The organism is Neisseria subflava (genome assembly GCF_024205705.1).
In the GTDB taxonomy this organism is placed as follows: domain Bacteria; phylum Pseudomonadota; class Gammaproteobacteria; order Burkholderiales; family Neisseriaceae; genus Neisseria; species Neisseria subflava_D.
The window spans coordinates 1489919-1720604 of sequence record NZ_CP073115.1 but is presented as its reverse complement, the minus strand read 5'-3'; the positions used below and the strand labels follow the sequence as shown (position 1 = coordinate 1720604).

The following is a 230686-nucleotide window of genomic DNA, read 5'->3' as shown; positions in this document are numbered from 1 at the left end:
CATTACAGGCACAACTGCGCCGGCAGTCAGAATTTCACGAGGGGTCAGTTTAGACATTTTAGGTCTCCGTTGGGGACTGTATCGTAATAGGGTCGTTAACATGGTTTCAGACAGCCTGTTTGTTTTAAGAGGCCGTCTGAAAAGGGTTTAGGCAAATTCGCCGCCGAAGCTCATGGCACCGGTTTCTGCGCTGCTGGTCATGCTGCGGAAGTTGGCGAAGAGTTCGCGGCCGCAGCCTTGTTGGTTCGCGCTTAAATCGATGCGCTCGACTTCGCGGGCGTTCCATTCGGCTTCGTTGATCAGGACGTTGAGTTCGCCGGTAACGGAGTCGAAGCGGATCAGGTCGCCGGTACGGATTTTGGCGATATTGCCGCCCATCAAGGCTTCAGGCGTCATGTGGATGGAAGCCGGAACTTTGCCAGACGCGCCGGACATACGGCCGTCGGTCAGCAGCGCCACTTTGAAGCCGCGGTCTTGCAGAATGCCCAAAGGCGGGGTCAGTTTGTGTAATTCGGGCATACCGTTGGCGCGCGGGCCTTGGTAGCGGACAACGCAGACAAAATCGCGTTCCAACTCGCCGCGTTCAAACGCAGCCAACACTTCGCGTTGGTCGTTGAATACGATGGCGGGCGCTTCAATGATGCGGCAGCCTTCGCGCACGGCAGATACTTTAATCACGCCGCGACCGATGTTGCCTTTCATCAGGCGCAGACCGCCGTCTGGGGAGAATGGGTTGTCGGCTTTGCGCAGGATATCGTCGTTGCCGCTGGTTTCAGGGGCTTCACGCCATTCGAGTTTGCCGTCGATGAGGAAAGGTTCTTTAGTGTAGTGGCGCATACCGTGTCCGACGACGGTATCGACATCGTCATGCAACAGGCCTGCGTCCAGCAATTCGCGGATAACGAAAGGCAGGCCGCCGGCAGCGGTAAAGTGGTTCACGTCGGCTTTGCCGTTTGGATACACACGGATCAGCAATGGGATGATGGAAGAAATTTCGTCGAAGTCGTCCCAGTTCAAAATCACGCCTGCGGCACGCGCCATGGCGACGAGGTGCATGGTGTGGTTGGTCGAGCCGCCGGTTGCCATCAGGCCGATCAGGGCGTTGATAAAGGATTTTTCGGTCAACATTTCGCCCAATGGTTTGATGGTGCCGTTTTTAATGCCGCGTGCGAGGTGTCCGGCAGCGTAGCGGGTCAGGGCTTCGCGCAGGTCGGTATATGGGTGGACAAAGGCGGCGGCAGGCAGGTGCACGCCCATCATTTCCATCATCATTTGGTTGGAATTGGCGGTGCCGTAGAAAGTGCAAGTGCCCGGGCTGTGGTAAGAACCCATTTCGCTTTCAAGCAAGGCGTCGCGGCCGACTTTGCCTTCGGCGAAAAGCTGTCGGGTACGGGCTTTTTCTTTATTGCCGATGCCGCTGGACATCGGGCCTGCCGGAACGAAGATGCCCGGAATATGGCCAAAAGACAAAGCGCCAATCATCAAACCCGGTACGATTTTGTCGCACACGCCCATAAACAGGCTGCCGTCAAACATTTGATGCGACAGACCGACAGCGGTACTCATGGCAATCACGTCGCGGGAAAACAGCGACAATTCCATGCCGGCGTAGCCTTGGGTGATGCCGTCGCACATGGCGGGTGTACCGCCGGCGACTTGTGCGGTCGCGCCGTTTTTTTGTGCTTCGTCTTTGATTTGGTCTGGAAAGTCTTTAAACGGCTGGTGTGCGGAAACCATGTCGTTGTAGGCAGTGATGATGCCTAAGTTGGGAACGGTTTCCTGAAGCATTTCAATTTTGATGCTTTTAGGCATGGCGGCATAGCCGTGCGCCAAATTGCTGCAGCCGAGTTGGTTGCGCTCTAAGCGTCCCATCTGTTTGGCACTACGGATTTTCGCCAGATATTTTTCACGCGTCGGGCGGCTGCGCTCGATGATGCGCTCGGTAATCTCGGCGAGTTTAGGGTGAATAGGAGTGGGGTTCATGGGCTGTCTCCTGGCAAAACGATATGATAGGGATTTTGTTTGCGCGTTTCTGATTTTTGTATTGGGTATGTTTCAGACGGCCTTGAGCTGTGGGAATGAATAATATGGGCCGTCTGAATATTTGAAGATTTCTCTTCGAAGCGTCTGCGTATTATAGTACAAAATCTGTAATTTTGTTACAAAATAATTCACTAAGTGGAAGAAATTTGATTTAAATCGAGGTATGGTCAATTCGTAAAATGGCAGGCTGCAAAAGTCATCAAACTTTTATGTTAAATCAAACAATTTGTAAAAATGAGAATGGACAAAATCTGTAGCCATGTGTAGTATTACTACTCATTAGCCCGCTTGTTTGAAATTTTGGTGCAGGCGATTGGTTTTTTACTGCTTATTGCTTAAAGGCTTTTGATTTTAATCGATTTTTATAGATGATGACAGTCCAAAAGTTTTGAAGCAAGCTTCCTCAACGAGAGATGAAACGATGAGTACACAGACAAATTTTGATTTGGTGTTGTTTGGCGCGACCGGCGATTTGGCAATGCGTAAACTTTTGCCTTGCCTGTATCAGGCGCATGTAGCCGGTTTGCTTCATCCCGAAGGTCGTATTTTGGGTGTAAGCCGCAGCGAATTGGATACCGCCGGCTTTTTGGCCAAAGTGGAAACGAATTCTAAAATCCATGTCAAACAAAACTTCTCAGAAGAAGCGTGGGCATCGTTTATTCAACGTCTTGAGTATTTGAAAGTCGATGTGACAAAGAAAGACGACTTCATTGCTTTGGGCGAGTTGGTAAAAGCGCGCAAGAATACTGAGAGTGTCGTGATCTACCTCTCAACTGCGCCGAAATTCTTTGCGCAAGCCTGTGAAAACCTTGCTGAAATCGGTTTGAATGCCGATAACGTGCGCGTAGTTTTGGAAAAACCGTTGGGTACGGACTTGGCTTCTTCCCAACAAATCAATACAGATGTGGCCCGTTATTTCAAAGAAGAACAAGTCTACCGCATCGACCATTACTTGGGTAAAGAAAGCCTGCAAAACCTGCTGGCCTTGCGTTTTGCCAATGTGATGTTCGAGCTTTTGTGGAACAACAAATATATTGAAAGTGTACAGCTGACCATCGCCGAGCAGTTGGGTGTGGAAGAACGCGGCGAGTTTTACGACATTACCGGTGCGTTGCGCGATATGGTGCAAAACCACTTGATGCAAATGCTTTGTATGACTGCGATGGAAGCACCGGCGAGCTTGGATGCCGATGCCGTGCGTGATGAAAAAGTGAAAGTCATCAAATCGCTGAAACCGCTGACCATCGAATCCGTCAACGAAAATGTTATTCGCGGTCAATATGTTGCAGCAAACGGTATGAACGGCTATTTGGAAGAAGTCGATGTACCGAAAGACAGTTTCACTGAAACCTATGTCGCCATCAAAGCCGAAATTGAAAACGAGCGTTGGAAAGGCGTACCTTTCTACCTGCGTACCGGCAAACGCATGGCAGGAAAAGTGGCGGAAATCGTGTTGAACTTCTGTCCGCTGCAAAACCATATTTTCGACAACAGCCAACCTGCGCCGAATCGTTTGGTTATTGAACTACAACCGACTGAATCCGTCCGCCTTTACACGCAAGTGAAAACCCCGGGTGCAGGCAACAAAGTCGAAGTGACACCGATTGGCGTGGACTTGGGCACAGCCGTAGAGGGCCGTCGCGCCGAGGCTTATGAGCGCCTGCTGCTGGATGTGATTAACGGCAAACTCGCTTTGTTCAACCGTCGTGATGAACTCGAAGCCGCTTGGGAATATGTGATGCCGATTTTGGAAAACTGGGCGAACAATACAACGCCTCCACATGCTTACGAAGCCCATTCTTGGGGTCCTGAAGCTGCGCGCGCGCTGTTGGCCCGTGACGGCAACAAGTGGCACGAAGAGCAATAATATTTCTTTCAGACGGCCTTGTTTTCCAACAAAAGGCCGTCTGAAACCATGAAAGGACGAAACATGTTTGTTTGGCACGAACAAGAAAACGCTGCAACTGCCGCGCAAGCTCTCGCCGATGCTGTTGCCGCCGCATTGCAAGCCGCGTTGAATGAGAAAGGCCATGCGGTTTTGGCCGTTTCCGGCGGTCGTTCGCCGATTGCGTTTTTCGAGGCTTTGTCGCAAAAAGATTTAAATTGGCAAAATGTCGGCATTACTTTGGTGGACGAGCGTATCGTCCCGACCACGCATGCCGACAGCAATACAGGCTTGGTACGCGAATATCTGCTCAAAAATAACGCGGCCGTTGCCACATGGATTCCTGTTGTTGAAGACGGAAAGTCTGAAACTGAATTACAACCTGAAGTTGTCGTTGCTTACGCATTGAAACATTACAAGCAACCTGACGTGCTGGTGTTGGGCATGGGTTCAGACGGACATACGGCGTCGTTGTTCCCTCAAGCGCCTCAATTACAGGCCGCAATCAATGAAGCTAATGATCCAACATTGATTCATACTACGCCGGTTACCGCGCCGCATGAGCGTGTGAGCATGACTTTGGGTGCGATTGCCAAAACGCCGAATGTATTTTTGGCTATTCAAGGCGCAGAGAAAAAAGCGGTATTCGACAAAGCTGCTGCAAGGGCCGATACCGAATATCCGACCAGTCTGATTCTCAATCACCAAGGAATTAACTGCCATGTCTACTATGCACACTGAAGCTTATCCTCGTTTGGTTGCCGATATCGGCGGTACGAATGCCCGTTTTGCACTTGAAACTGCACCACAGGTCATTGAAAAGGCTGAAGTCTTACCTTGCCAGGATTACGACACCATTGTCGATGCCGCTAAAACTTATTTGGAACGCGCAGGCAGTCCGAAAGTCTTGCACGCCGCCTTTGCGATTGCCAATCCGATTTTGGGCGACTGGGTGCAGATGACCAACCACCACTGGGCATTCTCCATCGAAACCACTCGCCAGGCTTTGGGTTTTGAAACGTTGATTCTGTTGAACGACTTTACCGCCCAGGCTTTGGCAGTAACAAAAACCGATAAGAAAGACTTGATACAAATCGGCGGTCAAAAACCCATCGAATTTGCGCCTAAAGCCGTTATCGGTCCGGGTACCGGTTTGGGTGTCAGCGGTTTGGTGCACAGCGCTGCCGGCTGGGTGGCGTTGGCAGGCGAGGGCGGCCATACCAGCTTCCCGCCGTTTGACGATATGGAAGTATTGATTTGGCAATACGCTAAAAACAAATACGGCCATGTTTCTGCCGAGCGTTTCTTGAGCGGCGCAGGTTTGAGCCTGATTTACGAAGCATTGGCCAAACGCGACAACATCAAACAATGCCGTCTGAAGCCTTCTGAAATCACCGATAAGACATTGAGCGGAACATCGCCGATTTGCCGTCAGACTTTGGATATTTTCTGCGCCATGCTGGGTACGGTTGCTTCCAATTTGGCTTTGTCATTGGGTGCGCGCGGCGGCGTGTATTTGTGCGGCGGGATTATCCCGCGCGTGTTGGATTACTTTAAAACGTCTCCATTCCGCAGCCGCTTTGAAAACAAAGGCCGCTTTGAGGCTTATCTTGCCGCTATTCCCGTGTATGTCGTATTGAGCGAATTTCCGGGCATCGTCGGCGCGGCGGTCGCATTAGACAATCATTTAAATAACGTTTAGACACACAAACGGCGGTGCAGGGCAGGGTACAAAAAAGTACCTTGTCCTGAACGTCAAAGAATCAAAGGGTAGAGTATATGTTAAGCAAAATCAGCGAATCATTGTCCAACCTCTCCGGCGCAGAACGCAAAGTTGCCGAATCTGCGCTGGCCGAGCCGAAATGGTTCGTTCATGCTGCTGTGGCGGAAATCGCCGAGCGTGCATCCGTCAGTCAGCCGACTGTAATCCGTTTCTGCCGCAGCTTGGGTTACAAAGGCTTGCCTGAGTTCAAACTCGCTTTGTCTGCCAGCATCGGCCACGAAGGCATGCCTTACGTTCATGAGGAATTAAACGCCGATGACAACATGGGCAGCGTGGTCGAAAAAGTATTGGGCAATGCCGCAGCCTCCCTCTTGGGCGAGCGCCGTTTCCTGAAAGAATCCGAGCTGGAAAACGCGATTGCCATTCTGATGCACGCGCGACGCGTTGAGTTTTATGGTGTCGGCAACTCCGGCATCGTTGCCCAAGATGCGCAACACAAATTCTTCCGCTTCGGTATGTCCACCGTTGCCTATGTCGATACGCATACCCAGCTGATGGCAGCTTCCGTATTGACCGAGCAGGATGTGTTGGTGGCGATTTCCAATACCGGCTCGTCTATCGAATTGCTGGACGCGGCCAGTATCGCCAAAGAAAACGGCGCAGCCGTTATCGCGCTGACTCGCAATGATTCGCCGTTGGCTCAAATGGCCGACTGCGTATTGAGCATTGCCACTCAGGAAAATGCCGAGCTTTATACGCCTATGGTGTCCCGCCTTCTGCAGCTGGCCGTTATCGACATTCTTGCCATCGGCTTGGCCTTGCGTTTGGGTGACACTGCCAGCACGCAACTGCAAAAAAGTAAAAAAAGCATACATAACAAACATATCGAATACGATAAAGATTGATTCTTCACTGATATCTTCAGACGGCCCCAACCCACATCAAGGCCGTCTGAAACCTCAAAAAACGGAAACCACCCCGTTCCCGTTTCAGACGACCTCACGGCCGTTTTCTCAACAAAACTGTCCACTATCCAGGAGAGCATCCGATGAAACACCTTCACGATTTACCAGCTTGGTCAAAATTATGGATACATTTTGACGAAACCAAAGAACAACACATGCGCGAAATGTTCGAGCAAGATCCCGAACGTGCCGAGCGCTACTGGCTGCAGGTTGGCGGCCTGACTTTGGATTATTCTAAAAACCGTATCAACGACGAAACCATGTCGCTTTTGTTCGAGTTGGCGCGTGAAGCAGGCGTACCGGAGCGGATGCAGCAAATGTTCCACGGCGAAAAAATCAATACGACGGAAAACCGCGCCGTTCTCCACGTCGCCCTGCGCAACCGCACCAACGCCCCTATCGTCGTGGATGGCGAAGATGTAATGCCTAAAGTCAACCATGTCCTGCAACGCATGGGCGAGTTCGCGCATGAAGTCCGCAGCGGCAGCTGGTTGGGCTATACCAATCAAGTCATTACCGACGTCGTCAACATCGGTATCGGCGGCTCCGACCTCGGCCCTCTGATGATGTGTACTGCGCTCAAGTCTTTCGGCCATCCGCGTTTGAACATGCACTTCGTCTCCAATGTGGACGGCTCCCAACTGCGCGACGTATTGTCCAAAGTCCACCCCGAGACCACCCTCTTCATCATCGCCTCCAAAACCTTTACCACCCAAGAAACCCTGACCAACGCCCTGACCGCGCGTAAATGGTTCTTGGATCATGCAGGCGATGAAAGCGCCGTGGCCAAACACTTCGTTGCCGTATCGACCAACCAAAAAGCCGTTGCCGAATTCGGTATCAATACCGCCAATATGTTTGAATTTTGGGACTGGGTCGGCGGACGATACAGCCTCTGGTCAGCCATCGGCCTGCCGATTATGCTGTACCTCGGCGAAGAAAACTTCATCGAAATGCTCAACGGCGCGCACCTGATGGACCAACACTTCATCAATACGCCGCTAGAGCGCAACATGCCCGTCATCCTCGCCCTTATCGGCATCTGGTACATCAACTACTACGGCGGTGGCAGCCACGTTATCGCGCCTTACGACCAACATCTCCACCGCCTGCCCAAATTCATCCAGCAGCTCGATATGGAGAGCAACGGCAAACAAGTTACCCTTGACGGCAAACCGGTCGGTTACGAAACTTCCCCGATTATTTGGGGCGAAACCGGTATCAACGGCCAGCACGCATTCTTCCAACTGCTGCACCAAGGTACGCACATCACACCGATTGACCTCATCGCCTCTCTTGAAAAACGCAGCAATTTGCAAGGCCATCACGAAATCCTGTTGGCTAACGTCTTTGCCCAAGCCGAAGCCTTTATGCGTGGCAAAACGCCTGACGAAGTCCGCGCCGAGCTTCAAGCCCAAGGCATGGAAGCAGAGCGTATCGAAGAGCTGGTTCCGCACAAAACCTTCTCCGGCAACCGTCCGACCAACCTCATTCTCATGGACAAAATCAACCCGCGCAATATGGGTAGCCTGATTGCCATGTACGAACACAAAACCTTCGTTCAAGGCATTATTTGGGGCATCAACAGCTTTGACCAATGGGGCGTAGAACTCGGCAAACAACTGGCTAAAACCATTCTTGCCGAATTGACCGGCGAGACCGAAGTGCAAAAACACGACAGCTCCACTACACGCCTGATTAATCTTTATTTGAACGCCAACAAATAAAGCATTTATTTAAAGCTAAGGCCGTCTGAAAGTTTCAGACGGCCTTTTGTGTTATTCCGGATCATCCGTAAACGCATTTTCCCGAAATATCGGTACAAACGTGAAAAGATACAGTACGAACACGGCAATGGTCAGAATCGCAGGAATGGTAATGAAAAATATCGGGTTCACGTTCATCAAGAAAGCGCGTGAGATGGCGGTCATAAAGAGCAGGGGGACGGCAATGCGGCAGAGCTTGGGGTAGTCGAGTTTGGTAAAGCCGCTGTGCCACAGACCGGCGGTCAGCCACACCATCATCACGCCGCCCATCATGCCGCCGAGGGTAATCAGGTGTAATGGAGCGGAGGAGGGCAGGTTTTGCAGTTTCGCCGCGCCTGTCCAGAGATAGCCTGCAGCGGCAAAAAGCTGGAGCAGGTAATAAGTGCAGACGTAGTGTTTGCGCAGGAGTTCGTGATGGTGAAGCTCACGCAGCTTGGCGAGCAGGATGAATCCGACGGCAAGCGCGGTAAAACCGGCGGTTTGCGCGGGCAGCCAAAGTTCGGCGGCGGCGAGCAAGAGCATGAAAGTAATGGCGATGTTTTTATAAACGATATTTGGAATAAAAACAGGGTCTTTCAGACGGCATTCTTTCAACGCTTCCGCACCCAAAAGGACACTGACGCGCACGGATACGAACATGACCGCTGCCATGTTCAAATGCACTTGCGCGCGCAGTAAGTTCAAATCGCCGCTGACGGCATAGGCCGTCTGAAAAACGGTAAACGCGGCAAGCAGCATTAAGAGGGCGAAGTTATCAGTGTTGCGGTCGAGCCAAATCAGCCAGGCGCAGAACAGCAGCAATACCAGCCAATAGGCGGCGACGAAAAACGAGGCGGTTTGTGGAGAAAAGGGCAGTATGGCGGATGCGGCGAGCAACAATGCCGCCAAGACGGTGGCAACGGGTTTTAGACGACCTTGATAGCCCGTCCATTCGAGCATGGCTGCAGTCAGGAAGCCGCCGTATGCCGCAGGCAGCATGAGTTCTAAGAAGATTTGGCGGTGCAAAATGACGGCGCCGGGGCTGATGAAAAACACCAATGCGCCGAGTATGGCAAGTACCGCCGCACCGACAAAAAACGGCCGCATGGGGTGGGTGAAAAACTTATTCATGGTTTGGCTTGATTCTGCATGAAGATGCTTTCGGATATAGATTTATTGGGAGGACAGGGTTGTATCTTGTATTGAAGAAGCAAACCTTCGGCTTGCTTGCCCTCTCCCTAGCCCCTCCCACGGGGAGAGGGAATTGGGCTGTCGAGCCTGAACATTTTCAGGTTTACCTGCCATCTAATTCCCAATCCTGCACTCTTTGATTTTCAGCAACTTGATTCCCTCTCCCCGTGGGAGAGGGTTAGGGAGAGGGCAACGAACCGCAAGGTTTGTCAGATACTCAAATGCCCGTATCATTCATAATATTGATATTATTGTTTGAATTGTATTATTTTCAATAATAATAAATAATCCTAAACCAATATAAATAACAGCCATTATCCAACGACTAAACTTCTCTATAATTTCACCAACACCTGAAATATTAGCCAATCTTTGTGCTGTATATACTAAAACAAAAATCAATATTAAAAATACAAGAAGAGTAACTAATAAGTCGACAAGATCTAAAGTCACAAAGTAAGGAACAAAAAGTCCAATATTATCTGCACCACAACTAGCAACTGTAACCAAAGCAACAATACCGACTAATTTTGACAACCCTTTTTCATCCAATTCTTTTTTAGCTCTTTTTTCGCCCTCACAATCGTCGTAAATAGCAACTTTAATACCTAAGTAAATCGGTATTAAACCTAATAAACCCAACACCCATTTTTCCGGAACATAATTCAAAACAAAAGCTAGAAATAAACTAACTAATATTAAAATTGCAGAACCTAAATATTGTCCGATATAAATATCTCGATATTCTTTTCTAGTATTTGCTCTAGCAAAAAATATTAATAGTATTACCAACAAATCTACTGCTGTAGCAATATATAAAACAGCAGCAGTAATCACAGTCGAAAACATAAAGCACCTCATAATGAATCCTCTGCCCCCTTGGCACCACGGCTTTTTCAAAAACCGAATCGCGTTCGGATAACAGATTCGTATCTTTCGCTAAAGAGTCAAGCCTGCGGCTTGCTTACCCTCTCCCTAGCCCTCTCCCACGGGGAGAGGGAGTTGGGCTGTCGAGCCTGAACATTTTCAGGTTTACCTGACATCTGATTCCCAATTCTACGGCTCTCTGATTTTCAGAAACCTGATCCCCTCTCCCCGTGGGAGAGGGTTAGGGAGAGGGCAACGAACCGCAAGGTTTGTCAGACACTCAAATCCCCTCATCACTCATAATAATGAATCCCCTGAAACTCCCTTGCCACCACAGCTTCTTCAAAAGCCGAATCACGTTCGGACAGCGGCGTAGGCAGGGTAATCACGTTTTGCACGTTCATGCCCTTAGTGGAAAGCAGCATGATTTCATGGCTCAGGCGTGCGGCTTCGAAGCGGTCGTGCGTTACCAGCATACACGCCATGCCCTGCTGCTCGATTTTTTCCACCAGCATGGCAACCAAAATATCGCGCAAATCGCGGTCCAAACCGACAAACGGCTCGTCCAGCAAGGCAAGGTCGCAGCCGCACAACAGCAGGCGCAAAAATGCCACCCGTTTCGCCATGCCGCCAGACAATTCGGTCGGATATTTGTTCAAATCGCCCGCAGTCAGCCCGACTTTCGCCGCCAGCGCGATGATTTCGCCTTCATCGGGTTTGTCCATAAAAATAGCGATATTCTGCATCGCGGTCAAGTTTTCCGGCAGGCGGTTTTCCTGAAACAGAAAACCCGTTTTGCGGAAAGTATTGCGTATCGTGCCCGATTTCGGCGTTTCCAAGCCCGCAATCAGCCGCAAAACCGTCGTCTTACCGCAGCCGCTCGGCCCGAACAAGGCCTTCACTTCGCCATGTTGCAGGTTCAAACTGAAATCGCGCACGATGGGGTCGCGGAGAATTTCAAAACGCACGTTTTCAAGGCTGAGCATCATCTCCTCCACGGCATAAACAAAATTTCCAAAGGCTTGGTAATCAGGTATTCAAACAGCGACACAAACACGATAACCAACACCACATAAGCCATCACCGTCGAAGTCTCCAACATCGCCCTCGCGTCCGCAATCCGCGCGCCCACGCCTTCGCTTGCGCCCAAGAGTTCCGCCATAATCACCACCTTCACCCCCATCGCCACCGCCACGCCGATGCTGGAAATCACATAGCCCGTCAGATGCGGGATATACAGATAGCGGATTTTTTTCAGACGGCCTAACTTATAAGCGTCAAACAACTCCTCATGCTGCTTGTTCACGCTCGCCATCCCGACCGCCGCACTCGCAAACGTCAGTGGCGCGACCAACACAATGATGGTAAACAGCACGCTCGGATTGCCGAAACCGAACCAAAACAACGCCATCACCACCCAAATAATCGGCGGCATCGCCAACAAAATTGTAATCACAGGCTTGAGCAACGCCATCGCCGTCTTAAAACTGCCCGCCACCAGCCCCGCCGCCAATCCCGCCGCCAGTGCGACCGAAATGCCCACCACCGACCGCCACAGCGAAATCCCGATTTCGTTTTCCTGAAAATGTTTCAATAAATCCAAAGACTTTTGAAACACCTCCACCGGCGCAGGCAACATAAACTCACCGAACACGGCACTGCCCCACGCCCACAACGCCACCACCACCATCGCCACGCCCAGACCGGCAAAGCCGCTCCAAAGGTAGTCGATGATGTAAAACAGCGCAGGCTGAGGTTTACGGATTTTATCGGTTTTAATCATGGTATTAGTGTGGGTTGATGGGGATAGTTTGGGGACGATAGGTCGTCTGAAAAATGGTTGATTGGGTTAGATGGAACGCCGTAACCCAACGAAACAGCTTGATTGCCCAAAATAGTGTTTTCAGACGACCTTTGGTTGGGATTTCGGTGTTTTGATTGGGATACGGCGTTCCACCTAACCTACAGTTGCATATCCTATGGGATAATAATTTTCTTATCATAATTTTGATCTGCTAATTCCAATCCTTTTAGAATATCAGTCATTCCTTCATATTTAGACATATCAATTAAATATTTCAAACTAATCTCCCCAGAAAATATTTTGACTACTACATCAAAATAATTCAGTAATATTTTTTTTATTTCATTTGTAATATCATCATGCTGGATTAGAACCCCTGTAAAGTTAATATTTTTTAAAGCATTATCCAATTTCCACCAATCATTGTTTAAATCAAAATATAAAACAGGATAATGATATCTTTCTATAGAATTCAGTACATATTGGTAATTATGGCTAGTTTTTATTTGTAGTCCTGCTGGTTTTCCAAAGGAACTTTTTGATTTTACGCATAAAAGCTGACTATCAAGATTATCTTTTCGTACCCATATAATATCTCGCTGTGTATCCGAAGGGTTATACCAATTAGGATACAATTGCTGTGTTTTTTGAGCACCTGTCGCAACAGCAATAAAATTATCCATATCATTATTTAATCTTGACGCACCTTTAGCATACATACCCAATCGCCTATTAACTTCCTGATACTCATTGCAAAATTTAGTAACCAATATCTCAGCAATACTTCCCATAAGTCTTGTTGCATCACCATGAGAATTGCCTGTAAAAATTCTATTTAGAATTACCGACCCATCATTTTCACTTAATTTTATTGCAGATTCTTCTAATAAAATATCAATTAAACTATAACCAAATATTCTACATTTAATTTCATAATCATCAGAAAATGGCTTTGTGACATTTTTTTCATCAGTAACTATAACTTTTACAGTAGGTGGATATAGAAATTTCCCATAATTTAGCATTATAAAACTCATAAATTATTTCAAAAAGTTAATCTTTAATCATTAATTCTATTTCTTCCAAACACAACCCCAGCTACATACCCTACCAACCAATCCCTTTTTCCCAGCAAGCGTAGATTGTGTCATAACCCAACATTTCAGACAATTCAACGGTTTTGTCGGGTTTGGCAACTCAACCTACAGTTACCACTCGCCGTCATTCCCGCGCAGGCGGGAATCCAGAAGTTTGACGTTGCCGCAATTTTAAAACATTCCTGCAATATCAAAGACTGGATTCCCACCTGCGCGGGAATGACGGCTCTTTGTGTACTGTTCTAACTATTATCTGATAGGCCGTCTGAAAAGAGTAGATCGGATACTCGTATCCGACAGCCCCGTTTAGCCGAAATGTCGGATTCAAGAATCCGACCTGCGCTGCCGATAATGTCCTTATAGGCCGTCTGAAAATGACAAGTCAGATTTCATGGCTACTTCACTATTTTCAGACGACCTCTCCTCCTTTTAAGCCAAGAAGAACCCATTATCCGGCAGCTTGCCTCCCAAGAGTTTCGGGTTGAACTGCATCAGGATTTCGTAAAACTTCAAAATCTCGTTCTTCACTTCGCTGCCTTTAGTTACCGTTAGCCGCGCGCCGTCCAGGCCCATGACTAGGGCGGGTTCGGGGGCGGGGAGGTAGTTTTTGCCGATTTTCGCCGCGCTTTGGCGGTTGGCGAGTATCCAGTTGAGCGCGTTTTTCAAATCCTGATGGAAGATGTCGAACTGCGCCTTGTGCGCGTGGAAATATTCTTCATTGGCAATGATGCCCGCCATCGGAATCAGCGGTTTGGTGTCAAACGCCTGCCCCCATGCCTTCACCAAATCAAAGCCGCGCACGACGTTTACGCCCATGGTTTTGCCTTTAAGTAGGCTGGCGGTCGCCATCGGTTCGGGCAGGATGGCGGCGTGGTAATCCTTGCTCAAAAATAGTCCGACTGCTTCGGGCGGCGTGGCGGTGTAAGTGATGCCGACTTTGTGCGCGTCGATTTTCAGTTTTTTCAACAAGGCTTGCAGCACGATGTCGGGCATGTCGTTTTTAAACGGCACGAGGATTTTTTTGCCGACCAAATCCTGCGGCGAGGCAATCGCGCTGCCTTTGCACATCAGCTGCGTGATGCCGTTGGTTAAAATATTCACCATGCCGACTTTCTGCCCTTGGTTGCGCAGGTTTACGCCGACATTGCTCGGGCTCATCATCACTTTAAATTGTCCGCTTGCCACGCCCGCGCGCAGTTGGTCAGGCGAACGCCAAATTTTTAGCGATACATCTGCCTGCTTCGCCAGCTTGCCTTGCAACGCCGCTACGGCGATGGTAACGCTGGGCATTGCCGGTGCGCCGTACACGGTAAATTGTTCTTTACCGGCTGCCAACAATGAAGGCGAAACGCCTGCGGCTGCCAGCGCGGCGGTCATTTTTAAGAAATCGCGTCTTTTCATATCCATTTTTTATCTCCTAATTCTTAATAAGTCAATGCAGGCATTCTTTCAGACGGCCTGATTTTAAAAAGCCGCATGCAAACTCAACCAATATGTCCTGCCCGGTGCGTACACTACACTGGGCGACAGGGCGAGGACGTGGTCGCCGCTGATGTGTTCGGCGTATTTTTTGTTGAACACGTTGTTCACGCCCAAGCGTAAGCCGTATTTGTCTTTGAAGTTTACGCCTGCGTACACGTCGGCAACGGTAAAGCCTTTGGCGGCTTCACGTTTGTCTATGCCCAGACCGCTTGCCGCGTCAAAATCGCCGCGCGTTTGTTTGGCAACAAAGCGTGTTGCGGCGCCGATGTTGTAGCTGCCGTGGGCAAAGTAGTTTTTGTAGTCGGCTTGGACGGCGGCTTCAAACGGACGGATTTGATAGAGCGGCCTGCCGTCGGTTTCGTTGTGTCCATAGTTGTAGGTGGCTTTGATGCCTGCCGCCCAATGCGGATTGAAGTTGTAACGCGCATAGGCCTGAGCGGTAAACAATCGCGCGTCCACGTTGCGTGTGATGATGCCACCGCCTTTGGAAGCCGTGCCGCTTTGTCCGTGTGCGCGGTCAAAAATAATCAGGTCTTTGACTTTGTCCGCCACAAGCGTGCCGCCCACGTTCCAGCCTGCGCCTGCCAACGAGTTCATGTAGCCGTTGTAGTAGTCGTTGCGGCTGTCGGCGGTAAGCTTGATGCGGTTGTGTTTTTCGGTTTTCAGCAGGGGGTTGCCTGCGATGGCGGCGGTTGGATTTTGGTTCATCAGCGCGCCGTTCATGCGGTTTTGCACGATGGCGGCAAGCGAGTTGAAGCGTTCAGTGTTGTCGCCGATGCGTTCTAAGTGAGCAAGGGAAACGCTGTATTTTTGCGTTTCAGACGGCGTGAAATCGTATTTGAGTTCGCCGGAAAAGGCATGACGGCGCACTTTACCGTTGAAGTCGTAGCCGTAATGGGTTTTCCAGATTTGTTGTGATGAGGCGAAGGCAAGGTTACGGTTCATCGGATGGGCGGGCTGCGCCGTATTTTTGCGAACGTCCGCTTCATTGAGTTCGTAGTTCAAACCCAAGCCCAGTTTGTGTTGGTCGTCAAACTTGTAAGACAGGGTATCAGCAATGCGCCAGCGGTCGAGGTGCACATCGGCGAAACGGTAGCCGTTGAGGAAATCACGCATGGCGGTGTGGGCGTTGCGCTCGCCGTTTTGGCTGTCGTTGCGGTAGCTGACGGCGGCCGTGTTGTGGAATTTGCCGAAGTCCGCATCGTGTTTGAGCGAGAAGTCGTACACTTTTCGGTCAAGTTCTACGAATACTTGTTGCGGCGTGTTGTTTTGACGCAGGGAGTAATTGTCGGCGTGGCGTTTGAGTTTGATGATGCCTGCTTCCGCGCTGACTGTATTGCTCAAATCGGCATTGCCCCAACGCGCGTTGAGTTTGGCGATGTGGCGTTCGGTGTCCAATGCATCGTTGACGAACTGCGGCTGGCGGTCGTTGTTGATGTCGTCGTGTAGGTAGGTGAGGCGGTATTCCTGATTTTCAGATGGCACGAAACCAAGTACCAAAGCTTGATTGAAACGGCTGTATTTCCAATCGGTCTGATTGCCATCGCCGTCTTTATAGCCGTTGGCCTTGGTGTGATTGAGGTTGGCTACGCCGTACACCTTTGCCCCACGCGCTTGCGCGGTAATGGAATTGTAAAAACTTTTGCCGTAAAAGCCGCTGTTTGCTTTCAACGGACGGAAGGCTTGGTCTATGTTTTCGGTAACAAAGTAATGATCGCTGCGGTCGGTGCGGTCGAATTGGTTTTCGGGGAAATAGCCTTGTGCGGCGGTCGGTGCAATCGGTTTGGGAGGGGAGAAGGTTTTGACAGGCTGGATTTCATCAGGGTCTGCCAAGGTTTCGGCAAAGCCGTTTGCGGCGGCAAAACTGCTCATTAACAAGCAAATCAAATGTTTTCGTTTCATCTTCATCTCCTGATAATCATTTTTATTCATTATGCTCTTGGAGAGAAGCAAAGTAAAGAAACGATAAGGTATTTATTGTCGATAAATACCTAGCGCAAAATACAAATCGGCAAGGAGGAAAATTTTTAGAAGAGGGGAGCGGCGGCGCAGGATGTATTTGCTCCGAAATCGGGTTTTATCTTCTATTAATATTTCAGGTTGATAAAGCAAAAGGCCGTCTGAAAACCCCTCCCTTTTCAGACGGCCTTTTGCTGGGTATAATAAATTTACGAATCATTATTATTTCTGTTTAAATATAGGAGAAATGCATGAGTACCCGTACCGAACACGACACCATGGGCAATGTTGAAGTCCCGTCCGAAGCCTATTGGGGCGCGCAGACCCAGCGCAGCCGCAACAATTTCAAAATCGGCGGCGAAACCCTGCCGCAGCCGTTGATTTATGCTTTGGCGCTGGTAAAAAAAGCCGCAGCCGCCACCAATGTCGCCCTCGGCAGGATTAAGCCTGAGCAGGCGGATTTGATTACGCAGGCGGCGGACGACGTGTTGAACGGCAAGCTCGACGGGCAGTTTCCATTGGTAGTGTGGCAGACCGGCTCCGGCACGCAGTCCAATATGAACATGAACGAAGTGCTGGCGAACCGCGCCAACGAAATCGCCGGTACGGGTTTGGCGGCGTACCAGCCCGTCCATCCTAACGACCATGTGAACCATGCGCAATCGACCAACGACGCATTCCCGACCTCCATCCATGTCGCCGCCGCGATTGAAATCAACCGCCACCTCATTCCCGCCGTCCAAGCCCTGCGCGACACATTGGATAAAAAAGCCAAAGAATTTGCCCCCATCGTCAAAATCGGCCGCACCCACTTGCAGGACGCGACGCCGCTGACTTTGGGACAAGAATTTTCCGGCTACGTTTCCCAGCTTGATCACGGCTTAGGCCGTCTGAACGACGCGCTCAAAGGTTTGTACGAACTCGCTTTGGGCGGCACGGCGGTCGGCACGGGTTTGAACAGCCATCCCGAATACGCCGAAAAAGCCGCTGCCAAACTTGCCGAATTGTCCGGCCTGCCGTTTGTCAGCGCGCCGAACAAATTTGAAGCCTTGGGCGGACGCGATGCCGCCGTTGCCGCTTCGGGCGCACTGAAAACGCTGGCGGCAAGCCTGAACAAAATCGCCAACGACATCCGCTGGCTGGCAAGCGGTCCGCGCTGCGGTTTGGGAGAAATCAAAATCCCCGAAAACGAGCCGGGTTCGTCCATCATGCCGGGTAAAGTCAACCCGACCCAATGCGAAGCGATGACCATGGTGTGCTGCCAAGTGTTCGGCAACGACGTCACCATCGGCATGGCGGGCGCATCGGGCAATTTCGAGCTGAACGTCTATATGCCCGTTATCGCTTACAACCTCTTGCAATCCATCCGCCTGTTGGGCGATGCGTGCAACAGCTTCAACGAAAACTGCGCCGTCGGCATCGAACCCGTACTAGAAAAAATCGACTATTTCCTGCACCATTCCCTGATGCTCGTTACTGCGTTAAACCGTAAAATCGGCTACGAAAACGCCGCCAAAGTCGCCAAAACCGCCTACAAAAACGACAAATCGTTACGTGAAACCGCCATCGAATTGGGCTTGCTGACAGGCGAAGAGTTTGACGAATTGGTCGTTCCTGCCGATATGGTTCATCCGCGTTAAGCTTTAATAATGAAACATGCCGTCTGAAAATGTTTTCAGACGGCATGTTTTTATGCTGCGGTTGTTTTTTCCTCGAATAGGGTAAAAATCATTGGCGTCAGATTGACGACCATTAGAAACATCATTGAGCTCAAAAATGTACGCCAGGCATAATGCCACGCTTCCGTTCTGTCTGCTTGGGGGAGGAGCGATGCAGTATAGCGGTTGTGTAGGGTTTTTGCGGTGTCATTGTTTTCCAAATAGTCCAACGAAAGTACCAATAATTTGCCCGTGTCTTTGTGTTGCAAGAATTTGGCATGTTCAACCCAGATTCCTGGCTTGGCCTGTTCGCATAAAGATTCAATGCCGACGCAAGAGGCTAAGCTGTTTTGGTTGTTTTGCAAAATCGACAGCTCGTTTTTTTCAGCCTGCATGGCTGCGGGGGAGGTTTGATGAAGGTATGCGCTCATGCCGTTGCTCTCTATTGCTTGAAAATCATGGAGCTGGCTGAATCCGCCATTTTCCCAAGCGACGAATACGGCATAGCATCCGCAGCATAGGCAGATCATGATCAATTTTAAGACAATGTTTTTCATCCTTGCTCCTTTTATTTGAAGATGGCGGCAAAGTCAGGAGGCGTGTTTTCTCGTTTGAAGGTAAGTTTAGGTTTATCTGTTTTTATTGTGAGGTTGAGTGTAACACAGGTAATCAAAAGGCCGTCTGAAAATTTTCAGACGGCCTTTTATTATGTGTTTAGATGGATTTAAGCCAATAATTCACGCCAGCGTTTGACTTGGAAACGGACTTGTTCAGGCGCGGTACCGCCCAAGTGGTTGCGCGCGTTTAAGCTGCCTTCGGGTGTCAGCACGCTGTACACGTCGTCGGTAATCAAACCGCTGAAACCTTGCAGGACTTCAAGCGGCAATTCGCTCAAATCAACGCCAGCTTCATCGGCATGGCGCACGGCTTGGGCAACAACTTCGTGGCTGTCGCGGAAAGGCATGCCTTTTTTCACCAAGTAATCCGCCAAGTCGGTAGCCGTTGCAAAACCCTGCATTACGGCGGCGCGCATATTGTCGGGTTTGACGGTCACGCCGCGCATCATGTCGGCGTAAATGCGCAGGGTGTCGATAAGCGTGTCGGCAGTGTCAAACAAAGGCTCTTTGTCTTCCTGATTGTCTTTGTTGTATGCCAAAGGTTGTGATTTCATTAGGGTAACCAGGCCGATCAGGTGGCCAATCACGCGACCGGATTTACCGCGCACAAGTTCGGGTACGTCGGGGTTTTTCTTTTGCGGCATGATGGACGAGCCGGTGCAGAAACGGTCGGCAATATCGATAAAGCCGAAACGCGGGCTCATCCACAAAATCAATTCTTCGGAAAGACGACTCAGGTGAACCATAATCAGAGAAGCAGCAGCTGTGAACTCAATGGCAAAATCGCGGTCAGATACGGCATCAAGCGAGTTCTGGCAGATTTGCTCAAAGCCCAACAGCTCGGCGGTAATTTCGCGTTGAATCGGGTAGGTGGTACCGGCCAGTGCGGCGGCACCGAGCGGCATACGGTTGACGCGTTTGCGGCAGTCGGCCATGCGCTCGAAATCGCGGCCGAGCATTTCAACGTAGGCGAGCATGTGATGCCCGAAGCTGACCGGCTGGGCAACTTGCAGGTGGGTAAAGCCGGGCATGACGGTTTCGGCGTTTTGTTCTGCCAAATCGACCAAGGCCGTCTGAAGGTTTTGAATCAGGCTTTGAATAACGGTAATTTGATCACGCAGCCACAGGCGGATGTCGGTAGCGACTTGATCGTTGCGGCTGCGGCCGGTGTGCAGGCGTTTGCCGGCATCGCCGATTTTGTCGGTAAGGCGGCGTTCGATGTTCATGTGGACATCTTCCAAATCCAGCGACCAGGGAATCGTTCCTTCTTTGATTTCTGCTATAATCTCGGCCATGCCCTGACGGATGGCGGAGAGGTCGTCTTCGCTCAAAACGCCCGACTGTGTCAGCATTTGCGCGTGTGCCAGCGAGCCTTGGATGTCCCATTCTGCCAGTCGTTTGTCAAAATCAATCGAGCCGGTATATTTTTTGACCAGCTCGGAAACAGGTTCGTTAAAACGGCCTGACCAGGTTTTGTCCTTGCTCATATCAGCATCCTTAAAATATAAATAAAAAACAGGGTCTACGTCTTCAATATAGCAGACCCGTCTATACATTATGAAAGAAAACGGTTGAAATCATGTCTATTATACGTCAAATAAACCAGAATTTCGCAGTGCCGGATTTGCGCAATTCCGCAACTCTGGTGCGCCTGCTCATTGTTTTGTTAATCAGTTTGTTTATCTTTCCGTTGATGACGGTATCGGGTGTGCCTTATCCGGAACAGATTTTCCAACATTTTTCATGGGCTTGCCCCGTCATCCTCTTAATTTTACTCAAGGTCTATTTCTTACAGGCATTTGCGCCGTCCCTGCTTCGCTCACAGTATAGCGTCGTGGTTTCCTACGTCTCCAACCTGCTGATTTTCTTGTTTGTCGATCTAGTGATTTTGAAGACGGAAATTTGGCCGCTGATTCAACACTTCTTCTTGCTGACCTTTTTTTGTTTCAGTTTCATGTACATCGAAGCAGCCCGTCGCAACAGCCTTGCGCCTTCCATTTCCGAAGCCAGACTGAGCGCGTTGACGGCGCGTATCCGTCCGCATTTCTTGTTTAACAGCTTGAATGCCGCCATCAGCTTAATCCGTCTGCGTCCGTATGATGCGGAAACTTTGCTGGAAAATCTGGCCAACCTGTTCCGCGCACAACTGCGCGACGGTAGTCAAAACAGCACCTTAGGGCAGGAAATCGAGTGGGCACAGGAATATATTGCCATCGAGCAAATCCGAATGGGACATATGCGCGTACAGGTCATGTGGCAGCATCATGCGCCCGATGATGCCGAAACGCCACATCTGCTGCTGCAGCCGCTTTTGGAGAATGCCGTATTTCATGGTGTCGAATCTATCCACCGTCCAGGGATAATTACGGTATTAACAAAATTGGAAAAATCATCTATTTTCATCAGTATCGAAAATCTGTGCGGAACAGAACCTAACGAAAATACCAAGCCGCATAAAGGCAATTCTATGGCTCTGCGCAATCTGAAAGAGCGCCTGACTTTGATGTATGACACCGATGCGAAAATCAGAAACATCCAATCAGACGGCCTGTTCCGCGTTGAAATCATATTGCCGTACCGTAAAAAATCAGCCGAAGTTTCCCGTCTGTTTGGCTAAAACGCTTAGAAGAGGGCGGCTTTGGATAGGTTGGACTATTAATACATTAAACAAAATAGTTTAAATTTATTACACTCAGTAACATAACTGTTCCCATTTTTTGAAAACTGGTCTATGATACTTAAAAGGATTGTTTACAATCCTTAATTGCAAATCATTTGCAATTGTCCAGAAGAAAAAACAGAAAAAGGAACAAAGAGATGTTAGAAGCCTATCGTAAAGCCGCCGCCGAGCGCGCCGCCCTTGGTATTCCCGCCCTTCCTCTGACTGCTCAGCAGACTGCTGATTTGGTTGAGCTGCTGAAAAATCCACCTGCCGGTGAAGGTGAGTTCTTGGTTGAGCTGTTGGCTCACCGCGTACCACCCGGTGTGGACGATGCCGCCAAAGTTAAAGCCTCATTTTTGGCTGCCGTTGCCGAAGGCAGCGCATCCAGTCCGCTGATTTCCCCTGAGTATGCTACCGAGCTGTTAGGTACCATGCTTGGCGGTTACAACATTCATGCACTCATCGAACTCTTGGACAACGACAAACTTGCACCTATTGCTGCAAATGGTCTGAAACACACTCTGTTGATGTTTGACTCTTTCCACGATGTTCAAGAAAAAGCCGAAAAAGGTAATAAATACGCGCAAGAAGTATTGCAATCTTGGGCAGATGCCGAATGGTTCACTTCTCGCGCCAAAGTTCCAGAAAAAATCACTGTTACCGTCTTCAAAGTTGACGGTGAAACCAATACAGACGACCTCTCTCCTGCACCTGACGCATGGAGCCGTCCTGATATTCCTCTGCACGCGCTGGCGATGTTGAAAAACCCGCGCGACGGCATCAATCCTGACAAACCGGGCGAAGTCGGTCCGATTAAATTATTGGAAGAACTCAAAGCCAAAGGCCATCCTGTTGCTTACGTTGGCGATGTGGTCGGTACCGGTTCTTCACGCAAATCTGCTACCAACTCTGTAATTTGGCATACAGGCGAAGATATTCCGTTCGTACCGAACAAACGTTTCGGCGGCGTATGCCTGGGTGGCAAAATTGCTCCTATTTTCTTCAATACTCAAGAAGACTCCGGCGCATTGCCGATTGAAGTCGATGTATCTGCTCTGAAAATGGGCGATGTCGTCGATATCCTGCCTTACGAAGGCAAAATCGTGAAAAACGGCGAAACTGTTGCCGAGTTCAGCCTGAAATCTCAAGTATTGCTGGACGAAGTGCAAGCCGGTGGCCGTATTAACCTGATTATCGGTCGCGGTCTGACTGCCAAAGCACGCGAAGCACTGAAACTGCCTGCTTCTACCGAATTCCGTCTGCCTCAAGCGCCTGCTGAAAGCAAAGCCGGTTTTACCTTGGCCCAAAAAATGGTTGGCCGTGCCTGCGGTTTGCCGGAAGGCAAAGGCGTGCGTCCGGGTACTTACTGCGAACCACGCATGACTACTGTCGGCTCGCAAGATACTACCGGTCCGATGACTCGCGATGAATTGAAAGACTTGGCTTGCTTGGGCTTCTCAGCAGATATGGTGATGCAGTCTTTCTGTCACACCGCGGCTTATCCAAAACCTGTCGATGTGAGAACCCATAAAGAATTGCCTGCCTTCATCTCTACCCGTGGCGGCGTATCCCTGCGTCCGGGCGACGGCGTGATTCACTCATGGCTCAACCGCCTGCTGTTGCCTGATACAGTCGGTACCGGCGGCGACAGCCACACTCGTTTCCCTATCGGTATTTCTTTCCCTGCCGGCTCCGGCTTGGTTGCTTTCGCAGCAGCCACAGGTGTAATGCCGCTTGATATGCCTGAGTCTGTATTGGTACGCTTCAGCGGCAAACTGCAACCGGGCGTAACCCTGCGCGATTTGGTGAACGCCATTCCGTTGTACGCGATTAAACAAGGTCTGCTGACTGTTGCCAAAGCCGGTAAGAAAAACATCTTCTCCGGCCGCATCCTCGAAATCGAAGGCCTGCCTGATTTGAAAGTGGAACAAGCCTTTGAATTGACTGACGCGTCTGCCGAACGTTCTGCTGCAGGCTGTACCGTGAAGCTCAACAAAGAGCCGATTATCGAGTACATGAAATCCAATATTGTGTTGATGAAAAACATGATTGCCGACGGCTATCAAGATTCGCGCACTTTGGAACGCCGTATCAAAGCCATGGAAGCATGGTTGGCAAATCCTGAATTGCTCGAAGCGGATAAAGATGCCGAATACGCTGCCGTGATTGAAATCAACATGGACGACATCAAAGAGCCGATTATTGCTTGCCCGAACGACCCAGATGACGTGTGCTTCATGTCTGAACGCTCCGGCACCAAAATCGATGAAGTGTTCATCGGTTCTTGTATGACCAACATCGGCCACTTCCGCGCAGCCTCCAAACTCTTGGAAGGTAAAACCGACATCCCGGTACGTCTGTGGATGGCACCTCCAACCAAAATGGATGCGAAAGAGTTGTCTGACGAAGGTCACTACGGCGTACTCGGCCGTGCAGGTGCGCGTATGGAAATGCCGGGTTGCTCATTGTGTATGGGTAACCAAGCACAAGTACACGAAGGCGCGACTGTAATGTCCACTTCTACCCGTAACTTCCCGAACCGCTTGGGTAAAAACACCTTTGTTTACCTCGGCTCAGCTGAGTTGGCGGCGATCTGCTCTAAACTGGGTAAAATCCCGACTGTTGAAGAATACCAAGCCAATATCGGTATCATCAACGAGCAGGGCGACCAAATCTACCGTTACATGAATTTCAACGAAATCGACAGCTACAATGAAGTAGCCGAAACCGTGAATGTTTAATGTAACAAGGTAAACCGATTTTCAGACGACCTTAAATAATAAAGGCCGTCTGAAACGGAAAAATAAAGGGCGTGTTCATCACGTCCTTTTTATTTTTAGTTTAATAAAAGGCCGTCTGAAAGATAAGTTTCAGACGGCCTTTGCTTAGGATAAATAATCAGAAACCGATTAATCAGCGTTGTTTACTTTACGCCAAAACCAGGTTGGAGCAGGGCGCAAGGCTGACGCTCGTGACGGCTGCGGCGTGTTCTGCCGGCAATTTTGCCGCAGACAATACCCGGATCGTTTTTCTCTTCTGCTTTTTTCGAGCTTTTGTCTGACTTGCTCGCGTATTCGTTGCGTTTGTTTCTATCATCGCGGCGAGAGCGGCTGTCGTTGTGTTGAACCGGTTGCGCTTTGGCTTCATCTTGATTGTCGTTGCCCCACCAATGCGGCTCAAAGCCTTCGATGCGTTCCACATTCAAATCGCTGCCGATCAGCTCTTTAATGGATTCAAACATTTTCTGTTCGGTTTTATCCATCAAGGAAATGGCAACGCCGTCGGCACCGGCCCGGCCGGTACGTCCGATGCGGTGAACGTAGTCTTCAGGTTGGGTTGGCAGCTCGTAGTTGATGACGAAAGGCAACTCGGCAATATCCAAGCCGCGCGCTGCAACGTCGGTGGCAACCAAAACGCGTAATGTGCCTTCTTTAAAGGCATTGAGGGTTTCCAGTCGGCTTTGTTGGGATTTGTCGCCGTGGATGGATTGGGCGGCAATGTTGCGGCGGACGAGGTCGCGGGTAACTTGATCGACGCTTTGTTTGGTTTTGCAGAATACAATGACTTGATTCATATGCAAATCAACAATCAGACGTTCGAGCAGGTTGCGCTTTTTGAGTGCATCAACGGCAATGATGTGTTGCTCGACATTGGCGTTGGTGGTGTTTTGCGCGGCCACCTCGACCATTTCAGGCGTGTGCATAAAATCTTGTGCAAGCTTGCGGATAGGCGGTGAGAAAGTGGCGGAAAAAAGCAGGGTTTGTCGCTGTTTGGGCAACATCTGCATGATTTTGCGGATATCGTCGATGAAACCCATATCAAGCATACGGTCGGCTTCATCGAGTACAACGATTTCAACTTTGTTTAAATTAATGTTTTTTTGTTTGACGTGGTCGAGCAGTCGGCCAACCGTCGCGACAACAATTTCGCAACCGGCGCGCAAGTCGGCAGTTTGTTTGTCCATATTGACGCCGCCGAAGAGGACGGTATGGCGCAAAGGAAGATTTTTAATGTATGCCTGCACGTTTTGATCGATTTGATCGGCCAGTTCGCGGGTCGGGGTCAATACCAACATGCGGACAGGGTGCATGGCAGGGAGGTGCTGGATGTGGCGTAGCGTTTCAGGCGTTCGAGGCTGGGCAGCATAAAGGCGGCGGTTTTACCTGTGCCGGTTTGTGCTGCGGCCAAAAGGTCGTGTCCTGCCAAGGCTTTAGGAATCGCTGCTGCTTGAATAGGCGTCGGGTTTTCATAACCCTGATCAGTCAGGGCAGAGACTAATTCGCTGCCTAAACCGAGTGAAGAGAAAGGATTCATGATGGTGGCTTTCTGTTCAGACGGCCTTTTGAATGATAGGCCGTCTGAAAAATCTGATTCTGAAATGGACAAACCGCAGTATGATGTTGATTCTGCGGTTTGAAAAAAATGGGGAGCGGAATAATCCGTCAAGTAGTCCATTATGCCATAAAAAGAGGGACTCCCCAAATGATGGTTGCGACTAGGAACAGCCAAGTTTTGATATTTTTACAGTGAAAAAAAACAGAAAAAATGACTGGTCTGCAAGATTTTGAGTTTATTGAGGATTAAGCATTTGTCTTAACTTCAATAGAATTAATTTATCAAAAACTTACAGGTTGAAATGAAACTAAATTGCACTCATGTACTCAATATTGAGGTACAGAGCTTGTTTTGTAGCCTGTATCTCCCGTTTAACGGTAAACCATAAAATCAAAATTTAGGAATATACAATTATGAAAACTTTATTAATCGCTCTTGTAACCGGTAGCCTGATGTTGGCAGCTTGTTCTTCTTCCAAACCTGAAGAAGCGGCAGCGCCACGCATTACTGTTGAAGAAGCAATGACTCAATGCCATCAAGCATCTGGTGAAAATGCTGACCGCGCTGTGTTTGATGCTTGCATGAAAGGCAAAGGCTATCAACGTACAGCTGAATCAGTTGCTTCCGATCCTGCTGCGAGCCTGTAGCTGATTCTGAAACTGCTGTTCCTGCTAAAAAAGCAGCGTTAAGAAAGCAAAAAAATAAGCGTCATAAAATTCAAGGAAGTTACTCTCATCAATACTCCGGATGAAGGTAGACTTAGAGCAACTTGAAAACAAAGGCCGTCTGAATATGTTTCAGACGGCCTTTGTTTTTTATGTATAAGGCCATTATTCAGAGATATGTTTTTGGTTTTATTAAAAAATAAAAAAAGACGTGTAACGGGTACACGTCTTTTTCGGAGAATGAGCCTTATTGCTTATATTCGCTGCCGTCTTCACGGAAAAGTTTTGGCTGTTCGCCTTTTTCAACAACCTCTTTATTGATGACAACTTTTGCTACGTCTTTCAAATCTGGCAGAGTGTACATGGTGTCCAAGAGGCAACGTTCGACGATAGAACGCAGGCCGCGCGCACCGGTTTTACGTTCCATCGCCAGTTTGGCGATGCTGCGCAAGGCGTCTTCTTCAAACTCAAGGCCGACATTTTCCATTTCAAACAAGGTTTGATATTGTTTGACCAAGGCATTTTTCGGCTCGGTCAAAATGTTGACCAAAGCATCTTCATCCAATTCTGCCAATGTGGCAATCACGGGCAGACGGCCGATAAGCTCGGGAATCAAACCGAATTTAATCAAGTCTTCAGGCTCGACGGTTTCAAACAGGGCTGAAATATCAGCGTTTTCATCTTTGCTGTGTACTGCCGCACCAAAGCCGATACCGCCTTTTTCAGTACGTTGACGGATGACTTTTTCCAAGCCGGCAAATGCACCGCCGCAGATAAAGAGGATGTTGGTAGTATCAACGTTGATGAATTCTTGGTTCGGATGTTTGCGGCCGCCTTGAGGGGGAACGCTGGCTACCGTGCCTTCAATCAGTTTCAGCAGGGCTTGTTGCACGCCTTCGCCGGATACGTCGCGCGTGATCGACGGATTGTCGCTTTTGCGTGAAATTTTATCGATTTCATCGATATAAACGATGCCGCGCTGGGCTTTTTCAACGTCAAAATCACATTTGCCCAAAAGTTTGGTGATGATTTGTTCGACATCTTCACCGACATAACCGGCTTCGGTCAAAGTTGTGGCATCCGCCATGACAAAAGGTACATCCAGTTTGCGCGCCAAAGATTGCGCCAACAGGGTTTTACCTGAGCCGGTAGGGCCGATAAGCAGGATGTTGGATTTGGACAATTCAACCTTGCCCTCTGCTTTTGGATGGCGCAGGCGTTTGTAGTGGTTGTAAACCGATACTGCCAACGCTTTTTTTGCGTGTTCCTGACCAATAACGTGGTCGTTGAGGTTGGCAACGATTTCGGCCGGGGTTGGCAGTTTTTTCTCGGCGTTTTCTTCTTTCGCTTTGGCAAGCTCGTTTTCAATTTCGCCGGATTCGTTGTCTTGCAGCATTATGCCGCAAGTTTCTACACATTCGTTGCAGATAAAGGCGTGTTCGCCTTCGATCAGGTTTTTAACGTCGTTTTCGGACTTCCCGCAGAATGAACAGGTGCGTTTTTCTTCAGACATAATAATTTCTTCGTATGGTTGTATGGAGGCTGTGTTGTAAAGGGGAACAGATATTTCGGGCGTATTGCCGAATTGAGGGAATGCCTCTGACAAAGGAGCCTAAGTATAATGACTATCTTGTGTTTTTTCAAATCAGAGCAGGCATTGTGCTGTATCGTCTAAGAAACAGATGCGGGCGCTGGATTTGAATATCTCGCAAACAAACGCAAAGTTTTCTCAACTCGCTTTACAATTAGCGAAAAATTTAACAGAATGTTGAATTAAATGTATTTTTTTTGAATTGGCAGATATGAAATTCTATAAAACTTTAGGAATGGTATGGACAGGTGTGGCATTGGCCTTTGCTTCTACGCCTGCCGTTGCCGATGATATGGATGTATTGGGACAATTTTTGGAGCAAAATTTCCCAGTGCAAAATGACCCGATGGAAGCTTTTGCGTTGAGTCATGCCGACCAAGTCGAAGCTCAAGCCGCTTTGGCAGGTCCTCTGCTTTCTTCGCAATCTGCTTTGATTTTCAATAATAAAACCGGTGAAGTGCTGTATCAGAAAAACCCTGATCGTGTCATGCCGATTGCTTCTATTTCCAAATTGATGAGCGCGATGGTGGTGTTGGATGCGCATCTGGATATGAACGAGCCGATTACGATTACCGAGGCTGAAATCGACCGTCTGAAAGGTACGGGCAGCCGTTTGAGCATCGGCACGACGCTGACACGCGGCGAACTGTTGCACCTGAGCCTGATGAGCAGTGAAAACCGTGCTACTCATGCGTTGGGCCGTACGTATCCGGGCGGTATGAGCGCATTTGTTGCGGCTATGAATGCCAAAGCGCAAAGCCTGGGTATGACCAGCAGCCGTTTCTATGAGCCTACCGGTTTGAATTTCCAAAACGTTTCCACTGCACGCGATTTGAACCGTATGGTTGCGGCAGCCAGTAAGTATCCGCTGATCCGTAAAAATTCGACTTCAAATTACGGCTCGGTTTGGACGGCAAACGGTCGTCAAAACTACAAAAACTCCAATGCCTTGGTGCGTGAGGGCAGCTGGAATATCGAATTGCAGAAAACCGGCTATATTCGTGAAGCAGGACGTTCTATGGTGGTTAAGGCCAATGTACAGAATCAGCCGATTACCATTGTATTGCTCAACTCTCCGTCTTCTACAACCCGCGTAAATGATGCGCGTAAGATTGAATCTTGGATGCTGCAGCGCCGTTCTTAAATGTTACGCTTAAAGGCCGTCTGAAACCGTTCAGACGGCCTTTTATGTAAAATGTATTGAATTTGGGTACAATGTCGTTACATTAACTTAAAAACACAGAGAGAAAACATGTTGAAAAAACTGAATAAAAAATATTGGGCCGGCATGGGAGTGATTTTGGCGTTGACCGGCTGTACTTCTGTAGCGGATATGGTTGGCTACGATACTGCGACTTTAAATGAAGACGCGGCTAAAAGTTACTCACAAGTCATTCAAAACGCGCGTGGTCAAAAAGCTTTGGATGTTTCATCTCCAACCGCGCAACGCGTTCAACGCGTGTTTGCACGTCTGCGTCCTCATGCTGAGCGCGCCAACAAAACCGGCGTGCCTTTCAACTGGCAGATGAACGTTATCCGCAGTGATGAAATGAACGCATGGGCAATGCCGGGCGGTAAAATGGCCGTGTACACCGGCATAGTAGAAAAATTGAAGCTGACAGATGATGAAATTGCCGCCGTTGTCGGCCATGAAATGACCCATGCTTTGTTGGAACACAGTAAAAAAGCTTTGGGCGGACAAGTATTGACTGGCTTGGGCGGTTCGATTTTGGCCAGCTCAACCGGTGTGGATGGTGATTTGGTCGGATTGGGTGCAGATTTGTTGGCAACCAAACCGTTCTCACGCCATCAGGAAAGCGAAGCGGATGCCGGCGGCGTGCGTTTGATGGCTGAAGCAGGCTACAATCCTGAGGCTGCGGTAAGCGTGTGGGAAAAAATGAACAAAGTACAGGGCGGCAGCTCATTATCTATTTTGTCGACTCACCCGACCAATCAGGCACGTATCAATGCAATCCGCAAAATGTTGCCTGAAGTAATGCCGATTTATCAGAAAAACAAACGTTAATTTGACGTATTGATGATTTTGCCGGTTTGAACAGATGATTCAAACCGGCAAAGTTTTATTCTTAGCCTGACAGTTTGGCAAATTTATCCCAATTTGCCTGAACGTAGGCTGCTGCGGTTTCCAAGTCTTCGTCGGCAACGTCATAATAATCGCCGTCAAGCTCTTCAAAATCGGGAAAAGCTTTGCGGATTTCATCGAAATCTCTTTGCTCATCTGCCATTTTTTCAATGGCTTCGCCGTGTTTTTCGTACAGGGCTTTGGCTTTGTCTAAGATTTTTGGTATCGGTTTGATGCGCCAGCGGCGCAGACTGTCGGCAACTGGATTGCCGAAGATGTATTCTCCGTATCCTGAAGCGATAAGCTGTACGAAGCCGCCTTCTTGAACCTGGCTGTCGAGGTAGCAGAGAGCGGTTAATGTATGCTGTTCGTCGTTGAGGCTGGACATGTCCTCGTCGCCTGTCTGTTCGGTGTGGTCCAAATAGGCTGCGCTGAGTGTATAAAGAAATGAAGCGGAATCGGAAGTATCGAAATCTTGAAGGCGGAGCAGGGTGGTCATAATCATCAAAGGCCGTCTGAAAAAAGTGATTATATAATGTTTTCAGTCTGAACCTAGCGGCCGTTTTGCTTTACAATATCGGAAGATAAGAAAACATAGTGAGGAACCAAACCATGAGTACACAGTCTGAAAAAAACGTTGTAGTCATCAAGCCGCAGGATTTGCCGCTGCATTGCTCCGGCCCTAATCATGAAACGTGGAACGGCCATCCGCGTGTGTTCTTGCCGATTCAGTCCAACAGTGAGATTGAATGCCCGTATTGCGGCACTTATTACCGTCTTGATGGCGAGATTCCGCATCACCATTACTGATCTATGCCTATGTTGAACAAAATCATCTGCGCTTTGTGCGTGAGTTTGTGCGCTGCGTGCGGCTCGTATAAGGCCGTGCGCCCTGACGCGCCGTTACCGGTCATTGCACAGGCGCAGACGTATTCTGTTCGTTATCAATCCGCACAAGGTCGGACGATTACTGCAATTTATATCAACAGCCACAGCCCGATGATGGTTGAGCTGCGTGAAGGCAATACGGTTGAGAAACTGGTGCAAGTCCGCTTGCGGAGTCAGGGCGTCGAGTACGCCAATCCCAGCTCGCGTTGGCAAATTGGCGATGGGTTTGCCGTACTGATTCGCGGCGGAAAAGAAGTTGTATTTAAAGAGATTGTGGAATAGGGCGGTTTAGCCTTTAGCCAAATATTTGATTAAAGGTTTGGGCAAACCATAATCCGCTAAATGTTCTGATGATACCCAAAGGCCGTCTGAAAGATGTTCAGACGGCCTTTGTTGCGTCTGAAAAGGGGTAATCATCAATAAGCGGTGGGTCAGGCGGTGGGTAAACATGGTTTGTTCTTCAAGGCCGTCTGAAACAATGCCGAAGTGTTCGGCGTAAGCATACAAATCGTCTAATTTTTCAAAACAGGGTACGCAATACAGACCGCCCCAAATGCCTTTGGCAGGGCGTTTTTCAAGCAATAATGCGCCGTCAGTGTGATGAATAATCAGCCAATAAAGCGGCAGAGTTTGCACTTCGGGAGCGGTTTTTTTGTGGGGCAGCTCGTCAATGCGGTTTTGTTTTTTTGCTTCGCAGATTTCTGCCATAGGACATTGATGGCACAAAGGTTTTGTCCGTTTGCAGACGGTCGCGCCTAAATCCATCAGTCCTTGTGTATAGGCAGGCATATTGGCGTTTTCAGACGGCATCAGGCTTTCGGCAAGCGTCCAAAGCGAGTTTTCAAATTTTTTGTCTTGCGGATTGCCATCTTGGGCAAAGACACGGCAGAGAACGCGTTTGACGTTGCCGTCCAAGATGGTTTCGCGTCGGTTGAAAGCAAAGGCAGAAATGGCGGCGGCGGTACTTCTGCCTACGCCGCAGAGTGTTTCCAAGTCCTTGCGCTCGGAAGGAAAGATGCCGCCGAATTGTCCGACGACTTGTTGCGCGGCTTTGTGCAGGTTGCGTGCGCGGCTGTAATAGCCCAAGCCTGCCCACAAGGATAAAACCTCGTCTTGCGGCGCAGCGGCAAGCGATTGCACGGTTGGGAATTTGGTTAAGAAACGCGGATAGTAGTCCAATACGGTAGCAACCTGCGTTTGTTGGAGCATGATTTCTGAAAGCCAGACGGAATAGGGGTCTTTGACCTGCCAAGGCAAGTCGTGACGACCATGCTGCCGTTGCCAATCGATGAGTCGTCGTGCAAAGGATGTGGGTGTGTTCATTAATATTTACTTTTTAATTATTTATTTTTAAAACAGTATGTTGCAATATAACATACGAAATAATAATCAGAATTGACTTATATAGTGGAGGGTATATAAATATAGTTAACGTGGATTTACGCTGTATTGTTAAAGTTTATTAACCGCTCAAGGAGATTCACATGAAAGCAATGGTTTATCATGGCGCAAACGACATCCGTTTCGAAGAAAAACCCCGCCCTCAAATTATCGATCCGACCGATGCAGTCGTCAAAATCGTTAAAACTACGATTTGCGGTACCGACTTGGGTATTTGGAAGGGAAAAAACCCTGAAGTTGCCGACGGTCGTATCCTCGGTCATGAGGGCATCGGTATTGTAGAAGAAGTCGGCGATGCTGTAAAAAACATCAAAGTCGGTGATAAAGTCATTATTTCATGTGTCAGCAAATGCTGTACTTGCGACAACTGTAAAATCCAACTTTATTCACACTGCCGCAACGGCGGTTGGATCTTGGGCTATATGATTGACGGTACTCAGGCCGAATACGTCCGTACGCCTTATGCCGACAACAGCTTGGTTCCGCTGCCTGACAACGTCAACGAAGAAGTTGCCCTGCTGTTGAGCGATGCTTTGCCGACCGCCCACGAAATCGGCGTGCAATATGGTGATGTGAAACCTGGCGATACCGTATTCATTGCAGGTGCCGGCCCTGTCGGTATGTCTGCGTTGTTGACTGCACAACTGTATAGTCCTGCCGCCATTATCGTTTGCGATATGGACGAAAACCGCTTGAAACTGGCGAAAGAATTGGGCGCGACCCATACTATCAACCCTGCTTCCGGCGATGTGAGCAAGCAAGTTGCCGCTATCGTTGGCGAAGACGGCGTAGATTGCGCCATTGAAGCGGTCGGTATCCCTGCGACTTGGAATATGTGTCAAGACCTCGTGAAACCCGGCGGCCATATTGCTGTGGTCGGTGTACATGGTCAATCCGTTGATTTCAAACTGGAGAAACTGTGGATTAAAAACCTTGCCATCACTACCGGCCTGGTTAACGCCAATACCACCGAAATGCTGATGAAAGCCATTTCCAGCAGTTCAGTGGATTACACCAAAATGATGACCCACCATTTCAAATTCAGCGAATTGGAAAAAGCTTACGATGTATTCAAACACGCTGCTGAAAACCAAGCCATGAAAGTGGTTTTGGAAGCGGATTGATTTGAAAATCGCTTAATATGCCGTTAATTAAAGGCCGTCTGAACATTCAGACGGCCTTTTTGTATGGTTTTATTTTTTCTTCAACCAAACGCCGTTTTCGATATGGTGGGTAAATGGGAATTGGTCGAACAGGGCGGCGCGTTCTATAGTATGGGTTTGACAGAGCGTGTCGAGGTTAGCACGCAGGGTCTCAGGATTGCAGGAAATATAGAGGACGTTGTCGAATCGGGCAACCAATTTGAGCGTCTCATCATCAACACCGGCGCGTGGAGGATCAACGAAAATAGTTGAAAAATCATAGTTTTTCAAGTCGATGCCTTGTTCTTGCAGGCGGCGGAATTCACGGTTTTGCGTGTATGCCTCGGTAAATTCTTCCGCAGACAGGCGGGCGATTTTGAGATTGGTAATTTGGTTGGCTTCAATATTCCATTGGGCGGCGTTGACGGAGGTTTTGGAAACTTCGGTCGCCAATACTTGATTGAAATGTTGCGAAAGCGGCAGGGTGAAATTGCCGTTGCCGCAGTACAGCTCAAGCAGGTCTTTGCCTAAGTTTTGCGCAGCATCACACGCCCACGTCAGCATTTTTTGGCACACTTGGGCATTGGGTTGGGTAAAGCTGCCTTCGATTTGACGATAGCGGAAGGTCTTGCCGTTGACTTCCAACGCTTCGGTTACAAAATCTTGGCTCAATACGATTTTTTGTCTGCGGCTGCGGCCGATGATGTGGATGCCCAAAGTATGCGCCAGCTCTTGTGCGGCTTGTTGCCATGCTTCGTTCAGCTTCTTGTGGTAAATCATGGTAACCAGCATTTCACCGCTTAAAGTGGACAAAAATTCGACGGCGTACCAGCGGTTTTTCAGCTCGGGATGATTGGATGCGGCTTCAATCAATTTCGGCATCAAGGCATTAATGGATTCGGACGCAGCAGGAAATTGGTCGCAACGGATCAGGCTTGCCCCACTTGCCTTTTGTCCGCGTTCAAACATGGCGTAAAACATTTCGCCGCCCTCATGCCAGATACGGAACTCGGCGCGCATCCTGTAATGCTGTTCCGGAGATTCAAAGACTTCGATTTCAGGGAAATCCAGTCCTTGGAAAAGTTGCTGAAGATATTGCTTTTTGTCGGCTAGTTGGTGCTGGTAGGCAGTCATTGGGGCAGTCTTTCAAAAAATAATGGCGAATTATAATATAGTTGGCGCAAAGATACGAAAGGCCGTCTGAAACATCGGTTTCAGACGGCCTTTGATTTCAAAGCATCAGCTTGTCAATCAGCCTTGCATTTGTTTGGCTTGAACGGCAGTCAGGGCGATGGTGAAGACGATGTCTTCAATCAATGCGCCGCGGGACAAGTCGTTAACTGGTTTACGCAAACCTTGCAACAACGGGCCTACGCTCAGGATGTTGGCGCTGCGTTGTACGGCTTTGTAAGTACAGTTGCCGGTATTGAGGTCTGGGAAAACCAAAACGGTTGCTTGACCGGCAACAGCGCTGCCCGGAGCTTTGGATTGGCCGATAGATGGAACAGTAGCCGCATCGTATTGCAACGGACCTTCGATGGCCAAATCAGGGCGTTTTTCTTTCGCCAGTTTGGTGGCTTCGATCACTGCATCGACATCAGGGCCGCTGCCTGAGTTGATGGTAGAGTAGGAAATCATGGCTACTTTTGGATCGATACCGAAGGCTTTGGCGCTGTCGGCAGATTGGATGGCGATGTCGGCCAGTTGTTCCGGAGTTGGGTTTGGATTAACCGCGCAGTCGGCAAATGCCAATACTTGGTTAGGCAGCAACATGAAGAATACGCTGGATACAAGGCTTGCACCCGGAGCGGTTTTAATCAGTTGCAGGGCAGGGCGGATGGTGTTGGCAGTAGTGTGGACTGCACCGGAAACCAAACCGTCTACGTCGTTTTGAGCCATCATCATGGTGCCGAGTACGACGGTGTCTTGCAGCTGTTTGCGTGCATCTTCAGGAGTCAGGCCTTTGGATTTGCGCAATTCGCACATCGGCTCGACGTATTGTTCAACCAAAGAAGCAGGATCGATGATTTCCAAAGAATCAGGCAGGTTGATGCCACGTTCTTTCGCTACGGCCTCAACTTCTTCGCGGGTAGCCAACAGTACGCAACGGGCGATGCCTTTTTCGTGACAGATAGCGGCGGCGGCGACGGTGCGCGGTTCTGCACCTTCAGGCAGAACGATGCGCATATCGGCTTTGCGGGCAAAATCGATCAGGTTGTAACGGAATTGGGCTGGAGACAGGCGTTTGGCTTCGCGTTTTGCCAAAGCGGATACGTCTTGCAGTTTGTCGCTGGAGCCGAAGAAAGTCAGGCCGGTTTGCTCGGCAATTTGTGCACCTAAAGCAGCGGCTGCGCCGTCAATGATGAAACCTTCCAATAAGCCTGGAGAGTTGGTATAGAGCTGTTTGGCAAGGTTTAATTGTTGGGCGACGGCGGCTGCGTCGGTGTTGTCGGATTTCAGTGCCAATACAACGCCTGCATCCAAAGACAGCGCCAATTCGACGTTTTTGCCTGCCAGGAACAATTTGTCCGCATCAGGAGTGATGCCTTCGATAACGAGGTTATCTGCATTTAATGCTGCAACTTTACCGACAAGCGCGTCAAACCAGTCATCGCTCTTGCCTTGAGCCAGCAGGGCTTCTGTAGTGGAGTCAACGGCTTGGAAAACTTGCGCATTCAATGCCGCTGCAAATGCTTTTGCCGCTGCATCGGCGCTCAGGCCGGTAGATACCGGTGCGATCAGGATTTTTGCCATTTTGTGTCCTCTCTTTCGTTAATTGTAGAAGGGTGTTGCTGTGGCGCAGCTGGTGCTGCATTTAATACTTCAGGATTGAAGTTTCTTTAATGTATTCACGGTCATATTGACATATGCCATCAGGCCGTCTGAAAAGTATAAACGCAATGGACCAAATTCATCAATCCCCCATTGCCGCCAAAAGCTCGGCTTGATGCTCGGCAATCAGGGCATTGGTGATTTCTTCTAAATCGCCGTCCATCACAAAATCCAGTTTGTGCAGGGTAAGGTTGATGCGGTGGTCGGTCACGCGGCCTTGTGGGTAGTTGTAGGTGCGGATGCGTTCGCTGCGGTCGCCGCTGCCGATTAGGGATTTGCGTTCGGCGGCTTCTTTGGCTTGGGCTTCGCGTTTTTGTGCATCGTTTAAGTGGGCGGCGAGGACTTTCATCGCCTGCGCCTTGTTAGCGTGTTGGCTGCGGCCGTCTTGGCATTCGACCACCATACCTGTCGGCAAGTGGGTAATGCGGACGGCGGAGTCAGTTTTGTTGATGTGCTGACCGCCGGCACCGGATGCGCGGAAGGTGTCGATGCGCAGATCGGCCGGGTTCAACTCGATGTCTTCCAGTTCGTCCGCTTCGGGCATGACGGCGACGGTACAGGCTGAAGTGTGGATACGGCCTTGGCTTTCGGTCGCGGGGACGCGTTGTACGCGGTGGCCGCCGGATTCAAATTTTAGACGGCTGTATGCGCCCAAGCCGATAATGCGGGCGATGACTTCTTTATAGCCGCCCAATTCGCTTTCGTTGGAGGAAACGATTTCAACCTGCCAACGGTTGCGCTCGGCGTAGCGGCTGTACATGCGCAGCAAATCGCCTGCAAACAGCGCGGCTTCGTCGCCGCCGGTACCGGCACGTACCTCGATAAAGATGTTTTTATCGTCGTCGGCATCTTTTGGCAGTAGTAGTTTTTGCAATTCGGTATCGAGTTCGTCGATTTTGGCTTTGGCCGTTTCAATTTCTTCGGCAGCAAAGTCTTTCATTTCAGGGTCGGACAGCATTTCTTCGGCATCTGCCAAGTCGCTTTGCGCCAGCTGATAGTTTTGGAAGACTTCGACGACGGGGGTCAGTTCGGCGTGTTCGCGTGTGAGTTTGCGGTAGTTGTCCATGTCGGACGTGGCTTCAGGCTGACCGAGCAGGTGCGTGACTTCTTCCAGTCGGTCGCTGAGTTGTTGTAGTTTTTCTAAGATAGACGGCTTCATAAATTTTCCAAAATACGGATGCCGTCGAGTGGTCTGCAACGGCGAAATAAGGAGTCATTATAATGGGTTTGAATGAAAATTCAACAAGATATGATTGATTGGAAAGGCCGTCTGAAACTTGTTTTTGAGTTTCAGACGGCCTTTTTCATATGGGCTTATTTAGGAGCAGCCAAGATGCCTGTTTGGTTCAGCAGGAACAAAACGGTAAAGCCGGTCAAATAAATCAAACCGATAATGGCGAGGAAATTCATGCCCATGGTCAGTTTGTGGCGTTTGTCGCCTTTGACGAGGCGGTAGTTCAGCCAAGCGAACACAGGGGCGGCAACGAAGGCGGTGATCATGGCGAATTTGAGCAACTCAGCCATTGCGCTGTTGAACCAGAAAATCACTGCCAAGCCTGAGCCTGCGACCCAAATGTTCCAAGCGAACAGTTCGACGTTGCCGGTTTTGTCTTTGCCGCGCAGCAGGCGTACCGGTTCGGCAATCGCGCGCGCGTAGCCGTCCACTACGGTAATGGTGGTGCCGTACATGCAGGCGAAAGCAATAAATGCCACTAATGGACGAGACCAGTCGCCGATGGTCACAGCGTACATATTAATCAGTTGGCCGACATATTTGCCGCCCGCCATTTGCACTTCTTCGCCGTTGCCGTATTGGACATATGCACCCAAGGCGAGGAAGACGACTGCCAAAATCGCGCTGGTAATGTAGCCGACGTTGAAGTCGAAAATACCGTCGCGGTAGCTGGAAGGGTTGATGCGTTGTTTTTCGGTAACCCACAAAGAGTTGATGGCGGAAATTTCAATCGGCGCAGGCATCCAGCCCATCAGCGCGATGAGGAAGCCCAAGCCTGCCAGTGTCCACGGGGTAGGCTCGATAAAGTCGGGTTTCATCTGCATGCCGCGAGACATGGCCACGGCTGCCGCGGCGACGGTGGCGATCGTCAGGCTGACGATGATGATTTTGGAAACGTTGTCCAATGCTTTATAGCGGCCGCTTGCCAAAATCAGCAGGCAGGAAACCATAATCATGACGGACACCATGCCGGCATCGAAAGTCAGCGACGGGATCGCCATTTTGACGATGGCGGCGGTAACGATGGCGACTGCACCGGCATTAATCGTTGCTGATGCAATACATAAAATCAAAAATACCCACAAATAAACGCGGCTTTTTTCGGCATAGCCCTCAATCAGGCTTTTGCCCGTGTCCAGCGTGTAATGTGCGCTGAAGCGGAAAAATGGGTATTTGAACAGGTTGGTCAGAATAATAATCAACGCAAGCTGCCAGCCGTAAAGTGCGCCTGCCTGCGTGGAGGCAATCAGGTGCGAGCCGCCGACTGCCGCCGAAGCCATCATGATACCCGGGCCGAGAGCATTGATTTTGCTCTTCCAGGTGGAAGCGTGTGTATGTTGTTCAGCCATAATTAGTTTCCGTCTTTTTCAGACGGCCTTATTATCAAAAAAAAGCACATTTTAACGTAAATAAAAAGTTTGCCCAATAATATGCGTAATACTTTTTATCAATCAAAGGGAAAATACGGTGTTAAAAAGCCGAGATGACGGAGTGAACGATAATTTTGTGCCAAAAACATTTTTTCAGACGGCCTTGTATCGCTTTTTATTCATGAATATGGGGTAGGGAGGGCAGAGTGTGTCGGTTTGGAAACGAAATGGCTGTGCAAGGCTTTTTGATGCCTTGAGGTCGGCATATTAAGGGGAAGTATGGAGCAGGGAATTCACGTTTTGCTCGGTGATTTCAGACAGTTGTGCCAGCGGTACGCCGCGCAATTCGGCGGCAATTTCGGCGATACGGCGGATGTTGGCTGGTGTATTGGTTTCATGGCCGAGCATGAAAGGGCTGTCGGTTTCGAGAACAAAATCCCTGTCATCTAAGGCTTGTAAGGCGGCACGGACTTTTTTTGCATTCGGGTTGAGCAGCAGTGAGCCTATGCCGATTTTGAAGCCGAGTTTCACCAAAATCCGCACTTCTTCTACGCTGCCGGAGAAGGCATGAACGATACCGCCTCGTGTGAAACCGGTGGTCTTGACGGCGGCGGCAATGGCAGCGGTGGCTTTCAGATTATGGATGATGACGCGGCGGTTGAGGTTTTGGGCGAGGATGAGTTGGCGGATAAAGACGTCGGTTTGCGTATCGCGTTGTGCTTGGGTTTGCTTTTTGCCATAAAAATCCAAGCCGATTTCGCCAACCCATGCTTGCGGATGCCGGATTAATTCTTTCTCTAACTCTTGGAATGCTGCCTCGTTGAGGCCGTCTGAAAACCACGGATGAATGCCTAAAGCGATATGGATGTTTTCAGACGGCCTTTCCAACTGCGCAACGGAATGCCAATCCTTGGGGGATGTAGCCGGTACGACAAAACGCGCAACGCCGACGGCTTGCGCTTCGGCAAGTATGGCTGGCAGCGTGTCGGCAAGTTTGGGGTCGGCAAGATGGCAGTGGGTGTCGGTGAAAGTCATATTAAATAGCGGTTTACAGCAGATTTAATTGTCGCAATTCTTGTTGCACCTTATCTGCATTCCAGTCGTGCGATACGGCAAGGGTCATCAATGCAGTGGCAGTTTCGAGGTTGCATTTGCCGCCGTTGATGATACCTGCCTGACGCAAAGCATCGCCTTGAGCATAGACGGCGGCGGCGCAACCTTGCGGCACTTGGCTGATGTTGAGCAGCAATTTGCCTTGTTGCGTAAAGGCTTGGACGGCTCGGACAAACGCATCGTTGCTTGGCGCATTGCCGTGACCGTAGCTTTGCAAAATCAGGGCTTGGGTGGAAAGGTGGGGCAGGCCGTCTGAAAGCTCTTGTGCGGCATAACCGGGAATCAGCGTGCGGACGGAAACTTTGGCTTCGGGATTTGGAAGACGCGGTTTGAGGCCGTCTGAATGTTGGGTCGGGGCGGTACGGATATTGTGCCAACCTTTGTTTTCCTCCCATTCGGCAAGCGCGCCAAAATGCAGGTTGTCAAAACCTGCGGCGGTTTCAGTGCTGACCTTGCTGCTGCCGACGGCGGGGAAGAGTTTGCCGTCAAAGGCAATCGCCACTTGTTTGAGTTTGAGCGAGAAGGCGGAAACGGCGGTGGCAAGGTTGCGCGGCGCATCGCTGTTTGTGGCATCGTAAGGCCATTGTGAGCCGGTCAGGATAACGGGTTTGTCCAAACCTTGCAGCGAAAGGGCGAAGAGGTTGGCGGTGTATGCCATGGTATCTGTACCGTGTAGCACCAAAATGCCGTCATAGTCAGGCAGTTTGGCGATAATAAGCTCCAGCCAGTCGCGTTGGTTTTGCAGCGTTACTGCTGAAGAATCGATGAGCGGCTGGCAAACGTGCCATTCGAAATCAAGGCCGTCTGAAAAGGGGGCAAGGGCTTTATCGACGAGGGCGGTGTCGGGACGCAGGCCTGCGCTGCTTTGGGTCATGCCGATGGTGCCGCCGGTGTAGAGGACGAAGATTTTTTGTTTCATGGTGTTTCTGATGAATGATTGAGGCCGTCTGAAAGCAGGGAAGTGTTTCAGACGGCCTGGAATGGTTTATTGATTGGCTTGTTTTTTGGCTTTTGCAGCGCGTTTTTCGTGCAGTTTTTCACGGAAGAAGGTATGGCGGCGGTGTTTTCTCCACCAAATCCAGCCGACGATGACTGCACCGATGCCCAGTACGGTAAAGATACCTGATTGCAGGCTGTGCATTTTTTTCATCAGCCAGTCGGTATTGCGTGCACCGTATTCGCCCAGATAAATCCAAACTGGAACGGAAATCAGCGCGGCCAAGCCGTCCATCAGGATAAAGCGCAGGTAGGAAACCTTACGGCTGATGCCAGCGGTCACGAAAACGGCAGTACGCAGGCCGGGCAGGAAACGGGCGACGAATAAAACCCAGTTGCCGTATTTGTCGAATTTTTCCTGTACTTGGGCGTAGCGTTTGGGTGTCATCACGCGCGCAATCGGTTTGAATTTAAGGATTTTTTGCCCCCAAATTCGGCCGGCCGCAAACATAAAGCCGTCGCCTACCAATACGCCAAGCATGCCGACGGCAAACATAATATGCGAGTTGGTATAACCCAGGCCGGAAATCACACCGCCGGTTACCAGCGTCAAATCTTCAGGAATCGGCACGCCGAAGCCGCAAATAACCAAAACGAAAAACACGGCCGCATAGCCGTATTCAACGAAAAAAGATTCTAAAATTGCAAACATGGCCGCCGTCCCACGATAAATATTGATTGATGACTGGATTAAGTTGGAATTTTACCAAAGATAAGGCCGTCTGAAAGCAATCACAAGCAGATATTGTTTAAATTTGACGGTAGTTTGCAAAAAATCTCAAAATTCGCACGTGGAAAGTTGGGATTTGAACAGATTTGGCAGGTACAATAGCCGCTGGTTTATCTTTCAAACCCGAAATGGCAGTCTGTTTTCAGACGGCCTGTTCAGGAAAATGAAATCATGAAATACAGAGATTTGCGAGAATTTATCGCCGGATTGGAAGCTGATGGCAAACTCAAGCGCATTCAGCATCCGGTGTCGCCGCATTTGGAAATGACCGAAATCGCCGACCGCGTGCTGCGCGCCGAGGGGCCGGCGTTGTTGTTTGAAAATCCGATTAAGCCTGACGGTACGCGTTATGATTATCCCGTGTTGGCGAATTTGTTTGGCACGCCCGAGCGCGTGGCGTTGGGCATGGGTGCGGACAGTGTGTCTAAACTGCGAGAAATCGGGCAGACGTTGGCGTATCTGAAAGAACCCGAACCGCCCAAAGGCATTAAGGACGCGTTTTCCAAACTGCCGTTGCTGAAAGACATTTGGAGCATGGCGCCGAACGTGGTGAAAAATGCGCCGTGTCAGGAAATCGTGTGGGAAGGTGAAGACGTTGATTTGTATAAACTTCCGATTCAGCATTGCTGGCCGGAAGACGTTGCGCCGCTGGTAACATGGGGTTTGACCGTCACGCGCGGGCCGTACAAAAAACGCCAAAATCTCGGCATTTACCGTCAGCAATTAATCGGCAAAAACAAGCTGATCATGCGCTGGCTGTCGCATCGCGGCGGCGCGTTGGATTATCAGGAATTCCGAAAACTCAATCCCGATACGCCGTATCCCGTCGCCGTCGTGCTCGGCTGCGACCCCGCCACCATTTTGGGCGCGGTAACGCCCGTTCCCGATACCTTGAGCGAATACCAGTTTGCCGGACTGCTGCGCGGTTCGCGGACGGAACTGGTGAAATGTATCGGCAGCGATTTGCAAGTGCCAGCCCGTGCCGAAATCGTGTTGGAAGGTGTGATTCATCCGAACGAAACCGCGTTGGAAGGCCCATACGGCGACCACACCGGCTATTACAACGAGCAGGACCATTTCCCCGTATTCACGGTCGAGCGCATTACCATGCGTGAAAACCCGATTTACCATTCTACCTACACAGGCAAACCGCCCGATGAACCTGCCGTTTTGGGCGTGGCGTTGAACGAAGTGTTCGTACCGCTTTTGCAAAAGCAGTTCCCCGAAATCACTGATTTCTACCTGCCGCCAGAAGGCTGCTCCTACCGCATGGCGGTGGTCAGCATGAAAAAACAGTACGCCGGACACGCCAAGCGCGTGATGATGGGCTGCTGGTCGTTCCTGCGCCAGTTTATGTACACCAAATTCATCATCGTGGTCGATGACGATGTAAACGTGCGCGACTGGAAAGAAGTTATCTGGGCGGTAACCACGCGCATGGACCCAGTACGCGATACCGTGTTGGTGGAAAACACGCCCATTGACTACCTCGACTTCGCCAGCCCCGTCAGCGGACTCGGCGGCAAAATGGGTTTGGATGCGACCAACAAGTGGCCGGGCGAAACCGACCGCGAATGGGGACGTGTGATCAAAAAAGACCCTGCCGTTACGGCCAAAATCGATGAGATTTGGGAGAGTTTGGGTTTGTAGATGTCGGATTTATTGGAATTTCTACTTCAAATATTGATGGAAATTATTGGGTCTATGTTTGAGGGTACGATAGAAATATTGAGGCTCGATTGGAGAAAAAGAAAACTCTCCAAAAAAGGCTTGATAATGTTGGCTATATGGTTTGTTATCATTGTTGCACTGATTGTGTATATAGTCATTCCTAAATAAACATCTTATTCTGACATATATATCTGTTAAAAGGCCGTCTGAAACTTTTTGGGTTTCAGACGGCCTTTGACTTGAAAACTTATCGTGGTTTGAGCCACTTCCATTGTTCTTGTATGGTTTCTTGCAGGGCTTTTTGTTTTTCTGCAGACGTGGTCATGCCATTGGTCAAGCGGCTGTAATCAAGGGTAATGGAAGGGTTTTGCACGGTTCCGCCGATTTTGAGAGGAATCGGTTTGTTTTTTGGCTGCAGTACGTTGCTGATAAGCAGGTTTTCCGATAGCTTTTGGGTATTCAAATCGGTATAGCCGCTGCTGACAACGTGCAGGCTGTCGGAAAACAGTTCGGTATTGATATGATGGCTGATGCCTTTCTCAATTTCGCTATTGAGGGTGAAATGATGGAAAGGGGTTTTGAGGTTGCTGTTGTCGATTTTTTCCGAAGAGATGCCGTTTTTCAGAATGCTGTCCATATCGATACCGTGCCATGCGCCGTTGGTAATATCGAGGAGCAGGCTGCCGTTTAGGGCTTGTATCATTTGAGCGCGGTCGTTGCCGGAAGTTTGAATATCGATAACGGCATCGCCGCTGCCGCTAAAGCTGTGGAAACCGAACAGGTCTTGCAACAGCGGCTGAATTTGTATGCCTTTCGCGTTTTGCTGAAGGTGGTAGGAAGCAGGTTGGGTCGCCGCAATACTCAGGCCGCCCTCAGTTTTGCCGCCATAAAGCCCGGCTTTGAAACGGTGTAGGGCGATATGTTCTTTATCGGCGGTGAGCAGGGATTCGATGTTTTCTAATTGCAGGCCGGCAGTTTGAATGCTGCCGATTTGGAGGTTGGCCTCAATGTCGGGCAACCAGGATTTGGCCAGCAGGGAAGGAAGATTCAGTGATGGCTGGGTTTTCAGATCTTCCAAGTAAGGGGTCAGATTGAGTTTTTGTAAGGCGATACCGGCGTCAAGGTGCGGACGCGGTTGGGCATCGCGTTGGTATTTAAAGGCCAAGGCGAGGGCTTGTCTGTCAAATGCGCCTTTCAGACGGCCTTCCCATGTATTGAGGCTGAAATTGGCCTGTCCTTCGAGGGTGCTGATGAATCGGGGGCGGGGAAGGCGGTTGATGGTGTCTTGTAGGGTGCTGAGGTGCAGTTTGGGTGCATCGATGCCTTTGCCTTTTTGCCAAACCAACGGGCTGGAAAAGGTAAAGTTGGTTTGGAGGCGGTCGTTTTTATGGCTGCCTTTGAGTTCAAAATTGGCGGCGGTCAAAACGGTTGGATAGAGGTTGGTTTTGTCCAGTTTGAATGAACCGTCCCATTGGTTGTTTTCACTGCCTGCGGTCAATGCGCCATTGAGTGTGTTGAGGTGCAAATAGCCGTTTTTGAATTGCAAGAGGGGAGAACGTGCGTTGATATGCAAGTTTTGATAGTCGCTTTCGGCTTGCAGATTGAAGTCGCGCAAAAGGGCGGTTTGGTTTTGCCAATTAAGGCTGCCTGCGATTTGGGCATCCAGCTTGTTTTTGAGTAATACGGTTTGCAGGTTTAATTTGAGGGCGGGAACGCTCCAGCCGGTATCATCTTGTACAAGATGGCCGATGCCTTGCCAACTGATGGGGTTACCGATGTTTTGCAGTGTGCCGCTCATATCGAATGGACGGCCGTCTGAATCAGCTCTGCGCAGGGAAAATTGCAGATCGTTTAAGGCAATATCTTGTTCTTTATTGTGATAACGGATGCTGCCGTTATTGATGATGACGCGGTTGAGCTGAAAACTTTCTTTTGACGATGGGTCTTGTTGTAGGCAGACGGGCAGATGGTGTTTTGAGTCCAGTGTCAGTGTCGGGTTTAAAAGAATCCATTTCTCAAGTATGGGCGCATCCGACCATAGGCTGCTCCAACCAAAGCCCATTTTGGACTCGGCGATGTTCAGCGTCGGTGTGTCAGGTTCGGAAGAGGAAAGGCTGAGGTCTTTTAAAATTAGCGTGGGGCGCGGCAGCCATTTTCTGCCGATAGTGGCGTTGTATTTGATTTGGCAGCCATGGGCGGAAAAGTTTTTTTGTATAAATGCGTCGATGTTTTCTGTGTTGAATATGCGGAACATTAAGGCACTCAATACCGCCGCGAGGCATAAAAGCGCGGCAATGCTGAAAACCAGGGATTTCAGCCAAAATTTTCCTGAGTGCAACATGGAATGAACAGACAATTCAGATTCTCGCTTTGATGGGAGCTTTAAGGAGTGATTGGAAGTTTAAGCCTTGCTGCTTAAGCGTGTGGAAGTATAACACAGAGCGTGGGCCTGTGTTTCAGACGGCATCGGTATGTTAATAAAAAACACCGCCCGAAGGCGGTGTTGATTTAAGCATAAATTATTTACGCAGACCCAGGCGGGTAATCAGTGTACGGTAAGTATCAGGCTGAGTACGACGCAGGTAAGACAATAGGCGACGACGTTGGCTAACCATTTTCAACAGGCCGCGACGGCTGTGGTGGTCTTTAGGGTTGGCTTTGAAGTGAGGAGTCAGGTCGTTGATGCGGAAAGTCAACAGAGCGACTTGTACTTCAGAAGAACCGGTATCGCCTTCTTTGCGTTGGAAATCTTTAACAATTTGTGCTTTTTGTTCTACGGTCAATGCCATGATGGATAACTCCGAAAATAAAAGAACCTTTTCAGGTTCGGACAAGTTTGCCAAGCCAAACGACCTAAGCAAACTCCTAAGCGCCTTTTTATAAAGACGGGCGGATTATGCCACAATTTGTCTCTGTGTGCCACATCTTTTCAGACGGCCAAAAAAAGCGGCGATACCTTCCAGTACCGCCAAAGCTGCTTTGGTGATAAAACTAAACTTTATTTGCTTGCACAGCGGAAGCCTAAGTTATTTAAAACATATTTGGATTGCAGGCTGGTACGGATGCCGTAGCGCAAGAAAGCAGCATAGTTGGATGGGTCGCTTGAGCCTACGGATGCGCCGCTACAGAACATTTGTGTGTTGGATGAGCCGGCTGAGAGTTGGCTGCTGTTGAAGTCTTCAGTCCATTCCCAAATCAGGCCGTGCATATCGTATACGCCCCAGTAGTTGGGTTTGTTTTTACCGATGTCATGCAGGCCGTTGCGGCCGCCGTCTGCATACCAATCCAAGATGGTACGGTTGTAGCCGGGTTCGGCAGAGCCGTCTTTTTGAGTGGCAGAGGCCAAGCCTGCAAATTCCCACTCGTCAATAGTCGGCAGGCGTTTGCCTTTGGAAACGCAGTAGGCATTGGCGGCAAACCATGAAACATTGGTTACCGGATGTTTGAGTTCGCTGGCTTTAGGCGCATAACTGTTGCTGCCGTTTTTTACCCAATGTTTCAGGTAAGCTTTTTCAGCTTGTTTGGAGCTGATTTTGTCTTTTTGCCATTGTGGATGTGTTTTCAAAAATTCGGCAAATTCGGCATTGGTTACAGGATATTTGTCAAGTTGGAAGGGTTTGACTTTAATAAGGGAAGTCTCTTTTTTGAGATAGAGAGGGCGATAGCTGCCTCCTTCGATTTTTACCATTTCGGCTGCAAATGTATTGCCGCAGATTAAGGCACTGCCTAAGAGGAGGAGTCGTATGAGTTTCATGGTACGCCCTTATTATCGTTTGAAAACAGAAAATTTATTTTTAAGATAGCCTAATCATAACAAGGCCGTCTGAAAAATCAATCTGTCTGATTGAATAGGAAGATTAATTGTGATGGAAGCCACTGCGACTCTAAGAGAAGAGTAGCAGTGGCTTGGCGTATTAAACCGAGGGATTATTTAGCGGCTTCAGAAGCAGCAGGTGCGGCAGACGCAGCGGCTGGGGCAGAAGCGGCAGCACCGGCAGGTTGGTAAACGGTGTCGCTCAGTTTTTTGGTCATGATTTCAGGGTTTTCGTTACCCTCAACTTTCAATTGACCCAAAGCACCTTTGTTGAACGCACGGAAGATAGAGTGGTCAACTATAGTGTAGCTGCCTGGAATATCGACTTTGAATTCGATCATGGCGGCGCCACCGGCAGGAATCACAGTGCTTTGTACGTTTTCGTTAATCAGTTTACCACCTTCAACATATACTTTGTCGAAGATTTCGCCGATAACGTGGAAAGAAGATACCAAGTTAGGACCACCGTTACCAACGTACATACGAACAGTTTCACCAGCTTTGGCTTTCAGGGCGTTGTCACCGGCGATAGAGCCTACGTGACCGTTGAATACAACGTATTCAGGTTGTTCGGCAATGGCTTTATCCATGTCGAAAGGTTGCAGACCTTGAGCGCCTTTTTTACCTTTAGTATAGAAGTCGCCTTGTACGATGTAGAACTCTTTATCTACTTTAGGCAGGCCTTCTTTAGGTTCAACCAAGATCAAACCGTACATACCGTTGGCGATGTGCATACCTACAGGAGCAACGGCACAGTGGTAAATGTACAAACCGGCTTGCAGAGCTTTAAAGCTGAAAGTAGAAGTGTGGCCTGGGGCAGTGAAAGAAGCTTCTGCACCACCGCCTTGACCGGTAGCAGCGTGGAAGTCAACGTTGTGAGGAACGGTAGAAGAAGGATTGTTAGAGAATTCTACTTCTACGGTATCGCCTTCGCGTACACGGATCATTTGGCCCGGAACGTCGCCGTTGAATGTCCAGTAGTGGTATTCAACACCGTCTTCCATAGTCATGGTTTTTTCGACGGTTTCCATTTTAACGCGTACTTTAGCCGGATGATCGCGATCGATTGCAGGTGGAACTTCCGGAGCGTGAGTCATGATGGCATCGACTACAGGCAATTCTGAAGAAGGAGTCTCGGCAGCAGCTTGTGAGTCAGAAGCAGCAGCAGGAGCTTCGGCAGAAGCGGTGGCAGCCGGAGTTTCAGCTGGTTTAGCAGCTTGTTCGCCGCATGCGGCCAGTGCAAATACAGAAGCGATAAGTGCAGCTAAGGTTTGGCGTTTCATGTTTAAAGTTTCCTTATTGTAAGAAAAGTTAAGTATCCTGATAGGATGGTTTGAAATTTTGTATGATTATGTAGGCGCTTGTTTGGGTGTATTTTGATATAAATCAAATTGTTCAATGAATATGAATCTTTTAATCCTTAAATACTCCTTTAGTAGTATAAAAAACTAAACCGAAAAGTTTATTTTTGTGTGAAAATGTTAGTGTGGGCTTAACACAAAATATAACAAAGGAGGAGTTATACAGGATAATAGGAATCAATATCATGTAAGTTAATGGTTTTAAAGGAATATTATTGACAAAATATTTCTTTACTTTTAAAACCGTGATACAATCTTTAACATTCATATTTGATGAATTAATACCCAACCACTTTTTACCAAAATCAAGGAGTACTCAAAATGGGACAGTACAAGAAGCTTTGGTACTTGCTGTTTGCCGTACTGGCAGTATGCTTTACCATTCTTGGTTATATGGGTAGCGAGGTCTATAAAAAGGCTCCGCCATACCCTGAACAAGTCGTTTCTGCATCCGGCAAAGTCCTGATGACCAAAGACGATATTTTGGCAGGTCAATCTGCATGGCAAACTACCGGCGGTATGGAAGTTGGCTCTGTATTGGGTCACGGTGCATACCAAGCTCCGGACTGGACTGCCGACTGGCTGCACCGCGAGCTGGTTGCATGGTTGGATCTGACTGCGCAAGAAACTTACGGCAAAAAATTTGACGAAGTTTCTCCTGAGGAACAAGCTGTTCTGAAAACCCGTTTGGCTGACGAATACCGCAACCAAAGCCGTGTTAAGGAAGATGGTTCTGTCGTTGTCAGCGAAACCCGCGTGAAAGCGATCGAAAGCATCCTGCCTTACTACCACGGTGTGTACAGCGACGATCCTAAGTTCCAAACCACTCGCGAACACTTTGCAATGAAAAACAACACATTGCCAAGCCCAGAAGCGCGTGAAAAACTGTTCAACTTCTTCTTCTGGACTTCTTGGTCTGCTTCGACCAACCGTCCTGACGAAACTTTTACCTACACAAACAACTGGCCGCACGAGCCTTTGATCAACAACGTACCGACTACTGAAAACTATATGTGGTCTTTCACCAGCGTGGTATTGTTGCTGATGGGTATCGGCTTGCTGATGTGGGGTTACTCTTTCTTGACCAAACATGAAGAGGTTGAAGTACCTACTGAAGATCCTATCTCTAAAGTACAACTGACTCCTTCTCAAAAAGCGTTGGGCAAATATGTATTCCTGACTGTTGCGCTGTTTGTCGTACAAGTACTGTTGGGTGGTTTGACCGCTCACTATACTGTCGAAGGTCAAGGCTTCTACGGTATCGATACCGCCTTGGGCTTTGAAATGGCCGACTGGTTCCCATATGCGCTGACCCGTACTTGGCACATCCAATCCGCTATTTTCTGGATTGCAACCGGCTTCCTGACAGCAGGTCTGTTCTTGGCTCCGATTGTGAACGGCGGTAAAGATCCTAAATTCCAACGTGCCGGTGTGAACTTCCTGTACATCGCCCTGTTCATCGTAGTCGGCGGTTCTTATGCAGGTAACTTCTTTGCTTTGACCCACATCATTCCGCCTGAGCTGAACTTCTGGTTCGGTCACCAAGGTTACGAATACTTGGATCTGGGTCGCTTCTGGCAACTTCTGCTGATGGTCGGCTTGCTGTTGTGGCTGTTCCTGATGTTGCGTTGCACCATCTCTGCCTTTAAAGAAAAAGGTACAGACAAAAACCTGTTGGCTATCTTCGTAGCTTCTATGGTCGGTGTGGGTGCGTTCTATGCTCCTGGCCTGTTCTACGGTGAGAAATCTCCAATTGCAGTGATGGAATACTGGCGTTGGTGGGTGGTTCACCTGTGGGTAGAAGGCTTCTTCGAAGTGTTCGCTACTGCAGCCTTCGCATTCATCTTCTACAACATGGGCTTTGTTCGCCGTAGTACTGCTACTGCTTCTACTCTGGCCGCCGCCGCCATCTTCATGTTGGGCGGTATCCCAGGTACATTACACCACTTGTACTTCTCCGGCTCTACCTCTGCTTCTATGGCAATCGGTGCATGTTTCTCCGCTTTGGAAGTTGTGCCTTTGGTTCTGCTGGGTCGTGAAGCTTACGAACACTGGTCTTACCAACACCTGTCCGACTGGGCGAAACGTCTGCGTTGGCCTCTGATGTGCTTCGTAGCAGTTGCCTTCTGGAACATGATCGGTGCCGGTGTATTCGGCTTCCTGATTAACCCGCCGATTTCCCTGTTCTACATCCAAGGTCTGAACACTACTGCAGTTCACGCTCACGCGGCTCTGTTCGGTGTGTATGGTTTCTTGGCTCTGGGCTTCGTATTGCTGGTTGCACGCTACCTGAAACCTAATGCTCAATTTGACGACAAACTGATGACTTGGGGCTTCTGGCTGCTGAACGGCGGTCTGGTGGGTATGATTGCCATCAGCCTGTTGCCAGTTGGCGTGATTCAAGCTTACGCTTCTATCACTCACGGTCTGTGGTATGCGCGTAGCGAAGAGTTCCTGCAAATGGAAATCTTGGATACCCTGCGTTGGGTTCGTACCGCTGCTGACTTGATCTTCATCGGTGGTGCTGTCTGCGTTGCTATCCAAGCTACCAAAATCGTATTCAGCCGCGATAAATAATCTTAAGCTGAATTAAATCGAAGGCCGTCTGAAAAGTTTTCAGATGGCCTTTCTGTTATAATTTCAATATTCTTAAATTGACAAGACAAAACATTATGTTCAACCAAGCTGCTCAAGAGCTGACCACTGTTCGCGATTTATTGCGTTTCGCCGTCAGCCGTTTTAATGATGCCGGACTGTTTTTCGGACACGGAAGTGATAATGCCCATGACGAGGCAGCCTATCTGATTTTGCACACTTTAAACCTGCCTTTGGATACGTTGGAGCCTTATTTGGATGCCAAATTGTTGCAAAGTGAGAAGGAAGAAGTGTTGTCGATTATCGAACGCCGCGCAGTGGAACATATTCCTGCCGCATATCTGACGCATCAGGCATGGCAGGGCGAGTTTGATTTTTATGTCGATGAGCGCGTTATTGTGCCTCGTTCTTTCATTTACGAATTGCTGGGCGACGGTATCCGTCCTTGGATTGAACATGATGAGTTGGTACATCGAGCTTTGGATTTGTGTACCGGTAGCGGTTGTTTAGCCATTCAAATGGCGCACCACTATCCCGATGCACAAATCGATGCCGTTGATTTGAGCTTGGATGCGCTGGAAGTGGCCGCCATCAATATCGAAGATTATGGCTTGGAAGACCGCATCAGCTTGGTGCATACCGATTTGTTTGAAGGTCTGGATGAAACCTACGACTTGATTGTTTCCAATCCGCCTTATGTCGATGCGGAATCTGTGGAAGCGTTGCCTGATGAATACCTGTACGAGCCGGAATTGGCTTTGGGTAGTGGTGAAGATGGTTTGGACGCTACACGTCAAATTATTCTGCAAGCGGCGAAATATTTGAATCCAAAAGGTGTATTGTTGGTTGAAATCGGTCACAACCGTGAGGTATTGGAAGCGGCTTATCCCGAATTACCGTTTACTTGGTTGGAAACCAGCGGTGGCGACGGGTTTGTATTCTTATTGACCCGTGAGCAATTGTTGGGTGAAGAATAAATTGTTTTAATGTAATTGAAACAGAGGCCGTCTGAAAAAAAATTCAGACGGCCTCTATTTTGTAATGTCTTTAATGTTTTAAGAAAATACAAATGCCTATGATATGTCGGCTGTGAAATCCAAGCAGGCTTTGAAACTATGGCTTATAATATTTGTCATAGTTTCTAATGTCAGTGGATTTTTATTACTGACTTTTTGTAGAACATATACTGCCAAACTCCATATTATGAATAATTATTTAAAATCAGGCCTGTTGGCTGCTGCCTTGTTCAGTATGCCCGTTGCCGCCTTTGCCCAGCAACATACCGTTTATTTCAATCAAAACGGTAAACTGACGGCGACCATGCCTTCGGTTGCTTATGTCCGCCAATACAAGATTGAGGCAGGTAAGGCGCAGGTGCAGGATTTTTACTATCCATCGATGAAAAAATATTCTGATCCTTATGAAGTACCTGCCGGTCAGATTAAGGTTTTTGTGCCGGCTCTGGACAATGGCACACTGACCCTGTGGCATTTTAACGGGCAGAAAAAGATGGTTGGCAGCTATCGCAACGGCAAGCCGCACGGTGAGTGGATTAACTGGTATCCAAACGGCAAAAAATCTGCGGTGATGCCTTATCAAAATGGCCTGAGTGAGGGCGTGGGTTCCCGCTATTACCGAAATGGCGTGAAAGAAAGCGAAATTCAGTTTAAGCACGATAAAGCCAATGGCTATTGGAAACAATGGTATTCAGACGGCAGCCCGAAAACCGAAATGATGATGAGCAATGACAAACCAACGGAGATCATCAGTTGGGATGAAAATGGCCGCATCGTGTCTGAATTGAGTATTCGCAACGGCAAACGCAGCGGCATCATTTTGGATTGGTATGATGATGGTGCGAAGAAATCCGAGTTGGTTTATAAAGACGACCAGTTGGTGAAAAAAACTTTTTGGGATACGGACGGATACGTCCTCGAATAATTTTGATTATAAAAAACCGCAGGCTGAACAGCTTGCGGTTTTTTTATTACATGCAGCCTTTGTTTTGGCATAGGGTAAATAACGGCGCGCCGCTTTCACGGATTTTTTTGCCGCCGTCCAAGTCGGTAAATTCTAAAATGGCAGCCGCTTCGATTACTTCACCGCCCAGTTTGCGGATCAGCTCGACGCCTGCCAGCATTGTGCCGCCGGTTGCCACCAAATCATCTACCAACAAAACGCGTGCGCCCGGCTTGATGGCGTCGGTATGGATTTCTACCGTTGCTTCGCCATATTCCAAAGCGTAACTTTGAGAAACCGTATCAAACGGTAGTTTGCCTTTTTTACGGATGGGAACAAAGCCGACGTTCAGTTGATAGGCCAAAGCTGCACCAATGATGAAGCCGCGCGCATCCAAGCCCGCAACAACATCAACTTTTTGCCCCATATAGCGGTAAACCAGTAAATCGACCAGCAGGCGGAAATATTCTGCGCTTTGCAAAACGGGAGTAATGTCATGAAACAAAATCCCTTTTTGAGGCCAGTTTTCAATTTTACGGATTTTGTCCGCCAAAGCCTCTACGCCCATTACTTCAGGATGAATCAACATCTCGACATTCCGAAATCAAAAAGTTTTTAACACGATATTGTAGCGGTCATATGCGGACTTGCCAAATTAATCGATACAATAGCCAAATTTTGCAACATGCCGTCTGAAATTCCGAGAAACATTGTGTTGTGTTATAATTTACAGGTACATACCATCGGCTGAACCACCATGCAAAATCATAAAAAAGGCAATATTTACATCATTTCTGCCGCTTCCGGCACAGGTAAAACGACCTTGGTGTCGCGCCTGTTGAAAAATCATGACGACATCCGTGTTTCCATTTCTCATACCACGCGTCAGCCACGTGAGGGTGAGGCACATGGTGTGCATTACCACTTTGTTCCCAAAGAAGAATTTGAATCGCTGATTGAGCAAAGAGCCTTTTTGGAACACGCCAATGTGTTCGGTAATTATTACGGCACCAGCATCGCCGGCGTGAATTCGTTGAGCGAAGAGGGCTATGACGTAATTTTGGAAATTGATGTGCAAGGTGCGGCGCAAGTGCGTAAATCGTTGCCTGAAGCCAGCAGTATTTTTATCCTGCCGCCTTCCTTTGAAGTATTGGCGCAACGTTTGATCGGCCGTGGTACAGACAGCGAAGAAGTTATTCAAACACGCCTTTCAAAAGCACGTCATGAGATTGAGCAATCCGTTTTGTTCGATTACGTCGTTGTGAATGACGATTTGGATCGTGCCGAAGCCGATTTGTTCCACATTATTAAAGCAGGCCGTCTGAAAAAATCCTCTCAACAGGGATTTATCTCAAACCTGTTGGAAAATTCGTAAAAAACAGCGAAAATAACCGTTTTATTTGAAACATAGAAAGAAAGCAAGCAAACATGGCCCGTATTACTACTGAAGATTGCACAGGTAAAATCCCTAACCACTTCGACCTTACCCTCGTTGCCGCCCGTCGCGCACGCCAGCTTGAAAACGGCAACACGCCTTTGGTTGACGACATCCGCAACAACAAACCAACCGTAACCGCCCTGCGCGAAATCGCAGCCGGGCAAATCGGAACCGAGCTGCTGACCCGCAACAAATAAACCAACCGGCAAACCGATAAAACCGCCGCGCGGACTGTATCGGTGCGATATCACAACCGATACAGTCTGACGGCTTAAAAAAATAGCCATAAAAGGCCGTCTGAAAATGCCAGCCCCACTGCCTACCGCCCCCTATGACCCGCTGACAGCAGAAGCGCGCGAGCTTCTGTTTCGCACCGCATCCTATCTCAATACCAATGAGCAGGCCGAGCTTGAAAGAGCCGTTGCCTACGCTTTCCACGCCCATGACGGACAAACCCGTAAAAGCGGCGAACCCTACATCACCCATCCTCTCGCCGTTGCCACGCAGCTTGCGATTTGGCACATGGATGTTCAAGGTCTTTGCGCGGGCGTTATGCACGATGTATTGGAAGATACGGGTGTAACCAAAGTCGAAATGGCGGCAGAATTCGGCGATACCATTGCCGAAATGGTAGACGGCCTCTCCAAACTGGAAAAACTCAAATTTGAAGATCATGCCGAGCATCAGGCGGAAAGTTTCCGCAAACTTATCCTCGCCATGACTAAAGACGTGCGCGTCATCGTTGTCAAACTTGCCGACCGATTGCACAATATGCGCACCCTTGGCTCTATGCGTCCGGAAAAACGCCGCCGCATCGCCAAAGAAACCCTCGAAATCTATGCTCAAATCGCCAACCGCATTGGTCTGAACAATGCGTATCAAGAGCTTCAAGACTTATCGTTCCAAAACCTCCACCCAAGACGCTACGAAACCCTGAAAAAAGCCATGGACAACAGCCGCAAAAATCGCCGCGATGTTGTCGGCAAAGTGTTGCGTGCATTCGGTCAGCGTTTGGTCGGTGTCAATATTGAAGCCAAAATCAAAGGCCGCGAGAAAAACTTATACAGCATCCATCAAAAAATGCTGGCTAAAAAACTGCGTTTTGCCGAAGTGATGGATATTTACGGCTTTCGGGTCATCGTAAACAACATTCCTGCCTGTTATGCCGCGTTGGGCGCATTACATAATTTATACCACCCCAAGCCCGGCCGTTTTAAAGACTATATCGCCATTCCGAAAAGCAACGGTTATCAAAGCCTGCACACGACCTTGGTCGGCCCTTACGGTTTGCCGATCGAAGTGCAAATCCGTACGCGTGAAATGGATGCAGTGGCTGAGGGCGGTATTGCCGGCCATTGGATTTATAAATCCGGTGAAAATACTCCGGACCAAGCCGTCCTCCATATGAACCGGTGGATGAAAAATATTCTTGACCTGCAAGCCAGCAGTTCAAATGCCATCGAGTTTCTAGAGCATGTCAAAGTCGATTTGTTCCCCAACGAAGTCTATATCGTTACCCCGAAAGGCGATATCCTTACCTTGCCTAAAGGTGCGACGCCGATTGACTTTGCTTATGCAGTTCACACCAATATCGGTCATAAAACCGTTGCCGCGCGTATCAATAACGTCATGATGCCGTTGCGCACCAAGCTGAAAACCGGTGATACGGTAGAAATCATTACTTCCGAGCATGCCAAGCCTAATGTGGCATGGTTGAACTTTACCGTTTCCAGCCGTGCGCGCAGCGCCATCCGTCAATACATCAAAAATCTGAATCGTCACGATGCCGTTGTTTTGGGTGAAAACCTGCTGCAAAAAGCTTTATCCAGCCTGTTGCCTAAAGACATCCTGCTTTCAGACGACCTCAAAGAAAAATACCTTGCCGATTTGAATACCAAACAAACCTCGTTTGAAGAGGTTCTCTACAATGTCGGTATGGGGCATACTTTGCCGGTACACGTTGCCATGCACATTGCCGAGTTGGCGGGCCAACATTTTGGCAGCGCGGTCAAACTCAGCCCGATCAAAGTCAACGATCAAGAAACCGGCCGGATTCATTTTGCCGAATGTTGCCATCCGATTCCCGGCGATGCGATCCGCGCCTTATTGGTCAAAGACAAGGGTATGATTATCCACCGTGATACCTGTCAAACTTTGGTCAAAGCCGATCCGGAAGAGCAACTCGATGCGGGCTGGGACAGTTTGCGCAATCAAACGTACCGCACCATCCTCAACGTCAAATCCGAAGATGCGCATGGTTTGTTGGCTTCAATGGCGCAAGCGATTTCCAATTCCGGTGCGGATATCGAATCTGTCGATACGCCAACCAAAGCGCAAGCAGGAACGGAAGGTTTTGTAGAATTTAAATTCACAATTAAAGTCAAAGACTTGGATCAGGTTAATCAGATTATTCATGCAATGCATGCCAATCCGAATATCCGCAAAGTGATTCGAGGATGATCTCGTTATAAGCAAAGGCCGAGACCTTTGCAAAATTCCCCAAAATCCCCTAAATTCCCACTAAGACATTTAGGGGATTTTCCATGAGTACCTTCTTCCAACAAACCGCACAAGCCATGATTGCCAAACACATCGACCGCTTCCCACTATTGAAGTTGGATCAGGTGATTGATTGGCAACCGATCGAACAATACCTGAATCGTCAAAGAACCCGTTACCTCCGAGACCACCGCGGCCGTCCCGCCTATCTCCTGTTGTCCATGTTCAAAGCCGTCCTGCTCGGCCAATGGCACAGCCTCTCCGATCCCGAACTCGAACACAGCCTTATTACCCGCATCGATTTCAACCTGTTTTGCCGTTTTGACGAACTGAGCATCCCCAATTACAGCACCTTATGCCGCTACCGTAACTGGCTGGCGCAAGACAATACCCTGTCCGAACTGCTGGAACTGATTAACTGCCAACTGGCCGAGAAAAACCTAAAAGTAGAGAAAGCATCCGCCGCCGTCGTTGACGCCACCATTATTCAGACCGCCGGTAGCAAACAGCGCCAGGCCATAGAAGTCGATGACGAAGGACAAGTCAGCGGCCAAACCACACCGAGTAAAGACAGCGATGCCCGTTGGATAAAGAAAAACGGCCTCTACAGACTCGGTTACAAACAACATACCCGTACCGATGCGGAAGGCTATATCGAGAAACTGCATATTACCCCCGCCAACGCCCATGAGTGCAAACAGTTGTCGCCTTTATTGGAAGGTCTGCCCGAAGGTACGACCGTCTATGCCGACAAAGGCTATGACAGTGAAGAAAACCGGCAACATCTGGAAGAGCATCGGCTGCTGGACGGCATTATGCGCAAAGCACACCGTAACCATCCGCTGACGGAAGCGCAAACCAAACGCAACCGGTATTTGTCGAAGACCCGTTATGTGGTCGAACAAAGCTTCGGTACGCTGCACCGTAAATTCCGCTATGCCCGGGCAGCCTATTTCGGGCTGGTTAAAGTAAGTGCACAAAGCCATCTGAAGGCGATGTGTTTGAACCTTTTGAAAGCCGCCAACAGGCTAAGTGCGCCTGTTGCCGCCTAAAAGGCGGCCGGATGCCTGATTAATCAGGTATCCAAGGAGGATTAAGAGGGTATTTGAGTAGAATCAGTGGATATTTGAAACAAAAACAGCCGAAAACCTGTGTTTGGATTTCGGCTGTCGGAAAGAAAGGAATTTTGCAAAGGTCTCAGGCCGTCTGAAAGTGTTTTCAGACGGCCTTTTTGATGGTTACAAATAAAAGCTGTTGGCTTTTTTAAGGGGTTTCTGGCATTTTGTAATTGGATTGGGTTTAATTCAACCAAAAACGGAAAACCAAGAAGAAAACCAAGGCCAAAACGCCGGCCCAAACCAGCAACATGAATCCGGCTACTGCCTGACCCAAGCGGTAAACAGGATTTTTGCGTTCGTCTTCGAGTAGGGGATTTGGTGTATCGTGCGGTTTGTCGGACATGATGAAGCTCTGATTGAATTATTGAATAAAAACGTAAGGGTACGCCGATAGAAGCAAAGATTCAAGTGGGAATGATTATTGATAGAAGTCTTCGTCTTCATTCCACGCCGTTTTTAAGGCCGTCTGAATGGTGTCGGCACCAAAGCCGCGATAAGCAAGGAAACGTGCTTGTTTTTGTTTTTCTTTCAAATCTTGAGCTTCTTGCTTGAATTTTTTACGCAAGACGGAAATAGCGGTTTGCAGCTCGTCCTCCCTGTCGGGTAGGAACTCCCGACAGTCGTCTGCATCGATGCCTTGTTGCGCCAAGGCTTGCTTGAGGCGGAGCGTGCCGTAACGGTTGCTTTTGCTGTGAATATAGGCTTCTGCGTAACGTTGGTCGGATTGCCAATTTCGTTCGGCGAATTCGTCCAAAACCTTTTCCAATTCTTCTTCGCTTTCAGCGTGCGGAGCCAGTTTGCGTTTCAAGCCGACACGGCTGACTTCCTGACGAGAAAGAATATCCAAGGCGCGGGCGCGTAAGGTTTTGGGAGGTTTCATGGGGATATGGAAGAGGAGGGAGTTTAACTACATTGAATTACATTTCAGACGGCCTGATTAGGTGAAAGCACCGAAAAGGCCGTCTGAAAATAAAGCCGAACTATTCTTCGTCTTTGTTCTTTTGTGGTTGTAGATTTTCGTAGATTTCAGGCAGGGCTCGAATCAACAAATCAGGTTTGGTCGCTTTGTCTTGAGAGAGCAAGGTCATGTCGCCGTAGCCGAATGTTACGCCGACGCTGAAGCAACCGGCCGCTTTAGCAGCAATAATGTCATTTTTAGAATCGCCCACCATCAGCATATTGGCAACGTCGATGCCCAAAACTTCGGCCGCATGTTGAAGCGGCAATGGGCTGGGTTTTTTCTCAGTCAGGCTGTCGCCGCCGAGAACCAGGCTGAAATAGTCGTCGAGATTAAGTTGTTTCAGTAACTCAGCAGCCAGAATTTCATTTTTATTGGTAATGACAACCAATGGAATACCCAAGGACTTGAGCAGGCCGAGACCGGCTTCGGTTTCAGGGTAGGGGCGGGTAAAGTCGCTCAAATGCTCGCGATAATATTTCATAAAGAACACAAAGCCTTTTTCCCAGATTTCAGGATCGGCTTCTTTTTCACGATCATTGGTAATGACGCGATGAACCAACTTGCTGATGCCGTCGCCGACATAACTTTCAACCGTTTGGGTGGGCAAAACAGGTAAACCCAAGTGCGCACACATGGCTTGGGCTGCTGCGGCCAAATCGGGAACGGAATCACATAAGGTACCGTCCAAATCAAAGGCAACGGCTTGAACGTGTTCTAAAGCAGCAGTAGTCATTGAGTAGCTTTCTGTCATATTATTTAAGCGCTTATTTTAACATTGTTTGCCTGATTTGCCGATGTTTTGCTGATTCTTTAAAGGGATATTTGTTTAAATTGTTAACAATTTTTGCTGGTGTAAGGCTGTTAGCCTATTTGGAATATGGAAGGGATTTTGTCAACAAAAAGGGTAGTTTGGTAGGCATTAAAAAACAAAGGGTTTGTGTGTTTTTTTGAATGGTTTGATGAGCATTTATACTAGGCCGTCTGAAAATTTTTTGGTCGGCATGCCGATATTTTCAGACGGCCTCAAACTAAATTTATATATAAATGAATGGATTTGCTTTTTATCGACTACATGCTATTACATTTTTTCCTGTTTTTGTATATAGTAACAAGTATGGCTCTCGTCTAATCATGTGTATGAAAAGGAAAAATACATGTCCGCATCTGCTGTAAAAGAAACGCTGAATCCGTTTGAAATTGCACAAAAACAAGTGAAAATTGCCTGCGATCGCCTGAATGCCGACCCGGCAGTATTTGAAATCTTGAAAAAGCCGCAACGTGTTTTGGAAGTGAACTTCCCTGTCAAACTCGACAACGGTACAGTAGAAAATTTCACCGGTTACCGTTCCCAACACAATAACGCCGTCGGCCCTTACAAAGGCGGCGTGCGCTTCCATCCCAATGTGAATCTGGACGAAGTCAAAGCCCTGTCTATTTGGATGACCATCAAATGCTGCGTAGCCGGTATTCCTTACGGTGGTGGCAAAGGCGGCATCACTTTGGATCCGCGCAATTATTCCGAAGCAGAATTGGAACGCATCGCCCGCGCTTATTCTGAAGCCATTTCTCCGCTGATCGGCGAGAAAATCGACATTCCCGCCCCCGATGTGAACACCAACGGCAAAATCATGTCTTGGATGGTTGATGCCTATGAAAACGTGGTGAAACATTCCGCACCGGGCGTATTCACCGGCAAACCGGTTGAGTTCGGCGGCTCTTTGGCGCGTACCGAAGCCACCGGTTACGGCGTAAACTTCGCTGCCGTCCAAGCTTTGGAAAAACTGGGCAAAGACGTGAAAGGTGCCACTTACGCCATTCAAGGTTTCGGTAATGTGGGCTACCACACCGGTTACTATGCACACAAATCTGGTGCGAAAGTCGTTGCCGTATCTACTGTTGACGTTGCTATCTACAACGAAAACGGCTTGGATATGGAAGCGCTGTTCAAAGAATACCAAGAAAAAGGCTTCATCACCAACGAAGCCGGTTACGGTAAAGAAATCAGCAATGCCGAACTTTTGGCTTTGGATGTGGACGTACTCGCCCTTGTGCATTGGAAAATCAATTGACTTCCGAAAATGCAGGCAAAGTCCGCGCGAAAATCGTGGTTGAAGGCGCAAACGGCCCGACTACTCCTGAAGCCGACGTTATCCTGCGTCAAAACGGCGTATTGGTTGTTCCTGACATTTTGGCAAACTGCGGCGGCGTGGTTGTATCTTATTTCGAATGGGTACAAAACCTGCAAGGCTACTACTGGGAGTTTGACGAAGTTCAAGAGAAAGAAACCGTGGTTCTGCGCCGTGCGTTCCGCGATATTTGGAACTTGGCTAAAGAATACGATGTTGACCTGCGTACCGCTTCTTACATGATGAGTATCCGCCGTGTTGAAAAAGCAATGAAACTGCGCGGTTGGTATTAATCGGTTGACCGATAGCTAAGAGTAGGCCGTCTGAAACCTGTTTTCAGACGGCCTTGATGTTTTTAATAAGAGCCTTTACAAATTTTAATCCACCTTGATTCCATTTCAATCAAACTCAGCTATAATCCCCTTCTTTGACCTTTCCGGAAAAGACATAATCATGAACAAAACTTTCAAATTCAGCGCATTGGCTTTGTCTGCTCTGTTGGCGATGACTGCTTGCAACCAACAAAAAGACACTGCCGCCAAAGATGCTCCTGCTGCTTCCGCAGCTTCAAATGCGACTGCAGATGCTTCCGCCATCGGTTCTACTGCCCAACAAGCCAGCTACGCAATGGGTGTGGACATCGGCCGTTCATTGAAACAAATGAAAGACCAAGGCACAGAAATCGATTTGAAAGTCTTCACCGAAGCCATGGAAGCCATGTTTGAAGGCAAAGAAGTCAAAATGACTGAAGCCCAAGCTCAGGAAGTGATGATGAAATTCCTGCAAGAGCAACAAGAAAAAGCGGCTGCCAAACGTGCTGAAGATGCCAAAGTAAACTTGGAAAAAGGCGAAGCGTTCTTGAAAGAAAACGCGACTAAAGAAGGCGTGAAAACCAGCGCTTCCGGTCTGCAATACAAAATCACCAAAGAAGGCGAAGGTAAAAAACCGACTAAAGACGACATGGTTACCGTTGAATACGAAGGCCGTCTGATTGATGGTACCGTATTTGACAGCAGCAAAGCCAACGGCGGCCCAGTCAGCTTCCCTGTAAGCCAAGTAATCCCTGGTTGGACTGAAGGTATCCAACTTTTGAAAGAAGGCGGGGAAGCAACATTCTACATCCCGGCTAAATTGGCTTACCGCGAAGTGGGCGCCGGCGATAAAATCGGCCCGAACGCTACTTTGGTATTCGATGTAAAACTGGTTAAAGTCGGCGCGCCTGATGCTGCTGCACAACAACCAGTACAAGTTGACGTACAAAAAGTTCAATAATCCGAATCAAGGCTTACGCCCTTAAACAACGGATAAAAGGCCGTCTGAAAAATTCCGTTTCAGACGGCCTTTGTTCCAAACAAACAAGGAATTATGATGAAAAATATCGTCATCCTTATTTCCGGACGCGGCAGTAATATGCAGGCGATTGTGAATGCCGACATTCCCGATGCCAACATTGCAGCCGTATTGAGCAACAGCGAGACCGCTGCCGGATTGGCATGGGCGGCAGAGCGCAGTATTGCCACTGACAGTTTGAACCATAAAAACTTCGACTCGCGTCTGGCATTCGATCAGGCCATGATGGAGAAAATCGATGCCTATCAGCCCGATTTGGTCGTATTGGCGGGCTTCATGCGCATTTTGACTCCAGAGTTCTGCGAACATTATGAAAACCGCCTGATCAACATTCATCCGTCCATTCTGCCTTCTTTCACCGGTCTGCACACCCACGAACGCGCATTGGAAGCAGGTTGCCGAGTGGCAGGCTGCACCATCCATTTCGTGACGCCCGAGCTGGATTGCGGCCCAATTATTTCTCAAGGCATTGTTCCTATTTTGGACGGCGATACCGCTGACGATGTTGCCGCACGCGTGCTGACGGTTGAACACCAGCTTTTCCCACAAGCCGTTGCCGACTTTGTTGCAGGCCGTCTGAAAATCGAAGGCAATCGCGTTTTGAATGCACAACGTAATGCCGCCGGTCAAAGCCTGTTGGCTTAATTAAAACACGATACACACAAGGAAAACATCATGAATCCGATTAAAACAACCCTGCTGACACTTTCCCTGCTCACTGCCTCCATCGGCGCACAAGCCGCTGAATTGCCGCAATCTGCCGTTTTGCAATACTCAGGCAGCTACGGTATTCCGGCGACCATGACCTTCACACGCAGCGGCAGCCAATACAAAATCGTCTCTACCATCAAAGTACCGCTTTACAATATCCGCTTTGAATCCGGCGGCAGCATCAACGGCACGACCCTGCATCCGTCTTACTACAAAGATGTACGCGGCGGTAAATTGTATGCCGAGGCCAAATTCTCCGGCGGCAACATCACTTATGGTAAAGCAGGTGATTTGAAAACCGAAAAATCCGGCCCGGCCATGGACTTGTTCACTTTGGCATGGCAACTGGCTGCCAATGACGTGCGCCTGCCGTCAGGTTTGAAAATTACCAACGGTAAAAAACTGTATACCGTCGGTAGCATGAACAAAATCGGTAGCGAAAGCTATAAGCTGAACGGCGGCACAACGCCTGTGAGCAAATATCGTGTCCGCCGCGGCGACGATACCGTTACTTACTCTTTTGCTTCCGATATCGACAATATCCCGGCGCAAATCAGCTATACCGATGACGGCAAAACCTACAACCTGAAACTGACTTCCGTTAAAATCAACGGTAAAGTAGTGAAACCGTAATCTTTATTTACTCAAACACAAGAAGGCCGTCTGAAAAGTTTTCAGACGGCCTTTTATCTTTACAGCAACACAATATCGTATTGTTCCTGCGTGTAGGCGGTTTCGACTGCCAGCGAAATCGGCTTTCCGATAAAGTCTATCAACATCGCCAGCGATTGTGATTCTTCGTCTAGGAACAAGTCGATGACATTCGGAGCGGCCAAAATGCGGAAGGCTTGGACATCGTAGCGGCGCGCTTCGCGGACGATTTCGCGTTGGATTTCGTAGCACACGGTTTGCGGTGTTTTCAGACGGCCCCTGCCTTGGCAGGAAGGGCAGGGTTCGCAGAGGATTTGGCTTAAGTTTTCACGCGAACGTTTGCGGGTCAGTTCGACAAGACCCAGACTGGTAAAGCCGTTGAGGGTGACGCGGGTGCGGTCGAAACTCAGGGCTTTGGCAAGCTCTTGCAGGACGGCTTCGCGGTGGATTTCCTGCGCCATATCGATGAAGTCGATGATGATGATGCCGCCGAGATTGCGCAGGCGAAGTTCGCGGGCGATGGTGTGGCAGGCTTCGAGGTTAGTGCGGAAGATGGTTTCATCAAAATTGCGCGCGCCGACAAAGCCGCCGGTGTTGACATCGATGGTGGTCATGGCTTCGGTGGACTCGATGATGAGGTAGCTGCCGAAGTTGAGGTTGACGCGCGGTTGCAGGGCGCGGGCGATTTCCTGCTCGATGTTGTGGGTTTCAAATAGGGGGCGTTCGCCTTTGAACAGCTCGATTCTGCCCAATGCACCTTGAACGTATTGTTCGGCAAACTGGGTCATGCGGCGGTGGTTTTCAGTCGAGTCGACCAGGATTTTGTGCGTATCGAGGCTGAACATATCGCGCAATACACGCAGGCTCAAAGGCAAATCTTGATAGAGCAGGGTTTCGGGCGGCTGAATTTTTGCCTGTTTTTGAATGTGTTCCCACACTTTGGTCAGATAGTTAATGTCCGATTGCAGTTGGTCATCGGAGGCGTTTTCAGCATTGGTGCGGATGATGTAGCCGTGGCAGGCATTTTCGGGCAGTAGGTTGTTGAGGCGCTCCCTCAAATTGCTGCGTTCCGCATCGTCTTCAATGCGTTGGGAAATGCCGATGTGGTCTTCTTGCGGAAGATGGACGAGGAAACGGCCGGCCAGTGAGATTTGGGTGGATAGGCGTGCGCCTTTGGTGTTGATGGGGTCTTTAATGACCTGAACCAAGACGGACTGGCCTTCAAAGAGCATATGTTCGATGCGTTGGGTTTCGTCCGGATTACGGCGTTGTTCAAGGACGTCGACGATATGCAGAAACGCGGCGCGTTCCAAGCCGATATCAATGAACGCGCTTTGCATGCCGGGAAGAACGCGTTTGACGACGCCCAAATAAATATTGCCGACCAAGCTATGGCCGCTGTTGCGCTCGATGTGCAGCTCGCAGATATTGTTCTCTTCCAAAACAGCCACACGCGTTTCTTGCGGCGTGATGTTGACGAGGACGGTTTCGGACGGACGCACGGCGTCCTTGGGGATGGGAATTCCTGAAAGCATGGGGATACCTGATTTTGAATAGAAAAACTTTTGCGATGTGTTCTTCTCCAAAAAACAAATGGCAAAAGTCATTCTGCGAAAGCGCTTATCATACTTTAATTATGGTTTTTCCGCATCTGCACAAATGTTTATGGCCAAGAGGCCGTCTGAATGTTTTTTACAACCGTACGGCGGGAACACTTGTAAAATCACACCTATGCCCATATAGTCATGAACATTGGTATTTTGGAAGAAATCATGCAAACCGTTACTGTTTATACCGGTCCATATTGCCCGTACTGCACCATGGCGAAAAGGCTGTTGCAGGCGGTGGGCGTGAAAGAAATCAACGAAATCCGCATCGACGGCAATCCGGAAGTTTTTGCCGAAATGCAGCAGCTTTCCGGCCAGCGCAGCGTGCCGCAGATTTTTATCGGCGACACCCATGTCGGTGGCTTTACTGATTTGTACCGCTTGCAGCAGGAAGGCAAGTTGGACGAATTACTGAATCCTTAACCCTTAACTTAGGAAATAAAATGAGCGAAGAATTGCAACCCGTATTCAGCGTTGAGCGTTTGTATGTAAAAGACTTGTCTTTGGAAGTGCCTCACGCACCACAAATCTTCTTGGAACAAGGCGAGCCTGAAGTGGATATGCGCGTTTCTACCGGCAACACCAAACTGGAAGACGGCTTCTACAGCGTTGACGTTACCGTGACCGTGACTGCCAAACTGAACGAAGAGCGCACCATGTTCTTGAACGAAGTTACCCAAAGCGGCATCTTCCGTCTGGAAAACATTCCTGAAGAAGACGTACAACTGCTGTTGGGTGTTGCTTGTCCGAACATCCTGTTCCCTTACGCACGCGAAGCCATTTCCAACAGCGTAACCCGCGCCGGCTTCCCACCTGTACTGCTTGCTCCGATCAACTTCGAAGCAATCTACCAACAACAACAGGAAGCTAACGCTTAATCGCGTTATACCTAAATTAAGGCCGTCTGAAACATTGCGTTCAGACGGCCTTTTTTTATTTGAAAATTAGGATATAAGAAAAATCTATAATAAAAAAGTTCATATATTAATGTAATAAGTATATAATGATATCGCTTATCATTACGATAATATTTTTAATTTTATGGGTTTATATACCATTTAAAATCAATGAATTAGAATTTTATCCAGTAAGTAGATTCTATTAATTAAGGAAATAGTTGTGAAACCTGATTTTCAAATGAAAACAATTTGTTTGTTATTAGTGCTGCCTTGCCAAACCGTTTTTGCAGATACGGGACATCAAGAAGTTGAACATGTAGATATGGATACGGTCAAGGTCAGTGGCAAACGGCAGGCACAAAGGAATACCGAGCGCAGTCAGTCTTATACAATCGGAACGATGGCAACGGCGACTGGCTTGCATATTTCAGGCAAGGATACGCCGCAGTCGGTGAGCGTAATGACGCGTCGGCAGCTAGATGATAAAGCAATATATTCTTTAGAAGATGCAATGAAAAATACTACGGGAATCAACGTAGTTCGGGATTCGGGCCTACAAACTCGTTTTTTGTCTCGTGGTTTCTATGTTGATCAGATTGGTGAAGACGGTATTACCACGAATGTGTCTGGACGTTCGGGCTATACGGCAAAAATCGATGTCTCACCCAGTACAGACCTTGCTGTTTATGATCACATTGAGGTTGTCAGAGGTGCAACCGGTCTTACTCAGTCCAATTCTGAACCGGGTGGAACCATTAATTTAATCCGTAAGCGGCCAACAGCCCTGTTTAAGCATACAGGTGAAATCAGCACTGACCATAGGGGCAGCAAGCGTTTGGCTTTGGATGTATCTGGAAGCTTGAATAATGAACATACGGTACGCGGTAGGCTGGTTGGTGTTCATGAGGACCACCGCTCTTTTAAAGAGGGTGTATGGAACAAGAAAGACATGGTTTATGGCGTGATCGATACGGATTTGAGTGATAACAGTATGCTGACTTTGGGTGGTACTTATCAGAAAAATAAAGACATTCCCGATTTTGCCGGCGTGATTTTACCTTGTGAGGATCAAAAAACTGCGGCCTTCAGCTCCAGTCCGGCCTGTAACAATCCTTTGAAATTGCCACGTAAAACTTATTTGGGTGAAACCTCATGGTCACGCCTGAAGGCTGATAAATACAATATTTTTTCCGGTTTCAAACATGTCTTTGACAATGGATGGCAACTCAATGCTGAAATTTCTTATACGCATAATGATTCAGATGCCAAAGTCGGACAATTTTTTCTGAAAAACGAACACGCGGCAGGTATTTCAGCATCTGCGGCAACGGGTTTCTTAACCGAGAAGGGAGAGGTTATCCCTTTTGAGCCTAAAGACAAGGCGTTGGCAAAATTAAAAGAATATCGTGATGGCGTCACGAAAACATATGAAGAGAAAAAAGCAGATTACGTTGCCCATCATTTCGATTCATCTGCTTTTGAACAATATCGCTCCCAAAGGGCGGCAGCACGTCGGGCAGGTTTTGATCAATGTATGCAGGACATTGGTTTGGATTTCCTGTGCAACGACTGGCAGGATCCGGGTGTAGAAGTAGATAAAAAAGAGTTTGTTGATAAGGAGCTTGTAAAGCAAGGAATTATTAACAATGCAGAAGGTCTGTTTCCCAACCGTCTATACGACTCAGCATACAATCTTCGCCACACATACAACCGCCGTTACAACTTCATGCCGTTGCACTATACCAAACACGATGTGCAATGGGGCTTTAAGCTGGATCTGACAGGTAACTACCGCCTGCTTGGGCGTGAACATGATTTCTTTGTCGGCTATGCGTATAACAATGAAAAAATCCGTTCTGCTTATACAGAAATCTATCAAAACCGTTATTTTGTCCGTCCTCAAGGTTATGCAGGTGCAGGCAGTTGCGGCATTCATCCCGATGGTCCGGAGCGTAATCCTTTAGAAAAAGGCATTGTCGAACCAGATTGGCATATTTATAACGAAAAAGGTAATAACAAAATCTATGTGCCGGAATGCAGTGGCGCGCATATTACCAAATATACTCCCCGGTTGGATGCGGAGGGCAAGCCTGTCTGGACAGTCAACGACAATGGTGAGCGCGTAATGGTGCAAGATCCTGTTTACGAATTGGATGCAAATGGAAACAAAATACAGGAGCGGGATGAAGAGGGAAATTTGAAATGGGCAAACCAATATCTGAAAACGCCGCTGTGGAAAACTGTTCAGGTTGCAGATGATCATGTTCCGGCGTTATACAATTATTCGAAATACCTTAACACGAATAAAACACATTCTTTGACTGTCAGCACCCGCTTTAATGCAACCAACCGTCTGCATCTCTTGGGTGGAATGCACTATACACGTTATGAAACCACACAAGCCAAAGAAATGCCTGTACGCTACGGCCAGCCTGCTACGGCATTTCAAACTGAGAGCAGTAACAAAATCGACAAAGAACACTACACCTCAAAAATGCAAAGTCATCGGTTTACGCCATATGCAGGCATTACCTACGACCTGACACCGCAACAAAGCTTGTATGCCAGCTATACTAAGATTTTTAAACAACAGGATAACGTTGATGTAACCAGCAAATCCGTTCTTCCACCACTCATCGGGACTAACTATGAAATAGGTTGGAAAGGGTCGTTCTTGCAAGGCCGTCTGAATGCTTCGCTTGCCTTGTTTGTCTTACAGCAGAAAAACCGTACCGTTGTCGATTTCGGATTTGTTCCTGATACTGGTCGTAACGGAGGTTCATTCCAAACCATCGCTAAACCTGTGGGTAAGGTTAAGAGTAGTGGTGCAGAACTTGAATTGGCTGGCGAATTGTCGGAAAACTGGCGTATTTTTGTTGGCTACACATATAACAAAAGTAAGTATAAAAATGCTGCAGAAGTCAATGCGGAGCGGTTGGAGAAAAATACGACTGCCGACCCGTATAACTTCAGTAACTTCACGCCGGTACATATGTTCCGCCTCGGTACAAGCTACCGCTTGCCTCAAACTAAATTGACCTTGGGTGGCGGAATATCCGCGCAAAGTCGCACAAGTAGCCTTTACAATATTCGCCAAGGAGGCTACGGACTTATAGATGGCTTTGTTCAATATGACTTCCACAAACACGGCAGAATCAGCCTGATTGGAACTAACCTGGCTGACAGGACGTATTTTGAAAACAACTACAACCGTACGCGAGGTCAAAACAATTTCTATGGCGAACCGCGGACAGTCAAATTGAAATTGGATTGGCATTTTTAGGAGAGTGGGTAATGATTGGGTATGTAAACATTATTGGCCAAATTCCTGATAAAAGTATGGGTTGAATATCCTTCTTTTTTGAAAGCTGTTTACTAACAATGGCTGAAGTTGATTCGATAGCCGGCGTATTTTCAAATATTAATTTGTTTCAAGTATTCAGCTTTGAAGGCCGTCTGAAACATTGCGTTCAGACGGCCTTTTTGTTTTCGGATAAAATACAGCAAACTTTAAATCAGCTGCCTTTTAAGATGACGCCCGAAACCCAAAAACAGCTCAAAATTACCGATGTTTCCGCCAAGAAGCTTGAAAAACTCAACCTCCATACCGCATGGGATTTGGTGTTGCACCTGCCGTTGCGTTACGAGGACGAGACGCACATCATGCCGATTAAGGATGCGCCGATCGGCGTGCCGTGTCAGGTTGAGGGCGAGGTCATTCATCAGGAAGTAACTTTTAAGCCGCGCAAGCAGCTGATTGTTCAAATCGCCGATGGTTCCGGCAGCATCCTTTTTCTGCGCTTCATCCACTTTTACGCCAGCAACCAGAAACAGATGGCGGTCGGCAAGCGCATCCGTGCCGTAGGCGAAATCAAGCACGGGTTTCACGGCGACGAGATGATTCACCCTAAAATTCGCGATGCCGAGAGCAGTGGTTTGGCAGAAAGCCTCACGCCGATTTATCCGACTGTAAACGGTTTGAACCAGCCTACATTGCGCCGTATTATTCAGACGGCCTTGGACGTTACGCCGTTGCACGATACCTTACCCGATGCTTTATTAGGCCGTCTGAAACTGCCGCACCTTGCCGAAAGCCTGCGCCTTTTGCACTCGCCGCCGCCGAGCTTCACCATTCATCAACTTTCAGACGGTACGCTGCCTGCATGGCAGCGACTCAAATTCGACGAACTTTTGGCACAACAGTTGTCCATGCGGCTGGCGCGACAGAAGCGCGTCAGCGGCACCGCGGCAGCATTGGGTGGCGACGGTACGTTGACTCAAGCCCTGCGCCATGCCTTACCGTTTGCCCTGACCGATGCGCAAGAAAAAGTTGTTTCCGAAATCTGCCGAGACATGGCGCAAACCCACCCCATGCACCGCCTGCTGCAAGGCGATGTCGGCAGCGGCAAAACCATCGTCGCCGCCTTGTCCGCGCTGACCGCCATTGAATCTGGCGCGCAGGTGGCTGTAATGGCGCCGACCGAAATCCTTGCCGAACAGCACTTCATCAAGTTCAAACAATGGCTTGAGCCGTTAGGTCTTGAAGTCGTTTGGCTCTCCGGTAGTCAGCGCAAAAAAGCCAAAGACGAAGCCAAAGCCAAACTTGCTGACGGCTCTGTCAAAATCGCCGTCGGTACGCACGCCCTGTTTTCAGACGACGTCGAGTTTCAAAATCTGGGCTTGGTGATTGTGGATGAACAACACCGTTTCGGCGTCGCCCAACGCCTCGCCCTCAAAAACAAAGGGCGCGACGTCCATCAGCTGATGATGTCCGCCACGCCCATTCCGCGCACGCTTGCCATGAGTTTCTTCGCCGATTTGGACGTGTCCGTCATCGACGAATTGCCGCCCGGGCGCACCCCGATTAAAACACGCCTCGTCAACAACGTCCGCCGCACCGAAGTCGAAGGCTTCGTCCTCAATATCTGCCGCAAAGGGCAGCAGGCATACTGGGTCTGTCCGCTGATTGAAGAGAGCGAAACCCTGCAACTGCAAACCGCCACTGAAACCCTCGAGCAGCTTCAGACGGCCTTGCCCGAACTCAGCATCGGCTTGGTACACGGGCGCATGAAGGCTGCCGAAAAAGCCGAAGTCATGGCGGAATTTGCGGCAGGTCGTCTGAACGTCTTGGTCGCCACCACCGTCATCGAAGTCGGCGTAGATGTGCCCAACGCCGCCCTGATGGTGATCGAACACGCCGAGCGCATGGGCTTGGCGCAGCTGCACCAATTACGCGGGCGGGTAGGGCGCGGCGCGGCAGAAAGCGTGTGCGTCCTCCTGTTTGCCGAACCCTTGAGCGAACTCGCCAAAGCGCGGTTGAAAGTCATCTACGAACACACCGACGGCTTCGAAATCGCCCGCCAAGATCTCAACATCCGCGGCCCCGGCGAGTTTCTCGGCGCGCGTCAAAGCGGCGTCCCCATGCTGCGTTTCGCCAACCTCGAAGAAGACCTGCACCTCTTGGAACAAGCGCGCGAAATCGCCCCCTTGCTGATTGAACAAAACCCCGAAATCGTCGAAGCGCATCTGGAAAGGTGGCTTGCCAGCAGGGAAGGGTATTTGGGCGTATAAAATTTGCATGAAAAGAAAAAGGCCGTCTGAAAACAGACGGCCTTTGGTTTGGCTGGATAGGGGTTTAGAAACCTTGCGCCAACATGGCATCGGCAACTTTGACGAAACCGGCAATGTTCGCACCATTGACATAGTTCACTTTGTCGCCGACTTTGCCGTATTTCAGGCAGGATTCGTGGATATTGTGCATGATGTCGAACAGGCGTTGGTCGACTTCTTCACGAGTCCAAGACAGGCGGATGGCGTTTTGACTCATTTCCAAACCTGAAGTCGCTACGCCGCCGGCGTTGGAGGCTTTGCCCGGAGCGTAGAGGATGCCGGCTTTGATAAATTGTTCGACTGCGCCCAAAGTTGACGGCATGTTCGCACCTTCGGCAACCACATAGCAACCGTTTGCCAGCAGGATTTTGGCAGCGTCTGCGTCCAATTCGTTTTGGGTGGCGCAAGGCAGGGCGACTTCGGCCGCGATGTTCCACGGTTTTTGGTTTTCAAAGTATTGCAGGCCTTGTTCTTTGGCGTAAGTGGCCACGCGTTCGCGGCGTACTTCTTTCAGCTCGATCAAAGCGGCCAGTTGCGCTTCGGTCATACCGCTGTCAGGGAAGAGGACAAAGCCGTTGGAGTCGGAAACGGTCAATACTTTTGCACCCAGTTGGATGGCTTTTTCGGCAGCGTATTGCGCCACGTTGCCGGAGCCGGAAATTAACACGCGTTTGCCTTCGATGCTGTCGTTGCGGGTTTCCAACATGGCTTGGGCAAAATACACGCAGCCGTAGCCGGTGGCTTCAGGGCGAATCAGGCTACCGCCCCATTCGAGGCCTTTGCCGGTCAGGACTGAAGCAAATTCGTTGCGGATTTTTTTGTATTGGCCGAACAGATAGCCGATTTCGCGGCCACCTACGCCGATGTCGCCGGCAGGGACGTCGGTGTCGGCGCCGATGTGGCGGTAGAGTTCGGTCATAAAGGCTTGGCAGAAGCGCATTACTTCGGCATCGGATTTGCCTTTAGGATCAAAGTCGGAACCGCCCTTGCCTCCGCCCATAGGCAGGGTGGTCAGTGCGTTTTTGAAGACCTGTTCAAAAGCGAGGAATTTCAATACGCCCAAATCGACGGTAGGGTGGAAGCGCAAGCCGCCTTTGTAAGGGCCGATGGCGGAGCTCATTTGAATGCGGTAGCCGCGGTTGACTTGGACTTGGCCTTTGTCGTCCATCCAAGTGACGCGGAACATAATCACGCGCTCCGGTTCAACAATACGCTCAAGCAGGCTTTGTTGGGTGTATTTCGGGTTTTTCGCCAAAAACGGATCCAAACTCATGAACACTTCTTCAACGGCTTGATGGAAGGGTTCTTGGTTGGGGTTGCGTTGTTTGAGATTGGTAAACAGGGTGTTCAGGTCAGTCATTTTTCTACTCCTATTGAGTGAGATATTTCAATATTTATGTTTTGAAATATAGCTGTAAAAATTTTACTTGCCAAGAAAAATTTTACCTAGATTGTTGACATTATTTTTTTACCAATTTGTAAAAATGGAATTATATTTTAAATATAAATAAAAATATATAAAAATATTTCATCAAATATGTTTAAATAAAAATAAAATGCCGAGTAATTAAACTAGAAAATGTTGAAAATTTTTTTGTAAAAATTTAATTCAGCTCATAAATTTGTGTAAATTAGCGCTGAATTGTCAACATTGTTAATGAGTGTACTACGCGAATATAGGGAAGGTTTCCCCATTGAAGACAGAGAGGCAGGCCGTCTGAAAATTCGGTACAATACACACGAAATTCCCACAACACATACATTAAGGAAACACATGAAAGCCTATCACGACCTTATGCGCCATGTTCTCGACAATGGTATCGACAAATCCGACCGTACCGGCACCGGCACGCGTTCCGTGTTTGGTTACCAAATGCGTTTTGATTTGAGTGAAGGCTTTCCGTTGTTGACTACCAAAAAATTGCATCTTCGCTCGATTATTCATGAGCTGCTTTGGTTTCTCAAAGGCGATACCAACATCAAATACCTGAAAGAGAACAACGTTTCCATTTGGGACGAATGGGCGGACGAAAACGGCGATTTGGGCCCGGTTTACGGCTACCAATGGCGCAGTTGGCCTGCACCCGACGGCCGCCATATCGACCAAATTGCCAATGTGCTGGAACAAATCAAAAAAAATCCCGACTCGCGCCGTCTGATTGTATCGGCATGGAATCCGGCTTTGGTCGACGAAATGGCCTTACCACCTTGCCACGCGCTGTTTCAGTTTTACGTTGCCAACGGCAAACTGTCCTGCCAACTTTACCAACGCAGCGCCGATATCTTCCTTGGCGTACCGTTCAACATCGCCAGCTATGCATTGTTGACCATGATGATGGCGCAAGTGTGCGGACTGGAAGCCGGTGAGTTTATCCATACGTTTGGCGATGCGCATTTGTACAGCAACCATATCGAGCAGGCCCAGCTGCAATTAAGCCGCGATTTCCGAAAACTGCCGACCATGAAAATCAACCCTGAAGTCAAAGACTTGTTTGCCTTCAAATTTGAAGACTTCGAATTGGAAGGCTACGATCCACATCCACATATCAAAGCAGCCGTATCGGTGTAATTCAAGTTAAAAAACAGAAGGCCGTCTGAAACTTCAGACGGCCTTTTTATTTGATTTGAATTGTCAGATTTTCTCTCAACGGATAAGCGTATTTCCGTTAAAATACGCCTTCTTTTCCGATTCGAAACATTGCCATGCGCCTTACCCACATCAAACTCTCCGGCTTCAAATCTTTTACCGACCCGACCACGATTCATGTGCCGGGGCAGCTTGTTGCGGTTATCGGGCCGAACGGCTGCGGCAAGTCGAATGTGATTGACGCGGTGCGCTGGGTGTTGGGCGAGGCTTCGGCGAAGCAGCTTCGCGGCGAGAGTATGCAGGATGTGATTTTTAACGGTGCGGCGACGCGCCGTCCTGCGCCGAGGGCTTCGGTGGAGCTGGTGTTTGACAACAGCGACCACAGTTTGCAGGGGCGTGGGGGCAGTATGCCGAGGTGAGCATCAAGCGGCAGCTAACGCGTCAGGGCGAATCGACTTATTTCATCAACAATCAGACCGTGCGCCGCCGCGACATTACCGATTTGTTTCTGGGTACAGGCGTGGGCGCGCGCGGTTATGCCGTTATCGAGCAGGGGATGATTTCGCGCATCATCGAAGCGCGGCCGGAGGAGTTGCGCGCCTATATCGAGGAGGCGGCGGGTGTATCCAAATATAAGGAACGCCGCAAGGAGACGGAAGGCCGTCTGAAAGACACGCGCGAGCATTTGCAGCGTTTGGGCGATTTGCAGAACGAATTGGCGCGTCAGGTGGAAAAGCTGGAGAAACAGGCGGAAACCGCCGAACGCTACAAATCCCTGACCACGCAGTTGAACCAGCAACAGGATTTGCTCGATTACGCCCAATGGCAGCAATCGCTTGCCGCCGCCGACAAGGCGACCGCGCAGCATCAGTCTTTGCAGGCGCAGCAGGACGAAACCGCCGCGCAGGTTCGGGCGTTAAACGACGAAGTACACGCCTTGCAGGCCGCCGAACAGGCGCAGCAGCAGGCAGTGCACGAACTGAGCAACAAACGCGGCGTGTTGCGCGAGCAGATTGCCCGTTTGGAAGAACAAATCCGCCATCAGCAAAACCTGCATCAACGCATCGAACGCGACAAGCAGGCGGCGCAGGCGCAGATGCAGCGCATCCATCAGGAGCAGCAGCAAATCCGCGTGCAGCTTGAAGAAAACGAGTTGCAGGCGGAAGAAAAGCAAACCGAGTTGGCAGAATGGGCGATGCAGGTTGCCGAACACGAAGAGCGTCTGCCCGCATTGGAAGAAGCCCAAGCCACGCTCAATGCCGCCTTCCAAACCCAGCAGGACGAGGCAAACCGCATCCGTCGCGAGTTGGCGTTGAAGCAGCAGCAGCTTGCCCATGCCGAACAAACCGTTGCCAAGCACGAAGAGCGCAAAGGTCGTCTGAAACAGGAAAACCAAGCCCTGAACCTGCCCGACGAAGCCGAAACCGCCGCCGCGCAGGAAGCCGCCGCCTTGTTGCAAAGCCAGCAAGAGCATTACGAAGAACAAATTATTGCCGCCGAAGAAGCCCTACACGCCGCCCGCGAGGCGTTTCAGACGGCCTCAAACCGCTTCCAAAGCCTGAAACAGCAACACATTACCTTGCAGGCGCAGCAGCAGGCGTTGTCGCAAATCCTGTCGCAACAGCAGGAAGCCGCCGACTTCTGGCAGGCAACCGACCACGCCACCGTGCCGCAACTGTGGCAACACATCACCGCGCCCGCCGAGTGGCAGCACGCCTTGTCCGTCATCCTTGCCGAACGCCTGCACGCCCGCGCCGTACCGCATGGCTTCGTTCCCCCCACGCCTTTGCCGCAGGGGCAGGCGGCATGGCTTTCAGACGACCTCTCCGGCGGTATCAAGAAATCCCTGCCCGTACAGGCATTGCTGAACCAAATCCAAGCGCAGCCGCCGTTTCAGACGGCATTGCACCACTGGCTCGACGGCGTATTGTGCGCGCCCGATTTGAATTATGCCCTCGCGCATCAAAGCGATTTGGGCGCACACCAAATCTGGCTCACGCCCGAAGGCCATCAGGTCGATAAAGTCAGCGTCCTGCTCTATGCCAAACCCGCGCAGGAAAGCCTGATTGCCCAAAAAGCGCGTCTCGACGGCATTGCGTCCGAACTGGAAAACCTCGCCCCCGAACTCTCCGCCGCCGAAGCCGCGTTCAAACAGGCGGAGGCTGCCGTGCGCTCGTCCGAAGTGCAGCACAAAAACCTGATACAGCAGCAACAGCAGCACACGCGCCAATACAGCCAAGCGCAGCAACGCGCCGCCGAGCTTCTGGCGCGCACCAACCAAGGGCAAATACGCCGCGAACACATCGCTCGCGAACTGGCGCAGTTGGCGGAAGAACAGACCGTATTACAACACACGTCCGACGGGCTTTCAGACGACATCGCTACTTTGAAGGAAGCCGCCGCCGAACTCGAACACCAGCAGCAAACCACCGCGCACAGCCGCCAAGAGCAGCAAGGCCGTCTGAAACAGGCGCAGCTTGCCCTGTTGGAAGCCAACCGCCAATACGGGCTGGCCGAAGTCGCCGTCCACAAACTCAACCAGCAAAAACAAAACTACCAGCAGCAAATCGCCCGGCTCGAACAGCAAACCCTGGACTGGCAGGAACGCCAGCAAGAGCTTGCCCTCGCCTATGAAACCGAGTTCCAAAACGACGAGCAGCACATCAAGCTCGACGAGCTGACCGAAGCCGTGCACACGCTGGACGAAGAATACATCGCCGTGCAGGAAAAACTCGCTCAGATTCAGGAGCAGGGCAGGGAGCAATACGCCCGCGTACAAACCCTGCAAACCAAGCTGCCGCAGCTTCAGGCCGCCACCCAAACCGCCCTGTTGCAACAACAGGAAGCCCTGATTAACGCCAAACGCTACCATCAAAACCTGACCGAACGCGCCGCCGATTTGGACACGCTCGAAGCGTTGGCGAAAGAATCGCCGAAAGTATTGAACAGCAGCATCGGCAGCCTTTCGCAACAAATCGAAGCACTCGGCGCCGTCAACCTCGCCGCCCTGCAAGAACTCGAAGAAGCGCGCGAACGCGACGGCTACTACCGCAGCCAAAGCGAAGACGTGCAGGCCGCCATCACCCTTTTGGAAGAAGCCATCGCCCAAATCGACGACAAAACCAAAGAGCGTTTCAAAGAGACCTTCGACGCCGTCAACAGCAAAGTCCAAACCTTCTTCCCGACCCTGTTCGGCGGTGGCGAAGCCACCCTCAAAATGATAGGCGACGACCTCCTGACTGCCGGCGTGTCCATCATGGCGCGCCCGCCCGGCAAGAAAAACAGCACCATCCACCTCCTCTCCGGCGGCGAAAAAGCCCTCACCGCCATGAGCCTCGTGTTCGCCCTGTTCAGCCTCAACCCCGCCCCCTTCTGCCTTCTGGACGAAGTCGACGCCCCGCTGGACGACGCCAACACCTCGCGCTTCTGCAACCTGGTCAAAGAAATGTCGGCGCAAACCCAGTTCCTCTACATCTCCCACAACCGCCTGACCATGGAAATGGCAGAGCAGCTCGTCGGCGTAACCATGCAGGAAAAAGGCGTATCGCGCGTCGTCGCCGTGGACATTAAACAGGCGTTAGAAATGGCTGAGCCGAATTGAGGTAAGAATGAAGGCAAAGGCCGTCTGAAAGAATGAGGAAGAAATCTATCATTTCATCTTCCCATTTTTCAGACGGCCTTTTTGTATTGGATAAAGCGTTATTGTTTTGATGTATTATCTTTGGCGCGTTGAGGCTGCCCCGAGCGTTGGTTGCTGCCATTGACGGCATCGCGCCATGCTTTGCGTTCGGCTTCGATTTTGGCGGCTACTTCGTGAACCATGGTTTCTTGTTTTTTGACGACAGGCTCTTCCGGTGTGTTGTCGGAAAAGTGGAGGCCGTACCACAAGGCGGCGAAAATGCTGCAGACGAAGATAACGGCGATCAGGCCGACGATGGCCTGTTTGCCGGCGAGGGGTTTTTCGGGGGAGGGACGAGGACATCGAAGCAGTCGGCGCAATCGAGGGCGAAGCAGACGTTTTCGGCTTCTTTGCGGCCGCGCCGGCCTTCTGTGATGTTGAAGGAGATGTGTTGCCCTTCGGCCGGTAGGCGGGTAAGGGTGGTGAAGGCGGCAAGGGCAAGAAAGATTTCTTGGCCTGTGTCTTCTATGGTAGCGGCGCCGAAGCCGCGCTTGCTGTTCCAGCGAGTAATCGTTCCGTAATAGCGCATAATGTATGTGGGGATATTATTATAGGTAACAGTTTTTCCTTGGACTGATTTTAAATCAAAAAGTTTAGTTATTGTCTTAATTTTACACTAGATTTGTCTTGTTGGAAGAAGACGGGCCGTCTGAAGGATTTCAGACGGCCTGTATGGTTTATGCCTACTTATTAAGCACTTTTTGGAAGGTGTCGATCAGGTGTTGCGCAATGGCACGGCTGCCGAATTGTTGCAGGCAATCTTGGCGCAAACGGACGGGATCGTAGTTGGCATGGTTTTCGTAGAGGGTGAGCAATGCTTTGGTCAGTTCCGGTATGTTTTCGATTGGCACCAGTAGGCCGTTGTCGGAAGTAACGATGGATTCGGGGCCACCGCAGCGTGTTGCGATAACGGGTAAACCTTGCGACAGTGCTTCGATATAGACGACGCCGAAGGTCTCGGTACGGCTGGCGAGGACGAATGCGTTGCTGTGGCGCATGAGGTCTAAGGTTTGGTCGGTGGTCAATGCGCCGGTAAAGGTAACGGCGTGGTTGATACCCAAGTCGCTTGCCAGTTGTTTCAGACGGCCTTCTTCTGCGCCGCCGCCGCCGATTTTGAGTTTGAGTTGCGGATAGGTTTTGAGAGCTTCGGCAAAAGCAGGCAGGAGCAGGTCGTGGCCTTTGAGGTGGCGCAGGTGGGAGACGCTGCAGAAGGTGAAGTCTTGATGGTTTTTTTCGGGGAACTCGAAATCCTGTTCAAAATTGCCGCCCAGCATATTGGGCAGGTATTGCCAGTCTGTACCGGCGTAGGTTTTTTCGAGAATGCGGCAGAAATCACGGCTGACGGCGAACCGTGCCGCGCTGTGACGCACGGCTTCGTGCATGGACGGCCATTGGTTTTTGCGGACAAGGCCGCGTGAAATGGCGCTGCTGTGTTCGGTAATCACATAGGGAATGCCGTATTTTTTGAAGATGGCGCAGGCCAAAATGGCGGCGTAGTTGACGCAATGGGCGTGAATTACGTCGGGTTTGCCGTTGTCGGCGATATAGGCTTCAAAAGCTTTCATGCCTGCGTTGACCCAGCGGATGCGGTCGATATCGACAACCGGACAGCGCGGGAAGAAATACATGCTGTCGTAGGCGTAAGTGTTGAGTCCGCCTTGCTGATGGCGGCGCAGGCCGTAGAAGCGCGAGAAGATGGTTTTCGGCTGGCTTCTCAAGTAGCGGAACATGGGAACGACCATGCCGATTTTCATGCCTTCGCGTTGCAGGGCTTGGGCTTGGAGGCGGAAAAAGATTCCGTCCACGTCGGTTTCGGAAGAGGGGTACCAAGAGGGGATGACAACAATATGCATGATGTGTTTTTTATGGAGGTAGATAACGGCGAGGCCGTCTGAAAAGAAAAGATATCTTTCAGACGGCCTTTTGTCTATTTAGTTCAATCAGTTGCCGGCAACCGTCATTTTAGAAACCAAGATGGAGCCGATTTGGTTGGACGAACGGCGTAATGCGTCGTCTGCCACGCCGGTGATGTCGCGGTACATATCCTGCAAACGACCGGCAATGGTGATTTCCTGAACCGGATAGGCAATGACGCCGTTTTCCACCCAAAATCCGGCCGCGCCGCGCGAGTAGTCGCCGGTAATGGTGTTGACGCCTTGTCCCATCAATTCGGTAACCAGCAAACCTGTCCCCATTTCTTTCAACAGGTCGGCCTGCGTGGCATGGGTGTGGTTCAGATACAGATTGTGTGCGCCGCCGGCGTTGCCCGTTGTCTGCATACCGAGTTTTTTCGCGCTGTAACTGCTGAGGAAATAGCCTTCGACTATGCCGTCTTTCACCACAAAACGCGGCTGCGTGGCGACGCCTTCGGCATCGAAATAAGTGCTGCGGAACGAGCGCAGGATATGCGGTTCTTCGCGCAGGCTGAGAAACTCGGGCAGTACCTGTTTGCCGATGCTGTCAATCAGGAAGCTGCTTTGACGGTAGAGCGCACCGCCGCTGAGTGCGCCGATAAGGTGGCCGATTAAGCCGACGGCGACAGTGGTGTCGAACAGTACGGGATAGCTGCCGGTCGGAACGCTGCGGCTGTTCAGACGGCGTAAAGTCCGTTCGGCTGCGGTTTGGCCGATGAGTTCGGGCGTGTCCATGTCTTCGTGACGGCAGGAGGAATCGTACCAATAGTCGCGCTGCATGCCATGCTCGTCGCTGGCGACCACGCTGCAAGAAATGCTGTGATGCGTGCTTTGCTGGTGTGCGGCAAAGCCGTGGGTGTTGCCGTAAACATATTGGTAATGGCCGGTATGAACCGATGCGCCTTCGGAATTTTCAATGCGGTTGTCCGTTGACAGTGCGGCCTGTTCGCATTGCTTGGCCAAATCAATGGCGGATTCGGTACTCAAATCCCATTCGTGGTAGCGGTCGAGGTCGCCGATATGGGTTGCCATCAAGGCAGCATCGGCAAGGCCGGCGCAATCGTCTTCGGCGGTATAGCGTGCAATATCGATGGCGGCTTTGACCGTATCTTGCAGGGCGCGTTCGGAAAAGTCGGCAGTGCTGGCGCGGCCTTTGCGTTGGCCGACATAGACCGTAATGTCTAAAGATTTATCTTGTTGGAACTCGATTTGTTCGATTTCGCCCAGGCGCACGCTGACGCTTTGACCGAGCGACTCGCTGAAATCGGCTTCGGCCGCGGTGGCGCCGGATTGTTTGGCCAAATCCAGCGTGTGTCCGCACAAGCGCAACAGCTCGTCCGGTGTGTGGTTAAACAGCATAAAAAGGTTTCCTGACAGGGTTTTGCGGCATTTTAACCGTTTCAGACGGCCTCTGCAAAAATCGCACGGAAAGGCCGTCTGAAAACTGATAAAATAGGCAGATTCAGAAAATCAGGGAAACACAATGTTTGAACAAGAAGACGAATGGGTCAGCAAAACCCAAATGAAAAAGCAAATGAACGATTTGCAGGCTTTGGGTATGGAATTGACCAAACTCTCCAGCGATACGTTGAAAAAAATCGGCTTGGACGAAGAGCTGTTCGAGGCGATTGCCACCTATAAAAAAATCACGTCCAACAGCGCACTCAAACGTCAAGCACAATTTATCGGCCGCCTGATGCGCGATACCGACCCTGCGCCCATCGAAGCCTATTTGGCCAAACTGCGCGGCGACAATACGGCGCACAATGCCTTTTTGCAACGCGTCGAGCAGGCGCGTACCCGACTGTTGGCAGACGATGGCGCAATTACCCAATTTATGGCTGATTTTCCGCAAGCCGACGTCGGCAAATTGCGCACCTTGATCCGCAACACCAAAAAAGAGCAGGAACAAAACAAACCGCCGAAAAACTTCCGCGCGCTGTTCCAAGAAATTAAAGCAGTGATGGAGGTCGGTCAATCCGATGCTTCAGAAGAAGGGCAGGATTGGGAAGAATAAATATCGAGGTCGTCTGAAAACGGATTGCGGTTTTCAGACGGCCTGTATCGTAATGCCGAAGGAGGATAACCATGAAATTTCGCTGCTCTGTACTCGCCTTGTTAATCAGTGCACTAACCCTGAATGGTTGTACTGTCTTTCTTTGGGGAGAGAACAACCCGTTCCATAAAACCACAACCGAAAAAACCGTTGCCAAAGACAATATTCAAGCATTTGGCGTGGTTGCCAAAGACAACACGCAACTGGAAACAGGCAGCCTGGTCATGATGGGTAAAAAATATTGGTTTGTTGTTAATCCTAGAGATTCGACCAAGTTGAAGGCGGTCTTGGATGTTAAATTGGACAAACAGTTTCAAATGGTTCAGCAAAACCCAAGATATGCGTATAAGGCTTTGCCGGTCGAATTGAAATCCCCTGAATCGCAAACTTTCCGCTCAAAATTCTGCCTGCGTTACGATACTCAAAAAGCTGCCGAGATTGCCAAGTTGAAACAGCTGGCGTTCAAGCCGGTCGAACTCGATGACAAAACTGTCTACACGCGGTGTATTTCTACCGAAGGTCATTATTACGCAACGCCAAAAAATGTTGCCGAAGACCGCCGTTTTGACACTGCCGTTCCGGTCAGAATTTATTATACGGAAACCAAAAAAAGCACTGACGTTCAGAAGTTGACGGAGAATATCCTGCAAACGCCATTCACATTGGCTTTGGATGCAGTCGGCGCAGTGATAGCAGTCCCCTATGTCGTAGTCAGTGAAATTATCGATGCTTCACGCAAATAATATCCAAGGCCGTCTGAAAACGGATTGCAGGTTTCAGACGGCCTTCCCTACCTTAAAATAAACGCTTCAAAAATATATTAATTTTCTCTCTATTTAATCCCACATACCATGTCCGTCAAAATCCAAACACGTTCCATTAATCCGACTGTTTTCAACGACTTGCTCACTGCCGGTACCGATCCTTTGATTGCCCGGCTGTGTGCTGCGCGTGATGTGCAAAGTCCGGCCGAGTTGGACGACAAGCTTGCAGCTCTTTTGCCGTATCAAACGCTGACAAACTGCGAAGCCGCCGCCGGCCGTTTGGCGGATGCGGTTGAGCGTCAGGAAAAAATCCTGATTGTCGCCGACTACGATGCCGACGGTGCGACGGCGTGTTCCGTCGGTATGAGCGGTTTGGCGGCGATGGGGGCGAAAGTGGATTTTCTCGTGCCCAACCGCTTTGAACACGGCTACGGCTTAACGCCCGAATTGGCTGAAATCGCGGCCGAGCAAGGTATGGATTTATTGGTGACGGTGGATAACGGTATTGCCAGCATTGCAGGCGTGGCGCGTGCGCAGGAGTTGGGTTTGGATGTGATTGTGACCGACCACCATCTGCCTGCCGAGACCGTGCCTGACTGCATCATCGTCAATCCGAACCAAAAAGGCTGCGGTTTCCCAAGCAAAAGCTTGGCGGGCGTGGGCGTGATTTTTTATGTATTGATGGCGTTGCGTGCCGAATTGCGCCGCCGCAATTATTTTTCAGACGGCCTAAAAGAGCCGAATCTGGGCGACCTTTTGGATTTGGTCGCACTCGGTACCGTTGCCGATGTCGTCACTCTAGACCACAACAACCGTATCCTCGTGTCTCAAGGTTTGAAACGGATGCGTTTGGGCAAAATGCGCCCCGGCATCCGCGCCTTGTTTGAAGTGGCGCGACGGGATTGGCGCAAGGCCCAGCCGTTTGATATGGGCTTTGCGTTGGGGCCGCGCATCAATGCGGCCGGACGGTTGGACGATATGTCGGTCGGTATTGCCTGTCTGTTGGCGCAAGATGATACCGAAGCGCAGGAACTGGCGGCTCAGTTAAACAATCTCAATATCGAGCGCCGCGAAATCGAGCAGTCTATGCTGCAAGACGCGCTGAATGATTTTCCTGAAACCTTGCCTCCAGGGCAGACGACTTTGGTGGCGTATCGCGACGACTTCCATCAAGGCGTGGTCGGCATCGTTGCCAGCCGCCTCAAAGACCGTTTTTATCGTCCGACCATCGTGTTTGCGCCTGCCGACAACGGCGAAGTGCGCGGTTCGGGACGCTCCATTCCCAATTTGCACCTGCGCGATGCTTTGGACTTGGTGTCAAAACGCCATCCCGATTTGATTTTGAAATTCGGCGGACACGCAATGGCGGCAGGTTTGAGCATACTTGAACACAATATTCCCACGTTTCAGACGGCATTTGAAGAAGCCGTGCGCGAGATGGTGTGCGAAGACGATTTGTCGCAAACCTTCATCACCGACGGCAGCCTGCCTGCCCGCGATATTACGCTGGAACAGGCGCAAAACCTTGCCCGACACGTTTGGGGCAGGGCTTCGCGCCGCCGAGTTTTACCGACGAATTTCATGTTGTCCGCCAGCAGCCTTTGGGTGCGGAAGGCAAACACAAAAAAGTCTGGCTGCAAAAAGACGGCTACGAATTTGAAGCCATGTTTTGGCGTTGCAGCGAAGACATTCCCGAATACATCCGCACGGTGTACCGTCCCGTTGCCAACGAATGGCGGAATAATCTCGAATTGCAGCTTTATATCGACTACTGGGAAGTCGCGTAAACAAAGGCCGTCTGAATAATGAAGAAACAAAAACCTTGGCTCGGCTTTTCATTGGCGCTGCTTGCCACCATGACTTGGGGTTCGCTGCCGGTCATCGCCCAACAGGCATTAAAAGCCGTCGATGCGCCCACGCTGGTGTGGATACGCTTTTTAGTGGCTTCGCTGGTGTTGTTTGTGCTGTTGGGACTGACCGGCAAGCTGCCGAGGCCATCTGAATTTTCTAAGCAAACCTTATTTTTATTGTTGTTGGGCATTATCGGCATTTCCGCCAACTTCGTGCTCGTTGCCCTGGGTTTGCACTATATTTCGCCGACAACCACGCAGGTGTTGTGGCAACTCTCGCCCTTTACCATGATTTTGGTCGGTGTTGGCGTGTTTAAAGAAGCCTTTACGCATTGGCAAAAAATCGGCTTGATACTTTTGCTGACGGGTTTGGTCATGTTTTTTAACGACAAATTCGGCGAACTTTTCAGCTTGGGCAGCTACGCGGTCGGCGTGATGATGGCGGCTTCGGGCAGCATGATTTGGGTGTGCTACGGTGTGGCGCAAAAACTTCTGTCCAAACATTTCAATTCGCAACAAATCCTGCTCATGATTTATTTTTGCAGCAGCTTTGTCTTCCTGCCGTTTGCCGAACCGTCTCAAATCGCCCATATCGGCAATCCGTTTTTATGGGGCTGCTTTATCTATTGCTGTTTGAACACGCTGATCGGCTACGGTTCATTCGGCGAAGCGCTCAACCATTGGGACGCTTCAAAAGTCAGTATCGTCACCACGTTGATACCTGTATTTACTATGATATTTTCCACCATTGGCCATCATCTCGCCCCCGATTATTTTGCCGCTTCGGATATGAATATCGTCAGCTATGTGGGTGCTATGGTGGTTGTAGCCGGGGCATTGTTGGCTGTGGCCGGAGAGAAAGTGATGGGGCTTTTTTTGAGAAAGATATGAAGCATTTATTGCGAAACAGAATAAAACAAGGCCGTCTGAAACAGGTTTCAGACGGCCTTTATATTTTCTAAATCAGATTAATGTGAAACGGCGGATTAATAGAAGCCTTCGCGTTCTTCACGGGTGCTGATGTAGATGTTTTTCACTTGGGTGTAGGCGGCGAGCATCATTTTGTGGGTCTCGCGGCCGATACCTGAAGTTTTGTAGCCGCCAAACGGCGCGCCGGCAGGCAGGCGGTTGTAGCAGTTTACCCAAACGCGGCCGGTTTCCAATGCGTTGGAAACGCGCAGGCAGCGGTTGATGTCGGTACTCCAAACTGCGCCGCCCAAGCCGTATTCGCTGTCGTTGGCCATTTTGATGACTTCTTCTTCGGTTTTGAATTTAATCACGGTGGCAACCGGGCCGAAGATTTCTTCTTGGGAAACACGGGCTTCGTTGCTGGCCTCAATCAAAGTCGGTTCGACAAATTCGCCTTTGCCCAATTCGCCTTCGATTTTTTTACCGCCGGTAATGATGCGGCAGCCTTCTTGTTCGCCGATTTTGACGTATTTCAAAATGGTCTCGAGTTGACCGGCATTGACTTGAGAACCCATTTGGGTGTCGTCTTCCCAAGGCAGGCCGACTTTGATTTTTTTGAATTCTTCAGCCAAAGCATTGACGAATTTGTCGTAAATGCCTTCTTGTACAAAAATGCGCGAACCGGCGCAGCACACTTGGCCTTGGTTGAACAAAATACCTTTTTGCGCGCCTTCGAGGGCTTTGTCGAAAGGCATATCGTCGAAGAAGATGTTGGCAGATTTGCCGCCCAATTCCAAAGTGGACGGAATCAGTAATTCAGCAGCAGCGATGCCGACGCGGCGGCCGACTTCGGTTGAGCCGGTAAAGGCCAGTTTGTTGAAGCCTTTGTGGTGCAGCATGTATTCGCCGGATTTGGAACCGCGGCCGGTAATCACGTTCAACACGCCTTTAGGCAGCAAGTGGTTGATTTTTTGAGCGAGGGACAACAGGCTCAATGAAGTGCTGGAAGAAGGGTGGATGACGATGGTACAACCTGCGGCCAATGCCGGAGCGATTTTCCATGCGGCCATCAAGAATGGGAAGTTCCAAGGAATGATTTGGCCGACAACGCCGATCGGTTCGCGCAAAACGATGGACAGGTCTTCGGCGTCAAGCTGGGTCGCAGTGCCTTCTTCGCCGCGGATCACGCTGGCGAAATAGCGGAAATGGTCGGAAGCCAAAGGCACGTCGGCGGCACGGGTTTCGCGGATCGGTTTGCCGTTGTCCAAGGTTTCTTGCAGGGCAAACAATTCGGCGTTTTCATCAATCACATCGGCGATTTTGTTCAAAATGGCCGCGCGTTCGGCAGTCGTGGTTTTGCGCCATGTTTTGAATGCTTCTTGTGCAGCGGCTACGGCAGCATCGACATCAGCATCGGTTGCGTCTGTGAACTTGGCCAACTCATCGCCATTGGCAGGGTTGTAAGAGGATAAAAGTTTGCCTTCGCTACCTTTCGTCCATTCGCCGTTGATTAAAAGACCATATTCTTTATCAAACACATTTAAATCTTTTGCCATAATGCTGTCTCCTTAATGAATGGGAATAGGTGGTTCAACACCATGAAAGCAGCTTATGCTTTTTTCTTTTTAAGTTCAAGTACTAAAAATGAGAATGTTCTTAAAATTTACATTTGCAATGTTGTTTCATGTAGCAGGCCGTCTGAAAAATTAAGGATTTGATTGAAATGAAAGTGCATTTGTTAATATATTTAAAGATTCAGGCGGCCTGAATAGGATTTGTTATGGTATAACATCATAACTCGTTGTTTTGAAAAAGATTATGGGTTGACGGCTTAGGGTATGGGGAGTATTCTCATTCATAGCTAAACAGTTTTTCAACACCCTAGGAGACTCTCTCATGAAAATGCATGCTGTGGTAGTAAATAAAGATGTAGCAGGTGATGTAGAAGTTGTTGAACGCGAACTGCGTCCGCTGGAATACGGTGAGGCGTTGGTGGAAGTCGAGTATTGCGGCGTGTGCCACACCGACTTGCACGTTGCGGCAGGCGATTACGGCGACAAACCGGGTCGCGTATTGGGACACGAAGGCATCGGTTTGGTTAAAGAAGTTGCCGACGGTGTGAAAAATCTGAAAGTCGGCGACCGTGTCAGCATCGCATGGCTGTTCCAAAGCTGCGGTTCTTGCGAATACTGTAATACCGGCCGCGAAACCTTGTGCCGCTCTGTATTGAACGCAGGCTATACTGCCGACGGCGGCATGGCGACCCACTGTATCGTGAGTGCCGATTATGCGGTCAAAGTTCCTGAAGGCTTGGATCCTGCGCAAGCTTCCAGTATCACTTGTGCCGGCGTAACTACTTATAAAGCCATTAAAGTTTCCGGCGTCCGTCCGGGCCAATGGATTGCGATTTACGGCGCAGGCGGTTTGGGCAACTTGGCGGTTCAATACGCGAAAAAAGTGTTTGGCGCGCACGTTGTTGCCATTGATGTTAATGACGACAAACTGGCTTTTGCCAAAGAAACCGGTGCGGATTTGGTAATCAATGCTGCCAAAGAAGATGCGGCTCAAGTCATCCAAGAGAAAACCGGTGGCGCACACGCAGCCGTTGTAACAGCCGTATCCGCTGCTGCCTTCAATTCAGGTGTTAACTGCGTCCGCGCAGGCGGTCGTGTCGTTGCAGTTGGCTTGCCACCTGAGTCTATGGATTTGTCTATCCCTCGCTTGGTATTGGACGGCATCGAAGTGGTCGGCTCTTTGGTCGGTACCCGCAAAGATTTGGAGGAAGCATTCCAATTCGGCGCAGAAGGTTTGGTTGTGCCTAAAGTCGAGTTGCGTGCTTTGGATGAAGCGCCTGCCATCTTCCAAGAAATGCGCGAAGGTAAAATTACCGGCCGTATGGTGATTGATATGAATAAAGAGTGCAGCTGCATTCATCACTAATCAAATGATTCTATGACAAAAAGGCCGTCTGAAACTTTTCAGACGGCCTTTTTCATTGGATTGGGAAATTTAAAGCGTAAAGCCGCTTTCAAATGCACGGATTTCTCCACTGATAGGATCGATAAACTCTATTTTTTTAGCCAGAAGTTTTAAAGGTTTGTCGTAGTCTTCATCACCGGCCGCCAATGGGGTAGGGTAAAGCGCATCGTTCATCAGCGGCATATTCAAACTCATCATATGCACGCGGAGCTGGTGTTTCTTTCCGGTATGCGGCGTGAGGCGGTAGAGGCTGAACGCGCCGCGGTTTTCGATAAGTTCGATGGTCGTGTGGGCGTTGGGTTCGCCTTCTGTTTCCCGCGTGAGGAAGAATTTTTCGCCGCGTTCCATTCGGGATGAAATATCCAGCGGATAGTCCAAATCCGTCCGCGTCGGCGCCACCGCTTCATAAGTTTTTTGGACGGTTTTTTCTTGGAACATGGTCTGATAATCGCGACGCGTGGCAGGGTTGAGCGAAAGCAGCATAACGCCTGCCGTATCTTTGTCCAAGCGATGAATCGGCGTAATGTCTTCAACATTCAAATGCTGCAATTCAGGCCGCAAACGCAGGCGCGTGAGCAGGGTTTCCCGCAAAAACCTGCCGCTGGGGATGACGGGCAGAAAATGCGGTTTGTCCACCACAAGCAAATGCTCATCAATATGTAAAATCTTTTCTTCAAACGGAATACGCGGCTCGCTCTCACGGCTGGTTTCACGGTAATAAAACATCGCCTTGCCGGGCTCGAATAAAGTATTTTCATCAAACGGTACGCCATCCGCGCCCACCACAAAACCGCTGTTCAGCCGTCGCCGCCAGTTTTCTTCGCCGACAAAGGGAAAATGAGTGCATAAAAAATGCAGCAGCGGCAAGCCGTAAAACTGCTTTTCATGCGGCAAAACCAAGTAGCTGGGTTTGACACCGTCTAAAAGGGGGAGGGGATTGGTATGTTTTTTCATGCGGCGGATTGTACTCGGTTTTAAGGATTTTTTCAGACGGCCTTGTTTATATGGAAAATAAACTTCTAATAATAGATATGTATTGATGCAGGTTTTGTGCTTAAATAGATTCTTCAAATGACCAAAGAAACTGGTTTCTTTGGAACTTGCTTTTGTGGCATGAATTAAAGAAATGATAAAGAAGCAATATTTGAGAAAAGGAGAATATTATGAAGAAAGAAATCAGCATAATCATTATGTTATCCGCATTTTCCGTATCCGCTATGGCGGGAGGGGAAGTTCGGCTCGGTAAGAGTGAGACATACGATAATGAGTATGAGCTTATGGTAGAGCATGAAGTAAATGAAGAAGTTTCACAATTAAATCAAGACGAGTATGCCGCACATCCAATACGTAACGATAGCGGCGTCATGCAGTCAGGGAAAGCTGCTTCAGGCAGACAAGCTGTTTCCCAATACGGAAAACCTAATTTGCCGCCTGTCCGCTTAAATCCGCATCCTTCACGACCTTGATTGCAAAATCAAAGGGCTGCTCCATTTGTTTGGACAGCCCTTTTGTTTTGTTGGCTCACTCACATTTTTGTTTGCGCAAAACAAGTTTGTAATCAGTTTTGATGCTGGTTTGATCGCCAATCATCTTAAAATCATCTATCAAACAACGGTTTTCTGTACATTTTAACGTGAAATCTGCACCGACCCTGTGGCCGTCAAATTGTTTAAATGTTGCCCGGACGGTATGGGGAGAAGTGACCTTGACTTGCAAGGTTTTATGGAAGTTGTCAGGATGATCCTGACCAAAGCCCAAGTAGTAATATATCGGCATGTCACATCCCATCTCCATATCGGGTTGATTACGGATATTAGTGTCAAAATTATTAAATTGTCGGATGATTTTTTGTAATTCAGGCGTGGTAACATGATTGTGTTCAGAGCCTAAATCCACTTTAGACAGATAAACCTTTTTGACTAAATCTATTTTGGCTTGATTATTTGTGGCGTTATTTGCAGCCATCGCTTGGTAGGGTAAACTGGTGGTTAACAAGCCGATAACAAAAAGAGATCGTAGTGTTTTCATGATGTGCATAGGGACGGGATGAAAAGAATCCAAGTATAACGACATTGAATCTATATTGAATATATTTTTAAGAAATTTAAGTTGAAAAGAAGGGGAAGGATGGGAACCATTGAATATGATTCTGCAATCTGCTTTACAGGCCGTCTGAATGCGAAAACCGATTTTCAGACGGCCTTTTGATTTGTTCTCAACCTCACAAACCCTTAAAAATCAGCTATAATGCCCAACTATTTGATTTTCGCTTATCCCATATTGAAATGGCACAAAAAATTCAATCTGTAAAAGGTATGAACGACCTTTTACCTGTCGAACAAAAAGATTTCAAACTGACGGCTGCGTTTTGGCAGGCGTTTGAAGATACGGTTAGTCGTTGGACACGCGCTTACGGCTATCAGCAAATCCGTACGCCGATTGTCGAGCAAACCGGTTTGTTTGTCCGCTCCATCGGCGAGGAAACCGATGTGGTCGGCAAGGAAATGTACACCTTCTCCGATTCAAACGATTCTTTGAGTTTGAGCCTGCGTCCTGAAGGTACGGCTTCTTGTCTGCGTGCGGTGGTCGAACACAACCTTCTGTACAACAGCCCGCAAAAGCTGTGGTATATGGGGCCGATGTTCCGCCGCGAGCGTCCGCAAAAAGGCCGTTATCGTCAGTTCCATCAAGTCGGTATCGAAGCTTTGGGTTTTGAAGGGCCGGATATTGATGCGGAAATCATCGCGATGTCTGCCGATTTGTGGGAAAAATTGGGTATTCGCGAATACCTGACTTTGGAAATCAACAGCTTGGGCAACCGTGAAGAACGCGCGGCACACCGTGCGGCATTGGTTGAATATTTGACCCGCTATGAAGATAAGTTGGACGAAGACAGCAAACGCCGTCTGAAAACCAATCCTTTACGCGTTTTGGATACGAAAAACCCTGATTTGCAGGAAATCTGCAACGCGGCGCCGCGTTTGGTGGATTATTTGGGCGAGGCTTCGCAAAACCACTATGCACGCTTCAAGGCGATGTTGGACGGTTTGGGTATTCAATATATTGAAAATCCGCGCTTAGTCCGCGGTTTGGATTACTACAATCAGACGGTTTTTGAGTGGACGACCGACAAACTCGGCGCGCAGGCGACTGTGTGCGGTGGCGGCCGTTACGATGGTTTGATTGAAGAGCTTGGCGGTAAGCCTGCGCCGTCTATCGGCTTTGCGATGGGTATTGAGCGCCTGCTGCTTTTGGTAAGCGAATACGGCTCACTGGAAGTGAACGCCGCGCCTGATGTCTATGCAATGCACCAAGGCGAAGGTGCGGACTTGCAGGTGATGAAATACGCGCAAGCCTTGCGCGCTCAAGGCTTCAATGTGATGCAGCATTCCGGCTATCAGAGCCTGAAAGCGCAAATGAAAAAAGCAGACAACAGTGGCGCAAGCTTTGCCCTGATTGTGGCTCAGGATGAGCTGGCAAACGGTACGGTTACCCTGAAAGATATGCAGGGCAAACATGAACAACAAACCGTTGCCGCCGCTGATTTGACAGACACTTTACAACAATGGAAGAACGCATAAATGGCAGCCCATTTGGAAGAACAACAAGAGTTAGACAACTTTAAATATTTTTGGAAAAAAACAGGCCGTTGGATCTTTGCCTTGCTGATCGTGGCGGCTTTGGGGTATTTGGGTTACACCATTTACCAAGGCCAAAAAGCTTCAAAAGATCAGGAAGCCGCCGCCGTGTTGGCGCAAATGGTGGAAAAGGCGCAGCAAAAAACCGACCAAAAAGCCATCAACGCCGATTTGGCCGAATTGCAAAAAAACTATCCTGATTCCATTTCGACAGCCCAAGCTACTTTGATGGTAGCGGCGACCGAGTTTGATGCCGGCCGTTATGATGTGGCGGAAGGTCATTTGAATTGGGTGCTGAAAAACCAAAACGCACCGTTGGTTCAAGCTTTGGCAGCGCAGCGTTTGGGCGTTGTCCTGTTGCAACAGAAAAAATACGATGCCGCCATCAATGCCCTGAATACTCAGGTTGAGGCTGATTTCGAGCCTTTGATGCTGGAAACCAAAGGCGATGTTTACGTTGCCCAAAATAAAACCAAAGAAGCCGTACAAAGTTACGAAGCTGCTTTGAGCAAAATGCCGCAAACCGCAGTAGGCCGAGAATTGCTGCAAATGAAAATCGACAGCTTGAAATAAGTTTGTTTAAAATCAAGGCCGTCTGAAGTTGCAATGACTTTTCAGACGGCCTACACTTATCCTTATCAACCGTGTTTTTAAAACACCTGCTTGTGTTCCGCTCCCGTTTTTAGGCGGCACTTGACACAGAAAGACTCCATCATGAAACCAACCATCGCGCTTGTCGGCCGCCCCAATGTCGGCAAATCTACTTTATTCAACCGTTTGACGCGCACCAAAGACGCGCTCGTGCATGACTTGCCCGGCCTGACGCGTGACCGACATTACGGTCATGGCAAAGTCGGCAGCAAACCTTATTTGGTCATCGATACCGGCGGTTTTGAGCCAGTTGTGGACAGCGGCATTTTGCACGAAATGGCAAAACAAACCTTGCAGGCTGTCGATGAAGCCGATGCAGTGGTGTTTTTGGTGGACGGCCGCACCGGTTTGACGCCGCAAGACAAAATCATTGCCGACCGTTTGCGCCAAAGTCCGCGTCCCGTTTATTTGGCCGTGAATAAAGGCGAAGGCGGCAATAGGGCCGTACTTGCCGCCGAGTTCTACGAACTTGCTTTGGGCGACCCTTATGTTATTTCAGGTGCGCACGGCGATGGCGTGTATTATCTGATTGAAGATATTTTGGAAACCTTCCCTGAGCCTGAAAAGGAAGAGGAAGAAGCGAAACATCCTGTTTTTGCTGTAATCGGCCGTCCAAATGTCGGTAAATCGACCTTGGTAAACGCCATCCTCGGCGAAGAACGCGTGATTGCTTTCGATATGGCAGGCACGACGCGCGACAGTATCCATATCGATTTTGAACGTGAAGGCAAGCCGTTTACCATCATTGATACCGCAGGTGTGCGCCGTCGCGGCAAAGTGGATGAAGCGGTGGAAAAGTTCTCTGTTATCAAAGCCATGCAGGCGGTTGAAGCGGCAAACGTTGCTGTTTTGGTATTGGACGCGCAACAAGATATCGCCGACCAAGATGCGACGATTGCAGGTTTTGCTTTAGAGGCAGGCCGTGCCTTGGTGGTGGCGGTCAATAAATGGGACGGCATCAGTGAAGAGCGTCGCGAGCAAGTGAAACGCGATATCAACCGCAAACTGTATTTCCTTGATTTTGCTAAGTTTCACTTTATTTCTGCATTGAAAGAGCGCGGTATAGACGGTTTGTTTGAAAGCATTCAGGCTGCCTACAATGCGGCGATGATTAAGATGCCGACGCCGAAAATCACGCGCGTATTGCAAAGCGCGATCGAGCGTCAACAGCCGCCACGTGCTGGCTTGGTGCGTCCGAAAATGCGTTATGCCCACCAGGGTGGCATGAATCCGCCAGTGATTGTGGTTCACGGCAATTCGCTGCACGCGATTTCAGACAGCTACACACGCTATCTGACACAAACGTTCCGTAAAGCCTTCAATCTGCAAGGTACGCCGCTCAGAATTCAATACAATGTTTCGGAAAACCCGTATGAAAATGCGGAAGACAAACCGAAGAAAAAACCGCTGCGCCGTGTCAGCCTGAGCAACCGTATTGAGAAACGCGAAGGCCGCAAGGAAGAGAAAAACCGCTTCAAGAAGAAAACCAAAGTCAGCGTGAAAAAACAATTCAGCAAATAAGCACAAAGGCCGTCTGAACAATTTTAGACGGCCTTTTTATAATAAAAAACAGCTCATTAGAGTTTCATGGCATATTTTCGATAGGGTTTGCCGAATTTAAAAAATATCAAATTTGAATTTGGAATTGTTGTGAATATGAAAATGAAACAGTCGGTTTGATGGGAAGTTCCCTTATTGCTGGATTCCTAAACGGTGTGATAGAAAAAAATAGTTGGTAATTTATCCTATTCGGGGCTACAATCCCATCAAACGCCGATTTTGGCGTCTTTACAATCATAATAATGGAGCTCAAGAATATGACAGCTAAAGGACAAATGTTACAAGATCCTTTTTTGAATGCGTTGCGTAAAGAGCACGTTCCGGTTTCAATCTACTTGGTAAACGGCATCAAGCTGCAAGGTCAAGTGGAATCATTCGACCAGTACGTTGTTCTGCTGCGTAATACTTCCGTCACTCAAATGGTTTACAAACACGCTATCTCAACAATCGTTCCTGCACGCGCAGTCAGCCTGCAACACGAAAACAAGCAACCTCAAGCCGCTGCTGCAGCTGCTCCGGTTCAAGTTGAGACTGTGCAACAACCTGCCGAATAAATGATGTAACGCATTCCTGTTTTTCAATACCTTACCGCTTTTGCGGTAGGGTATTTTTATTTTCAGACGACCTTTATCATGCTGCTTGAAAACATTCTTCCTTTTGCCCACTCCCTGTTACGACAAGCCTTAAAATCAGGCGGCCGCGCTTTGGATGCGACGGCCGGAAATGGGCATGATACTTTGCTGTTGGCGCAGTTGGTTGGCGAGACGGGTAGGGTGTGGGCATTTGATGTGCAACTCAAGGCACTGGAGCAGACTCAAGGCCGTCTGAAAGAAAATGGCGTAGATGGTTGGGTAGCCCTAATACATGACGGCCATGAAAACGTTTTATCTTATATCGACGAGCCTTTAGATGCCGCAGTATTTAATTTCGGTTGGCTGCCGGGCGGCGATAAAAGCTGTACAACTGAGGCGGCAAGCAGTATCCGTGCGCTGACGGATACTTTGGGTTTGCTGAAAGAGGGTGGGCTTGCCGTGGCGGTATTGTATCCGGGGCATGAAGCCGGCCGAATAGAGGCTGAAGCGATTGTGCAATGGGCGGAAACTTTGCCGCAGGAAGCATTTGCCGTGTTACGCTATGGATTTGTCAACCGCCGCAATGCGCCTCCCTATCTGCTGGCGATTGAAAAGTTGCGTCAGAAATAGATGTTTGCGGTAAAATAGCTGCTTTGTTTTTCAACCTTTAACATAAGAAACTGCCATGCAATATCTGTTTGTAAAATACAGCCATCAGATTTTCGTTGCCATTACCATCCTGTTGTTCAACATCCGTTTTTTCCTGCTCTGGCGTCATCCTGAGAAACCGTTGGCAGGCATTTGGAAAGCCATGCCGCATTTGAACGACACCATGTTGCTGTTTACCGGCTTGTGGCTGATGAAGATTACTCATTTTTCGCCGTTTAATGCGCCATGGCTCGGCATGAAAATCCTGCTGTTGCTGGTTTATATTGTGTTGGGCATGATTATGATGCGTTCGCGTCCGCGTTCGCCGAAGTTCTATATCGTCTACGTTTTGGCCATGTCGTGTGTTGCCACGATTGTTTTCCTTGCCAAAACCAAAACGCTGCCGTTTTAAAAGAGGTCGTCTGAAATGTATCCGCATTTTGCCGTTATCGCTTTGGGCAGCAATCTTGCCAATCCTGCCGAACAGGTTCGCACCGCTTTGGCCGAATTGGCCGCGCATCCGCATATCCGGCTTGAAAAGACTTCTTCCCTGTATCTGACTGCGCCGGTCGGTTATGATGATCAGCCCGATTTTGTGAACGCGGTTTGTGCGGTGAAAACATCATTGGACGGCGTAGCGCTGTTGGCAGAGTTAAACCGCATCGAGGCCGAATTTGGGCGCGAGCGTACCTTCCGTAATGCGCCGCGCACTTTGGATTTGGACATCATCGATTTTGACGGTATCCGCAGCGATGACCTGCATCTGACCTTGCCGCATCCGCGCGCGCATGAACGCAGTTTCGTTATGTTGCCGTTGGCCGAAATCCTTCCGGATTTCGAGTTGGGCGAGCATGGCCGTGCGGCTGATTTGGCTCAGGCTTTGGGCGGGCAGGGTATTCGCCTGTTGAAAGAATAAGGGCCGTCTGAAAAACGGACTAAAACAAGAAAGGGCGTGTTAGACACGCCTTTTTTGCTATAAAATATTGTTGGGAAACACATTACAAAGAGTTACTATGAATCCTCGTTATATTGTTGTCGAAGGCGCCATCGGTAGCGGCAAGACTGCTTTGAGCCGCCGCTTGGCAGAGCATTTCAGTGCGTTGCTGTTGTCGGAGAATCCGGATCACAATCCGTTTCTCATGAAGTTTTACAGCAATGTTTCCAATAATGGCTTGGCTGCCGAACTTTTCTTCCTGACGCGCCGCGCTGAAAGCGTGAATATTATTGAAGAGCAATGCGCGCAAGGCGGAATGGTTGTGGCTGACTTTTTATTGGAAAAAGACCGTATTTTTACGCCTATCGTTTTGAATGATGACGAGCAGCAGCTTTTTGCCGATATGAAGCAACGTATTTTGCCGCAATACGCAGAGCCCGATGTGGTGATTTATCTGCAAACCGCCGTCGAAAACAACCGCAAACGTCTGCAAAAACGTCACGAAGGCATTATCAGCTTGTTCCCCGAAGGCTATTTGGGACGGGTGCATGACGAATACAGCCATTTCTTCCATTTGTATCAAAGCGCGCCTTTGCTGACCGTCAATGCCGATGAGTTGGATTTGGCCGGCAATGACGACCACTTCCAGCTTTTGTTGCGCGCATTGGAAGATTTTCAAGGTACGCGCAGTTATTTGAATTTAAGCGAAAAATAAACGAAGGCTAGGTTTAGGCCGTCTGAAAGGAATAATATGTCAAAATATCAATTCACACTCCCATCTTCTTCCGGTAGCGATTTTAACTCCGCCGAACATTTGCCGTTGGTTGTCTATTTTTATCCTAAAGACAGCACGCCCGGCTGTACCACCGAAGGCTTGGATTTCAATGCCCGATTGGAGCAATTCAAAGCATTAGGCTATACCGTTGTCGGCATTTCGCGCGACGGCGTCAAGTCGCATCAGAATTTCTGCGCCAAACAAGGCTTTCAGTTTGAATTGTTGAGCGACAAAGAAGAAACCGTCTGCAAACTGTTTGACGTGATCAAGTTGAAAAAGCTTTACGGCAAAGAATCCCTCGGCATTGAGCGCAGCACGTTTGTGTTGGACGAAAACGGCGAAATCGCCCATGAATGGCGCAAAGTCAAAGTGGCCGGACACGCGCAGGAAGTTTTGGATACAATTTCTCAAGCCTCTTGATAGAGCTTTGAAAACCTAAAGGCCGTCTGAACGGATGTAAAGTCATGCCGTTCAGACGGCCTTTCAATACAGTTTGATGAATATGGACGATTTAATAGACAAGTTGCTTGAATCCCTTTGGCTGCAAGACAGGCTCAGCCACAATACGCTACAAAGTTACCGCCGTGATTTGGTCAAAGTCGCAGCGCGTTTGGCCGAGGGCGGGCAGGATTGGTTGAGTGCCGATGAATTTGCCCTGTCTGATGCTGTGTATACGGAGGGCGAAAAAAACACGTCCCAAGCACGGGCCTTGTCGGCTTGCAAGCGTATGTACGGCTGGTTGGAAGAAACGGGCCAAAGAGCAGACAATCCCACCCGTTTTCTCAAGGCGCCGAAATCAGAACGCAAACTGCCCACGCTGATTACCGAAGCCCAAATCGACGCACTGCTGGCTGCGCCGGATGTGGAAACGCCGCATGGACTGCGCGACAAAGCCTTGCTTGAAGTCATGTATGCAACAGGTTTGCGCGTGACCGAAGCCGTCAAATTGACGCTCAGCGATATCGATTTACATCGCGGCAGTATCCGTACCATAGGCAAGGGCGACAAATTGCGTCTGGTTCCGTTGGGACAGGAAGCGGCATATTGGGTGGAACGCTATTGCAACGAATCGCGTCCGTTGTTGCTGAAAAACAAAATTTGCGACGAAGTATTTGTCAGCCAGAAACGCAGCGGCATCAGCCGTCAGCTTGCATGGATGATAGTCAAAGAATATGCCGAAGCGGCCGGTATTGCTTCGCTCAGCCCACACGGTTTGCGCCATGCTTTTGCCACGCATTTGGTCAATCACGGCGTCGATTTGCGTTCGGTCCAGATGATGTTGGGACATTCCGATATCAACACCACGCAGATTTATACCCATGTTGCCAATATCCGTTTGAAAAACATGGTCGATGAACACCATTCCCGTTCATAAATAAAGGCGGCATCTCGAAGATGCCGCTTTTTGTTATTGAGGCCGTCTGAAAGGTTATCAAAATTTAAAATTATAAAATATCAATCATAATATAAAATTTCATAGAAAAATTTCAAAACAAAAGGACAGTGCCAATATTGCAATGCAAACCGTTTTTATTTATATTTACGTTCAAGAATAAATCCTACTCTCAATTACAGAGGGTAACAAAATTATTGGAGCACATCATGTTTGTCTGCATCTGCAACGCCATTACTGACCACGACATCAAAGAGACCATCGCCGCCGGTGCAACCACCATGAGCGATTTGCAGGCTCAATTGGGCGTGGCGACTTGTTGCGGTTGCTGCGGCGAATTGGCTGCATCGTTTTTGACAGCAAGCAGTGCCCAAAATACCGTGACTGCAGGTATTAACGTTCAGTCTTAATTTCAGAATACACACAAAGGCCGTCTGAAGGCGTTATCTCGCGCCTGTTCAGACGGCCTTTGTTATGCCTGTATGGTTTGGCGGCATTTTGCTATACAATGGCCGCTTTTGTCCCTCCGAGAGTAACCGCCATGAAACTGACCTTGATGTTTCGGGAATATTGCAGCCTGTGCCACAAAATGCGCGAACAATTAAAGCCTTATCAGGAGCAGTTTGGATTTGGGCTGGATGTTGTCGATGTTGATGAAGATCCGGTTTTAGAAGAAAAGTACAATGAGCTGGTGCCTGTTTTGCTGGATGGCGATACCGAAATCTGCCATTGGTTTTTGGACGAAGAAAAACTGAAAGCGCATTTGAGCGCGTAACAAACCGTTGACCATATTATCTTTCAGACGGCTTTTGGCTGTTTATGCCGTCTGAACATTGATTTTATTATGACTGAAAAACTTTCTCCCGATGCGCTGATTGAAGCGGCGCTGTTGACGCAAGTCGAACCCTTAAACGAAAAAGCCATGCGCGAATTGTGCGTGCCGCCGTTGTCGCAAGACAAGCTGATTGACGTGTTGGCGCAACTGAAGGCCCGCTGGCAGGGCAGGGCTTTGCAACTGGTGCATACCCATGAGGGCTGGCGTTTCCAAATCGCCCAAGCCGCCTTTGAACGACTGGGCAGCCTGCAAGAGCAGCGCGCGCCGCGTTATTCCCGTGCCGTGATGGAAACGCTGGCGATTATTGCCTATCAGCAACCGGTAACGCGTGGCGATATTGAAGGCATACGCGGTGTGGCGGTGTCGCAAAATGTCATGCAAACCTTGCAGGATAGGGGCTGGATTGAAGTCATCGGCCACCGTGATTCTGTCGGCCGTCCGGCTTTGTGGGCGACAACAGCAACATTCCTAAGCGATTTGCGTTTGGAAAGTTTGGAAGAATTGCCGCCACTGACTGAATTGGGCGAGCTGGTGTTGCCTGATTTGATGGAAACGCCGCCGACAGGCGATGAGGAGGCTGAAGAAGCAGTAGAATCAGGAAGCAGACTGATTAACTGATTTGAATGTAAAGGCCGTCTGAAATAATTATGTTTCAGACGGCCTTTATTGTTGTATAACATCATGATTTTAAATATAATTTTCATCTATTTTAATAACTTATTGATTTTATGATATAATTTAAAAATTATTAGAATAAATATCTCTCATTCTGTAATAGTTTGAGAAGGCATACGGAAACGTTTCCCTCTTTATCAATCGGCAGCCCGTTTGTTCTTCAAATATGCGCTGTATCAACTACGGAACCGATATGAAATTCAAACAATTCATTCAAAACAAATCTTCTTTCAACCCAAGCGTGGTCGGTATTACGCTTTTCTTCGTCCTTTTGCTTTTGTCAGCTGCTTTGGTTTGGCCTCAAAATACTGAGGCTTTGTTAAATGCCATGAAGCAGTTTATTTTTCAAAATGTCAGTTGGTTTTACATTCTGACTTTCTCTGTATTCCTTATTTTCTTATTGGCGCTTCCCATCAGCAGCTTCGGCAGTATTAGGCTGGGTACAAACGAGGACGAACCTGAGTTTTCGTTTTTATCATGGCTGGCCATGCTGTTTGCGGCCGGTATGGGCGTGGGCTTAATGTTTTTCGGGGTGGCCGAGCCTTTATCGCATTTCTCTTCCCCGATTGCCAAAGGCAATGCGCAAGAGGCGATTCTGCATACGGTGTTCCACTGGGGGATTCATGCCTGGGCAATCTACGGAATCATTGCGCTTGCCTTGGCGTATTTCGGTTTCCGCTATAAATTGCCGCTGGCGTTGCGCTCCTGCTTTTATCCGATTTTAAAAGACAAAATCAACGGCAAAATGGGCGATGCCATCGATGTGATGGCTTTGATTGCGACTTTGTTCGGTATTATCACAACCTTGGGATTTGGCGCGGCACAAATGGGTTCCGGTTTGTTGAAGATGGGCTGGGTGCAGGACAACAGCTATGTCTTGCAGGTCGGCATTATCGTTGTTGTGATGGCGATTGCCATATTTTCCGCAACTTCGGGCGTAGGCAAAGGCGTCAAAATTTTGAGTGAAACCAACTTGGTCTTGGCACTGTCATTGCTGTTGTTTGTCTTGTTGAGTATGCCGACGACGTATTTGATTTTCGCATTCAGCGACAATTTGGGCACTTATTTGAGCAACTTCGTTTCGTTCAGCTTTAAGTCATATACCTATGAGCCTGAGCATACAAAATGGTTTACCGGCTGGACGGTGCTGTATTGGGCTTGGTGGTGTTCGTGGTCGCCTTTTGTCGGTTTGTTCATTGCCCGAATTTCACGAGGCAGGACCATCCGCGAATTTATTTTTGGCGTATTGGCAGTGCCTAGCCTGATGAGTATTTTGTGGTTTACTGTATTTGGCAATTCGGCCTTGTGGCTGGACACGCATGTGGCAAACGGCGCCTTGTCTGCCTTGACCAACGAGCCTGAAAAATTGTTGTTTGCCTTTTTGAATTATTTGCCGTGGCCGGTTGTCAGCAGCTTGGTAGCATTGCTGGTGATTTCGCTGTTTTTTATCACTTCTGCCGACTCGGGCATTTATGTGCTGAACAATATTGCTTCGCGTGATAAAGGGCTGGCTTCGCCCAAGTGGCAATCGGTTATGTGGGGTGTGTTGATTTCGGCTGTGGCTATTGTGTTGTTGGGTGCCGGCGGTTTGCCTATTTTGCAAACCATGACCCTGATTGCGTCTCTGCCGTTTGCGGTGTTGATGATTTTTATGATGGTTTCTTTGTGGAAAGCCCTGAACAACGATGCCAACTATTTTGCAACCGCCGTCAATCCGGGCAGTATTTTCTGGTCGGGTGATCATTGGAGGGAACGCCTTGGTCAAATGATGAATCAGACGCAGGAAGTCGATATCATCAAATTTATGAAAAATACGGCGCTTCCGGCAATGCAGGAATTGAAAGACGAATTGACCGAAAAATACAATATGGACGTAGAAATCCGTTGCCTGTTGCAACAGGATGAGCCGTCGGTGGAGCTGGTGGTGCATAAAGGGACAGTAAGGGATTTTGTCTATGGGATTAAATCCGTAAAGCGGGAAATTACCGACCAGTTGATTCGTGAAGACAGCCTGCCTCATTTCAAATATGCGGCAACGTTCATACCGTTGACGTATTTTTCGGATGGGCGCGATGGATACGATGTGCAATATATGACGCAAAAAGAATTGATTGCCGATATGCTCAAGCAGTATGAGCGTTATCTGAACCTGCTTGCAGGAGTAGGGCAGGAATTGATGGGGCATGAACAAGTGGAACTGGCAGAGTAAAATAAATTTAGGCCGTCTGAACATGTAGCAATATTCAGACGGCCTTTTTATTGCCCGCTTAAAAAATAATTTGTTTAAAATAAATATCTTAGATAAATTATAAGAAAAATCTGATTTAAACTATAAAAAATCTTAGTTATAATCAACTTATCTAAAGCTATTCCGCATAGATGCGGGTGATTTACTAAGGAATACTGCAATGCTGTTGGCACTTTCTTTGCGTGATTTTGTCATTGTTGAAAACCTGAATCTTGATTTTCAAAACGGCTTTACCGTATTGACGGGCGAGACCGGCGCAGGCAAATCGATTACTCTGGATGCGATTGGCCTGTTGTTGGGCGATAAAGCCGATTACAGCCAAGTGCGCAGCGGCGCCAAAGAAGCGCAGTTGTCGGCTTTGTTCGACATCAGCGGTTTGCCTGAGCTGAAAGCGCAGCTGCAGGAGCAAGGCCTTTTGGAAGAAGATGCCGAAGAGCTCAGCATCCGCCGTATTATCGATGCCAAGGGTAAAAGCCGCAGTTATATCAATAATCAGGCAGCAACATTGGTGCAGCTGAAAGCCATCGGCGAGCAGTTAATCGATATTCACGGCCAAAATGCCCATCATTCGTTGAATCAAGAGTCTGCGCAACGCGAGTTATTGGATGCGTTTGCCGGCAGCAAAGAGCAGGCAGAAACGGTCAAACAGCTTTATCAAAATTGGGTCAATGCGAAAAAGGCATTGCAAGAAGCGCAAGAGCAGGCAGAATCCATGGCCATCGAACGCGAGCGTTTGGAATGGCAGCTTAATGAATTGAACCAATTAGATCTCAAACCCAACGAATGGGAAACTTTAAGCCAAAGCCACGACAGCCTGGCGCATTCGGCCGAGTTGCTACAAACCGCCGAGCAGGTGGGCGACAGCATAGACGGAGACAACGGCATCCAACGTCGAATCTATCAATGCCAAAAACTGCTGGGCAATCTGCAAAACATTGAGCCGCGCTTTGCCGAAAGTCTGAATATGCTGGCAAGTATTGAAGCTGAATTGGGTGAAATCAGTGCCAATATGCGTGATGTGGCCGGTCGCAGCGACATCGATCCTAATGAATTGGCCGCACAAGAAAGCCGTATGGGCGAATTGATGAGCATGGCGCGCAAATACCGCATTGAGCCGGAAGAGTTGCCGCAAAAGTTGGCAGAAATTGACGAGCGCCTGCAAAACCTGCACGCGGCTGCCGATTTGGAAGCCTTGGAAAATACAGTCGCACGCAATCTTGCCGAATACCACGAAGCCGCGCATATTCTCTCCGCCATGCGTCATCAGGCGGCTGGTCGTTTGGGCGAAGAGACCACCGAGCATATGCAACATTTGGCCATGAAGGGCGCACGTTTTGACATCGTCTTGTTGCCGTCTTCGCCGACCGCACATGGTCTGGAGCAGGTACAATTCCAAGTGGCGGCGAATAAAGGCAATCCGTCCCGACCTTTGAATAAAGTGGCTTCCGGCGGCGAATTGGCGCGTATCAGCTTGGCTTTGCAAGTGGTTGCCAGCCAATACACGCAAGTGCCGACATTGATTTTCGACGAAGTGGATACCGGTATTGGTGGCGGCGTCGCCGAAATGGTCGGTAAAGCTTTGCGTGCCTTAGGTAAAAAACATCAAGTCTTGGCGGTAACCCATCTTCCTCAAGTCGCCTCTTGCGGTGAAAACCATTGGCAGGTCCGCAAGCATAGCGAAGGGGAGCAAACCGTCAGCGAAATCAGCGTGTTGAACCATCATCAGCGCATTGAGGAAATCGCGCGTATGCTGGGTGGCGAAATTATTACCGATACCACACGCAGCCATGCCGCCGAACTCTTGCATTTGGCAGCCGCCTAAAAGCCTCAAGGCCGTCTGAAAATAGGATTCAGACGGCCTTTTCTATATTTTGCCACCTTTTCAGGCAGGCAGAATACAAGGTATGATTATATCGTCTGTTTACAAGGAAATTTTGATGAAAGTCCTGTTTATCGCCGATCCAATGGCAAGTTTTAAAACCTATAAAGACACTACTTACGCCATGATGCGTGAAATGGCAAAGCGCGGTTGGCAGCTTTTTCATACCTTGAGCGGAGAATTGTCCGTCCGTGAAGGTTTGGTAGTGGCTCAGGCAGCAGCATTTGAGTTTGTCGGTGCGAAGAACGATGACGATCACGAATGGTTTAAATCAGAAGCAAAAGTTCAGACGGCCTTAAAAGATTTCGATGCGGTCATTATGCGCACTGATCCGCCGTTTGATATGCAATATCTGTATGCGACCCAGTTTTTAACTTTGGCAGAGCAGCAGGGCGCAAAAGTATTTAACAGCGGACAAGCAATGCGTGATTTCAATGAGAAATTGGCGATTTTGAACTTCAGCCAGTTTACCGCGCCGACTTTGGTTACCACACGTTCCGCCGATGTCCGTGCCTTTTTGAAAGAACACGGCGACATCATCATCAAACCGTTGGACGGCATGGGTGGTATGGGCATTTTCCGTCTGATCGAATCCGACCCCAATATCGGCAGTATCCTTGAAACCCTGATGCAGCTTGATTCACGCACCATCATGGCGCAACGTTATATTCCTGAAATCGTACATGGCGACAAGCGCATTCTGATTATCGGCGGGGAAGTTGTTCCGTATGCTTTGGCGCGTATTCCGCAAAACGGCGAAACGCGCGGCAACTTGGCTGCTGGCGGCCGAGGCGTGGCGCAGGAATTGAGCGAGCGCGACCGTGAAATTGCAGAAACCCTTGCGCCTGAATTGAAGCGTCGCGGTATTTTGCTTGCCGGTTTGGATGTCATCGGCAACAACCTGACCGAAGTCAATGTAACCAGCCCGACCGGCTTCCAAGAAATCATGAAGCAAAAAGATTTCGACGTTGCCGCCATGTTCGCAAATGCCGTAGCATCTTGGGCAAAACAATAAACCCAAAGGCCGTCTGAAAATTGACCCGACCGTTTCTTTTCAGACGGCCTTTTTATGTTGAGAATATGATGGAACCATCCTCCTACGCATCTGAAAAAAAAGGCAAAAACGGCATCAAGCGCATTATCAATGCGTTTGGTTATTCCAAAGACGGACTGGCTGCCGCGTATCGTTATGAAAGCGCATTTCGCCAAGTTCTTTGGCTGAACCTGATTTTAATTGTCTTGGCATTGTTCCTTGATTTCGGCCCGGCCACCAAAATGGTGCTCATTGTTGCATCGTTTATTTCATTGATTACCGAATTGTTTAATACCGCCATCGAGGCAGCCGTTGACCATACCTCTACTGAAAAACACGAGCTGGCCAAGCGTGCCAAAGATGCCGGTTCGGCCGCGCAACTGATGGCTTTGTTCATGTTATTTATTGTTTGGATTATTGCATTAACTGCTTAAAAATGTGGTAATATGGTAATTCATTAGGATTAGATAGTATTAATTAATCTATATCAAAGTTTTCAGACGGCCTTTGGTTGTAAGATGAAAGCTGTATATCCCAGCCATTTGGCAAACACAAGGAGCAAAACATGAAAAAATTAATGGCAACCCTGATTCTGGCAGGCTTGGCAACTTCCGTATCTGCAGCCGGTATCCATATTGAAGACGGTTGGGCACGTGCCACTGTCGAAGGTATGAAAATGGGTGGCGCATTCATGAAAATCCAAAACGATGAAGCCAAACAAGACTTCTTGGTAGGCGGCAGCAGCCCTGTTGCAGAACGCGTTGAAGTACACACCCATATTAACGACAACGGTGTTATGCGTATGCGCGAAGTTAAAGGCGGCGTGCCTTTGGCTGCAAAAGGCGTAACCGAGCTGAAACCAGGCAGCTACCACGTTATGTTCATGGGTTTGAAAAAACAATTGAAAGAAGGCGAAAAAGTGCCTGTAACCCTGAAATTCAAAAACGCGAAACCTCAAACTGTCGAGCTGGAAGTGAAAACTGCACCACAATCCGGTATGGATCACGGTCACGACCACGGTGCTCACGGTGGCGCGCATCAGCACTAATTGCTTGAATTTGCATATAAAGGCCGTCTGAAAGTCATTGGGCTTTCAGACGGCCTTTCCTGTCGTCAAATCAAAATGTGCTAAAATCACGCTTTAAAAAATGCATTTGAAACCCACATTCTGCTCATGAATACTCACAACACACCAGCAAACATCATCGTCGGCCTTTCCGGCGGCGTCGATTCATCCGTTACCGCGGCCCTGCTCAAACAGCAAGGCCATCAAATCAGCGGCGTGTTCATGCAGAACTGGGAGGATGACGACAACGACGAATATTGCAGCATCAAACAAGATTCCTTCGATGCCATTGCCGTTGCCGATATCATCGGCATCGACATCGACATCGTCAATTTCGCCGCACAATACAAAGACAACGTATTTGCCTATTTTCTCAAAGAATACAGCGCAGGCCGCACGCCAAATCCGGATGTCTTGTGCAATGCCGAAATTAAATTCAAATGCTTTTTGGACTATGCCATAGAGCAGGGCGCCGATACCATTGCCACCGGACACTATGCCCGAAAAGAAGTTCGCAACGGCGTGCATTACCTGCTCAAAGGCTTGGATCAAAACAAAGACCAAAGCTATTTCCTGTACCGCCTCAAGCCTTTCCAACTTGAGCGCGCGATTTTCCCATTGGGCGAATTGGAGAAACCTGAAGTCCGCCATCTTGCCGAAGAATTCAAATTACCGACTGCAACCAAAAAAGACAGTACCGGCATCTGCTTTATCGGCGAACGCCCGTTCCGCGAATTTCTGCAAAAATACCTACCGACCAATAATGGCAAAATGGTTACCCCTGAAGGCAAAGTAGTCGGCGAACACGTCGGCTTGATGTTTTACACGTTGGGCCAACGCAAAGGCTTGGGTATCGGCGGCGCAGGAGAACCATGGTTTGTTGCGGCCAAGGATTTGACCAAAAACGAACTGATTGTCGTCCAAGGCCATGACCATCCTTTGCTTTATACGCAAAGCCTGATTATGAACGATTTGAGTTTCACATTGCCCGAACGTCCGAAAGAAGGACGCTATACCTGCAAAACGCGCTACCGTATGGCTGACGCGCCTTGCACGTTACGTTACTTGGATGATGAAACCATTGAGCTTGTCTTTGATGAGCCGCAATGGGCGGTAACCCCCGGACAATCTGCGGTATTGTACGACGGCGATGTGTGCTTGGGCGGCGGTATCATTATGTCCACCGACAAGCCTGTCATCATTACTGCTTAATAAAAGGGCCGTCTGAAAACGAAGCGGCGGATTAAATAAAGCCTTCAGACGGCCTCGATTCTAAAAAACGACTCAATAAAAGACTGATCAATATGGAAAAACTCTGGCTCAAAAGCTACGAACAAGGTGTCAACCCCGAAATCGATATCTCTCAGTACAGCTCCATCAGCGACGTATTCCGTCAAAGTGTTGAGAAATTTTCGGATAAACCTGCTTTTCAAAACATGGGTAAAACGCTGACTTATGCCGAAGTGGGCAAGTTGGCGACCGATTTTGCGTCTTATCTGCAAAACGTATTGAAACTGCCGCGCGGTGAGCGTGTGGCGATTATGATGCCGAACGTTTTGCAATATCCGATTGCGCTTTTCGGTATTTTGCAGGCAGGTTTGGTGGCAGTAAATACCAATCCGCTTTATACGCCGCGCGAGTTGGAGCATCAGTTGAAAGACAGCGGTGCGACAACGATTGTCGTGTTGGAGAATTTTGCCAATACGCTAGAATTGGTGTTGCCGCGTACGCAAATCAAACATGTGATTGTGGCATCGGTCGGCGAGATGTTCGGCATGATTAAGGGCGCGTTGATGAACTTCGTCATCCGCAAAGTGAAAAAAATGGTACCGGAATACCGCATTCCCAATACCGTGACTTTTCAGACGGCCTTGAAGCAAGGTGCAGCAAATACGTTCAAACCAGTCGAGTTGACACGCGACGATACTGCCTTGCTGCAATATACAGGCGGCACGACCGGTTTGGCAAAAGGTGCCGTTCTCAGTCACGGCAATATCTGCGCCAATATGTTGCAGGCAAAAGAATGGATTAAAAACAGCCTGCACGAAGGCAAAGAAACGGTTATTGCCGCGTTGCCGCTTTATCATATCTTTGCCTTGACGGTAAACCTGATGATTTTCGCCAATACCGGTTCTAAAATCATCCTGATTACCAACCCTCGCGATATGAAGGGGTTTATCGGCGAATTGAAAAAAGAGCCGATCAGCGTGTTCATCGGTGTGAATACCCTGTTTAATGCAATGGTCAACCGTCCGGATTTTGCCGAAGTCGATTTTTCCCGTTTGAAACTGACTTTGGGCGGCGGTATGGCAACGCAAAAAGCCGTTGCGGAAAAATGGAAAAAAATCACCGGTACGCCGATTGTGGAAGCTTACGGTTTGACCGAAGCCAGCCCGGGCGTATGTTGCAATCCTTTGAATATCGAGGCTTACAGCGGCGGTATCGGTTTGCCGGTTCCTTCGACCGAAGTCGAATTACGCGATGCGGACGGCAAAGAAGTGCCTATCGGACAGCCGGGCGAATTGTGGGTACGCGGCCCGCAAGTGATGAAAGGCTATTGGAACCGTCCGGAAGAAACCGCCAAAGCAATCGATGCACGCGGCTTTTTAGAGACCGGCGACATTGCCGTGATGGATGAAAAAGGCTGGCTGAAGCTGGTGGACCGCAAAAAAGATTTGATTGTGGTATCCGGTTTCAATGTGTATCCGAACGAAATTGAAGAAGTGGTGGCCAGCAACGACAAAGTCTTGGAAGTCGCCTGTATCGGCGTGAAAAGTGAGAAAACCGGCGAAGCGATTAAGGTTTTCGTCGTACGCAAAGATCCGTCTTTGACCAAGGAAGAACTGATCGATTTCTGCCGCAAAGAACTGACGGCGTATAAAGTGCCGAAAGACATCGAATTCCGCGACGAGTTGCCAAAATCCAACGTTGGCAAAATCCTGCGCCGCGAGCTGCGCTGATATACAGAATCAGTATGATAAGGCCGTCTGAAAACGCTGTTTTCAGACGGCCTGAAGCTTTTGCCGTTTGCCAGAATATGCTGCTTCAAGTTAAAATTACACATTCCAACATGGGTATCACATCATGACTAAATTTATTTTCGTAACCGGCGGCGTTGTATCTTCTTTGGGTAAAGGTATCGCCGCCGCTTCTATTGCTACTATTCTCGAGTCGCGTGGCTTGAACGTGACCATGCTTAAACTCGACCCGTATATCAACGTTGACCCGGGTACCATGAGCCCGTTTCAACACGGTGAAGTATTCGTGACCGATGACGGCGCGGAAACCGACCTCGACCTCGGTCACTACGAGCGTTTCATTAACGCCACCATGACCCGCCGCAACAGCTTCAGTACCGGCCAAGTCTATGAAAACGTGATTGCCAAAGAGCGTCGTGGCGACTATTTGGGCGGTACTGTACAAGTGATTCCGCACATTACCGATGAAATCAAACGCCGTATCCATGAAGGCGCGGCCGGTTATGATGTGGCGATTGTCGAAATCGGCGGTACAGTCGGCGATATCGAATCGTTGCCTTTCTTGGAAGCCATCCGTCAAATGCGCAGCCAGCTCGGCCGCAACAATACATTGTTTGCCCACCTGAGCTATGTTCCTTACATTGCCGCCGCCGGCGAAATCAAAACCAAACCGACCCAGCATACCGTTAAAGAAATGTTGAGCATTGGTTTGCAACCGGACATCCTGATCTGCCGTATGGACAGAGAAATGCCTGCGGACGAGCGCCGTAAGATTGCATTGTTCTGTAACGTTGAAGAACGTGCCATCGTGGGTAGTTACGATGTGGACAGTATTTACGAATGCCCGGAAATGCTGCACAACCAAGGCATCGATAGCATTATTACCGAGCAGCTTCAACTGAATGTCAAACAAGCCGATTTGACCGAATGGAAGAAAATCGTTCACGCGATTCAAAATCCGAAACACACCGTCAAAATTGCGATGGTCGGCAAATACGTTGATTTGACCGAGTCCTACAAATCATTGATCGAAGCCCTGAAACATGCCGGTATTCACACTGAAACTGACGTACAAATTACCTTCGTCGACAGCGAAAGCATTGAGAAGGGCAATGGCGACGTTTCCATGCTCAAAGACATGGACGCGATTTTGGTGCCGGGCGGCTTCGGTTCACGCGGCGTAGAAGGCAAAATTGCCGCCGTACGTTATGCACGTGAAAACAACGTACCATATTTGGGCATCTGTTTGGGCATGCAAATCGCCCTGATCGAATACGCCCGCGATGTTGCAGGCTTGAAAGGTGCAAACTCTACCGAGTTTGACTTGAAATGCGCCGCGCCTGTCGTTGCCCTGATTGACGAATGGCAAACTGCAGATGGCAGCGTAGAAACCCGTGACGAATCTGCCGATTTGGGCGGTACCATGCGTTTGGGTGCGCAAGAAGTTGACCTCAAACCGGGCAGTCTTGCCGCAAAAATCTACGGCAGCGAACATATCCGCGAACGTCATCGCCACCGCTACGAGGTCAACAACAACTATGTTCCTCAGTTGGAAAAAGCCGGTTTGGTCATCGGTGGCGTATCCGCAGGCCGCGAGCGTTTGGTTGAAACCATCGAATTGCCAAATCATCCTTGGTTCTTCGCGTGTCAGTTCCATCCGGAATTCACTTCCAATCCGCGCAAAGGCCATCCTTTATTCAGCGCGTTTGTGAAAGCTGCGTTGGGTAACAAAAAAGCCTGATTGATGTGATTGAAAAAGCACCCGTTTCCGGGTGCTTTTTTGTTTTCAGACAGCCTTAGAAGTTATTTGTCTTCATTGACTTCGCGGTCGTTCAAAGGTTGTACGGGACGGTTGTTTTCGCCGCCGATAATGTCGCGTATGGCTTTAAACTGCGCCGCATCTGCCTGAACCGGAGTTTTTAAGACAACCCAAGTCACGTTTTCGCTGCAAGGCGGTGTTGTCAGCGAGCCTTTCAGCTGGAATGACTTGCTATCTTTAGGCAGCAGGGCTTGGATATTCAAGTTTTTCAACGTTACGGATTCGCCCGCTTTCAGTTTTTTGGCAGTGAGGGCGGACAAGGCAGGGTTGTTTTTGCCCGGTTTAAATACAGAGCCGATGACCGCCAAAGTGCCGTCTTCGGCTTGATGGACGAAATGCGCTTCCATCGGGAAATGTTTGCCTTTGAAAGTATGTTCGCTCGGCGTATGGAAGTGGAATTGTTTGAAGGTATAGGTTTTACCGTTAATCACGATGGTTTGGGCTTTGCCTTGCGGCGTGGCTTGAAGGGTATGGCCGTTATTTTCTACTTTGTAGTCGGCGACGTTGTAACGGTATGCCGGTTGTTTGCCTTTTACTGTTTTTGTCGTGGAGAAGTCCACTGGAGATTGCTGTTTGCCTGTTTTGCAGACAGCAAAGTCTTCACTCAAATCGCCCCAGTGTGCAGCATCGTTTTCACCTGTGTAAGACCAATGTACATGATGGGTTTCGGCGGATACCGTTGCAGTAGAGACAGCCATTAGCAAAGATAAAAAGAGATGTTCGTTCAACATAAAGGCTCCTATTTATTTATATTAGGTAAAAGGAAAAGTTTATACCAAATAAATTATTGATATAAAAAAACTTCTTCATAAGAAGTAAGTTAATGATAGTGGCAATTTGGGAGTGTTGGGTTGATATATGGCAAACATTTATCAAGCAATCATTTTTGATTAAATGATTGCAATAAGAGGGATGATTGTCCTTGCCGTGACTTTGAATGGGAGAGGCCGTCTGAAATTTCTTTCAGACGGCCTGTTTTATTTAAAAATGTTGTAAAAAGTCTAAACTCTAATGAATAAAAGTGTCTATCAAGATGAAAGTAGTTGTTTGTAGCGTTGGAAAATATTAATATCGCTAAACGTGTTTTCACGAGATTTTAACTTTGTTTTGGAGAGAATAATGAAAAAATCGATTATCGCTTTGGTTATTGCCGGTTTGCCGCTGGCTGCATCTGCAGAAGTCATTCTGTATGGTCAAATCAAAAGCAGCGTGACCGTCGGTCAGGTCAAAATCAAAGGTGATGCAGGTTCTGAAACCAGCTCCACCGCAACCAGCATCAATGACAATACCTCCCGCATCGGTTTCAAAGGCAGCGAAAACTTGGGTGGCGATTTGAAAGCTATCTGGCAAGTTGAACAAAAAACGGCCATTACCGGCGGTTCTCAAGGTTTTGCCACTCGTGATTCCTTCGTCGGTTTGCAAGGTAAATTCGGTAAGATTCGCGCCGGTAAACTCAGCAATATGCTGAACGAAATGGACACCATCGATCCATGGATGTATAAAACCAATGCCGCAGGCTTGGGCATCTTTACCCGTACCGGCAACCGTAACGCCGCTGTACGCTACGACAGCCCGGATTTTGGCGGATTCAAATTCAACGTGTCTTACGCACCGCGCGACAACCGCAATCCTTCAGATAAATACACGCACACCAAACCGGCCAAAGACCAATACACCGGCGGCGTGAGCTTCTCTAAAAACGGCTTTACCGCCAATGCGGCTTACGGCCACTACAACGGCGCGTACACCGACAAATCAGGCAAAGTCAAAGCGGCGCAAATCGCCAAAGTCGAAACTTATTACGATAAAGACAATCTCTTTGTCGGCGGCGGCGTACACTATGCCAAAGGCCATGAGACAGGCAACGAATATTTAGGTTATTTCACCGATGGTTTTAATGAGTACAAGGGTAGTGTCATCACTGCCGACTCAGGTAAAGAGGAAGCCGTAAAAGTGGTTGATGCAGCGGTAACTGTCGGCTACAAATTGGGCAATGTTACACCACGCATTACTTACGCGCACGGTTGGCCTGCCAAGGGCGTGAACAGCGGCGAAAAATTGGTGGATAAATTTGACCAAGTCGTTGTCGGCGGTCAATATACCTTCAGCAAACGCACCGGCGTAGTCGCCCAACTGGCGTATCTGAAAGTCGGCAATAAAACCCGCCTGACTGCAGCCAACAAAGGCGGTATTGAACAAAAAGCCGCTTCTGTAGGCCTGTATCACAAATTCTAAGCCGTCTAGAAAGACAAGGCCGTCTGAAATTTCAGACGGCCTTTTTGTTGATTGAACAGGTTTATTTGTCGTGGTTGCTCAGCGTGGTACCGTGACGGCCGCCACGTTCTTTCAAACGTTGTACCAAACCTTCGACCGTTGTCGGCATGCCGTCGATACAGAATGCCTGATACAGCGCAGTGTGCAGGGCGTCGTTGCGGCTGAACGCATTGCCGATCAGCTTCCAATCGCCTTTGCGCGGCTCAATCCAGCGGCGGTTTACTGTATCGCCGTAAGCGAATATTTTATAAGACGAACGCTTGTCGTTGCTGTAAGTAAAGGATGTGCGGGCGCAATAGAGGCCTTCGACGGAGAGGTTGTCGTAGCCTTTGTCGGAGCGCACGTTCAAGACGTAGCGGATGCTGTTGTCCGGCGCAGGCATGATTTGCAGGCTGCTGAGCAGGATTTTGGGCTGCTTGCCGTAGGTTTCGTTGACATAGAGGTCGAACCAATCCCCCGATTGGGTATCGGGCAGGGGCGGCAACTCGGCTTTGTGTTCTTTAAATTCGCGTGCGGCAACTTCTTCAGGGCTTTCCTGATAACGCGTGTTGGTCAGCGTATCCTTTTGGCTGAAACCCAAAGCAAATGCTTGAGTCGCGGCAAGGCTGAGAGCGAGAAGGGCAAAACGGCGCATAGACAGCTCCAAAGTGAAAAACGGCTTTATTTTATGGGCTTGCAGGGTGGGGTGCAAGTAAGTGCGGTATAATTGACGTTAATTCTGATTAATATGACGAGTTTTCATCATGAATACACAAACTCTGGATGTCATTGGTTTGAAATGCCCTCTGCCGATTTTGCGTGCTAAAAAAGCTTTGGCGCAAATGCAGGAAGGCGAAGTGCTGACCGTATTGGCTACCGATGGTGGCGCGCCCGGCGATTTTGAAGCGTTTTGCCGTCAGACCGGACATGTTTTGTTGGAATCGAGCGAGGCCGACGGCGTGTTCAAGCTGGTGTTGAAGCACAAATAAAGGCCGTCTGAAATGTCTAAAGCCGTCGCGTTGTCTGCCGCTGTATTGGCCGTCTGCCTCAGTGCATGCGGCAATGAAGGCGTTTCGCCGCAGAACACTGCCGATTATGCCCAAAATGTAACCGACTTGTTCCGCCAAAGCTGTGCGGCCGCAGACGGCGATGCCGCCCTTGTCGGCGAGTTTGCCAATGCCAACAAACTGGTTTTATTGTCGAAAAAAGATATTGCCGATTTGCCTGCCGGAATGATGGATTTGGAGGCATTAAGCATTTGGAAGAAAACGGAAAACGGCGCAGATTATTATTTGAGCCTGACTGAAGACAGTTGCAGTGTGCGTACGGCCAAAGCCGACGATCATCTGATTTTCAAACAATTTTTGGCTTTGGCAGAAAATCCGCCGCAAGGTTTGAACGCTGAGTTGCGTGCCGATAATTTGTCGGAAGCCCCGTTGCCTATGCGCCAGATTTCCTACGCATGGCGCGCGTCCGGCAGTCCGAAAGAAACCTTGCTGACCGTCAAAACAACGTCGTCCGAGCATTTTCCGGTACAGGCTGTTTTTTATTTGACCCATCATTCTTACGACAATAAGGCCGCCGTTTTGCCTTAGGCCGGTTGACGATTAAAAAACATCAAATCGATAGAAACCGTTACCGCCGAATAGAGGCCGTCTGAAACATTATCAAACCAAACCACTCGAAAGTAAGCTATGCAAACCCTGACCATCATCCGCCCCGACGATATGCACTTACACCTGCGCGACGGCGACGCGCTCAAAGCCGTTGTCCCGTACACCGCCCGACAAATGGGCCGCGCGGTTATCATGCCCAACCTGAAGCCGCCCGTCGTCAGCGTTGCCGATGCCCAAGCATACAAAGAGCGCATTATGGCCGCCCTGCCAGAAGGCAGCACCTTCCAGCCGTTGATGACGCTTTATTTGACCGACAACGCCACTCCCGAACTTGTGCGTGAAGCCAAGGCTGCCGGTATCGTGGCTTTCAAACTCTATCCAGCAGGCGCAACCACCAATTCCGATTCCGGCGTGACCGACTTGTTCAAACTGATTCCTGTGTTGGAAGAAATGGCGAAACAGGGCATTTTGTTCTTGGTTCACGGCGAAGTCACCGATCCTGAAATTGATATTTTCGACCGCGAAGCTGCCTTTATCGAGCGCGTGATGAAGCCGGTTTTGGCACAAGTGCCGAATCTTAAAGTCGTATTTGAACACATCACCACTGCCGAGGCCGCCCGACTGGTATTGGAAGCAGGCGATAATGTGGCCGCGTCTGTGACACCGCAACACTTGCTGCTCAACCGCAACGACCTTCTGGTCGGCGGCGTGCGTCCTCATCATTTCTGCCTGCCTGTACTCAAACGTGAAACCCACCGTCAGGCTTTGGTTGCCGCCGTTACCGGCGATAAGGCGCACAAATTTTTCCTCGGCACGGACTCTGCGCCACATGCCAAAACTGCCAAAGAAAATGCTTGCGGTTGCGCCGGTATGTTCAGCGCGATGACTGCCATTGAGCTTTATGCCGAAGTGTTTGAGAAAGCAGGCGCGTTGGACAAACTGGAAGCCTTTGCTTCTAAAAACGGCCCGCGTTTCTACGATCTGCCTGAAAATACCGATACCATCACATTGGTCAAACAAACGCAAACCGTACCTGCCAGCGTACCTTACGGCGATGGCGAGCTTGTACCGATGAGGGCCGGCGGCGAGATTGAATGGACGGTGCAATATTAAATTTGCCGTCGATGAGACATAAAAAGAAACAACCTGCTTGAAAGGGCAGGTTGTTTTTTTATTGTCATTCAGACGGCCTGTTATGGGGAGAGGAGGCATACAAGGCCGTCTGAAAACCAAATTATATTGCGTGTTTATTCGGTCAACATGGGTTTCAGCGCTTCCCAAGCCTGTGGCAGTTGGGTAAAGCCGTCCGAAGCCATCAAATGGCCGCCTTCAGGAATATGGGTAACAGGGCTTTTGAGTTTGGCCGCCATGTCCAAAGTCAATTCGGGCGGAACATGGGTGTCGTTGTCGGAAACCAGACAGTGTTTGGGCATGTCGATTTTGCGCAGGATGTCGAAATCGGGCGACGCTGCTTTAATGTAGGCATCAAGCGCAGGCAGGGGTGGCAGCGTATCGGCAAAACCGGCGGCAAGCAACAGACCGCCGATTTTTTGGGGCTGTTGGCGGCTGAGGAAGTGAAGGAGGGTAATGCAGCCGAGACTGTGGCCGACTAGGAAGGTATGGGCATCGGGCTTGCCGATGTGCTGGTCAAGGGTAAACTGCCACGCGGTCGTGCTTGGTTTGTCGGGATTGGGCATGGCGAGGGAGATTGCTTGTGCGCCGGTGCTTTTGATTTGGGCGCAAAGCCAGTCAAACCAGTTGCCGTGCGGATTGCCTTCAAAGCCATGTACGATATAAACGCGTCGATTCATGTTTTTCCTCCTTCAGACGGCCTGAGACTTTTGTCTAAATCTCTGCCTGTAAGCGTTTATTATACCATGTTTGTTTATGTTTTATTGTTTGTCGCTTGGTAAGGATTTTTAATTAAGCTTTTGTTGTTAAATGATATTTGCAAGAATAATAAAGCAAACAACACGGCAGGGGCAGATGGTTTTGCCGTGTTGTTCGGGTTTGAAATATATATGGGCCGTCTGAAAAACCGGTTTAGAAATAGCCTTGTTTTTTGCGTTCTTCCATTGCCGCTTCCGATACGCGGTCGTCCATGCGCGTGGCGCTGCGTTCGGAAATGGTTGCGGCGGCGGTTTCAGCAATGATGTCTTCGGGCGTGGCGGAGGTACTGGCAACAGGGCAGGTGCAGGAAATATCGCCGACGGTGCGGAAACGGACATCACGGATTTGGGCAATTTCGCCTTCGCGTTTTGGGGTCAACGGGGTAACGGGAACGAGCAGGCCGTTGCGTTCGACAACTTCGCGCTTGTGGGTGTAATAAATCGGCGGCAGGGCGAGTTTTTCGCGTGCGATGTATTGCCAGATGTCCAATTCCGTCCAGTTGGAAATCGGGAATACGCGCATGTTTTCGCCTTGGAACAGGCGTGTGTTGTAGAGCGACCATAATTCAGGACGTTGGTTTTTAGGATCCCATTGGCCGAACTCGTCGCGGAAAGAGAAGATGCGTTCTTTGGCGCGCGCTTTTTCTTCATCGCGGCGAGCGCCGCCCATTAGCGCATCAAAGCCTTGTTCTTCAATGGTTTCAACCAGCGTAACGGCTTGGGCGGCGTTGCGAGAATCGGTTTCGCGGCGCAAGACGACACTGCCTTTGCGGATGGATTCTTCTACGCTACCGATCACAAGTTGTACGCCGGTACGCGCGACTGTGTCGTCGCGGAATTGGATGACTTCGGGGTAATTGTGGCCGGTATCGACGTGCAGGAGTTTGAACGGCAGCTTCAGCGGACGGCCTTCGATTTGGAAGGCTTTGACGGCAAGCGCCAGCAATACGACTGAGTCTTTGCCGCCGGAAAACAGCAAGGCCGGATTTTGGGCGTTGGCAATGACTTCGCGGATGATGTAGATAGACTCGGCTTCGAGCCAGTCGAGGTGGTGGTTTTGGATGGACATTTTTTCTCTCTTTGCAACCTTGGCGATAGTCGATACTTTAGTGAGGCCGTCTGAAAAAGGGAAAGAATGGTTTGTTTGTTGCAAAGATGTTTTTGTTATATTGCAAGGCCGTGTTTTTCAGACGGCCTTTGCGCTTTAACTTATTTTTAAACCGATTTCTCTGACGAAGCCTCTGTCTTCGCGTACACTTTGGTCTTTTAGAAATGAGAATGGTTTATGTATCACGGCGAGAGATTTAATGCGTACAGCCATTTGGCCGGTTTCTTATTGGCAGTGGCGGCGTTGGTGCTGATGCTGGTGAAAGCGGTGGAATCGGCGGACGGCTATCGGATTGCCGGTGCACTGACTTACGGAATCTGCCTGCTGCTTCTGTATTTGGGTTCAACCTTATATCACAGTATTCCGCAGCCTAAGGCCAAGGCGATTTTGCAAAAGGTTGATCATTGTATGATTTATCTTTTGATTGCAGGCAGTTATACGCCGTTTACGCTGATTACCCTTCACGGCGGCTGGGGCTGGTCGCTTTTCGGCGTGTCTTGGGGATTGGCTTTGCTAGGCATTGTTCAGGAACTGACAATTGGGCGCAAAAGCGAGAAGCGGCTGCTGTCGATGGTGATTTATGTGTTGATGGGCTGGCTGATTGTGGTGGCGGTATGGCCGCTGATACAGTCGCTTTCGGCTGGTGGATTATTTTGGCTGGTGTTGGGCGGCGTATTGTATAGCGCGGGGATTTATTGGTTTATCAACGATACGAAAATCCGCCACGGCCACGGTATCTGGCACTTGTTTGTCTTAGCAGGCAGTTTGACGCAATTTATCAGTATTTATTTTTATGTGTTGTAGTTTCAGACGGCCTGAAATAAAAAACCTCTCAGTTTGACTGAGAGGTTTTTGTTTGTCGTTAATCTGGGTTTTTGTCGTGGAATTCGTGGAATTCGTAGTTGTAGGTCAACTCTTTGCCGGCTTTGGTTTGCGCCAGATAATCGTCATAAACCGCACGGATTTCCTTACGCAGCAGGAAGAGGGCGATTAAGTTCGGCAAAACCATAAAGCCGTTGAACATATCGGACATACTCCAAACCAAATCCACTTTGCCCAATGTACCCAATACGATGGCCACCAAAACCAGTGCGCGGTAGATGCCCAAGTGTTTGCCGCGGAACAGGAAGCGGATATTGGATTCGCCGAAGTAGTACCAGCCGATGATGGTGGTGAAGGCGAAGAAGGTCAGGCAGACGGCGAGCAATTGTGAACCAAAACCCGGGAAGGCTTTGTTAAACGCCAGTTGGGTAACTGCTGCGCCGGTTTCGCCGGACAGGTTGGCATCGGTCAGCAGGATAATCAGCGCGGTTGCCGTGCAGACCATCAGCGTATCGATAAAAATACCGATAAACGCGGCCATACCTTGTTGCACAGGGTGTTTGACGTTGGCGGTCGCGTGAGCGTGCGGGGTCGAACCCATACCGGCCTCATTGGAAAACAGGCCGCGTGCCACGCCGAAGCGGACTGCCTCGCGCATACCGATACCGGCCGCACCGCCCAATACCGCTTCGGGATTGAAGGCGGCAACAAAGATACTGTGGAACATCGGGATAATGTGGTCGGAGAATTTGAACAAAATAATCACGGCACACAAGATGTAAATTACCGCCATAAACGGCACGACAAATTGCGCGATACCGGCAATGCGGTTGATACCGCCGATGATGATCAGGCCGGCGAATACCGCCAAAGCAATGCCGACAGCCATCGGAGGAATATCGAAAGCCAAATTCATGGCCGAGGCGATGGAATTGGATTGGGTTGCGTTGCCGATGAAACCCAGCGCGATAATCAAGGCGATGGAGAAAAAGCCGGACAGGAAACGCGCCGCGCCACGGCCGATTTTCGGGGTCAGGCCGTGCGTGATGTAAAACGCAGGGCCGCCGATGTATTTGCCGTGGCTGACCACGCGGTATTTTTGCGCCAAAACGGCTTCTGCAAAAATGGTAGACATGCCCAGAATGGCAGACAACCACATCCAAAAAATGGCCCCCGGGCCGCCGGCAGTAATCGCAGTGGCGACACCGGCAACGTTACCGGTACCGATTTGCGCAGAAATCGCTACGGCAAGCGCTTGAAATTGAGACAGGGATTTGCTTTCGTGGTCTTTGTCTTTTTTGCTGAACAAGCCGCCGAAAACGGCTTTAAAACCCGCCCCCAATTTGGTAATTTGCGGCGCGCCCAAGTACAGGGTAAAAAACAGGCCAATACCGATTAAGGCATAAATCAGCAGGTAGTCCCAAAGAACCAGATTGACTGCACCCACCAGAGCAGACAATATTTCTTCCATAATAAAACCTTTAATAAAAACAATAAAAATAAAATGATACGGGTAACTACTCCCACTCATTTTTCGCGTTTGGCAATATCGGCGAGCAGGCCGTTTTGCCATTCGATACCGGTTAAGTTGTTAACAATTTTGACCGATTTTGTCATCATACCGTAAACCTTCGTGAATTAAAACGAAAAACTGACAAAGGGTTGCCGAAAATGTGCTTCTTTATTTAAAAAAGGTTTTTTGTTTTCAGACGGCCTGTTTTTGCAGATGTTTGGGCCGTCTGAATATTTTGGGTAAAGGCAACTTATGATAAAATGCACGCCTTACAAATGAAGCAAATTCCGCCTCAACGCGTGAAAAAACGAAAGGAATCAACATGGCAGGCCATAGTAAGTGGGCAAATATCCAACACAAAAAAGCCCGACAAGATGCCAAACGCGGCAAAATCTTCACCCGTCTGATTAAAGAAATTACCGTTGCTGCCCGTATGGGCGGCGGCGACCCCGGCGCGAACCCGCGCCTGCGCCTGGCTTTGGAAAAAGCCGCTGAAAACAATATGCCTAAAGACAACGTGCAACGTGCCATCGATAAAGGTACGGGCAATCTGGAAGGCGTGGAATACATCGAGTTGCGTTATGAAGGCTACGGCATCGGCGGCGCGGCTTTGATGGTGGACTGCCTGACCGACAACAAAACCCGTACCGTTGCCGATGTGCGCCATGCGTTCACTAAAAACGGCGGTAACTTGGGTACCGACGGTTGCGTAGCGTTCAACTTCGTTCATCAAGGCTATTTGGTGTTTGAACCGGGCGTTGACGAAGATGCGCTGATGGAAGCGGCTTTGGAAGCCGGTGCGGAAGACGTCATCACTAACGACGACGGTTCCATCGAAGTGGTTACCGCGCCAAACGACTGGGCCGGTGTAAAATCGGCTTTGGAGGCGGCAGGTTATAAATCTGTTGACGGCGACGTTACCATGCGCGCCCAAAACGAAACTGAGTTGAGCGGCGAAGATGCGGTTAAGATGCAAAAACTGATTGACGCATTGGAAGATTTGGACGACGTACAAGATGTTTACACTTCTGCCGTGTTGAATTTGGAATAATAGTTTAAAGAACAAAAGGCCGTCTGAAATTTCAGACGGCCTTTTTATATCGAAACCAATCAGATTTTTCTGGTTTTCAACCAAGCCCAAAACAGCAGCAATACCACGAAGCTGAAATACAAAATACTCCACACCGGCAGGGCAACGCCGAATAGATAGTCCGGCTCGGCGCAGTTGCCAAAGCCGCGGACGATGGGTTCAAACCAATCGAACAAAGGCCAGTCGCGCAGGCGGAAGGTCCAAGGTGCGCCGCAAGAAGGGGCGGTGCCGGGCGGCAGGCTTTGCAGCCAAATTTGATAGGCGGCGATACCGGCGCCGTAAACGGCCGGGGCGGCAATCAATAATGCCGAGAGCGAGCGGGCAAATTTGGAAGATTGAGAACTGAATGCCGTAACAATGGCCAACAGTCCGACACCCAATACGCACAAGCGTTGCAGGATGCACAATACGCACGGATTCATGCCCAAAACGTATTGGGAAATAAAGGAGCCGCAGGCGGCAAATATGGAGAGGACGACTAGAAATAAAACAGTCTTGCGGAAAAAGTTCATAACAGAAAACCTTTCAGACGGCCTGGACGCAAAACAGCCGTTAAATAATGTTTACTTTAACACAAAACGCATATGCTTTTTTTGGTTTGACGGTTTTTTGCGTATGTTTGTTGATGTTGCGTAACCATAAATATAGAAACGAAAATGTGTTCCGTATCGAAAAGGCCGTCTGAAATGTTCAGACGGCCTTTAGGGGAGAGACGTTTTATTTTTTCCCGTGAGATTTTTTGACATCTGCTTCAGTAATCGTACCGCCGCCATTATTGAAGGCGTTCATGATGTAAGTGGCAACGGCGGCAACATCGGCATCATTGATGGCGGTAGAAGGCATGAAGCCGTTGTAGGATTTGCCGTTTACTTTAATCGGGCCGTTGATGCCTTTGGTCATGCTTTGCAACAGCACTTGCGGTTTTTTATTGATATAGTCGGACTGGAATAAAGGCGGGAACATGGCACCTCGGCCTTCGCCTTTTTTACCGTGGCAGGCGGCGCAGTTGGTTTCGTAAATTTTTTGTCCTTTGTTCATCAGCGCGGCATCAGCGGCAAAAGCGGTTGGAATGCTGAGTGCGGTCAGAAGGAGCAGGATAGGGCGGAGTGCAGTCATGATGTGTTCCTTTTTGAGTAGTGTTTTTGATGGCCACACGCTTGGTTTGCGTTTTAATAGCTTGATGATAACGCTAAAGGCCGTCTGAAAGTGAATTTTTCAGACGGCCTTTGGTTTAGGTCAAATCCAGCCTTGCAGATTGGCCCGACTTAATTGTGCAAGTGCGGCAATCCAGTCGGCGGAATCGTTGAGGCAGGGGATGTAACGGTATTCTTTACCGCCGGCAGCGTGGAATTGTTCGCGTCCCATAATGGCGATTTCTTCCATGGTTTCGAGGCAGTCGGCCAGGAAGCCGGGACAGAATACGTCGAGTTTGGTCGTGCCTTGTTTCGGCAGCTGATCAAACAGGGCTTGCGTGCTGGGCTTGATCCATTGGGATTTACCAAACTGGCTTTGGAAAGAAACGATGTATTCTTGTTCGGACAAGCCCAATGCCTGCGCCAACAGCTTGGCAGTATGGTGGCACTCGTCAGGATAAGGGTCGCCGTCGTCGTGATGCTTTTGCGGAATGCCGTGGAAACTCAACATCAGTTTTTCGCTGCGTCCGTTTTGAGCCCAATAGGCTTCAATATGCTGCTTCATGGCTTGAATATAGGCGGCATCGTCGTAATAACGGGAGACGGTGCGGACGCTCATTTGGTTGCGTTGCAGCAATAACTCTTGAAACACTTTGTCCAAAGCCGCGCCGGTAGAAGAGCCGGCATATTGCGGATAGAGAGGAATGACCAGCAATTTGCCCACGCCTTGGGCTTTGAGTTCCGCCAAAACATCAGCAACGCTTGGATTGCCGTAAGTCATGGCATGACGGACGATGACATCGGGCAAATGTTTGGCCAGGGCTTCTGCTTGGCGGTGTGTGTAAACCTCAAGCGGCGAACCTTCTTTAAACCAAATTTTTTCATAGGCATGCGCGCTTTTTTTCGGGCGAAAAGTCAATACTAAGCCACGCAATATCGGTTGCCATAAGAGCTTAGGCAGTTCGACAACGCGTTGATCGGACAGAAATTCTTTCAAGTAAGGTTTGACTGCGGCAGCAGTGGGCGCGTCAGGCGTGCCGAGGTTGAGCAGCAGGACGGCGGTACGGTTTTGTGCGGTGTAGGCTAAGGGTGGTTCGGTATGGAAACGGGACATGATCGTGCTTTATTAATTAAGAATATTGAGGCCGTCTGAAAAGCAGTTTGAATTAAATCTGATTTCAGACGGCCTTTAAAAGGATTAATCCACACCGCGGGCACGGTTTTCATGGAATTGTGCCTGCCAATCGGCAAATTTGCCTTGTTCGATGGCTTCGCGCATTTCTGCCATGATGACTTGGTAGAAGTGCAGATTGTGGATGGTGTTGAGCTGTGCGCCCAAGATTTCGCCGACACGGTGCAGATGGTGCAGGTAGGAGCGGCTGAAATTCTGACAGGCGTAGCAGGTGCAGCTTTCATCAATCGGACGCTTGTCGAGTTTGTGTTTGGCGTTTTTGATTTTCAAATCGCCAAAACGGGTAAACAGCCAGCCGTTACGCGCATTGCGGGTAGGCATGACGCAGTCGAACATATCCACGCCGTGAGCCACGCCGTACACCAAGTCTTCAGGCGTGCCGACACCCATCAAATAATGAGGTTTTTGTTCCGGCAGGATAGGGCCGACAGCGCGCAACATGCGGTACATTTCGGGCTTGGGTTCGCCAACGGACAAGCCGCCGATGGCCAAGCCGGGGAAGTCGAGCTCTTCCAAGCCTTTCAGCGATTCTTCGCGCAAATCTTCATACATCGCGCCTTGTACGATGCCAAACAGCGCATTCGGGTTTTTCAGGTCTTCAAAAGCCTTTTTGCTTCGTTCCGCCCAGCGCAGGCTCATTTGCAGCGATTTTTGCGCTTGGCTGTGCGTTGCCTCGCCCGGGGTGCATTCGTCCAGCTGCATCACGATGTCGGAATTCAATACGGTTTGGATTTTCATCGACACTTCGGGCGAGAGGAACAGTTTGTCGCCGTTGATCGGGCTTTGGAATGTACAGCCTTCTTCGGTTAGCTTGCGCATATCGGACAATGAAAATACTTGGAAACCGCCCGAGTCGGTCAAAATCGGCTTGTTCCAACCGATAAATTCGTGCAGGCCGCCGAATTGTTCGATGACTTCCAAACCCGGGCGCAGCCACAGATGGTAAGTGTTGCCTAAGATGATTTGTGCTTTGATGTCATGCAGGTTTTGCGGGTTCATCGCTTTGACCGAACCGTAAGTGCCGACCGGCATAAATACAGGCGTTTCGATTTTGCCGTGGTTCAGTTCCAAAGTGCCGCGTCGGGCATGACCGTCTTTTTTGTGTAAGGTAAATTTGAGCATAGTAATAATAGATTGGACGTTCGCGTGTGTGCGAAATGAAAGGGCAGATTATAAAGGATTTTTCGTTGGTTGACGGCTGGATTTTATCTTTGTCAAAACAATGCTTCAGACGGCCTGAATGACGGAGGAAATAAAAAATGAGGTATAAATCAAACAAAAATATTCAGGCCGTCTGAAAAGTATTTACAGATGCTTGCAAAAGGGAACACGCTTCGTTACAATAAGCAACTTAGATGAAGGCACATAGCTCAGTTGGTTAGAGCACCACCTTGACATGGTGGGGGTCGTTGGTTCGAGTCCAATTGTGCCTACCAAATTTCCATAACGGCTTTATGCCGTTATTTTTTAATGTTTTGGAGCTTTCTGATGTTGAACATTACCTTGCCGGACGGTTCGGTCCGCCAATATGAATCACCCGTTACCGTGGCGCAAATCGCAGCGTCTATCGGTGCAGGTCTGGCAAAGGCAACGGTAGCGGGCAAGGTTAACGGTAAATTGGTGGATGCTTGCGATCCGATTACCGAAGATGCTCATGTTCAAATCATTACGCCAAAAGACAAAGAAGGCGTGGAAATTATCCGCCACTCCTGCGCGCACTTGGTCGGTCATGCGGTCAAGCAACTCTACCCAGATGCCAAAATGGTTATCGGCCCAGTGATTGAAGACGGGTTCTATTACGATATCGCAACTGAAAAACCATTTACGCCTGATGATGTAGCCGCCATCGAAGCGCGCATGAAAGAGTTGATTGCACAAGACTATGACGTCATTAAAGTGATGACGCCTCGTGCAGAAACCGTCAAAATTTTCCAAGATCGCGGCGAAGAGTACAAATTGCGTCTGATTGAAGACATGCCTGAAGTGGAAGCGATGGGTATGTATCATCATCAAGAATACGTCGATATGTGCCGCGGTCCTCACGTTCCCAATACCCGTTTCTTGAAAAACTTCAAGTTGACCAAGCTGGCAGGCGCATACTGGCGCGGCGACAGCAACAATGAAATGTTGCAACGTATTTACGGTACAGCCTGGGCAAGTAAAGACGAATTAAAAGCCTATATCCAACGCATCGAGGAAGCGGAAAAACGCGACCACCGTAAGCTGGGTAAACAATTAGATTTGTTCCACCTGCAAGATGAAGCGCCGGGTATGGTGTTCTGGCATCCTAAAGGCTGGGCCTTGTGGCAAGTGATTGAGCAGCATATGCGCAAAGAGCTGAATGCTGCCGGTTATAAAGAGGTTAAAACGCCTCAGATTATGGATAAGACCTTCTGGGAAAAATCCGGCCACTGGGAAAACTATAAAGACAATATGTTCGTGACTAGTTCAGAAAAACGCGAATACGCAGTTAAACCGATGAACTGTCCGGGTCATGTGCAAATTTTTAATAACGGCTTGCGCTCATATCGCGATTTACCGATGCGTTTGGCCGAGTTCGGTTCTTGCCACCGCAATGAACCAAGCGGTGCATTGCATGGTCTGATGCGTGTTCGCGGTTTTGTGCAAGATGATGCGCATATCTTCTGTACCGAAGATCAAATCGTTGATGAAGCACGTGCATTCAATGAATTGCTGGTTCGCATTTACAAACAATTCGGCTTCCATGATGTTGCTGTGAAGCTGTCCCTCCGCCCTGAACAACGTGCAGGTTCTGACGAAGTCTGGGATAAAGCCGAACAAGGCCTGCGTGATGCATTGACCGCTTGCGGCGTAGAGTGGGAAGAATTGCCTGGCGAAGGTGCATTCTATGGTCCTAAGATTGAGTACCATGTTAAAGATGCCTTGGGTCGTTCTTGGCAGTGCGGTACTCTGCAGTTAGACTTTGTATTGCCAGAGCGTTTGAATGCCGAATATGTAACTGAAAATAACGACCGCGCACGTCCTGTAATGTTGCACCGTGCTATTTTGGGTTCATTGGAGCGCTTCATCGGTATTCTGATCGAAAACCATGCAGGCTCATTCCCATTGTGGCTTGCGCCGGTTCAAATGGTGATTATGAATATCACCGAGAACCAAGCAGATTATTGTCGTGAAGTGGCTGCCAAATTGCAGGCGGCAGGCTTCCGTGTCGAATTGGATTTGCGTAACGAAAAAATCGGTTACAAAATCCGTGACAACAGCCAATACCGTTTCCCTTATCAAATCGTTGTCGGCGATAAAGAGAAACAAGAAAACAAAGTTGCGGTACGCCGCAAAGCAGAAGACTTGGGTTCTTTGAATGTAGATGATTTCATTGCACAATTGCAGCAAGAAATTACTGACGCCCTCGTCAATCATTAATTTTTATAGGAGTATTCATCATCGCTCAAGAACGCGAAGCACGAATCAATGGTGAAATTACCGCCAAAGAAGTGCGATTAATCAGTGAGTCAGGCGATCAGCTTGGTGTCGTTTCAGTTCGTGAAGCTCTGGCTATGGCCGAAGAGCAAGATGTCGATTTGGTAGAAATTTCCCCGACTGCCAAACCGCCCGTATGCAAACTGATGGATTACGGTAAATACAAATACCAACAAGCCAAAAAGCGCGACGAAGCTAAGAAAAACCAAAAGCAGGTACAAATCAAGGAAATTAAATTCCGTCCGGGTACTGATGAAGGCGACTATCAAATCAAGATGCGCAACATCAACCGTTTCCTTGCCGATGGTGACAAAGTCAAAGTGACATTGCGTTTCCGCGGTCGTGAGATGGCCCACCAACAATTGGGCGCCCAACTGCTTGAACGCGTAAAAGAAGAGTTGGCTGAAGTGGCACAAATCGAGTCCTTCCCTAAAATGGAAGGCCGCCAAATGGTGATGATGATTGCGCCTAAGAAAAAATAAAGCTATAATGCAAGGCTTATTTCGATTGCCGCTCGGAATAAGGTTTAATTAGCGGCAAAAACCGTGGTATTTTGGGTTCCAAGTGTTTGAAATTTATTTCAAAACCCCTTATACCTTATCTAATAACGAATGGAGTTTTCCAATGCCTAAAATGAAAACCAAGTCTAGCGCGAAAAAACGCTTTAAAGTACTGGGTAACGGTGGTGTAAAACGCGGTCATGCGTTCAAAAGTCACATCCTGACCAAAAAAACCACTAAAACTAAACGTCAATTACGCGGCACCGCTATGGTGGATTCACGCGATTTGGCTTCTGTTGCTAAAATGTTGCCCTACGCTTAAGGAGTTTAGAATATGCCACGCGTAAAACGCGGTGTTACCGCTCGTGCTCGTCACCAAAAAGTCTTCGCGTTAGCCAAAGGCTACCGCGGTCGTCGTAAAAACGTTTACCGTGTTGCCAAACAAGCGGTAATGAAAGCCGGTCAATACGCATACCGTGACCGTCGCCAACGCAAACGTCAATTCCGTCAACTGTGGATCGTTCGTATCAACGCAGGTGCCCGTGAAAATGGTCTGTCTTACAGCAAATTCATGAACGGCCTGAAACGCGCTGCTATCGAAATCGACCGCAAAGTATTGGCTGATTTGGCTGTATTCGACAAAGCTGCATTTGCACAATTGGTTGAAAAAGCTAAAGCTGCTTTGGCTGCTTAATTCGATAAGATTATTTAAAAAGGAAGCTTATGCTTCCTTTTTTCTTTTCTTAAAGAAATCCTATGTAGTTGATTTTCTTTCTTTAAACTCTATTTTTTTATACTAATTTGCGATAAAATAGGCCCCTCTTATCAAACGGATTGGCCGCTGTAAGACAAAAGGCCGTCTGAACGGGTTTGTAATTAAATCCAACAGACGGCTTTGTTGTTTCAGACGGCCTGCAATCAACAAACAGACGATAAACCACTATGGAAAATGTAAACCGTATCGTTGCAGAAGGTATTGCCGCTATTGAAGCCGCGCAAGACTTCAATGCCTTAGAACAAATTAAAGCACGCTATCTTGGTAAAACCGGCGAATTGACCGGGCTTTTGAAAACTTTGGGTCAAATGTCTCCTGAAGAGCGTAAAACCATAGGTGCGCACATCAACGAATGCAAAAATCAGTTTCAGACGGCCTTTAATGCCAAACGCGATGCCCTGAATGAAGCCAAGCTGCAAGCACAATTGGCTGCAGAAGCCTTGGATATTACTTTGCCGGGCCGTGCACAAGAGCATGGTGGTTTGCATCCAGTTACTTTGACTTTGCAACGTGTGGTCGAGCTGTTCCACGGTATGGGTTTTGAAGTAGCGGACGGCCCTGAAATCGAAGACGATTTCCACAATTTCCAAGCCTTGAATATTCCCGCAAATCACCCTGCGCGTGCAATGCAAGATACCTTCTATGTTGAAAACGGCGACGTTTTGCGTACACACACTTCGCCTATTCAAATCCGCTATATGCTCGACAAAAAAGAGCCACCTATCCGCATTATTGCTCCCGGCCGCGTTTACCGCGTGGACAGTGATGCCACTCACTCGCCTATGTTCCATCAGGCCGAAGGTTTGTGGGTAGAAGAGGGTGTGACTTTTGCCGACTTGAAAGCAGTGTTCACTGACTTTATCCGTCGCTTCTTTGAACGCGATGACCTGCAAGTACGTTTCCGTCCGTCTTTCTTCCCGTTCACCGAGCCTTCTGCCGAAATCGACATCATGGGCGAAAACGGCAAATGGTTGGAAGTCGGCGGTTGCGGTATGGTACATCCTAACGTGTTGAAAAACGTCGATATCGACCCTGAAAAATATACCGGTTTCGCTTTCGGTATCGGTCTCGACCGCTTTGCCATGTTGCGCTACAACGTCAATGACTTGCGTTTATTCTTCGATAACGATTTGAACTTTTTGAAGCAGTTTAAATAAATTTCAGATGGTCTTTTGATAGTCCGTCTGAAAAGTGAATAGATATTACTGATTTCGTCTGATAAAAATTTGTTTCAGACGGCCTGATAGTAGAGAAAATAATATGCAATTTCCTTATTCATGGCTGAGAACCCAAGCCAATCCTGATCTTTCTGCCGATAAACTGGAACATCTTTTGACCATGGCCGGTTTGGAAGTGGAAGAAATCGATACTGCTGCCCCTGCTTTCAGTGGCGTGGTTGTTGCCGAAGTAAAATCCGTTGAAAAACACCCTGATGCAGACCGTTTGAACGTTACCCAAGTTGATGCCGGTACGGGCGAGTTGGTTCAGATTGTTTGTGGTGCGCCGAATGTCAAGCCGGGCATTAAAGTGCCGTGTTCGTTGCCAGGTGCCGTTTTGCCGGGCAATTTCAAAATTAAGCCGACTAAAATGCGTGGTGTGCCATCAAACGGTATGCTGTGTTCGACCAATGAACTGGGTTTGCCTGATGACGGTGTAGACGGCCTGTACATTCTGCCTGAAGATGCGCCTGTCGGTACCAATATCCGTGAATACTTGGATTTGGACGATACGCTGTTTACATTGAAAATTACGCCTAACCGCGCTGATTGTTTGAGCGTTAAGGGTATTGCGCGTGAGGTTTCTGCATTGACTCAATGTGCGTTTACGCCTGTTGAAATTCAGACGGCCTCTATCGGCAGCGAGAAAAAACAGGCTGTCCGTATTGATGCACCGGCTGACTGCGGCCGTTTTATCAGCCGCGTTATTGAAAATGTCAATGCGAAAGCGCCTACTCCTGATTGGATGAAACAACGTTTGGAACGCAGCGGTATCCGCAGCATTTCCGCATTGGTGGACATTGGTAACTATGTCATGCTGGAAATCGGTCAGCCTATGCATGTTTTCGATGCTGATAAGCTGTCGGGCAGTTTGATTGTCCGCCGTGCTCAAAATGGCGAGACGTTGGCGTGCCTGAACGAGAAGACCGTTACTTTGGCTGACAATACATTGGTGGTCGCTGATGAAAAAGGTGTGTTGAGTTTGGCCGGTCTGATGGGCGGAGAGGCAAGTGCGGTTTCTGATGAGACGCAAAATATTGTATTGGAAGCTGCTTGGTTTGCTCCTGAGATTATTGCCGGTAAATCCCGTCAATACGGTTTTGGTTCGGATTCTTCTTTCCGCTTTGAACGTGGTGTGGATTACCGCTTGCAAGCTGATGCCATTGAGCGTGCTACCGAATTGGTGTTGCAGATTTGCGGTGGTGCAGCCGGTGAAATGGTTGAGGCACAAGGCAAATTGCCTGAAGCAAAACAGGTCGAATTGCGTTTGGGCCGTCTGAAAACGGTATTGGGCGTTGAAATTCCTGCTGAGCAAGTCGAAATTATCTTGCAACACTTGGGTTTGCAGCCTGAGAAAACCGCAGAAGGCTTCCGTGTCACTTCTCCTAGCTTCCGTTTCGACATCGAAATCGAAGCCGATTTGATTGAAGAAATCGGCCGTGTTTACGGTTATGAAAATATCCCTGACGACTATACGTCAGGCCGTCTGAAAATGTTGGCTCTGCCTGAAACTAAACGCCCGCGTTTTGCGGTTTATAACGAAATGGCGGCACGCGGTTACCGTGAAGTGGTCAGCTATGCGTTTGTGGATGAGCAATGGGAGCAAGATTTTGCTGCCAATACCAATCCTATCCGCCTGCAAAATCCGTTGGCGGCACAGTATGCTGTCATGCGTTCTACACTTATCGGCGGTTTGGTGGAAGTTTTGCAAAACAATTTGAACCGTAAGCAAAACCGTGTACGCGTATTTGAAATTGCCCGCGTGTTCCGCAAAGATTCAGCTGATCAATTTGTTCAAAACGAACGTATCGGCGGTTTGTGGTATGGCTCCGTACTGCCTGAGCAATGGGGCGAGAAAACACGCAACGTGGATTTCTACGATATGAAAGCCGATGTTGAGAGCCTTTTGAAAAACAAAGAAGTATCCTTTGTGAAGACTGAACATCCGGCCTTGCATCCTGGACGTGCCGCCAATATTGTTTCAGACGGCAAAGTAGTTGGTTTCGTCGGCGAGTTGCATCCGAAATGGCTGCAAAAATATGATTTGCCACAAGCGCCGCTGGTGTTTGAAATCGATATGGATGCGGTATTGGGCCGTGAGAAAACCCGTTATCAGTCCGTATCCAAATTCCAACCTGCACGCCGAGATTTGGCATTTGTAATGCCTGAGGCTGTAACGCATGATGATTTGTTAAATGCCCTGAAAGCGGCGGCGAACAAGCTGGTTCAAGAAATCAGTGTATTTGACGTTTACCGCGGTATAGGCGTGCCTGAAGGCATGAAGAGCGTTGCCGTCAAAATTATTTTGCAGGATATGGAAAGCACGCTGACAGATGAAGTCATCGAGCCTTTGGTTGCGAAAATGATTAAAGCCGCGGCCGAAAAAGATGCGCAACTTCGTGCTTAAAACAAGATAAAAGTTGTCGCCAAAAATTGCCAATCATATTTGATTTTTTGGTGAGGACTTGATTTTTAAAAGAATTTTGGTAATAATTGCACCAGTTTGAATGAAGGTAAACACATGACACTAACTAAAGCAGAATTGGCTGATATTTTGGTCGACAAAGTCAGCAACGTCACCAAAAATGATGCCAAAGAAATCGTCGAACTCTTTTTTGAAGAAATCCGCAGCACTTTGGCGCGTGGCGAAGAAATTAAGATTTCCGGTTTCGGCAATTTCCAATTGCGCGACAAACCTCAACGCCCGGGTCGTAACCCTAAAACCGGCGAAGAAGTGCCGATTACCGCACGCCGTGTGGTAACTTTCCATGCCAGCCAAAAACTTAAAGGCATGGTGGAGCATTACTATGACAAACAACAATAACCCGGTTATTCCTGCCAAGCGTTATTTTACGTTGGATGAGATGTGCCAATTGGTGCAAATCAGTCCGGCCCAGTTTGCCCAATGGCAACATGAAAATAATGTTGTGATTGGATACGGTGGCGAACGATATACGCGCTCAGATGTTGTTAAGTTGTTGAAACTGAAAGATACGTTTGAACCGTATATCGATACGTTCAGCCGTGGCGCTTTGGATGCAAACGGCAACCCTGCCGCTAATGCGGAAGAAGTCCGTCATGGTCTGGTGCAGATTTTGTCTGATTTGGAGCGTCATCTGGGTTCTGAACAACAAAACCACCATGTCGAGCCGTAATCGATAAGGAAATTGTGATCAAAAGTGCGAAGGCATACAAAGATTTGCATGATTGATTATTGTAAAGGCTGTTTGAATTGTTTTCAGACGGCCTTTATTGTTTTATATTGCTTTCAAAATATCAGAATCTTGATTGCAAATGATTCTATGAAATAGCCGTAAATGTTATACTTAGCCTCTTGTTTGCCGATTGGGAAGAAGCAGTCATTAGATAATGCGGATAGATGCCGCCTTTTCATGGCAGACTGAGGTTTTTAAAACAAATGTAACGGCAGAATAAATAGGCTGCCGGACAACATTCAAATCGATGAAATGGATAGCAGAAAATGAGCAGAATCCAACAAACTTTCTCAGCGCTCAATGGCGCAAAAGCACTGATTCCTTATATTACAGTGGGTGATCCCAACCTTGAGACAACCTTGGCATTGATGCATCGCCTGGTGGCTAATGGTGCTGATATTTTGGAACTGGGTGTGCCGTTTTCTGACCCGATGGCGGATGGCCCGACTATTCAACGTGCGGCTGAAAGGGCGTTGGCAAATCATGTTTCTTTGCACGACGTATTGGAAACAGTACGTTTGTTCCGCCAAACCAATGATAAAACGCCGATTGTGTTAATGGGTTATTTGAACCCAGTACATAAAATGGGTTATCAAGCGTTTGCACAAGCGGCTGCCGAAGCGGGCGTGGATGGCGTATTGACTGTGGATTCTCCGGTAGAAACCATTACCCCGCTGCATGACTCGTTGAAAGCGCAAGGTATTGATTGTATTTTCCTTATTGCGCCAACAACAACTGAGGAGCGTATTCAAACGATTGCCAAAGTAGCCGGCGGTTTTGTGTATTATGTATCGCTCAAAGGTGTAACCGGTGCTGCAAGTTTGGATACTGAAGAAGTTTCGCGTAAAATAGAGCTTTTGCGCAAATACATCGATATTCCGATTGGTGTCGGCTTCGGCATCAATAATGCGGAGAGTGCGCGTAAAATTGGTGCGGTAGCGGATGCCATTATTGTCGGCAGCCGTATCGTCAAAGAGATTGAAAGCCACGCAGGTAGCGAGGCCGAAGCAGTAGGCGCGTTGGTTAAAGAGTTGAAAGACGCGATTCGCTAATATTTTTTATTCCATTATTTCAGACGGCCTCATGTTCAACAGGCCGTCTGAATTCTGAATTCCAAGGAGTCATTCATGAGCTGGCTAGATAAAATTCTTCCTCCGAAAATTAAAAACCGAAGCAGTTCGTCCAGCGTCCCTGAAGGTCTGTGGCACAAATGTCCATCTTGTTCAGCAACGGTTTACTCAACCGAGTTGAAACAAAACAGCGAAGTCTGCCCAAAATGTAATCATCACAATCCGCTTTCTGCGCGCGAACGTTTGGACCTACTTTTGGATGAAGAAGGCCGTGAAGAGATTGCAGCCAATATTAAACCGACAGACCCGCTGAAATTCAAAGACAGCAAAAAATATCCTGACCGCCTCGCGGCTGCGCGTAAAGCAACCGGCGAAGATGATGCTTTGGTTGTTATGAAAGGCACTATGAACGGCCTGCCTGTCGTGGTGGCTGCTTTTGAATTCCGCTTTATCGGCGGCTCCATGGGTTCGGTAGTGGGTGAGCGTTTCGTGCAGGGTGTACGCCGTGCTGTTGCAGATAATTGTTCGTTTATTTGCGTGGCGGCTTCCGGTGGTGCGCGTATGCAGGAGGGTTTGAACTCTTTGATGCAGATGACGAAAACCAGCGCGGCTTTGCATTTGCTGACTGAAAAACGTCTGCCGTTTATTTCCGTATTGACCGACCCGACCATGGGCGGCGTATCTGCCAGCTTTGCCTTCTTGGGCGATGTGGTTTTGGCAGAACCGAATGCTCTGATTGGTTTTGCAGGTCCGCGCGTTATTGAGCAGACTGTACGCGAAACTCTGCCGGAAGGTTTCCAACGTGCAGAATTCTTGTTGGAGAAGGGCGCAATCGACCAAATCGTCGATCGCCGTTCTATGAAAAAACGTATCAGCGATTTGATTACTTTGTTGCGTCATGAAGGTAAAGTAACCGCTGCTTGATTAGCACAATAAGAAAGGCCGTCTGAAAATAATATTTCAGACGGCCTTTTGATTATTGATGATTAAGCAGTCAATGCGGCTTTCAAAACCTTGTTGACTTCGCCCATGTCGGCTTTTCCGGCCAGACGGGTTTTCAGTACACCCATGACTTTGCCCATATCTGCCATGCCTGATGCACCGGTTTCTGCAATGACTGCTTCAACGACAGTCTTGATTTCTTCTGCGGACATCATTTGCGGCAGGTAGCGGTTGAGGATTTCGATTTCCGCGTTTTCTTTGTCAGCCAAATCTTGACGGCCGGCTTCGGTATAAATTTTGGCGCTGTCTTTGCGCTGTTTTACCATTTTGGTCAGGATAGAGATGACTTTTGCGTCATCGGCTTCGGTGCGCTCATCTACTTCAAATTGTTTGATGGCGGCATTAATCAGGCGGATGGTGCTTAAAGAGACTTGGTCTTTGGCACGCATGGCGGTTTTCATGTCTTCGGTTAATTGTATTTTTAGGCTCATAATGTTCTCACTTTATATCAATAAAAAGATGCCGTCTGAAAAACAAAACACACCGCAAAGCTGCCCTTGCGGTGTGTCGTTTATCACAGGGCAGGCCTGTAATTAGTACATTTTAGGAGGCAGTTGTTGGCTGCGCAGACGTTTTTGCAGACGTTTGGCTGCTGCAGCTTTTTTGCGTTTGCGTTCGGTAGTTGGTTTTTCGTACGCTTCACGGGCGCGCAACTCGGTCAACAGACCGGTTTTTTCTACGGCACGTTTGAAACGACGCATGGCAACTTCAAATGGTTCATTCTCTTTAACACGAATAGCAGGCATTTTATTTCCTTTAAATTTTGTTCAATCAAACCGTTTTAAGAAATAGAGGACGGTTTGTCATAATGGGGTAGTTGTTGTATCGCTGGTTTGCCTAAGGCAGGGCGGGATACGCGCCGTGATGTAAACATCACCTCCTAACAAGTCGGCTTTTGCCGTGCAAGTGACCTTTTCGATCGAAAACAATCGGGCGATTATCTTATAAACCCGATGGTCTGTCAAGGTTGCAGGCCGTCTGAACGTTTGATTCTGTCTCACTTTTCAGACGGCCTATCGGGTATTAATAACGGCCGGGAACCGTACCCATACGTTGTTTCAACGAAGTTTGCGGTTCGTTGAACAATGACGCGTAATAAGTCGCGTTGGTCATGACTTTTTTCACGTAGTCGCGAGTTTCGGTGAATGGGATGGTCTCGGCGTAAATAGCTCCTTCCAAAGGTGCAGAAGCCTGCCAGTTGCGGGCGCGGCCTGGGCCGGCATTGTAGCCTGCGGTGGCCATCACTTCGTTATTTTGCAGGCGGCGTTTGGCATCTGCCATGTACCAAGTACCCATGCGGATGTTGCCGTCCATGGTGTAGAGTTCGCTGCTGCTCATGCCGATTTTGCCGGCGATTTCGCGGGCGGTCGCAGGCATGACCTGCATCAGGCCTTGTGCGCCGACGCTGGATTGCGCGCCCATGACAAAGCGGCTCTCTTGGCGAATCAAACCGTAAACCCATGCAGGGTCAACGCCTGCCTGTGCGGCATAGCGGACGGTCAGGTCTTTAAACGGAGAGAGGTAGCGCAGTTTGTAGTTGAGTTTGTGGTCGGTACGGTCGGCGCTGTTGATTGCCATGTCGTAGAACTGGTTGTCAAAAGCGACTTGTGCGGCAGTCAGCAGGTTGTCTTCATTGAAGTCGCGGGTGGCAAAACGCCATTCTGCCTGTGCCTGACGGCGCATTTTGGAATCGCCGTTGTTTTGGCTGTTTTTAAACAGAACCAATGCGCGTTTGATGGCGCCGTCTTCGTTCATGCGGCGAACGTCTCTGGCATCGGCATCGGAAATGTTGTTGCGCGTATTGATGCGGCGGCCCAGTTCTTCACCTGCCATTACGGCGTAGAAATTGCGGCCAGAAGTGGCGGCTTTTTCATACATTTCTTTGGCTTGGCCGCTTTTGCCTTGTGCGGCAAAGCTGCGGCCCAGCCAATATTGCCATGTCGGGTCTTTTTGCAGTTTTTCAGGCATATGCTGAATCACGCTTGCCAATTCGTCCCAACGTTGCAGGCGCAAGGCGGCGCGTGCGTACCATTCCAATTGTTCGTCGGTCAATTGCTTGCGGTCGGAAACGCGGCCGTAGTAGCTCAAAGCAGTCGGCATGTTTTGGCTTTGAGCATGGTAGTGGCCCAATACGCCCCATGCGAAGCTGCGTTGTTCGCGGCTGAGGCCGGATTCCATGTCGGACAGGGTGGCGGCGGCAGAAGCAGACTTGCGTGCATCTTTGCCGATCACGCTCAACAGGCTGTATTCGGTCGCACCTTGCGCACCACCTTCAAACGGGCTGCCCAATGCGGCGGCGAGGTTGCGTGCATCCGTGGTTTGGCTGTTGCTCAACAAGCCGCGTACGCGACGCCATGCGTCGTTGGTGTTCAGACGGCCTGAAGCTGCCGCGCTTTCAACCAAGCGGGTACAGCTGGCAGGCAGTTTGCCTGTAACGCGAACCAGCTCGGCGGCTTTGCTGTAATTGCCGCTGCTCAAATCGGCATAACATTGCACTTCTTGTGCGACGCCGGCGGCGTTCAATTTACTGAATTCTTGACGGAACAAATCCCATTGGCCGCGCGCGCCCAAGGTTTTCAGCCATTCGTTGCGGACGTTTTCAGCCATTGCGCTGTCGCTGGCTTGGGATAAAAATTGTTGTACCCAAGCATCGTCGCCGCGTTTGGCGGCATCGATGGCGCTTTGGTATTGGCTGTAATCGGACAGGACTTTGGATTCGCTGTCGGCGCGGCGTGAAGGAATAGAAGTAGATTTAGGCTGAACGACGGTTTCGGTTTTCGAAACAGTCGGTGTGTTTTGGGTGGCGCACGCCGATAAAACAGCGGCGGTAATCAAGCTGAGGGAGAGAGGGAAAAGACGTTGAACGTTCATTGGATACCGTGTCGTTTTTAGAATCAAAACAGTTGCTTATTTTAAATGATTTATGCGGAATAACCGAATTACAAACCGATATTTACATTTTCAAAGCCCGGAAATGACTAAGGCCGTCTGAAATATGAAACACTTTTGAGGTTTTCTTAATTCAGACGGCCTGTTATGAAGGCAGTCGTCAATCGGGTTTGTGTTCGATATAGTCTTGCGGTTTCTCGGCTTTGCCGGTGCGCGTAACCGTATATTCGCCTTCGATAATGTCTTCATCATCTTTGGCGGAGCTGTAAGTCTGGCGGTTTTGGAAAGACTGCGCAGAAGAAACGGCCGCATTGCCTTTAAACGGAATCAGCAAGAGCAGGGCAACGGCGGTTGAAATAAAACCGGGACTGAGCAGGAAAACCGCGGCGGCGGTATAGCGAATCGGCCACAGCATCTGATAGAGGGAAATGTTTTGGCCGCTGCGGACGGCTGCGCCTGCGAGCAAAAGACCGGAAATGCCGGTATGGCGCAGCATAAAGATACCGCTGATAAAGCTGACGGCCATCACAAACAGCGTCCAGCCGCCGCCTATCCAGTCGGCAACCCAGACGATGGACATGATTTCCAAAAAGATTAAAACCAAAAAACCGATTCCAAAATACTGCATAAGTGTTTGTTCCTTCATTCAACGGATAGTGTCGATTGTGTTCTATCTAGATAAAGATAAACCTTATTTTTTCAAGAAAATGCTGTGTGAAAAAGGGTAAACGGGCGATGAGGCCGTCTGAACGAAGATAAGAACGGAGATAAAAAGAAGGTAGATGTTTCAGATGGCCTTTAGATATTTTATCGCATCACATTGTTCCAATCGCTTTCAAAATAACTGACGAGAATTTGGTTGTTCAAATAATTTGCTTCAACCTTACGCCTTGCCATATCGGGCGGAAAGCGGAACATTTCGGCGACGGTCTGGGCATTGAGATAACGGGTGGGTACGTCGAATTTTTGCGGAATGGGGAAGTTTTGGTCAAACCCTGCCAACACAAATCCCCATTCGCCAAATGAGGGGACGTAAACATGATAGGGAGCGGTATTCAACTTGGCCGCTTCGAGGGTGGCAACGACCGACCAGTAGGCATTGGGTGCGAAATAAGGCGAAGTCGATTGCACAACAATCTTGCCCTGCGGCTCAAGATGGCGGGCAACGAGGCGGTACATGGGGACGGAGTAAAGTTTACCAAGCGAGAAATTGGACGGGTCGGGTAGGTCGATGATGATAACGTCGAATTTTTCAGACGATCTTTCCAGCCATTTAGAGGCATCGTCGTTGACGACGTGCATTTTGGGATGGGATAGCGAGCCTTGGTTGAGGGCGCTTAAGGTGGCGGAGGTTCTAAAAGTGGCGGTCATGTCGGGGTCGAGATCGACCAAAGTAACATTTTTGACCTGCGGATATTTCAAGACTTCGCGTGCCGCCAATCCATCGCCGCCGCCAAGAATCAGGACGCGTTCGGCATTGGGAACCATCTGCATGGCAGGCAGGACGAGTGCTTCATGATAACGGGCTTCATCGCGTGAGGAGAATTGCAGGTTGCCGTTGATGTAGAGGCGGGTGTCGTCTTTCCAGCGGGTCACGACCAACCGTTGGTAGGGTGAATGGCTTTGATAGACGACGGGATCGCCGAAATAGCTTTGTTCGGCTTTAAAGGAAATACGGTCGGCGTAGGCGAAGGTGATGGCGAGGATGGACAAAACAATCAGCGCACGCAGGCGGATGGCGCGGTAACGGGGCAGTTCGGCTTTGAAGACGCGCGCGGTCAGATAGGCGACGGCGGCGTTGAAGATGCCAAACAACAAGGCGGAACGCGCCATGCCGAGTTTGGGGGCGAGTAGAAGCGGAAATAATAACGAGACGGCAAGTGCGCCCAAGTAGTCGAAGGTCAATACTTTGGAAACGAGTTCTTTAAATTCCGCACCTTTTTGGTTTAACACGCGCATAACCAAAGGGATTTCCATGCCGACAACCATGCCGACAATCAGTACAAAAGCGTAGAGCAGGGTGCGGAACGGGGCGGCGGATAAACCGAAGGCCACAAATAATGCCAGCGCAGAAATACCGCCGATGATGCCGACCAGAAGCTCGATTTCGATAAAGCGGTGCAACACGTCTTTATCTTTGATATATTGGGTCAGGTGGGCGCCGATACCCATTGAAAACAGATAAAGCCCGATGACGGAGGAAAACTGCAAAATACTGTCGCCCAAAAGATAGCTTGCGAGCGCGGCGATGATGAGCTCGTAAGCGAGGCCGCAACTGGCGACGATAAAAACGGAGATGATGAGGGTGCGGTGGGCGTTCATGATGACGTTTTTGTGGCTTGAGTATGGGCAATGTAATGATTTTTAAGGTGGGCTGCAAGTTTAATTATAGGATGTAGAAAAGGCCGTCTGAACAAATTGTTTCAGACGGCCTTTAATCTGTCAGGCATTAATAGCGGTGTTTGAATACCATGCCCACGGCGTAAGAAGATTTTTTCGGCAAATCTTCTTCGTATTTCGGATTGACGTTTTCTTTCAACCAGCCGGCGCCGAGTGTGGCGGTTGTCCGTTTGGAGAAGCTGTAATCGGTGCTGACGGCGACGTGTTTGTAGTCTTCGCCGACAGAGCTTTTACCGTAGGCAAAGCCGATTTGAGGTTTGAAATTGCCCACTTTGTATGAGCCGGACACCATAAATTCTTTGGTGTTATTGATTTCTTTGTCGTAAGAACCGGCTACGTTGCCTGCCGCATCTTTCCATACGCCCCAGCAGCTGAAGCCGTCGCAAGTATTTTTGGCGTATTGGAACGCGGCATCGACGGAGATTTTGTCTTTGCTGTATCCGGCCATGAATGCATGGGCTTGGAAGTCTTTGGTTTCGGTTGGAGAGTCGTTGGGTGCGTATTCGGCAGCGTAGTGGGCGTTAAAGCCGTTGTTTGGGTGGTAGTAGTCCACGCCCCAGCCGAAGACCCAGTCGCCGTCACGTTTTTTGTCCGGATTCCAGTCATTGTTGTTGCGCGCGGCATTGGAACCGGGGGAAACGTTGAATTTGAATTGGAAACCGTTTTTCCAAGGCGACTCATAAGCCATGGAAACACGGCGTTGGCCGAAGCGGGAAATTTTGCCGAATTCTAAAATTGGGCTGTTGGTGTCGAACGGGTTCAGATAAATGCTGTTCATAGGCGTACTGATGTAACCCATTTTGACGGTGCCAAGGTTTTTGTAGCTGTTGAGCGCGACGTATGAGTCGGCAGTACCCCAGCCGCCCCAGCGGTCGGAATCGAAGTAAATAAAGGAGCCAAGTTGCCATTTCAACCATAAGTCGTTGTTGAGTCGTACTTCATCGGAGAGATAAAGACTGGAACTTTTATCGGAAATGGTTGTATTGGTGACGCCGGTTTTATTGTTGTGTTCGACCTCGGTCATGATGTAGATGGTACCGCTCATTTTAGGTTCGGCGTGGGCGAAGCTTATGGAAGAACCGATGAGGGTAGTGGCAACAAAACAAGATAACTTGTTCATTTTGTTCTCCTTTTATGTCTTTTCTTAATTGGGGACGGGAAATTCGGATAATCTTATTTGACAAATTATAAAAAATCAATACATTTGTAACTTATCGTAGGATAAATTGAAAAATAGTTTTCAGTTACGTTTTTTTGTGTTAATTTGCCGACAATCTTAGACGGCTATTATTATTTCGATGGAATATGTGGTTTAAAACACTATTTTCATGGTTTGAAATAGATGATTTAACTATGCTGGAAAACTTCTAAATAAATGTAGTTGAGTGTAGTTTGAATAATCAGGCCGTCTGAAAAAGAAGAATACCCAAAAGAAGGAATGAAATATGGCCGGAAAAACCTATCCGCTGTTGGCTGCATCATTGGCTGCCGTATTCGCATTGTCGGCGTGCAGCCGCGATGTTAAGCCTGCTCCTGAGTTTAAACGTACCGATTATGAGCGCGTGGTGGTCAGCAACGGCGTTGAGCCGGGTACGCTGGATCCTCAAATGAGTGGCGATATGGCGGCCGGTGCGATTATCCGTCAGTTGATGGATGGTTTGGTCGGTACGGATGCCGAAGGTAAAACCATTCCTGCTTTGGCGGAAAAATGGGAGAGCGAGGGTGAGCGTGTTTGGACCTTCCATCTGCGTGATGCCAAATGGAGCAACGGCGATCCGATTACTGCCGAAGATTTCGTGTACAGCTTCCGCCGTCTTGCCGATTCGGCCACCGGCGCACCTTTCGGCAGCTATTTGGTCGATGCCCAAGTGGAAAATGCGGAAGATATATTAAACGGCAAAGCCAAGCCTGAGACATTGGGCGTCAAGGCATTGGACGCGAAGACCCTGCAATTTACGCTGATTGCGCCCGTACCTTATTTTCCCGATATGCTGATTCAGCAATTCACATTTCCGGTTCACCGCGCCACTGTTGAAAAATACGGCAACAAGTGGACGCAGCCCGGTCATTACGTTTCCAGTGGCGCTTATCTGTTAACGGATTGGAAAGTCAACAGCCACATCAATATGGAACGCAATCCCAATTATTACGATAAAGACAAAGTGGCCATTCCGAAGGCGGTTTTCTTGTCAGGCAGCGGCGAGTACAACCGTTATCGCGCCAATGAAATTGATGTGACTTACGGCATTCCTAGTGATCAGGTCAAAGTGGCGGATATTGAGTTTCCGGGCCAAGTAAGACGCACGACTTCTTTGTGCAGCTGGTATTTGGAGCCGAACCACGAAGCGGCGCCGTTTAACGATCCGCGCGTCCGTAAGGCACTCAATATGCTGACGCGCCGCGACATCGTCGTCAAAGTGGGCGGCCGCGGCGATACGCCTGCGTTCCAATTGACGCCGCCGCAAATGCAGGGCGTGATTCCTGTTTATCCGGAGTGGAAAGAGTGGACACCTGAAAAACGCATCGAAACCGCACGCAAACTGTTGAACGAAGCAGGCTACAACGATGATCATCCGCTTGAGTTCGATATTTTGTACAGCACCAGCGAAGCGTCTAAAAAACAAATTACTGCCGTGCAGTCGGTGTGGAAAGCCGCCATTCCGTTTATCCGTCCGACTTTGTCCAACGAGGAATGGAAAACTTATTTGGATACGCGCGCGCAAGGCAATTTCAAGGTTTCGTTCAGCGGCTGGTGTTCTGATTTTAACGATCCGGCGGGCATGCTCAATATCTTGAAATCCAACAACTCAAACAATGCATTCCGCTACAAAAGCGCGGCGTTTGACACATTTATGAACAATACGCTGAAAGATGGCGTCAGCAAGGAAGCGCGCAGCCAGCTCTATGCCGATGCGGAGAAGCAGCTTCAAGAAGACGCTGCACTGATTCCGCTGTATCATCAGGTTGAAGTGCGTATGGTCAAACCCGATGTTATCGGCTATTCCGACAAAGATCCTTTGCGGAACTACACGGTCAAGAGCTGGTCGTTCGCACCGAAAAAATAGATTGATTATAGACAGCACAAGTTTTCAGACGGCTTTGATGACAGAGGCCGTCTGAAACAACAGGAGACATAACACATGAAATCTGTACAACAACGTTTGTCCGCTTTACGCGAAGCCATGAAAAAACATGGCGTGGACGCGTTTGTCATTCCTTCCGCCGATCCACACCTTTCCGAATATCTGCCCGAGCATTGGCAGGCGCGCCGCGATTTTTCCGGCTTTACCGGTTCGGCCGGCACTTTGGTGGTAACCGCCGATAAAGCAGGCGTGTGGACGGACAGCCGCTATTGGGAGCAGGCCGGCCAACAGCTTGCACCAAACGGCATCGAGCTGCAAAAAATGGGTGTTGATGCGCCTTATACCGAGTGGTTGGCACAAAATCTGCCCGAGGGTGCAGTCGTCGGAGCGCCTGCCGATATGTTCGCACTCAGCGGCGAGCGCGGTTTGAAACAGGCACTTGCCGCCAAAAACATCCGCCTCGAATATCCTGAAACCTTGTTGGACGAAGTGTGGGACGACCGTCCTGCATTGCCGACTCCGGAAATCTACGTTCACCATCCCGACTACGTTTCCGAAACTGCGGCCGAAAAACTGGCCCGTATCCGTGCGGCCATGAAAGAGCAGGGCGCAGATGCACATTTGGTTTCTTCTTTGGACGACATCGCTTGGATTACCAATCTGCGCGGCGATGATGTGCCGTTCAACCCCGTGTTCTTGTCCCATCTGTTTATCAGCCAAGACAAAGCCGTATTGTTTACCGATGCAGGCCGTCTGAAAGCCGAATCTGCCGAAGCCTTGAAAGCGGCAGGTTTTGAAGTGTTGCCTTATGCGCAAGCGGCGGACTATTTGGCAGGCGTTAACGGCGCATTGCTGATTGATCCGAACAAAACCGCCGTCGGCACTTTGCGCCGCCTGCCTGAAGACGTCCGTTTGATTGAAGCCATCCACCCAAGCACATTCTTCAAATCGGTTAAATCCGATGCCGACATCGCCCATATCCGCAATACCATGGCGGAAGACGGCGCGGCATTGTGCGGCTTCTTTGCCGAGTTTGAACAAATCTTGGCAGACGGTGGCGAATTGAGCGAACTGGACATCGACGGCATGCTCTATAAACACCGCAGCCAACGTCCCGGCTTTATTTCGCCAAGTTTCGACACCATCGCCGGCTACAATGCCAATGCCGCCTTGCCTCATTACAGCGCGACACCGGAAAATAACAGCAAAATTAAAGGCGACGGTATGCTGTTGATTGACTCCGGCGGCCAATACTGGGGCGGCACGACCGACATCACGCGCGTGGTGCCTGTCGGCAATCCGAGTGCGGCCATGATGCGCGATTACACTTTGGTGTTGAAAGCGCATATTTCTCTGGCGGAAACCATTTTCCCTGAAAACATCAAAGGCCCGATGATTGATGCCATCTGCCGTAAATCGCTCTGGCAGGCGCAATGTGATTACGGTCACGGTACCGGTCATGGCGTGGGCTATTTCCTCAATGTGCATGAAGGCCCACAAAGCATTGCCGTTGCCGCCGTACCGCAACCGCATCACGCGATGAAATCAGGCATGCTGACTTCCAACGAGCCGGGTCTTTACCGTCCGGGCAAGTGGGGTATCCGTATCGAAAGCCTGGTAATCAATCGTCCAGTTGAAAACCCAGAGGAAACCGAGTTCGGCAAATTCCTGTATTTTGAAACCGTTACCCTCTGCCCAATCGATACGCGCCTGATCGATACCAAACTGATGACCGGTAGCGAAATCGAATGGCTGAACCAATATCACGCCGAAGTGCGCCGCCGTCTTGAGCCTTTGACAGAAGGCGCGGCCAAAGCATGGCTGATTGAACGCACCGAACCTTTGGCGCGTTAACGTGAAAGGCCGTCTGAAACGGCGGATACAAAGTTTCAGACGGCCTTATAACAACAATTATCTAAGAACTAAAAAACCTTACCCGACTCCGAATAAAAACAATAACCCGGTCGGAATAGAGAGAGAAACCGGCGCGGCGACGTTAAAGATGCCTGCTGCCATTCATCCGATTTCCGCTTCAGGTCAGCTTTGTTTTCACGAGTCCGGTATGTTCAGACAGGACAGCCTGATTATGTTGAAATTCATCATCAAACGGATATGTGCTTCCATCCCGACCATGCTGGTGTTGATTACCGTATCGTTTTTTCTGATGCGGCTCGCACCGGGCAGCCCGTTCACAGGCGAACGCAATCTGCCGCCTGCGGTCATGGCCAACATCGAAGCTAAATACCACCTCAATGATCCGATGTACCTCCAATATTTCCACTACCTCAAGCAGTTGGCGCAGGGGACTTGGGGCCATCGTTCAAATATAAAGATTTCAGCGTTAATGAGTTGCTTGCCCAATCCCTGCCGGTATCGGCAGAACTTGGCTTCTACGCCTTTTTAATCGCCGCCATCTTCGGCATGTTTATCGGCATTATCGCCGCCTTAAAACAAAACAGCTGGCTGGATTATGCGCTGATGAGCGGTGCGATGACTGGTATCGTCGTTCCCAGCTTTGTGATGGCGCCGGTATTGGTGCTGGTGTTTGCCGTCAGACTGCAATGGCTGCCTGCAGGCGGCTGGAACGATGGCGCACTGATGAACTTAATTTTACCCGTCGTTACCTTGTCCATCGGTTATGTATCCAGTATCGCGCGGATTACGCGCGGCGCGATGATCGAAGTATTGAACAGCCCCTTTATCCGCACGGCACGCGCCAAAGGCCTGCCCATGAGCCGCATCATCCTGCGCCATGCGCTGCGTCCTGCCATGCTGCCGATTGTTTCTTTCTTAGGCCCGGCATTCGTCGGCATCATCACCGGCTCCATTGTGATTGAAAACGTGTTCGGTATTCCCGGTGTCGGACAATTGTTTGTCAACGGCGCGCTCAACCGCGACTATGGCATGATTTTGGGTTTGACGATTCTGGTCGGCATTATGACCATTTTGTTCAATGCCATCCTCGATATTCTGTATGCCATTATTGACCCGAAAATCCGTTATTAATCCCATTTGCGCAAAGGCCGTCTGAAACGTTCAGACGGCCTGAAGAAAGAATAAAAAGCGAGAGAGAACATTATGTTATTCAAAAAGAAGCAGACTCAGGCCCTCGCAGAGGCAGCAGAATACGCCCAAGTACACGGCAAAAGCCTGTGGAGTGACGCATGGCGGCGTTTTAAACAGAATAAAGCGGCGGTGTACAGCATTATCATCCTGTTGCTGATCAGTATTTTTGTGATTGTGGCGCCATGGATTGTCCGCTACACCTACGACTTTACCGACTGGGACAATATGCAGATTCCGCCTTCCTTTTCTACCCATCACTATCTGGGTACGGATTTGCTCGGCCGCGATTTGCTGTCGCGTGCGGCAACCGGCGGACGTATTTCCTTGCTGGTCGGTGTGGCCGGCGCATTAGTGGCGGTTGTCATCGGTACGCTTTATGGCGCGATTGCCGGCTTTATCGGCGGTAAGCTCGATTCGTTGATGATGCGCTTTTTGGAAATTTTGAACGCGTTTCCGTTTATGTTTTTTGTGATTCTGCTGACTACGTTCTTCGGCCGCAACCTGCTTTTGATTTTTGCCGCCGTGGGTTTGGTGTCTTGGCTGGACGTGGCGCGTATCGTGCGCGGTCAAACCTTGAGCTTGAAGCATAAAGAGTTTGTCGAAGCGGCGCGTGTGAGCGGCGTGGCGAAACGTAAAATCGTGACGCGCCACATTATTCCGAATGTTTTGGGCGTGGTGATGGTGTATGCCTCTTTGCTGGTACCGGGCATGATTATGTTTGAATCCTTCTTGAGCTTCTTGGGCTTGGGTGTGCAAGAGCCGATGACCAGTTGGGGTTCGATGCTGCAAGAAGGTGCGATTTCGATGGAAGCCGCACCATGGCAGCTGCTCGTGCCGAGTTTCTTCTTGGTAACCACTTTGTTCTGTTTCAACTTTATCGGTGACGGCCTGCGCGATGCGCTTGACCCGAAAGACCGCTAAACCGCAACCAAAAGGATAATCAAAATGACAAAACAGTTACTGGTTGTAGAAAATCTGGATATCGATTTTGAGCTGCATGAGAAAACCGTTCATGCTGTGCGTAATGTCAGCTTTAAAGTGGCAGAGGGCGAAACATTGGCTTTGGTCGGCGAATCCGGCTCGGGCAAGTCTGTAACATCTATGTCCGTTATGCGCCTGCTGCCTGAGAAATTTGCCCGATACAGCAAAGATTCGCGCATTACTTTTGACGGCATTTCCATTTTGGATGCCGATGAGAAAACCCTGCGTGATTTGCGCGGCAACCGCATCAGCGTGATTTTCCAAGAGCCGATGACCTCGCTCAATCCGTTTATGCGTATCGGTGCGCAGCTGATTGAAGCGGCGCGTGTGCACAATAAAAAGCTCGGCAAAAAAGAGGCAGGACAAAAAGCATTGGCATTGTTGGAACGTGTGGGCATCAAAGAAGCCGAACGCCGTATGAAGCAGTATCCGCACGAGTTTTCCGGCGGTCAGCTGCAACGCATTATGATTGCTATGGCGCTCATTAATGAACCTGACCTGTTGATTGCCGATGAGCCGACTACGGCTTTGGATGTGACCATTCAAGCCGAGATTCTCGATTTGCTCCACGATTTGCAACAGCAAATGGGCATGGCGATTATCTTCATTACCCACGATTTGGGTTTGGCGGAACACTATTCCAAAACCGTCTGCGTCATGCGCAACGGTGAAATTGTCGAGCGCGGCAAAATCAAAGAAGTATTTGCCCATCCGAAGCACGAATATACTGCCGAACTCATCAATGCCATTCCCAAAGGCATGAAAGAGCCGGAAGAAAACAACGCCGGTGTGTTAATCGATGCCGATCATGTCAATGTTTCTTTCGTATTGAAGCAAAACTTTTTCGGCAAACCGCTCAAAACCTTTGACGCCGTTAAAGGCATCAGCCTCAAAATTAAAGAAGGCGAAACATTGGGCGTCGTCGGCGAGTCCGGTTCCGGCAAATCCACGCTGGGCAAAGCCGTCATGCAGATGCTGCCTTATACCGGCCATATTTCTTTTGAAGGCAAAGACCTGAAAAACTATACCGCCGAAGAAGCACGCCGTCTGAAATCGCAACGGCAAATTGTGTTCCAAGATCCGTTCGGTTCGCTTTCCCCACGCCTGACCGTTGGCGAAATTATTGGCGAAGGTTTGACGGTTCATCATCCTGAAATGACCAAAAAAGAACGTATCCAGCGTGTTTTGGAAGTCATGAAGGAAGTGTCCCTGCCGCTTGACGCGCTCAACCGTTATCCGCATGAATTCTCCGGCGGCCAGCGTCAGCGTATCGCCATTGCACGCGCCGTTATCCTGCGCCCGAAATTCATCCTTTTGGACGAGCCGACCTCTGCGCTTGACCGCTCCGTACAATCCAAAGTGGTCGAACTTTTGCGCGATTTGCAGAAGAAATACGGTCTGACTTATATGTTCATCAGTCATGATTTGTCTGTCGTACGCGCTGTCAGCGATAATGTGATTGTGATGAAGCAGGGCGAAATGGTTGAGTACGGCAGCGCGGATCAGATTTTCCACCATCCGCAAAACGACTACACCAAACGTTTGATTAACGCCGCATTTGATTTGTAGAAAAGGAAAAAGCCGTCTGAAAAGAAGTTTTCAGACGGCTTTTTGTTTATCGATAATGTTGACCCGTCAACATAAACTTAAATTTCAAAAGGACAAAAATAAAAAAAGACTTGAATCAATCAAGTCTTTATATCCTTATCAAGAATGGCGGAAGCGGTGAGATTCGAACTCACGGAGGGCTATCAACCCTCGACGGTTTTCAAGACCGTTGCATTAAACCGCTCTGCCACGCTTCCGTTCTTGAAGCCGTAATACTAATGGAACTTACGGCCTTTGCCAAGAGGTATTTTAGAAAAAATATCTAGGATTCTGTTTTTATTTAGATTGTTCTTTACGCATGAATACCCATTCGGCTTCGTTTGAAGCTGCCTCATTGAATGAATAGCCTTCGTAGTCGAAATTTTTGAGCATTTCAGGCTCGGTAATGCTGTGTTCTGCCGCGTAGCGCACCATCAAACCGCGCGCACGTTTGGCGTAGAAGCTGATGATTTTGTATTTGCCGTTTTTCTCGTCTTTAAAAATCGGTGTAATCAGGCGTGCGTTGAGTTTTTTGGTGTTGACGGATTTGAAATATTCTTGTGAGGCGAGGTTGATTAAGACATCGCTGTCGGCCTGCTTCAGCGTTTGGTTGAGCAGGTCGGTGATTTTATCGCCCCAAAATTCGTAGAGGTTTTTGCCGCGCGAGTTGGCAAAGGCCGTGCCCATTTCCAAGCGGTAGGGCTGCATCAAGTCGAGCGGGCGCAGTACGCCGTATAAGCCGGAGAGCAGGCGGACGTGTTGTTGCAGGTAGTCGATTTGCTCCGGTTTGAGCGTATCGGCGGCGATGCCTTCGTAGACGTCGCCGTTGAACATAAATACGGCCTGTTTGGCGTTTTCAGGAGTAAACGGCGTGTGCCATACGGCATTGCGTTCGGCGTTGAGCAGGGCGATTTTGTCGGAAACATGCATCAGCTCGGCGATTTGTTGAGGGGCAAGCTGGCGCAACTCCTGCATCAGGATTTCTGCTTCGGGCAGAAGGTCGGGCAGGGTAAAGCTGTTGACGGGGGAGGGGTCTTTTTCGTTGAGGTTTTTGGCTGGGGATAAGACAAAAAACATAATAATTTCGGCTTTGAAATGAATAATGTGTGGGATTGTAGGTTTAAAATCGGGGAAGAACAAGATGGGCTAAACGCATTAATTGAATGCTTTTATTGAAACGTATTTCTGTTGAAAGTAAAATTCGAAGCTTCCACCTGATTCTGACATTTCTATTTGAGGAGAATATCATGTCTAAAACCATTATCCATACCGACAAAGCCCCTGCCGCGATTGGCGCATACAGCCAAGCAGTCCGCGCAGGCGATACGGTTTATATGAGCGGTCAGATTCCTTTGGATCCGGCTACGATGACTGTGGTCGGCAATGGCGACTTCCGCGCCGAAGCAGTGCAAGTATTTAAAAACCTGCAAGCCGTAGCCGAAGCGGCCGGCGGTTCTTTGAACGATATCGTCAAACTCAATGCTTATTTGACTGATTTGGCCAACTTTGCCGTGTTCAATGAAGTGATGGCTGAATTTATCGAACAACCTTTCCCTGCACGTGCGGCGGTTGGCGTGGCCAGCCTGCCTAAAGGCGTTCAGGTTGAAGCAGAGGCAGTATTGGTTTTAAACGCATAATTGATGTTTTCAGACGGCCTGGGCTGGGCTTGAGGCCGTCTGAAAATAATAACAACGGAAAACAATAATAATGGCACATTACGCAATCGGAGACATTCAAGGCTGTTTTGACGAGCTGACTTTGTTGCTTGCCAAAATCGGCTTTAATCATGGTACGGATACCCTTTGGCTGGTCGGCGATATTGTCAATCGCGGCCCGAAGTCATTGGAAACCCTGAAATTTGCCAAAGAGCATGACAGCAGCGTGCAAATGGTTTTGGGCAATCATGATTTGCATCTTTTGGCAGTCGGTTGCGGTGAAGGAACGCTCAAGCGCAGCGATACGGTTGAGCCGATTTTGACCCATCCCGATAGTCATGCCATGCTTGACTGGCTGCGTCATCAGCCGCTGTTGGTGCGCGGCGACAGGCATGTGATGGTGCATGCCGGCATTTTGCCGCAATGGTCGGTTGATAAAGCCGAAAGCCTTGCTCGTGAAGCTGAGGATGAATTGCAAGGTAAAAAGTACAGGAAATTTTTTGGCAAAATGTACGGCAACAAGCCGACCGAGTGGACAGACGATTTGACAGGCTATGAGCGTCTACGCATGATTATCAACGTCTTTACCCGTATGCGTGCGCTGACGTACAAAGGCGAATTGGATTACGAATATAAATCCACTTTGAAAAAAATGCCGCTTTACCTGCGCCCTTGGTTTAAAGCGCCTGATAGACAAAATTTGGATTATATTACCGTGTTTGGGCATTGGTCGTCATTGGGCTACGTTAATACCGATCAGGTTATCGCTTTGGATACTGGCGCGTTGTGGGCGGAGAGCTGACGGCGGTTAATTTGGATACCAATGAAGTGATACAGGTACCGTCGTTGGGCGGATTGGATTGGAAAACGGCATTGAAATAGTTTGGATAAGATAAAAGGCCGTCTGAAATGTTTCAGACGGCCTTTTGTATTGGTTAATCCAAAGAAGGCAGGAGTTTGTCCGGATTCATAATGCCATAAGGGTCAAGCTGATTTTTGATGGCATGCATCAGAACGAGTTCGGCCTGTGTACGTACGCGGGGCAGCCAATGTTTTTTGATGATGCCTACGCCGTGTTCTGCGGCAATCGTACCGTGGCAGGCAAGGATGTTTTCATAAACAATGGTATTGACGGCGTCTTCGTATTGGTAAGCTTCGTTGCTCAATACGTTGGGCAGGAATGTATTGTAATGCAGGCTGCCGTCACCTAAATGTCCGAAGCAAACAATTTGTATGCCGGGAAAGCGGGTTTCCAAGGCAGGGGCGCATTGGCGGACAAAGGCGGCCACTTGGGCGATAGGGACGGCGATATCGTGTTTGATGCTGGTGCCGAGTTTGCGTTGGGAAGCAGAAATATTTTCACGCAAGGTCCATAAGTCGGAGCGCTCTTGCTCGGATTGCGCCAAGATACTGTTTTCCCACCCGTTTTGATAGAGAAATTCGGCAAGTTTTTCATCCATTCCGGCATCGGGAACGGAATCTGCAAGTTCAATCAAAATATGCCATTCCGCGTCGGCAGGCTTTTTGAGTTGGCTGAATTCCGAGGATAAATCGAGGGCAAAGCGGCTGATCAGCTCGAAGCTGGTCAAGCGTTCGGCAAAATGGCCTTGTACCGCAATTAAAAGCGAGACGGCGGATTCAATATCGTCTAAACCTACCCATGCGGTCGCTTTGGTTTTGGGCTGGGCAAAGAGTTTGAGTGTGGCGGCGGTAATGATGCCCAATGTTCCTTCGCTGCCGATAAAAAGATGGCGCAAGTCGTAGCCGGTCGTGTTTTTGTGCAGGGGCTGAAGGTGGGAAACCAGTTCGCCGTTTGGTAAAACGACTTCCAAACCCAATACCAAATCACGCATGCTGCCGTAACGCAAGACATTCAAACCGCCGGCATTACAGGCGATATTGCCGCCGATTTGGCAAGAGCCTTCGCTGGCAAGGCTGAGCGGAAACAGTCGTCCGGCTTCGGCTGCCGCCTTTTGAGCATTTTGCAAAATCACGCCAGCTTCAACCGTCATGCTGTTGTCGGCAAGGTTGATATCGCGGATGCGGTTGAGCTTGGAGAGGTTGAGCAGTACGCCTTCGGTGGTTACCGTTGCGCCGCATAATCCTGTATTGCCGCCTTGCGGGGTGACGCGGATGCGATTTTCAAAACAGAAACGCATGATTTTCTGCACGCTCTCGACAGAGTTCGGCTGTAAGACAATATCCGGCGAAGAAACAAAGCGGCGGCGTTGGTCGTTTAACAAGGCCGGAGTGGCTTCGATGATTTCAGAAGCGGAAAGAAACTCAGCAAAACGGTCGTGAAGGTGCATAGCAGTCAGGCGGAAAAGTTGGGAAGGGGAGTGTGAGGAATGTAAAAAAGCAGGATACGCAATGGTATCCTGCTTTTCTTAATATTCAAAAGAATATTATTTAGCAGCTTCAGAAGCAGCAGAAGCTGCGGCTTCAGTAGCAGATGCAGCGGCTTCAGTAGCTTCGGTAGCAGCAGAAGCGGTAGCTTCAGTAGCAGATGCAGCAGCTTCAGTAGCAGATGCAGCAGCTTCAGTAGCAGAAGCAGCGGCTTCGGAAGCAGCAGAAGCAGCAGTTTCAGCAGCTTTATCAGCACCGCCACAAGCGGCCAAAGCTAAAGACAACAAAGCAGCAGCGAACAGAGATTTTTTCATTTTTAAGAACCTTTTTTAAATCGATTTAAACTAAAAATAGCCGTCAAACGGCCTGTACAGTAGAAATTCATTACTGAATTTTTTAATATTATGCCCCACGGGATAGGTCAATGCAACGTTGCGTAACCGTTTGTTGGCTAAAATCAATACGAAAATAGTGAAAATAATGTAAATCATATTGGTGCGCGAAAAATCATCTGAAAATATTCATTATTAATGAAGATTTTAAAAATACATTTTATTCAATGAGTTGTGTATTTTTATTTGTTATAGGTTTTAAGGGTTTGGAATGTTTTTGCGTTTAGGGAAATTTTTGTAATTTAGCAACTTTGTGTTGTGAAAAAGCAACTTTTATGGATTGGAATCATTCAATTTTGTTTTTTATATGGACTTTTTTGGTTTTGTTGTGTTTGCTAAAAGTATTTGTTTAAGGTAAACCGATTGTTTAGTTACAGCTGTGATAGAATAGCCTGAACTTGACTTTATAAATATTGATTAAGGACGACATGATGTCTATTGTTAAAAATTCCGTAGTTTCCCTGCATTATGAAATGTACGATGCAAACAACCAGTTGTTGGACAAAACCGAAGAGCCGATTGCTTACTTGCATGGCGGTTATGACGGTATTTTCCCTTTGGTGGAAGAAGCGTTGCACGGCAAAAATGTAGGCGATACCGTCGAAGTGGCTTTGTCGCCCGATGATGCTTTCGGCGAACAAGATCCTGAGCTGGTACGCATTGAAGATGTAAGTGTATTCCCTGTTGAAGTTGAAGTCGGCATGATGTTTGAAGCTGATGATCCGGAAACCGGTGATGTATTGATTTATCGTGTAACCGATGTTGCCGACGGTAAAGCCGTAGTGGATGGCAACCATCCTTTGGCCGGTATGAAAGTATTGTTCAAAGCGACCGTTGAAGGTGTACGCGATGCGACTGAGGAAGAAATTGCCCACGGTCACGTACATGGCCCGCACGGTCACCACCATCACTAATCAGGCTTAAAGCATGATAAAGGCCGTCTGAAAAGGAATGAAATTCTCCTTTTCAGACGGCCTTTAAGTTTTTGCAAGACAGATAAATAGGAAATTTTGGCGTAGGTCAAATCAAACAGGGAAATATGGATTTTGTTAGAGACTACAATGAATTACATGTAACGGTGCGACAAAATCTGTATTAAGATTCAGATATTGGTAAAACAGGCAGAATGTAATGAGTGAGACATTGGAGCAGCAGGCGCTACAGGCTGGTATTGATTTAGGCTACCACGACATCAACGGGACATATCATGCGACCAAACCTGAAGTTTTGGAATCGATCGTTGCTGTTTTGGATAAAAGCAAACCGGATTCAGACGGCCTTTATCTGAATACGATGGTTGCGCATGAAAACGGCGAAGAATCTTTACAGATGCCGTCTGAATTTCATGGCGCTGAAGCGGTCGTATTGATTGATGAGGCGAATGAGTGCCAGACTTTGACTTTATATCCGGGCGACAACGATACGCTTTGGATTAGGCTGCCCCAACTGGCTTGCGGTTATTACACTTTGTCGGCCGAGAGCGGCGGCAAATGTCGCCTTGTACGTCTGATTGTTGCACCTGAATCGGTTTACCAGCCCAAACTGCTTGCGAATGGCGGACGGATGAATGGTTTGACCATGCATTTGTACAGCCTGCGTTCCGAGCGCAACTGGGGCATAGGCGACTTTACCGATTTGCTGAACCTGATGAAATATGCGGCGGAGAAAAAGCTGGATTTTGTCGGTATCAACCCTTTGCACGCTTTGTTTACCAGCAAGCCCGCCTTTGCCAGCCCGTATAGCCCTTCTTCGCGCGAATGGCTCAATCCGATTTACTTGGATATAGAGAAAGTCGGCGCGTTTACTTATAACGAGCAACTGAAAAACTGGCTGGCGCAACCGAAAATTCGTCAGCGTATTGCCGCTTTACGTGTTACGGAAACGGTGACTTATACGGCGGTTTGGGCATGCAAGCGTGATGCGCTGCAAATGGCGTTTAATGCATTTGAACAAGATACTTGTGAAGCCGCGGAAAATGAGCGCGCTGCATTTGAATCGTTTGTGGTGGAAAAAGGCAAAGCCTTACAGGGATTCGGTTTGTTTGAGGCTTTGGACCAGTATTACAGCCGTCCCGGACAAGTGGGTTGGCAGTCATGGCCGTCTGAATTTCATCAGCCTGATGGCGAAGCGGTAGAAAAATTCGCGCGCAGCCATGAACGTGAAATCCGTTTTTATATGTGGCTGCAATGGCTTTGCGCGGAGCAATTGCGCGAAGTCAACCAAGCCGCTGCCGAATACGGTGCCAAACTCGGTATTTACGGCGATTTGGCGGTCGGCGTGGCGCGAGGCAGCTCGGATACTTGGTTAAACCGCCAAGATTATTGTATGGACGTATCGGTTGGGGCACCGCCCGATCCTTTAGGGCCGACAGGGCAGAATTGGGATTTGCCGCCGCTTAATCCGTTGATGTTGAAGCATACGGGCTATGAGAAGTTTGCCCATTTGTTGCGCGAAAACATGCGCCTGTATGGCGTATTGCGGATTGACCATGTGATGGCATTGTGTCGTTTGTGGTGGGTTTTAAACGATAAAACAGCAGATTTCGGCGCGTATGTGCATTACGATGCCGAAGTGATGTTTGCTATTTTGGCATTGGAAAGCCGGCGCAACCGTTGCGTCATTATCGGCGAGGATTTGGGTACGGTACCCGATCAAGCGCGTTATCTGCTCAACCGCTATCAAGTGTTCTCCTACAAAGTGATGTATTTCAGCAAGGGCTGGAACGGTTTTCAATTACCTGAAGAATACCCCGAGCAGGCGATTACGGTCATCAGTACCCACGATGTTGCGCCCTTGGCAGGTTATTGGATAGGCAAAGATTTGGATACGATGTTCAAACTCGGTACTTTACCTGATGCAGCCGCTTTTCAGACGGCCTTGGATGAACGCGAACACGATAAAGCCGATTTGCTGGATAAATTGAAATATACCGGCTGTCTGGGTGCAGACGTACAAATGCCGGCAAAAGCCGATGAAACCTTGCTGGCGGCTTTGCACAAATACGGCGCATTGAGCCGCAGCAAGCTTTACGCCGTACAATTGGAAAACCTGCTGGGCGTCATTGACAATCTGAATGTCCCGGGTGTAACCGAAGGCTATCCGAACTGGGCGCAAAAAATGCCGGTTTCTTTGGAAGATTTCCTACAACACCGCCTTATGGGCGGCCAACTTGCCATTATTGACGAGGTACGCATGAAAACAAACAGCCAAATCAAGGCTTATCATGAACTTGACCAAATCGAGCGCGATACGGTCGAAAGCCTGTTTCTTGCCACCCACAGCGACTTGTTCGCTTATCTGGGACGACACCGCCTTGCAGAGGGCGATGAAGTGGTGCGCGTTTTAATTCCCGGCGCAGTAAGCGTGGATATTGTGAACCGCCGCAGCGGCGAACTCATCGTGCCGTCTGAAAAAATTGATGAACGCGGTTTCTTTGTGGCTGTTTTGCCCGATGATGCGCCCGATTACGCTTTGAGTATCCGTTATACCGAAGACTCCGAGCCTGTGATTGAAGAAGACCCTTATCATTTCAGCTCTGCGTTGCAAGACATGGATTCCTGGCTGTTGGCCGAAGGTAAGCACCTACGTCCTTATGAGACTTTAGGCGCACATTTTGCCGAGTTGGACGGCGTGAAGGGCGTACGCTTTGCCGTATGGGCGCCAAATGCGCAACGCGTTTCTGTTATCGGCGAGTTCAACAACTGGGACGGCCGCCGCCATGTGATGCGTTTTCACCGCAACAACGGCATTTGGGACATCTTCATTCCTGCTGTCAAACTCAATGCCCTCTACAAATTTGAAATCCGCGATGCCAACGGCGATGTGCGCGAAAAAGCCGACCCGTATGCTTTTGGTGCGGAACTACGCCCGACCACGGCATCTATCGTGCGCGGTTTGCCTGACGAAGTCGAAGAACCGGCCTTCCGAGCCCGTGCCAACGCCATTGATGCACCGATCAGCATTTATGAAGTGCATTTGGGTTCGTGGAAACGCAATCCGGAAAACAATTTCTGGCTGACTTATGAAGAGTTGGCCAAAGAATTGGTGGCATACGTCAAAGACATGGACTTTACCCATATCGAGTTTTTGCCTGTTTCCGAATATCCGTTTGACGGCTCATGGGGCTATCAGGCGACCGGTTTGTATGCGCCGACCAGCCGTTTCGGTTCGCCGGAAGAATTGCGTGCATTGATTAAAGCCGCACACGACGAGGGTATCAGCGTTATCCTCGACTGGGTGGTCGGCCATTTCCCAACCGACGACCACGGCCTGGCCAAGTTTGACGGCACTGCGCTGTACGAACACGCCGATCCGCGCGAAGGATACCACCAAGACTGGAACACTTTGATTTACAACTTCGGCAGAAACGAAGTGAAAAACTTCCTGCAAGGCAACGCCCTGTATTGGATAGAGCGTTTTGGCTTTGACGGTATCCGCGTTGACGCGGTTGCTTCGATGATTTACCGCAACTACTCGCGTAAAGACGGCGAGTGGATTCCGAACCAATACGGCGGCCATGAAAACCTTGAAGCCATCGCTTTCCTGCGCGATACCAATACCATGTTGAAAGAGGAAGTTCCGGCTGCGACTGAAATCGCCGAAGAATCTACTTCGTTCGCCAATGTGACCCGCCAAGAAGGTTTGAACTTCAGTTTCAAATGGAATATGGGCTGGATGAATGATACTTTGCGTTACATGATGGAAGACCCCATCAACCGCAAATATCACCACAACAAAATGACTTTCGGTATGATGTACCAGTACAGTGAAAACTTCGTCCTGCCGCTTTCACACGATGAAGTTGTGCACGGCAAACGTTCGTTACTCGGACGTATGCCCGGTGACTGCTGGCAACAATTTGCCAACCTGCGTGCCTACTACGGCTTTATGTATGGCTTCCCCGGCAAAAAACTCTTGTTTATGGGCAATGAGTTTGCACAAGGTCGCGAGTGGAACTACAACGAAGGATTGGATTGGTTCCTGCTGGAGCAAGAGGGCGGCTGGCACAAAGGCGTACAAGACTTTGTGCGCGAGTTGAACCATGTCTATAAAGACACTGCGCCACTTTACCAATTGGACCAATGGCCTGAAGGCTTTGAGTGGCTGGTTGCCGATGATGGCGACAATTCCGTATTCGTCTTCGAACGTCGAGACCGTGAAGGCAACCGCGTTATCGTGATCAGCAACTTCACGCCAGTAGTACGCGAAGGCTACCGCTTCGGTGTGAATTCTGCCGGCGAATACCGCGAAATCCTCAATTCAGACGACCTGCATTACAAAGGCAGCGGCGTTTCTGCCGGCGCAACGGTGGAGACAGATGAAGTTTGGTCGCATGGCAAGCCAAATTCCCTGTCTGTGACCGTACCGCCGTTGGCAACCGTGTACCTGTATCAGGCGGCAGTCAAAGAAGAAGCGTAAATCAACTTTGAGGGTGGGCATCATGCCTGCCCAATCAGCTGAAAATTAAAAGATAGTGATATCAATATGATTCAAGGCCGTCTGAAAGATTTTCAGACGGCCTTATATTGGACACGAAACCAAATACATACCAAGGAATCATTCTATGACTGCCAAATCATGGCATATCGAGGAAGGCAAGCCTTATCCCATGGGTGCGACCCTGACAAGCAAGGGCGCGAATTTCACCTTGTTTTCCATCAATGCCGAAAAGGTCGAATTGTGTCTGTTTGATAAGGATAAAGAAACCCGTTTGGAGATGCCTTCGCGGCGCGGTTCGGTATTTTACGGATTTGTGCCGGACGTTAAGGCAGGGCAGCGATACGGTTTTCGCGTGTATGGACGTGAAAACGCGGAATACGGCTCATGTTTTAATCCCAACAAATTGCTGATTGACCCGTATTCCAAAAAAATTGACGGCAAACCAAGCTACCGTACCGCCGAAGAAATGGCATGGTTCAGACCGGAAGATGAACGCGACAATGCCACCGTTGCACCGAAAAGCGTTGTGATTGGACGTAGCCGATTTAATTGGGCCAAAGATTGCCGTCCGGAAATACCGTGGGGCAAAACCGTTATTTATGAAGCCCATGTCAAAGGGTTGACCAAGCAATTCCCCGATTTGAAATATGCAGGCACTTATAAAGCTTTGAGTGATAAACGGGTTTTGGCCTATCTGCAAGAGTTGGGGGTGACAACGGTCGAGCTGCTGCCGATTCATTATCATTTGGACGAATACCATCTTCAGCAGATGGGCTTGAGCAATTATTGGGGCTACAACACTTATTCCCATTTTGCCGTTGAGCCGTCTTATGCCGACAATCCCGAGCGTGCGGCGGCGGAGTTTAAACAAGCGGTCAAAGCCCTGCATCAGGCAGGTTTGGAAGTGATTTTGGATGTCGTGTACAACCACACGGCCGAGCAGGACGACAAAGGCCCGATGCTGTGTCAGCGCGGTATCGACAACACCTTATGGTATTGGCATACCCCTTACGGCAATTATGAAAACTGGTCGGGTTGCGGCAATACGCTCAATATTGTCCGGAGAGATGTTACCCGTTGGGCGGCAGACAGCCTGCGCTATTGGGCGGAAGAGTTTCATATCGACGGCTTCCGTTTCGATTTGGGAACCGTATTGGGACGCGAGCCCGATTTCCAATCGTACGGCCGTTTTTTCCAAGTCCTGTATCAAGACCCGGTTTTGGCCGGTTTGAAACTGATTGTCGAAGCATGGGACATCGGCGAGGGCGGCTATCACTTGGGCAATTTCCCGCAACCTTTTGCCGAATGGAACGGCCGTTTCCGCGATGATATGCGCGCGTTTTGGTCATGGGAAAGCGGCAATTTGGGCGCATTTGCCGAACGCTTGGCCGGGTCGTCCGATATTTTCAACCACAGCGGCCGCCACCCGTCCGCCAGCATTAACTTCATTACTGCACACGACGGCTTCACTTTGCGCGATTTGGTCAGCTATAACGAAAAACACAACGAAGCCAACGGCGAAAACAACCGCGACGGGCATAATGAAAACATCAGCTACAACCACGGCGTAGAAGGCGAAACCGATGATGAAGAGGTGTTGCTCAACCGCGAATACACCTCCAAAGCGCTGCTTGCCTCCTTGTTTTTATCCAACGGTACACCCATGCTTTTGGCCGGCGATGAGTTCGGCAACAGTCAGCAAGGCAACAACAACAGCTACTGCCAAGATAATCCGATTACATGGTTGGATTGGCAAAATGAGCCTTATGAGTTGCAAAATTACACTCAAGCGCTGATACGCGTACGCAGCCGAATCAAGCTGCTGACAGATGATTGCTGGTGGGAAAAAGAGCGTGTGCAATGGCTCAATGCTGACGGCAGCCCGATGACCGAATATTGTTGGCACAACAGGGGCAGCAAGGCGATTCAGGTTGTTTTGGACGATGAATGGCTGCTGTTGGTCAATGCCAAACGTAGTCGTCAGTTATTTAACCTGCCTCAAGGCAACTGGGAAATTTCTTGCGTACCATCTGAGAAATTTAATTACGAAGAGGCTGGAAAATGTGTTGTCGAACACATGGGGATTTTGGTTTTACATAAAACGAATTAAATGAAAACCAAGCCGTTATATTGTTAACTCTTTGATATTTCGTCTGTATCCGTTGGGCCGAAGCTTGCATGGCATAAATGGAAATGCCGATGAGATGATGAGTGGTTTAATTTGTAATTAAATGTTTTATAAAGAAAAAATAATACGGAGTGGAATATTTCAGTTATAATCCGTATCAAACCTGAAACAAACCTACCTATAAATTTTTCAGACGGCATTTATACTTCTTCAGGCCGTCTGAAAACTGAATAACGTTGTTTCTATAAACCATCAGGCGCGTTGTCCAGTGCCTCACGCTAGAGAAAGGCTTCCATGGCTAAGAAAAAACTCCCCATCTCCGGTTACGATTATGTAATGCCTAAACCGGACGCCGAAACCATCCGTAAATCCATCGTTTACAAGCTGATTTTCATCTTGGGCGTAGATCCGAAGGAGGCAACTTCACACCAATGGCTCAACGCCGCCATGCTTGCCGCGCGTGACCTGATTGCGGAAGATTTCCTTAAAACACGCCGCGCCCACATCGACAACAGCAAACGCATGGTTTATTACCTGTCTATGGAATTCCTGCTCGGCCGTTCGTTTGTCAACGCGCTGATTAACGAAGGAGTTTATGCCGAGTTTGAAGAAGCCTTCAAGCAACTGGGCAAAGAATTTGCCGATGTCTGCGAACAAGAAGAAGATCCAGGTTTGGGTAACGGCGGTTTGGGCCGTCTGGCCGCCTGCTTCCTCGACTCTTTGGCAACCCTGCGCATTCCGGCCATGGGCTACGGCATCCGTTACCAATACGGTATGTTCAAACAAGAAATCGTGGATGGCCAGCAAGTTGAAAAACCCGATTTGTGGCTCGACCAAGATTTGGCATGGCAGTTTGCCCGTCCGAACAAACAATATTCCGTCCGTTTCGGCGGTCAAGTGTTGAACTTGGGCGACAAAAAAGAATGGCAGCCAAGCGAAGAAATTTCCGCTTGGGCATACGATGAAATCATTCCTGGCTATGGCGGCGAATGTGCCAACCCATTGCGCTTGTGGACCGCACACGCGGGCAACCTGTTTGACCTTGCCGACTTCAACCGAGGCGATTATGCCTCTGCCGTTCGCGCACAAAACAGTGACGAAAACATCTCACGCGTTCTGTATCCGAATGACTCTACCGATTCCGGCCGCGAATTGCGTCTGAAGCAAGAATACTTCTTGGTTTCCGCTTCCGTTCAAGACATCGTTGCACGTCACAAATGCCGTTTCCCAAGCATCCACACTTTGGCGGACGAAGTCGCCATCCATTTGAACGACACCCATCCGGTGCTCGCTATTCCAGAATTGATGCGCATCCTGATTGATGAAGAGGGCATCGCATGGACTGAAGCATGGAATATGTGCTGTAAGATTTTCTCTTACACCAACCACACATTGATGAGCGAAGCCTTGGAAACTTGGCAGGTCGACCTGATGGGCCGTCTGCTGCCGCGCCACTTGGACATCATCTTTGAAATCAACGCCTACTTCCTCAATGCCTTACGCGCCATCGGCAACTTTGACGACGACTTTGTCCGCCGCGTATCCATCATTGATGAAACCCACGGCCGTCGCGTCCGCATGGCATGGCTGGCGGTTATCGGTTCGCACAAAGTCAACGGCGTGGCAAAAATCCACTCCGATTTGATGACCACATCCATCTTTGCCGACTTTGCCAAAGTATTCCCGGAACGCTTTACCAACGTAACCAACGGCGTAACTCCGCGCCGCTGGATCAACATCGCCAATCCGGGCCTGACCAAATTCTTGGACAAACATCTGGGCGATGAAGACTGGCGTCTGCATTTGGACAACCTGACCAAGCTCAACGACAAAGTGGACGATGCTTCCGTACAGGCAGAATTCGGCGAAGTGAAAAAAGCTGCCAAAGAGCGCCTTGCCAAATACATCGAAACCGAGCTGGGCATCAAGGTTAATACCGATGCACTTTTCGACATCCAAATCAAACGTATCCACGAGTACAAACGTCAAGCATTGAACGTGATGCACATCGTCGACCGTTACAACAAAATCTTGGAAAACCCGGATTTCGATTGGCAGCCGCGTGTGTTCATCTTTGCCGGTAAAGCCGCTTCCGCTTATTACATGGCGAAGAAAATCATCCGTCTGATTAATGATGTTGCCAAAGTCATCAACAATGACACCCGTATCCGCAACCTGATTAAAGTCGTTTACATCCCGAATTACAGCGTCAGCCTTGCCCAAATCATCATCCCAGCCGCCGATTTGCACGAACAGATTTCACTGGCAGGTACAGAAGCATCCGGTACCAGCAACATGAAATTTGCCCTCAACGGCGCAATCTGTATGGGTACACTGGACGGCGCGAACGTTGAGATTTTGGAAAAAGTCGGCGCGGACAACTGCTATATCTTCGGTAACACCGTCGAGCAAGTCGAAGAAATCCGCCGCAACGGTTACGACCCGTTGAGCTATATCGAGCGAGACAGCGACCTGCGCCGCGTCGTCAACCAAATCAGCCAAGGCACTTTCTCTCCCGAAGAGCCAAACCGCTACAACGACGTGTTGCAACCATACGGCGACTTCTATCAACTGATGGCGGATTTCCGCAGCTACATCGACACGCAATACAAAGCAGACGAGCACTACCGCAACGTATCCGCATGGCGCAAATCAGCCTTGATCAACATCGCCAACATGGGCTTCTTCTCATCCGACCGCTCCATCGCCGACTACTGCCGCGATATTTGGTATATTAAACCATTGAGCGAAAAAGAATTACCCGGCAGAAATTAAGCGTTAAGCAGATAGCGAAAGCCGATACATCAGGAAGGTGTATCGGCTTTTTTCAGACGGCATGATATAGAAACGAGTAAAACAGTATGGTTGTATCGCTGTTTTAGTGTATTGCTAAATGACTCAATTTAAAATCGGTATTTAAAATTTAGTAGCCATTCATTCTGACGGTAGCGGTAATGTGCTGTATTGCTATGGGAGATTGAGCGTCTAAAACGAAATTCAGGATACACACCTTTAAGGTTCCACTGCGGAAAGCCTACAGCGACTATCATGATGTATTGATTGTCGCGCCGCCGTCTGTTATCACTGACAAAACTTGCAGCGTCATAAAGACTGCGGCGGTGAAGCAGGATGGTGTTGAGGTAAGTACCGCTTGAAAAAAAACTATATGCGCCCAGCCGTGTCGTATATTCCTTGTTGGAAGAAGATTTTTCGGGATAGGCTTTGCGTGTTGCATCAAAGTTGGCGAACAGGCCGCTTTGGGGTGTGAGAGAAAATTCTGCCCCTACGCCCAGTTCGTATTGCTTATAGTCGGCAAAATAATCTTTGTTTTGTCCACTGTATCCGGTCTTTTTTGCTCCGGCATGTGAGTTAATGCGCCAGCGAGGGGAGAGTGTACGTGACCAGTCGACATCCACGCCCCATGCGCGGTAGTGGGTGTGGCGGTTGCGGAAGTTATATTCGAAATAGGGTAGCAGAGAAAAGGAGGAGCGTGCGTCGGCATAGGCATATCCCGCGTACAGCGAACCATTGTGATAGCTGTAATCCGGCATGGCCGCCGAATCTTTGTCTTTTTCCGTGTAGCGGTTGCCGTACAGTACACCGCGCACCTGTACACCGTGATGCCCTTTGAGCGGGACGTTTTTTTCGGCGGTCGCGCTATAGGATAAGAAGGTCGAATCCGTTGGCGCAGGCAGGGTGCGCTCCATCAGGCACATGCCCGCGATTTCCCACACGCATTGGCTGATGCCGTTGCCTTGGTTTACATTGCTATTGTAGCCGTAGCCGAGGCTGATTTGGCCGTGCCAGCGGCGGCGTTTGCCCAGTTCGGATAGGTAGTTTTCCACGATGGGGCGGGTTTCAGCAGGAATATCTGTTTTCAGAACTTTTTCAAATGCGGCAGCGGACTCTTTGTTTTGGTTGTCTTCGGCATAAAACCGCCCCGCTTCGAGCAGCAGGCGTGGGTTGTCGGGTTCGGCTTCCAAGGCCGTCTGAAAACTGTTCCCCGCCGCGCGGAAATTCCCTTTGTCCCGTTTTTGCAACCCATCGGCCAAATGAATCAGCGCGGGTTTGTGTTGCGGCAGTTTTGCGTAGCGGGCGGCAAACTGTCGCACCTTGTGCCACTGCCGCGCGTTGAGGGCGTAGTAAATCGCACTTTCCAGTTCTTCCGCCGTATCGCCGACTTGGTAGACTGTACCGTCTATCATGATGTAGCCATCGTTTTCTCCCACTTCCCCGTGTGCCTGCTCCGTGTCAAGCCAGCCGCTTTCGCGGTATTGCTGCGTTTGGCGGCTGCTCTCATCCAGCAGGCGGCGGCGTTCATCTGCGGCATCGTTGGACGGAGCGGCAAGGCAGACCGTACAGAGCGGTAGAAAAAGCAGGCAAAAGTGGTGTTTCATGGGATAGGGTCCTTTGGGCGGAGAGGCCGTCTGAAAGAAGTAAAGCAAAAATTCTGCAAGATAATGCAGGTTTGTACGACACTTCAGAAACAGGTCAGCCGCAGTATATTTATGCCTACTGCGGCTGTAGTTAAAAAATGGCGGTTTACCTGATTGCGGGAATGGACGGCCAAACGCCGAAAACACCGGCATTCCCTAATCGCGTAAGCAGACAAGGCTATTTTTTCGCACCGCCGAAGGCTACGTCTTTATCTGCGCCTGCACGATCCACGATACCTGCCAAGGCTTCCGCTCCGCTACCATAGAAGCGTCCGGTAATATGCTCGGTATTTTTATGGTTATCAAATTTACCGCTGCTTTCGATTTTGGTATTGGCAAAATTGATGCTGTCTCCGGCGCGGGAAATAGTGCCGGCCAGTTCATTTTTACCTGTTCCATAGTTGGCGGTCAGTACGCCGGTATAGAAATCATTTTTCCCTGGAGTATGCTTGTTAATACCTAATACATTGTATTTCGCATTGACCAGTTTCGGCATATTAGCTGTCGGATTCTCACCCACGAACCAAACCGTGCGGTTGCCGTCGTTCATATTCAAATCCGTGCTGTTGGCAATCTGATTGCTGTTGCCTTTGCGCGGTGCCCATTCGCCGAAGAAGACGTTGGTTGCCGCAGTCGGCACTTTGGCAAAGGTCATGCCGCCGAATTTCGGTGCAATCGGCAACAGCGGGTCAGCCATTTGGCGTACGCTGAACACCTCGGTGTTGTTGGCGCGTTTTTCATACCAAACTTGTCCGAGTTTTTTCGAGCTGAACCAGCCCAATACGGGATTGACATCACCTGGGGTGAGGTATCTCGGATTGGCCGCACCGTTTACATTGGCGTTCTGATTGCTGCCGTTGATGGGTGCGTTGCCGTATTTGGTGCGGATGCGTTGCGCGGGACCAGCTTGGAGGTTGATAGAATTGGATAAGCCATTGCCTGTGCTGACTTTGATGCCGGCAGCACCCGAACCAAAGGGCAGGGAATCGGATGTTTTGGGTTCGATTAAGTTCAGTTTGCTTGAACCACCTTCCACATTAACTGCATAAGCAGAGCTGAAGGTTGCAGTCAAAAGGACAGCGAGGGCTAATTGTGATGCTTTCATGATTTTTCCTTTTAAAGAAAAGATATGGTGGATACCGCTGTTTTGTCTCGAGCGGCAAGGTGTATCGGGTGTTACCGATAGGGCGCATATTAATATAAATAAAAATATAAATCTAATTAAAACTCATTATCAAATGTAAAGTGCGGATTGCATTTGTTAATATTTTATTTTTAATATCATTGCATTATCATCTAAGAAATACAAAAATTATAGTAACGGTAACAGGTTGTAGCCGACGGGCAGATTCCTGCCCGTCGGCTACATAGGATACAGTCAAGCCTTAAAACCTACCCTTGATGCCGAAGGTAACTGTCCTGCCCGGGCCGGGGACAGGAGTGCTGGACATGGGGTCTAAGTAGTAGCGGTTGGCGAGGTTTGTTACTCCGAAGTTCAAGTCTATATGTTTCCCTATGCGGTAGCGGGCATAGGCATCAAGCAGGGTGGCGGCGTGCCAGCCGTAGGGTTTGCCGTTGCGCTCATACACCTGACCTGCGCCGTCGGCAATCAGCTTGTCGTAGTTTTTCCGTTCCGCCTTGCTGTGATGGATGGCGCGCATGCCCAATTCCAGTTTTTCGTTGAAGAAGCGCGTGCCGACATCGAGGGTAAGCGAATATTTCGGCTGCAAGGACTGGAAGAAGCGGCTGAGGCCGAAGCCGCCTTCAAGGCATTCGGGTACGCGTTGCAGGTAATAGTCGAATTTGAAGGCGATGCCCTTGTCGCACACCATATGTTTCAAGCGGTAAGTGCCGCCGAAGGAGGCAAAGAAGCGGCCGCTGTCGAGGCGGCTTTGCAGTTCTAGCCCCTTGCTGATTGCCTTGTCGTATTGGATCATGCCGCCGTCCATATTCGAGGTGTCGATTTGGTTTTTGATTTTGTTGCTGTAGTAGGTGAGGCGGATATCGCCTTGGCGCAGCTTGGCGAAATGCGGGGCGAAATTGAAGTTGTAGCCGACTTCCCAGTTGGTGCTTTTTTCCGGCTTCAGGCTGTATTCGGCCACGGTTTCGCTGCCGTACAGACCGCCGCTGCCGGTGGCGGCGGTCAGTTCGTAAAGGCTGGGGAAGCGGCTCATGCGGGCATAGCGGGCGAAGAGGCGGTGGTTGTCGGCAAGATCGTAGCTGACCGACAGCATGGGCGCCCAGGAATGCGCGCGCTGTTCCTGCGGCATGCGCCAGCGGTCGGCTTCGCCGAATTGATGCCGGATCCAAGCGGTACGATTGTAATCGCTGCCATATTTCAGTACCTGATTATTGTCTTCTTTTGACGGAATTTGGTTTTCATTGGCCATACGTTCCATTTCTTCACGTACCGGGTCGGTCATGTAAATATGCGATCCTGGGATATAGCGACGGTAGCTGCCGCTTTTTCCCTGCGGATTGTTTACCCTTTCGCGGTACATTTCCGGCGTAATCTGCACTTTGCCGTGATCAAATTTGCCTGCGACCATTGGGATAATTTGCTTGCGGCGCAGGACGTAGAGTACACCGTTGTTTTTATCCGCTTGGTAACTTTGAAACAGGCTGCCGTCAGCTTTGCTGTAAAGCCGTGTTCCCGAGACGAATGTATCGCCCGGACGGTAGTCATAGCCGTTTTTTTCCTTAAAGCGGCGGTTGAGCCTTTGATATTCTTCAACCTGTCCCCCGATTCTATCAGGGTCATAAAGCTGCTCCATCCGCCGCTGGCTGGCAATATCTTCTTCATCCGCCAATTCGTAATAAGGCATCATCAGGCCGGTAACATAGCTGTCCGAACCCAGGCCGTACTGATACCAAGGGTTGCGTGCGGCACGCTGCCGCGCCAGTTCGATATTGCGTCCTTTAAAGTTCTGATAGCGCACGCCCGCCTGTATGTTCAGGCGGGAAGTCGGTTTCCAGTCGAAGACCAGGTTCGCGCCCCATTCGCGCTTTTTCGCTGACTGCGGGCCGCCCAAGGCCGCCATGCGGGTCAGTACGCCGAACGTGTTCATCAGGTCGGCGCTGTTAGCGATGTCGGTGCGTTCTTCCAGCGTTTCGCGCTGGTAGTCGGCGGCAAGGGTGAGGCTGAGTTTGTCGGAAAGGCGGAAGCGGTTGCTGAGGTTGAAGCCGTTGCGGACGACGTCGGTACGCTGCCGCGCGCCGGGAATGATGATGCGGTCGGGATGTTCGATGTAGTAGCGTTCCTGATTCAGCTTTTGCTTCAGTTCGGCCAGGTTCATCAGCCTGCCCAGATGGTTGGTCTGGTCGGTCATCACATTTTTATCGGCGGGCGTAATGGCGTAGTAGCCGCCCGTATGCCCCATCCAGCGGTCGGTAATCGCACGGTTGTTTTCATCGTACTGGGCCAGCCTGCGGGCGATTTTGTCGGGCGTGTCTTCTATCATGCGCAGCACTTCTTCATGGGTTCGTGCCGAACCGTAGGCGTTCCACGTCATCGCGTCTTCGCAGCTTTCCGTTCTAAGACCGGGAGACTGCCGTTTGCGTATGTTGCACCAGTACCAGATATCGTAGTCCATGTCGGGCGTGGTTACGCCGACGACGGGGCCGCCGCTCTGATGGCGGTTGCTGTCGGTCTTCACCCGCCACATATCGGCCTGAAAATCTATCCACTTGTTGTCCTGCGGCTTCCATTCGTAGCCGATTTTGTAGGTTTTACTGTCGATTTTCGTCCCTATCCCTGGTGCCTGCTGCGCGGGGTCATTTAGGGATTGTTCGCTGAAACCGAGTATCCATGCCGTTATCAGGGGGTTGATTTCACCGAAGCCGATTTTGTTGTCCATATATTGCAGGCTGATTTTCTGATTGCCCGGCAGATACCAGTTATTTTTCAGCAGCAGGGTTTTGGTGTCGGTGTGGCTGTTCATGATTTCTTCGCCCGGCCTGAACAGGATGGCCATATTCGGCACCAGGCTGGCGGAAGATTTGCAGAGTATGTCTTTTTCCCGTTGCGATTTATCGGGATACTGGTCGTAACAGGCATCCGCACCGTAAATGGGGTTGTTGAGGTAGCTTTGATAGCCACGTTTGCCCGCGTAGTAGTTGCCCTTTTGACGGTGGCTGTATGCGGCAAGGCCGTCTGTAATGTCGGTTTTAAAGGCGGCGGACAGCATCAGCTGCCTGTCGTCTTTGAAGTTGGTGTGGCTTTTGCCGCCCGAGAATTTCGTGTCGGCTATGCCTTCGTCCAACAACAGGGCGGTGGGGGAGGGTTTGCCGGTATAGCCGGTCAGCACGTCCGCCATACCCGGTGTGCCGTCCGCCGTCGCGCCTATGGGAGAGAGGGTGCGGTAGTCGCGGCCTAAGAATGGGCGCAAGTCGTTTTTCTGCGCTACGGTGTTGCCGGAAAACTCGGTTTTGACTTCGATCCCCCAGTTTCTCCCTTCTGGGATGATGTCGGCGGGTTCGATGGTACGGATGGACATCGCGCCGCCCACGCCCGATTTCACGCCGCGCGTGAGGGCGGGGCTTTTTTCCACCGCGATGCTGCGGAACAGGGCGGGGTCGAGATAGTTGCGGTCGCCCACGCCGTAGTTGTTGAGCCAGACATCGACCGTTTGCTCCGTGCCGTCCAGTGTTACGGGGATACGGCCCTTGCCGGTGATGCCGCGTATATTGGGCGTAATCGCGCCACCGGCGGTGCGGGTGTTCATGTTGTACACGCCGTTTAAGCCTTTGAGTACGTCGCCGGCGGATTGGACGCGGTAGCGTTCGAGGTATTCTTTACCGACATAGGAGTTGGAGACGTTTTTGTAATATACGTCGTCCGCGCCTTTTTGGTCGTTGGTACGTTTGCCACTGACAACAACGGTATCCAATTCTTGGTATTGTTCGGGTTGGGCTGAGGTTTCGATGATATTAGCAACGGTTAATGTGCTGAATGCGCTGGCAAGGCTGAGAATGATTATTTTGGGTTTGGGGGTAAAAGCAGACATAGTTTCTCTTTGTTAAGAACTTAATATAAGGGGTTAAAATACTCTTTTATATAAAAAACATAAAATTTTTAAATATTATTAACAGTTATCTAATAATTGATTATGTTTATCATTATTGAAATAATCTAATAAATAGTCGTTTTTATCATAATTTTATTTGGATCATATTCAGATAAATAGAGATATGAAAAGGCCGTCTGAAAACTTTCAGACGGCCTTTTGTTTCATTTGCTTTGAGAGTTAATCAAGCAAGATTATTTTTCAGCTTCTTCAAAGCCGACGACTTCGAGGCCGAAGCCGGTGAGGCCGGTGAAGGATGACGGCTGGCCGAGGACGCGCAGTTTTTTGACGTTGAGGCCGGCGAGGATTTGTGCGCCTATGCCGTAGCTTTTGCTGTCCCATTTGTAGGCTTGGTTTGCGCCTTTGGGCAGGGTGCGGTCGAGCAGGGTGGCGCCGTCTTCGGTACGGTGCAGGAGGATGACTACGCCGCTTTCGGCTTGTTGGATGCGCTCAAGGGCTTTAGGCAGTGACCATGAATGGCGCGGATTGGCTTGGATGAAGTCCATCACGCTGAAGGGCTCGTGGACGCGGACGAGGGTTTCTTCGTCGGCGGAAGGTGTGCCTTTGACGAGGGCGAGGTGGGTTTCGCCGGAGAGTTTGTCGACGTAAACGTGTTGTTGGAACTCGCCCCATGGGGTTTGTACGGGTGAGTTGCCCATGTCTTCGAGCAGGCTTTCGGTACGGCTGCGGTATTCGATGAGGTCGGTAATGGTGCCGATTTTGAGATTATGTTCTTCGGCAAACTTCATCAGTTCGGGCATACGCGCCATGGTGCCGTCGTCGTTGATGATTTCGCAGATGACGGCGGCAGGAATCAGGCCGTTCATTTGTGCCAGATCGACGCCGGCTTCGGTGTGTCCGGCGCGGACGAGTACGCCGCCTTTTTGGGCGCGCAGTGGGAAGATGTGGCCGGGTTGGACGATGTCTTCGGGTTTGGCGGATGGGGAAACGGCGGTTTGAATGGTCAGGGCGCGGTCGGCGGCGGAAATGCCGGTGGTGATGCCATGGGCGGCTTCGATGGAGACGGTAAAGTTGGTGCCGTATTGCGCGCCGTTTTTCTGGGTCATCATGGGCAGGCCGAGTTTTCCGACCATTTCGCCGTCCATCGGCAGGCAGACCAGGCCGCGTGCGTTTTTGATCATAAAGTTGATGGCTTCGGGGGTAACGAATTGGGCGGCCATCAGCAAGTCGCCTTCGTTTTCGCGGTCTTCGGCATCAGTGATGATGACCATTTTGCCGGCTTTGATGTCTGCTAGGATTTCAGGGATGGTGGAGATGTGGGACATGGTATTTCTTTCTTGGCTGATGGTGGGGGCGTGGCGGTCTTGATGGTCTTGATCCAGCCACATGTCGGGCATATTGGCTGCCTGCTCGATTTTTCGGGCTTTTTTCTCGCCGAAAGATTTGTTTTTCAGCAGGGCGGACAGCTCGCCTTGGTTGATGGCGATGGCTTGGGCAAACTTGGTTTGCTGGCCGTTGTGGTGTTGTGTTATCCATTGCCGCAGGTTGTGGCGGCGCAGGTCGGTGGTGTTCATGATGAGATGAAATTGAATTGTGTGTAATGGATTGTAGTCTTGTCTTTACCAAAAGGCAAACTTTGTTTGTTGGGATTTTTTATTACTTTTTGGTAATGAGTTTTAATGTTTCAGACGGCCTGGGTATGGCTTGAAATTGACGGTTTTGGGAGAATATGGGGAATGCTTTGATGATTATTTTAATGGGGGATGTTTGAAATGAAAATGCTTGGGCGCGGATTGGTCGTGCTGGTGTTGTGTGCGTTGACGGCTGCAGGCGGCTGGTTTTATGCCCTGCATGGTCAGAACGAAGAACATCAGGTTTTGTCCCGTGAGGGGGTTTTGATGCAGATTAAGCAGATGAACCGCTTGGAAAGTACGGCGTTTTATATCGATACGATTATCCGTACGGAGAAAAAAGGGGATTGGCGCAGGCTTTGGCAGGATTCTCAAAGCGGTATTTTTATTGTGCGCGGTAAGGTGTTGGCCGGTTTGGATTTGGACAAGTTAGGCGCGGACAATGTCAATATTGTGGACGACAAGGTATTGATCAGCCTGCCGGCGGTGGAAATCTTGAGCGTGGATTTGGAAAATATCGAAGTGTACGATATTCAGACCGGCTCGTTTAATTTGCTGCCTATGGATAAGTCTGTATTCAAGACGGTGCAGGAAGAGGCGAAACGGCAGGTATTGCAAAGCGCATGTAAGGCTGAGATTTTGGAACATGCCAACCGTCAGGCGCAAATGCAGTTGGAAAACTTGTTTGCATTGACGCAGACGAAGGTATCGGTGTATCCGGCTGCGGTAGGGAAGTGCGGTTAAATAGATTGTTTGAAAAGATAAGGCCGTCTGAAAAATTTTCAGACGGCCTTTGTTTCATTAAGCCATTATCCGCGTCGTAAAACGGCGGTATTGATGTATTTTTGAATACCGGTGGCAATGGCTTGGGCGCATTGTTGGCGGAATGATTCGCTGCCGAGCAGCCGCTCTTCGGTAGGGTTGGAGAGGAAGGCGGTTTCCACCAAAATGGACGGAACATCCGGCGCGCGGAGGACGGCGAAGTTGGCCTCGTCAACGCGGCCTTTGTGCAGTTGGTTGAGTTTGCCCAATTCGGTCAAGACGGAATGGCCGAGCTTGCGGCTGTCGCGCAGGGTTGCGGTTTGGGTCATGTCCAAAATCGTGTTGTCGACATTGGGGTTGCCGCTGGTTTGTACGCCGCCGATGGCGTCGGCGTTGTTTTGGGTTTGGGCAAGGAATTTTGCCGCCGAGCTGGTCGCGCCTTTGGTATTGAGCATGTACACGCCGGTACCGCGTGCGGACGGGCTGGTAAAGGCATCGGCGTGGATGGATACGAATACGTCGGCATTGCGCGCACGGCCTTTGGCAACGCGTACGCCCAATGGGATAAAGATGTCTTCGTTGCGCGTCATGAATACGTTGTAACCCAAGGCTTCGAGGCGTTTTTTGGTTTCGCGTGCGATGGAGAGTACGACGTTTTTTTCTTTGAGGCCGCTCGGGCCGATTGCGCCGGGGTCTTCGCCGCCATGACCGGGATCGATCATAATCACGGGACGGCGGTTGCCACCGCTGCCGCGATTGTTTTTAGGGGCAGGGGTGTCGTATGCGATATTGGTATTTTGACGTTGTTTGGGAACATTGCCGTTGAGCAAGGCCATCATCGGGTCGTTGGCATCTGTGCCGTGCGGATAGAGGTCGATAACCAAGCGGTTTTTGAAGTTGCCGACGGGTGCGAGTGCAAAGACTTGCGGATGGGTGCTTTGTTTGAGGTCGATGACGATACGCACGGTGCTGGGCGTATTTTGACCGGCGCGAATGCTGCGGATAAAAGGGTCGTTAGACAGCACTTTGCTGGAAATGCCTTGCAGGACGCTGTTGATTTCAGCTCCTTGAATATCTACAACCAACCGGCTGGGGTTGTCCAACATAAAATGTTGGTATTTCATCGAGTGGTTGCTCTCAAGGGTAACGCGTGTGTAGGCGTTCGCCGGCCAAATGCGGACGGCAAGGAATTGCGCAGGAGAGGCCGGTTTGGCCAATGCAACCCCCACGGGCGTGAGGGTGAGAAATAGTCCTGTGCCTTGACGGAGAATGTGTCTTCTAGTTAATTTGACCATGATTCTAAACTTTTTCGGCCTTGGTTTGTGTGGGCGGAAAAGGTGCAGGTTCTGCCCTTATCGGTGTACGTCAATGTAATGGTAATATCTGCCGGAGGCGTGAATTCCCCACCTTGCTGCGGCCATTCGATGAGGCAGATGCTGTCGGGCGCAAACAATTCGTCCAAACCGGCATCTTCCCATTCCTCAGGCATGGTAAAGCGGTAGAGGTCGAAATGGTGGAGGGTGAATGCATCCAGCGGATAAGATTCGACAATGGTGTAAGTCGGGCTTTTGACTGCGCCCGTATGTCCCAGTCCGCGCAAAATCCCGCGTGTCAGCGTGGTTTTGCCTGCACCCAATCCTCCTTCAAGATAGATGGTCAGCGGAGCGGAAAGCTGCTTGCTCCATTCTTCACCCAGTTTCAGGGTTGCTTCTTCATCGGGCAGAAAACGGGTGTAAAGTCCGTTTGAGTGCATGGAATAGGCCTTGTCGTTCAAAAGGCTTAATTATGATGGAATTGGCGGCGTTTGCAAACCTGATAGACGATAAAGTTAGATAAAGATAGTGTTGAGGCCGTCTGAAAACAGAATTCAGACGGTCTTTAATGTTAAAATGAAAATATCCCTCACAAAATTGCGAGACAGCTTATGCCTTTATCCATAGACGAACAATTATTGCCGCACCGCAATGCCATCGACAGCATCGATGCGGAAATCCTCCGTTTGCTCAACGAGCGCGCCGGTCATGCGCATGCTATCGGCGAATTGAAAGGGACGGGCGCGGTGTACCGTCCTGAACGGGAAGTGGCCGTTTTGCGCCGGATTCAGGATTTGAACCGCGGCCCTTTGCCGGATGAATCAGTTACCCGGCTGTTTCGCGAGATTATGAGCGAATGTTTGGCGGTAGAGCGTCCGCTGACGATTGCCTATTTAGGGCCGAAGGGAACATTTACCCAGCAAGCCGCCATCAAACATTTCGGCCACGCCGCACACACCATGGCATGTACCACCATCGACAACTGCTTCAAACAAGTCGAAACGCGCCAAGCCGATTATTTGGTGGCGCCGGTGGAAAACTCGACCGAAGGCTCGGTGGGTCGCACTTTGGACTTGCTGGCCGTAACCGCTTTGAAAGCCTGCGGCGAAGTGGTTGTCCGCATTCATCACAACCTGTTGCGTAAAGACAGCCACGAAATCGGCGGCATTACCAAAGTTTTCGCCCATGCCCAAGCATTGGCGCAATGCAACGACTGGCTTGGCCGCAATCTGCCTAATGCCGAACGTATCGCCGTAGCCAGCAATGCCGAAGCGGCGCGTTTGGTTGCCGAGTCTGACAGCCCGAATGTGGCCGCCATTGCCGGACGTATTGCCGCGGAAATTTATCAGTTGAGCTTTGCTGCCGAGTGTATCGAAGACGAACCGAACAACACCACGCGCTTCTTGGTGATGGGGCATCAAGAAACCGGCCGCAGCGGCAATGACAAAACTTCTTTGGTTGTATCCGCCCCCAACCGTGCCGGTGCCGTTACTTCGTTGTTGCAACCTTTCACCGAGTTGGGCATTTCCATGACCAAATTTGAAAGCCGCCCAAGTAAATCGGTTTTGTGGGAATACCTGTTCTTCATCGATATCGAAGGCCATCAAAGCGATGAAAATGTCCAAAAAGCCTTGCAGCTTTTGGGAGAACGCGCTTCCTTCGTGAAAGTTGTTGGATCTTATCCAACCGTTGTTTTGTAAGGATTATTGGGCATCAAAGGCCGTCTGAAAAGTTTTCAGACGGCCTAAATTATGTTCTCAATAGTTGCCATTTATGCAACATTATTGGCAGATTGATGTCAGTAAGTTTGCATGATTAGAAATGAACCTTCTATAATCCGAACGTTTTTAATATTCTCATGCAAAGAAAGGAGCAAGCCATGACACGCAATACTTCAATCCGCTCAATCACATTCTTTGTAGCCCAAGCGTCGGTCTGACTTTCGGATAACGCTTTTCGCATTCCATGTCGCCCGCTTCGGGCTGCTTTCCCTACGATTATCGGCTAGAAACCAGGCCGTCTGAACATTTCGCAGACGGTGGATACCTGTCATCTGTTGACGGTTTCTATCCGTTTTAAAGAAAGCATAAACACATGGGCAATTATCCCCATCATATTCAAATTATTGCCGATTCAAATACATGGATTGAAGGCAACGCTGTCGCACAGCTCGAAACCACCTCCCGATTACCGCATATGTTGCGTGTTGCCGGAATGCCGGATTTACACGCAGGGCGCGGTTATCCGGTTGGCGCGGCATTTTTCAGCGACCGTCATTTTTATCCTGCCCTGATTGGAAACGACATCGGTTGCGGCATGGCGTTTTGGCAGACCGATTTACGCGCAGCCAAACTCAAACCGGCCAAACTCGCCAAACAGCTGGGCAATATCGATACACCGTTGGACAAAGACGAACAGGTTGATTTATTAGGCGACGCTGTCGATATGCGCCAATTTTCAGACGGCCTTGCTGTAGGTACGATTGGCGGCGGCAACCATTTTGCCGAGTTACAAACCGTTGATAACGTTTATCGCGCCGATCTGCTTCCGCCCGATTTCGATGAAAACCATCTGCAACTGTTGGTGCATAGCGGTTCGCGCGGATTGGGTCAGCAGATTTTGCAACGCCATATTGCCGCCTTTGGGCATCAAGGTTTGGCGGAAGAGGGCGAAGCGGCGGCAGCCTATCTTGCCGAACACCAAGCAGCCCTGGAATTTGCCAGCCTTAACCGCCGTTTGATTGCAGCCAGAATGCTCGACCGTTGGCGCTCAGAAGGAATATGCCTGCTCGATGTCCATCATAATTTTTTGGAACAAACCGAGATTGACGGCACAACCGGTTGGCTGCACCGAAAAGGCGCAACGCCCACTGATAAAGGCTTGGTCATGATACCCGGCTCGCGCGGCGATTACAGCTATCTGGTTCGACCTGCCGAAGACTGCCAAATTTCTTTGAATACCTTGGCTCACGGCGCAGGTCGGAAGTGGCAGCGCGGCGAATGCAAAGGCAGGCTGTCGCACAAATATACTGCCGACAGCCTGCGCCAGACCGAATTCGGCAGTGTGGTCGTTTGTCAGGATAAGGCCTTGATTTTTGAAGAAGCACCGCAGGCTTATAAAAGCATCGACAGCGTTATTGCCACCATGAAAAATGCAGGTTTGATTGAATTGGTTGCGCGGTTTAAACCTGTTTTGACCTATAAAACCGGCGGCGAGTGTGGAGCGTAAAGATGAAACAGAATACACCAGCGGTTTATCTGCAAATTTCTACCGCGCAAGGGCCGGCAGAGTGCCGAATATTTGCCCGTTTCGTCTTGGCCAAATTGCTTGCCGAAGCTCAAGTAAAAGGCATTGATGCCGAACTTGTTACCGAAACCGCCGATAAGCACGGCATTTTGTCGGCAACGCTCAAATTGGAAGGGCAGCAAGCCGAAAGTTTGGCACAAACTTGGCAGGGGTCGCTCCAATGGATATGCCCCAGCCCTGTCCGCCCGAAACATCCGCGCAAAAATTGGTATATAGGCGTTTTTCGCTTGCCCGATATGCCGCAGATGTATGAAATGCCGTCTGAAAACGGAATCGAGTTTCAAACCTGCCGTTCGGGCGGCAAGGGTGGGCAACACGTCAATAAAACCGAGAGTGCTGTCCGCGCTACCCATAAAGAAAGTGGCATTTTCGTGCGGGTCGAGAGCGAACGCAGCCAGCACGCCAATAAGAAATTGGCGGTAATGTTATTGGCGCAAAAGCTGGCGGAGCATCATGCCGGACAGGCAGGAAGTTTTGCGCAGGAGCAGCACACGCAACTCTATCAAGTAGAGCGCGGCAATCCGAAAAGGACGTTTGTCGGTAATGCTTTTAAGGAGAAGTAATTTGCCTGCCGGATAAGGAGGTATTTAAAACATAAACCAAAGGCCGTCTGAAAACTTTCAGACGGCCTTTTACTTATTGGGTAAAATTTAATATTAATATATAAATTAGTTTTCTATGCTTTTTAAAATTGAGAGCATATTTGAAAATTTTTTCAATATGGTTTCTGTTTCTCTAGCTTGTTCATTTGATGATAACATATTGTAATTTTTAATATTTACTGTTAGTTTGGAGATTTTATCATTTAATATTGAAATAAAGTTTTTTTGGGAATTCATAAATAAATCTGTTATTTCCTCTGGTGTATAATTGTTTGAAAAGGATCCTTGTAAATCATCAATACCTATTGTTTTTAAAAGAAATAAACATATGAATTCATGATGATTTTTAATTGGGCATACATCATTACTAAATATTAATTGTAAATGTTCTAAAAAATTATATCTGTTCAGTAGCCCTTGAAAATTAAAAAAAGTTTTTAAATTTTGTATATCGGTCGAATTATCTAGAGTGAGACAATTCAAAGCTAGTATTTTAAGAATTTCATTAGGAATTAAAGAGCGAAGTATATTACTATAGATTTTTTCTTTAGGATCGATATATAAGCTACTTAGAATTTCCCTGGATTGTTCATTATTAGAGGAGAAAGAAGTTGTAATAGCTTGACGATCTGTAGATAAACTTATTGAGATAAACTTAAGAATTTGGAATAGGATAATGAAGTATCTTCTTAGTTCAGGATTTTGGCGTATATTATTTCTTATATATCTATTGCTATTTTCTATATGGGATTGGTTTAATGAATAGAGTTCCTCGTGTTCTAAGTAGTTGTTATATATTTCTTTAATACTTTCATCTTCAATGCTTAATTTCAAGTTATTGAATTTTTTATTTTTGATTATTTTATTGTTATTATTGGTGATTTTTTCAAGGATATTATTATGCTGTTCTAATAGGGAAAAAAATGTTGACTCAAATTGTTGAAGATTAAAAATTTCAGATTGACGACTTTGTTGTTCTGCTGACTGTTTTAATTCATTACGCGTTGCTTCCATTTCCTGTGCCTGCTGATGGATGGTATAGAGTAGGCCAATGAGTGCTAGAAAGCTAATAATAGGATTTAGGGTGCCACCGACATAATCACCAAATGTTCCCCATGTCGCAGAATCTTTGATAATAAATAATGTTTTGAAATGAAAAATATAGAATCCTAGAACAATAAGGAATGCTATTAAAGCAAAAATTGCTAATGCCCATAATAAGTAATTTCTTTTGTTCTCTTGGGGTATATTTTCTTTATCCATAACTTTTCCTATTTCTATGTGATAAAATCCATTTTAGAAATAAAGCAATGCTATTTATCATAGGCAATGCAGATAGATTAATAAAATTAATTAATTTTTATTCATTTATAGAATAATGATATTTACTTTTAGGTTAATAATGTTATATCAAAAATGAATTTGATTAATTATATAATATAAAAGGCCGTCTGAAAATTTTCAGACGGCCTTTTATCGGTTTATCGATTAGCGTTCGCTTAACGCTTGTTTCATGCGCGTAATCGGTTTGATCAGGTATTGGAAGATGGTTTTTTCGCCGGTTTTGATGTCCACCGTTGCGACCATACCCGGAATAATCGGCATAGGTTTGCCGTTTTTGTCTTTCAGGGAGTTGTTTTCGGTTTGGACGAGAACACGGTAATAAACTTGGTTCGGGTCGAGTTTCAAGTCGTTGGCACGGTTTTGCATGGAGTTGCTGACGGTATCGGCACCAACGAGGGTAACCTTGCCTTCCAAACCGCCGTAGATGGAGTAGTCGTATGCGCTGACTTTAACCAATGCAGGTTGGCCTGCGCGGATAAAGGCAATGTCTTGCGGACGGATATAGGCTTCGACCAGCAGTTTGTCGTCAACCGGGACGATTTGCATGATGTCTTCGCCTGCGTTCACAACGCCGCCGATGGTCGTGACTTTTATGCCTTTGACGATGCCGCGCATAGGCGCGCGGATTTGCGAGCGTTCAACCGGGTCGGCACGCATGGCAACGTTTTCTTTGGATTGAGCCAGCTCGGATTCGGCTTGCAAGAGTTCGTTGTTGGCATCGGCTTTGTAACGGTTGCGGCGTTCGGAGATTTGAGTAGCCAAGTCTGCGGAATCTCGGCGCATTCTTAAAAGTTCGACTTCGGAAACATAACCTTCGGAAACAAGAGGAGCAGTAATGGCAATCTCTCGATCAAGTGCGGCCTTGCTTTTGGATAGGCCGTTGATGGCATCCACCATGACTTGGCGGCGTGCTTTGTAGGCGGCAATTTCGCGACGGCGAAGCTCAGGGCTCACGCTGTCTGGGAAGGAGAGCTTGGTGCCGTAGGCTTCGGCTTTAAGGCGGGCAATAGTGGCTTCGAGGTTTGCGACTTTGGCTTTGCTTTCGCGCAAAACGGCGGAGCTGCGTGTGTCGTCGAGTTTCATCAGAATCTGATCTTTCTCGACCATATCGCCTTCTTTAACCATGATTTCGGTTACGATGCCGGGATCCAGGCTTTGGATTACTTGCTCACGGCTGCTAGGAATGATATTGCCGTTGCCACGGGTAACTTCTTCGACAGGGCTGTTGTAAGCCCAAATAACGAAGACAATCATCAGAATAAAAAACAGGATGATGACAATAAACTGGCCACTGTGTTTTTCTTTTTGAAGGGCAGCATTGAGGTCGTTGATGAGGTGCAGGTCTTTGGATTTGACGTTGTTTTCGCGGCTCATAATCGTGTATCTATATTGTGTTTGGTGGATTTTAACCATTAGGGCAGGCCGTCTGAAAGGGTAAGTAGATTTTCAGACGGCCTTTTGCTTTATTGTGCTGCCGATTGAGGGGCTGTGGCAGCTTGTTGTTGCTGTTTGGCGGCGGCAGCTTGTTGCTGTTGTTGTTTGACGTTGGCTGCTTTGGCCTGTTCGTTTTGCATGAGTTTTTGCAATACCAGGTCGCGCGGACCGTCCATTACGACTTTACCATTGTCCATCACAATGATGCGGTTGACGATTTGCAGCACTTGCGGACGGTGGGTTACCAAAAGCATGGTGCGGTTGCGACCCCATTGGGCGATGGCATTGAGCGCCATACGTTCGGTAGCCTGGTCCAGGCTGGTGGTCGGTTCGTCCAGTAGGACGACTTTCGGATTGCGCAAGGTCATGCGCGCCAGGGCGATGATTTGTTTTTGACCGCCTGACAAGCCCAAACCGTCTTCACCCAAAGGCATATCCAAACCGCGCGGATGGTTGCGGATGATTTTGTCGAGGCCGAAACGGTTGAGCGCAGTCAGTAAGTCTTGGTCGGTAGAATAGCTACCGGTACGCGCCAAGTCCATGTTTTCACGCAATGTGCCGAGGAACAGGCGTGGCGATTGGCTCAACAGCAGGACTTGATCGCGCAGGAAGTTGGGGTCAAGCTGGCGCATATCGACGCCGTCAAGGGTAACGTTGCCTTTTTCGGTATCGTACAGACCGCTGGCCAGTTTGAGCATGGTGCTTTTACCGCTGCCGATACGGCCCAAAATACCGACTTTTTCTCCCGGTTTGATGGTCAGGCGCAAATCTTCGACGGCGCTGTTGTTGTCGGCTTGATATTTGAACGATACGTTTTCAAAGGTAATATTGCCTTGAACGTTGTCCAAAGTAATATATTTGCGTTCCGGATTGCGCTCGATAGGGCGGGTAACGATGTCGTTTACGCCTTTGAGGGCAAGTTTGGCCTGTTGGAAGCGGGTGGCCAAACCAGCGATTTGTGCCAACGGCGCCAAGGCGCGGCCGGACAGAATCACGGAGGCAATCAAAGCACCCATGGTAATTCGTTCCGCATGGTTGTCGGCATGAATCAGATAGGTACCGACAACGACCAAAAAGACAGTATTGAGCTGCTGCATGGCAACGGCGAAGTTGACCATGAAGTTGCTGGTGTCCTTGACTTTGATGGAAGAAGCAGAAGTTTTGGCGGTGTATTCATCCCAACGTTGTTGCGCCCAAGATGTGGCGTTGTTGGTTTTCAGGGTTTCGATGCCTTCGATGGCTTCAACGGCAAGGCCGGAGCGTTGCGAACCTTCTTTCATCGATTCATTGATGTGGCGAGAGAGCGGGCGTTGTACGACAAAACCGACAATCACGACAATCGGAATGATGGTCAGGGGAACGAGTGCCAGTTTGCCGCCGACCATGGAAATCACGAAGATAAACAGCAACAGGAAAGGCAAGTCGACGATGGTCAACAAGCTGGCACTGGTCATAAACTCGCGCACGGCTTCAAATTCGCGCAAATTGCTGGCGTATGAACCGGAGGAAGCAGGACGGTCTGCCAAACGCAATGCCATCACGCGACGGAACAGGGCGGAGCTGATGATCAGGTCAGCTTTTTTACCGGCAATATCGGTCAAATGACCGCGAATCATCTTGGCGGCAAACTCAAACAAAATCGCCAAGACCACGCCGATGCTCAATACCCACAAGGTTTCATAGGCCTGATTGGGAATCACGCGGTCGTACACGTTCATCACATACAGGGAGCTGACGAGCGCAAGGAAGTTGATGATGATGGTGGCCAAAATGACTTGGTAGTAGTAGCTGCGGAAACGCCAAATGACTTTCCAAAACCATGCTTTGGGCAGATGGTATTCAGGCAGCTCCGAGCGCATATCGGTCGCCATTTTGGGTTTGATAAACCAGCAGTAGCCCAAATACAGGCCGGAAAGCTGCTCATGGCTGAGTTCCTGTTCCAAACCGTCAACTTGGCGGATATGGTATTTGCGCTCTTGACCGGAGCCTTCGATTTGGGTGATGACCGCTGCCTCTTCGTTGTGCAGGATAATCATGACCGGCACGGCGAGCGAGGGAATGTCTTCCAGATTGCGTTTGGATAAGGTGTTTTCAAAGCCGTGGCTGCGCAGGACTTCGACCAGTGAGTGATAGTTGACCTTGAGCTTTTTGTCGCGCACGACTTCGGCGGACAAAGCGGCTTCGGATACGGGCGCACCTAAAAGGCGGGTCACTAAAACGATGTGTTCAATGATGGCTTTCATATTTTTTCGCGTAATGTTTTTGATTTAACCGGCGGATATGGCTTTATTTTTTTGCCAAACCGACCCAAGCGGAGATTTTGGCCTGAGTATTTAAATAGTCGAGCGCCGCATCGCGGAAATCGTTGCGGGCGGCAACATAATCCTGCTCGATGGAGGACAACTCGCTGTATGCACTCAAAACGTCGGTCAGCGTACGTCTTGCAACTCTAAATTGCATTTCATAGGCTTTGATAACATCTTTTTGAGCGAGAATATGTTGAGCTGTTAATGCGGTACGCTGTTCGCTTTCTTGCATATCGATGGCGGAAGTTTGAACGCGTTCGTTCATGTCGCGCAGGATTTGTTCGGACTTGGCTTCTGCGGCAATCAATGATTTGGCATTGCGTTCCACATTGTGTCTTGCGGCAATATCCAGCACATTCCATGCAACGTTTAAATAAAGCTGTCTGGTGTTGCGCGTTGCACTGCCTTCCAAATTGAGGGCAGGCAGGCGTTCGGCTTTGGAAGCGTCCAAATCGGCACGGACGCTGTCGCGTTCGGCCAATTGTGCCTGATAGGACGGATTATTATTGCGGTTGGGGTTGTTGAAGCGTTCGCTGATGGATTTTGCTGTGTCGTTTTTAAACGGATCTTCCAAATCGTTGGCGGTCAGTTGGCGCGAGGTATAGCGGGACAGACGGCTCAGAGCCAAATCCATGGTGCGGCGTTGTTGGGCGATAATGTTGGCTACTTGCAGCTGGCGTGCGCGCGCTTCAATCAGTTCAAAGTGGCGGCCGGCATCCTGTTTGACGATTGTGGTCAGGGTTTTTATGAGGGCGTTATGGCGTGCCAAAGTCTGTTCGTTGAGGATCAGGGTTTCTTTTGCACGTAATGCGCTCAGGTAGAGGCGGCCGATATCGCTGCCCAGCTGCTCTTGGCTTTCGGTGTATTTGTGTTGATAGTATTCTTCGCGGCTGCGGTCGCGGCGGACGGCGGCTTCAATCGCACCCCATGAGTAAATGTTCACGCTGCCGCGCACGCCGATACCGTCATCCATATTGTTGCTGTTGTATTTATTGTGTTGCGCCAGCACTTTCGTGCCGGTCAGGGTAACGACAGGATAATGGCGCGCACGCGTGGCTTTGGTCGTGCTTTGCGCAGCTTCTTGAGTGGCTTTGGCTTCACGCACAATCGGATCGCTGATTAAAGCGTCCCTGAGGATGTCTTGCAGGCTGTATGCAGAGGCCGTCTGAAACGGCAGCAGACAGCAGGCGACGGCAACGGCCGATGACAATAAACGGGGCTTTGTGGGGGAAGAATAAATATGCGACATGATTTTTAACCAAATGATTTATATATTATCGTTGTCCGTATCGGGTATCGCCTGAGGCATGACCGGGCGAATTTTGAACGAGAACACATACATTTACAAAGCATAGAGCATTTTTTCCAGCTTTTCACAATATTCTGATAAAAGGTCGAGATACATGCCTTAAAGTATATTATTGCAGAGCGCGACTATCGTTTCTAATGATTTTAATGTAAAAAATCTATCAAAAAGGCCGTCTGAAAGGATTTCAGACGGCCTTTTTCAACCTTAATCCTTACGTTGCAATACAGCGGCAAAGAAGCCGTCGGTTTGGTGTTCTCCGGAGTTGAGGCGCAGGTATTTTCCGGTATCCAAATCGATCTTCAGGCTTTGCAGCAGTTCGGCGCAGTTGACGAGTTCAAACTCGGGATGCTCGGACAGGAAACGTTCGACTTGCAGCTCGTTTTCTTCCGGCAACACGCTGCAGGTGGCGTACACCAAACGGCCTTGCGGTTTCACCAGTTTGGAGGCGGCATCGAGGATGCTGTGTTGCTGTTCCAAAAGGTTGGCTACGGTCTCGGCGGATTGGCGGTATTTAAGGTCGGGATTGCGGCGTAAAGTACCCAGACCGGAGCAGGGAGCGTCCACCAACACACGGTCGGCTTTGCCTGCCAGTCGGGCAATACGGGTATCGTGTTCGCTGCTGATGCGTTCGGAGTGAATGTTGGTCAGTCCGGCGCGGGTCATGCGCGGTCTGAGATTGGCAAGGCGTTTTTCGGCAATATCGAAGGCGTAGATTCTGCCTTTGTTGGCCATTTGCGCACCGACAGCCAAGGTTTTACCGCCGGCGCCGGCACAGAAATCGACAATGATTTCGCCGCGTTTTGCGCCCACCAATAAGGCAAGCAGCTGGCTGCCTTCGTCTTGGACTTCCAGTGTACCGTCCAAAAACAGTTCGTGTTTGTTAAGCGCGATTTTGTTTTTCAGGCGGATGCCCCAAGACGAATAAGGCGTTGCCTCTGCATCGGCACTTTCGGCTTGCAACAATGGCAGCACTTTATCGCGTTTGCCTTTCAAGGTATTGACGCGGATGTCGAGCGGGGCAGGTTGGTTGATGCTGCGGCCGAAGGCGAGGATTTCTTCTTCGCTCCAATGCTGTTGCAGTTGTTCCACCAGCCATTGCGGCAATTCTGCGGCGGTATTCAGGCCGTCTGAAAACTCGGTTTTGCGGGCTTTCAAATTGCCGAGGAACTCTGTTTCTTCTTCATCAAGCAGGTCTTTGATTTGGCTGATGTTGGTGCTTCTGCCGAGAACCAGTGCGGCGAGAGCGGCTTTGCGCGGCTGTGCGTGCGGACGGCGCAGGGCAGTGCTGATTTTTTGATAGTGGCGCAGCGCGGCAAAGGCGGTTTCGGCGATTTCGTGGCGGTCTTGGCGGCCGAGCTTTTTGTGTTCGCGGAAATAGGCGGAGAGGACGGCATCGGAAGGCTGTTTGAAAGTCAGCATTTCAGCCAAAACTTTGGCGGTATGGTCGAGTTGTGCGGCGTTCATAATGTAATGGGTTCTCTTAAAGTGGGTAAATGGTTTCAGACGGCCTTCATGATGCGTTCGATTTCGTGCCAAAAGCCGTCCGGCCGTAATTCCAAAACGGCAATCAAGCCTTGGTCGATACGGCGGATTTCGGTTGCGTTTAATGTTTCGGTTTCGGCAACACGCGCAGGCGCGAGATAGGCCATGCGGTCGAGCAGATGGTAGCGGGCTTCTTGGCGTTCAAACCCGTATTCCGCCCAATCTTGAATATAGACGCCGCGCCAGCCGTATGGATTAAGCGGTGGCTCAAAAGCATGGAAACCGTGTGGAAAAAATCCGATGCCGCGCACGATGGAAGCAGGGAGAGGGTTCTCCGGCAGGCCTTGTGCGGCTAAGGTCGCTTTGCCTTGCGGTGTATGTAGCAGCTGGGATTGCTGCACCAGTTTGGCGGCTTTGTCCGTCAGCGTGTCTTTAGGGTTGAGGCCGCGCAGGTTTTGCACTTGGTTGCCGCCGTAGTATTTACACGCCAGCTCGATATGGTAGGGCTGTTGGTTGAGGGAAACGACAAAATCCGCGGCGCCTAAGGTTTGGCCGTCTGAAAAAACGGGCAGGTTGTATGCGTGCAGTTTGGCGTGCGGCGCGTTGGCAAACCAAAAAGCCAGCAGCTCTTCGGCATAAATGCCGAGGCGGTGCCCGAATGGGGCGCGTTGGGCAAGGTGTTCATTCAGCGGCGCGGGATCGGCATCCAATGCCAAAAGGTAGCGGAAACCGAGTTCTCCCAGTAGTTCGCGCACGCTCAATTCGCAACCGCTTTGCCACAAAGGCGGCGCAGTCAGCAGCGAGGCGAGGTCGCGGACGGGTTGGCTGGTGAGTTTCCACCATAATGCGTCTAGGGCGTAATTCATGCTTATCCGAATATCAGTCATGCCGTCTGAAAAGCTGGAAATGTTTTCAGACGGCCTTAATCAGTCTTTTTTATGGATACGGTGGCTGACGGTATTGAAAAAACCGCGCAGGATGTCGATGTCTTCGGTTTGCGTGTTGGCGCGTCCGAACAGGCTCTGCATACGGCGCATCAGGCGCTCGCCGTTGCGGCGGTTGAAAAAGCCGATGTCGTTCATCACGCTTTCCATGTGGGCGACCATGCCTTTGATTTGCTCGTGGGTCGCAGCGTGGTCTTCTTGTTGCAGATGGGTCATGGGCGAATCGGTTTGGCTGAAGATTTCGTAGCACACAACCTGCACGGCTTGGGCGAGGTTGAGCGAGAAATAGTCGGGATTGCCGTTGATGGTCATCAGTCGGTTGCAGGCTTGGACTTCTTCGATGCTCAAACCGAAAGTTTCATTGCCGAAGACCAGCGCCACTTTCTCGCCGCGGTTGGCGGCCTGCAGTAATTCGGGCACCAACTCGCGCGGGGTTTGCAGCGGCGCAGTAATTTCGCGGCGGCGGCTGGTCAGGGCGCAGGCGATGGTGGTGTCGGCAAGGGCTTCGTCCAAAGAAGCGGCAATAATGGCATTTTCCAAAACGTCTGCCGCGCCGGAAGCGAGGATGAAACTTTCTTCCGGTAATTTAAACGATTGCGGACGCTCCGGGTCGAACACGGGCGGATTTTCCGTCATCGGCGTTGCCATCAGATTTGGGGCGACGATGGTCAGTTTGTGCAGGCCCATCGTTTTCATGGCGCGCGCGGCAGAACCGATATTGGAAGGATGGCTGGTGCGAGTGAGGATGATGCGGATGTTGTCCAGGTAAGCGGGCAGGGCGGGTTTTTCGGAAGTCATGTTTTATTTTCTGTTTGTACGGGAATCAGGTATAATGCGCCATCTTTTTGTTTTCAGACGGCCTTTTTCCATGCCGTCTGAAATGTTCTTTAACAGCATCGGAAACGATTAACAGCCTTTTGTGTGCCATGTTCGGCGCATTAGGGCGTATTTTACCTGAATTAGGAAGAAAACCATGAATCCGTTTTTAAATACCGCTTTCAAAGCCGCCCGTAAAGCAGGGCAAATGATGATTCGCGCCGCCGGCAATCTGGATGCCGTCAAAGTAGACAGCAAAGCATTCAACGACTTCGTTTCCGATGTTGACCGCAGCTCCGAAATGATTTTGGTGGAAGCGCTCAAAGAAGCCTATCCGCATCACAAAATCACTTGCGAAGAAGGCGGCTCCCACGGTAAAGCCACCGCCGAGTACGAATGGATTATCGACCCGCTCGACGGCACAACCAACTTCCTCCACGGCCATCCCCAATACGCCATTTCTATGGCACTCCTGCACAAAGGCGTGTTGCAAGAAGCTTTGGTGTACGCACCTGAGCGCAACGACGTATATATGGCTTCCCGCGGCAAAGGCGCGTTGCTCAACGACCGCCGCATCCGCGTTTCCAACCGCATCGAATTGAACCGCTGCCTGATCGGTACCGGCTTCCCTGTTGTCGATCAAAGCATGATGGACAAGTATCTGGCGATTTTGAAAGACTTCTTGGCCAAAACCGCCGGCGGCCGTCGTGAAGGCGCGGCTTCTTTGGATTTGTGTGCCGTTGCGGCCGGCCGCTTGGACGGTTTCTTCGAGTTCAACCTCAAACCTTGGGATATTGCCGCCGGTGCATTGATTGTCCAAGAAGCAGGCGGTATCGTTACCGATATGTCCGGCGATGAAGGCTGGTTGGAAAGCGGCGACATCGTTGCGGCCAATCCTAAGGTATTGGCGCAAATGCTGAAAATTATTTCTGAACACCAATAAGCGTTTGTAGGGAACGATCTGTATTTATCGTGGCAGGCCGGATTCTCAACAATCGGTAAAAGGCCGTCTGAAACCTGAAATCGGGTTTCAGACGGCCTTTTGTTTTGTTGTTAACAGATTCGGATAAGAGCTGAAAATACGGCTTTTAAAGGAAGCGTTTTTAATTTTGTCTGTATTTTCTATTGTTTCGCAGTTATGATGTAGATACGTTTGGCTGAAATAATGCCGCATGCAATCATAAAAATAGAAAGCAGAGGAGAATAATGAAACGAGATTTTGAAGCAGTAAAACGCATTGTCATTAAGATTGGAACCAGCTCTTTGGTGTTGCCAAACGGTAAAATCAATTTGGCAAAAATCGACCAACTGGCCTTTGTCATTTCCAGCTTGGTCAGTAAGGGCAAAGAAATTGTGCTGGTGTCTTCCGGCGCGATGGGCTTTGGGCTGAATGTCCTCAATATGGAAAAACGTCCGGCGGAAATGGCGCAGCAGCAGGCTGTTTCCAGCGTCGGCCAAGTGGCCATGATGAGTCTTTATTCGCAGATTTTTTCCCATTATCGGATGACGGTATCGCAAATCCTGCTGACGCGTGATGTGGTCGAATATCCGGAAAGTTTGGCAAACGTTACCAATGCCTTTGAATCCCTGCTTTCCATCGGCGTTATCCCCATTGTCAATGAGAACGATGCGGTCAGCGTGGACGAGATGGACCATGCGACCAAGTTTGGCGATAACGACCGTTTGTCGGCAGTTGTGGCGAAAATCGTTAAAGCCGATTTGCTGATTATGTTGTCCGATATTGACGGTTTGTTTGATAAAAATCCGGCTGTTCACGCCGATGCCAAGCTGCGCAGCCATGTGGCCGATATTACCGAAGAAATTATTGCTTCTGCCGGCGGATCGGGCAGTAAGTTTGGTACGGGCGGCATGCTCAGTAAGATTAAGAGCGCGCAGATGATGTTTGAACATCATGGCCAGATGGTGTTGATGAACAGCGCCAATCCGCGCGATATCCTTCAGGTTTTAGATGGCGCGCCTATCGGAACGTGGTTTGCACAAGAGAAATAGGGAGGTTTGATGAACTATATCGAACAGTTGGGCAAGAATGCTCAAAAAGCCAGTAAAACGTTAATCAGCTTGGGCAGCGTGGAAAAAAACAATCTGCTGCGTCAGGTTGCGGTGGCTTTGGTTGAACAGGCTGAGATGATTTTGGTGGAAAATGCCCGCGATTTGGCCGCTGCAAAAGAAAACGGCATTTCGGACATTATGCTCGACAGGCTGCGCTTGAATCACGAACGCATCAAAGGCATTGCGGAAGGCGTTGAGCAGGTTGCCGATTTGCAGGATCCGATTGGGCAGGTTGTTCGCGGCTATACCAATCTGGACAGTTTGAAGATTGTTCAAAAACGCGTGCCTTTGGGCGTGGTCGCCATGATTTTTGAAAGCCGCCCGAATGTTTCGGTCGATGCGTTTTCTCTGGCCTTTAAAACCGGCAATGCCATTATTTTGCGCGGCGGTCGCGATGCCATCCATTCCAATACTGCATTAATTGCCGTTATCAGGCAGACTTTGGTAAAAGCGGGAATGGATGCCGATGTGGTGCAGCTGGTCGAAGATACCAGTCATGCCGCCGCTGAGGAATTGATGCAGGCAGTCGATTATATTGATGTACTGATTCCACGCGGCGGCGTGCGCTTGATTCAGACGGTGAAAGAGAAATCGAAAGTTCCCGTCATTGAAACCGGAGTCGGTAATTGCCATATTTATGTGGACGACAGTGCCGATTTTGAGATGGCGGTCGATATCGTCGTGAACGCCAAAACGCAGCGTCCGAGCGTGTGCAATGCCGCAGAGTCTTTGGTTGTCCACGAAAAGATAGCGGAAGCGTTTTTGCCCAAACTGGAAGAAGCCATTGTCAAAGTGCATCCGGTCGAATTTAGAGCCGATCAGGAAGCATTGCGTATGTTTAAAAATGCTGTTTTGGCAACCGAGGAAGATTACAGTACCGAGTTTCTTGACTATATTATGTCGGTCAAAATAGTGAAAACAGTGGAAGAAGCCGTCGATTGGATTAACGGCCACACGACGCATCACTCGGAAGCGATTGTGACCCAAAGCATTGCTCATGCCGAGTTTTTCCAAGAAAGCATTGATGCGGCGGCGGTTTATGTCAATGCGTCCACTCGGTTTACCGACGGCTTTGTTTTCGGATTGGGCGCGGAAATCGGTATTTCCACCCAAAAAATGCACGCCCGCGGCCCGATGGGTTTGGAAGCGCTGACTTCGACCAAATTCTATATTAACGGCAACGGTCAGATCCGATGTTGAGAAACGCCCCCTCAACTCCATCAATTTGCGTATAATGGCAGGAAATTTGATTTTCCCCGAACAACCGATTTAGTAAAAGGAACACACATGTCCTCTATCCACGATCAAATCAAAGAAGTCGTAACCACCCACCGCGTCGTATTGTTCATGAAAGGCACGAAGCAATTCCCGCAATGCGGCTTCTCTTCCCGTGCCGTACAAATCCTGAATGCGGCAGGTTGCACCGACTATGTAACCGTCAACGTATTGGAAAACGATGCCGTACGCCAAGGCATTAAAGAATACAGCGACTGGCCGACTATTCCTCAACTGTACGTCAACGGAGAATTTGTCGGCGGTTCTGACATTTTGATGGAAATGTACGAAGCCGGCGAACTGCAAGAATTGCTGAAAGCTTAATTATCCACAATATTCCGTAATGTAAAATTGTTGACAAAGGCCGTCTGAAACCCTGATTCAGACGGCCTTTCGCACGAAACATACCCTTTCCGCCATTCGTGAAAAAAAGTATAATTCACTCCGTCAACGAAACTCGGAAATACAGAAAATGAACGTTACCGTCATCAATCATCCCCTCGTCCGCCACAAACTGACTTTGATGCGCGAGGCGGAATGCAGCACCTACAAATTTCGCACGCTCACTACCGAGCTGGCACGCCTGATGGCATACGAAGCCAGCCGCGACTTTGAAACCGAAAAATACATCATCGACGGTTGGTGTGGCTCCATCGAAGGCGACCGTATCAAAGGCAAAACCTTGACCGTTGTCCCTATTTTGCGTGCCGGTTTGGGTATGCTCGACGGCGTACTCGACCTGATTCCTACCGCTAAAATCAGCGTTGTCGGCTTGCAGCGCGATGAAGAAACGCTGAAACCGGTTTCTTACTTTGAGAAATTCGTTGACAGCATGGCCGAGCGTCCCGCCCTGATTATCGACCCGATGTTGGCGACCGGCGGCTCTATGGTTGCGACCATCGACCTTCTGAAAGCCAAAGGTTGCAGCAATATCAAGGCATTGGTATTGGTTGCCGCTCCGGAAGGCGTGAAAGCCGTTAATGACGCGCATCCTGATGTAACCATCTACACTGCCGCGCTCGACAGCCACTTGAACGAACACGGCTACATCATCCCAGGCTTGGGTGATGCCGGCGATAAGATTTTCGGTACACGTTAATTGAAATGTTTAAGGCCGTCTGAAAAGTGTCAAACATCAACTTTCAGACGGCCTTGTTATATGGTTTGCTTTAAAACCCACATCAGAAAGGACAATCATGAGCTTTCAAGATAATCTGGCCACCATGCCTGCCATCGACCATTTGAGCGGCTTGGATATTCTCGATAAAGAGGGCAATGTGGTTCATCACATTCCCAATGCGCCCGGCAAACAAGGCTCGCTCAAGCTTTACCATGCTTTGGCACAAGAATTTGATGGCAAGCTGGACACAGTGGCGGCAGAACGCGGCCTGGCATGGTTTGCCGAACATGTTGCCGATGCCGAAGCCAATCCGGGTAAGCATCCGAATATTGATTTGCTGTTTAAAGTGAAGACTGACAATATCAGCCTGACTTTGAAACCATTGGCTGCTTAATGAATACAAAAAAGGCCGTCTGAAAACAAGTTTCAGACGGCCTTTTTATATGCTTAAAACCTTAAGCGATAGAAGCTTCAACGAATGCAGTCAGTTGACCTTTAGCCAATGCGCCGACTTTAGTGGCAACGTTTTCGCCGTTTTTGAACACCATCAGGGTAGGGATGCCGCGAACGCCGAATTTGGCAGGAGTGGCTTCATTGTCGTCGATGTTGATTTTAACGACTTTCAGACGGCCTTGGAATTCGGAGGCAATGTCGTCCAAGATTGGGGCAATCATTATGCAAGGGCCGCACCATGGTGCCCAGTAGTCCAGCAGTACAGGTACGTCGGATTTCAAAACGTCTTGTTCGAAGTTGGCATCGCTGGTATGGATAATCAATTCGCTGCTCATGTTTGTTTCCTTTTAAATCAGGATTAATAAATGTGTTGTTTAGAATAGTGGCAGACAGGGAAAATTTCAAGTGCCGCCACCCGGTAATAGTTTTTTTGAAATGTGCCTATCGTAATCCTTAAAGATTCAGACGGCCTCTTGAACCATGTGGCCGGAGTGGGCAATCAAATGGCGCGTATAGTCGCTGCTTGGATTGGCAAACACGTTTTCGCATTCGCCTTCTTCAACGATTTTGCCGTCTTTCAACACCATCACACGGTGGGAAATGGCGCGGATCACGGCGAGGTCGTGGCTGATGATGATGAAGGCGAGGCCGTATTCTTTTTGCAGGCTGCTGAGCAATTCAAGGATTTGTTGTTGCCATTGGACATCAAGCGCGCTGGTTGGTTCGTCCAATACGAGGATTTTTGGGCGGACAATGATGGCGCGGGCGATGGCGAGGCGTTGGCGCTGGCCGCCGGAGAATGCGTGCGGATAGCGTTCGAGTGCATCTTCGGGCAGGCCGACTTGTTTGAGGACTTCTTCGACGCGGCGGCGCATTTCTTCGCGCGGCATTTCAGGTTCGTGTACGCGCAAGGCTTCGGAAACGGTATCGAAGACGTTCATGCGCGGATTGAATGCGCCGAACGGGTCTTGGAACACCATTTGGATTTCACGGCGCAATTCGTGTCGCCATGGCTCGCCGTTGATGTGCAGGCTGCCTTCGGAATCGATAAGGTGCATAACGGCTTTTGCCAGCGTGGTTTTGCCGCAGCCGCTTTCGCCGATGATACCCAATGTTTCCCCCGATTTGAGATCGAAAGAAACGGGGTTGAGAATGGTTTTGTCGCGTTTTTTAAACCAGCCGTCTGATTCTTTGACGGAGAAGGCGATTTGTTCGGCCTTAAGGACGGTGGCAGGGTTTTCAGGCAAAGGAGCCACTCGGCGCGTTGTGCCGGCGTTGAGCAACATTTTGGTGTATTCGTGCTGCGGATTGGCGAAGACTTCGGTTGCTTTGCCGGTTTCGAGGATACGGCCGTTACGCATAACGGCGACATCGTCGGCAAAACGGCGCACAAGGTTCAAGTCGTGCGTAATGTAGAGCATGGTCATGCCGTGTTCTTCCTGCAGGCGTGAGAGCAGGTCGAGAATTTGGGCTTGGACGGCAACGTCCAAAGCAGTGGTCGGTTCGTCGGCAATCAGGAGCTTGGGTTGGGCGGATACAGCCATGGCAATCATGGCGCGCTGGCGTTGGCCACCGGAAAGTTGGAACGGATAAGCCTGGGCTTTTTGCTCGGGCTGGTGGATGCCGGTTTCGTCTAGGAGTTCGATGGCGCGCGCCCATGCCTGTTTTTTATCCAAACCCAAATGCAGGGTCAGGACTTCGGCGATTTGTTCGCCGACGCGCATAACGGGGTTGAGGGCGGTCATGGGTTCTTGAAACACCATGCCGATTTCGCAGCCGCGCAGCTTTTGCAGGGCGCGTTCGGACTGGGTCAGCAGGTCGGTTCCGCAATATTTCAGACGGCCTTCAAAGCTAACCATCGGGTTGAGGCGCATGATGCCTTGCGACAATACGGTTTTGCCGCTGCCGCTCTCGCCGACCAATGCCAGCTTGCGGCCGGGGTGCAAGGTCAGGTTGATATTGTGCAGGACTTGCTTGCTCGGAAAGGAGCCGTTTAGGTTTTCGATTTCGAGTATAGGTGTCGTCATGGTCGTGGCCGTCTGAAAAGGTTTGTGGAATACAGGTTGTTTTCAGACGGCATGCATGAATCAAGGGGCCGTCTGAAACAGCGGTTTAGTCTTGAAACTGTTCTTTGAGTTTGCGTTTTAACACTTTGCCGGTGGCATTGCGCGGCAGCTCGTCTTGGAAGATGATTTGTTTGGGGATTTTAAAGTTTGCCAACAGGCCGCGCAGGTGGCTGCGGACTTCGGCTTCTTCCAGTTTCATGCCTTCTTTGAGTTGGATAAAGGCAATGATTTCTTCATCGGCGTATTGGTCTTTCACACCGATAACGGCGGCGGCTTCCACGGCTTCGAGTTTGTAGATGGCTTCTTCGATTTCGCGCGGATAGACGTTTTGGCCTTTGGAGATAATCAGGTCTTTTTTGCGGTCAACGATGAAGATGAAGCCGTCTTCGTCTATGGTGACGAAGTCGCCGGTTTTCAGCCAACCGTTGACGATGGTTTCATCTGTGGCGTCAGGCATATTGAGGTAGCCCTGCATGACTGAGCCGCCTTTGATGATGAGTTCGCCCACTTCACCGCGCGGCACTTCGATCAATTCGTCATCGACGGCTTTCACGGTCAAGCCGGGCAGGGCGACGCCGACGCTGGCGGCTTTTTGGCGTTCGGGAGTATTGACGGCCACAACGGGCGAGCATTCGCTCAAGCCGTAGCCTTCCAGCAATTTGGCACGCGGGAATTTGGTTTTGAAATCGTCAATGGTTTGTCCGGCCAAAGGCGCGCCGCCGCTGATAAACAGACGGACTCGGTTAAACCATCTGAAATACCAAGGGATTTTGGCTTTACTCATGGCGGTGTAAATAGCCGGTACGCCGAGGAAAATGGTAGCGCGTTTGAGCAAAACCTGTTTCAACACGTTGGAGAACGGGAAGACGGATTTGACCAAAATAATCGAGCAGGCTTGAGATATCGGCAGCAAAACCATGGCAGTCAGCGTAAAGCTGTGGAACATGGGCAAGAAGACGACGAAGCGGTCTTTTTGCGAGATTTGGAAAATTTGTTCGATGCCTGAAAGGTTGGAAAACAGGTTGCTGTAACTGATTAATGCGCCTTTGGGGTGGCCGGTTGTGCCGGAGGTGTAGATAATGTGCGCCAAATCGTTGACGGACGGCTGACGGCTCAGATTTGGCTTGCCGGGGAATGTACGCGCGGCATCGAAATAGCTGTCATCGCCACTGGCGGCGTTGGTTTCACCAATCCAGATGATTTTATTGACTTTGGTTTTGGTTTTGATGTTTTTGAGTTCTTTGGCCAACGGCGCGGAGGCGAACATAAAGCGTGCGCCGCAGTCATTGAGGATGTAGGAAAATTCTTCGCTTTTCAAAAAGACGTTGAGTGGGACGGCTACCGCGCCGATGGAAGTAATGGCGAAATAGGCGGCAATAAATTCGGGAGAGTTGGAAACGACAAGGGCGACTCTGTCGCCAAATTGTACGCCTTGGTGTTGCAGATAGGCGGCGACGGTTTCTACTTCGCGTTTGAGGGAGGAATAGCTGATTTTTTCTTTGTCGTTGAAAATGACCGTGCCTTTACCGTTTTTTTGGCAGGCTGCAGTCAGCATAGCGTAAAAATTAGGGTGGGTGTGCATTTCGGAGTTTGTGTCCATATTGTGTCGATTGATGTACGGTTTCGATGAACCGTTTATTTCGAAGGATAGGTTTTACATCCTATCGGTAAAATAAGCAAGAGGCCGTCTGAAAATACTTTCAGACGGCCTTGAGTTTTGTTGGGCTTAGGAAAGCAATATTTTGAATTTAAACTTATTTATTGTGTTGATGGGAAAATTCCCATTCTTCAAAAGTCTGCCGTTCGGAAGATAGCGCAAGCCGATTGCGTTTCTGTCTCAAGCCATTTCGAGTTTACCGTTGAGTTTGAGGCAGAACCCGGATGACGGGTAGGCAGAGCGGATGATAGAAGCTCTAGGCTTAACCGTTGTTCAGACGGCCATCGGGAACTTTCTTAAACAGGCGATAAAAATTGTCGCTGGTGTTTTGTGCCAATGTTTCCAAGCTCTCGCAGCGCAGATTGGCTAAGAACTCGGCTGTATAGCGGACGTAGGAAGGCTCGTTTTGTTTGCCGCGTTTGGGAACCGGAGCGAGGAAGGGCGCATCGGTTTCTACCAAGATTCTATCGGCAGGGACGTATTTGGCGGCTTCCTGTATCAGCGGCGCGTTTTTAAACGTCACAATGCCGGAGAAGGAGATATACATGCCCAAATCCAAAGCGGCTTTGGCAAAGGCGACGTCTTCAGAGAAGCAGTGAATCACGCCGGAATTAGTGTGGCACTCTTTCAAAATCCGCAACGTGTCTTCGGCCGCATCACGCGTGTGGACGATAACGGGCAGGCCGCTTTCGTTGGCGGCTTGGATATGGTCGGCAAAGCGTTGATGTTGCCATGACAAATCGCCTTTGCACCAGTAATAGTCCAAACCGGTTTCGCCGATACCGACGATTTTCGGATGTTTGGCCGCTTCTACCATTTCGGCAATGGTAAATTCTTCTGCTTCTTGGCTGTCAGGATGTATGCCGATGGTGCAGTAGATGTGGTCGTTTGCCTGAGCAATGTCGAAGACTTCGGCAAAACTTTGTTTGCTGACGCTGATGGCAAGCGCCTGTTTGACGCTTTGCGCTTCCATATTGGCAAAGACTTCGGGTAGGCGGTCTTTTAAGCCGTCAAAGTTGAGATGGCAATGTGAATCGATTAAATACATGGTATTACAGGGTAAAAGTAGTGCGGTCGCTGCGCAGGCGCGGACCAAGCTCGGCTTCGATCAGGTTTTTTGCTTGCAGGCAGCTTTCGTGTTCGGAGAATGCAAGGCCTACGCCTTTGGGACGGTGGGCTGAAGTGCGCGCCGGATTGATCCAAACGACTTTGGTTGGCAGGAAGCGTTTGGGGTAGTCGGCGATTTCTACGGCCAAGAGGATGTCTTCGCCTAGGGAGAATACGTCATCGGTCGGTACGAACAGGCCGCCGTGTTCTAAAAACGGCATATAGCAGTTGTACAGCAGATTGGGGTCTTTGAGTTGCAAAGCCAACATCTTCGCCGGAATGTCTTTTTTATTCATCATTTATTACCTGTTAGGGTTTGTTTTGCCAAAAATCTAAATATTCGATAAGCAGATACTCAAGCTGCATTTTAACACTCAAGGTATGGTATCCGTAAGGGTTGAGCGCGTTCAGACGGCCCAATAGGGCAAACAGCTTGCGTGAATCGGTTTTAGAGGCCGTCTGAAGCAGGGCTTGTGCATGGTGCGGATAATAAAGCGGTGCCATGCTTTGTTGTGCCAAGCCGACATCCATCAGCCACTTTTGCAGCCAGTCGATGAAAACGGCCAGCGGTTGTTTTTGTTTGTCGAACGCGGCGGCATAGTCGAGTATGGCCAACAGGCGCGGGGCAGCCAGCAGCGTCAGCAACTCTTCGCGCAGTGTGTCCAATTCGGGAGTCGGCGTGAATAAAGGAGCGCCGCTGTGAAACGCCAACAAAGCTTCGGCATTTTCCACGCCCTGTTGGCGCAGATATGCCGCAGCCTGCTCATGGGTAGGCGAGGGCAGTACCATCTGGCGGCAACGGCTTTTAATGGTGGGCAGGAGTTTGTCGCGAGCGTGGGTAACGAGCAGGAAAACGACGTGTTGCGGCGGCTCTTCCAAAGCTTTTAACAAACCGTTTGCCGCCTGTGTGTTCATGCTTTCCGCCGGATGCACCAATACCACGCGCAGGCCGCCGCGGACAGCGGTTAGGTAAATGTTTTCCACAATATCGCGCACGGCATCGATTTTGATTTGCAGGAGTTTGCGTCCCGTTGCCTCGCCTTCGGGAATTTCCGGCGTGAGTTCGTAAAAGTCGGGATGCGTGTTTTGGTTGAACAAATGGCACGAAGCGCATTCGCCGCATGGCTCATGGCCGGATTTGGGCGATTCGCACAGCAATGCCTGCGCGACAAAGCGGGCAAACTCGGTTTTACCGGTATTTTCTTTGCCGGTAAACAGCCAAGCGTTAGGTCGGTTTTGCCAATGGGCGGCGAGCTGTTGCCATTGGGTTTCATGCCATGGATAAATCATATCGTTTGGGAACTATTAGGTAGGTGGTTATTATACTCTCAGGCCGTCTGAAAAAGGTTTCAGACGGCCTTTAATAAACTGCCTAAAAATTAATCAAATATCGTTTTTCTTTGAAATATCAATGAATAAGCTGATTTATTCACAGCCTTTGCACACGCTTGTTTGGGGAAAATGTGCATTTTGTTTGGGAGTAAAGTTGTGCTTAAAATTTAGGCAGATGTGTTTTTTAATTTTAAATCAGACAGTAATCTGATTTATGCACAAGCTGTCCACGCGATTGAACAGTGAAAATGTGCATGGTGGGGATATATTTCAGACGGTCTTATTTGCTGATTTTCAATAAAGCGGTCAAATCCCCGATAAATTTTGGTTCTCGTTTGATGAGGTAAACAATCAACGGAAGATTACCCACGGCAACAATCAAATACAGCAGCGTAATGCTGTCAAACAACATCAGCAAAACCGCGCTCAGAATGGCAGCCGATACCATAAACACGCCGTTGATGATGTTGTTGGCAGCGACGGCGTGGGCGCGGAATGTTTCGCTGCTGGCAGTTTGCAGCCAAGTGTAGAGCGGTACGGAGAAGAAGCCGCCGAAAAAGCCGATGGTCGACATCACGAGCATAATCGGATACGCTTGGGCTTGCGATAAAAACCAGATAATGCCGTTTAATTCGGTAAAGCGTTGGCCTTGGGTCAGCCACACCAGCAATAATCCACAGACGGTCAGTCCCAGAGTGCCGATGGTAACCAAGCCCAAAATCAGGCGTTCGTGGCTGAGTTTGGCGCATAATACCGAGCCGATAGCGATGCCGATGGAGAACAGCGCCAACATCAGGTTGAACACATTATCGTTGCCGCCCAAATGGATTTGCGTGAACGTCGGCAGTTGGGTGGTATAAACCGAGCCGACAAACCAAAACCATGAAATACCGATGATGGAAGTAAATACGGGACGATTGGCCGCCGCTTCACGAATCAGTGAATTCGTACCTTTGATGATGTTCCATTCGATTTTTGTGTCCGGCATTTTAGCGGGTACAGACGGCATAAACAGGCTGGTCATCGTGCCGCCGATGGCGACCAATAATACTAAACCGCCGACAATATACGGCGGAACGCCTGCGACTGCAGTGCCCAAAATTTGGCCGAGTAAAATGGCGATAAACGTACCCGATTCAATCAGGCTGTTGCCCATAATCAGCTCTTTGTCGTTGAGGTAATCGGGCAAAATGGCATATTTCAGAGGGCCGAACAAGGTCGATTGCGTACCCATGCAAAACAGGCAGATTAAAAGCAAAGGCGCGGATTGGATGTAGAAGCCATACGCCGCCACTGCCATGATGATGATTTCCAACAGCTTGATCCAACGCGCCAAAACGGCTTTATCGAATTTGTTGCTCAGTTGTCCTGACAGCGCGGAAAACAGGAAGTAGGGCAGGATAAACAGCATCGCACCCAAATTCAGCATTTGGCTGGGCGGCAGAAAGTCGTTTTTACCCAAACCGTAAAAACTGATCATCACGAATAATGCGGTTTTGAACATATTATCGTTCAACGCGCCCAAAAACTGCGTCCCAAAGAGCGGCGCAAAACGGCGGGTCGTGTGGAAATTCAGATTGTCTTTTTTAAGGCTCATCGTTTGGATTCTTTGTCTTCGTCTTTTTCGATCAGTTTTTCAGTGGAGTCGTCGTCCATCAAAATGCGGTGCGCAGGTCCTTCAAGGTCGTCAAACTGTCCGTTTTTACCCGACCACCAGAAAAACCAGCCGATGATAAAGGCCAAAATAATGCTGATGGGGACAAGGATAAACATACTTTCCATTACATCGCTCCGGTCAAATCGGTCAGGATAAAGGTTTTACCGTTGATGGTCAGATATTCGTTGCGCAACGCACCGATATTTTTATCATCAAAAAACAATTCGATACGGTCTTTAACCACGCGCCAGTATTGTGGGATATCGGTTTGCTCAAAAGGCGACAATACCGCTGCTTCGGCTGCGTCTTCGCTTTGCAGCTTGATTGCGAAGCGTCCGCTTTGCGGCGGATTTTGCGATTCATCATCTGCTAACATAATAAAAAATCCGGCGTGTTCGCCGTCTTGAGTGTGGATACTGAAATAATGCATATCGGGAAATCTTCAAAAACGCCGTCATTTTTTCAGACGGCTTAAAATAAAATTCCGTCCATTTTACATCAAATATTAAGTCAAGCAGCCGATTACATTTTTTGTTAGAATACGACGTTTACTTTGTTAATCTGTTCAGACCGCTACCCACTACGTCCCACAAGGGGTGCAACATAGCCGGAGCAGCAGTCAGGCCCCGACAAAAAATGCCGTCTGAAACCTCAAGGAGCATAAAAATGTCACAAAAATTAATCTTGGTTTTGAACTGCGGTAGCTCTTCCCTCAAAGGTGCCGTATTGGATAACGACAGCGGCGAAGTATTGCTGAGCTGCCTGGCAGAAAAGCTCAATCTGCCTGATGCCTACATCACCTTTAAATTCAACGGCGAAAAACATAAAGTCGACCTATCTGCCAAGCCTGACCACACCGGCGCAGTTGAAGCCCTGATGGAAGAACTCAAAGCCCACGGTCTCGACAGCCGCATCGGCGCCATCGGTCACCGCGTCGTCAGCGGCGGCGAACTGTACAGCGAATCCATCCTCGTTGACGACGAAGTTATCGCTGGCATCGAAAAATGTATCCCGCTCGCTCCCCTGCACAACCCTGCGCACCTCTTGGGTCTGCGTGCCGCACAAAGCATCTTCAAAGGTCTGCCTAACGTTGTCGTATTCGACACCGCCTTCCACCAAACCATGCCGGAACATGCCTACACCTACGCTATTCCACATGAACTGTATGAAAAATACGGCTTGCGTCGTTACGGCGCGCACGGTACCAGTTACCGCTACGTTTCCGATGAAACCGCCCGTTTCCTCGGCAAAGACAAAAAAGACCTGCGCATGGTGATTGCCCACTTGGGTAACGGCGCATCTATTACCGCCGTCGCCAACGGCGAATCACGCGATACCAGCATGGGCCTGACCCCGCTGGAAGGTTTGGTAATGGGTACCCGCAGCGGCGACATCGATCCCGCAGTGTTCAGCTTCTTGGCTGAAAATGCCAACATGACCATCGCCCAAATCACCGAAATGCTGAACAAAAAATCAGGTCTGCTCGGTATTTCAGGTTTGTCCAATGACTGCCGTACCATCGAAGAAGAAGCTGCCAACGGCCACGCAGGTGCCAAACTGGCTCTAGAAATCTTCATCTACCGCTTGGCTAAATACATTGGCAGCATGACAGTAGCGGCAGGCGGTTTGGACGCATTGGTCTTCACCGGCGGTATCGGTGAAAACTCCGACATCATCCGCGAACGCGTATTGGGTTACTTGGGCTTCCTCGGTCTGCACATTGACCAAGAAGCCAACCTGAAAGCCCGCTTCGGCAATGCCGGTGTGATTACCACTACCGACAGCAAAGCTGTTGCCGTTGTGATTCCTACCAATGAAGAATTGATGATTGCACACGATACTGCCCGTCTGAGCGGCCTGTAATCCGTCATTATTGAAAACCTGCCCGAAAGGGCAGGTTTTTTGTTGTGTATAGATGAAGAAAATTTTGAGAATATATTGAGAAAAGCCGGTAAACATTGTGTTTGTCGGCTTTTTAATCAGTGCAATATTAAGAATACTGATAGATAGGTTTAGAACTTATAACTGATGGTAAACAGCAAAGTCCTGCCTCGTGCGTAGTTGTTCAAGACGGAGCGTGTCGTGCCGCCATATTTGCCGTTGCATAAACCGTTGGCATCACATTCGACTTCCTCATCATCTAAACCACCTTTTCTTTCAAATACACTGAAATAGCGCTGGGTTGCGGCATCGTTTGCAGCATCCAAAGGGTCGATATAGCGTTTATTGAACGCATTTTGAATGTCGAAACGAAGGATAAGGTTTTTCTTCGGTTCATAATTGGCATAGAAATCAAAAATCATCGGCTGTCTGTTGATGCTTTCTGTTTTTTTGATCACCCTTCTGCCCATTTGGTGTGAAGAGTAGGTATTGGCGCCGGTTGTACCGTCAACAAATTCCTCCTCAGTCGTCGCCCGTGTACTTTTGCTGTAATAGCGCATAATGCCGCCGATGGTCAATTTGTTGCCCAACCAACGTGAGCCCAATTCAAACCGACCGTAATCTCGGGGTAAGCGGGAAATTTTGCTTAAGCCGTAGCCTTGTTTGATTTGGTCTTCTTTAGAAGAGTTGCGGGGCGATTCGCTGGCATCGCTATAATTGGTCGGCTGGTTGGTTTTTTGATAGGCGTAAGACAGGGTGGTAAAAAAGCGGCCGAAATCATAGTTCATTTCCACTTCCAAACCATTTTTATGGACAGGTTTGGCGTAGTTTCGATGCTGGATAGAGTATTGCAGGCCGGTGCTGGTTACCCAGCTGGGTGCTTTATCCAAATCCCACCATTTGCCATAAACATTGTGGATATAGTTGTTGATTCTGCTGCGATAGGCGACCAGTTTGAAACCCAATACATCGTCCGGCTTGAAAATCCCTTTTTTGAAGGTATTGAAGCCTATTTGATAAGTATTGGCCTGTTCCGGTTTGAGGGCGGTATTGACGCCTGAGTCGCCGATTTGTGAAAAATACATTTCTTGAATATTTGGCATTCTATGCGTACGCGAATAGCTGATAAACGGCATAAAGTAGTCGTTGACATTGATGTTTAATGCCACCGAATGGTTTACCGCATGCTTTTTACCGGATTTGGTATAAACCGGTTCGTAAAGGTCGCAGCTTGGCGTGCAATGCTGTTTATAAATTTCAGAATCTTCTCCAAATGCTTTTTTAAAGTCTTCTTGGGTATTGAAGTAGTCGGTATATTCGCCCTTGTAGCGGTAGTTGACCATATTGGCGCTGTAATTCAATTGATAAATGCCTTTTTTCAAGGAAGTATCAAAATAGAACGTATTGAATTTTTGCTGGCCTGAAGGTTGCAATATGGTTGATTTCTGAGGAAATATTCCTTTGTCGCCTTTGAAGCGGCCTAAAAAGCTGTACAGGCCGGCATCTTGATCCGGGCCGTCGTAAAATAGGCTCAGCTCTTCCGGAAAACGGTTTTTACTGTATTGGTTTTTAAAGAAATTGAAACCGACAGTAGCTTTTAAATCTGTTTTTTGGGGAAGTTTGAAAGAAAAGCTGTTGTTGATGTCCAAAAGATTGGCTGTGTTTTTGGTTTCTAAATAATCAAGCAGCCCCCATCCTGAAAAACGTGAGTTTTTCGGATATTTTTGTTTTCCCAAATTATGGGCGGCCAACACGTTTAAATCGACATAATCGCCAATGTTTAAGTTGTAATTGGCTTGATAGTTGCGGTTTTCTACTTTGCGGCTGCCGATACGGTTGTTCATGGTACGAAGCTGAAGATCCAGCTTGTTGTTGTCGTTTTCGTATTCCACTTTGACCAAATGGCTGTTTGAGCGTTGTTGCAGGCTGGTAGGGTCGATAGGTGTCAGATCCCATTGCGGTGCCAAATTCTCTTTCCAGCTTCTTTCCAAGTCATCGACATAATCTCTTTGCAAAACCTCAGGATCGTTATATTTTTTGGAGAAAGGGTAGTCCCAATAGCTTTTACCGACCGCATTGCGTTTGGAAAAGTCACGAACCCAGAGATTTTGTTCTTGGTCGAATTTCAATAAGTTGCTCTCAAAATATTCTTGTTTTTTACGGTCCAGATATTCCTCGCCAAAATTGCCGATACGCTGACCGCCGCCGCCCACTTTATAGTTTTGCTCGACATTACGGTGGCTGTAACCATATAACGCGCCAAGGCGCGCACCGCTGTCAAACCATTTTTGTACAGCTCCGGTTGCCATAAAGTTGCTTTTGGTGCTGTTTGTGCCGGTCAATCCTTTGGTCAAGAGGCCGAAGGTATTGTTTCCGTGTACCATATCGTCTACCCGTAAAGTACGGAAATTGGCTGTACCGGATAAGGTATTGATGCCGTTGGCACCCGAGAAACTGCCTTTGGTTACATCGACGCCGGCAATAAAATTGGGATCCAGTGCCGTACCGAATTGTGAGGAGCTGCCGCTGCGTCCGGCATCGGCGGAAGTGGAATAGAAGGTTTGGGTTACGCCGTCAACCATCGTATTGACGCGTCCCAAACCGCTATCGCCACGGATATTGACCGCCAATACCCCCGATCCCTTGTCTTGTTGGGTGAAAACGCCGGGCATGCTCCGAACAATGGTATCGATGTTTTCGCTGGATTGATAAACGCGTTCACGCGAACTTTTGGCTTGGCCTTCGGTAAAAACTTTTTTCTCTTTTGCAATGTGTTTACCTTTGACTTGAATTTCATCAAGCTCTTGAGTTGAAAACTCTTCTTCTGCGTGTGCGATACTGGTTATAGCCAGTAAAGATAATGTTAGTAGATTTAATTTGAAATTCGGATTCATGATAGTTACCTCAGAAACGAAGCTGCTACTGTATAACATATTATTAAACTTTACAAATATTTTGATAATGGTTTTTATTTGTTAAAAAATAAAGTAGATTCTTGTTTCAGGAGATAATCCAACCGCATATGATTAATCTGGCTGAAAAGATAAAGCAGGTCTGAATTTGAATTGGGTTGATCGAGAAAAGGGGAGATTTAATTGAATTTAAACAGCCGGAAGAAGAAAATTTGATTGCGCTATGTGAATTGAGCCGTCGGTTTCAAATGAAACCGGTAAAAAACATGAAATGCAAAATATAAAGTCGATATAGAAAGGTTTGAAGGCAGTTGAAGAAAAGGCCGTCTAAAAATGATATTTCAGACGGCCTTTATTGCTTTAAGCCTTATTCCGGACCGCGGAATGTGTCGTGGCAAGATTTGCAGCTTGCACCGGTTTCGCCGTAAGCGGCTTTGATTTCTTCCAATTTGCCAGTTTGGGCGGCGGCGTTGAGTTTCTCAACTGCAGCGACGAATTTTTCTTCTTCGGCTTTGAATGTGGCTGTGTCTGTCCAGATGGCAGGCAGGGCGCGGCCGTTGCCTTGAGGGTCGGATTCAAACAGGGTGAACGGTTTTTTGCTGTTTTCGGCGAAGGTTGCGGCGGCTTGTTTGAATTTTTCTACGTCGTAAGGCTCTTCGTCTTTGACCATTTTGCCCATGCGGGTAAACTCAGGCATCATGGATTTGAACGCGGCCGTACGGTCTTCGGAAATAGGGCCTTTAGGCTGGGAAGGCGCGCTGCTGCCGCCGCAGGCGGAAAGGGTAAGCGCCACTGCTGCCAAAGCAACAGGGAGAAAACGGGTTTTCATATGGAGTGTGTCCTATTGTAATGATATGATTATCGTTAAATTTAAAATCAGCCGGCCAAACTCTCAGGCCGTCTGATAAGGCGTTATCATACCTTAAACCCAAGTCTGAAACGAGTACAGAAAGGAAACGATATGGCAATTTTGATTACCGGGGCATCGGCAGGATTCGGCGCGGCAATGTGCCGTACTTTTGTTGCGGCAGGCTATCATGTCATTGGCGCGGCACGGCGCGAAGACAAATTGCAGCAGTTGGCAGAGGAATTGGGCGAGCAGTTTTACCCTTTGGAAATGGATGTTTCTCGTACGGAGTCAATTCAAAACGCTTTAAACAGCCTGCCTGAGCATTTAGCTGAAATCGATTGCCTGATCAACAACGCCGGTTTGGCTTTAGGTCTGGATTCCGCTGATAAAGCCGATTTTGGCGATTGGGAAACCATGATTCAAACCAATATCATCGGCCTGATTTTTCTAACCCGCCAGATTTTGCCGCAAATGGTAGCGCGCAAACAGGGCTACATCATCAATTTAGGTTCGATTGCCGGCAGTTATGCTTATTCCGGCAGTAATGTCTATGGTGCAACTAAGGCTTTTGTGCGCCAATTCAGTATGAATCTGCGCGCCGAATTGGCAGATAAAAATATCCGCATTACCAATATCGAACCGGGTTTGTGCGGCGATACCGAGTTTTCCAATGTCCGTTTCAAAGGCGACGATCAGCGTGCGGCCGAGGTTTATGAGAATGTCGAGTTTATCCAGCCGCAAGATATTGCTGATACCGCTTTATGGCTCTATCAGCGTCCGGCGCGGATGAACGTCAATTCCATCGAAATCATGCCGGTTGCCCAGACCTTTGCAGGCATGAAAGTTTACCGCGATGAGCCTGCTCCGGTGAAGGAAGAAACGTTTGAAAAACAAAGTATGTCTTTGTTTGGAAAAATTAAATCTTGGTTTAAGTAATCGGCATCAGGCCGTCTGAACGTTTCAGACGGCCTCTTTGTTATCTGAAATTGAACAAACACGTTATAATGTAATTTTTTATTAACAAGGCCGTCTGAAAGGCTGTTTCAGTTATGAACGTAATCAAACAAAAAATCTTAGAACAAGCGCAGCGCGATGGCGTGCAGGTAACCGCTTTGCGCGAGCAAGTGCTTGATATTGTTTTGAAACAAAGCGGCGTGATTAAAGCCTACAACGTTCTGTCGCAGATGCAGCAGCAAAGCGAGGGCGTGGTTGCGCCGCCGACGGCCTACCGCGCCCTTGATTTTTGGGCGGAGCAGGGCGTTTTGCACAAAGTGGCGGCAGTCAACGGCTATATTCTGTGCAGCCACGCGCAGCACGAGTGCAATGACCATTGCCATGACCACGAAGAAGCCGAAGCGCACCACAGCGCGTTTATTTTGGTTTGCACCGAATGCGGTACGGCAGACGAGCAGACCTTGAGCCAAGAATGGGCAGCCTTGCGTGCAGGCGTGGCTGAAACCGGTTTCTCATTAAAAGAAGAACATGTTGTTTTAACAGGAATTTGTAAAAAATGTCAGAAGTAAAAAAGACTAAAGTCCACCTGATTTCAGGCTTCCTCGGAACAGGCAAAACCACCGCCCTTAAAAGTCTAATGGCACAAAAAGACCCGAATGAAAAATGGGTCATCATCGTCAACGAATTTGGCGAAATCGGCATTGACGGCGCCGTCTTGAGCGACAACGGCATCCCCGTGGCAGAAATCGCCGGCGGCTGTTTGTGCTGTACTGCCGGCGCGCAAATGGGTACGACCGTACAAAAAATGCTGCGCGATGCCCAACCAGACCGCTTGATGATTGAAGCCAGCGGCCTGGCGCACGCCGCTAGCGTTATCGACGAACTGAAAGCCAAACCGCTCGACAGTATGCTGGAAATCGGCGCCGTCTTTACTGTTGTCGATCCGCGCCAATTCATTAATCCCGATTACGCGCAACAAGCCTTATATAAAGACCAAATCGGCATTTGCGACGTATTGGTCGCCAGCAAAACCGACTTGTGCACGCCGGAGCAGCTTGCCGAATTTCACGATAAAGCAGCCAAGCTGTTCCCGCCCAAAGCCAAAGTGGTTGAAGTCCAAAATGCGCAACTCGACATCCAATGGCTTGATATTCCCGTTGTCGAAAAATCGCGCTATCGTCTCAAAGCCCTGCCAGACAACACCATGGGCTTCCAGTCCCAAGGTTTCACTTTCCCTGCCGGACGTGATTTCGACGGCGAAAAGCTGACCGATTTCTTCAACGACCTGCCTAAATTTACAGACGGCCTCGTGCGTGCCAAAGGCGTGTTCCAAGTCCTCGGTACATGGGTATGGCTGAACTGGGTGGACGGTCAATGGGGCGCAAACCAAGTTTCATGGCGCCGTGATTCCCGCTTTGAGCTGATTGCCAAATCGTTTGATGCGGATTTGATTGAGAAGAAATTGCAGGAGGCGTTGGAGAAGTAAATCATCGGCCAAACGCTTATTAATCCGTTACTATATGTCGTCTGAAGTCAGCGGTTTCAGACGGCCTTCAAATCAAAGAAATAGAGGAACACTTAACCATGTGGCGTTATATTTTTCAACGTTTGCTCCTTTTGATTCCCACGCTGTTGGGGATTTTGGCGATTACCTTCGCCGTGATTCAGTTTGTTCCCGGCGGCCCGGTGGAGCAGATGGTTCAGCAGCTGACGCAGGGTGCGGTTGGCGGTGAAACGGCGGGACACAGTATGCCCGGAACTTTGGCCAAAAACGGCAACCGCATCAGCGCGGAAGATTTGGCCGCGTTGAATGCTTTATACGGTTTCGACAAGCCGCCTTTGACGCGTTTTGCCGATATGGTATGGAAATTCGCCCGTTTCGATTTGGGCGAGAGCTTTTTCCATCACCAAACTGTGTTTGAATTGGTGAAAGAGAAAATGCCAGTATCGATGAGTTTGGGTTTGTGGACGTTTTTCCTAACTTATTTGATATGTATTCCGTTGGGTATTGCCAAGGCGGTCAGGGATGGCAGCCGTTTCGATACGATTACGGGTATGATCATTTTGGTCGGCTATACCGTACCGCCGTTTGTCTTGGGTTTGGTGTTGCTGGTGTTGTTTGGCGGCGGCAGCTTTTTTGCCTGGTTCCCGCAGGGCGGCTTGGTCGGTGATGATTTCGATACGCTCTCTTGGGCCGGTAAAGTCAAAGATTATTTGTGGCATATGGCCTTGCCGATTACCGCTTCGGTGGCAGGCAATTTGGCGGTAATGACCGTATTGACAAAAAATGTGTTCCTTGAAGAAATCCGCCGTCAATATGTTTATACCGCGCGAGCCAAGGGCTTGCCTGAGAAGCAGATTTTGTGGAAACATATTTTCCGCAACGCCATGATTCCTTTGATTACCGGTTTCCCGGCCGCATTTATCGGCGCATTCTTTACCGGCAGCCTGTTGATTGAAACACTGTTCTCGCTGGATGGTTTGGGTTTGTTGTCTTACGAGGCTGTGATGAAACGCGATTATCCTGTCGTAATGGGTACGCTGTATGTGTTCACGCTGATGGGGTTGTTGGCTAAATTGGTGTCGGATATTTCTTATTCATGGGTCGATCCGCGTATTCACTTTGGCGGACAGAAATAAGGCCGTCTGAAAATATCTTCAACCCATTATTAAAGAATGTTTCGAACCATGAAAAAGAAAAAATCTATTTCAAACCCTACTTGGCAAGCCTTTAAGCAGCATAAGCGCGGTTGGTTGGCTTTGCGGATTTTGGCCGTTTTGTTTGTCGTCACTTTGCTTGCGCCTTTGTGGAGCAACGACAAACCTTTGTGGATACGCTATCAGGGCGAGTATTTCTTCCCCTTGGTAAACGAATACAACGAAACCGCATTTGGCGGCGATTTCGATACGCCTGCGGATTATTTGGATCCGCTTATCCGCCACAACATTACTTCAGACGGCAATTTTGCCCTTTACCTGCCCAATCCTTACGATGCCGATACCTTAAACGATTTTGATACGGCACCCGATCCGGCCAAACCGTCCGAACGGCATATCTTGGGAACGGACGACCGCGGCCGCGACCTGTTGGCGCGCTTGGTTTACGGTTTCCGCGATTCACTGCTGTTTGCCTTGGTGTTGACTGTGGTGACTACCGTAATCGGCGTGGTTGCAGGCGCGGTGCAGGGTTATTTCGGCGGCAAAACCGACCTTCTGATGCAGCGTTTTATCGAGGTTTGGGGCGGTATGCCGGAGCTGTACCTCTTGATTATCCTGTCTTCGTTCTTTAATCCGGGACTGTTGATTTTGCTGGTGTTGCTGTCGCTTTTCGGCTGGATGGGCTTGTCCGACTATGTCCGTGCCGAGTTTTTGAAAAACCGCCAGACCGATTACGTTTTGGCGGCGCGCGCGATGGGCGTGGGCAACCGTGAAATCATGTGGCGCCATATCCTGCCCAACAGCTTGACGCCGGTATTGGCTTTCCTGCCTTTCCGTATTTCCGGTGCCGTACTTGCCCTGACCAGTTTGGACTTCTTGGGCTTGGGCGTACCTGCCTCACAGGCGAGTTTGGGCGAGTTGCTGGCGCAAGGCAAAGACAACTTGGACGCGTGGTGGATCGGCCTGTCTGCCGTTGCTACGTTGACGGTGATGCTGCTTTTGCTGGTCATGATCGGCGAAGGTTTGCGTCAGGCATTTGACGTACGCGCACGCAGTTAATTGCTTTTCTAAAGCGTGAAGAGGGTGGGCGGAAAAGCCTGTCCTGAATTCTTAGGGCCGTCTGAAAAGTTTCAGACGGCCTCATCCATTCGTTTGAATCATTAAAAACCATGAATCAAGAAATCACATTTCTTACGCTTTTTCTGCTCGGCTTTTTTGGCGGAACGCATTGTGTCGGCATGTGCGGCGGATTGAGCAGCGCATTCGCTTTGCAGCTGCCGCCACATTTAAACCGAATCGGGCTGATTGTATTGTTGAACTTGGGGCGCATCAGCAGCTATGTCGTCATCGGCCTGTTGGTCGGTTTGGTCGGGCAGGTCGGCATTTCCTTGGACGATACGCGCGCGGTTCAAAACGGTTTGTATATTGCCGCCAATGTCTTGCTGCTTTTGCTCGGTCTGTATCTTGCCGGTATTTCGACTGCCGCAACCAAAATCGAAGGCATCGGCAAACCGATATGGAAACGCCTGAATCCTTTGCTGAACAAATTGCTGCCGATTAAATCGGTGCCTGCCTGTTTCGGCGTGGGCGTGCTTTGGGGCTGGCTGCCTTGCGGTTTGGTGTACAGCGCGTCTTTGTATGCCTTGGGCAGCGGCAATGCCTTGCACGGCGGGCTGTATATGCTGGCGTTTGCATTGGGGACCTTGCCGAACCTGCTCGCGATGGGCATATTTGCAGCACAGTTGAAAACCTTTCTGCAAAAACGTATGGTTCGTTTGTGCGCCGGATTATTGGTGGCAGGATGGGCAATATGGCGCTTGGCCGTATTTGCAATGGGGCAAATCGGGTAAGGTAAAAAGGTTTTATTTAGTTTGTTGTTTTGCAATCAAAAAGGCCGTCTGAAAGATTTTCAGACGGCCTTTTCACAAGAAAGATTTAATGTATCAAATTCCAAGTCATCTTGGCTGCAATCAGCAGCAACATAATACCGAAGGCAATTTTGAGTTTTCGGGCGGGCAGCTTGTGCGCCGTTTTTACGCCGAGCGGAGCAAAGAGGATGGTGGCAACGCTCAATATGGCCACGGCAGGAAGATAGATAAAGCCTGCCGCGCCTTCAGGCAGGTTGGCAATATGCAAACCGTTGGCAAAATAGCCGATGGTACCGGCAACTGCAATCGGCCATGCCAGACCTGAAGATGTGCCGATGGCGCGGTGTGCCGGAAAGTTGCAATACAGTAGAAATGGAACGGATAGCGAACCGCCGCCGATACCGACCCAACTCGAAGCCGCCCCAAAAAGCGTGCCGACGGCTGTCAGGCCGGGGAGGGCAGGCAGGGTGCGTGAAGGTTTGGGTTTGGAATCGCGTAGGGTTTTGAGTGCGATAAAGGCAAGAAATGCAATAAAGAAAACTTGCAAAGCCAACGTCGGCATATATTTTGCCGACACCGCGCCGAGGAGTACGCCAAGTATCATGCCCGGCGTCATTCGGCGGACGGTCGCCCAATCGATGGCGTGTTTTTTATGCTGGGCATACATGCTGGAGAAGGTGGTAAACACCATTACGGCAAAGGAAGTGCCGATGGCAAGATGCTGGGCATAGGGGTGGCCGCCTATGCCTTGCAGCTGCAACGCCCATAAGACAACGGGAACAATCAACGTGCCACCGCCTACGCCGAATAGTCCGGCAATAAAGCCCGCTGCGCTGCCGACGGCGAGCAGGGAAAGGATGATGTCCCAAGACCACATTTCAGACGGCCTTGTCGTGTTTGTGTACTTTATGGCGTTTTTTAAACCAACGGATGACTGCCATCACATAACCGGACAGGCTGTAACCGAGGAAAAATAGGAAGAGGACGAGCGAGGGCTCCCAATTGATCAAAAGCAGAATCAATACGGCCAACACCATGCCCATAAACGGCACTTGGCGGCGGACGTTGATTTCTTTAAAGCTCCAAAACGGAATCTGCACAATCATGGAAATGCCGGCAAACAGGGTAATGCCCAATGCCCACCAATGCACGCCGGGGAAGCGTTCAAAGCTGTGGTTAACCCAAATCAGGCCGACAATCAACGCTGCGGCGGTCGGGCTTGGAACGCCGATAAACCAGCGTTTATCGACTTTGCCGATGAGCGTGTTGAACAGCGCCAAACGCAGGGCAGCACAGGCGCAGTAGATAAAGGCGATGGAATAACCGATTTTGCCAAACTGCCACAGTTGCCATTTGTAGGCAATTAGGGCAGGCGCTACGCCGAAGCTGACCATATCGGCAAGGCTGTCGAGCTGTTCGCCGAACGCGCTCTGGCTGTTGGTCAAGCGGGCAACGCGTCCGTCCATGCCATCGAGCAGCATGGAAAGGAAAACTGCAATCGCCGCCGTTTCATAACGTCCGTGCATGGACTGGGTAATGGCGAAGAACGCGCAAAACAGTGCGGCGATGGTAAAGGAATTGGGCAGCAGGTAAATGCTGTTTTTGCGGATGGAGTTACGCGGAGGAATCGGATTTTCTGTATTTTGTGAGTTGTCCATAATGTTTCCGTATATGCTGCGTGTGCAGATGAGGCATTATACCGCATTGGCAGGTTAAGGATTTTTAAAAGGCAGACATAGTTTCACTTCAATCTCATAAAGTTTCAGACGGCCTTTATTTTGTCAGTCAAACAACTCGCCCTGCGCCTGCTCTTTGGTCACGCGTACGTCGGTTTCGCCGTCGGCAAAAGTGATGTGCAGTTTCTGCCCTTGCTTCAACGTATCGGCATTGCGGATGACTTGTCCGCGTGTGTTTTTGACGACGGAGAAGCCTCGTTCCAGAATATGCTGCGGCGAGACGGCTTCGAGCAATGCGGCTTGGGCGGTCAGGCTTTGACGGCGGTGGGTAAGCAGCTGGTGGAAGGAATGCGATAGGGTCGTCTGAAAGCGGTCGATATTGTTTTTGTAAACGGAAACATCAGGACAGCAATGTTTCAGGGTTTGGGTTTGGCGTTCGAAACGGGAGGTGTGGGCGCGGAGATTTTGTGTCATCGAGTAAGACAGCATTTGCGCCAGCTTGCTGATTGAAGCGCGCTGATCGTCAAGTTTTTGGCGCGGATGACGGATTTGCCGCGCCAACCAGTCGAGTTTTTGGCTGGCATCGAAATAGCGTTGCTCCAAAACAGTTTTCAGACGGCCTTGCGCTTGGGCGAGGCGGTGTAACGATTCTTGGCGGTTGGGGCTGACCAGTTCCGCCGCGCCAGTCGGCGTGGGCGCCCGCACGTCGGCAACAAAATCGGCAAGCGTGAAATCGGTTTCGTGTCCCACGCCGCTGACGACGGGAATCGCGCAGGCTTCAATGGCACGTACGACCGGCTCTTCATTAAACGCCCACAAGTCTTCAATGCTGCCGCCGCCGCGACAGACAATCAGCACGTCACACTCGGCGCGTTGCGATGCGGTTTTAATCGCTTGGGCAATTTGCAACTCGCTGCCTGTGCCTTGAACGGGTGTCGGATAAACGATAACGGGGATTTCGGGCGCTCGGCGGTTTAAGGTGGTCACGACATCGCGTAAAGCCGCCGCCGCTAAGCTGGTGACGATGCCGATACATTGCGGACGGGCGGGCAGAGGTTTCTTGCGTTCCGCTGAAAACGCGCCTTCCGCCTGCAACTGTGCCTTCAATTGCTCATAGGCTTCGTAAAGCTGCCCCAAACCTTTGAGCCGTACTTCGTTTACGGTAATCTGAAATTCGCCCCGCGCTTCATAAATACTGATTTTTCCTGATACTTCGATATGGTCGCCTTCTTTCAAAGGTTTCGCCAAGCGCATGGCCGCACCCTTAAACATCGCGCAACGCACCAGCGCACGGCTGTCTTTGAGCGAGAAATAATAATGTCCGCTGGCAGCACGGGTCAGGTTGGATACTTCGCCGGCGATCCATAAGCCTGCGAGATGGTCTTCCAGCAAGGCTTTGGCAATGGCGTTGAGTTCGGATACGGAAATGGAGGAGGGCGCGAAAAGTTCGGACATTGCGAAACAGAAAAAATTTAGGAAAGTTGAATTATAAGGGTTTTAGAGCGATTCGTTTTATTCGTTTTATGAAACTTTCGCCCTTTGTTTTAATATTATCAAAGCCGAATGTTCAGACGGCTTTGTCTGGTCGGGCTTGTGTTATATTATCGTTTGATTTTCGCTTCAAAAGCCGTGCGTATGCTCAAACTCCACCAAATTATCGAACGCCATTGGCAATCCCCCAATCCGTTTTTGTCTTTGCTGTTAAAACCATTGTCCAAGCTGTTTGCCAAAATTGCGGCGAAACGGCGCGATGATTTTGTTTCAGGCCGTCTGAAAAGCGAAAAATTGCCTGTGCCAGTGGTGGTGGTCGGTAATATCCATGCAGGCGGAACAGGAAAAACGCCGATAGTCGCCGCGTTGGTGTCGGGTTTGCAGGAAAAGGGCGTTAAGGTCGGTATCATCAGCCGAGGTTACGGGCGCAAGAGCAAAGCAGTTCATGTATTGAATACAGCCAGTAGTACGGCAGATGCAGGCGACGAGCCTTTATTGCTGTTTCGCCAAACCGGTGCGCCGACGGCGGTAGGCAGCAGTCGTGCAGAAGCAGGCAGGGCATTGCTTGCAGCGCATCCGGAGCTTGAATTGATTGTGGCCGACGACGGCTTGCAACATTATGCCTTGCAACGCGATATGGAAATTGCTGTATTTCCGGCGGCGGATACTGGTCGGACGGATTTGGATTCACTGCCCAACGGCAGTTTGCGTGAACCTTTGTCTCGGTTGGCTTCCGTTGATGCGGTTGTCGTCAGCGGGGGGCAAGCAGATACGGCATTCAGGCCGTCTGAAAATATGTTTGCCAGCCATATTGAAACAGGGCAGATTTACTGTTTGAACAGGCCGTCTGAAAAATTGGATTTAGAAGGCTTGGGAAATCAAACCGTCGCCGCCGTCGCGGGTATTGCCAAGCCGGAGCGTTTTTTCGATTCGTTGCGGAATATGGGCATTACCTTGAATCAAACCGTTGCCTTGCCCGACCATGCCGACATCGCAGCGGCGGACTTGCCCAATGCGGATGTGGTCATTATTACGGAAAAGGATGCGGTCAAGTTTTCAGACGGCCTTAATCTGAATCATGTATGGGTATTGCCTGTTTGTGCGATAATCGAACCTAATTTGGCGGCGTTCGTGTTGGAGCAGCTGGAAGATTCCTAATAGGTCTCCTGAAATTAATGGATGCTTTGTTGTGATTCGCCTTTAATAATAAGGAAATTTATGAACCTGAAAAAATTGCTGCTCACTATTGTTGCCATTTCCCCTAAGCCTTAAAAAGGAGAAAAAATGAAATTGAAAACTTTATTGTTGCCTTTTGCTGCTTTGGCCTTGTGTGCCAATGCGTTTGCCGCTACACCGAGCGATGAGTCGCTGGAGCGTTTATATCAAGTACAGAAGGCAGATTTAATATTTGATCAAGTTTTTCAAGATTCTGAAAAAATGGTCATGAGTTTTCCGCAAGTAAAAGAAATGTTAGCAAATGCTCCAGAGAGTAAGCAACGTCAGCTGAAAGCAGTGATGAGCAAATATTTGCGTCAGATGTATGCTGAGATTCGAACGCCTGCAGTATATGCAGAGTTGCGCCAAATAACATTGAACGGTATGAAAACTGTTTATACACAAAAAGAAGTAGATGCTATGATTGATTTTTATAGTAGTCCCGAAGGGCAATCTATTTTAAATAAAACATCGCGTTATATGGAAGCTTCCGTAGTGCCTGTTATGACATTAATACATAAAAAAACCGAAAGATTCAGCCAAAAAAATCTTCCTAAGTTGGAGAAGGATTTTTATCAAATAATGTGTAGTGGGAAAAATCCTGCTCCTGCTTGCCCTAAGGCATCAAATAAGTAGAATGAATAAATATAAAATGGCGGCTGATGTTGTCGATACAAAAAAGGCCGTCTGAAAACGAGTGCAGCAAGTTTCGCTAAAACCATCAAACCCGAAAGTAACCCCATGGAAAAAAATTCTTAGACATCCTTGTTTGTCCTGTGACCAAAGGCAAACTCGAATACCATCAAGACAAACAGGAATTGTGGAGCCGTCAGGCGAAGCTGGCTTATCCGATTCGTGACGGCATCCCTTATATGTTGGAAAACGAAGCGCGCCCGTTAAGCGAAGAGGAACTGAAAGCATGACCGAATTTGTCGTATTAATTCCGGCGCGGTTGGATTCTTCACGTCTGCCGGGAAAGGCTTTAGCCGATATTCACGGTAAACCGATGGTTGTGCGTGTCGCCGAACAGGCGGCGAAAAGCAAGGCCGCGCGTGTTGTCGTTGCTACCGACCATCCCGATATTCAGACGGCCTGTCAGGCGCATGGTGTCGAAGTGGTCATGACTTCCAATCAACACGAAAGCGGTACAACGCGTCTTGCCGAAGCGGCCAATACGCTGAAACTGCCGCAGCATCTGATTGTTGTGAACGTACAAGGCGACGAGCCTTTAATCGATCCCGAACTCATCAACCGTACGGCTGAAGTTTTGGTTGAAAACAATGTGCAAATGGCGACGGCCGCCCACGAATTGCACGATTTTGACGAGTTTATGAATCCTAACGTTGTCAAAGCCATCCTCGACAAAAACCGCAACGCCATCTATTTCAGCCGCGCCCCGATTCCTTTTCCGCGCGACGCCATGCGCGCCGAAAAACGCGAATTACCTTCAGAAACAGCTGTTTTGCGCCACATCGGCATTTATGCCTATCGTGCAGGCTTCCTGCAACGCTATTCGGAAATGGATGTTTCTCCTTTGGAAACCATCGAATCACTGGAACAATTGCGCGTCCTGTGGCACGGTTATCCGATTGCTGTTGAAATCACCCAAGAAGCGCCTGCTGCCGGTGTGGATACGCAGGAAGATTTGGACAGAGTGCGTGTTGCGTTTAAATCTTAAGGCCGTCTGAAAGGAAAAGACATGAATGATTTCCGCCATTTGAGCCGTGAAGAACAAAAATTGCTTGCCGATGTCGCTTTGCTGGTCAAAGACGACGATCAAGAGTTCAACTACGAAATGTTGAAAGTGGCCGCGCCCGACGAGGCCAGCGGCGAATTTTGGTTTCGCATGGCAGAAATGCTCAGCACCCTGCCGCCCAACCAATCCTTAGATTTGCGCATGACCGGCGGACGGTTGGCGGTCGCCGTATCGATTTTATCGGTGTTGTTGCAGGAAAGCCCCGATATTCCCCAGCTTTGGGCACAAAAAGTGATTGCGCTCAACTATCTGGCACACGGCCATCGGACACGTGCCCTCGGTTTAGCGCAACAGCCGGACAAAGCGGCAGAAGCCAACGAGGAAGAATATTTGGCAAAAGCCTTGTCCCAAAACCTACTTTCCACGTTGAAAGACGCGTTGGAACGCTTCCCTGAAGACAGCTGGTTTATCGAAATGCGCGATGATGCGTGGCAGCACTTTGGCACAGAACAGGCCGTCTGAAGTTTTGAACGATAAACGCAAGGCGTGTAGAATTAAACAAACATCAAATCCATAAACCAAGAAGGACTCATCATGAAAGTATTATTGTTGGGCGCACCCGGCGCAGGCAAAGGCACTCAGGCCCAATTCATTACCGCCGCATTCGGCATTCCTCAAATTTCTACCGGCGACATGCTCCGCGCGGCCATCAAAGCAGGCACTCCGCTGGGTTTGGAAGCAAAAAAAATCATTGATGAAGGCGGTTTGGTACGCGACGACATCATCATCGGCATGGTCAAAGAGCGCATTGCCCAAGACGACTGCAAAAACGGTTTCCTGTTTGACGGTTTCCCACGCACATTGGCACAAGCTGAAGCTATGGTTGAAGCAGGCGTGGATTTGGATGCCGTGGTTGAAATCGATGTGCCTGACAGTGTGATTGTCGACCGTATGAGCGGCCGCCGCGTGCATTTGGCTTCTGGCCGTACTTACCACGTTACCTACAATCCGCCTAAAGTTGAAGGCAAAGACGACGTAACCGGCGAAGACTTGATTCAACGCGACGACGACAAAGAAGAAACCGTGAAAAAACGCCTTGCCGTTTACCACGAGCAAACCGAAGTTTTGGTTGATTTTTACAGCAAACTGGAAGGCGAACACGCGCCTAAATACATCAAAGTCGACGGCACTCAACCGGTAGAGGCTGTGAAAGCCGAAGTATTGAAAGGTTTGGGCAAATAAGTTTTGCCGAAGTAAAATCATGAGGGCCGTCTGAAAAAATATTTTCAGACGGCCTTTTGTGTACAAAAGCTGTTAAAATCGAAGCTATAACCGTTTATCCGCAGGCATCTTATGAATCCCTTGATCTCCGACTTCCAAACTCAGCAACAGCGCACTCCCGTTATCGTCGCCCTCGATTTTGCCAACGAAAAAGACACGCTCGGATTTGTCCGTAATCTTGACCCGACATTGTGTCAAATCAAAATCGGTAAAGAGCTGTTTACCGCAACCGGCCGAAATTTGGCAGAAAGTTTAATCAATCAAGGTTTCAAACTTTTCCTCGATCTGAAATACCACGATATTCCCCATACAGTCGCTCAGGCCTGTAAAGTTGCCGCCGATATGGGCGTTTGGATGGTCGATATGCACGCCTCCGGTGGCCGCCGTATGATGGAAGCTGCAGCAGAAGCCGTTGCCGGATATCAAACCAAGCCGCTTTTGATCGGCGTAACCGTGTTGACCAGCATGGAACAAAGTGACTTGGCAGAAATCGGTTTGAACATTGCCCCTGAAGAACAAGTCATCCGCTTGGCGAAACTGGCGCAAAGTTCAGGCTTGGACGGCGTGGTATGTTCCGCTCAAGAAGCCACACCATTGCGCCGTGAATTGGGACAGGATTTTGTCTTGGTAACACCGGGCATCCGCTTGGACGTTGCCGGCAATAATGACGACCAACGCCGTATTATGACACCGGCTGAAGCCTTGGCTGCAGGTTCAACCTATTTGGTAATGGGCCGCCCGGTAACCAAAGCTGCCGATCCGGTAGCCGTATTGCGTGAAGTGAACCGCGTGGTAAACCTTGAAGCAAACTGATTTTCAGGCGACCTTACAGGTTGAGGTCGTCTGAAAAAAACATAACGGAGGCAATATGCCCACCAAGTTCCAACAAGAAACTCTCAAATCCCGTTTTGCACAAGCCAAAGTCTTGGTTGTCGGCGATGTGATGCTCGACCGCTATTGGTTTGGCGACGTGTCCCGTATTTCGCCCGAAGCGCCCGTGCCGGTGGCGAAAATCGGACGTATCGACCAACGCGCGGGTGGTGCGGCAAACGTTGCGCGCAATATCGCCTCATTGGGTGGCAAAGTAGGGCTGTTGTCCGTAACTGGCGATGATGAAGCTGCAGATGCACTGGATGCGTTGATGGTGCAAGACGGTGTTTCTTCCTATCTGATGCGCGACAAACAAATTGCGACTACTGTCAAACTGCGAGTTGTTGCTCGCAACCAGCAGCTTATCCGACTTGATTTTGAAGAGCAGCCTCATCGTGAGGTATTGGAACAAATCAAACATCAATATCGAGAAGTGTTGCCTGAATACGATGCCATTATTTTTTCAGATTACGGCAAGGGCGGTTTGTCGCATATTTCCGATATGATCGATTGGGCGAAACAGGCCGGTAAACCCGTTTTAATCGACCCGAAAGGCGATGATTACGAAAAATATGCCGGCGCTACGCTGATTACGCCTAACCGTGCAGAATTGAAAGAAGTGGTGGGCAGCTGGAAAAACGAAAACGATTTGACCGAAAAAGCCCAAAATCTGCGCCGTCATCTCGACTTGACCGCGATTTTGCTGACCCGAAGCGAAGAGGGTATGACCCTGTTCAATGAGGGCAAGCCGATTTATCAGCCTACAAGGGCTCAAGAAGTCTATGATGTATCCGGTGCGGGCGATACCGTTATTGCCGGAATGGGCTTGGGTTTGGCGGCAGGCTATACCATGCCTGAAGCGATGCACCTTGCTAATACGGCAGCGGGCGTTGTCGTGGCAAAACTTGGTACGGCGGTTTGCTCGTTTGCAGAGTTGAATAAGGCATTGGAAGAGCAATAATGATTGTTTCAGACGGCCTTAAAATTCTAAATGCCGTCTGAAAATAGAGTTGGAAAATAATCCAGACAGAAAAGTTTTTATTTTCAGACGGCATGATTACTTCAAGGCCGTCTGAAAAATCAAAATAAAGGAAACTCATTATGACCATTATCGTAACAGGCGCAGCCGGCTTTATCGGCAGCAACATCGTCAAAGCACTTAACCAGCGCGGTATTACCGACATTGTTGCCGTCGACAATCTGAGCAAAGGTGAAAAATTTAAAAACCTTGTCGAGTGTGAAATTGCCCACTATCTTGATAAACACGAATTTATCCGCCAAGTGCGCGGCCATCTTTTGCCTTACGACAATATTGAAGCGGTTTTCCATCAAGGCGCATGTTCCGACACCATGAATCATGACGGCCTTTATATGATGGACAACAACTATCAGTACACGCTCGACCTCTTAGATTGGTGTCAGGACGAACGTATTCCGTTCCTCTATGCTTCCAGTGCCGCCGTGTACGGCAAAGGTGAAATCTTCCGCGAAGAGCGCGAACTGGAAAAACCACTCAATGTATATGGCTACTCTAAATTCTTGTTTGACCAAGTATTGCGTCGTCGCATGAAAGAAGGTCTGACAGCCCAAGTTGTCGGCTTCCGCTACTTCAATGTTTACGGACAACAGGAGCAACACAAAGGCCGAATGGCGTCCGTCGCCTTCCACCATTTTCATCAATACCGCGAGCATGGCTATGTTAACCTGTTTGGCGCTAATGACGGCTATGGTAACGGCGAGCAAACACGCGACTTTGTCAGCGTAGAAGACGTTGCCAAGGTTAACCTTTACTTCTTCGATCATCCTGAGCTTTCAGGTATCTTTAACCTTGGTACAGGCCGCAGCCAACAGTTTAACGAACTTGCCGCTGCCACCGTCAACGCCTGCCGTACAGCCGAAGGCAAGCCTGAAATGAGTTTGAAAGAGTTGGTTGAAGAAGAGCTTATTCGCTATATCCCATTCCCCGATGCACTTAAAGGCAAATATCAGAGCTTTACTCAAGCGGATATTACCAAGCTGCGCGAAGCCGGGTATAAAGAAGAATTTTTGGATGTAAAACAAGGCGTCAGCCGTTACGTTAAATGGATGCTGGAGAACTTGGTTTAAGTCCTTCTGATTTGAATGATAAGGCCGTCTGAAAAAGGATTTTCAGACGGCCTTATCATTTTGGGAAATTTTAAAATGAGACCTTTGCAAAATTCCTTTTCCTTCCAGCAGCCGAAATCCAAACATAGATTTTCGGCTGTTCTCGCTCCAAGTATCCACTGATTCTACTCAACCCCCTCCCTCTTTATTCTCCCCGGATACCCGATAATCAGGTATCCGGGCCGCCTTTTAGGTAATAACAGGCGCACTTAGCCTGTTAGCCGCTTTCAACAGGTTTAAACACATTGCCTTCAGATGGCTTTGTGCACTCACTTTAATCAGACCGAAATAGGCTACCCGAGTGTAGCGGGACTTACGGTGCAGCGTACCGAAGCTTTGTTCGACCACATAACGGGTCTTCGATAGATGTCGGTTACGTTTGGTTTACGCTTCCATCAGCGGACGGTTACGGTGGGCTTTGCGCATAATGCCGTCCAGCAAACGATGATTACCAGATGCTACCGGTCTTCCTCATTGTCATAGCCTGAGACCTTTGCACGATCTTGTCACATTTGACACAAATGGCGCAAGTTAGACACAAATAAGGCACAAACAAAAAAGACAGCCTTACAAATAAGCTGTCAATTAGAAATTTGGAATATTAGGTTTTTCAATGAATTCAGATATTTATTGGTGCCCGGAGCCGGAATCGAACCGGCACGGCCGGTTTAGGGCCGACGGATTTTAAGTCCGTTGTGTCTACCTATTTCACCACCCGGGCGTAGACAGTAAATTGAGAAATTGGAGGCGGGGGCGCGGATTTGAACCGGCCTATATAAGGGTTGCACCCCTTATAGCATAAACACTCTGCCACCCCGCCATGAAAGGGATGGAGGCGAGAGTCGGAATCGAACCGGCGTAGACGGATTTGCAATCCGCTGCATAACCACTTTGCTATCTCGCCAAAACTACGTTTGAGTGTTGTAGTATGAAACTGGAGCGGGAAACGAGTCTCGAACTCGCGACCTCAACCTTGGCAAGGTTGCGCTCTACCAACTGAGCTATTCCCGCGTATTCGGATGCATGATTTAATGGAGCGGGAAACGAGTCTCGAACTCGCGACCTCAACCTTGGCAAGGTTGCGCTCTACCAACTGAGCTATTCCCGCATTTGAGTGCATCTGAAATTAAACTGGAGCGGGAAACGAGTCTCGAACTCGCGACCTCAACCTTGGCAAGGTTGCGCTCTACCAACTGAGCTATTCCCGCATATTGAAAAAGAACAATCAACAAGTAATCAGTATGGAGCGGGAAACGAGTCTCGAACTCGCGACCTCAACCTTGGCAAGGTTGCGCTCTACCAACTGAGCTATTCCCGCTCTGATATTTGTTGCTTCGTATATCGAAGAAGACGCAATTATTATGGATTTAATCGCGTGCGTCAAGTGTTTTGTTTTTATTTTTTAAAAAATTTATTTGAATTCTTTCCATGCCATTTTCAGGTAGTAGCACATTGACCAGATGGTCAATAAAGATGCTATAAACATCAATATGTTACCAATGAGATAGAAAGGGTCGTTATATTTGTCCGTGCCGATAAGCAAAAGGAAGATGGCGATCATTTGGGCAGTGGTTTTGAATTTGCCGATAGTGGCCACTGCAACGCTGCCGCGTTTGCCCATTTGTGCCATCCATTCGCGCAAGGCGGAAATGGTAATTTCCCGGCCGATAATAATCATGGCGAAGATGGCGTATGTTCTGCCAAGGCTGACGAGCAGGAGCAGGGCAACGGCAACCATGAGCTTGTCGGCAACGGGGTCGAGGAATGCACCGAAGTCGGAGGTTTGTTTCCAGCGGCGTGCTAAAAAGCCGTCAAACCAGTCTGTAATAGCGGCAAGTGCAAAGATGATGGCGGCTGTCCAGTTGACGGTTTGTGGTTGAATCCATGTGTTCGGTAAATAGAATAGGATGGTGAACACGGGGATTAATAGGACGCGCATCCAGGTAAGTAAAATAGGTATGTTCCAAGGCATGGTTTGGGATCTTTTGGATGATGTGTCGGGTTGTTTATTATAGCTTATTTGTTCACTCTGCTTTTTGAAGTGTTGTTTTTTTGCCGACAAGTATCTTGGGCATAGATTTTTGTCGTGTGGGTTGTGAAGAAAATCTGCTAAGGCCGTCTGAAAAATAGGCTGTTGCGGGGTGTAAATGTTTTGGGGTAGAAAAGTAGCTGCGAAATAGTGGGCAATAAGGTCTGCCTGCTGTTCGATATTTAATTGGTTGATGTGGGGTAAGGGGATGGGGTAGGCGTAAGCTTTGCGTTTTCTGTATCCGCCTTTGAGCATGATGAATAGGCCGGAAAGCCAAACTTTGTGACCGCGCTGGTGTTGCCAGACATGTGTCAGCTCATGAATCAGCCAAATTTTGTAGGCTATGCCGGCTTGAGTGAAATCTTCGGGGCAGTGTTTACGCGGAAAGTATATGTTTCCATTGGGCGCAATGGCGGTATTGGCGTTGGGTATAAGTGGAATGCCGCGATATATTTTGATGCGGTGGAAGTTTATGCTGTCCGCAAAAACTTGTTTTGCCATACGGACTTCATTTTCGGTCAGTCTGCGCCAATCGGAAAAAATCATATTTGGAAGGGAATATAAAAGGGTATGAAGATTTCAGGCCGTCTGAAAGGTTTCAGACGGCCTGGGTCGGGATTTATTGTTCTGTTGAAGCGGCTTGTTTGCCGTTGTCGAACAATTTGTCCATAGGCGTCAAGTTGACTGCATTGCCTTGGCTGACTATCCATTTGTTTTCAACACGCCATACGCCTGAGGCATCTTCAACGCGTAAGTACCAATGATTGGTTGGGCGTAAAGGTTTAAAGACGGCTTCGTATTCCATGCGGCCGTTTTGCGGTTCGGCTGTTACGGCGCGCAGCTTGACGGTTTGGTCATCGGCTTTGCGTGTTGGGTGCATCAACAATAGGTTTAATGGCTGTTTGGTATCGAATTGTCCGCTGACGAATACTTTGGCGGCATTCATATCCGGACTGATTAAGACCTGCACCTGAATTTGCCGTTTAACGGCTTCTTCATCGCGGTGAAGTTGGATTTCGATGTGTTTGCCGTCTTTGTAGTAATCGTCAGACACCAAGTCTGTCGTATGTTCTTTTGCGACGAAGAACATGGAAACGCTGGCGATAACGACGAAGATGGGGCCAGCCATCAGCACCCAGGGCCAAATATGTTTGTACCAAGGTTTGATTTTGGGTTGTGGGGACACCGTTTATTCTCCGATAAAGGTTGCTTTTTCTTCTAAAGTAGTCGGTTTGGAGTCAGCAGAGCCGGTCTCGTGATAGATAAAGGTAAATTCAATCGGATGGCTGCCTTTGTCGGCGTATTCGGGAATGGTAGATACCTGTACCGGGATGGTAACGGTTTCCCGCGGCGCAATTTTAATACCGTTTTCAGGCAGGCCGGTCAGCGCGATTTCATCAAAGCCTTTGACGGTTGCAGTCATCAGTTGTTCATTTTCACTATTGTTGATAATGCGCAGGTTATAGGCATTTTCCAACCAGCCTTGGCTGTTTTCGCGAACCATGACGCCACGGTCTTTCAGGATATCGACTTCGACCATTTTTCGGGTGGAAATGCCGACCAGGAAGGCGATGATGACCACCAGGAGTACTGCGCCATAACCAGCTACACGCGGACGTTTCAAGCGTTTTTTGATGTCGCTTTCAGGGTATTCGTGTTCCAACGCGCCTTCGGTCGTATAACGGATTAAGCCGCGCTCGTAGCCCATTTTGTCCATGATTTCGTCGCAGGCATCGATACACGCCGCGCAGCCGATACATTGGTATTGCAAACCGTCGCGGATGTCGATACCGACGGGACAGACTTGCACGCACATGGTGCAGTTGATGCAGTCGCCCAAGCCGCTGTCTTCTTTGTTGGCGGTTTTCTTGCGTGCGCCGCGCGGTTCGCCGCGTTCGGTATCGTAAGAAATAATCAGCGTGTCTTTGTCAAACATTGCACTTTGGAAACGTGCATACGGACACATATGCAGACACACTTTTTCGCGCATGATGTGGGCGAAGAAGAAAGTCATGAATCCGTAAAATGCTGCGGCAAACATTGCGCCGCCGCCTGCTGCTCCGGTGAATAAATCGGGAATAAATTGGCGGATCGGGATAAACCAGCCTGCAAAAGTGATACCTGTCCATGCGCAGACAAGGAAAATCAGCAGGTATTTGGTGGCCTTAATGCGAATTTTAGTAAAGTTCCAAGGCGATTTTTCCAGTTTCAGGCGTTTGTTTCTATCGCCTTCGACCAAGTTGTCGATCCACAGCATAATTTCGGTGTAAACTGTTTGCGGGCATGAATAGCCGCACCACAAACGACCGGCAATGGTTGTCCACCAAAACAATCCGAATGCGCAAATCATCAGCAGCAAGGCAAGGTAGATCAAATCGCCCATGCCCAGCGACAGTCCGAAAATGAAGAAATGACGGTCAGGGATATTGAATAAAACCGCCTGACGGCCGCTCCAGTTGAACCATGGAATAACGTAAAATACAAACTGGGTCGCCAATACGGCGGCGATACGCAGTTTGGCAAAGCGTCCTTCTGCCTTTTTAGGATGGATGCGTTCGCCTTCGGGATGGATTTGAATCACGCTGGATTTGGGTTTGGAAGGTTTGGGCGCAGTGGCTTTTGCTGTTTTTTCTGTTGAGGGTGTGGTGTTTTCAGCTTGGTTTTCTGGTGACATTTCAGTGTTCCTTGATGAAGTGCACACAAGCCTGTTGTCATGGTAGTAGTTTGATGTGAATATTTTCAGACGGCCTTTCGCGTGCATACAAATCATAACATTTGACTCTATTCAAAGCAAAAGAGGGACTTCGTCTTAACGATGGATTCCTTGTGGCCGTTTGATGTAGGGCCGTCTGAAAAGGGCAGTATTCAAAGGTTTACGAATCAGCCTGTATGCAAACTTATAGTGATTTGCTATTTACACGATAAAAATATATAAAGCACTGTTTCAAAACGAAATAACAGTTAATATCATCTATCCTGTTCGTTTCGGGCAACCGAGTGGAAACAGGCCGTCTGACAAAGCGAATATCAAAAGCTATCCTTGAAAGCACGGCTGATTCAGGCGATAATCGGCACACCTTTTTTCATATTTCCAATCTTGTCCAAGGAAGGTCAAACCATGTCTCAACTGGCAAACGCAATCCGTTTCCTCTCAGTCGATGCCGTACAAAAAGCCAACTCAGGCCACCCGGGTGCGCCTATGGGTATGGCGGAAATGGCAGAAGTGTTGTGGACGAAGTTCCTCAATCATAATCCGGCTAACCCGAAATTCTACAACCGCGACCGTTTTGTCCTCTCCAATGGTCATGCTTCCATGATTCTTTACAGCCTGTTGCACCTGACCGGCTACAACGTTTCTATTGATGATCTGAAAAATTTCCGCCAACTGCACAGTAAAACCCCCGGCCATCCTGAATATGGCTACACCGACGGCGTGGAAACCACGACCGGCCCATTGGGACAAGGTATTGCCAACGCTGTGGGCATGGCTTTGGCCGAAAAAATCTTGGCTGCTGAATTCAATAAAGACGGTTTGAACATCGTTGACCACCACACCTACGTCTTCATGGGCGACGGTTGTATGATGGAAGGCGTATCGCATGAAGCCTGTTCGCTTGCCGGTACTTTGGGCTTGGGCAAACTGATTGTTTTATATGATGACAACAATATTTCCATCGACGGTAAAGTGGACGGTTGGTTTACCGAAAATATTCCGCAACGCTTTGAAAGCTACGGCTGGCATGTGATTCCAAATGTAAACGGTCATGATACTGATGCCATTCAGACGGCCATTGAAGCCGCCCGCGCCGAAACCGGCAAACCTTCCCTTATCTGCTGCAAAACCTTAATCGGTAAAGGCAGTGCTAATAAAGAGGGTAGTCACAAAACCCACGGTGCGCCTTTGGGTGCGGACGAGATCGAAGCTACGCGCAAACATTTGGGTTGGGCTTATCCTGCGTTTGAAATTCCGCAAGAAATCTATGCCGAATGGAATGCAAAAGAAAAAGGCGCGAAACTTGAGGCCGAATGGAACGAACTCTTCGCTCAATATCAAGCCAAATATCCTGCTGAAGCCGCAGAATTTGTGCGCCGCATGGATAAAAAACTGCCTGAAAACTTTGACGCTTACATTCAAGCCGCATTGAAAGAAGTGTGCGCCAAAGCGGAAACCATCGCCACCCGTAAAGCCAGCCAAAACAGCATCGAAATCTTGGCCAAAGAGCTGCCTGAATTGGTGGGCGGTTCTGCAGACTTGACCCCGTCCAACCTGACTGACTGGTCAAACAGCGTTTCCGTTACCCGAGAACACGGCGGCAACTATATTCACTATGGCGTGCGCGAGTTCGGCATGGGCGCAATCATGAACGGCCTTACCCTGCATGGCGGTGTTAAACCATTCGGCGCGACTTTCCTGATGTTCAGCGAATATGAGCGTAATGCCTTGCGCATGGCTTCGCTGATGAAAATCAACCCTGTATTTGTGTTTACCCACGATTCCATCGGTTTGGGTGAAGACGGTCCGACCCACCAACCTATCGAGCAAACTGCCACTCTGCGCCTGATTCCAAATATGGATGTATGGCGTCCATGTGATACCGTTGAATCTTTGGTAGCGTGGTCTGAAGCCGTTAAAGCGGCCGATCATCCGTCCAGCCTGATTTTCAGCCGTCAAAACCTGAAATTCCAAGCGCGTGATGAGCAACAACTGAACGACATCAAACGCGGTGCTTATGTAATCAGCGAAGCTCAAGGTAATGCGCAAGCTATTGTAATTGCTACCGGTTCTGAAGTTGAATTGGCTCTGGAAGCACAAAAAGTATCGGCAGAACAAGGTATCGCCGTACGTGTCGTTTCCATGCCGTCTACCAATGTATTCGACCGCCAAGACGCCGCCTATAAAGCCGCCGTTCTGCCGGAAGGTTTGCCACGCGTAGCCGTAGAAGCCGGACATGCCGACGGTTGGTATAAATACGTCGGTTTGAACGGCGCCGTGGTCGGTATCAACCGCTTCGGCGAGTCTGCACCTGCTGACTTGCTGTTCAAAGAATTCGGCTTTACCGTAGACAATGTGGTTGCCACTGTTAAATCCGTTTTGTAAATCAGATTTTTGATTGAGATAAAAAGGCCGTCTGAAATTCAGACGGCCTGAGACCTTTGCAAAATTCCTTTCCTCCCGACAGCCGAGATCCAAACAAAGATTTTCGGCTGTTTTTGTTTCAAATATCCACTGATTCTACCCAAATTCCCCCTTAATCCCCCTTGGATACCTGATTAATCAGGTATCCGGCCACCTTTTAGGCAGCAACAGGCGCACTTAGCCTGTTAGCCGCTTTCAACAGGTTCAAACACATCGCCTTCAGGTAGCTTTGTGCACTCACTTTAATCAGTCCGAAATAGGCTGCCCGCGCATAGCGGAATTTACGGTGCAGCGTACCGAAACTTTGTTCGACCACATAATGGGTCTTCGACAAATATCGGTTGCGTTTGGTTTGCGCTTCCGACAGCGGATGTTTGCGGTGAGCTTTGCGCATAATGCCGTCCTGCAGTCGATGCTCTTCCAGATGTTGCCGGTTTTCCTCACTGTCATAGCCTTTGTCGGCATAGACGGTCGTACCTTTGGATAATCCTTCCAATAAAGGCGACAGATGTTTGCACTCATGGGTATTGGCGGGGGTAATGTGCAGTTTCTCGATATAGCCTTCCTCATCGGTACGGGTATGTTGTTTGTAACCGAGTCTGTATAACCCGTTTTTTTTTATCCAACGGGCATCGCTGTCTTTACTCGGTGCGGTTTGGCCGCTGACTTGTCCTTCTTCATCGACTTCTATGGCCTGGCGCTGTTTGCTGCCGGCGGTCTGGATAATGGTGGCGTCAACGACGGCGGTGGATGCTTTCTCTACTTTTAAGCCTTTTTCGGTCAGTTGGCGGTTGATCAGTTCCAGCAGTTCGGACAGCGTGTCATCTTGCGCCAGCCAGTTGCGGTAGCGGCATAAGGTGCTGTA

194 protein-coding genes, 9 tRNA genes and 8 pseudogenes (2 of these 211 cut by a window edge) are annotated in these 230686 nt (G+C 49.3%); 114 read left to right on the top strand and 97 right to left on the bottom strand.

Annotation, left to right across the window (positions count from 1 at the left end):
* Both KCG54_RS08295 and edd read right to left on the bottom strand, forming a co-directional pair.
* Positions 1-3: pseudogene (locus tag KCG54_RS08295) on the bottom strand (bifunctional 4-hydroxy-2-oxoglutarate aldolase/2-dehydro-3-deoxy-phosphogluconate aldolase); it reaches 581 nt to the left of the window's first position.
* Positions 4-147: 144 nt separating this feature from the next.
* The gene (gene edd / locus KCG54_RS08290; protein WP_107810240.1) at positions 148-1983 is read right to left on the bottom strand and encodes a phosphogluconate dehydratase; all 1836 of its coding nucleotides are present in this window, start codon (positions 1981-1983) and stop codon (positions 148-150) included.
* 481 nt (positions 1984-2464) lie between these two features.
* Here edd and zwf point away from each other — a divergent pair, with 481 nt between their 5' ends.
* The 5 genes from zwf to pgi all read left to right on the top strand — a co-directional run bounded on the left by zwf (position 2465) and on the right by pgi (position 8343).
* Positions 2465-3910 carry a glucose-6-phosphate dehydrogenase gene (zwf, locus tag KCG54_RS08285; RefSeq protein WP_254323912.1) on the top strand — a complete coding sequence of 482 codons (1446 nt, stop codon included), beginning with the start codon at positions 2465-2467 and terminating at the stop codon, positions 3908-3910.
* 63 nt (positions 3911-3973) lie between these two features.
* The gene (gene pgl / locus KCG54_RS08280; RefSeq protein WP_036491640.1) at positions 3974-4669 is read left to right on the top strand and encodes a 6-phosphogluconolactonase; all 696 of its coding nucleotides are present in this window, start codon (positions 3974-3976) and stop codon (positions 4667-4669) included.
* Positions 4650-5630 (top strand): glucokinase, encoded by a 981-nt coding sequence (locus KCG54_RS08275; protein WP_039861966.1) that lies wholly within the window; start codon positions 4650-4652, stop codon positions 5628-5630. The genes pgl and KCG54_RS08275 overlap by 20 nt, the downstream gene beginning before the upstream one ends.
* Before the next feature lie 77 nt (positions 5631-5707).
* Positions 5708-6556 (top strand): DNA-binding transcriptional regulator HexR, encoded by an 849-nt coding sequence (hexR, locus tag KCG54_RS08270; protein ID WP_004519348.1) that lies wholly within the window; start codon positions 5708-5710, stop codon positions 6554-6556.
* 143 nt (positions 6557-6699) lie between these two features.
* On the top strand, positions 6700-8343 hold the full coding sequence (gene pgi / locus KCG54_RS08265) for a glucose-6-phosphate isomerase (RefSeq protein ID WP_254323911.1): 1644 nt from the start codon (positions 6700-6702) through the stop codon (positions 8341-8343).
* A gap of 51 nt (positions 8344-8394) precedes the next feature.
* Here pgi and KCG54_RS08260 read toward each other — a convergent pair whose 3' ends face one another.
* The 7 genes from KCG54_RS08260 to KCG54_RS08230 all read right to left on the bottom strand — a co-directional run bounded on the left by KCG54_RS08260 (position 8395) and on the right by KCG54_RS08230 (position 16704).
* A complete protein-coding gene (locus KCG54_RS08260) occupies positions 8395-9492 on the bottom strand; it encodes an NnrS family protein (protein WP_254323910.1) in 1098 nt (365 codons plus the stop codon).
* A 294-nt stretch (positions 9493-9786) separates the two neighbouring features.
* Positions 9787-10401: a CadD family cadmium resistance transporter gene (locus KCG54_RS08255; protein WP_254323909.1), complete on the bottom strand. Its 615-nt coding sequence runs from the start codon at positions 10399-10401 to the stop codon at positions 9787-9789.
* A 311-nt stretch (positions 10402-10712) separates the two neighbouring features.
* Positions 10713-11405 carry an ATP-binding cassette domain-containing protein gene (locus KCG54_RS08250; protein ID WP_197049993.1) on the bottom strand — a complete coding sequence of 231 codons (693 nt, stop codon included), beginning with the start codon at positions 11403-11405 and terminating at the stop codon, positions 10713-10715.
* Positions 11405-12202 carry an ABC transporter permease gene (locus KCG54_RS08245; protein WP_254323908.1) on the bottom strand — a complete coding sequence of 266 codons (798 nt, stop codon included), beginning with the start codon at positions 12200-12202 and terminating at the stop codon, positions 11405-11407. Before KCG54_RS08245 ends, KCG54_RS08250 begins: the two co-directional genes overlap by 1 nt.
* A gap of 194 nt (positions 12203-12396) precedes the next feature.
* Positions 12397-13260, bottom strand: a complete 864-nt coding sequence (locus tag KCG54_RS08240; protein ID WP_083290059.1) for a hypothetical protein — start codon at positions 13258-13260, stop codon at positions 12397-12399.
* Between the two features lie 489 nt (positions 13261-13749).
* The gene (locus KCG54_RS08235; protein ID WP_049335420.1) at positions 13750-14727 is read right to left on the bottom strand and encodes an ABC transporter substrate-binding protein; all 978 of its coding nucleotides are present in this window, start codon (positions 14725-14727) and stop codon (positions 13750-13752) included.
* A 57-nt stretch (positions 14728-14784) separates the two neighbouring features.
* Positions 14785-16704 carry a TonB-dependent receptor gene (locus KCG54_RS08230; protein ID WP_254323907.1) on the bottom strand — a complete coding sequence of 640 codons (1920 nt, stop codon included), beginning with the start codon at positions 16702-16704 and terminating at the stop codon, positions 14785-14787.
* A gap of 308 nt (positions 16705-17012) precedes the next feature.
* Between KCG54_RS08230 and fumC the strand changes: the two genes are divergently transcribed.
* The gene (gene fumC, locus KCG54_RS08225) at positions 17013-18401 is read left to right on the top strand and encodes a class II fumarate hydratase (protein ID WP_254323906.1); all 1389 of its coding nucleotides are present in this window, start codon (positions 17013-17015) and stop codon (positions 18399-18401) included.
* A gap of 50 nt (positions 18402-18451) precedes the next feature.
* On the opposite strand, the gene KCG54_RS08220 is transcribed toward fumC, so the two are convergent.
* Both KCG54_RS08220 and argH read right to left on the bottom strand, forming a co-directional pair.
* Positions 18452-18976 carry a hypothetical protein gene (locus KCG54_RS08220; protein WP_254323905.1) on the bottom strand — a complete coding sequence of 175 codons (525 nt, stop codon included), beginning with the start codon at positions 18974-18976 and terminating at the stop codon, positions 18452-18454.
* A 167-nt stretch (positions 18977-19143) separates the two neighbouring features.
* A complete protein-coding gene (gene argH, locus KCG54_RS08215) occupies positions 19144-20523 on the bottom strand; it encodes an argininosuccinate lyase (protein WP_254323904.1) in 1380 nt (459 codons plus the stop codon).
* A gap of 92 nt (positions 20524-20615) precedes the next feature.
* On the opposite strand from argH, the gene KCG54_RS08210 reads away from it, so the two are divergent.
* Positions 20616-21653 carry a sensor histidine kinase gene (locus KCG54_RS08210; RefSeq protein WP_254323903.1) on the top strand — a complete coding sequence of 346 codons (1038 nt, stop codon included), beginning with the start codon at positions 20616-20618 and terminating at the stop codon, positions 21651-21653.
* Between the two features lie 200 nt (positions 21654-21853).
* Complete coding sequence (acnB, locus tag KCG54_RS08205) at positions 21854-24439, top strand: bifunctional aconitate hydratase 2/2-methylisocitrate dehydratase (RefSeq protein ID WP_254323902.1); 2586 nt, start codon at positions 21854-21856, stop codon at positions 24437-24439.
* A 182-nt stretch (positions 24440-24621) separates the two neighbouring features.
* Here the strand turns inward: acnB and KCG54_RS08200 are convergent, their stop codons facing one another.
* A complete protein-coding gene (locus KCG54_RS08200; protein ID WP_432761027.1) occupies positions 24622-25773 on the bottom strand; it encodes a DEAD/DEAH box helicase in 1152 nt (383 codons plus the stop codon).
* Positions 25761-26012, bottom strand: a complete 252-nt coding sequence (locus tag KCG54_RS12065; RefSeq protein ID WP_432761005.1) for a DEAD/DEAH box helicase — start codon at positions 26010-26012, stop codon at positions 25761-25763. Before KCG54_RS12065 ends, KCG54_RS08200 begins: the two co-directional genes overlap by 13 nt.
* A gap of 434 nt (positions 26013-26446) precedes the next feature.
* Here KCG54_RS12065 and KCG54_RS08195 point away from each other — a divergent pair, with 434 nt between their 5' ends.
* Positions 26447-26680, top strand: coding sequence for a hypothetical protein (locus KCG54_RS08195; protein WP_254323901.1), 234 nt, complete (start codon positions 26447-26449; stop codon positions 26678-26680).
* A 265-nt stretch (positions 26681-26945) separates the two neighbouring features.
* On the opposite strand, the gene clpX is transcribed toward KCG54_RS08195, so the two are convergent.
* The gene (gene clpX, locus KCG54_RS08190) at positions 26946-28211 is read right to left on the bottom strand and encodes an ATP-dependent Clp protease ATP-binding subunit ClpX (RefSeq protein ID WP_254323900.1); all 1266 of its coding nucleotides are present in this window, start codon (positions 28209-28211) and stop codon (positions 26946-26948) included.
* Positions 28212-28524: 313 nt separating this feature from the next.
* On the opposite strand from clpX, the gene KCG54_RS08185 reads away from it, so the two are divergent.
* A complete protein-coding gene (locus tag KCG54_RS08185) occupies positions 28525-29433 on the top strand; it encodes a serine hydrolase (RefSeq protein WP_254325009.1) in 909 nt (302 codons plus the stop codon).
* A gap of 108 nt (positions 29434-29541) precedes the next feature.
* Positions 29542-30315 (top strand): M48 family metallopeptidase, encoded by a 774-nt coding sequence (locus KCG54_RS08180; protein WP_049331599.1) that lies wholly within the window; start codon positions 29542-29544, stop codon positions 30313-30315.
* Positions 30316-30376: 61 nt separating this feature from the next.
* Here KCG54_RS08180 and KCG54_RS08175 read toward each other — a convergent pair whose 3' ends face one another.
* A complete protein-coding gene (locus KCG54_RS08175; RefSeq protein ID WP_254323899.1) occupies positions 30377-30871 on the bottom strand; it encodes a DMP19 family protein in 495 nt (164 codons plus the stop codon).
* A gap of 113 nt (positions 30872-30984) precedes the next feature.
* Between KCG54_RS08175 and KCG54_RS08170 the strand changes: the two genes are divergently transcribed.
* Together KCG54_RS08170 and KCG54_RS08165 are read left to right on the top strand one after the other, a co-directional pair.
* Positions 30985-31182: a zinc-finger domain-containing protein gene (locus KCG54_RS08170; protein ID WP_003745781.1), complete on the top strand. Its 198-nt coding sequence runs from the start codon at positions 30985-30987 to the stop codon at positions 31180-31182.
* Positions 31183-31185: 3 nt separating this feature from the next.
* A complete protein-coding gene (locus tag KCG54_RS08165) occupies positions 31186-31542 on the top strand; it encodes a hypothetical protein (RefSeq protein WP_036473192.1) in 357 nt (118 codons plus the stop codon).
* A gap of 6 nt (positions 31543-31548) precedes the next feature.
* Here the strand turns inward: KCG54_RS08165 and mutY are convergent, their stop codons facing one another.
* Positions 31549-32583: an A/G-specific adenine glycosylase gene (gene mutY / locus KCG54_RS08160; protein ID WP_254323898.1), complete on the bottom strand. Its 1035-nt coding sequence runs from the start codon at positions 32581-32583 to the stop codon at positions 31549-31551.
* Between the two features lie 161 nt (positions 32584-32744).
* Here mutY and KCG54_RS08155 point away from each other — a divergent pair, with 161 nt between their 5' ends.
* Positions 32745-33785 (top strand): zinc-dependent alcohol dehydrogenase family protein, encoded by a 1041-nt coding sequence (locus KCG54_RS08155; RefSeq protein WP_254323897.1) that lies wholly within the window; start codon positions 32745-32747, stop codon positions 33783-33785.
* 69 nt (positions 33786-33854) lie between these two features.
* Here the strand turns inward: KCG54_RS08155 and trmA are convergent, their stop codons facing one another.
* The 7 genes from trmA to KCG54_RS08120 all read right to left on the bottom strand — a co-directional run bounded on the left by trmA (position 33855) and on the right by KCG54_RS08120 (position 42000).
* A complete protein-coding gene (gene trmA, locus KCG54_RS08150) occupies positions 33855-34937 on the bottom strand; it encodes a tRNA (uridine(54)-C5)-methyltransferase TrmA (RefSeq protein WP_254323896.1) in 1083 nt (360 codons plus the stop codon).
* 117 nt (positions 34938-35054) lie between these two features.
* Positions 35055-36557, bottom strand: a complete 1503-nt coding sequence (gene pta / locus KCG54_RS08145; RefSeq protein WP_254323895.1) for a phosphate acetyltransferase — start codon at positions 36555-36557, stop codon at positions 35055-35057.
* Between the two features lie 160 nt (positions 36558-36717).
* A complete protein-coding gene (prfA, locus tag KCG54_RS08140; RefSeq protein WP_254323894.1) occupies positions 36718-37794 on the bottom strand; it encodes a peptide chain release factor 1 in 1077 nt (358 codons plus the stop codon).
* Positions 37795-37949: 155 nt separating this feature from the next.
* Positions 37950-39218 carry an Nramp family divalent metal transporter gene (locus tag KCG54_RS08135; RefSeq protein ID WP_254323893.1) on the bottom strand — a complete coding sequence of 423 codons (1269 nt, stop codon included), beginning with the start codon at positions 39216-39218 and terminating at the stop codon, positions 37950-37952.
* 288 nt (positions 39219-39506) lie between these two features.
* Entirely contained in the window at positions 39507-40274 is a 768-nt protein-coding gene (locus tag KCG54_RS08130; protein WP_254323892.1) for a TatD family hydrolase, read from the bottom strand.
* 13 nt (positions 40275-40287) lie between these two features.
* Positions 40288-41271, bottom strand: coding sequence for an asparaginase (locus KCG54_RS08125; protein WP_254323891.1), 984 nt, complete (start codon positions 41269-41271; stop codon positions 40288-40290).
* Between the two features lie 66 nt (positions 41272-41337).
* Positions 41338-42000, bottom strand: a complete 663-nt coding sequence (locus tag KCG54_RS08120) for a DedA family protein (protein ID WP_070607941.1) — start codon at positions 41998-42000, stop codon at positions 41338-41340.
* A 249-nt stretch (positions 42001-42249) separates the two neighbouring features.
* Between KCG54_RS08120 and ubiD the strand changes: the two genes are divergently transcribed.
* A complete protein-coding gene (gene ubiD / locus KCG54_RS08115) occupies positions 42250-43728 on the top strand; it encodes a 4-hydroxy-3-polyprenylbenzoate decarboxylase (RefSeq protein ID WP_254323890.1) in 1479 nt (492 codons plus the stop codon).
* 268 nt (positions 43729-43996) lie between these two features.
* On the opposite strand, the gene KCG54_RS08110 is transcribed toward ubiD, so the two are convergent.
* The 4 genes from KCG54_RS08110 to nirK form a co-directional block, all read right to left on the bottom strand.
* Complete coding sequence (locus KCG54_RS08110) at positions 43997-46090, bottom strand: AsmA family protein (RefSeq protein ID WP_349306444.1); 2094 nt, start codon at positions 46088-46090, stop codon at positions 43997-43999.
* A gap of 178 nt (positions 46091-46268) precedes the next feature.
* Positions 46269-46538, bottom strand: coding sequence for a 30S ribosomal protein S15 (gene rpsO / locus KCG54_RS08105; RefSeq protein WP_003679932.1), 270 nt, complete (start codon positions 46536-46538; stop codon positions 46269-46271).
* 209 nt (positions 46539-46747) lie between these two features.
* Positions 46748-47503: a formylglycine-generating enzyme family protein gene (locus KCG54_RS08100; RefSeq protein WP_003745813.1), complete on the bottom strand. Its 756-nt coding sequence runs from the start codon at positions 47501-47503 to the stop codon at positions 46748-46750.
* A gap of 173 nt (positions 47504-47676) precedes the next feature.
* Positions 47677-48846: a copper-containing nitrite reductase gene (nirK, locus tag KCG54_RS08095; protein ID WP_004519389.1), complete on the bottom strand. Its 1170-nt coding sequence runs from the start codon at positions 48844-48846 to the stop codon at positions 47677-47679.
* Positions 48847-49245: 399 nt separating this feature from the next.
* Between nirK and KCG54_RS08090 the strand changes: the two genes are divergently transcribed.
* From KCG54_RS08090 to KCG54_RS08080, 3 genes are all read left to right on the top strand, one after another.
* Positions 49246-51501 (top strand): nitric-oxide reductase large subunit, encoded by a 2256-nt coding sequence (locus KCG54_RS08090; protein WP_254323888.1) that lies wholly within the window; start codon positions 49246-49248, stop codon positions 51499-51501.
* 95 nt (positions 51502-51596) lie between these two features.
* Positions 51597-52496: a 50S ribosomal protein L3 N(5)-glutamine methyltransferase gene (prmB, locus tag KCG54_RS08085; protein ID WP_254323887.1), complete on the top strand. Its 900-nt coding sequence runs from the start codon at positions 51597-51599 to the stop codon at positions 52494-52496.
* A 226-nt stretch (positions 52497-52722) separates the two neighbouring features.
* Positions 52723-53460: a toxin-antitoxin system YwqK family antitoxin gene (locus tag KCG54_RS08080; RefSeq protein ID WP_432761004.1), complete on the top strand. Its 738-nt coding sequence runs from the start codon at positions 52723-52725 to the stop codon at positions 53458-53460.
* Between the two features lie 46 nt (positions 53461-53506).
* Here the strand turns inward: KCG54_RS08080 and KCG54_RS08075 are convergent, their stop codons facing one another.
* Complete coding sequence (locus KCG54_RS08075; RefSeq protein ID WP_003682296.1) at positions 53507-54067, bottom strand: adenine phosphoribosyltransferase; 561 nt, start codon at positions 54065-54067, stop codon at positions 53507-53509.
* Between the two features lie 168 nt (positions 54068-54235).
* Here KCG54_RS08075 and gmk point away from each other — a divergent pair, with 168 nt between their 5' ends.
* The 4 genes from gmk (at position 54236) to KCG54_RS08055 (ending at position 58467) form a co-directional block, all read left to right on the top strand.
* Entirely contained in the window at positions 54236-54853 is a 618-nt protein-coding gene (gene gmk / locus KCG54_RS08070) for a guanylate kinase (RefSeq protein ID WP_003686079.1), read from the top strand.
* A 53-nt stretch (positions 54854-54906) separates the two neighbouring features.
* Positions 54907-55113: a DNA-directed RNA polymerase subunit omega gene (rpoZ, locus tag KCG54_RS08065; protein WP_003682294.1), complete on the top strand. Its 207-nt coding sequence runs from the start codon at positions 54907-54909 to the stop codon at positions 55111-55113.
* A gap of 106 nt (positions 55114-55219) precedes the next feature.
* Positions 55220-57376 (top strand): RelA/SpoT family protein, encoded by a 2157-nt coding sequence (locus KCG54_RS08060; RefSeq protein ID WP_049335451.1) that lies wholly within the window; start codon positions 55220-55222, stop codon positions 57374-57376.
* An 83-nt stretch (positions 57377-57459) separates the two neighbouring features.
* A complete protein-coding gene (locus KCG54_RS08055; RefSeq protein WP_254323886.1) occupies positions 57460-58467 on the top strand; it encodes an IS5 family transposase in 1008 nt (335 codons plus the stop codon).
* Between the two features lie 247 nt (positions 58468-58714).
* On the opposite strand, the gene KCG54_RS08050 is transcribed toward KCG54_RS08055, so the two are convergent.
* From KCG54_RS08050 to KCG54_RS08040, 3 genes are all read right to left on the bottom strand, one after another.
* Positions 58715-58876: a hypothetical protein gene (locus KCG54_RS08050; RefSeq protein WP_049344044.1), complete on the bottom strand. Its 162-nt coding sequence runs from the start codon at positions 58874-58876 to the stop codon at positions 58715-58717.
* A 75-nt stretch (positions 58877-58951) separates the two neighbouring features.
* Positions 58952-59413: a recombination regulator RecX gene (gene recX, locus KCG54_RS08045; RefSeq protein ID WP_049329865.1), complete on the bottom strand. Its 462-nt coding sequence runs from the start codon at positions 59411-59413 to the stop codon at positions 58952-58954.
* 100 nt (positions 59414-59513) lie between these two features.
* On the bottom strand, positions 59514-60227 hold the full coding sequence (locus KCG54_RS08040; protein WP_254323885.1) for a phosphoglycolate phosphatase: 714 nt from the start codon (positions 60225-60227) through the stop codon (positions 59514-59516).
* Positions 60228-60648: 421 nt separating this feature from the next.
* On the opposite strand from KCG54_RS08040, the pseudogene KCG54_RS08035 reads away from it, so the two are divergent.
* From KCG54_RS08035 to KCG54_RS08020, 4 genes and pseudogenes are all read left to right on the top strand, one after another.
* Positions 60649-61913: pseudogene (locus KCG54_RS08035) on the top strand (Glu/Leu/Phe/Val family dehydrogenase).
* A 160-nt stretch (positions 61914-62073) separates the two neighbouring features.
* Positions 62074-62892, top strand: coding sequence for an FKBP-type peptidyl-prolyl cis-trans isomerase (locus KCG54_RS08030; RefSeq protein WP_254323884.1), 819 nt, complete (start codon positions 62074-62076; stop codon positions 62890-62892).
* A 96-nt stretch (positions 62893-62988) separates the two neighbouring features.
* Complete coding sequence (gene purN / locus KCG54_RS08025; RefSeq protein WP_254325007.1) at positions 62989-63615, top strand: phosphoribosylglycinamide formyltransferase; 627 nt, start codon at positions 62989-62991, stop codon at positions 63613-63615.
* 30 nt (positions 63616-63645) lie between these two features.
* Positions 63646-64314, top strand: coding sequence for a DUF3108 domain-containing protein (locus KCG54_RS08020; RefSeq protein WP_070584289.1), 669 nt, complete (start codon positions 63646-63648; stop codon positions 64312-64314).
* A 59-nt stretch (positions 64315-64373) separates the two neighbouring features.
* Here KCG54_RS08020 and KCG54_RS08015 read toward each other — a convergent pair whose 3' ends face one another.
* Positions 64374-65867, bottom strand: a complete 1494-nt coding sequence (locus KCG54_RS08015; RefSeq protein WP_070591018.1) for an Rne/Rng family ribonuclease — start codon at positions 65865-65867, stop codon at positions 64374-64376.
* Positions 65868-66104: 237 nt separating this feature from the next.
* On the opposite strand from KCG54_RS08015, the gene grxC reads away from it, so the two are divergent.
* The 4 genes from grxC (at position 66105) to recG (ending at position 72409) form a co-directional block, all read left to right on the top strand.
* Entirely contained in the window at positions 66105-66362 is a 258-nt protein-coding gene (gene grxC, locus KCG54_RS08010) for a glutaredoxin 3 (RefSeq protein WP_003684090.1), read from the top strand.
* 20 nt (positions 66363-66382) lie between these two features.
* Complete coding sequence (gene secB / locus KCG54_RS08005; protein WP_003745844.1) at positions 66383-66817, top strand: protein-export chaperone SecB; 435 nt, start codon at positions 66383-66385, stop codon at positions 66815-66817.
* 259 nt (positions 66818-67076) lie between these two features.
* Positions 67077-70121, top strand: a complete 3045-nt coding sequence (locus KCG54_RS08000) for a TonB-dependent siderophore receptor (RefSeq protein ID WP_254325006.1) — start codon at positions 67077-67079, stop codon at positions 70119-70121.
* Between the two features lie 248 nt (positions 70122-70369).
* Complete coding sequence (recG, locus tag KCG54_RS07995; protein WP_254325005.1) at positions 70370-72409, top strand: ATP-dependent DNA helicase RecG; 2040 nt, start codon at positions 70370-70372, stop codon at positions 72407-72409.
* A gap of 64 nt (positions 72410-72473) precedes the next feature.
* On the opposite strand, the gene gdhA is transcribed toward recG, so the two are convergent.
* Positions 72474-73808 carry an NADP-specific glutamate dehydrogenase gene (gene gdhA / locus KCG54_RS07990; RefSeq protein ID WP_003745850.1) on the bottom strand — a complete coding sequence of 445 codons (1335 nt, stop codon included), beginning with the start codon at positions 73806-73808 and terminating at the stop codon, positions 72474-72476.
* A gap of 414 nt (positions 73809-74222) precedes the next feature.
* Between gdhA and KCG54_RS07985 the strand changes: the two genes are divergently transcribed.
* Together KCG54_RS07985 and smc are read left to right on the top strand one after the other, a co-directional pair.
* The gene (locus KCG54_RS07985; RefSeq protein WP_254323883.1) at positions 74223-75017 is read left to right on the top strand and encodes a thymidylate synthase; all 795 of its coding nucleotides are present in this window, start codon (positions 74223-74225) and stop codon (positions 75015-75017) included.
* A 134-nt stretch (positions 75018-75151) separates the two neighbouring features.
* Positions 75152-78636 (top strand): annotated as a pseudogene (smc, locus tag KCG54_RS07980) (chromosome segregation protein SMC).
* A gap of 98 nt (positions 78637-78734) precedes the next feature.
* Here the strand turns inward: smc and KCG54_RS07975 are convergent.
* From KCG54_RS07975 to pmbA, 3 genes are all read right to left on the bottom strand, one after another.
* Positions 78735-79034, bottom strand: a complete 300-nt coding sequence (locus KCG54_RS07975) for a hypothetical protein (protein ID WP_254323882.1) — start codon at positions 79032-79034, stop codon at positions 78735-78737.
* Positions 79035-79397: 363 nt separating this feature from the next.
* Positions 79398-80567 (bottom strand): glycosyltransferase, encoded by a 1170-nt coding sequence (locus KCG54_RS07965; RefSeq protein WP_254323881.1) that lies wholly within the window; start codon positions 80565-80567, stop codon positions 79398-79400.
* Positions 80568-80654: 87 nt separating this feature from the next.
* A complete protein-coding gene (pmbA, locus tag KCG54_RS07960; protein WP_254323880.1) occupies positions 80655-81986 on the bottom strand; it encodes a metalloprotease PmbA in 1332 nt (443 codons plus the stop codon).
* A 124-nt stretch (positions 81987-82110) separates the two neighbouring features.
* On the opposite strand from pmbA, the gene yjgA reads away from it, so the two are divergent.
* From yjgA to KCG54_RS07940, 4 genes and pseudogenes are all read left to right on the top strand, one after another.
* Complete coding sequence (gene yjgA / locus KCG54_RS07955; RefSeq protein WP_254323879.1) at positions 82111-82644, top strand: ribosome biogenesis factor YjgA; 534 nt, start codon at positions 82111-82113, stop codon at positions 82642-82644.
* Between the two features lie 71 nt (positions 82645-82715).
* Positions 82716-83426 (top strand): hypothetical protein, encoded by a 711-nt coding sequence (locus tag KCG54_RS07950; RefSeq protein WP_254323878.1) that lies wholly within the window; start codon positions 82716-82718, stop codon positions 83424-83426.
* Positions 83427-83534: 108 nt separating this feature from the next.
* Positions 83535-85234: pseudogene (gene recJ / locus KCG54_RS07945) on the top strand (single-stranded-DNA-specific exonuclease RecJ).
* An 18-nt stretch (positions 85235-85252) separates the two neighbouring features.
* The gene (locus KCG54_RS07940) at positions 85253-86188 is read left to right on the top strand and encodes a DMT family transporter (RefSeq protein WP_254323877.1); all 936 of its coding nucleotides are present in this window, start codon (positions 85253-85255) and stop codon (positions 86186-86188) included.
* Between the two features lie 95 nt (positions 86189-86283).
* Here the strand turns inward: KCG54_RS07940 and KCG54_RS07935 are convergent, their stop codons facing one another.
* Entirely contained in the window at positions 86284-87762 is a 1479-nt protein-coding gene (locus tag KCG54_RS07935) for an aldehyde dehydrogenase family protein (RefSeq protein ID WP_070584307.1), read from the bottom strand.
* Between the two features lie 340 nt (positions 87763-88102).
* Here KCG54_RS07935 and adhP point away from each other — a divergent pair, with 340 nt between their 5' ends.
* Positions 88103-89146 (top strand): alcohol dehydrogenase AdhP, encoded by a 1044-nt coding sequence (gene adhP, locus KCG54_RS07930; RefSeq protein ID WP_003681279.1) that lies wholly within the window; start codon positions 88103-88105, stop codon positions 89144-89146.
* A 69-nt stretch (positions 89147-89215) separates the two neighbouring features.
* Here the strand turns inward: adhP and KCG54_RS07925 are convergent, their stop codons facing one another.
* The gene (locus tag KCG54_RS07925) at positions 89216-90139 is read right to left on the bottom strand and encodes an RluA family pseudouridine synthase (protein ID WP_254323876.1); all 924 of its coding nucleotides are present in this window, start codon (positions 90137-90139) and stop codon (positions 89216-89218) included.
* 209 nt (positions 90140-90348) lie between these two features.
* Between KCG54_RS07925 and KCG54_RS07920 the strand changes: the two genes are divergently transcribed.
* A complete protein-coding gene (locus tag KCG54_RS07920) occupies positions 90349-90651 on the top strand; it encodes a hypothetical protein (protein WP_188212354.1) in 303 nt (100 codons plus the stop codon).
* 55 nt (positions 90652-90706) lie between these two features.
* On the opposite strand, the gene KCG54_RS07915 is transcribed toward KCG54_RS07920, so the two are convergent.
* Positions 90707-91213 (bottom strand): hypothetical protein, encoded by a 507-nt coding sequence (locus KCG54_RS07915; protein WP_223168979.1) that lies wholly within the window; start codon positions 91211-91213, stop codon positions 90707-90709.
* Between the two features lie 257 nt (positions 91214-91470).
* Here KCG54_RS07915 and hisS point away from each other — a divergent pair, with 257 nt between their 5' ends.
* The 21 genes from hisS to KCG54_RS07810 all read left to right on the top strand — a co-directional run bounded on the left by hisS (position 91471) and on the right by KCG54_RS07810 (position 111811).
* The gene (hisS, locus tag KCG54_RS07910; protein WP_254323875.1) at positions 91471-92766 is read left to right on the top strand and encodes a histidine--tRNA ligase; all 1296 of its coding nucleotides are present in this window, start codon (positions 91471-91473) and stop codon (positions 92764-92766) included.
* A complete protein-coding gene (locus KCG54_RS07905; RefSeq protein WP_070461416.1) occupies positions 92767-93396 on the top strand; it encodes a YfgM family protein in 630 nt (209 codons plus the stop codon). It begins immediately after the preceding gene.
* Positions 93397-93537: 141 nt separating this feature from the next.
* Positions 93538-94995 (top strand): ribosome biogenesis GTPase Der, encoded by a 1458-nt coding sequence (gene der / locus KCG54_RS07900; protein ID WP_049331367.1) that lies wholly within the window; start codon positions 93538-93540, stop codon positions 94993-94995.
* A gap of 296 nt (positions 94996-95291) precedes the next feature.
* Positions 95292-95588 carry an RNA chaperone Hfq gene (hfq, locus tag KCG54_RS07895; protein WP_036493792.1) on the top strand — a complete coding sequence of 99 codons (297 nt, stop codon included), beginning with the start codon at positions 95292-95294 and terminating at the stop codon, positions 95586-95588.
* Between the two features lie 78 nt (positions 95589-95666).
* A complete protein-coding gene (locus KCG54_RS07890) occupies positions 95667-96236 on the top strand; it encodes a tRNA (mnm(5)s(2)U34)-methyltransferase (RefSeq protein ID WP_254323874.1) in 570 nt (189 codons plus the stop codon).
* A gap of 55 nt (positions 96237-96291) precedes the next feature.
* Complete coding sequence (locus KCG54_RS07885) at positions 96292-96666, top strand: SirB2 family protein (RefSeq protein ID WP_003681989.1); 375 nt, start codon at positions 96292-96294, stop codon at positions 96664-96666.
* 15 nt (positions 96667-96681) lie between these two features.
* On the top strand, positions 96682-97170 hold the full coding sequence (folK, locus tag KCG54_RS07880) for a 2-amino-4-hydroxy-6-hydroxymethyldihydropteridine diphosphokinase (protein ID WP_254323873.1): 489 nt from the start codon (positions 96682-96684) through the stop codon (positions 97168-97170).
* A 97-nt stretch (positions 97171-97267) separates the two neighbouring features.
* A complete protein-coding gene (locus KCG54_RS07875) occupies positions 97268-97903 on the top strand; it encodes a deoxynucleoside kinase (protein ID WP_049335496.1) in 636 nt (211 codons plus the stop codon).
* Positions 97904-97939: 36 nt separating this feature from the next.
* Positions 97940-98383 (top strand): peroxiredoxin, encoded by a 444-nt coding sequence (locus KCG54_RS07870; protein ID WP_003683206.1) that lies wholly within the window; start codon positions 97940-97942, stop codon positions 98381-98383.
* 76 nt (positions 98384-98459) lie between these two features.
* The gene (gene xerD, locus KCG54_RS07865; RefSeq protein WP_432761003.1) at positions 98460-99338 is read left to right on the top strand and encodes a site-specific tyrosine recombinase XerD; all 879 of its coding nucleotides are present in this window, start codon (positions 98460-98462) and stop codon (positions 99336-99338) included.
* Between the two features lie 227 nt (positions 99339-99565).
* The gene (locus KCG54_RS07860) at positions 99566-99766 is read left to right on the top strand and encodes a (2Fe-2S)-binding protein (protein WP_003681978.1); all 201 of its coding nucleotides are present in this window, start codon (positions 99566-99568) and stop codon (positions 99764-99766) included.
* A 131-nt stretch (positions 99767-99897) separates the two neighbouring features.
* Entirely contained in the window at positions 99898-100131 is a 234-nt protein-coding gene (locus tag KCG54_RS07855; protein ID WP_050787142.1) for a glutaredoxin family protein, read from the top strand.
* Between the two features lie 69 nt (positions 100132-100200).
* Entirely contained in the window at positions 100201-100809 is a 609-nt protein-coding gene (gene scpB, locus KCG54_RS07850; protein WP_004519443.1) for an SMC-Scp complex subunit ScpB, read from the top strand.
* Between the two features lie 250 nt (positions 100810-101059).
* Complete coding sequence (locus KCG54_RS07845) at positions 101060-103075, top strand: BCCT family transporter (protein ID WP_254323871.1); 2016 nt, start codon at positions 101060-101062, stop codon at positions 103073-103075.
* Between the two features lie 199 nt (positions 103076-103274).
* Positions 103275-104936: a DNA repair protein RecN gene (gene recN, locus KCG54_RS07840; RefSeq protein WP_254323870.1), complete on the top strand. Its 1662-nt coding sequence runs from the start codon at positions 103275-103277 to the stop codon at positions 104934-104936.
* A 115-nt stretch (positions 104937-105051) separates the two neighbouring features.
* Positions 105052-106008 carry a glutathione synthase gene (gshB, locus tag KCG54_RS07835; protein ID WP_254323869.1) on the top strand — a complete coding sequence of 319 codons (957 nt, stop codon included), beginning with the start codon at positions 105052-105054 and terminating at the stop codon, positions 106006-106008.
* A 68-nt stretch (positions 106009-106076) separates the two neighbouring features.
* A complete protein-coding gene (locus KCG54_RS07830; RefSeq protein ID WP_254325004.1) occupies positions 106077-106460 on the top strand; it encodes a diacylglycerol kinase in 384 nt (127 codons plus the stop codon).
* Between the two features lie 131 nt (positions 106461-106591).
* Positions 106592-107074: a copper chaperone PCu(A)C gene (locus KCG54_RS07825; protein ID WP_049348010.1), complete on the top strand. Its 483-nt coding sequence runs from the start codon at positions 106592-106594 to the stop codon at positions 107072-107074.
* 126 nt (positions 107075-107200) lie between these two features.
* A complete protein-coding gene (gene mnmA / locus KCG54_RS07820) occupies positions 107201-108304 on the top strand; it encodes a tRNA 2-thiouridine(34) synthase MnmA (protein WP_128580855.1) in 1104 nt (367 codons plus the stop codon).
* 92 nt (positions 108305-108396) lie between these two features.
* Complete coding sequence (locus KCG54_RS07815; protein ID WP_254323868.1) at positions 108397-110052, top strand: AMP-binding protein; 1656 nt, start codon at positions 108397-108399, stop codon at positions 110050-110052.
* Between the two features lie 124 nt (positions 110053-110176).
* Entirely contained in the window at positions 110177-111811 is a 1635-nt protein-coding gene (locus KCG54_RS07810) for a CTP synthase (protein ID WP_004519451.1), read from the top strand.
* Positions 111812-111873: 62 nt separating this feature from the next.
* On the opposite strand, the gene KCG54_RS07805 is transcribed toward KCG54_RS07810, so the two are convergent.
* Positions 111874-112620 (bottom strand): carbonic anhydrase, encoded by a 747-nt coding sequence (locus tag KCG54_RS07805; protein WP_254323867.1) that lies wholly within the window; start codon positions 112618-112620, stop codon positions 111874-111876.
* Positions 112621-113008: 388 nt separating this feature from the next.
* On the opposite strand from KCG54_RS07805, the gene KCG54_RS07800 reads away from it, so the two are divergent.
* A complete protein-coding gene (locus KCG54_RS07800) occupies positions 113009-114124 on the top strand; it encodes a porin (RefSeq protein ID WP_254323866.1) in 1116 nt (371 codons plus the stop codon).
* Between the two features lie 61 nt (positions 114125-114185).
* Here KCG54_RS07800 and KCG54_RS07795 read toward each other — a convergent pair whose 3' ends face one another.
* On the bottom strand, positions 114186-114797 hold the full coding sequence (locus KCG54_RS07795; protein WP_254325003.1) for a CNP1-like family protein: 612 nt from the start codon (positions 114795-114797) through the stop codon (positions 114186-114188).
* Between the two features lie 109 nt (positions 114798-114906).
* Between KCG54_RS07795 and KCG54_RS07790 the strand changes: the two genes are divergently transcribed.
* The 3 genes from KCG54_RS07790 to pyrC all read left to right on the top strand — a co-directional run bounded on the left by KCG54_RS07790 (position 114907) and on the right by pyrC (position 116871).
* Positions 114907-115131, top strand: coding sequence for a sulfurtransferase TusA family protein (locus KCG54_RS07790; RefSeq protein ID WP_003681929.1), 225 nt, complete (start codon positions 114907-114909; stop codon positions 115129-115131).
* Between the two features lie 12 nt (positions 115132-115143).
* Complete coding sequence (locus tag KCG54_RS07785) at positions 115144-115737, top strand: NMCC_0638 family (lipo)protein (protein WP_254323865.1); 594 nt, start codon at positions 115144-115146, stop codon at positions 115735-115737.
* A 99-nt stretch (positions 115738-115836) separates the two neighbouring features.
* The gene (gene pyrC, locus KCG54_RS07780) at positions 115837-116871 is read left to right on the top strand and encodes a dihydroorotase (RefSeq protein ID WP_254323864.1); all 1035 of its coding nucleotides are present in this window, start codon (positions 115837-115839) and stop codon (positions 116869-116871) included.
* A 134-nt stretch (positions 116872-117005) separates the two neighbouring features.
* Here the strand turns inward: pyrC and KCG54_RS07775 are convergent, their stop codons facing one another.
* Positions 117006-117569 carry an RBBP9/YdeN family alpha/beta hydrolase gene (locus tag KCG54_RS07775; RefSeq protein ID WP_049322739.1) on the bottom strand — a complete coding sequence of 188 codons (564 nt, stop codon included), beginning with the start codon at positions 117567-117569 and terminating at the stop codon, positions 117006-117008.
* Between the two features lie 232 nt (positions 117570-117801).
* Positions 117802-118743 carry a sulfate adenylyltransferase subunit CysD gene (gene cysD, locus KCG54_RS07770; RefSeq protein WP_079453679.1) on the bottom strand — a complete coding sequence of 314 codons (942 nt, stop codon included), beginning with the start codon at positions 118741-118743 and terminating at the stop codon, positions 117802-117804.
* Between the two features lie 189 nt (positions 118744-118932).
* Between cysD and trhA the strand changes: the two genes are divergently transcribed.
* On the top strand, positions 118933-119559 hold the full coding sequence (gene trhA / locus KCG54_RS07765; RefSeq protein WP_049335514.1) for a PAQR family membrane homeostasis protein TrhA: 627 nt from the start codon (positions 118933-118935) through the stop codon (positions 119557-119559).
* A 58-nt stretch (positions 119560-119617) separates the two neighbouring features.
* Here the strand turns inward: trhA and KCG54_RS07760 are convergent, their stop codons facing one another.
* Positions 119618-121048 (bottom strand): alanine/glycine:cation symporter family protein, encoded by a 1431-nt coding sequence (locus tag KCG54_RS07760; RefSeq protein WP_049335517.1) that lies wholly within the window; start codon positions 121046-121048, stop codon positions 119618-119620.
* 364 nt (positions 121049-121412) lie between these two features.
* On the opposite strand from KCG54_RS07760, the gene KCG54_RS07755 reads away from it, so the two are divergent.
* Entirely contained in the window at positions 121413-122141 is a 729-nt protein-coding gene (locus tag KCG54_RS07755; RefSeq protein WP_070826513.1) for a YebC/PmpR family DNA-binding transcriptional regulator, read from the top strand.
* Between the two features lie 59 nt (positions 122142-122200).
* Here the strand turns inward: KCG54_RS07755 and KCG54_RS07750 are convergent, their stop codons facing one another.
* From KCG54_RS07750 to tgt, 4 genes are all read right to left on the bottom strand, one after another.
* On the bottom strand, positions 122201-122692 hold the full coding sequence (locus KCG54_RS07750) for a disulfide bond formation protein B (RefSeq protein WP_254323863.1): 492 nt from the start codon (positions 122690-122692) through the stop codon (positions 122201-122203).
* A 205-nt stretch (positions 122693-122897) separates the two neighbouring features.
* On the bottom strand, positions 122898-123296 hold the full coding sequence (locus tag KCG54_RS07745) for a c-type cytochrome (RefSeq protein ID WP_254323862.1): 399 nt from the start codon (positions 123294-123296) through the stop codon (positions 122898-122900).
* 120 nt (positions 123297-123416) lie between these two features.
* Positions 123417-124427 (bottom strand): ferrochelatase, encoded by a 1011-nt coding sequence (gene hemH / locus KCG54_RS07740; RefSeq protein WP_254323861.1) that lies wholly within the window; start codon positions 124425-124427, stop codon positions 123417-123419.
* Between the two features lie 84 nt (positions 124428-124511).
* A complete protein-coding gene (tgt, locus tag KCG54_RS07735; RefSeq protein ID WP_254323860.1) occupies positions 124512-125627 on the bottom strand; it encodes a tRNA guanosine(34) transglycosylase Tgt in 1116 nt (371 codons plus the stop codon).
* Positions 125628-125864: 237 nt separating this feature from the next.
* Here tgt and KCG54_RS07730 point away from each other — a divergent pair.
* The 11 genes from KCG54_RS07730 (at position 125865) to accD (ending at position 135665) form a co-directional block, all read left to right on the top strand.
* A tRNA-Val gene (locus KCG54_RS07730) sits at positions 125865-125941 on the top strand.
* A 52-nt stretch (positions 125942-125993) separates the two neighbouring features.
* Positions 125994-127907 (top strand): threonine--tRNA ligase, encoded by a 1914-nt coding sequence (gene thrS, locus KCG54_RS07725; RefSeq protein ID WP_070843132.1) that lies wholly within the window; start codon positions 125994-125996, stop codon positions 127905-127907.
* Between the two features lie 17 nt (positions 127908-127924).
* Positions 127925-128446: a translation initiation factor IF-3 gene (gene infC, locus KCG54_RS07720; RefSeq protein ID WP_079453677.1), complete on the top strand. Its 522-nt coding sequence runs from the start codon at positions 127925-127927 to the stop codon at positions 128444-128446.
* Positions 128447-128588: 142 nt separating this feature from the next.
* Positions 128589-128786 (top strand): 50S ribosomal protein L35, encoded by a 198-nt coding sequence (gene rpmI / locus KCG54_RS07715; protein WP_003675505.1) that lies wholly within the window; start codon positions 128589-128591, stop codon positions 128784-128786.
* Between the two features lie 12 nt (positions 128787-128798).
* Complete coding sequence (gene rplT / locus KCG54_RS07710; protein ID WP_003675502.1) at positions 128799-129158, top strand: 50S ribosomal protein L20; 360 nt, start codon at positions 128799-128801, stop codon at positions 129156-129158.
* Between the two features lie 248 nt (positions 129159-129406).
* Positions 129407-130396 carry a phenylalanine--tRNA ligase subunit alpha gene (gene pheS, locus KCG54_RS07705; RefSeq protein ID WP_049331308.1) on the top strand — a complete coding sequence of 330 codons (990 nt, stop codon included), beginning with the start codon at positions 129407-129409 and terminating at the stop codon, positions 130394-130396.
* A gap of 103 nt (positions 130397-130499) precedes the next feature.
* A complete protein-coding gene (gene pheT / locus KCG54_RS07700; protein ID WP_254323859.1) occupies positions 130500-132863 on the top strand; it encodes a phenylalanine--tRNA ligase subunit beta in 2364 nt (787 codons plus the stop codon).
* Between the two features lie 114 nt (positions 132864-132977).
* Positions 132978-133280: an integration host factor subunit alpha gene (locus KCG54_RS07695; RefSeq protein ID WP_003680933.1), complete on the top strand. Its 303-nt coding sequence runs from the start codon at positions 132978-132980 to the stop codon at positions 133278-133280.
* Positions 133264-133611 (top strand): hypothetical protein, encoded by a 348-nt coding sequence (locus tag KCG54_RS07690; RefSeq protein WP_254323858.1) that lies wholly within the window; start codon positions 133264-133266, stop codon positions 133609-133611. The genes KCG54_RS07695 and KCG54_RS07690 overlap by 17 nt, the downstream gene beginning before the upstream one ends.
* 326 nt (positions 133612-133937) lie before the next feature.
* Positions 133938-134723 (top strand): tryptophan synthase subunit alpha, encoded by a 786-nt coding sequence (gene trpA / locus KCG54_RS07685; protein ID WP_254323857.1) that lies wholly within the window; start codon positions 133938-133940, stop codon positions 134721-134723.
* Between the two features lie 75 nt (positions 134724-134798).
* Positions 134799-135665, top strand: a complete 867-nt coding sequence (gene accD / locus KCG54_RS07680) for an acetyl-CoA carboxylase, carboxyltransferase subunit beta (protein ID WP_070461440.1) — start codon at positions 134799-134801, stop codon at positions 135663-135665.
* A gap of 62 nt (positions 135666-135727) precedes the next feature.
* Here accD and KCG54_RS07675 read toward each other — a convergent pair whose 3' ends face one another.
* From KCG54_RS07675 to KCG54_RS07650, 6 genes are all read right to left on the bottom strand, one after another.
* The gene (locus tag KCG54_RS07675) at positions 135728-136174 is read right to left on the bottom strand and encodes a GatB/YqeY domain-containing protein (RefSeq protein WP_254323856.1); all 447 of its coding nucleotides are present in this window, start codon (positions 136172-136174) and stop codon (positions 135728-135730) included.
* A gap of 102 nt (positions 136175-136276) precedes the next feature.
* A complete protein-coding gene (gene rpsU, locus KCG54_RS07670) occupies positions 136277-136489 on the bottom strand; it encodes a 30S ribosomal protein S21 (protein WP_003680926.1) in 213 nt (70 codons plus the stop codon).
* A 277-nt stretch (positions 136490-136766) separates the two neighbouring features.
* Positions 136767-138614: a lytic transglycosylase domain-containing protein gene (locus tag KCG54_RS07665; RefSeq protein WP_254323855.1), complete on the bottom strand. Its 1848-nt coding sequence runs from the start codon at positions 138612-138614 to the stop codon at positions 136767-136769.
* 178 nt (positions 138615-138792) lie between these two features.
* Positions 138793-139260 carry an FxsA family protein gene (locus tag KCG54_RS07660; RefSeq protein ID WP_254323854.1) on the bottom strand — a complete coding sequence of 156 codons (468 nt, stop codon included), beginning with the start codon at positions 139258-139260 and terminating at the stop codon, positions 138793-138795.
* A 179-nt stretch (positions 139261-139439) separates the two neighbouring features.
* Complete coding sequence (locus KCG54_RS07655) at positions 139440-140954, bottom strand: polyamine aminopropyltransferase (protein ID WP_254323853.1); 1515 nt, start codon at positions 140952-140954, stop codon at positions 139440-139442.
* 127 nt (positions 140955-141081) lie between these two features.
* Positions 141082-142152, bottom strand: coding sequence for a porin (locus tag KCG54_RS07650; protein WP_254323852.1), 1071 nt, complete (start codon positions 142150-142152; stop codon positions 141082-141084).
* A gap of 325 nt (positions 142153-142477) precedes the next feature.
* Here KCG54_RS07650 and KCG54_RS07645 point away from each other — a divergent pair, with 325 nt between their 5' ends.
* The 5 genes and pseudogenes from KCG54_RS07645 (at position 142478) to KCG54_RS07625 (ending at position 149731) form a co-directional block, all read left to right on the top strand.
* Positions 142478-144097 carry an ABC transporter substrate-binding protein gene (locus KCG54_RS07645; RefSeq protein ID WP_254323851.1) on the top strand — a complete coding sequence of 540 codons (1620 nt, stop codon included), beginning with the start codon at positions 142478-142480 and terminating at the stop codon, positions 144095-144097.
* 75 nt (positions 144098-144172) lie between these two features.
* Complete coding sequence (locus tag KCG54_RS07640; protein WP_070607823.1) at positions 144173-145969, top strand: aminopeptidase P family protein; 1797 nt, start codon at positions 144173-144175, stop codon at positions 145967-145969.
* 232 nt (positions 145970-146201) lie between these two features.
* Positions 146202-147121 (top strand): annotated as a pseudogene (gene oppB / locus KCG54_RS07635) (oligopeptide ABC transporter permease OppB).
* Positions 147122-147193: 72 nt separating this feature from the next.
* Complete coding sequence (gene oppC / locus KCG54_RS07630; protein ID WP_003683112.1) at positions 147194-148102, top strand: oligopeptide ABC transporter permease OppC; 909 nt, start codon at positions 147194-147196, stop codon at positions 148100-148102.
* A gap of 24 nt (positions 148103-148126) precedes the next feature.
* Complete coding sequence (locus tag KCG54_RS07625) at positions 148127-149731, top strand: ABC transporter ATP-binding protein (RefSeq protein WP_254323850.1); 1605 nt, start codon at positions 148127-148129, stop codon at positions 149729-149731.
* Between the two features lie 145 nt (positions 149732-149876).
* Here KCG54_RS07625 and KCG54_RS07620 read toward each other — a convergent pair.
* A tRNA-Ser gene (locus KCG54_RS07620) sits at positions 149877-149967 on the bottom strand.
* A gap of 79 nt (positions 149968-150046) precedes the next feature.
* Positions 150047-150826, bottom strand: coding sequence for a peroxide stress protein YaaA (yaaA, locus tag KCG54_RS07615; RefSeq protein ID WP_254323849.1), 780 nt, complete (start codon positions 150824-150826; stop codon positions 150047-150049).
* 170 nt (positions 150827-150996) lie between these two features.
* Between yaaA and KCG54_RS07610 the strand changes: the two genes are divergently transcribed.
* Positions 150997-151386: a RidA family protein gene (locus KCG54_RS07610; protein ID WP_003746001.1), complete on the top strand. Its 390-nt coding sequence runs from the start codon at positions 150997-150999 to the stop codon at positions 151384-151386.
* 70 nt (positions 151387-151456) lie between these two features.
* Positions 151457-152286: pseudogene (locus KCG54_RS07605) on the top strand (symmetrical bis(5'-nucleosyl)-tetraphosphatase).
* Positions 152287-152339: 53 nt separating this feature from the next.
* Here the strand turns inward: KCG54_RS07605 and KCG54_RS07600 are convergent.
* Both KCG54_RS07600 and KCG54_RS07595 read right to left on the bottom strand, forming a co-directional pair.
* Positions 152340-153713 carry an FAD-binding oxidoreductase gene (locus tag KCG54_RS07600; protein WP_254323848.1) on the bottom strand — a complete coding sequence of 458 codons (1374 nt, stop codon included), beginning with the start codon at positions 153711-153713 and terminating at the stop codon, positions 152340-152342.
* A gap of 96 nt (positions 153714-153809) precedes the next feature.
* Positions 153810-154064: a hypothetical protein gene (locus tag KCG54_RS07595; RefSeq protein ID WP_254323847.1), complete on the bottom strand. Its 255-nt coding sequence runs from the start codon at positions 154062-154064 to the stop codon at positions 153810-153812.
* A 509-nt stretch (positions 154065-154573) separates the two neighbouring features.
* Here KCG54_RS07595 and KCG54_RS07590 point away from each other — a divergent pair.
* From KCG54_RS07590 to KCG54_RS07575, 4 genes are all read left to right on the top strand, one after another.
* Complete coding sequence (locus KCG54_RS07590) at positions 154574-155056, top strand: FKBP-type peptidyl-prolyl cis-trans isomerase (protein ID WP_003683125.1); 483 nt, start codon at positions 154574-154576, stop codon at positions 155054-155056.
* Positions 155057-155273: 217 nt separating this feature from the next.
* The gene (gene glgB, locus KCG54_RS07585) at positions 155274-159560 is read left to right on the top strand and encodes a 1,4-alpha-glucan branching protein GlgB (protein WP_254323846.1); all 4287 of its coding nucleotides are present in this window, start codon (positions 155274-155276) and stop codon (positions 159558-159560) included.
* A gap of 145 nt (positions 159561-159705) precedes the next feature.
* On the top strand, positions 159706-161691 hold the full coding sequence (glgX, locus tag KCG54_RS07580; RefSeq protein ID WP_254323845.1) for a glycogen debranching protein GlgX: 1986 nt from the start codon (positions 159706-159708) through the stop codon (positions 161689-161691).
* A 312-nt stretch (positions 161692-162003) separates the two neighbouring features.
* Complete coding sequence (locus tag KCG54_RS07575; protein ID WP_254323844.1) at positions 162004-164484, top strand: glycogen/starch/alpha-glucan phosphorylase; 2481 nt, start codon at positions 162004-162006, stop codon at positions 164482-164484.
* A 128-nt stretch (positions 164485-164612) separates the two neighbouring features.
* Here the strand turns inward: KCG54_RS07575 and KCG54_RS07570 are convergent, their stop codons facing one another.
* The 4 genes from KCG54_RS07570 to ribBA all read right to left on the bottom strand — a co-directional run bounded on the left by KCG54_RS07570 (position 164613) and on the right by ribBA (position 172746).
* Positions 164613-166106 carry a surface lipoprotein assembly modifier gene (locus tag KCG54_RS07570; protein WP_254323843.1) on the bottom strand — a complete coding sequence of 498 codons (1494 nt, stop codon included), beginning with the start codon at positions 166104-166106 and terminating at the stop codon, positions 164613-164615.
* A gap of 217 nt (positions 166107-166323) precedes the next feature.
* Positions 166324-167250 carry a Slam-dependent surface lipoprotein gene (locus KCG54_RS07565; protein ID WP_254323842.1) on the bottom strand — a complete coding sequence of 309 codons (927 nt, stop codon included), beginning with the start codon at positions 167248-167250 and terminating at the stop codon, positions 166324-166326.
* Positions 167251-167530: 280 nt separating this feature from the next.
* Entirely contained in the window at positions 167531-171151 is a 3621-nt protein-coding gene (gene tdfG / locus KCG54_RS07560; protein ID WP_254323841.1) for a TonB-dependent receptor TdfG, read from the bottom strand.
* A 254-nt stretch (positions 171152-171405) separates the two neighbouring features.
* Positions 171406-172746, bottom strand: coding sequence for a bifunctional 3,4-dihydroxy-2-butanone-4-phosphate synthase/GTP cyclohydrolase II (gene ribBA / locus KCG54_RS07555; protein ID WP_432761002.1), 1341 nt, complete (start codon positions 172744-172746; stop codon positions 171406-171408).
* A gap of 189 nt (positions 172747-172935) precedes the next feature.
* Between ribBA and KCG54_RS07550 the strand changes: the two genes are divergently transcribed.
* Complete coding sequence (locus tag KCG54_RS07550; protein WP_079454262.1) at positions 172936-173547, top strand: DUF4230 domain-containing protein; 612 nt, start codon at positions 172936-172938, stop codon at positions 173545-173547.
* A gap of 65 nt (positions 173548-173612) precedes the next feature.
* Here KCG54_RS07550 and KCG54_RS07545 read toward each other — a convergent pair whose 3' ends face one another.
* A complete protein-coding gene (locus tag KCG54_RS07545) occupies positions 173613-174860 on the bottom strand; it encodes an N-acetylmuramoyl-L-alanine amidase (protein WP_254323840.1) in 1248 nt (415 codons plus the stop codon).
* A complete protein-coding gene (gene tsaE, locus KCG54_RS07540) occupies positions 174848-175318 on the bottom strand; it encodes a tRNA (adenosine(37)-N6)-threonylcarbamoyltransferase complex ATPase subunit type 1 TsaE (protein WP_070625833.1) in 471 nt (156 codons plus the stop codon). Before tsaE ends, KCG54_RS07545 begins: the two co-directional genes overlap by 13 nt.
* 171 nt (positions 175319-175489) lie before the next feature.
* On the opposite strand from tsaE, the gene pheA reads away from it, so the two are divergent.
* The 3 genes from pheA to prfH all read left to right on the top strand — a co-directional run bounded on the left by pheA (position 175490) and on the right by prfH (position 178747).
* Positions 175490-176578, top strand: a complete 1089-nt coding sequence (gene pheA / locus KCG54_RS07535; RefSeq protein ID WP_049323519.1) for a prephenate dehydratase — start codon at positions 175490-175492, stop codon at positions 176576-176578.
* 394 nt (positions 176579-176972) lie between these two features.
* Positions 176973-178106, top strand: a complete 1134-nt coding sequence (locus KCG54_RS07530) for an RNA ligase RtcB family protein (protein WP_254323839.1) — start codon at positions 176973-176975, stop codon at positions 178104-178106.
* A 2-nt stretch (positions 178107-178108) separates the two neighbouring features.
* Positions 178109-178747 (top strand): peptide chain release factor H, encoded by a 639-nt coding sequence (prfH, locus tag KCG54_RS07525; protein WP_254323838.1) that lies wholly within the window; start codon positions 178109-178111, stop codon positions 178745-178747.
* A gap of 105 nt (positions 178748-178852) precedes the next feature.
* Here prfH and KCG54_RS07520 read toward each other — a convergent pair whose 3' ends face one another.
* From KCG54_RS07520 to KCG54_RS07490, 7 genes are all read right to left on the bottom strand, one after another.
* Positions 178853-180049, bottom strand: a complete 1197-nt coding sequence (locus tag KCG54_RS07520; protein ID WP_254323837.1) for a putative phage abortive infection protein — start codon at positions 180047-180049, stop codon at positions 178853-178855.
* A gap of 225 nt (positions 180050-180274) precedes the next feature.
* Positions 180275-181504 carry an HlyD family type I secretion periplasmic adaptor subunit gene (locus tag KCG54_RS07515; protein ID WP_254325001.1) on the bottom strand — a complete coding sequence of 410 codons (1230 nt, stop codon included), beginning with the start codon at positions 181502-181504 and terminating at the stop codon, positions 180275-180277.
* A gap of 89 nt (positions 181505-181593) precedes the next feature.
* Positions 181594-183807 (bottom strand): type I secretion system permease/ATPase, encoded by a 2214-nt coding sequence (locus KCG54_RS07510; RefSeq protein WP_254323836.1) that lies wholly within the window; start codon positions 183805-183807, stop codon positions 181594-181596.
* A gap of 43 nt (positions 183808-183850) precedes the next feature.
* Positions 183851-185119, bottom strand: coding sequence for a TolC family protein (locus KCG54_RS07505; protein WP_432761001.1), 1269 nt, complete (start codon positions 185117-185119; stop codon positions 183851-183853).
* Between the two features lie 264 nt (positions 185120-185383).
* A complete protein-coding gene (locus KCG54_RS07500) occupies positions 185384-186643 on the bottom strand; it encodes an RsmB/NOP family class I SAM-dependent RNA methyltransferase (RefSeq protein WP_254324999.1) in 1260 nt (419 codons plus the stop codon).
* 35 nt (positions 186644-186678) lie between these two features.
* On the bottom strand, positions 186679-187548 hold the full coding sequence (locus KCG54_RS07495; protein ID WP_254323835.1) for a DUF1853 family protein: 870 nt from the start codon (positions 187546-187548) through the stop codon (positions 186679-186681).
* Positions 187549-187587: 39 nt separating this feature from the next.
* The gene (locus KCG54_RS07490; protein WP_254323834.1) at positions 187588-188403 is read right to left on the bottom strand and encodes an RNA methyltransferase; all 816 of its coding nucleotides are present in this window, start codon (positions 188401-188403) and stop codon (positions 187588-187590) included.
* A 175-nt stretch (positions 188404-188578) separates the two neighbouring features.
* Between KCG54_RS07490 and KCG54_RS07485 the strand changes: the two genes are divergently transcribed.
* From KCG54_RS07485 to KCG54_RS07460, 6 genes are all read left to right on the top strand, one after another.
* Entirely contained in the window at positions 188579-189364 is a 786-nt protein-coding gene (locus tag KCG54_RS07485) for an inositol monophosphatase family protein (protein ID WP_003681056.1), read from the top strand.
* A 263-nt stretch (positions 189365-189627) separates the two neighbouring features.
* Entirely contained in the window at positions 189628-190431 is an 804-nt protein-coding gene (gene proB / locus KCG54_RS07480) for a glutamate 5-kinase (protein ID WP_003683195.1), read from the top strand.
* A 9-nt stretch (positions 190432-190440) separates the two neighbouring features.
* On the top strand, positions 190441-191691 hold the full coding sequence (locus tag KCG54_RS07475) for a glutamate-5-semialdehyde dehydrogenase (protein WP_254323833.1): 1251 nt from the start codon (positions 190441-190443) through the stop codon (positions 191689-191691).
* 87 nt (positions 191692-191778) lie between these two features.
* Positions 191779-192090 carry a Grx4 family monothiol glutaredoxin gene (gene grxD, locus KCG54_RS07470; protein ID WP_003681608.1) on the top strand — a complete coding sequence of 104 codons (312 nt, stop codon included), beginning with the start codon at positions 191779-191781 and terminating at the stop codon, positions 192088-192090.
* A gap of 148 nt (positions 192091-192238) precedes the next feature.
* Positions 192239-192865 (top strand): uracil phosphoribosyltransferase, encoded by a 627-nt coding sequence (gene upp / locus KCG54_RS07465; RefSeq protein WP_039864255.1) that lies wholly within the window; start codon positions 192239-192241, stop codon positions 192863-192865.
* A 97-nt stretch (positions 192866-192962) separates the two neighbouring features.
* Entirely contained in the window at positions 192963-193280 is a 318-nt protein-coding gene (locus KCG54_RS07460; RefSeq protein WP_254323832.1) for a DUF2322 family protein, read from the top strand.
* Between the two features lie 61 nt (positions 193281-193341).
* Here KCG54_RS07460 and trxA read toward each other — a convergent pair whose 3' ends face one another.
* From trxA to KCG54_RS07415, 9 genes are all read right to left on the bottom strand, one after another.
* Positions 193342-193674, bottom strand: a complete 333-nt coding sequence (gene trxA, locus KCG54_RS07455; protein ID WP_137040569.1) for a thioredoxin TrxA — start codon at positions 193672-193674, stop codon at positions 193342-193344.
* Positions 193675-193800: 126 nt separating this feature from the next.
* Positions 193801-195366, bottom strand: coding sequence for an ABC transporter ATP-binding protein (locus KCG54_RS07450; protein WP_254323831.1), 1566 nt, complete (start codon positions 195364-195366; stop codon positions 193801-193803).
* A gap of 85 nt (positions 195367-195451) precedes the next feature.
* Complete coding sequence (locus KCG54_RS07445; protein WP_254323830.1) at positions 195452-197005, bottom strand: fatty acid--CoA ligase; 1554 nt, start codon at positions 197003-197005, stop codon at positions 195452-195454.
* A 319-nt stretch (positions 197006-197324) separates the two neighbouring features.
* Positions 197325-198110, bottom strand: a complete 786-nt coding sequence (locus KCG54_RS07440; RefSeq protein WP_150537550.1) for a TatD family hydrolase — start codon at positions 198108-198110, stop codon at positions 197325-197327.
* Between the two features lie 4 nt (positions 198111-198114).
* Positions 198115-198468, bottom strand: a complete 354-nt coding sequence (locus tag KCG54_RS07435; RefSeq protein WP_003682949.1) for a PilZ domain-containing protein — start codon at positions 198466-198468, stop codon at positions 198115-198117.
* A gap of 10 nt (positions 198469-198478) precedes the next feature.
* A complete protein-coding gene (locus tag KCG54_RS07430) occupies positions 198479-199459 on the bottom strand; it encodes a DNA polymerase III subunit delta' (protein WP_254323829.1) in 981 nt (326 codons plus the stop codon).
* 322 nt (positions 199460-199781) lie between these two features.
* Complete coding sequence (locus KCG54_RS07425) at positions 199782-201098, bottom strand: MFS transporter (protein WP_254323828.1); 1317 nt, start codon at positions 201096-201098, stop codon at positions 199782-199784.
* The gene (gene ccoS / locus KCG54_RS07420) at positions 201095-201283 is read right to left on the bottom strand and encodes a cbb3-type cytochrome oxidase assembly protein CcoS (protein WP_049333240.1); all 189 of its coding nucleotides are present in this window, start codon (positions 201281-201283) and stop codon (positions 201095-201097) included. The genes KCG54_RS07425 and ccoS overlap by 4 nt, the downstream gene beginning before the upstream one ends.
* Positions 201283-201588 carry an HLGFF motif protein gene (locus KCG54_RS07415; protein ID WP_254323827.1) on the bottom strand — a complete coding sequence of 102 codons (306 nt, stop codon included), beginning with the start codon at positions 201586-201588 and terminating at the stop codon, positions 201283-201285. Before KCG54_RS07415 ends, ccoS begins: the two co-directional genes overlap by 1 nt.
* Positions 201589-201824: 236 nt before the next feature.
* Between KCG54_RS07415 and KCG54_RS07410 the strand changes: the two genes are divergently transcribed.
* Complete coding sequence (locus tag KCG54_RS07410; protein ID WP_254323826.1) at positions 201825-203021, top strand: acetate kinase; 1197 nt, start codon at positions 201825-201827, stop codon at positions 203019-203021.
* A 149-nt stretch (positions 203022-203170) separates the two neighbouring features.
* On the opposite strand, the gene KCG54_RS07405 is transcribed toward KCG54_RS07410, so the two are convergent.
* On the bottom strand, positions 203171-205933 hold the full coding sequence (locus KCG54_RS07405; RefSeq protein ID WP_254323825.1) for a TonB-dependent receptor domain-containing protein: 2763 nt from the start codon (positions 205931-205933) through the stop codon (positions 203171-203173).
* Positions 205934-206318: 385 nt separating this feature from the next.
* Positions 206319-206780: a c-type cytochrome gene (locus tag KCG54_RS07400; protein WP_254323824.1), complete on the bottom strand. Its 462-nt coding sequence runs from the start codon at positions 206778-206780 to the stop codon at positions 206319-206321.
* 132 nt (positions 206781-206912) lie between these two features.
* On the opposite strand from KCG54_RS07400, the gene KCG54_RS07395 reads away from it, so the two are divergent.
* From KCG54_RS07395 to KCG54_RS07370, 6 genes are all read left to right on the top strand, one after another.
* Positions 206913-207737 (top strand): SDR family oxidoreductase, encoded by an 825-nt coding sequence (locus KCG54_RS07395; protein WP_049335582.1) that lies wholly within the window; start codon positions 206913-206915, stop codon positions 207735-207737.
* A 113-nt stretch (positions 207738-207850) separates the two neighbouring features.
* On the top strand, positions 207851-208324 hold the full coding sequence (locus KCG54_RS07390; RefSeq protein WP_004520830.1) for a Fur family transcriptional regulator: 474 nt from the start codon (positions 207851-207853) through the stop codon (positions 208322-208324).
* Positions 208312-209241 carry a CobW family GTP-binding protein gene (locus tag KCG54_RS07385; protein ID WP_003682934.1) on the top strand — a complete coding sequence of 310 codons (930 nt, stop codon included), beginning with the start codon at positions 208312-208314 and terminating at the stop codon, positions 209239-209241. Before KCG54_RS07390 ends, KCG54_RS07385 begins: the two co-directional genes overlap by 13 nt.
* 98 nt (positions 209242-209339) lie before the next feature.
* A complete protein-coding gene (locus tag KCG54_RS07380; RefSeq protein WP_254323823.1) occupies positions 209340-210395 on the top strand; it encodes an ABC transporter permease subunit in 1056 nt (351 codons plus the stop codon).
* 36 nt (positions 210396-210431) lie between these two features.
* Positions 210432-211472, top strand: coding sequence for an ABC transporter permease (locus tag KCG54_RS07375; RefSeq protein WP_254323822.1), 1041 nt, complete (start codon positions 210432-210434; stop codon positions 211470-211472).
* A 110-nt stretch (positions 211473-211582) separates the two neighbouring features.
* A complete protein-coding gene (locus KCG54_RS07370; protein WP_003680951.1) occupies positions 211583-212263 on the top strand; it encodes a sulfite exporter TauE/SafE family protein in 681 nt (226 codons plus the stop codon).
* Positions 212264-212348: 85 nt separating this feature from the next.
* Here the strand turns inward: KCG54_RS07370 and KCG54_RS07365 are convergent, their stop codons facing one another.
* The 3 genes from KCG54_RS07365 to xseA all read right to left on the bottom strand — a co-directional run bounded on the left by KCG54_RS07365 (position 212349) and on the right by xseA (position 215412).
* Positions 212349-213158: a sulfite exporter TauE/SafE family protein gene (locus tag KCG54_RS07365; protein ID WP_254323821.1), complete on the bottom strand. Its 810-nt coding sequence runs from the start codon at positions 213156-213158 to the stop codon at positions 212349-212351.
* 1 nt (position 213159) lies between these two features.
* A complete protein-coding gene (gene pssA / locus KCG54_RS07360) occupies positions 213160-213939 on the bottom strand; it encodes a CDP-diacylglycerol--serine O-phosphatidyltransferase (RefSeq protein ID WP_254323820.1) in 780 nt (259 codons plus the stop codon).
* 123 nt (positions 213940-214062) lie between these two features.
* Positions 214063-215412: an exodeoxyribonuclease VII large subunit gene (xseA, locus tag KCG54_RS07355; RefSeq protein ID WP_254323819.1), complete on the bottom strand. Its 1350-nt coding sequence runs from the start codon at positions 215410-215412 to the stop codon at positions 214063-214065.
* Between the two features lie 180 nt (positions 215413-215592).
* On the opposite strand from xseA, the gene lpxK reads away from it, so the two are divergent.
* The 9 genes and pseudogenes from lpxK to rfaD all read left to right on the top strand — a co-directional run bounded on the left by lpxK (position 215593) and on the right by rfaD (position 222616).
* The gene (gene lpxK, locus KCG54_RS07350; RefSeq protein ID WP_254323818.1) at positions 215593-216606 is read left to right on the top strand and encodes a tetraacyldisaccharide 4'-kinase; all 1014 of its coding nucleotides are present in this window, start codon (positions 215593-215595) and stop codon (positions 216604-216606) included.
* A 126-nt stretch (positions 216607-216732) separates the two neighbouring features.
* Positions 216733-217299, top strand: coding sequence for a DUF2059 domain-containing protein (locus tag KCG54_RS07345; RefSeq protein ID WP_107723464.1), 567 nt, complete (start codon positions 216733-216735; stop codon positions 217297-217299).
* A 110-nt stretch (positions 217300-217409) separates the two neighbouring features.
* Positions 217410-217586, top strand: a pseudogene (locus KCG54_RS07340) (Trm112 family protein); the annotation flags it as partial.
* Positions 217583-218341 (top strand): 3-deoxy-manno-octulosonate cytidylyltransferase, encoded by a 759-nt coding sequence (gene kdsB / locus KCG54_RS07335; protein WP_254323817.1) that lies wholly within the window; start codon positions 217583-217585, stop codon positions 218339-218341. The pseudogene KCG54_RS07340 and the gene kdsB, both read left to right, overlap by 4 nt.
* 21 nt (positions 218342-218362) lie before the next feature.
* Positions 218363-218881 (top strand): 3-deoxy-manno-octulosonate cytidylyltransferase, encoded by a 519-nt coding sequence (locus KCG54_RS07330; RefSeq protein WP_254323816.1) that lies wholly within the window; start codon positions 218363-218365, stop codon positions 218879-218881.
* 72 nt (positions 218882-218953) lie between these two features.
* Positions 218954-219601, top strand: coding sequence for an adenylate kinase (adk, locus tag KCG54_RS07325; RefSeq protein ID WP_003682888.1), 648 nt, complete (start codon positions 218954-218956; stop codon positions 219599-219601).
* Positions 219602-219712: 111 nt separating this feature from the next.
* Positions 219713-220453, top strand: coding sequence for an orotidine-5'-phosphate decarboxylase (gene pyrF, locus KCG54_RS07320; RefSeq protein WP_107723461.1), 741 nt, complete (start codon positions 219713-219715; stop codon positions 220451-220453).
* Between the two features lie 55 nt (positions 220454-220508).
* Entirely contained in the window at positions 220509-221471 is a 963-nt protein-coding gene (gene rfaE1, locus KCG54_RS07315) for a D-glycero-beta-D-manno-heptose-7-phosphate kinase (protein ID WP_107723460.1), read from the top strand.
* A 140-nt stretch (positions 221472-221611) separates the two neighbouring features.
* Positions 221612-222616: an ADP-glyceromanno-heptose 6-epimerase gene (gene rfaD / locus KCG54_RS07310; RefSeq protein WP_049335592.1), complete on the top strand. Its 1005-nt coding sequence runs from the start codon at positions 221612-221614 to the stop codon at positions 222614-222616.
* 228 nt (positions 222617-222844) lie between these two features.
* Here the strand turns inward: rfaD and KCG54_RS07305 are convergent.
* The 11 genes and pseudogenes from KCG54_RS07305 to ccoG all read right to left on the bottom strand — a co-directional run.
* Positions 222845-223140: pseudogene (locus KCG54_RS07305) on the bottom strand (transposase); the annotation flags it as partial.
* Positions 223141-223286: 146 nt separating this feature from the next.
* A tRNA-Leu gene (locus KCG54_RS07300) sits at positions 223287-223376 on the bottom strand.
* A gap of 21 nt (positions 223377-223397) precedes the next feature.
* A tRNA-Cys gene (locus tag KCG54_RS07295) sits at positions 223398-223475 on the bottom strand.
* A gap of 10 nt (positions 223476-223485) precedes the next feature.
* Positions 223486-223559: transfer RNA gene (locus KCG54_RS07290), tRNA-Cys, on the bottom strand.
* A 31-nt stretch (positions 223560-223590) separates the two neighbouring features.
* Positions 223591-223666 (bottom strand) — tRNA-Gly (locus KCG54_RS07285).
* A 21-nt stretch (positions 223667-223687) separates the two neighbouring features.
* Positions 223688-223763, bottom strand: a tRNA-Gly gene (locus tag KCG54_RS07280).
* Between the two features lie 24 nt (positions 223764-223787).
* A tRNA-Gly gene (locus KCG54_RS07275) sits at positions 223788-223863 on the bottom strand.
* 34 nt (positions 223864-223897) lie between these two features.
* Positions 223898-223973: transfer RNA gene (locus tag KCG54_RS07270), tRNA-Gly, on the bottom strand.
* Between the two features lie 93 nt (positions 223974-224066).
* Entirely contained in the window at positions 224067-224627 is a 561-nt protein-coding gene (pgsA, locus tag KCG54_RS07265) for a CDP-diacylglycerol--glycerol-3-phosphate 3-phosphatidyltransferase (protein ID WP_254324997.1), read from the bottom strand.
* A gap of 676 nt (positions 224628-225303) precedes the next feature.
* Complete coding sequence (locus KCG54_RS07260; RefSeq protein WP_039862483.1) at positions 225304-225870, bottom strand: FixH family protein; 567 nt, start codon at positions 225868-225870, stop codon at positions 225304-225306.
* A gap of 3 nt (positions 225871-225873) precedes the next feature.
* Complete coding sequence (ccoG, locus tag KCG54_RS07255) at positions 225874-227358, bottom strand: cytochrome c oxidase accessory protein CcoG (RefSeq protein ID WP_107723458.1); 1485 nt, start codon at positions 227356-227358, stop codon at positions 225874-225876.
* A gap of 444 nt (positions 227359-227802) precedes the next feature.
* Between ccoG and tkt the strand changes: the two genes are divergently transcribed.
* The gene (tkt, locus tag KCG54_RS07250; RefSeq protein WP_254323815.1) at positions 227803-229782 is read left to right on the top strand and encodes a transketolase; all 1980 of its coding nucleotides are present in this window, start codon (positions 227803-227805) and stop codon (positions 229780-229782) included.
* Positions 229783-229978: 196 nt separating this feature from the next.
* Here tkt and KCG54_RS07245 read toward each other — a convergent pair whose 3' ends face one another.
* Positions 229979-230686, bottom strand: the 3' portion of a protein-coding gene (locus KCG54_RS07245) for an IS5 family transposase (RefSeq protein WP_107723456.1). It continues 300 nt past the right edge of the window; only the last 708 of its 1008 coding nucleotides appear in the window; its start codon lies off the right edge, out of view — the gene reads right to left on this strand; it ends in the stop codon at positions 229979-229981.

Excerpts from the sequence above, each read along its gene's own strand:
- edd (WP_107810240.1), bottom strand. The coding sequence starts at position 1,983 with ATGAACCCCACTCCTATTCACCCTAAACTCGCCGAGATTACCGAGCGC.
- zwf (WP_254323912.1), top strand. The coding sequence starts at position 2,465 with ATGAGTACACAGACAAATTTTGATTTGGTGTTGTTTGGCGCGACCGGC.
- pgl (WP_036491640.1), top strand. The coding sequence starts at position 3,974 with ATGTTTGTTTGGCACGAACAAGAAAACGCTGCAACTGCCGCGCAAGCT.
- KCG54_RS08275 (WP_039861966.1), top strand. The coding sequence starts at position 4,650 with ATGTCTACTATGCACACTGAAGCTTATCCTCGTTTGGTTGCCGATATC.
- hexR (WP_004519348.1), top strand. The coding sequence starts at position 5,708 with ATGTTAAGCAAAATCAGCGAATCATTGTCCAACCTCTCCGGCGCAGAA.
- pgi (WP_254323911.1), top strand. The coding sequence starts at position 6,700 with ATGAAACACCTTCACGATTTACCAGCTTGGTCAAAATTATGGATACAT.
- KCG54_RS08260 (WP_254323910.1), bottom strand. The coding sequence starts at position 9,492 with ATGAATAAGTTTTTCACCCACCCCATGCGGCCGTTTTTTGTCGGTGCG.
- KCG54_RS08255 (WP_254323909.1), bottom strand. The coding sequence starts at position 10,401 with ATGTTTTCGACTGTGATTACTGCTGCTGTTTTATATATTGCTACAGCA.
- KCG54_RS08250 (WP_197049993.1), bottom strand. The coding sequence starts at position 11,405 with ATGCTCAGCCTTGAAAACGTGCGTTTTGAAATTCTCCGCGACCCCATC.
- KCG54_RS08245 (WP_254323908.1), bottom strand. The coding sequence starts at position 12,202 with ATGATTAAAACCGATAAAATCCGTAAACCTCAGCCTGCGCTGTTTTAC.
- KCG54_RS08240 (WP_083290059.1), bottom strand. The coding sequence starts at position 13,260 with ATGAGTTTTATAATGCTAAATTATGGGAAATTTCTATATCCACCTACT.
- KCG54_RS08235 (WP_049335420.1), bottom strand. The coding sequence starts at position 14,727 with ATGGATATGAAAAGACGCGATTTCTTAAAAATGACCGCCGCGCTGGCA.
- KCG54_RS08230 (WP_254323907.1), bottom strand. The coding sequence starts at position 16,704 with ATGAAACGAAAACATTTGATTTGCTTGTTAATGAGCAGTTTTGCCGCC.
- fumC (WP_254323906.1), top strand. The coding sequence starts at position 17,013 with ATGAGTACCCGTACCGAACACGACACCATGGGCAATGTTGAAGTCCCG.
- KCG54_RS08220 (WP_254323905.1), bottom strand. The coding sequence starts at position 18,976 with ATGAAAAACATTGTCTTAAAATTGATCATGATCTGCCTATGCTGCGGA.
- argH (WP_254323904.1), bottom strand. The coding sequence starts at position 20,523 with ATGAGCAAGGACAAAACCTGGTCAGGCCGTTTTAACGAACCTGTTTCC.
- KCG54_RS08210 (WP_254323903.1), top strand. The coding sequence starts at position 20,616 with ATGTCTATTATACGTCAAATAAACCAGAATTTCGCAGTGCCGGATTTG.
- acnB (WP_254323902.1), top strand. The coding sequence starts at position 21,854 with ATGTTAGAAGCCTATCGTAAAGCCGCCGCCGAGCGCGCCGCCCTTGGT.
- KCG54_RS08200 (WP_432761027.1), bottom strand. The coding sequence starts at position 25,773 with ATGTTGGTATTGACCCCGACCCGCGAACTGGCCGATCAAATCGATCAA.
- KCG54_RS12065 (WP_432761005.1), bottom strand. The coding sequence starts at position 26,012 with ATGAATCCTTTCTCTTCACTCGGTTTAGGCAGCGAATTAGTCTCTGCC.
- KCG54_RS08195 (WP_254323901.1), top strand. The coding sequence starts at position 26,447 with ATGAAAACTTTATTAATCGCTCTTGTAACCGGTAGCCTGATGTTGGCA.
- clpX (WP_254323900.1), bottom strand. The coding sequence starts at position 28,211 with ATGTCTGAAGAAAAACGCACCTGTTCATTCTGCGGGAAGTCCGAAAAC.
- KCG54_RS08185 (WP_254325009.1), top strand. The coding sequence starts at position 28,525 with ATGGTATGGACAGGTGTGGCATTGGCCTTTGCTTCTACGCCTGCCGTT.
- KCG54_RS08180 (WP_049331599.1), top strand. The coding sequence starts at position 29,542 with ATGTTGAAAAAACTGAATAAAAAATATTGGGCCGGCATGGGAGTGATT.
- KCG54_RS08175 (WP_254323899.1), bottom strand. The coding sequence starts at position 30,871 with ATGACCACCCTGCTCCGCCTTCAAGATTTCGATACTTCCGATTCCGCT.
- KCG54_RS08170 (WP_003745781.1), top strand. The coding sequence starts at position 30,985 with ATGAGTACACAGTCTGAAAAAAACGTTGTAGTCATCAAGCCGCAGGAT.
- KCG54_RS08165 (WP_036473192.1), top strand. The coding sequence starts at position 31,186 with ATGCCTATGTTGAACAAAATCATCTGCGCTTTGTGCGTGAGTTTGTGC.
- mutY (WP_254323898.1), bottom strand. The coding sequence starts at position 32,583 with ATGAACACACCCACATCCTTTGCACGACGACTCATCGATTGGCAACGG.
- KCG54_RS08155 (WP_254323897.1), top strand. The coding sequence starts at position 32,745 with ATGAAAGCAATGGTTTATCATGGCGCAAACGACATCCGTTTCGAAGAA.
- trmA (WP_254323896.1), bottom strand. The coding sequence starts at position 34,937 with ATGACTGCCTACCAGCACCAACTAGCCGACAAAAAGCAATATCTTCAG.
- pta (WP_254323895.1), bottom strand. The coding sequence starts at position 36,557 with ATGGCAAAAATCCTGATCGCACCGGTATCTACCGGCCTGAGCGCCGAT.
- prfA (WP_254323894.1), bottom strand. The coding sequence starts at position 37,794 with ATGAAGCCGTCTATCTTAGAAAAACTACAACAACTCAGCGACCGACTG.
- KCG54_RS08135 (WP_254323893.1), bottom strand. The coding sequence starts at position 39,218 with ATGGCTGAACAACATACACACGCTTCCACCTGGAAGAGCAAAATCAAT.
- KCG54_RS08130 (WP_254323892.1), bottom strand. The coding sequence starts at position 40,274 with ATGACTTTCACCGACACCCACTGCCATCTTGCCGACCCCAAACTTGCC.
- KCG54_RS08125 (WP_254323891.1), bottom strand. The coding sequence starts at position 41,271 with ATGAAACAAAAAATCTTCGTCCTCTACACCGGCGGCACCATCGGCATG.
- KCG54_RS08120 (WP_070607941.1), bottom strand. The coding sequence starts at position 42,000 with ATGTTTGCAATTTTAGAATCTTTTTTCGTTGAATACGGCTATGCGGCC.
- ubiD (WP_254323890.1), top strand. The coding sequence starts at position 42,250 with ATGAAATACAGAGATTTGCGAGAATTTATCGCCGGATTGGAAGCTGAT.
- KCG54_RS08110 (WP_349306444.1), bottom strand. The coding sequence starts at position 46,090 with ATGTTGCACTCAGGAAAATTTTGGCTGAAATCCCTGGTTTTCAGCATT.
- rpsO (WP_003679932.1), bottom strand. The coding sequence starts at position 46,538 with ATGGCATTGACCGTAGAACAAAAAGCACAAATTGTTAAAGATTTCCAA.
- KCG54_RS08100 (WP_003745813.1), bottom strand. The coding sequence starts at position 47,503 with ATGAAACTCATACGACTCCTCCTCTTAGGCAGTGCCTTAATCTGCGGC.
- nirK (WP_004519389.1), bottom strand. The coding sequence starts at position 48,846 with ATGAAACGCCAAACCTTAGCTGCACTTATCGCTTCTGTATTTGCACTG.
- KCG54_RS08090 (WP_254323888.1), top strand. The coding sequence starts at position 49,246 with ATGGGACAGTACAAGAAGCTTTGGTACTTGCTGTTTGCCGTACTGGCA.
- prmB (WP_254323887.1), top strand. The coding sequence starts at position 51,597 with ATGTTCAACCAAGCTGCTCAAGAGCTGACCACTGTTCGCGATTTATTG.
- KCG54_RS08080 (WP_432761004.1), top strand. The coding sequence starts at position 52,723 with ATGAATAATTATTTAAAATCAGGCCTGTTGGCTGCTGCCTTGTTCAGT.
- KCG54_RS08075 (WP_003682296.1), bottom strand. The coding sequence starts at position 54,067 with ATGTTGATTCATCCTGAAGTAATGGGCGTAGAGGCTTTGGCGGACAAA.
- gmk (WP_003686079.1), top strand. The coding sequence starts at position 54,236 with ATGCAAAATCATAAAAAAGGCAATATTTACATCATTTCTGCCGCTTCC.
- rpoZ (WP_003682294.1), top strand. The coding sequence starts at position 54,907 with ATGGCCCGTATTACTACTGAAGATTGCACAGGTAAAATCCCTAACCAC.
- KCG54_RS08060 (WP_049335451.1), top strand. The coding sequence starts at position 55,220 with ATGCCAGCCCCACTGCCTACCGCCCCCTATGACCCGCTGACAGCAGAA.
- KCG54_RS08055 (WP_254323886.1), top strand. The coding sequence starts at position 57,460 with ATGAGTACCTTCTTCCAACAAACCGCACAAGCCATGATTGCCAAACAC.
- KCG54_RS08050 (WP_049344044.1), bottom strand. The coding sequence starts at position 58,876 with ATGTCCGACAAACCGCACGATACACCAAATCCCCTACTCGAAGACGAA.
- recX (WP_049329865.1), bottom strand. The coding sequence starts at position 59,413 with ATGAAACCTCCCAAAACCTTACGCGCCCGCGCCTTGGATATTCTTTCT.
- KCG54_RS08040 (WP_254323885.1), bottom strand. The coding sequence starts at position 60,227 with ATGACTACTGCTGCTTTAGAACACGTTCAAGCCGTTGCCTTTGATTTG.
- KCG54_RS08030 (WP_254323884.1), top strand. The coding sequence starts at position 62,074 with ATGAACAAAACTTTCAAATTCAGCGCATTGGCTTTGTCTGCTCTGTTG.
- purN (WP_254325007.1), top strand. The coding sequence starts at position 62,989 with ATGAAAAATATCGTCATCCTTATTTCCGGACGCGGCAGTAATATGCAG.
- KCG54_RS08020 (WP_070584289.1), top strand. The coding sequence starts at position 63,646 with ATGAATCCGATTAAAACAACCCTGCTGACACTTTCCCTGCTCACTGCC.
- KCG54_RS08015 (WP_070591018.1), bottom strand. The coding sequence starts at position 65,867 with ATGCTTTCAGGAATTCCCATCCCCAAGGACGCCGTGCGTCCGTCCGAA.
- grxC (WP_003684090.1), top strand. The coding sequence starts at position 66,105 with ATGCAAACCGTTACTGTTTATACCGGTCCATATTGCCCGTACTGCACC.
- secB (WP_003745844.1), top strand. The coding sequence starts at position 66,383 with ATGAGCGAAGAATTGCAACCCGTATTCAGCGTTGAGCGTTTGTATGTA.
- KCG54_RS08000 (WP_254325006.1), top strand. The coding sequence starts at position 67,077 with ATGAAAACAATTTGTTTGTTATTAGTGCTGCCTTGCCAAACCGTTTTT.
- recG (WP_254325005.1), top strand. The coding sequence starts at position 70,370 with ATGACGCCCGAAACCCAAAAACAGCTCAAAATTACCGATGTTTCCGCC.
- gdhA (WP_003745850.1), bottom strand. The coding sequence starts at position 73,808 with ATGACTGACCTGAACACCCTGTTTACCAATCTCAAACAACGCAACCCC.
- KCG54_RS07985 (WP_254323883.1), top strand. The coding sequence starts at position 74,223 with ATGAAAGCCTATCACGACCTTATGCGCCATGTTCTCGACAATGGTATC.
- KCG54_RS07965 (WP_254323881.1), bottom strand. The coding sequence starts at position 80,567 with ATGCATATTGTTGTCATCCCCTCTTGGTACCCCTCTTCCGAAACCGAC.
- pmbA (WP_254323880.1), bottom strand. The coding sequence starts at position 81,986 with ATGCTGTTTAACCACACACCGGACGAGCTGTTGCGCTTGTGCGGACAC.
- yjgA (WP_254323879.1), top strand. The coding sequence starts at position 82,111 with ATGTTTGAACAAGAAGACGAATGGGTCAGCAAAACCCAAATGAAAAAG.
- KCG54_RS07950 (WP_254323878.1), top strand. The coding sequence starts at position 82,716 with ATGAAATTTCGCTGCTCTGTACTCGCCTTGTTAATCAGTGCACTAACC.
- KCG54_RS07940 (WP_254323877.1), top strand. The coding sequence starts at position 85,253 with ATGAAGAAACAAAAACCTTGGCTCGGCTTTTCATTGGCGCTGCTTGCC.
- KCG54_RS07935 (WP_070584307.1), bottom strand. The coding sequence starts at position 87,762 with ATGGCAAAAGATTTAAATGTGTTTGATAAAGAATATGGTCTTTTAATC.
- adhP (WP_003681279.1), top strand. The coding sequence starts at position 88,103 with ATGAAAATGCATGCTGTGGTAGTAAATAAAGATGTAGCAGGTGATGTA.
- KCG54_RS07925 (WP_254323876.1), bottom strand. The coding sequence starts at position 90,139 with ATGAAAAAACATACCAATCCCCTCCCCCTTTTAGACGGTGTCAAACCC.
- KCG54_RS07920 (WP_188212354.1), top strand. The coding sequence starts at position 90,349 with ATGAAGAAAGAAATCAGCATAATCATTATGTTATCCGCATTTTCCGTA.
- KCG54_RS07915 (WP_223168979.1), bottom strand. The coding sequence starts at position 91,213 with ATGAAAACACTACGATCTCTTTTTGTTATCGGCTTGTTAACCACCAGT.
- hisS (WP_254323875.1), top strand. The coding sequence starts at position 91,471 with ATGGCACAAAAAATTCAATCTGTAAAAGGTATGAACGACCTTTTACCT.
- KCG54_RS07905 (WP_070461416.1), top strand. The coding sequence starts at position 92,767 with ATGGCAGCCCATTTGGAAGAACAACAAGAGTTAGACAACTTTAAATAT.
- der (WP_049331367.1), top strand. The coding sequence starts at position 93,538 with ATGAAACCAACCATCGCGCTTGTCGGCCGCCCCAATGTCGGCAAATCT.
- hfq (WP_036493792.1), top strand. The coding sequence starts at position 95,292 with ATGACAGCTAAAGGACAAATGTTACAAGATCCTTTTTTGAATGCGTTG.
- KCG54_RS07890 (WP_254323874.1), top strand. The coding sequence starts at position 95,667 with ATGCTGCTTGAAAACATTCTTCCTTTTGCCCACTCCCTGTTACGACAA.
- KCG54_RS07885 (WP_003681989.1), top strand. The coding sequence starts at position 96,292 with ATGCAATATCTGTTTGTAAAATACAGCCATCAGATTTTCGTTGCCATT.
- folK (WP_254323873.1), top strand. The coding sequence starts at position 96,682 with ATGTATCCGCATTTTGCCGTTATCGCTTTGGGCAGCAATCTTGCCAAT.
- KCG54_RS07875 (WP_049335496.1), top strand. The coding sequence starts at position 97,268 with ATGAATCCTCGTTATATTGTTGTCGAAGGCGCCATCGGTAGCGGCAAG.
- KCG54_RS07870 (WP_003683206.1), top strand. The coding sequence starts at position 97,940 with ATGTCAAAATATCAATTCACACTCCCATCTTCTTCCGGTAGCGATTTT.
- xerD (WP_432761003.1), top strand. The coding sequence starts at position 98,460 with ATGAATATGGACGATTTAATAGACAAGTTGCTTGAATCCCTTTGGCTG.
- KCG54_RS07860 (WP_003681978.1), top strand. The coding sequence starts at position 99,566 with ATGTTTGTCTGCATCTGCAACGCCATTACTGACCACGACATCAAAGAG.
- KCG54_RS07855 (WP_050787142.1), top strand. The coding sequence starts at position 99,898 with ATGAAACTGACCTTGATGTTTCGGGAATATTGCAGCCTGTGCCACAAA.
- scpB (WP_004519443.1), top strand. The coding sequence starts at position 100,201 with ATGACTGAAAAACTTTCTCCCGATGCGCTGATTGAAGCGGCGCTGTTG.
- KCG54_RS07845 (WP_254323871.1), top strand. The coding sequence starts at position 101,060 with ATGAAATTCAAACAATTCATTCAAAACAAATCTTCTTTCAACCCAAGC.
- recN (WP_254323870.1), top strand. The coding sequence starts at position 103,275 with ATGCTGTTGGCACTTTCTTTGCGTGATTTTGTCATTGTTGAAAACCTG.
- gshB (WP_254323869.1), top strand. The coding sequence starts at position 105,052 with ATGAAAGTCCTGTTTATCGCCGATCCAATGGCAAGTTTTAAAACCTAT.
- KCG54_RS07830 (WP_254325004.1), top strand. The coding sequence starts at position 106,077 with ATGGAACCATCCTCCTACGCATCTGAAAAAAAAGGCAAAAACGGCATC.
- KCG54_RS07825 (WP_049348010.1), top strand. The coding sequence starts at position 106,592 with ATGAAAAAATTAATGGCAACCCTGATTCTGGCAGGCTTGGCAACTTCC.
- mnmA (WP_128580855.1), top strand. The coding sequence starts at position 107,201 with ATGAATACTCACAACACACCAGCAAACATCATCGTCGGCCTTTCCGGC.
- KCG54_RS07815 (WP_254323868.1), top strand. The coding sequence starts at position 108,397 with ATGGAAAAACTCTGGCTCAAAAGCTACGAACAAGGTGTCAACCCCGAA.
- KCG54_RS07810 (WP_004519451.1), top strand. The coding sequence starts at position 110,177 with ATGACTAAATTTATTTTCGTAACCGGCGGCGTTGTATCTTCTTTGGGT.
- KCG54_RS07805 (WP_254323867.1), bottom strand. The coding sequence starts at position 112,620 with ATGTTGAACGAACATCTCTTTTTATCTTTGCTAATGGCTGTCTCTACT.
- KCG54_RS07800 (WP_254323866.1), top strand. The coding sequence starts at position 113,009 with ATGAAAAAATCGATTATCGCTTTGGTTATTGCCGGTTTGCCGCTGGCT.
- KCG54_RS07795 (WP_254325003.1), bottom strand. The coding sequence starts at position 114,797 with ATGCGCCGTTTTGCCCTTCTCGCTCTCAGCCTTGCCGCGACTCAAGCA.
- KCG54_RS07790 (WP_003681929.1), top strand. The coding sequence starts at position 114,907 with ATGAATACACAAACTCTGGATGTCATTGGTTTGAAATGCCCTCTGCCG.
- KCG54_RS07785 (WP_254323865.1), top strand. The coding sequence starts at position 115,144 with ATGTCTAAAGCCGTCGCGTTGTCTGCCGCTGTATTGGCCGTCTGCCTC.
- pyrC (WP_254323864.1), top strand. The coding sequence starts at position 115,837 with ATGCAAACCCTGACCATCATCCGCCCCGACGATATGCACTTACACCTG.
- KCG54_RS07775 (WP_049322739.1), bottom strand. The coding sequence starts at position 117,569 with ATGAATCGACGCGTTTATATCGTACATGGCTTTGAAGGCAATCCGCAC.
- trhA (WP_049335514.1), top strand. The coding sequence starts at position 118,933 with ATGTATCACGGCGAGAGATTTAATGCGTACAGCCATTTGGCCGGTTTC.
- KCG54_RS07760 (WP_049335517.1), bottom strand. The coding sequence starts at position 121,048 with ATGGAAGAAATATTGTCTGCTCTGGTGGGTGCAGTCAATCTGGTTCTT.
- KCG54_RS07755 (WP_070826513.1), top strand. The coding sequence starts at position 121,413 with ATGGCAGGCCATAGTAAGTGGGCAAATATCCAACACAAAAAAGCCCGA.
- KCG54_RS07750 (WP_254323863.1), bottom strand. The coding sequence starts at position 122,692 with ATGAACTTTTTCCGCAAGACTGTTTTATTTCTAGTCGTCCTCTCCATA.
- KCG54_RS07745 (WP_254323862.1), bottom strand. The coding sequence starts at position 123,296 with ATGACTGCACTCCGCCCTATCCTGCTCCTTCTGACCGCACTCAGCATT.
- hemH (WP_254323861.1), bottom strand. The coding sequence starts at position 124,427 with ATGTCCCGTTTCCATACCGAACCACCCTTAGCCTACACCGCACAAAAC.
- tgt (WP_254323860.1), bottom strand. The coding sequence starts at position 125,627 with ATGCTCAAATTTACCTTACACAAAAAAGACGGTCATGCCCGACGCGGC.
- thrS (WP_070843132.1), top strand. The coding sequence starts at position 125,994 with ATGTTGAACATTACCTTGCCGGACGGTTCGGTCCGCCAATATGAATCA.
- rpmI (WP_003675505.1), top strand. The coding sequence starts at position 128,589 with ATGCCTAAAATGAAAACCAAGTCTAGCGCGAAAAAACGCTTTAAAGTA.
- rplT (WP_003675502.1), top strand. The coding sequence starts at position 128,799 with ATGCCACGCGTAAAACGCGGTGTTACCGCTCGTGCTCGTCACCAAAAA.
- pheS (WP_049331308.1), top strand. The coding sequence starts at position 129,407 with ATGGAAAATGTAAACCGTATCGTTGCAGAAGGTATTGCCGCTATTGAA.
- pheT (WP_254323859.1), top strand. The coding sequence starts at position 130,500 with ATGCAATTTCCTTATTCATGGCTGAGAACCCAAGCCAATCCTGATCTT.
- KCG54_RS07695 (WP_003680933.1), top strand. The coding sequence starts at position 132,978 with ATGACACTAACTAAAGCAGAATTGGCTGATATTTTGGTCGACAAAGTC.
- KCG54_RS07690 (WP_254323858.1), top strand. The coding sequence starts at position 133,264 with ATGACAAACAACAATAACCCGGTTATTCCTGCCAAGCGTTATTTTACG.
- trpA (WP_254323857.1), top strand. The coding sequence starts at position 133,938 with ATGAGCAGAATCCAACAAACTTTCTCAGCGCTCAATGGCGCAAAAGCA.
- accD (WP_070461440.1), top strand. The coding sequence starts at position 134,799 with ATGAGCTGGCTAGATAAAATTCTTCCTCCGAAAATTAAAAACCGAAGC.
- KCG54_RS07675 (WP_254323856.1), bottom strand. The coding sequence starts at position 136,174 with ATGAGCCTAAAAATACAATTAACCGAAGACATGAAAACCGCCATGCGT.
- rpsU (WP_003680926.1), bottom strand. The coding sequence starts at position 136,489 with ATGCCTGCTATTCGTGTTAAAGAGAATGAACCATTTGAAGTTGCCATG.
- KCG54_RS07665 (WP_254323855.1), bottom strand. The coding sequence starts at position 138,614 with ATGAACGTTCAACGTCTTTTCCCTCTCTCCCTCAGCTTGATTACCGCC.
- KCG54_RS07660 (WP_254323854.1), bottom strand. The coding sequence starts at position 139,260 with ATGCAGTATTTTGGAATCGGTTTTTTGGTTTTAATCTTTTTGGAAATC.
- KCG54_RS07655 (WP_254323853.1), bottom strand. The coding sequence starts at position 140,954 with ATGAACGCCCACCGCACCCTCATCATCTCCGTTTTTATCGTCGCCAGT.
- KCG54_RS07650 (WP_254323852.1), bottom strand. The coding sequence starts at position 142,152 with ATGAACAAGTTATCTTGTTTTGTTGCCACTACCCTCATCGGTTCTTCC.
- KCG54_RS07645 (WP_254323851.1), top strand. The coding sequence starts at position 142,478 with ATGGCCGGAAAAACCTATCCGCTGTTGGCTGCATCATTGGCTGCCGTA.
- KCG54_RS07640 (WP_070607823.1), top strand. The coding sequence starts at position 144,173 with ATGAAATCTGTACAACAACGTTTGTCCGCTTTACGCGAAGCCATGAAA.
- oppC (WP_003683112.1), top strand. The coding sequence starts at position 147,194 with ATGTTATTCAAAAAGAAGCAGACTCAGGCCCTCGCAGAGGCAGCAGAA.
- KCG54_RS07625 (WP_254323850.1), top strand. The coding sequence starts at position 148,127 with ATGACAAAACAGTTACTGGTTGTAGAAAATCTGGATATCGATTTTGAG.
- yaaA (WP_254323849.1), bottom strand. The coding sequence starts at position 150,826 with ATGTTTTTTGTCTTATCCCCAGCCAAAAACCTCAACGAAAAAGACCCC.
- KCG54_RS07610 (WP_003746001.1), top strand. The coding sequence starts at position 150,997 with ATGTCTAAAACCATTATCCATACCGACAAAGCCCCTGCCGCGATTGGC.
- KCG54_RS07600 (WP_254323848.1), bottom strand. The coding sequence starts at position 153,713 with ATGCACCTTCACGACCGTTTTGCTGAGTTTCTTTCCGCTTCTGAAATC.
- KCG54_RS07595 (WP_254323847.1), bottom strand. The coding sequence starts at position 154,064 with ATGAAAAAATCTCTGTTCGCTGCTGCTTTGTTGTCTTTAGCTTTGGCC.
- KCG54_RS07590 (WP_003683125.1), top strand. The coding sequence starts at position 154,574 with ATGTCTATTGTTAAAAATTCCGTAGTTTCCCTGCATTATGAAATGTAC.
- glgB (WP_254323846.1), top strand. The coding sequence starts at position 155,274 with ATGAGTGAGACATTGGAGCAGCAGGCGCTACAGGCTGGTATTGATTTA.
- glgX (WP_254323845.1), top strand. The coding sequence starts at position 159,706 with ATGACTGCCAAATCATGGCATATCGAGGAAGGCAAGCCTTATCCCATG.
- KCG54_RS07575 (WP_254323844.1), top strand. The coding sequence starts at position 162,004 with ATGGCTAAGAAAAAACTCCCCATCTCCGGTTACGATTATGTAATGCCT.
- KCG54_RS07570 (WP_254323843.1), bottom strand. The coding sequence starts at position 166,106 with ATGAAACACCACTTTTGCCTGCTTTTTCTACCGCTCTGTACGGTCTGC.
- KCG54_RS07565 (WP_254323842.1), bottom strand. The coding sequence starts at position 167,250 with ATGAAAGCATCACAATTAGCCCTCGCTGTCCTTTTGACTGCAACCTTC.
- tdfG (WP_254323841.1), bottom strand. The coding sequence starts at position 171,151 with ATGTCTGCTTTTACCCCCAAACCCAAAATAATCATTCTCAGCCTTGCC.
- ribBA (WP_432761002.1), bottom strand. The coding sequence starts at position 172,746 with ATGAACACCACCGACCTGCGCCGCCACAACCTGCGGCAATGGATAACA.
- KCG54_RS07550 (WP_079454262.1), top strand. The coding sequence starts at position 172,936 with ATGTTTGAAATGAAAATGCTTGGGCGCGGATTGGTCGTGCTGGTGTTG.
- KCG54_RS07545 (WP_254323840.1), bottom strand. The coding sequence starts at position 174,860 with ATGGTCAAATTAACTAGAAGACACATTCTCCGTCAAGGCACAGGACTA.
- tsaE (WP_070625833.1), bottom strand. The coding sequence starts at position 175,318 with ATGCACTCAAACGGACTTTACACCCGTTTTCTGCCCGATGAAGAAGCA.
- pheA (WP_049323519.1), top strand. The coding sequence starts at position 175,490 with ATGCCTTTATCCATAGACGAACAATTATTGCCGCACCGCAATGCCATC.
- KCG54_RS07530 (WP_254323839.1), top strand. The coding sequence starts at position 176,973 with ATGGGCAATTATCCCCATCATATTCAAATTATTGCCGATTCAAATACA.
- prfH (WP_254323838.1), top strand. The coding sequence starts at position 178,109 with ATGAAACAGAATACACCAGCGGTTTATCTGCAAATTTCTACCGCGCAA.
- KCG54_RS07520 (WP_254323837.1), bottom strand. The coding sequence starts at position 180,049 with ATGGATAAAGAAAATATACCCCAAGAGAACAAAAGAAATTACTTATTA.
- KCG54_RS07515 (WP_254325001.1), bottom strand. The coding sequence starts at position 181,504 with ATGAGCCGCGAAAACAACGTCAAATCCAAAGACCTGCACCTCATCAAC.
- KCG54_RS07510 (WP_254323836.1), bottom strand. The coding sequence starts at position 183,807 with ATGAAAGCCATCATTGAACACATCGTTTTAGTGACCCGCCTTTTAGGT.
- KCG54_RS07505 (WP_432761001.1), bottom strand. The coding sequence starts at position 185,119 with ATGTCGCATATTTATTCTTCCCCCACAAAGCCCCGTTTATTGTCATCG.
- KCG54_RS07500 (WP_254324999.1), bottom strand. The coding sequence starts at position 186,643 with ATGAACGCCGCACAACTCGACCATACCGCCAAAGTTTTGGCTGAAATG.
- KCG54_RS07495 (WP_254323835.1), bottom strand. The coding sequence starts at position 187,548 with ATGACTGATATTCGGATAAGCATGAATTACGCCCTAGACGCATTATGG.
- KCG54_RS07490 (WP_254323834.1), bottom strand. The coding sequence starts at position 188,403 with ATGACTTCCGAAAAACCCGCCCTGCCCGCTTACCTGGACAACATCCGC.
- KCG54_RS07485 (WP_003681056.1), top strand. The coding sequence starts at position 188,579 with ATGAATCCGTTTTTAAATACCGCTTTCAAAGCCGCCCGTAAAGCAGGG.
- proB (WP_003683195.1), top strand. The coding sequence starts at position 189,628 with ATGAAACGAGATTTTGAAGCAGTAAAACGCATTGTCATTAAGATTGGA.
- KCG54_RS07475 (WP_254323833.1), top strand. The coding sequence starts at position 190,441 with ATGAACTATATCGAACAGTTGGGCAAGAATGCTCAAAAAGCCAGTAAA.
- grxD (WP_003681608.1), top strand. The coding sequence starts at position 191,779 with ATGTCCTCTATCCACGATCAAATCAAAGAAGTCGTAACCACCCACCGC.
- upp (WP_039864255.1), top strand. The coding sequence starts at position 192,239 with ATGAACGTTACCGTCATCAATCATCCCCTCGTCCGCCACAAACTGACT.
- KCG54_RS07460 (WP_254323832.1), top strand. The coding sequence starts at position 192,963 with ATGAGCTTTCAAGATAATCTGGCCACCATGCCTGCCATCGACCATTTG.
- trxA (WP_137040569.1), bottom strand. The coding sequence starts at position 193,674 with ATGAGCAGCGAATTGATTATCCATACCAGCGATGCCAACTTCGAACAA.
- KCG54_RS07450 (WP_254323831.1), bottom strand. The coding sequence starts at position 195,366 with ATGACGACACCTATACTCGAAATCGAAAACCTAAACGGCTCCTTTCCG.
- KCG54_RS07445 (WP_254323830.1), bottom strand. The coding sequence starts at position 197,005 with ATGGACACAAACTCCGAAATGCACACCCACCCTAATTTTTACGCTATG.
- KCG54_RS07440 (WP_150537550.1), bottom strand. The coding sequence starts at position 198,110 with ATGTATTTAATCGATTCACATTGCCATCTCAACTTTGACGGCTTAAAA.
- KCG54_RS07435 (WP_003682949.1), bottom strand. The coding sequence starts at position 198,468 with ATGATGAATAAAAAAGACATTCCGGCGAAGATGTTGGCTTTGCAACTC.
- KCG54_RS07430 (WP_254323829.1), bottom strand. The coding sequence starts at position 199,459 with ATGATTTATCCATGGCATGAAACCCAATGGCAACAGCTCGCCGCCCAT.
- KCG54_RS07425 (WP_254323828.1), bottom strand. The coding sequence starts at position 201,098 with ATGAGCCTTAAAAAAGACAATCTGAATTTCCACACGACCCGCCGTTTT.
- ccoS (WP_049333240.1), bottom strand. The coding sequence starts at position 201,283 with ATGGAAAGTATGTTTATCCTTGTCCCCATCAGCATTATTTTGGCCTTT.
- KCG54_RS07415 (WP_254323827.1), bottom strand. The coding sequence starts at position 201,588 with ATGCATTATTTCAGTATCCACACTCAAGACGGCGAACACGCCGGATTT.
- KCG54_RS07410 (WP_254323826.1), top strand. The coding sequence starts at position 201,825 with ATGTCACAAAAATTAATCTTGGTTTTGAACTGCGGTAGCTCTTCCCTC.
- KCG54_RS07405 (WP_254323825.1), bottom strand. The coding sequence starts at position 205,933 with ATGAATCCGAATTTCAAATTAAATCTACTAACATTATCTTTACTGGCT.
- KCG54_RS07400 (WP_254323824.1), bottom strand. The coding sequence starts at position 206,780 with ATGAAAACCCGTTTTCTCCCTGTTGCTTTGGCAGCAGTGGCGCTTACC.
- KCG54_RS07395 (WP_049335582.1), top strand. The coding sequence starts at position 206,913 with ATGGCAATTTTGATTACCGGGGCATCGGCAGGATTCGGCGCGGCAATG.
- KCG54_RS07390 (WP_004520830.1), top strand. The coding sequence starts at position 207,851 with ATGAACGTAATCAAACAAAAAATCTTAGAACAAGCGCAGCGCGATGGC.
- KCG54_RS07385 (WP_003682934.1), top strand. The coding sequence starts at position 208,312 with ATGTCAGAAGTAAAAAAGACTAAAGTCCACCTGATTTCAGGCTTCCTC.
- KCG54_RS07380 (WP_254323823.1), top strand. The coding sequence starts at position 209,340 with ATGTGGCGTTATATTTTTCAACGTTTGCTCCTTTTGATTCCCACGCTG.
- KCG54_RS07375 (WP_254323822.1), top strand. The coding sequence starts at position 210,432 with ATGTTTCGAACCATGAAAAAGAAAAAATCTATTTCAAACCCTACTTGG.
- KCG54_RS07370 (WP_003680951.1), top strand. The coding sequence starts at position 211,583 with ATGAATCAAGAAATCACATTTCTTACGCTTTTTCTGCTCGGCTTTTTT.
- KCG54_RS07365 (WP_254323821.1), bottom strand. The coding sequence starts at position 213,158 with ATGTGGTCTTGGGACATCATCCTTTCCCTGCTCGCCGTCGGCAGCGCA.
- pssA (WP_254323820.1), bottom strand. The coding sequence starts at position 213,939 with ATGGACAACTCACAAAATACAGAAAATCCGATTCCTCCGCGTAACTCC.
- xseA (WP_254323819.1), bottom strand. The coding sequence starts at position 215,412 with ATGTCCGAACTTTTCGCGCCCTCCTCCATTTCCGTATCCGAACTCAAC.
- lpxK (WP_254323818.1), top strand. The coding sequence starts at position 215,593 with ATGCTCAAACTCCACCAAATTATCGAACGCCATTGGCAATCCCCCAAT.
- KCG54_RS07345 (WP_107723464.1), top strand. The coding sequence starts at position 216,733 with ATGAAATTGAAAACTTTATTGTTGCCTTTTGCTGCTTTGGCCTTGTGT.
- kdsB (WP_254323817.1), top strand. The coding sequence starts at position 217,583 with ATGACCGAATTTGTCGTATTAATTCCGGCGCGGTTGGATTCTTCACGT.
- KCG54_RS07330 (WP_254323816.1), top strand. The coding sequence starts at position 218,363 with ATGAATGATTTCCGCCATTTGAGCCGTGAAGAACAAAAATTGCTTGCC.
- adk (WP_003682888.1), top strand. The coding sequence starts at position 218,954 with ATGAAAGTATTATTGTTGGGCGCACCCGGCGCAGGCAAAGGCACTCAG.
- pyrF (WP_107723461.1), top strand. The coding sequence starts at position 219,713 with ATGAATCCCTTGATCTCCGACTTCCAAACTCAGCAACAGCGCACTCCC.
- rfaE1 (WP_107723460.1), top strand. The coding sequence starts at position 220,509 with ATGCCCACCAAGTTCCAACAAGAAACTCTCAAATCCCGTTTTGCACAA.
- rfaD (WP_049335592.1), top strand. The coding sequence starts at position 221,612 with ATGACCATTATCGTAACAGGCGCAGCCGGCTTTATCGGCAGCAACATC.
- pgsA (WP_254324997.1), bottom strand. The coding sequence starts at position 224,627 with ATGCCTTGGAACATACCTATTTTACTTACCTGGATGCGCGTCCTATTA.
- ccoG (WP_107723458.1), bottom strand. The coding sequence starts at position 227,358 with ATGTCACCAGAAAACCAAGCTGAAAACACCACACCCTCAACAGAAAAA.
- tkt (WP_254323815.1), top strand. The coding sequence starts at position 227,803 with ATGTCTCAACTGGCAAACGCAATCCGTTTCCTCTCAGTCGATGCCGTA.